The organism is Enterobacter cloacae complex sp. EB5, assembly GCF_031432835.1.
In the GTDB taxonomy this organism is placed as follows: Bacteria; Pseudomonadota; Gammaproteobacteria; order Enterobacterales; family Enterobacteriaceae; genus Enterobacter; species Enterobacter hormaechei_C.
Genome location: NZ_CP133860.1, coordinates 1,716,950 through 1,947,635 on the forward strand (window position 1 = coordinate 1,716,950; position 230,686 = coordinate 1,947,635).

Consider the following 230,686-nt stretch of genomic DNA (forward strand, 5'->3'; position numbering starts at 1 on the left):
ATCGCCGTATCAATCAGCATAAAGCCGGTTAACGGGTTGGTGTCGTCAAGGAAAACCATATCGCTGACGCGTCCGGAGACCGGCGTCAGGTTCCACTGCACCGAGACCAGCATGATCAGCATCATGCCCCACCAGAAGATAGGCATGGAGTAGCCGGTCAGTGCCAGGCCAACAGCGGTGTGGTCGAAAATAGAGCCACGCTTAACGGCAGCCAGTACGCCAACGGGGATCCCTACCGCGGTCGCGAAGATCATGGCGCAGATACCGAGTTCCAGCGTCGCTTTAAAGCGCGGTACGAACTCGTCCCACACCGGAAGACGGCTTTTCAGTGAAATCCCTAAATCGCCGTGCAACACACCCCAGATATAGTGGAGATACTGCTGCCACATCGGCTTATCAAGGCCGAGTTCAGCCAGCAGTTGCGCATGACGTTCAGGGGAGATACCACGCTCGCCCGCCATAATCATTACCGGGTCACCCGGGATCATATGGACGAAGGCAAAAGTGAGAAGGGTGATACCGATAAACGTCGGGATAACCAGTCCCAGACGTCGGAGGATGAACTGCAACATAACCCGGATTCTCTCTGATGACGCACGCCCAGTGGCATGACGTCTGTATTGCTCACAAATGTAGATTCCCTCTCCCTTCGGGAGAGGGTTAGGGTGAGGGGATGCATGCACGACCCTCACCCCTGCCCTCTCCCAAAGGGAGAGGGAGAACACCCTACTTATTATTCAACAGACACGTTTTCGAAGTGGTGTTTGCCCAGTGGATCGACCACGTAGCCCTTCACTTCTTTACGCACTGGCTCGTACACGGTGGAGTGAGCAACAATCAGCGCCGGAGCCTGATCGTGCATGACAACCTGAGCTTGCTTGTACAGTTCGATACGTTTGTTGTGATCGTCGGTCGCACGCGCCGGCTGGATCAGATCTTCAAACGGCTTGTAGCACCAGCGAGAGTAGTTGGAACCGTCTTTCGCTGCCGCACAGCTGAACAGGGTCGCGAAGAAGTTGTCCGGATCCCCGTTGTCGCCGGTCCAGCCCATCATGACCGCCTGGTGTTCGCCCGCTTTGGCGCGCTTCAGGTACTCGCCCCACTCGTAGGTCACAATCTTGGCCTGTACGCCAATCTTCGCCCAGTCAGCCTGAACCATTTCCGCCATACGGCGTGCGTTCGGGTTGTAAGGACGCTGTACCGGCATCGCCCACAGCTCAACGGTAAAGCCTTTATCCTGGCCCGCTTCTTTCAGCAGCGCTTTCGCTTTCACAGGATCGTAGGTGTAGTCCTTAATGTCGTCGTTATAGCCCCACATGGTTGGTGGGATCAGGTTCTTGGCCGCAACGCCCGCGCCCTGGTAAACGGCTTTGATGATCGCTTCTTTGTTCACCGCGTAAGTCAGCGCCTGACGCACTTTCACGTCATCGAACGGTTTCTTCTCGGTGTTGAAGGAGAGATAACCCACGTTCAGGCCCGCCTGCTCCAGCAGGTTGATATTTTTGTCCTGCTTCATGCGCGCGATGTCAGCCGGGTTTGGATACGGCATCACCTGACATTCGTTTTTCTGCAATTTTGCGTAACGCACGGATGCGTCAGGCGTGATGGAGAAGACCAGACGGTCGATCTGCGGCTTGGTGCCCCAGTAGCCCGGGAAGGCTTTATACAGAATACGGGAATCTTTCTGGTACTGAAGCAGCTGGAACGGGCCGGTACCGATTGGGTTCAGGTCCACTTTTTCCGGCGTGCCGGCTTTCAGCATGTTGTCCGCGTACTCTTTAGAGAGAATCGAGGCGAAGTCCATCGCCAGGTCAGCCAGGAATGGCGCTTCCGGACGCGTCAGCACAAACTGAACGGTTTTATCGTCCACTTTTTTCACTTCAGCGATCAGGTCTGGCAGACCCATCCCTTCGAAGTATTCATAGCTGCCGCCAGACACTTTATGGTACGGGTTCTGGGCATTTTTCTGACGGTCGAAGGAGAACACAACGTCGTCGGCGTTAAAGTCGCGCGTAGGTTTAAATTCTTTGCTGTCCTGCCACTTCACGCCCTGGCGCAGGTGGAAGGTATAGGTTTTACCGTCTTCGCTGATATCCCACTTTTCAGCCAGGCCAGGAATCACTTCCGTGGTGCCAGTTTTAAATTCAACCAGACGGTTATAGATCGGTACAGAGCTTGCGTCGTAAGTCGTACCAGAGGTAAAGAGCTGTGGGTTAAAGCCTTCCGGAGAGCCTTCAGAACAGTAAACCAGGGTTTTTGCCTGTACGCTTGCTGCAACGGTCATGGCCACCAGGCTCAGACCAAGCTTCAGCATCCCTGACTTCTTCAAGGAAATACTCATTATTGTGCTCCAATGTGATGTTTTGCTTTGTTGTGTTACGCCGCCTGACCTTTATTTATTTTTTACCCGGTCTGGTCGGTGATGCCCGAAGGCGTTAAAAGGGATAGAGAATCCTTTCAGAAGAGCGTTTGAGTTGCAGCGCAGATCCTCCCTGAAATGCCCCTCGTGCCCTACAATCTGTCAACAGAATGTGAAAACGTCAATACAGGTGGCGGGGATTTACGTGGAGTGTGAGAAACCGCAAACAAAGATTAAAAAAACCCTGACCGTGAGTTTTCAGCAGAGAAATTTATGCTACTCGCCATGATGCAGCACAATTATCTTCATATTTCGCAACACTCAGTGATTAAGTTTTATTCAGAATGGGTAAATTTTCTTACAGAATGGTGATTATCTGAGCACTAAATACCGCGAACGTTAAAACGCACAGCGAAAAATGCTGAGGTTATCCATAAGCAACGCGAAAAAAGATCAAACTATATATAAAAAAATACAATGGATTATGTCACAAAACCGCAAGCAGGCAGGGGGAAGCAGGGCTAAGGGGTATTTTGAAGACTTGTACGGGGTAACGCGTTAATGCAAAAAGGGCTAACCTTGCGGTTAGCCCTTTTTAGAATGTGGTCGGCGAGAGAGGATTCGAACCTCCGACCCACTGGTCCCAAACCAGTTGCGCTACCAAGCTGCGCTACTCGCCGAATGCGGAGCGCATCTTACTGCTGAGGTGCGCCCCCGTCAATCCCTTATTTTCAAAAAGCCATTCAACTGGCGATATTCTCGCCAGACCAGCTACTGCGCGGCTTTTGTGGTGTTATCAGGGAGTTTACACCAGTTGTTGTTTTCGTTAATCCCACCGTTCGGTGAGGTATAGCCGAGACAACCCATAATGGTGTCATACAGCTCAACGTGACGGCGCGGCACCTTGATCTCTGCCTGCTGTTTCAGATGGGCAAACATTTTGGCTTTGTCCGGGTTTTCCAGGTACTTATCCGACATCCACATGATCATCGGCACGCGGAACTGCTCAGGCGGGGCCAGCTTACGCGGCGTACCGTGTAAATGCTCTTTCTCATTGATGGACTCGCCGTGGTCGGCCGCGTAAATCACAATCGCTTTCTTATCGCGAAGCTGGTCGATCACCCGACTGAGGAAGGTATCCACATACAGAATCGAGTTATCGTAGGCATTGATCAGCTCCTGCTTGCTACAGTTCTTGTTAATGCCGACGCACTCAGGCGTCCATTTGGCGAAATCGCGCGTATAACGCTGATAGTAGCTGTAGTGTGACCCTTTGGTATGCAGAACAATAAGGTGCTTACCCTGCGGATGGTTTTTCAGCGACTGTTCCATCTCAGAGAGCAGCAGCATGTCATCAACGTTCTTTCCGCGGTTACGCGGCTCGGCGCCAATCTGCTCGCGGTAGGCGATGTTATCCGCCATGGTGTTGGTGTAGAACCACATCTCACTTTGCATGGCGAACAGATCGGAGCTAAACCCAAGCTGCTTCAGAACAGCAAACACGTTTTGCTCTTTGAGAGTGCGCTGAGGGTTATCACTCGCACCGCCCTCACGAACAAACATACAGCGCAACGAGAGCTTGGTGGCGGTATCGCAGGAGTAGCCGCGGTATGCCACCAGGTTCTTTTCCTGCGCCAGTTTCGGGGTAGTATCGCGGTCATAACCGAGAATACCCATATGATCCCAGCGCGTCGTTTCGCCGATAACGAAGACCACGTAAGTATCATCCAGCCCGTCAGCCGGAGCCTGGTAGGTGAACTTTTTGGTTGGGTTAATCAGCGATTTCACATCGCTGGATTCGTCTGCCTGAGCCCAGGCATAGAGACCTAACGCCGACAGCCAGTTAGACGGCAGATACGAGTTAGCCACCACGCCGCCATAGCTTGGCATATCTACGCCTGTCGCTTTTTCGATCCGTTTTTGCTGTTTTTCCATCAGGCGAATAGGGGCCCATACCAGCAGACCCGCCAGAAGAACGACGGCGACGTTGCGGATGCGTTGTCCACGAGTACGCAGCTGGCGTAACAGGGTATAGCGACAGGTATTACTCCAGATAAAGAAGAGCGGGATCAGGCAGGTCAAAATTGTCCACATGATGAACCCTTTTCCCACCACCTCTTTCGAGAGGTCGATGTCCGTGGTCATCACCGAAGCCACAATACCGTAGCCAATGACCACGTTCATGAATGTCATGTAATAGCTTGCGGCGGCAGAGATAATCACCACCAGCGAGGCCAGAACCTGCCATGTACGTCTGCCAAAAAGCGAGAGCAGGCGTAGCAGGAAGAAGGTCGCCAGAATTGAGCCAAATACTTCAATCGCGGCGAAAATCCCGTTTCTTACGGTGAGGTGTTCAAAATAACCTTCCACTCTTCTGAACAGCACCGCGCCATTCAGAAACAAACCGATATAGACAGCCAGCATCAGACACAATCTTTGCTGGGTAAGAGACCTGATATATTTCATGCAAACAACCCTGGGGGAAGGGGTATAAAGACCCGTCGAATCTCATTGAGAAAGCAGACAGAGTAAGTAGGTGCGAGATAAACCGTTATCAGAAACGTCTACAAGCGCGATAAGTAGACCACAGCGGGGAAGAAAAGTGGCAACTGAGAGTGCGATCGCTACAGTTTTTTACAAAAAAAAGCGAGTCTGAAAGCGGAATCGATGGAGTGAGCGCAGCGTTAATAATGGGCCAGTGAACTGGCCCTGATTGATTATTCGTATGTGATGCTAAAATTTATGGTCGCGTTCGCCTTACCCACCGTGACTTCCGGTTTAACAGGCACATAGCTGGCGACATAGTTCAGTTTGTTCGTCCCATCAAACCAAATCAGGTGTCCCACGGGCGTACTGTCGGTGCTGAAAGGGTACTGCTGTACACCATCACGCGTTTTGATTTTCAGGGCAATGCCTGTCGCGCCACCACTGTCCAGGGCAAAAAGTGACGAATCAGTTGCGTCTGCTGTACCATCCATCGTCACGTAGGCCTTCGCGGCATACGCACAATTTTTCAAGTCAATCCTGAAGCTCTTCTGGTTGAGTTCTTTACCCACCTTCACAGGCCGTTGCAACACCACACTGCCCATATCGACGTCAATGTTATCCTTTTCAAGCTCACAGGTTGCCGCCATAACATTGAGGGTGAAGTGAATATCCCCAACGGAACCGATATTTGTCGGTACCGCCATCGCCGGAGCCGTGAACAGCAGATTCGCTGTTATAAACGCATGAACATATTTCATCCCGCTTACTCCACATCAATACGCATAGTGGCAATTCCTTCGTACTTCCCTGCCTTCGGCACTTTACCGGTGGTACTGATCGGGTAAGCCGTAATCGTCGTCTTGGCAAATCGATGCGTTTCATCGACCAGGCCAAACACCTCCAGCGCCTGATTCGAGCTAGTATCATTGGGTATAAGAATGTTGCCATTCATGCCTGCAATCACAGCCCCGATATCCGGATTCCCCATATCAATGGCATTCGAATCATTGGCGTTTGGCGTCCCCTCAATACGCAGAAAGATCTTCACGCCATCGGAAATATTGGTGCATTTAAACTGCAAATCTTTAGTAAAAGTCATGGCACCTTGCGGAATTTGGCCTTTACGATCTTTGAAATCGCTGCCCTTAAAGTCACCAAACGGGATTTCCAGAGTACTTCCGGTGTCGAGTTCACAGCCCTGAGGCACGATTATATGTCCACTTATAAATACGGATGACAGTGGAACTGCTCCATAAGCTCCCGCTTTACGGGCACCATAAACGTCGAGAATTTTTGTATTCGGAATATCAAGCATTCCGACAAAGGGATGGTTAATGTACAGGCTTAATTTCCCCTTACTGCCTGTTCTAAATCTAGTCTGGACTCCACAAGCATCATGATCAGAAACGTCATTAGTCTTATTTTCAAACGGTACCGTGAAATAATTTTTACGTTTCCCCTCAATCCAAACATCAGCTGAAAACTGAATATTATTATTGATCACATAATATTCGCGTCCTCCTTCTACATGGCCCAGTGGAAGCGTTGATGTGGCTTTGTAATAATAAGATTCCTTTGATTCTGGATCGTCCGGGCATTCACAGCTCGCATAATAATCTCCCCCCAAATCCCACGACCAAAAATCCTGGAAAACCGTACCCGCCGCATTCTTAGAAGTGTCCGTCACTGTTTTATCCAGCACTGAAGAAAAGCTGTGCGTCCCTCCCTGCGGTAAACACGGCCCCCAATCCCCCGCCGCTTGCGCCTGTCCGGAAAACAATACTGCCCCACCCATCAGGCCGACAATTGAAAGTACTTTTTTCAACATAATATATTCTTCCCTGTTACTGGCAGACGGCATTTGCCATCACTACGCCAGCATTATCCTGTTGTTCGGGTAGCGTAAACGCCACGCGGCATTGCTGTGTCTGGTCTTTACCCCATTTCACCTGTAGCGCGCCTTTCTCTGGCATCCCGCTGATATAGAGCTGTCCATCTTCTCCGACGATGCTGCTGGACTCTTTTTTGGTATCCAGAAGTGTGGCGGTGGCGCCAAACGGCACGGCCCTGCCATTGCTCTGGGTAAGGTTCATCAGCACGCGATAGCCCACGCGGGTATCAAAGCGGGCCCGAACAATCGCGCCGCGCGTCGGTACCACACTGACGGAGGCGGTATCCAGGTCAACCTGGCTGTTAAGACTGTCGCTTCGCAGTGAGACTTCCGTTTCGCGATACGGCGTGAGATACGGCACGACCGCGTTACCCATCCAGTCTACTTCCACGCCGCCGTTGTTAATGACGTGCGCACCACGCGCACCTGGTGCGGAAATAATGGCCATGGACTCACCCAACGGCTGGGAAAGCGTAATGCCTTCGCTGTGGGCAATCACGCCGCCGCGCAGACCGTAGTTCAATTGCTGACCGTCGCGGTTGTAGTTGTAACCCATGCTGGCACTCCCCACACCGCCCTGGTAATCCAGGTTCACGCTGCCGCTGTTACCCACCCCATTGCTGCCATAGCCTTCCTGCACGCTATAGTTCAGGTTGTGGTCTTCCAGCGCGGTACCGCTCACACCCAGTTGCTGGTTGGTGCGGCCATGCTGATCGGTTGTAAGGTGGTAGTTACTCCACATGCGTCCCAATGGAATAGAGAGGGAGAATGACAGCAGACGATCGCTCTCATCCCACTCCGGGCTTTTCGTCCAGGTATAGGCAACGCTGTAGTTCACGCGACCAATACGGCCGTTATAACCGGCATTCAGCGAGCGCTGTTTGCCTTCATCGTTCCAGTAGTCCTGCTGCGTGACGTTAAAATAGACCGAGCCCCAGGTGCCTAACTGCTGCGTCACGTTGCCCTGGATCTGGCTGCGTTTGTGGTACTGGCTGTAAGTACTGTCCGCATCGCTACGGACATCCGTCGCTTCCTGGAAGGTGTAATAACCGCTGGTCGAATACTTGTAACCCAGCAGACGGAAATCGGTGCCGCTGTTAAAGCTCTTGGAGTAGAGGAAGCGGTAAGATTGCCCTTCCGCACTCTCTTCGTTCGCCAGATTACTTTTGGCCTGCGTTACATCAATAGAGACAGCACCGATGTAGCCGAAGTTTTTACCGACACCACCCGCCAGCGCATAATAGTCGTCCGAGAAGATCGAACCACCGTAAACGGTCACCCCGTACGGGAGACCATACATGGCATCCAGTTGCCAGAATTTAGGCTCGGCGCTGTTATAGTTCCCGGCCTGGTATTCCCCTGCCGAAAGACTGTACTTCAAATGGCCTTCACGCTGGAGGATTGCCACCGCAGAGAACGGCTGTACGAACTTTTGTTCGCTGCCATCCGCTTCTTTAATAGTGACCGTCAGGTCACCGCTGTTTGAAGTTGGGTACAGATCATTAATTTCGAATGCGCCCGGCTGAACAAACGTACGGTAGATAACGTAGTTGTTCTGCTCAACGGTCACTTCGGCGTTACTTTTAGCAATACCGCGAATAACTGGCGCAAAACCACGCTGACTGTCCGGCAACATCTCTTCGTCAGAAGTTAACTGCGCACCACGCATCTGTACGCTGTCAAAAATATCACCCGACGTCGAGGTATCACCCAGCGTCAACTGGGATTTCAGCGGCACAATCGCCCGGCTTAAAGAGGTGCCGATGTTGTCCCATTGGTTATTGCCATCGTTTCGCGTCCAGGTGCTGTAGTTACGTAGACGCCATGCCCCAAGGTTCATACCGCTGCGCAGGTTCAGGTAATAACTGTCGCTGTCGTAGCTGGTATTACCGTCGTGCGCATCGTAGCTGGCATTGCTGCCGCTAAAGTTATAATCCAGCAAAAGGGCATTCACCCCTTCGTCCCACTGGGATTCCGGTACCGTACCGCGCGCCGTCTGCTTCATCGCAGCCTGCGGGAAGCTCATGATCAGCGTCTGGTCAGCAAAATCGAAATGGCTGGCGGCCTGCGGAATAATCTCGTCAAACGGCACACACGCTTCCGGCGGCGCCATTTTCAGCGCAGGGAAGCTCTCAATACGCACACCCATATCTTCAAGCTGCACACGGCTTAAGCACGGAACCAGGGTTTCCCCCATTTTTGCGCGCTGGGCCTCTGTCGCTGCCTTAAATTCCAGGGTGCGGGACTCCATTTTTTTATCATTGACCATCACCGACACACGGTATTTACCCGGCAGCTGATCGGCTTTGTTGGATTCATACATTGAAAGGTCAACGTGCTGGTCAATACCCGGCACATCTTCCAGAAAGCGCGGGTTAAATGTTCCCGCATATGCGGGGAGCGTGCCCGCAATCATCAGCGCAAGCGCGGACAGCGGGAAACGCGGGGTCTTATTGACCGGAGGAAGATGCGTCCATGGCATAGTAATAAACCTTCAAAAAAATTAATTAACGTGCTGTGTCAGCATGTCGCCAGCCGTTCCGAAGTCATTAATGATGTTGTATTTAACTTCGCTTACCTTGCCTGTACCGGCTGGCAGTTCAATATTCAGCGCGCCTTTTGCTGGTACCATTCCAGCTTTTTCTATGTTTTGGCCGTTGGCATATAACTTATTGAATGTCAGATTAAAGGCAGATGGATTTTCGACTTTTATCTGATTATTACCTACGCGGGTAAACTGCAATTTGCTCCAGCCGTCCATACTGTTACCTTTCAGACCCGCCGGGCGATAGAAAAGTTTTAAACGGGTGCGCACCGCAATTTGTAGGACGTTTTTATTTTCTGCGTCTTCACTTCTGGCAGGAATAGATTTCACGTTAACCCAGTAAACGGACTCACGATCCTGCGGTAAGGCATCAGACGTATTCACGATACGTAAAACGTTATTCTTCGTCGGACTTAGCTTGAATAAGGGCGGGGTGATGATAAATGGCGTTTTTTTATTGCCATTTACATCATCTATCCATGACTGAATCAGAAATTCATCGGTTGTACTTTTATTATGTACCGTCAGAGAAGCTTCCTTTCTGCTGCCGTCATAAATAATACGCGTGCTGCTTAATGCCACGCCGCCTGCAAAACTGTGTTGTGAAATCAGTGCCAGTGCCAGTGCTGCGCAAGATGCCAAACGTAAGCGGTTCATGCTTCTCTCCCTGAGACTCCGCTGGAAAAAATGGCAACGGGGTCTCCGTTGCCATTATGTTTATCGTAGACTTGTGAAAAACGATTATTCGTAAGTCAGGTTGAAGTCTACTTCTGCGTTACCATAACCCGTGGTGACTGCGGCTTTAGTCGCAACATAGTTAGCGGTGTAGTACAGCACGGTCTGACCAGCAGCCAGAGTGGTAGTAGATTTACCGGTGTTCATGTCTACCGCTTTGTTAGCGTTGTCGTAGATACCAATGCCCACGCCAGTTGCCGCGCCTGCTTCAGTATTAACAGAAAGCAGTTTCGCGTCGTCTGCATCCGCAACGCCATTGAAGCTCACGTTAACTTTACTTTTAGAAGTGATATCACAGTCTTCCAGTTTGATCTGGAATGGCTTGGAAACAGATTTGTCGCCAACAGCTTTGAAGATAGATTTCTTAACCTGACCCAGCACAACTTCCTGGTTCTGAGAGTCAGTGGAAACTACGCATGGCGCGTCAACGATTTCACCAGTGAATTTAACGGTGCCGTCACCCGATCCAGCAGCGAAAGCGGAAATGGAAACTACAGCGAGAGCAGACAGTGCAAAAATAACCTTTTTCATTAAAAACTCCATTTACGACGGTAGATGACAGAATGCATCCTTAGGATTAACCTGCATTTTGCCTGGAAACGGAGTATATAAGGGAGGTGGGTTTATTAAATTTAGTTAAAATAAAGACGGCTTTTAGCCACAATTAAACAACAACAAAATCAAGGTGATACATTAACGCTCACATCACCGTGTTTTATATTAAGAATATATCAATATAGTATATATATTATTTCTTTATTTCTATAAATCATCTGAATAAATCAACATCTCAATTTAATATAGAATTCGTCAGGATTGATTATGTATTCGTGCTATAAAAAAACGCCCGGAGGGCGTTTTATGTTACTCGTATTATACGTTCGCATGTGCTTCTTGGAATATCTCGCGCTGCGGCTGACGAATCGTGGTGGACAGCGCCAGCGAAATAATCAGCAAGGCAAATATCACGCAGAATGTCACGTAGAAGCCACCAAACAGCGAGGCAATCAGCGACCCGCAAATACTGCCGATACCGAAGCCGAGATAAATCACACCGTAGTTTTTCGCCAGATTGTTCAGCCCGAAGAACTCGCTCACCAGCGATGGGAAGACGGTAATGGTGCCGCCAAAGTTAAAGGCTACGCAGGCTATCGCCGCAAAGAATGTCGCTTCGTTCAGCGGAGCGAACAGCAGCGCCGCCATGCCCACCAGGGAGATCACCTGCCCCAGCGTAATCACGCGGATCCGGGCGATTTTGTCAGACAGGATACCCAGTACCAGACGACCCGAGAGGTTAGCGATGGAGATGACCGTTACCGCGTTCGCCGCCGTCGCCGCGTCCAGTTTCACCATTCCCTGCGCGATATCTTTCGCCACGCCGATGACATACAGACCGCTCATGCAGGCCGTCAGGAACATCACCGCCAGCATCCAGTACTGCGGTTTACGCATGGACTGTGCAAGGGTGAAATCATTCTCCACCACACCGTTAACGGTTTTCACTTCCTGCTGCGGCGCGTCTTTCATCAGCGTTGCGCCGAAGAGGATCATCACCAGCACAATCACGCCCCAGATCATAAAGGTTTTCTCAAGCCCCACCGAGGCCAGCAGATGCGCATCGATGAATTTGAAGCCGAGGCTGCCCAGGCCATATGAACCAATGGCAAACGCGGAGATAAGCCCTTTACGCTCCGGGAACCACTTCACGCAATTAGACAGCGTCAGCAGGTAACCTGCGCCGTCCGCCAGCCCCACCAGCACCCCGGCGCTCAGCCACAGCATCATCAGGTTGTCGGAATATGCCGTCAGGAAGAAGCCCACGCCCAGTAAGATCCCGGAGGCCATGGTTACACGCTTCACGCCGAAGCGCTCCTGAAGTTTACCCGCCACGGAAGAGGAAATTGCTAACCCAAGACTCAGCAAGCCGAAGGAGAACGCCACCTGGCTTATCGGCGCGCCGAGCTTATCAGACAGGGCGCTGTTAAACAGGCTCCAGGTATAGACCGATCCCAGTGCGAACTGAGTAACGATGGTGCCGAATAGCGTCAGCCAACGCGTGCGGTTATAAGTTGATGTGTTCATGGCAGTGTCCTGCAAGATAAATTAAGGAAATTCGCTGAGGACACGATAAACAAAACCTTAGTAGCGCTGGGGGAAAATGGCATGAAATGCAGGAGAAGCGGAATGAAATGCCTGGGAACCGGAATGAATGACCTTGCCGGGGAATGAAGCGCTGTCCTGTTAGTGAGTACTATCGCTCCAGACCCCGTCATCATTGTATGAAATATGTTATCGTAGCGTTTAAAAAAATAACAAACTTAAAATTTGGCGCTCAATCCCAGCGTATATAAATATTCTTCTTCAGCTTGCTGGTTATAGCTGATCTTCGCCCAGGGATGTAAATCACCATACTGCGTATCGACACGCCACCCCAACGAGTTAACGCTGGCATGCCAGAGTGGATCGGTAAGCGACTGCGTGGTGGTTGTATCCTCAAACGCATTCACCGGTACGGGGGGAGCGCCATCAGTGCGCCACGCCATGACGGGCCCGGTGGTGAAATGTTCCGCCACGGGAAAATTCCAGCCAACGCTCAGAACGGTTTCCGCATCTGAACCGGATGGGTCGTTCAGGGCAAACCCCGCAGCATTCTGCGAATGGTTAATACGCTCCGCGAGAATATCTTCATAACGAGGTTGGTGATCGGCGTCCCATGTATAGCGTTCCGTCGTATTACTTTGTGCATCTGAAACGATATATTCCTGTTGCCACGCAAAAGCGGTGTTACAAAAAAGCAGGCAGGCTGAAACACCCACCAGGCCAGAAGCAGCATGGCGACCACTGATTTTTTTTATCATCATCAAAGCGACTCCAGAAAGAGCCGAGTTCGGCGATATATGTCATTGTTCGAAGAGGTATTAGGGCGTATAGCCCTGTATTAACTATTGTCTCTTTAGCAGACACGTCAAGCCGGGCAGATTGAAATTTTTGCGTTTACCGTATCAGGAAGGGAGATGACCTATGCAACGTTGCGGCTGGGTAAGCCAGGATCAGCTTTATATCGATTATCACGACAAGGAATGGGGCGTACCGGAAACCGACGGTAAAAAACTGTTTGAAATGATTTGCCTTGAAGGCCAGCAGGCCGGACTGTCGTGGATCACCGTTCTGAAAAAGCGTGAGAACTATCGCAAAGCCTTCCACCAGTTCGATCCAGTAGCGGTTGCCGCCATGACCGACGACGACGTGGAAAGGCTGGTTCAGGATACCGGTATCATCCGCCATCGCGGTAAAATTCAGGCCATTATTGGTAACGCGCGTGCTTATCTGGCGATGGAGCAAAACGGCGAACCCTTCTCAGCATTCGTCTGGTCGTTTGTGGATAACGAGCCGAAGGTGACGCAGGCCGCCACGCTTGCAGAGATCCCAACCTCGACCCCCGCCTCAGATGCCCTGTCGAAAGCGCTGAAAAAACGCGGCTTTAAGTTTGTGGGCACCACCATCTGTTACTCTTTTATGCAGGCATGCGGGCTGGTCAATGACCACATTACGGGCTGCTTCTGCCATCCGGAGGGCCACCATGATCCGCAAATGGCAAAGTGAGAACACCGCGCCGCTTTTGAGTCTGTGGCTGGAGAGCACCACCGAGGCGCATCCGTTTATCGACGCAAGTTACTGGCAAGCGAATGAAGCGGTAGTGCGGGATGAATACCTTCCCGCCGCCGAGACCTGGGTCTGGGAGGAAAGCGGTACCCTGTGCGGTTTTATCAGCGTCATGCAGTTCCAGTTCGTGGGGGCGCTGTTTGTCGCCCCGGCGTTCATCGGAAAGGGGATCGGGCGTGCGCTGCTGAACCACGTTCAGCAGCACTACCCGTATTTAACTCTGGAGGTGTACCAGAAAAACGTGCGGGCGGTGAATTTCTATCATGCTCAGGGTTTTCGCATCGAAGACAGCGCCTGGCAGGATGATACCCAACACCCGACGTGGATCATGAGCTGGCAGGCGGATCAAACGCCGTAAGGGTAAGCGCTGGTCCCTCATATTTCTCCACCCATGCCAGCGCCGTATTCCCCGCGCAGCCATTCCCCAGCTTCGAGCTGGGGAGATCTTTGGTCAGCACGTTTACGGCGCCGTTCTTACAAATACCGCCCTCGTCCAGCGCCAGATCCGGCCATGCGCCCTGATGAATACAGAAAACGCCAGGGCGGATCCCGTCACTCACCACGGCGCCTGCCAGCACCTGCCCGCGCGCGTTCCAGACCCGAACGAGATCGCCGTCGTTAATCCCCCGCGCCTTTGCGTCATCGCTATTCAGCGCGATCGGCTCACGACCGGACACCGCATACTGCTCGCGCAGAGCCGAATAGTTGAGCTGGCTGTGCAGACGATGGGCAGGATGGGCAGACAGCAGCTGAAGCTGCCCCGGCTGCGCATTGCCATGCCATTCGTCCGGCTCCAGCCACGCCGGATGCGGCGGACAGTCCGCGTAGCCAAAGCTGGCGATGCGTTCGCTGTAGATCACAATCTTCCCGCTTTCGGTTTTTAACGGGTGATTCTCCGGATCGCGACGGAAGTCAGCAAAGCGCACAAACCGCGCGTTCTGCTCGCTTTCCGGCATTTCGAAGAGTTGATTCGCCTCCCAGAATTCAGCAAATGGCGGCAGCGTCACGCCCTGCGCAGCCCCGCGCTGGCTGGCAATCTGGTAAAATGTTTCCAGCCATTGCAGATCCGTTTTGCCCTCGGTGAATCGCTCCCGCCCGCCCGCTTCCCACATTTCACTCAGGTCGGCAAAGACGTCAAAATCATCCCGCGCTTCATCCCGGGGAGCCACGACGCGCTTCATCGGCACCATATGCTGGTTGCTGTAATCCCCCGTCATGGTGAGATCGTTACGCTCGAACGAGGTCGTGGCGGGCAAAACGATATCGGCATGTTTCGCTGACGCGGTCCAGAAACACTCCGAGATCACCACCAGCTCCGGTTTCTGCCAGGCGCGGATCAGGCGGTTAGTATCCTGGTGATGGGTGAAGTTGGCCCCACCCGCCCACCAGACAAACTTAATATCCGGGAAATGGCGATCCTGACCGTTGTGCTGATAAAACCCGCCAGGGTTCTCCAGGGCTTCAACAATGCGTGCCACCGGAATTTTATCCACAGCGTCCACGCCACCCTGCACCGAGCCCTGCATGGAAGCCAGCACCGCAGCTTTACGCGTCGGGTTGCCGCCGTTAGCAAAGTGATAGGAAAGGCCAAAACCGCCGCCGGGCGTGCCAATCTGTCCGAGCATCGCGGCGAGCGTCACCAGCATCCAGTGCTTCTGCTCGCCAAACTGCTGGCGCTGCATCCCCCAGCCGGACATGAGCATCGTGACATGGCTATGGAATAACGCCGCCAGTTCGCGGATTTTAGCCGCATCAACGCCGCAAATCGCCGCGGCCCACTCTGCGGTTTTGGCAATACCGTCGGTTTGTCCCGTCAGGTAGTCAGCAAATTTATCGAAGCCCGTGGTGCAGCGCGTCAGAAATTCCGTATCGTGCCAGCCGTTCTCCACCAGGGTATGGGCGACACCCAGCATCATCGCCACGTCGGTGCCCATATGGGGCGCGATCCACTCGGCGCTGTCGCCGAAGAAATCCAGCGTTTCAGAACGCATCGGATCGATGCAGATGATGCGCTTGCCGCTTTTGCGCAGCGCATCGAAGTAGGAAACGCCCTGCTCGTCGGACGCATTCCAGGCAATTTTTAGGGTGTTGAGCGGGTTGGCGCTCCACAGCACCACCACCTCCGCATGCTCCAGCACCAGCGGCCAGCTGGTCTGCTGCTGATAAACCTCATTCCCGCCCACGACATACGGCATGATCGCCTGCGCCGCGCCGGTCGAGTAATCACCCAGATGGCCGGTGTAACCTCCGGCCAGGCTCATATAGCGTTGCAGCAGGGTGGACGCCTTATGCAGCACGCCGTTCGAGCGCCAGCCATAGGAGCCGGCAAAAATAGACGACGGGCCATAGCTGGCGCGAATGCGTTTATGCTGGGTATGGATCAGCGCCAGCGCGTCGTCCCAACTCACGCGAACGAACTCATCCTGCCCGCGAATACCCTGCGGCTTATCCGGTGACGCCAGAAAGCCTTTTCGCACCATCGGCCAGCGGACGCGGGTTTTGCTGTGTACCTGATCGCGAACGACGGTCTGTAAAGAGTTGAGATGGCGCGAAGGCAAAGCCCCGCGAGACGACAGCACAGTGTCGCCATCGGTTTCGACCAGCATCGGCCCCCAGTGGGCGGCGGTCAGAATGGTTTTTGTTGAGGTGCTCAAAGCGTGCGCTCCTGGTTGCGTGCAGGTGTTTCGGCCTTTCATTGAGGCAATTTATCGTTTGTGACAAATTTCAGAGTTATACACTGAATTTTCTCCGTATCCGGACGTCATAATCCACTGCCACGTCCGTCGTGGCAAAGAATAAAAAGGATTAAGGAAATAAGATGAAAAAACGCGTACTCGTTATTGCCGCTCTGGTGAGCGGCGCACTGGCTGTTTCAGGCTGCACAACCAACCCTTACACCGGCGAACGCGAAGCGGGCAAATCCGGCATTGGCGCGGGTATTGGTTCCCTGGTGGGCGCTGGCGTTGGCGTACTCTCCTCCTCCAAGAAAGATCGCGGCAAAGGTGCGCTGATTGGCGCAGCGGCAGGCGCAGCCCTGGGCGGCGGCGTGGGTTATTACATGGATGTGCAGGAAGCAAAACTGCGTGACAAAATGAAAGGTACGGGCGTGAGCGTGACGCGCAGCGGTGACAACATCATCCTGAACATGCCAAACAACGTGACCTTTGACAGCAGCAGCGCGACGCTGAAACCCGCAGGCGCGAACACCCTGACCGGCGTGGCCGCGGTGCTGAAAGAGTACAATAAAACTGCCGTGAACGTGATTGGTTACACCGACAGCACCGGCAGCCAGGATCTGAACATGCGTCTGTCGCAGCAGCGCGCCGATTCCGTGGCCAGCTCGCTGATCACCCAGGGCGTAGAAGCGAACCGCATCCGCACCAGCGGCATGGGTCCGGCTAACCCGATCGCCAGCAACAGCACGGCGGAAGGCAAAGCGCAGAACCGCCGCGTTGAGATTACGTTGAGTCCTGTGCAGTAGGTAAAAGCAAAACGGCAACCCCGTTGCCGTTTTTAGTGTTTACGCCCTCTCCCACGGGAGAGGGTTGGGGTGAGGGCATCAGACCGCCACCCGGCAAATAGCTTGATTCGCCAGATTTTCCCGCTAAGGTATTCTCACTAAATTCAGGGAAATCAGCGATGATCAAACCAACCCGGGCCACCATCAGCGACGTGGCGAAAGCCGCCAAAACCGGTAAAACCAGCATTTCACGCTACCTCAACGGCGAGAAACACCTGCTTTCCGATGCGCTGCTGGCGCGAATTGAACAGGCCATTGCCGATCTCGACTACCGTCCCAGCCTGATGGCGCGCGGTCTCAAGCGAGGTCGCACCCGTCTGATTGGCCTCATCATCGCCGATATCACCAACCCCTACTCCGTTAACGTCCTCAGCGGCATCGAAGCGGCGTGCCGTGAGAAAGGCTTTACCCCGCTGGTCTGTAACACCAATAACGAGGTTGATCAGGAGCTGCATTACCTCGATCTGCTGCGCAGCTATCAGGTGGAAGGGATTGTGGTGAATGCCGTCGGGATGCGCGAAGAGGGGCTAAATCGCCTGCAACAATCCTCTCTGCCGATGGTGCTTATTGACCGCAAAATCCCGGAATTTGCCTGCGATGTGGTCGGGCTGGATAACACCCAGGCGGCCACCACCGCCACCGAGCACCTGATTGAACAGGGTTTCGAAGCCATTCTGTTCCTGAGCGAACCGCTGGGCATGGTTAATACCCGCCGCGACCGCCTGGCTGCATTTCGAGCCACGCTGGCGCGATATCCCGGCGTGATCGCCGAGAATGCCGAAATCCCCCTGCATGAAGCCGGGCAGCTGGATAATACCCTGCGCCAGTTCCATACCCGCCATCGGGGAATGCGCAAAGCGGTGATCTCCGCGAACGGGGCGCTGACGCTTCAGGTTGCCCGCTCGCTTAAACGCATTGGCCTGCACTGGGGCAGCGACATCGGCTTACTCGGCTTTGATGAACTGGAGTGGGCAGAACTGGCTGGCGTAGGCATCACCACCCTCAAACAACCCACCTGGCAGATCGGCTATGCCGCGGTTGAACAAGTGGTTCGCCGCATTGAAGGCACCCGCGACGCCGTACGCGAGCAGGTTTTTTCCGGCGAGCTGATCGTTCGCGGTTCTACTGCCCGTTAATTTTCCCTTCGTGACAGCGATCATAAATTCAGCATCCCGATCTTTTCTTTGGAACCGGTTCCATCTAGCGTAATACTATCGATTACGCTCTGGAGTCAGGAAATGAGCAGGAAAATTATGGTGGTCACCGCCGCGTATGGCGCGGATCAGGTGCGACAGGCAGGCGGTCAACGGGCGATGCTTCCCGTTATTGCCGGCGCAGGGGCTGATGGCGTTGAAATCCGCCGCGAGCTCTTCAGCAACGACGAGTTAATGGCCCTGCCTGCGCTCGGCGAGTCCATTGAACTGCTGGGTTTACTGGCGTGCTACTCCGCCCCGGCCCCCCTGTTTATGCCCGATGGCACCCTCAACCCGGATCTCCCGCGCTACCTTAGCGAAGCCAGCGCCCTGAACGCGCTGTGGCTTAAAGTCTCGCTGGGTCATTTCAGCGACAAACAGCCGCTTGAAGCCCTGCGCACACTGCTGGATGAAAGCGGCATGACGCTGGTGGTGGAAAACGACCAGACCGACTGCGGGCAGCTCGCGCCGATGCAGCGCTTCAAAGCCGCCTGCCGGGTAATGGCGCTGCCGGTCACGCTGACGTTCGATATGGGCAACTGGCTGTGGGTTGGCGACTCCCCGGAAGAGGCTGCACGTCAGCTGGCTCCCGCCGTGAGCTATATTCATGTGAAGGCCGCAGTCCCACATAAGGCGCAGTTCCGCGCCGTCGCGCCGGATCAGGCCGATTCTCGCTGGCGGGATCTGCTTAATCAGCTGCCTGCCGATGCGCCACGCGGCATCGAATTTCCGCTGGAAGGGACGGATCTCACCGCCGTCACCCGCCATTACGTCAACCTGCTGCGCGAGGAGTAAACCATGCACAAGACGCTGGATGTCATCACCATTGGCGAGGCCATGGCGATGTTTGTCGCCACCGAAACGGGCGAGCTGAGCGCAGTGGAGCACTTCATTAAACGCGTGGCGGGCGCAGAGCTGAACGTCGCGACGGGACTTGCGCGGCTGGGGCTGAATGTCGGCTGGGTAAGCCGCGTGGGAAATGACAGCTTTGGCCATTTCGTTCTCGACTCGCTGAAAAAAGAGGGCATTGATGCCGCAGGCGTGACCCTTGACGGACGCTTCCCGACGGGCTTTCAGCTGAAATCTAAAGTTGAAAATGGAACCGATCCCATCGTGGAATATTTCCGCAAAGGCTCAGCGGCAAGCCATCTCTCCGTGGATGATTATCACGCCGCGTATTTCTCCTCCGCGCGCCACCTGCACCTGAGCGGCGTGGCGGCGGCGCTCTCGGCCAGCTCGTACGATTTACTGGATCATGCGGCTTCGGCAATGAAAGCGCAAGGCAAAACGCTCTCCTTTGATCCTAACCTGCGCCCGGTGCTGTGGAAAAGCGAAGCGGAGATGGCTGAGAAACTCAACCGACTGGCGTTTCAGGCGGACTGGGTTCTGCCGGGCATAAAAGAGGGAATGATCCTCACTGGCGAAAGCACGCCCGAAGGCATTGCTGATTTTTACCTCAACAAAGGGGTAAAAGCCGTGGTGCTAAAAACCGGTGCCGACGGCGCATGGTTTAAAACTGCCGACGGTGAGCAAGGCGCTGTCGCTGCGGTAAAAGTCGACAACGTGGTCGATACCGTGGGCGCGGGCGATGGGTTTGCCGTCGGGGTTATCAGCGCCCTGCTGGAGGGCAAACCACTGTCGCAGGCCGTGGCGCGAGGCAACAAAATTGGTTCGCTGGCGATTCAGGTGCAGGGCGACAGCGAAGGATTACCAACACGAGCAGAGCTCGGCGTCTAAATTCCCTCTCCCCGTGAGAGAGGACCAGGGTGAGGGCAGCAATCCGCACCAGATAATTAAGCCACCGTGTACCCTACAGACAACGGCGGCAACAACCTCAACAACAGAGGCAAGCCTATGAACAGTTCGACCAATGCAGTAAAACGCTGGTGGTACATCATGCCAATCGTGTTTATCACGTACAGCCTGGCGTACCTGGATCGTGCCAACTTCAGTTTCGCATCCGCCGCCGGGATCAACGAAGACCTTGGGATCACCAAAGGGGTCTCCTCCCTGCTGGGTGCCCTCTTCTTCCTGGGCTATTTCTTCTTCCAGATCCCCGGCGCGATTTACGCTGAACGCCGCAGCGTGCGAAAGCTCATTTTCATCTGCCTGATCTTGTGGGGTGCCTGTGCGTCGCTTACTGGCGTGGTGAATAACATACCTGCTCTGGCGGCCATTCGCTTTATTCTCGGCGTGGTTGAGGCGGCCGTCATGCCAGCAATGCTGATTTACATCAGTAACTGGTTCACAAAATCTGAGCGTTCACGTGCTAATACGTTCCTGATACTCGGTAACCCGGTCACCGTGCTGTGGATGTCGGTGGTTTCCGGCTATCTGATCCAGTCCTTCGGCTGGCGCGAGATGTTCATCATCGAAGGGGTTCCCGCGATTATCTGGGCATTCTGCTGGTGGGTGCTGGTGAAAGATAAGCCAGCCCAGGCGAAATGGCTTTCTGAGGACGAAAAAGCCGCACTCCAGGCGCAGCTGGATAAAGAGCAGCAGGGGCTGAAAGCGGTGCGTAACTACGGCGAAGCCTTCCGCTCCCGGAACGTTATTCTGCTGTGCGCACAGTATTTTACCTGGAGTATTGGCGTGTACGGCTTTGTGCTGTGGTTGCCGTCAATTATCCGCAGCGGCGGTGAAAACCTTGGCATGGTGGAAGTGGGCTGGCTGTCATCCGTGCCTTACCTGGCTGCGACCATCGCGATGATTATCGTCTCCTGGGCATCGGACAAGCTGCAAAACCGTAAGCTGTTCGTCTGGCCGCTGCTGCTGATCGCTGCTTTTGCCTTCATTGGCTCCTGGGCCGTAGGCGCAAACCACTTCTGGGCTTCGTATACGCTGCTGGTGATTGCCGGTGCGGCCATGTATGCCCCGTATGGTCCGTTCTTTGCCATCATCCCGGAAATGCTGCCGCGTAACGTCGCCGGGGGCGCGATGGCGTTGATCAACAGTATGGGGGCGCTGGGTTCGTTCTTTGGCTCGTGGTTTGTGGGCTATCTGAACGGCGCCACCGGCAGCCCGTCGGCCTCTTACATCTTTATGGGGGTGGCGCTTTTTGCCTCGGTATGGCTTACTCTGATCGTTAAGCCTGCTAATAATCAACAGCTACCCGTTGGCGCACGCCACGCCTGAATCCTTTTAAAAACAACGGAGATTAGCATGAAGCCGTCCGTCATTTTGTACAAAGCACTGCCTGAAGACCTGCAAAAACGCCTGGAGGAACACTTTACCGTTACCCGGGTCAAGAACCTCAGCCCGGAAACCGTGGCACAGAACGCCGACGCGTTTGCCAGCGCTGAGGGCCTGCTGGGTTCGAGCGAAAAGGTGGATGCAGCGCTGCTGGAGAAAATGCCGAAGCTTCGTGCTACCTCAACCGTTTCGGTGGGATACGACAATTTCGACGTGGATGCGCTAAACGCGCGCAACATCCTGCTGATGCACACGCCGCATGCCCTGACGGAAACCGTCGCCGACACGCTGATGGCGCTGGTGCTCAGCACCGCCCGTCGCGTGGTGGAAGTAGCCGAGCGCGTGAAAGCGGGCGAATGGACGAAAAGCATTGGCCCGGACTGGTTCGGCGTGGACGTTCATGGCAAAACGCTGGGGATTGTTGGGATGGGCCGTATCGGACTGGCGCTGGCACAGCGCGCGCATTTTGGCTTCAACATGCCCATCCTGTATAACGCACGCCGTCACCACAGTGAAGCTGAAGAACGTTTCAATGCCCGCTATTGCGAGCTTGATACGCTGTTGCGGGAAGCCGACTTTGTCTGCCTGATCCTGCCGCTGACGGATGAAACGCGTCATCTCATCGGCAAAGCGGCCTTTGAAAAGATGAAGAAGTCGGCCATTTTCATCAACGCGGGTCGTGGTCCGGTGGTCGATGAGAAGGCGCTGATTGAGGCACTGCAAAACGGTGAGATCCACGCCGCCGGTCTGGACGTGTTTGAACAGGAGCCGCTGCCGGTGGATTCTCCGCTACTGACCATGCCGAACGTCGTCGCCCTGCCCCACATCGGCTCTGCCACTCATGAAACACGCTACAATATGGCGGCGACCGCCGTGGATAATCTGATTGCCGCGCTCGGCGGTAAAGTGGATAAGAACTGCGTTAACCCGCAGATACAACAGTAGAAACGAAAAAACCCGCCAGAAGGCGGGTTTTTGAATTTTGTGCTACTGGGTTGGAAGCTTACAGGCTTACAACGTTACCAGCTGCTGGGCCTTTAGCGCCGCTTTCGATGGTGAAGGAAACTTTCTGACCTTCATCCAGAGATTTGTAGCCATCGTTCTGGATAGCAGAGAAGTGTACGAACACGTCTTTAGAGCCATCGTCAGGAGTGATGAAGCCGAAACCTTTATCAGCGTTGAACCATTTTACCAGACCAGTCATTTTAGCAGACATAGAAATTACCTTATTAAAAATATATTGTGCCTTCCGGCTTGATGGATTGCGTTACAGATTTTTAAGCGATGAAGGAAGGGTCACTACGAAGGGTATCTATGGATAACAATCTGGACTGCTTTACTAAACTGCTTTAGGTCTGTGTAACAAACCGACGAACATAGTTATACCGATGTGGTAGATGAATGACAAGCGTTATTTTCATCAAGCATAAAAAAAACCCCGCCGAAGCGGGGGTTTTTCTTATTCCGTAGCAGCGACCGCTGCGCTCCAGGCCTGGCTAAAGGCCTGATGCTGGGACGCGAGCGGCCCGATCAGCGCGTTATACTGGCTCGCCTGCTGGGAGGTCGGGAACTGGATACCGTTAGAGACGAAGCTCACCTGCGTACCTTGTTCACTAATAAAGTCACCCACCTGAACCAACTGCTGAGTAAAGACCTGCGCCGCCGGGATCAGCGGTTGCAAGGCGTTTGACGGCTTGGTCACGACTTTCTCATACACCTGGTCATAGACCGGTTTGAGATCCTCGCCCTGCTTCAACGCGGAACGCGACGCATCAGCCTGCATTTTGGCATTTTGCAGCTGCTGGCTCAGTACCCCAAGCGCGCCATTTGACTGGCGCAGCGGTTCGCGTCGGGTCATATAATCCTGTGGAACGCGAATAGCATTCACGCTATCCACTACCGGGCGAATACCGGAATCCATCGCCTGGCTTACCTGCTGTGAATAGCCATACAGAATGGCGTAATCCGACACGAATGGACCAAACTGTTTTTTCTGATCCGCAGTCAGCGTTGGTAAACGCTCGCCGCTACGCATCACTGTATTCTGTAAAAAATCGATAAACGCTTTGCGCTGATCGCCTTCTTTATCGAAACACCCACTCAGGCTAACAACCATCAACAACGCCGCAATAGGCGCAAACCAGCGAGAGCAGGACTTTCCTGTCGCCATTTTATTACTCCTTTCACCCAAAAAGCGCACACCGGCACACGCGTGCCCAACGCTGACAAGGATAGTCCAGGTCAGCCTTGCAAGATAGAGTTTTCATGCAAAACGGGTATTCCCGTTTTTGTACTGACTATTTACAAAAAAATACCTGTGCATCCCTACATATGACTAATCAGGTAATTAGCATAACTATCCATATAGCTGAAACGCGTAAAGCGATCGTTATCGCACAATTAATCACAGCCGTGACGATCCTGTGTCTGGTTTAGGGACTATTCTTAACAGGCTCTCTGATGTTCATGATCCCGATGTGTGATTTATGAGGAGTTCTCAATGGAATTAAAAGATCCTGAGTTTGAGCTGCTGAGCAGCCTGGAACAGATTATTTTTAAAGATGTACCGCCGACGGTTACCCTGAATCAAAAGTCCAATCCTTTTAGTGAATTTGAGCGTTTACGTAAAGGATCGGGCCTGAAAACAGATGAATTCGCAAGAGCGATGGGTGTCAGCGTAGCGATGGTGCTGGAGTGGGAGTCAAAACGTGAAAAACCTACCCCAGCCGAGCTAAAGCTGATGCGCCTGATCCAGGCAAACCCTGACCTTCGCAAGCAGTTAGCCTGATAAAGTTTGTTTGCCCCCGCCCTTGCGGGGGCTTGTGTTTACAGGCTTTCACATCGCAATCCCATCTCTTCCCACACCAGTTCATGCGTCAGCTTCAGCCCTGCCAGAAAGGCTTCATCGTGCGACACCACCAGCAGCGCGCCGGGGTAATCGGCTAAGGCCGCTTCAATGGCCTGAACAGAGGCCAGATCAAGATGGTTGGTCGGCTCATCCAGAAGCAACAGCTGCGTTGCCGCTTCACGCCACAATACGCAGGCCAGCGCGGCCTTCAGGCGCTCGCCGCCACTCAGTTCGGCCAGTGGGAGTGTCACTTTCTCTGCGCCCAGCTGAAGCTGCGCTAAACGGGTACGCAGCGCCCCCTCTTCGAGCGGCGTATTGCCCAGGCTAAGGTGCGTCATCACCGACTGCGACAGATCCAGCCGGGAAAGATGCTGATCGAGATAAGCACACCTGACGGAGACCTTACAGGTTCCCGTAACAGGGGCGGTTTCGCCCAACATCACTTTCAACAGCGTGGATTTTCCGCAGCCGTTCGGCCCGCGTAGCGCCACGCGCACCGGGCCATCCATTCGCCAGTTTATCGGGCAGACAGGCACGTGCGGAAGCACCAGTTCTTCCAGCACCAGCACCTGTTTTCCTTCCGGGATTTCACTGCCCGGCAGGGTAAACATCACCGCGTTATCCTCTTCAACCCGCTCGCGTGCCTGGTTGACCGCAGCGTTCAGAGCATGATTTTGATCGCTATGCTGTTTTTTCCAGGAACCAATACGCTCTTTCGCCGCCCCTTTGTATTTGACCCGTTCAAACGAGGCGATGTTAAGGCTGTCGACCGTGCGAAGCGTTTTGGCTGAACGCCGCAGGCTGTCGTCATGCTCTTTATGCATACGGGCGCGGGTACGCTTGCGCTCGGTGGCAGCATGCTCCAGCGCGGCGCGGGCAGCCAGCTGTTCAGCATCACGCTGGGTTCGATAGTCAGCATAATTCCCCCCGTAGCTGCGCAAGCCCAACGCGCTCAGTTCAAGGATACGCGGTACCTGGGCCAGCAACTCACGGTCGTGGGAGGCCACCAGCACCCCGCCCTGATACCGGGATAGCTGCTCGTAGAACCACACGCGGCCTTGCCTGTCGAGGTGGTTGGTCGGTTCGTCCAGCAGCAGGTAGTCAGCATCCGCGGTGAATGCGCTGCACAGCAAGGCACGAATGCGCTCACCGCCGCTCAGCTCTGCCGCGCGTTTATTCGGGTCAAAAGGGGGAAGTTTTGCAGCAATAAAAGCCTGGCTCAGCCGTTCAGCCAGATCCCAGTAACCTTCGAGCGTGTCGAGATCGTCGGGTTCATAATGACCGCTGTCGATGCGCGTGCGCGCCGCAAAGATCGCGTCGTAACCAAGCAGCCCGGCAAGCGTGGTATCCGCAGAAATATCCTGCTGCTGCGCCACATAGACGTGTGTACCAAAGCGCTCAATATGACCGCTGGCGGGTTCATCAACCCCTGCCAGCAGCCGCAGAAGGCGTGTTTTACCGCTGCCGTTGCGGCCAACCAGCGCGCACACTGACGCATCCAGAGAAAGATTCAGTGGACCAAAAAGGATATCGCCCGTCGCAAACTGACAGGTGACCTGATGCAAAATAAAAGAGGGGGACTGCGCAAAATGAGCCATAAGCACTCCTGAATGAAATCAAAACATCCCCTGCCGACGCGGTGCGTTGAGCAAGGATCGAAATTCATCAGTCGTGTTTGTTCATTTTTGGGGGGCGCTCCTGAGGGCGAAATTTAACGGGAACAAGAATAACGGCAATGCGCCGCCCATTTCAAGGTTAAATTTTCACCAGGCTATTGCCCGAGCGTAAAAACCCGCCGAAGCGGGTCTCTCAATCAGATAAACGCAAACGCATCGCCAAACAGACGATCTTCCCGCGCGTCACGCTCGTTGCAGAACAGGTCGCGGGCAATTTTTGCCATTTCAAAGCGACCGGCAATGTAGATATCGTGCCCGGCCAGCGTCCCGTGATCCTGCAATACCGCAGTCAGCACCGTACCGCTACGCCCGCGCCAGCCCTCTTCCGGCTGCTCGACAACCGGCTCAATGCGCAGGTTTGGATGATTCACGCTCAGCGCTTCCAGCTCAGACAGATCGTAAAGGTGCTTCTCTTCACGGCCGCCCCAGTAGATGGTGATATCGCGATTCGGGTTGCGCGCCAGCGCGGTCAGCAGAATAGAGCGGACATATGAGAAGCCCGTGCCACCGGCAATCAGGATCAGCGGACGGTCTTCGTCTTCACGCAGCCAGGCCTCGCCATGAGGAATATCGACCACGATTTCACGCTCTTTCAGGATGCGGTCCATCACGGCCATCGCGTACAGGTTAAGCTCAGACGCACCAATATGCAGCTCAATAAATTCCTTCTCTGCTGGCGTTGAGGCCATAGAGAAAGGACGCTTATCACGCTCGTCCATCACGACCATCAGGTACTGACCGGCACGGAATGAGAAGGCCGCTTCAGGAACCAAACGGACGCGATATACGGTGTCGGTAATAGCATCTACCGACGTCACTTTACAGCTTAAGGTTGTCATTCGCTCTCTCTGTCGGGAAGTCTATAGGGCTAAACGGTCTTATTCTGCCTTACCGTTATTCATTATGGCCAGCTCGTCCCAGATCGCGTCAATTCGCGCGGTCACGGCAGGATCTTTTTCGATCGGGCGACCCCATTCACGGTCGGTTTCGCCAGGCCATTTGTTCGTGGCATCCAGTCCCATTTTTGAGCCAAGGCCGGAAACCGGCGAGGCAAAGTCCAGGTAATCAATCGGCGTGTTTTCCACTAACACCGTATCACGCGCCGGATCCATACGCGTGGTGATGGCCCAGATGACGTCATTCCAGTCGCGGGCATTGACGTCATCATCGCAGACAATCACAAACTTGGTATACATAAACTGGCGCAGGAAAGACCATACGCCCATCATCACGCGCTTAGCGTGACCGGCATACTGCTTCTTCATCGTCACCACCGCCAGGCGATATGAACACCCTTCCGGCGGCAGATAAAAATCAACAATTTCCGGGAACTGCTTTTGCAGGATCGGCACGAACACTTCGTTCAGCGCCACGCCAAGCACCGCCGGTTCATCCGGTGGACGGCCGGTATAGGTGGAGTGATAGATGGCATCTTCACGCTGGGTAATGTGGGTGACGGTGAACACCGGGAAGTTATCCACTTCGTTGTAATAACCGGTGTGGTCGCCGTACGGCCCTTCGGGTGCCAGCTCGCCCTGTTCAATGTAACCTTCCAGCACGATCTCTGCGCTGGCCGGTACTTCCAGGTCATTGGAGATGCACTTCACCACTTCGGTTTTGGTGCCGCGCAGCAGCCCTGCAAAGGCATATTCAGACAGCGTATCAGGAACAGGCGTCACCGCGCCCAGAATGGTTGCCGGATCGGCACCCAGCGCGACGGAAACCGGGAAGCGTTCGCCCGGATGGGCCGCGCACCATTCCTGGAAATCCAGCGCCCCACCGCGATGGGACAACCAGCGCATGATGAGCTTGTTCTTGCCAATCAGCTGCTGGCGGTAAATGCCGAGGTTTTGACGCTCTTTATGCGGCCCACGCGTCACGGTGAGGCCCCAGGTGATCAGCGGTGCGGCATCTTCAGGCCAGCACTGCATGATGGGAATTTTGGTCAGATCCACCGCATCGCCTTCCAGCACTTTTTGCTGGCATGGCGCACCGCGCAGGCGTTTGGTGGGCATGTTCAGCACCTGCTTAAACTGCGGCAGCTTGTCGAACAGGTCGCGGAACCCTTTTGGCGGCTCCGGCTCTTTCAGAAAGGCCAGCAGTTTGCCCACTTCACGTAACGCCGTGACATCTTCCTGTCCCATCCCCAGCGCCACGCGGCGAGGTGTGCCAAACAGGTTGCACAGCACCGGCATGGCGTAGCCTTTTGGGTTTTCAAACAACAACGCCGGGCCGCCCGCGCGCAGGGTGCGGTCAGCGATTTCTGTCATTTCCAGATACGGATCAACAGGAAGCGTAATGCGTTTGAGTTCGCCCTGCTTTTCCAGCAGCGCCAGGAAGTCGCGTAGATCGTGGTATTTCATGCAGTTAATCATGGCCTCTCTGTAAGCGCTTCATTATACGGCGTAAGACCGCGTGATGCTGTAATTTTGTTAAATTAGCGTGAACTTCCACGACTTACTCTCTTTTTCGCCATTATAATCACCTTAGCGATCCCGCCAGGGTTTTGGTATGCTTGCGCCCCGAACAATGGGAAGAGTGATTATGCAGGCCTGGTATTTACTGTATTGCAAACGCGGGCAACTTCAGCGCGCGCAGGAACATCTTGAACGTCAGTCTGTTAACTGCCTGACACCCGTGATCACGCTTGAAAAAATGCAGCGTGGAAGACGCACGACCGTCAGTGAGCCTCTGTTCCCGAATTACCTGTTCGTTGAGTTCGACCCCGAAGTGATCCACACCACGACGATCAGCGCCACGCGCGGCGTCAGCCATTTTGTGCGTTTTGGCGCCCATCCGGCAAGAGTACCGTCATCGGTTATTCATCAGCTTTCTGTCTACCAGCAGCCTGAAAATATTACCGATCCGGAAACCCCTTATGCTGGCGACAGCGTGGTGATCACCGAAGGCGCCTTTGAAGGCTTACAGGCCATCTTCGCTGAGCCGGACGGTGAAGCGCGCTCCATGCTGCTGCTCAACCTGCTGAATAAAGAGGTGTTGCAGAGCGTTAAAAACACCGATTTCCGCAAAGTTTAGAACTGCACGCCGAACAGACGACGCACGTTATCATCGGTTTGTGCCGCCAGCCACTGCGCATCTTCTCCGCGCCAGTGCGCCACTCGCTCAGCAATATGCCCCAGGTAGGCCGGTTCATTACGTCGTGATGGCGGTTTGGGCTGCATATCCCGGGGCAACAGATACGGCGCATCCGTTTCCAGCAGCAAACGATCGGCCGGGATAACAGGTAACAGCTCACGCAGCTCCAGCCCACGACGCTCATCGCAGACCCAGCCCGTGATACCCAAATACAGCCCGCGGTTCAGGCAGTCCAGCGCTTCCTGACGGGAGCCCGTAAAGCAGTGCAACACCGCGCCCGGCAGTTTCTCCAGCCAGGGTTCCAGAAGCGCCATAAAACGTTCATGCGCATCGCGACAGTGCATAAACACCGGCATCTCCAGCTCTGCTGCCAGCGCGAGCTGGGCGGTAAATGCCTTCTCCTGCTCTTCAGGCGTTGAGAAGTTACGGTTGAAATCAAGCCCGCATTCGCCAATGGCAGCCACTTCTGGCGTTTGTGCCAGACGATGTAGCGCCTCAGCGCTTTCATGCGTCCACTGGCTGCTGTCATGAGGATGCACGCCTGCGGTGGACCAGCAGTGTTGATAGCGTTGCGCCAGCTGCCGTGCCTGCTCACTCTCATGCAGATTCGTTCCCGTCAGTAGCAGCCCACCCACGCCGGCGGCAAAGGCGCGCGCCACCACCTCATCGTGGTCTTTCGCAAACTGGGCGCTGGTCAGGTTAAGCCCGATATCAAACATACGTATCCCCATATGACAACCGCCCTGACGGGCGGTTGGTTTTATTCTTTAGTGGTCTCTTCAGACGGCTCGTCTTCTTCGTCCCCGGTACGCCCCTTTCCGACGTAGAAACGAGCGAAGAACACGCCGACTTCAAACAGGCAGTACATGGGTATCGCCAGTAAGGTTTGCGAGAAGACGTCCGGTGGCGTTAACAGCATACCTACAACAAATGCCCCCACCAGGATGTACGGGCGCTTCTTACGCAGATCGTCAGGCGTGGTCACCCCCACCCAGCAGAGCAGGACAATTGCTACGGGCACCTCGAAGGCGACGCCAAAGGCCATAAACAGCGCCATCACGAAGCTGAGGTAGCTGGCGATGTCCGTCGACACCTGTACCCCTTCCGGTGCGGTATGCGTCAGGAAACCGAAGGCCAACGGGAAGACAACGAAGTAGGCGAACGCCATGCCGATATAAAACAGCAGCGAACTGGACACCAGCAGCGGAATAACCAGCTTGCGTTCATGCTTGTACAGCGCGGGCGCCACAAATGCCCAGACCTGATACAAAATGACCGGCGCAGAGGCAATCAACGACACCCAGAAGGTCAGCTTGATCGGGGTAAAGAACGGCGAAGCAACGTCTGTTGCAATCATCGTCGCGCCCAGCGGCATCTGTTTAATCAGCGGCGCGGAAACCACCTGATAGATATCGTTGGCAAAATAGACCAGACATAAAAAAATGAGGAAAACCGCAATAATGCAGTTTAACAGGCGCTTACGCAGCTCAATGAGGTGCGTAATAAGCGGTTGAGTATCATCTACTGCCATGTTTACGCTTTATCACTCGACGAGGGGGATGATTCGGAAACGGGCGCGGCGGGTTTTACCTCAGCCGTTTTGACCACGGGCTCTTCCGGCGGCACCTGCTTTTTCACTTCGGGCTCCTGCGGCGATTGCTCTGGCGAAGCAGCCTGATGCTCCGCGCTGGAAGGCGTTACACCCTCGCGCTGCTCTTCGCTACCCTTCACTACCGGATTGTGGATGGTGTTTGCTTCATCGCTCGCCTTCTCAGGATCGTTAATGCTGTAAGAGCGCTTCATGGATTCCGCCGCTTCGCGCAACTCATCCATTGATGCTTTCAGCTCCGGCGTCAGGTTGTCCATGCTCGCCTTTTCAACTTTTTTCAGGCTGTCCTGAAATTCCTGAAGCTTCAGCTCCTGCGCCAGCTCGTTCTGCACGGTAGTTGCCAGCGAGCGAAGCGCCCGCACCCAGCCCACGACGGTTTTCACCGCAACGGGTAAACGCTGCGGCCCCAACACAATCAGACCAATCACAAAGACCAGCAGTAACTCACCAAAACCAATGTCGAACACGAATTACACCTGCTCTTTATCGTGACGTTTAGCCTCTTCCTTTTTGGCTTCGTCCTGCTTATCGGCGATGGATTTAGCGGTAAAATCAGCATCCTGACTGGTTTTTTCCTGCTTATTCTCATCATCGCTCATGGCTTTCTTGAAGCCTTTGATTGACGCGCCCAGGTCGGAACCAATCGATCCGAGTTTTTTCGTGCCAAACAGCAGCACAACGATGACGGCAATGATCACTAACTGCCAGATACTGATACCACCCATGCGTGTTCCCCAGTGATAGATGATTAATTAGTCAGATCGCATTATACGTATGCAATCTCTCGATAGCGACGCTAATTCAGCGCGTTTTTCTCCAGCCAGCAAGCCAGACAACCACACCGGCAGCCATAATCCAGGCTGGCATCATTTCCCAGTCCGGACGATTGATCAACAGCAACGTGCCGCTTATCAGCAGCGTCGCGCCAATTCCGAAGAGATAGCGGGACTGCCCCTGACGCACGCGACTGGATTGAAGCTCGTGCGCGATTTTATCCATGCTGTGCTGAAGGTTCTTGCTCTGACGCAAACTGTCGTAAACCAGTTCAGGAATTTCAGGCATTTTTTCAATCCAGAACGGGCCTTTCTCTTTAAGCGAGCGAACCAGGGCTGGAATACCGACCTGATCCTTAATCCAGGATTCGAGGAACGGTTTCGCGGTTTTCCACAAGTCTAACTGAGGATAGAGCTGGCGGCCTACGCCCTCAACGTAAAGTAATGTTTTCTGAAGTAAAACTAATTGCGGCTGCACTTCCATATTGAAACGGCGTGCGGTGTTGAACAGGTTGAGCAGGACGTGTCCGAAAGAGATCTCCGAGAGCGGCTTTTCAAAAATCGGCTCACAGACGGTGCGGATCGCAAATTCAAACTCTTCCACGTTGGTATCTGGCGGAACCCAGCCTGAATCCACGTGCAGCTCGGCCACCTTACGGTAGTCGCGATTGAAGAAAGCGATAAAGTTCTCAGCGAGATAACGCTTATCCTCTTTATTCAGCGAGCCGACAATACCGCAGTCGATGCCAATGTATTTCGGATCTTCCGGGTGCTCATAGCTGACGAAAATGTTGCCCGGATGCATGTCTGCATGGAAGAAGCTGTCGCGGAAAACCTGAGTAAAGAAGACCTGCACGCCACGTTCGGCCAGCAGCTTCATGTTGGTGCCCTGCTTTTCCAGCGCGGCCACGTCCGAGACCGGAATACCGTAGATACGTTCCATCACCATCATGTTCTGACTGCAATAGTCAGAATAGACTTCAGGAACATACAGCATCGGGCTGTCTTCAAAGTTTCGACGCAGCTGAATGGCGTTCGCCGATTCACGCAGCAGGTTAAGCTCATCAATCAGCGTTTTTTCGTATTCCCGAACCACTTCCAGCGGACGCAGACGGCGCCCATCCGGCAACAGACGCGGCACCCAGCGAGCCAGGCGATAAATCAGCTTCATGTCTGCTTTGATAACCGGCAGGATATCCGGACGAATCACTTTGATGACCACCTCTTTGCCATTTTCCTTCAGGCGCGCGGTGTGAACCTGCGCAATAGAGGCAGAGGCCAGAGGCTGAATATCGAAATCATCAAACCAGGTCTCGATGGGGATATTGCCCATCGCTTCTTCGATTTGTTTCTTCGCTCTCTCTCCGTCAAACGGAGCAACGCGGTCCTGCAATAGCGCGAGCTGATCGGCAATCTGCGGTGGGAAAAGGTCGCGACGTGTTGAGAGCATCTGTCCAAACTTGATCCAGACCGGTCCCAGCTCCTGCAACGCAAGACGCAGGCGTGCGCCCAGCTCCTGATCCTTATGGCGATTCGGCATCCAGAACAGCGTGCGACGCCAAAGCCGAAGCGGCAGGGTGATACGCATTCTGGGGATAAGCTCGTCGAGCCCGTAGCTCAAAAAGGTGCGAACGATAAAATAGAGGCGCCGAATTTCACCAGGCGTCATTTGCCCTCCAGTTTTTCCAGCCGTTTGGTTAACGCATCAACTGCGCGCTCAACTGCCGCGGTCTCTTCTGCAAACCAGGCGACTTCTAAAGGCCCTGGCGCCATACGCCACTCTTCGGTCAGCACCTCGGCAGCGTAGCGCTGTTGACGGAGCAGACCTTTACGCAGGAAAGCGGAACCCGTGCGCAGCGTTTTGCTTATACCTTCAGCCGCGATGTCGCCGATATAGGGCGCCAGCAGTTCCGCCGGGTCGAATTCAGCCTGATCGCTGAGTGCAACGAAGTTCTGTACCACCTGAATATCGCCTTCGACCTCCAGCTCACCGCTGCGAATAAGCGCCGTCATCTGCTGACGGTTACGCAGTTTTGGCAATACGCTCATGTGCGTAATCACCGAGCAGTCCGCCTCGCCTTCCCACTCCCCCAGAACGTCAAGCTGGCGTTCGCTGAAGACCAGCACAAGCGGCGTCGAGAACTCCTTTAAAACGATGCGCAGCACCTTTCCGTTAAGCCGCTGACGTGCGGTTTTCAGCGCCGGAGCGCGATACAGAAAGGCATTCAGTACATTCTCGATGCCTGCGGTGACTAAGGGTTTAATGGGCACGGGAAACCTCCACTCAGAACTTGTAACCACGATGCAGCGCGACGACACCCGCCGTCATATTGAAGTATTCCACGTTTTCAAACTCCGCATCCTGCATCATCGCTTTCAGCGTGTCCTGATCCGGGTGCATTCGGATGGATTCGGCCAGATAACGGTAACTTTCTGCATCGTTTGCCACCAGCTCGCCGATGCGCGGCAGAACGTGGAAGGAATAGGCATCGTAAGCTTTGCTCAGCGGGTCGATAATCGGTTTAGAAAACTCGAGTACCAGCAGTCGACCGCCCGGCTTAAGCACGCGGTACATGGAGCGCAGCGCTTTATCTTTATCGGTCACGTTACGCAGACCGAAAGAGATGGTGATGCAGTCGAACGTATTATCCGGGAACGGCAGCGCTTCGGCGTTGGCCTGAACATATTCAACGTTGCCTACCACGCCGATATTACGCAGCTTTTCGCGTCCCATTTTCAGCATGGAGTCGTTGATATCCGCCAGCACCACGCGGCCGGTTTCGCCAACCAGACGGGAGAATTTAGCGGTCAGATCCCCTGTGCCTCCGGCTAAATCCAGCACCGTTTGTCCACGGCGCACGCCGCTGCAATCAATAGTGAAGCGCTTCCACAAGCGATGAATGCCGAATGACATCAAATCATTCATCACATCGTACTTCGCCGCCACGGAATGAAATACGTGGGCCACCATGTCAGCTTTCTGCGCTTTGGCGACAGTCTGAAAGCCAAAGTGCGTTGTGTCTTGTGAATCGTCAACCATCTCAGAGCCTGCTAATCAGTCAAATGTTCGTGAAGTGTAACAGATTGGGCGCATTTGCCCTACGTTTCAACCACCGTGAAAGAAACGCGCCGGCTGCGCTTCGGGAGATAAACTCGCCGCTAAATCGTTGTCTTCATTGCGGCTATTTTGCTCACCGTCGCCTTCACGCAGACGAAACTCTTCGTCCTGAGCGGTAGCCTGCTCCACCAGTTCCGGATTAATCTCGCGTTTAACTTCCACCCCCAGGCTGCGAAACGCCTCCGCCTGCGCCAGCAAATTGCCGCGCCCGGAGGAGAGTTTTTTCATCGCCTGGCGGTAATTATCCTGCGCGCGATCCAGGCTTTGCCCCACCGAGGACATATCGTCCACAAACAGCCGCATTTTGTCGTACAGCTTGCTGGCGCGATCGGCAATCTGCTGCGCGTTACGGCTTTGGTGCTCATAGCGCCACAGGTTGGCAATGGTACGTAACGCCACCAGCAGCGTGGTGGGGCTGACCAGCATAATGTTATTTTTCAGCGCTTCGGTGATCAGTTCGGGCTGTCTGTCGAGCGCCAGCAGGAACGCAGGCTCGACCGGAATGAACATCAGCACATAATCCAGCGATCGCAGCCCCGGCAACTGCTGATAATCTTTTCTGCCCAGCAGACGGATATGGTTACGCACGGAGGCGATGTGCTCCTGCAACGCTGTTTCGCGGGTGTAGTCATCCTCAGCGTTGAAGTAGCGCTCATAGGCCACCAGCGTCATTTTGGCGTCGATAACCACATCTTTGCCCTGTGGCAGACGAACAATGACATCCGGCTGCATCCGCGAGCGCGCATCGTTCTCAATGCTGACCTGCGTTTCGTATTCGTATCCTTCGCGCAGACCAGAGGCCTCCAGCACGCGCGTCATGACCACTTCGCCCCAGTTTCCCTGCGCTTTGTTATCACCTTTCAGTGCGCGCGTCAGGTTAACCGCCTCCTGCGCCATCTGCGCATTCAGCTGCTGGAGATTACGAATTTCATGCGCCAGCGTGTGGCGTTCGCGGGCCTCCTGACCAAAGCTGTCCTGTACCTGACGGCGAAAGCCGTCCAGCTGTTCACGCAGCGGCGTCAGCAGGCTGTTCAGGCTCTGGCGGTTCTGCTCATCCACGCGGCGATTGCTGTGCTCGAAAATGCGGTTCGCGAGGTTCTCAAACTGCTCGCTAAGACGCTGCTCGCTGTTGATCATCTGACGGATTTTGTCTTCGGCGTGCAGTTGGGTGGATTCAAGTCGGGTAGTCACTTCCCGGAGATCGGCCTCCAGCGAGGTGTTGATATCACGCAGATTGCGCAGTTCGTTATTGAGCAGTTCGCACTCGTCGCGCCAGTGGTCACTCAGCGCAAGCTGTTGTTTCGTCGCGCTGAGTTCAGCGACGATCTCTTCGCGCTCTGCCAGCTGCTCGGCTTTCTGCTGCGCATGCTGGTAGCCGGAAATGAGCCAGCCAATCCCCACGCTCACCAGCGCAACTACCGCATAAACCAGGATTGAGATATCCACAATGCCCCCTGCATCCACGTCTAACCCGCACAAAATAGAATTGTGCTGTATGAACGTCCAGTTTGAAAGGGTTTTCCTGCGAGGCGTTACGCAAAAAGAAAAGGCCGAGCATGTCGGCCTTTCAGCAATGAAGAGAGAATTAGATCAGGCGGCGCGCCGCTTCAACCACGATTTTTACCGCATGGCTTTCAGTCTGCTTCATGGTTTCAGCGTTCGGGATCTCCTGCTGGGTGCGGTTGACGATAACGCCCGCCACCATACCGGCACGCAGACCCTGGCTTGCGCACATGGTCAGCAGCGTCGCAGATTCCATTTCGTAGTTCATGACGCCCATCGACTGCCACTCTTCCATGGAGCCTTTGAAACGGCTCACCACGCGACCAGAGAAGGTGTCGTAACGCTCCTGGCCCGGGTAGAAGGTGTCGGAAGAGGCAGTTACGCCCACGTGGGTGGTGGCGCCCACGGACTTCGCGGCCTCAACCAGCGCGGTGGTGCATTCGAAATCGGCCACTGCCGGGAATTCCATCGGTGCAAAGTGCAGGCTTGCCCCGTCCAGACGCACGGATGCGGTGGTAACCAGCACGTCGCCCACGTTGATGTGCGGCTGAATGGCGCCGGTGGTGCCGATACGCAGGAAAGTACGAATGCCCAGCTGCGCCAGCTCTTCAACGGCGATAGAGGTAGACGGGCCACCAATACCGGTAGAGCACACGATCACCGCTTTACCGTCCAGCTCTGCGCGCCAGGTGGTGAATTCGCGATGGGCTGCCAGCTTAACCGGCTTATCCATCAGCGCGGCGATCTTTTCCACACGCTCAGGATCGCCGGGGACGATAGCAAGCGTAGCCCCTTGTAAATCGTTTTTAGTGAGGCCGAGATGAAAAACATCAGACTTAGACATAGGTGACTCCTCTGTGGGTCGGTTTGTCAGAAGAAGTAAAACGGTACTTTACAGAAGCAATGCGCATCATTTCGTGACACACCTCACCATGAATGAAAATGATTGCAGTTAATTTCCATAAAATAGTGATTCACATCACATTAACAAGTTATATCGCCGGGTGCTGCACAAAAGATAGACGCTATAAGGCACTGTGGGTTGTTAACCTGGTGTCTATATTTATCTTTGCGCTAATCCATTCATTGGTACGGAGAATGCCATGACTGAAAAAACCGGTTTTGCACCTGCTGCGGCCCCGCACGCTTCAACCATCGTCTCAACCCCTGAAGAAGCCATTACCGCAGGCGAGACCTCCATTCCCTCCCAGGGGGAGAACATGCCAGCGTACCACGCGCGGCCAAAATCTGCCGATGGCCCGCTGCCCATCGTGATCGTGGTGCAGGAAATATTTGGTGTTCATGAACATATTCGCGACCTCTGCCGCCGACTGGCGCTGGAAGGTTACCTGGCCGTTGCGCCGGAACTCTATTTCCGTCAGGGCGATCCGAATGATTACAGTGACATCCCGACGCTGTTCAGCAACCTGGTCAGCAAAGTGCCGGACGCACAGGTGCTGGCCGATCTCGACCACGTTGCCAGCTGGGCGGCGCGCAACGGTGGCGACCCGCACCGTCTGATGGTGACCGGCTTCTGCTGGGGCGGACGCATTAGCTGGCTGTATGCCGCGCACAACCCGCAGCTGAAAGCCGCTGTGGCCTGGTACGGCAAACTGGTGGGTGAAAAGACTCTGAACTCGCCGAAGCATCCGGTTGATATCGCCACCGATCTCAATGCCCCGGTGTTAGGGCTGTATGGCGGCCAGGATACCGGCATTCCGCTTGATACCGTCGAGACCATGCGCCACGCGCTGCGGGCGGCAAACGCGAAGGCCGAAATCGTGGTGTACCCGGATGCGGGACACGCGTTTAATGCCGATTATCGTCCGAGCTATCACGCAGAATCGGCGAAAGATGGCTGGCAGAGAATGCTGGCGTGGTTCAGCCAGTACGGCGGGAAGAAAGCGTAATACAAAAAGCCCGGTGGCGGCTGCGCCAACCGGGCAATCCAGCCCAACTACGCCTGACGCAAATTCTGCGCCGCCTGCACCATGTTCGCCAGCGCCGCGCGGGTTTCAGGCCAGCCGCGGGTTTTCAGGCCGCAGTCCGGGTTTACCCACAGACGTTCCGCCGGGATGCGCTGGGCCGCTTTTCTCAGCAGCGCTTCAATCCACTCCACGCTCGGCACGTTAGGAGAGTGAATGTCGTACACGCCCGGCCCGATTTCGTTCGGGTAGTCGAACTCTTCGAACGACTCCAGCAGCTCCATGTCTGAACGCGAGGTCTCGATGGTGATCACATCGGCGTCGAGCGCGGCAATGGCGTCCATGATGTCGTTAAATTCGCAGTAACACATGTGGGTGTGGATCTGCGTGTCGTCCTTCGCGACGGCCGCGTTGAGGCGGAACGCCTCCACGCCCCACGTCAGATAAGCATCCCAGTCGCTGCGACGCAGCGGCAGGCCTTCACGCAGCGCCGGTTCGTCGATCTGAATGATGCCAATCCCCGCCGCTTCCAGATCCGCCACTTCATCACGCAGCGCCAGGGCGATCTGTTTGGCGATGGTTTCCCGGGATACATCTTCACGCGGGAACGACCAGCAGAGAATGGTCACCGGCCCCGTCAGCATGCCTTTTACCGGTTTGTCGGTCAGAGACTGGGCATACTTCGCCCACTCCACGGTGATCGCTTCCGGGCGGCTGACGTCGCCGATCACCACCGGCGGCTTCACGCAGCGGGAGCCGTAGCTTTGCACCCAGCCGTTCTGAGTAAAGACGAAGCCGTCCAGGTGTTCACCGAAGTATTCCACCATATCGTTACGCTCGGCCTCGCCGTGCACCAGCACGTCCAGACCCAGACGTTCCTGCTCGACGATTGCCTGTTTGATGTGTTCCGCAATGCCGGTGCGGTAGTGATTCGCATCCAGATTGCCCTTTTTGAAGTCCAGACGCAGGCCGCGGATCTCGGTAGTCTGCGGGAAGGAGCCGATGGTTGTGGTCGGCCACGCGGGCAGGTTAAAGCGCGCACGCTGGGCTTCGGCGCGCACTTCATACGGGCTCTGGCGCTGGCTGTCCCGGGCAGTGATGGCCGCCAGACGTTTTTCCACCACAGGGTTATGCACGCGCGTCGAGTGACGGCGCGCCTGGATCGGCGCGCTCCAGTCGGTAATCGCTGCCGTGTCGCCGCTGTTTAACGCGTCGCGCAGCAGAGCCAGCTCCTCACATTTTTGCAGGGCGAAGGCAAACCAGCTTTTCACCTCAGGGTCGAGTCGGGTCTCCACGCTCAGGTCGATCGGGCTGTGCAGCAGGGAACAGGAAGAGGCTACCCACAATTCACGTTTACCGACAATATCCTTAATTTGTGCATATTTCTCAGTGAGATCGGCGCGCCAGACGTTACGACCATTCACCAGACCGGCAGAGAGCAGCCACTCCGCAGGCAGACGCTTGTGCAACTCTGCCACATCGTCTTTGCCGTGAACGAGATCAACGTGCAGACCCTGAACCGGCAGCGCAGTAATGGTGTCGAGGTTAGGCGTTACGCCCTCGAAATAGGTGGTCAGCAGCAGCTTCACCTGGCCCGTGAGCGCGTCATACGCCGGTTTGAAGGCATCCAGCCACGCCTGCGGCAGCTCAAGCACCAGCGCCGGTTCATCGATTTGCACCCACTGAATACCGCGCTTACCCAGCTCAATCAGAACCTGCTTATAAACCGGCAGAATAGCGTTCAGCAGGCTGAGGCGGTCGAACTGCTCGCCTTTCACTTTGCCCAGCCACAGGTAGGTGACCGGCCCCAGCAGCACGGGTTTCACCTGGTGACCCAGCGCCAGCGCTTCGTCCACTTCATCCAGAAGCTGGGTCCAGGTCAGTTTGAACTGCTGGCCCTTAACGAACTCCGGCACCATATAGTGATAGTTGGTGTTAAACCACTTGGTCATTTCCGCCGCTGCCGCTGGCTCACCCGTTGGCGCGCGGCCACGGCCGATGCGGAACAGGGTATCGATATCCACCGATCCATCGTTGTTCTGATGACGAGCCGGCACGTTGCCAAGCAGCAGGCTGGTGGTCAGAACATGGTCGTACCAGGCGAAATCGCCCACCGGCAGCAGGTCTACGCCCGCCTGTTTTTGCTGATCCCAGTGACGGGCGCGCAGCTCGCGTCCCACGGCCAGCAGTTCTTCGCGGGTGGCGTTACCCGCCCAGTAGCTTTCTTGCGCTTTTTTCAGCTCGCGACGCAGGCCAACGCGAGGGAAACCGAGAGTGTGAGTGCGGATTGTCATGGCATACCCCTTGTAGAAATTCGTTATTTAGACGTCCAGATGTTTACACTTCTATAATTGGCAGGTACTGTATATTCCTCAAGCGCAAAATGTTCATGCCGAAGTGAAGGACTTTCATGATCGAGATTAAACACCTGAAAACGCTACAAGCGTTGCGGAATTGCGGTTCTCTTGCGGCGGCAGCGGCCACGCTGCACCAGACTCAGTCTGCCCTTTCTCACCAGTTCAGCGATCTGGAACAACGCCTCGGCTTTCGTCTTTTTGTGCGTAAGAGCCAGCCTTTGCGCTTTACGCCGCAGGGCGAAATTTTGCTTCAGCTGGCGAACCAGGTGCTGCCGCAGATTGCCAGCGCGTTGCAGTCCTGCAACGAGCCGCAGCAGACCACCCTGCGCATCGCCATTGAGTGTCACAGCTGTATTCAGTGGCTGACCCCCGCGCTTGAGAACTTCCGCCAGAAGTGGCCGCAGGTGGAGATGGACTTCAAATCCGGCGTCACGTTTGATCCGCAGCCGTCGCTTCAGCAGGGTGAGCTGGATCTGGTGATGACCTCAGATATTTTGCCGCGCAGCGGTCTGCACTATTCGCCAATGTTTGATTTTGAGGTGCGTCTGGTGCTGGCCCCGGACCATCCGCTGGCCGCCAAAACGCGCATCACGCCGGAGGATCTGGCAACGGAGACGCTGCTGATTTACCCGGTACAGCGCAGTCGTCTGGATATCTGGCGCCATTTCCTGCAACCCGCGGGCATCAGCCCACAGCTGAAAAGCGTGGATAACACGCTGCTGTTAATTCAGATGGTGGCGGCCAGAATGGGGATTGCGGCGCTGCCGCACTGGGTGGTCGAGACGGTTGAACGCCAGGGTCTGGTGGTCACCAAAACCCTGGGGGAAGGACTGTGGAGCCGGCTGTACGCCGCCGTGCGCGACGGCGAACAGCGTCAGCCGATTACGGAAGCGTTTATTCGCTCAGCGCGGAACCACGCGTGCGACCATCTTCCGTTTGTGCGGAGCGCGGAGCGACCCAGCGGCGATGGACCCACAGCGAAGCCAGGATCACCGTTCCCCCAATAAGAAAGCTCGGCCAGTGCGGCTGCTCCTGCCAGATGGCGAGGTTCACCAGTAGCCCCGCCGGAACATGCACGTTGTTCATGATCCCCAGCGTCCCGGCGTCTACCTGCGTAGCGCCGTAGTTCCACATGAAGTACCCCAGCCCCGACGCCACCACGCCCAGCCAGACCAGAACGCTCCACTGCACGGGGGTGGTCGGCAGCTTTTGCGGATTACCGAGCATAAACCACGCCGCTACCGCGACAATCGCCGCGCCCATATAGAACCACGCAAACGCGTTATGCTGCGGCATCGGGCGGGTCTCCATCAGGCGTTTGTAACCCACCATCCCGATGGCGAAGCTGATATTGGCCAGCTGGACGAACATCAGCCCGGTCCAGAAGTGATCGCTTACCTTGTCATAGCGAATAATCGCAGCGCCAATGACTGCCAGCGCAGCGCTCAGCAGATATCCCCAGCGCAAACGGCGCCTGCTGAGCAAGTCATAAATCAGCGTGATGTAGAGCGGCGTCAGCACGGTGAAGAGCAGAAATTCCGAGACGGACAGGTAAACGTAGGCCCGGAAGCTGAACAGGTACATGATGCCGAGCTGCATCGCGCCTACCAGCATGTACAGCAGAATGGTTTTTAGCGACTGCCCGCGGGTACGCAGGAACGGCAGGAACACCAGCGCCGCCAGCCCCACGCGCATCAGCACCGAGAAGTAGCTGTCGACCGATCCGGCAAGGTATTCGCCAATCAGGCTAAAGGAGAAGGCCCACAGGATAGTGGTGATAATGAGTAGCGCCACAATGCTTGTCTCTCAGAAAGAAGGAGAGGCATTGTAGCGAACTCTTTAGTTGACATCTGAACAATAAACAATCAATTGAAGATTATTCAAGGAACAGTTTACGCAGATACATAGGCACGGCGTTATCGCCGTTGGTGCCGATCACTTCCAGCTCCGGGTGCAGATCTTTCAGGCGCTGATGCGCGTTCTGCATGATGCAGCCTTTACCCGCCATGGAGAGCATCTCGGCATCGTTCATGCCATCGCCAAAGGCAATACAGTCTTTCAGATCAAAGCCCAGCCGTTTCGCTACCGCTTCCAGCGCGTGACCTTTGGACACCCCGCCCGCCATCACTTCCAGACAGGTCAGTGTGGAGAAGCTCACGTTCACGCGGTCGCCCCAGCGGGCGTTGATCGCCTGCTCCAGCGGCAGTAACTCCTCATGATTTACACAGGTGAAGAACACCTTACTGATCCCTTCCGGCTCCAGCAGACCCGGCTCGTACAGTGAGTACTGGAATACGGCTTCCTTGAAAAAGCGCATCTCTTCCGGGCGGTGGCGGTTCATAAACCACTCGTCGTCGCGGTAAACGTTAGTGACGATATCCGGGTTGTTATGCACAATGCCGAACAAATCGGTGGCGATGTCGCGATCGAGATTGTGGGTAAAAATCAGGTTGCCGTCCGTGTCATGTACGCGCGCACCGTTGGAGGTGATCATGTACGACTTGATCTCCAGGTTATCGCGGATCTGCCCCACGTCCACGTGGTGGCGGCCAGTGGCGAACACAAAGTTCACGCCACGGGCAGTCAGGAGTTTTAAGGTCTCTTTCGCATAAGGCGACAGGGTGTGGTCGGGGGAAAGCAGCGTGCCATCTAAATCAGATGCAACAACCTGGTACATAGGGATTTCAACCTCTGGTGGAAAACAATAATCAGTTATGCCTGTTGAAAAATTCAACAATGGCGTTGAGCGCGACTGAGCGCATAGCGTCCTTTTCAAAAAGGATCTCATGGTACGCACCGTTGATGACCAGCGGTTTACCCCCTTCACAGGGATGGCCCGCAGCGGCGCGAAGTTCACAATAGCGGTCATGCATGCGGTTATCCACCACACGCTCTTCTTCCGCCTGGATCAGGAGCGTCGGCGTGTCATCATCGCCTACGCCCGCCAGCACCTGCTCACCGGCATGAATACCTTCCCGCACCCAGTGCCAGGTGGGGCCGCCGACCCGCAGACGCGGTTCATCGGCATAAAAACGCAGGTTGCGGCGATAACGCTGCCGACTGTGGGTTAAAACGTTGATGGCAAACGGCAATGCCCGCCAGCGTCCTGTTCCGATGGCATAGCCTTCTCGAATGCGCTGATGGCCCTCAGCCCAGTCGAGAAGATGGCGCACCATCCAGTCAGGAAAACGTATCACAATGCCGTACATCGGCGCGGTCAGCGCAATGGCGTCGCACTGGTGCTTATGGCGCTGCAAAAACAACGTCGAGATCGCGCCCCCCATGGAGTGGGCAAGAATATAACGCTTGCGCCACGGTCCGGGCTGCACTTCCTGCTGCCAGAACGCGGCCAGATCGTCGACGTAATCGCTGAAGTTATCCACGTGGCCGCGATGGGTATCCGGCAACATCCGGCCGGAAAGCCCCTGCCCGCGATGGTCGATAATTAACACATCAAAGCCCAGATGGAACAGGTCATACGCCAGCTCGGCATATTTGATATAGCTTTCGATGCGCCCGGGGCAGACCACAATCACCCGGTCATTTTTTTCATCACGGAAACGAACGAAGCGTACCGGGATTTCCCCGACGCCCATAAACTCATCTTCCTCACGCTGGCGCCAGAAATCGGTCAGCGGCCCCATGGAGAAAGCAGCAAATGCGTTTTCTCGTGTTTCCCAGTCCTTTTTCTGCTGAAACATTGGGTTTCCACCCCCCGTAATTCAGGGAATATCGTTTTTTTCGTCACCGGTCACAAAATGACTCAACAATAGCGTATTGTGGCATAAAAACAGACGATCCGGGAGTTTCAAATGACCTTCGAGTGGTGGTTCGCTTACCTGCTGACATCCATCATCCTCAGCCTTTCACCTGGCTCGGGCGCAATCAACACCATGAGCACCTCCATTAATCACGGCTATCGCGGCGCGGCGGCGTCAATCGCCGGTTTACAGACCGGGCTTGGCATTCACATCGTGCTGGTGGGGATTGGTCTGGGCACGCTGTTCTCCCGTTCGGTGCTGGCCTTCGAGGTGCTGAAATGGGCTGGCGCAGCGTATCTTATCTGGCTGGGTATTCAGCAGTGGCGCGCCGCAGGCTCGATTGATCTGCATACGCTCTCCCGGACGCAAACGCGCGGCCACCTGTTTAAGCGCGCGGTGTTCGTTAACCTGACCAACCCGAAAAGCATCGTGTTCCTCGCTGCCCTGTTCCCGCAGTTTATCGTGCCGCATCAGCCACAGGTGATGCAGTACGTGGTGCTGGGCGCGACCACCATTATTGTCGATATCATTGTGATGATTGGTTACGCGACGCTGGCGCAGCGAATTGCGGCGTGGATCAAAGGGCCTAAGCAGATGAAGGCCCTGAACAAAGTCTTTGGTTCGCTGTTTATGCTGGTTGGCGCGCTGCTTGCGTCAGCGCGTCATGCTTAGCGAGAAATGATGAGATGAATGCCGAAGCCGGCGAACAGCGCGCCGGCAAAGCCGTCGATCCACTTCGCGATGCGCTGGTAGCCGCGACGCATCGCCGGTAAGGCAAACAGGCTTGCCACAACGGTAAACCAGGCGAACGTCTCAACAACGATCAGCAGGAAGATCCCCCAGCGCGCGCCCGCGCCGACGTTATCCCCCACAAACAGCGAGAACACAGAGCCGAAGTAGATAATCGCTTTCGGGTTCGCCAGGTTGGTCAGCAGCCCCTTCACAAAGCTGCGGCCGCCCGTTGCCAGCTCAACCTTTGGCTCTTCCGGCTTTTTCTCTTCTTTCTTCAGCGCCCCGCGCAGCATCTGGTAGCCCATCCAGCACAGGTACAGACCGCCGCCGACCATGATGATGTTATGCAGCCACGCCATTTTCGCCAGGATCAGGTTCAGACCGAGCAGCGCAACCGCCGCCCAGACCATGACGCCCATGGTAATACCGAGCACACCCATCATCGCCTCTTTGCGGGAGCGGCTGACGGCCGTTTGCGACACGAAGAAAAAGTCAGGGCCAGGGCTCATCAGCGCAACGATGTGCACTAACGCCACGGTGAGAAATAGCATTAACATAATTAGCTCGCGGGGAAATAATACAGTGAGTCACCATCCTGGCACTTTTTCGCCCGGCTGACTACTCCTCATCATCACCATCAGCGTGGGAACGGATGAGCGCCATAAACTCTTTACCAAAGCGCTCCAGCTTACGCGTGCCGACGCCGTTGACGCTGAGCATCTCGCTGGCGCTGAGCGGCATTTGCTCGGCCATCTCGATAAGCGTCGCGTCGTTGAACACCACGTATGGCGGGATGTTCTCTTCATCGGCAATGGCTTTACGCAGCTTACGCAGCTTGGCGAACAGCTTGCGGTCGTAGTTGCCGCCGTAGGATTTTTGCATCACGCGCGGCTTCAGGGCGACGACGCGCGGAACGGCGAGCTTCAGCTCCACCTCGCCACGCAGGACCGGTCGCGCCGCTTCGGTCAACTGAAGCGCGGAGTGCTGGGCAATATTTTGCGTGGCAAAGCCGAGATGGATCAGCTGGCGGATGATACTCACCCAGTGCTCATGGCTCTGGTCTTTCCCGATGCCGTAAACCGGCAGCTTGTCGTGACCCATATCGCGGATACGCTGGTTGTTAGCCCCGCGCAGCACTTCAACGACGTAGCCCATCCCAAAGCGCTGGTTCACGCGTCCGATAGTCGAGAGCGCCTTACGCGCGTCCATCAGGCCATCGTACTGCTTCGGCGGGTCGAGGCAGATATCGCAGTTGCCGCACGGCGCCTGACGCCCTTCACCAAAGTAGTTGAGCAGCACCAGACGGCGGCAGGTTTGCGCTTCGGCGAAGGCACCCATCGCGTTAAGCTTGTGCCGTTCGATATCCTGCAACTGCCCCTGCGGTTTCTCCTCAAGACAGCGGCGCAGCCACGCCATATCCGCCGGATCGTAAAACAGCATCGCTTCCGCAGGCAGGCCGTCACGCCCGGCGCGGCCGGTTTCCTGATAGTAGGATTCGATATTGCGCGGAATGTCGAAATGCACCACAAAGCGCACGTTGGGCTTGTTGATTCCCATCCCGAACGCTACCGTTGCGACCACGATTTGCAGGTCATCGCGCTGGAATTTCTCCTGCACGTCGGCGCGGATATGGTTCTCCAGCCCGGCATGATAGGCCGCGGCGCTAAAGCCACGGTTTTGCAGACGCGCGGCGGTGTCTTCCACCTTCGCCCGGCTGTTGCAGTAGATGATGCCGGACTTACCGCGCTGCTCCTGCACGTAGCGTAAGAGCTGATCCAGCGGCTTGAACTTCTCCATCAGCATATAGCGGATGTTGGGGCGGTCGAAGCTGCTGACCTGAATATACGGGTCGTTCAGCCCCAGCAGGCGAACGATGTCCTGACGCGTGGTGTCGTCCGCCGTGGCGGTAAGCGCCATAAACGGCAGCTCGGGAAAGCGCTGACGAAGCTGACCAAGAGCGGCATATTCCGGGCGGAAATCGTGCCCCCACTGGGAGATACAGTGCGCTTCATCCACCGCCAGCAGCACCGGGTTCCAGTGCGCCAGATGATCGAGGAAGTTGTCCAGCATCAGGCGTTCTGGCGCGATATACAGCAGGCGGATCTGCCCGGTACGACACCCGGCCATTACTTCTTGCTGTTGCTCGCGGGTCTGCGTCGAGTTCAGACAGGCCGCCGCCACGCCGTTGGCAAGCAGCTGGTCGACCTGGTCTTTCATCAGGGAAATAAGGGGCGATACCACGACCGTCAGGCCGTTAAGCACCAGCGCGGGCACCTGATAGCAGAGCGATTTACCGCCGCCGGTCGGCATGACCACCAGGCAATCGCGGCCTTCCAGCACGGTTTCAATGATGGTTTCCTGGCCGGGGCGGAACTGCTGGTAGCCAAAGGTTTCATGCAAAACCTGTTTAGCCAGCGATTCCTGATTCAATACTTCCGCCTGCGCCACGTTAACCCCATATGCCAGAAATGAAACAGGCGCTATTTTCAGCGCCTGAGAGAGAAACTTCAACGTTTAACGCAAAAACATTCGAGCAGCTTAGAAAATATCGTTCAGCATCACGCCCACACCGACGCGGGTCTGGTTGAAGTTGTAGTCGATCAGCGATTCGCCATACCCGCTATACACCTGAGTATAGAGACGAACGTGTTTCGTTACCGGGTAGCTCAGGCCCAGCTCTGCGCCGCCGTAGCCGGTATTCCAGTTGTACTGGCCTTTGGCGCTCAGCACCGCGTCACCCAGCTGATAGCCCACTTTAAGCTGATAGTAGCCCATGTATTTGGTGATATCCGGGTTGTCATCGGTGCTGCCTACCACGTACCACGGCTTCACTTCCACCATGAAATTGCCGTTCTGCGCCATCAGACGCGTATAGATGCGGTTCCAGCTGCGTGAGGTTGGGTCGGAACGACCGTTGGAATCGTGGTTATAGCCCACCTCCACGTCTCGCAGCGTCCAGCCTGCAAACTCATAATCGGTGGCGAAACCGAGGAACAGCTGCGGTTCATAGTTGGTTTCGCGGAACGGTGAAGATTCCCCGCTGTTGGAGAGCTGCCACCATGACTTCTGCGTGTAAGACGCGCCAAGTACCGAGTTCGGCCCCAGGATGCCGCGCCAGAACGGGAAGGCGAGGCTGAGCTGGAACTTCACCTCATCTTTACGCGCATTATCAGACCAGTTATAGGAGCTTATCGCCTCTTTGTTGAGATCGCTGGTCTGGGTGTAGATCACGTAGTTTGTGTCATACGGGTACAGCGTGAACGGATTGTCATGCTCCTGAAGCATATTGGCGATGATGCTGCCCTTAACGGCAGGTTTATCATGCACCTCTTTGATCGTCGCTTCCTGCGCATATGCTGTGAGGGGCAGCGCAACCGCCGCCAGTAACCAACCCAGATACGTCCGCATCGGTGGTGTTCTCCTGAAATGGTGACATTTAATGAATAGTTTTGTCCGGGCATTCTACAGACTTCTGCGATAACTTCCGCTTCCTCGTTTCTTAAAGTGGCATTCCTTTATCCTGAAGCATAAAATCAACATTTTGTTAACAACAAGGATGCCACGTCAGATGTCAGCGACACTCACCGCCGAAGAAACCTTAAAGCTCGTGGGCGAGATTTTTGTGTACCACATGCCGTTCAACCGTGCACTGGGTCTTGAGCTGGAGCGATACGAAAAAGACTTCGCTCAGCTGAGTTTCAATAATCAGCCAATGATGGTCGGTAACTGGGCGCAAAGCATTTTACACGGCGGGGTGATTGCCTCCGCGCTGGACGTGGCGGCCGGTCTGGTGTGCGTGGGCAGCACGCTGACGCGCCATGACACCATCAACGAAGATGAGTTACGCCAGCGCCTGTCGCGCATGGGCACCATCGATTTACGCGTCGACTACCTGCGTCCGGGACGCGGAAACCGCTTCACCTGCACCAGCAGCCTGCTGCGCGCCGGGAATAAAGTTGCCGTCGCCCGCGTTGAGCTGCATAACGAAGAGCAGGTTTATATCGCCAGCGCAACCGCCACTTATATGGTGGGTTGAGACGGCAAATTCGGGTAAAATTACTTCACTTTTTTGTAACGGATTTTCCCGATGGATGCTAAACAGACGCGGCAGGGCGTTTTACTCGCCCTTGCCGCTTATTTTATTTGGGGTATCGCACCGGCGTACTTCAAACTTATCGCCTATGTCCCGGCGGACGAGATCCTCACTCACCGCGTCATCTGGTCGTTTTTCTTCATGATTGCGCTGATGAGTATCAGCCGTCAGTGGTCAGGCGTCAAAACGCTGCTGAAAACCCCGAAGAAGGTCTTCCTGCTCGCTCTCTCTGCGGTGCTGATTGGCGGAAACTGGCTGCTGTTTATCTGGGCGGTGAATAATCACCACATGCTCGAAGCCAGCCTGGGCTACTTTATTAACCCGCTGGTCAATATTTTGCTGGGGATGATTTTCCTCGGCGAGCGCTTTCGCCGGATGCAGTGGGTGGCGGTGATTCTGGCCTTCTGCGGCGTGCTGGTACAGCTGTGGACCTTCGGCTCACTGCCGGTTATCGCCCTGGGGCTGGCGTTCAGCTTTGCCTTCTACGGCCTGGTGCGTAAGAAGATTGCCGTGGAAGCGCAGACGGGAATGCTGTTTGAAACCCTGTGGCTGCTGCCGGTGGCGGCGATTTATCTCTTCGGCATCGCCGACAGCCCAACCAGCCATATGGGCAGCAACCCATGGTCGCTGAACCTGATGCTGATGGCCGCGGGCGTGGTCACGACGATCCCCCTGCTGTGCTTCACCGGCGCGGCAACGCGTCTGCGCCTCTCCACGCTGGGCTTCTTCCAGTACATTGGCCCGACGCTGATGTTCCTGCTGGCGGTGGTGTTTTACGACGAGGTGCCGGGTGCGGATAAGATGGTGACGTTCGCCTTTATCTGGGTGGCGCTGGCCATCTTTGTTGCGGATGCGATTTATACCCAGCGCAGGGTGCGCAAAGGGCTGTGATGTTGCCCTCACCCTAACCCTCTCCCACAGGGAGAGGGAATTCGATCGTAGGGCGGGTAAGCGCAGCGCCACCCGCCAGATTTTTAAAGCCAGTTCTTCCGCTTGAAGTACAGATACGGCGCCAGCCCGGCGAGGATCATAAAGATAATCGCCCCCGGGTAGCCAAAGCTCCACTTCAGCTCCGGCATAAACTCGAAGTTCATCCCGTAGCTGGACGCCACCAGCGTCGGCGGCAGGAACACCACGGACACCACCGAGAAGATCTTGATGATGCGGTTCTGCTCGATGTTGATAAAACCCATCGCCGCCTGCATCAGGAAGTTGACCTTCTGGAACAGGGATTCGTTGTGCGGCAGCAGGGATTCGATATCGCGTAAGATCTCACGCGCCTGCTCCAGCTGACCGCCCGGCAGACGCGCCTTGCGCACCAGGAAGTTCAGCGCGCGCTGGGTATCCATCAGACACAAACGCACCTTCCAGCCGATATCTTCCAGCTCTGCCAGCGTGGACAACGCTTCGTCGTACTCATCGCCCTGATGGCCTTCCATGATCACGCGGCTCAGCTTTTCCAGGTCGCTGTAGATGTTTTCGATTTCATCCGCCAGCTGTTCGATTTTGGTTTCGAACAGATCCAGCAGCAGCTCATAGGCGTTGCCGTCCATCATCGCCTGGCTGCGGGCGCGCATACGGTAGAGACGAAACGCAGGCAGTTCGCGCTCGCGCAGGGTGAACAGGCGGCCATCGCGGATGGTAAACGCCACGGTGGAGTTCCCCGCGTGGTCTTCGGCATCTTCGAAAAAGAAGAAGGAGTGAATGTGCAGGCCGTCTTCGTCTTCAAAAAAACGGGCGGATGCTTCGATGTCTTCCAGTTCCGGGCGTGTCGCCAGGCTTTGCCCCAGTTCAGATTGTACGCGAAGGCGCTCATCGTCGTCCGGCTCGACCAGATCCACCCATACGGCATCAATGAGGGGCTGTGACTCTTCGGCTTCAAGCCGAGTCAGTCGGTTATTTTCGAGTTGAAATGCGCTCAACATGACCGGGACTCCCAATGCAAAAAATATCGGACAGTTCGGTGGGCACACAGAAACAAATTGGGTTTCAGACCATTAAACAGCCTGACTCAGCGCGACGGGAATGATGCAGTCGCTGACAACCACTAAGGCCATCAGCAAGAGGAGATAGCCTTAGGAGTTGTTCCTGGATGACAGGGAATTGAGCCAGTATCTACTGGGTGTGTCCAAGGCGAATGTCCTCTTAGCGTAATCGTGCGCGCATGTTACGCCAGCAATAACTGTGGCGTCAACACGCAACGGAACGCTGAAGGGCATTAATTGACCTTCAACGTATAAGGCTAGCAGATTATTACAAAATAGTGATATTTTTCTGAAAGTTACACACTTTCCAGCTTGGCATAGGCTGCCACCAGCCATTTGATCCCCTGCCCCTGGAACGCTACCTGCAAACGGCTGTGCTCGCCGCTGCCTTCCAGGTTGACGATGGTGCCTTCGCCAAACTTCGAGTGGCGCACGCGCTGGCCCAGCTTGTAACCGGTGTCGGTTTCAGAGATCGGCGAGCCCATACGCTGATGGCTGACCGGACGGCTGATGCTGGCGCGCAGGCGCACCTCTTCCACGCACTCTTCCGGCAGCTCGCCGATAAAGCGTGACGGACGGTGATACACCTCTTTCCCGTACAGGCGGCGGGTTTCCGCGTAGGTCAGAGTCAGTTTCTGCATCGCACGGGTCACGCCCACGTAGGCCAGACGACGCTCCTCTTCCAGACGCCCGCCTTCATCCAGCGACATCTGGCTCGGGAACATCCCCTCTTCCATCCCGACGATGAACACCTGCGGGAACTCCAGACCTTTCGCGGAGTGCAGGGTCATCAGCTGAACCGCATCCTGCCAGGTATCGGCCTGCCCTTCACCCGCCTCCAGCGCGGCGTGAGAGAGGAATGCCTGCAACGGCATCAGGTCTTCGTCTTCTTCGTTGTAGCTGAACTGGCGCGTTGCCGTCACCAGTTCCTCTAAGTTCTCAATACGGGTCTGGCCCTTCTCGCCTTTTTCCTGCTCGTACATGGTGCGCAAGCCGGAATCTTTGATCACCCGGTCGGTCTGGACGTGCAGCGGCATGTCGGCCGTTTCCTGCGCCAGCGCGTCGATTAACTCCAGGAAGCGCTGCAATGCGCTGGCGGCGCGCCCGGCGAGGGCTTTTTCCTGTAACAGCTCGCGGCACGCCTGCCACAGCGTAAGCTGACGATCGCGCGAGGCCTGACGCACCACGTCCAGCGTACGATCGCCGATGCCGCGCGTCGGCGTGTTCACCACGCGCTCAAACGCCGCATCGTCGTTACGGTTGGCAATCAGACGCAGATACGAGAGCGCATCTTTGATCTCCTGACGTTCGAAGAAGCGCATACCGCCATAAATGCGGTACGGCATGCTCACCTGCAACAGCGCCTCTTCCAGCACGCGCGACTGGGCGTTGCTGCGATAGAGAATGGCACACTGCTCCAGCGCGCCGCCGTTCTCCTGCCAGGTTTTAATGCGGTTCACCACGAAGCGGGCTTCGTCGAGCTCGTTGAAGGCGCAGTAAATCGAAATCGGTTCGCCGTCGACGCCATCGGTCCACAGCTTTTTACCCAGGCGCCCGTTGTTGTTCTCAATCAGGGCGTTGGCCGCGCTCAGAATGTTGCTGGTAGAACGGTAGTTCTGCTCCAGTCGGATGGTTTGCGCGCCGGGGAAATCGTTGAGGAAGCGCTGGATGTTTTCCACCTGCGCGCCGCGCCAGCCGTAGATAGACTGATCGTCATCGCCAACGATCATCACTTTGCCGGTATCCCCGGCCAGCAGGCGGATCCAGGCGTACTGGATGTTGTTGGTATCCTGGAATTCGTCCACCAGGATGTTGGTAAAGCGTTCACGGTAGTGTTGCAGGATATGCGGTTTGTTCAGCCACAGCTCGTGGGCGCGCAGCAGCAGCTCGGCGAAATCTACCAGACCGGCGCGATCGCACGCTTCCTGATAGGCCTTGTAGACGTTCTGCCAGGTCTGCTCGACCGGGTTACCGAAGCTCTGAATATGATGCGGACGCAGCCCTTCGTCTTTTTGACCGTTGATGTACCACATCGCCTGACGCGGCGGCCACTGCTTCTCATCGAGATTCATCGCCTTGATCAGGCGTTTCAGCAGACGGAGCTGGTCTTCGCTGTCGAGGATCTGGAAATCCTGCGGCAGGTTAGCGTCCATATGGTGCGCGCGCAGCAGGCGGTGCGCCAGGCCGTGGAAGGTGCCAACCCACATGCCGCCCTGGCTGGTGCCCATCAGCTGGGCGATACGGTGGCGCATCTCCGCCGCCGCCTTGTTGGTGAACGTCACGGCCATAATCGAGTACGGCGAGCAGTTCTCCACGCTCTGTAGCCAGGCGATACGGTGAACCAGCACGCGCGTCTTACCACTGCCCGCTCCAGCCAGTACCAGCAGGTTTGTACGCGAGGCGGCAACCGCGTCACGCTGTTTATCATTAAGGCTGTCGAGCAGGTAAGAAACGTCCATTGGCACCGTCACGTCATGGCGGGCAGGCAAATGTTTCCATTCGCCAAAACCCTGTTAATTTATACAGAACAATTGATGATTATATCAGCGTCGTGAGGGATGCCAACCGTGAAATTTCCACGTGCGGCAGAAGACGGCTATCCGGGGTAGTCATCAGATCGGCATTTTCCGGCTTGATCCAGCAGGCCTGCATGCCGCAGCGGATCGCCCCGGCGACGTCCGTGGTCAGGTCGTCGCCCACGTGCAGGATCTCACCGAGCGGCAAATCCAGTTTTTCCGCTGCCAGATGATACATATCGTTGAACGGCTTCGAGCGTCCGTGCGGGCCCGCGCGCAGCACGAACTGAAAATAGTTCCCCAGACCAAACAGTTCAGGCTGAGCGTTGCCGTTGGTGATGGCCACCAGCGGCCACTTTTCGGCGAGCTTCGCCAGCGTGTCGTGGGTCTCCTGCGGCACGTCGATCCGACTGCGCCATTTGGCGAAGTTTTCCATGGCCGCTTCGGCACCCGTGGCCGCGTCCTGCGCGCTCAGGCCGGCATTAAGCATCGCCTGCTCAACCGCACGGCGGCGCCATTCGGTCACGTCGTGGTAAATCTCCGGTTCGGTTTCCCGCAGGGACTGACGCAGCTTCTGGAAGTCTTTGTTCTGCATTGTTTTCAGCGCAGGATGGTAGTTTTGCACAAACGTCAGCGACTCCTGCTCGGTACGCAGGATCACCGGACGATTGTCGTAAAGGGTGTCATCAAGATCAAACGTCAGGGCTGAGATCTGACCGAGTGGGCGGTAAAAACGCATTATTTCCCCCGTTTGGCGCGTGGATGCGCCGCGTCATACACCGAGGCAAGGTGTTGGAAGTCTAAGTGGGTATAGATTTGGGTGGTCGACAGATTCGCGTGACCAAGCAGCTCCTGTACGCCGCGCAGGTCGCCGCTTGATTCCAGCATGTGCGTCGCAAAGGAGTGGCGCAGCTTGTGGGGGTGAACGTGGCTGTTCAGCCCCTGCTTAATGCCCCACTCCGCAAAGCGCTTCTGCACGTTACGCGCCGAGATCCGCTTGCCGAGTTTCGACAGGAACAGCGCATCTTCGTCGGCGCCAAACAGCCCGCGCAGATCCAGCCAGTGCTCAATCCAGGAGACCGCGTTGCGGCCGATCGGCAGGCGGCGCTCTTTGTTGCCCTTGCCCATTACCCACACTTCGCCCGTTTCCAGGTCGAGATGTTTTAAATCGAGATTGACCAGCTCAGAGAGACGCAGGCCCGCGCCGTACATCACCTCCAGCATCGCGCGGTCGCGCACGGCCAGCGGATCGTTAAGATCGATATCCAGCAGGCGGTTTACGTCGTCGACGTCGATATTTTTCGGCAGATGGCGCGGAGCTTTCGGCGTGGCGATCCCTTTCGCCGGGTTGGCTTTCAGACCGCCCTGACTGACCAGCCAGTCGAAGAAACTGCGCAGGGCAGAGAGCCGGAGCGCCAGGCTCGCCGGGCTGAGATTTTTTTTACGGCTACGCACGACGAACCCGCGTACCGTGGCGGCGTCACATTGTTGCCAGCTTTTCAGGCCGATTTCATCGGCAAGCTGCATGATGGCATCAAGCTGACGCTGATAGTTGAGCAGCGTAATAGGGCTGAGCTGGCGTTCCACACCCAGATAGCGCAGAAAGCGGTTGACGTCAGTGGCGAGCAGTCCGTCCGTCATACGCGCTCAATCCAGCGCTCCAGCAGCTCAGGCAGCATCAGGGCGATCTCCTGCAACAGTTGCGTGCCCTGCCCCTGTTCATAATGATGCGCATCGCGGCTGGTAAATAACATCACGCCCAGGTCACCATCGCGCCCCATCAGCGACATCGCCACCGAGCCGATAGCTTTGGCTTCCGGCAGCACCACCAGCAGTTCTGGCCCGTTAAGCGGCCCCAGATAGTGGTGCTCATGGCCCAGACGCTGAATGCGCAGCGGCTCAAACGCCTGACGGCTCAGCGCCAGATGGGTAAACCCGGACGGCGCGCCAATGCGCCAGCGGTCAGGGAAGAGGCGGATAGTTGCGCCTGCCAGCCCCAGCTCGCGCGCCCAGCGGTGGAAGCGATTGAGGAACTCTTCGAGACTGTGCGCGGAAGCCAGACGCGCCTGAAGGTGCAGAAGACGGTAGAACAGGCTTTCGTTATTGCTGGCCTGCTCCATCAACAGCGTCATGTTCTCTTCGAGCTGATTGATGTGGTTGCGCGAGCGCGCCATGTGCCATTCAACCAGCGACACGGTCTCGCGAACCGGATGCGGCACGCGCATCCGTTCGACGACGCGTGCATTGCGGATAAAAAACTCAGGATTGTGCAGCAGGTAATCCACAACGGCGCTGTCGTCCAGCTCCGTTACAGGTTCCCGCAGTTCTTCCCCTGGTTGCTTCATAGATGGATAAACCCGTCATAAACATGTGTCGCCGGGCCAGTCATGTACAGTGGATGACCCGCTCCTTTCCAGGCGATATCAAGCCGACCGCCTGGTAATTCCACGCGAACCTCTTCTGCCAGTAACCCCTGTGAGATACCGACGGCCACCGCCGCACAGGCACCGCTTCCGCAGGCCTGGGTTTCGCCCGCGCCGCGCTCGTAAACCCGCAGGCGAATGTGTTCACGCTTCACCACCTGCATGAAACCGATGTTCGCCCGCTCCGGGAAGCGCTCGTGGCTTTCCAGCACCGGGCCGAGCGTTTCAACCGCCGCGGTTTGCACATCATCCACCTGAATCACGCAGTGCGGGTTACCCATCGAGACGACGCCGCACAATACTGTCTGCTCGGCGGCACGCATAATATAGGTCTTTTCCGCTTTGTTGGCGCGAAACGGCACGGCAGAGGGGTCGAAGTTCGGCTCGCCCATGTTCACGCGCACCAGTTCGTCGTCGGTGACGCTGAGCACCATCCGGCCATTGGCGGTGCTGACGCGGATATCGCGCTTATTGGTCAGCCCTTTCAGCCGAACAAAGCGGGCAAAACAGCGCGCGCCATTGCCGCACTGGGACACTTCGCTGCCGTCGGCGTTAAAAATGCGGTAGTGAAAGTCCAGGTCAGGATCGTAAGGCGGCTCCACCACCAGCAGCTGGTCAAACCCCACGCCCACGTGTCGATCCGCCAGGCGACGGATCAATTCCGGGGAGAAAAAGACATTCTGCGTTACCGCGTCGACGACCATAAAGTCGTTGCCAAGGCCATGCATTTTAGAGAACTGCATCATTTGCTCCATTGCGCGGGTACAGAACGTAATTGTCAGAGATTGACCTGAGTCGGGCCGCCGTTATTGCCGCGATCGTTGGTATCCGGCGTAGATGACTCGATACCACTTTGCACCGGTTTTGTCGGCGGTGGTGCGTTTTTATCCTCTGGCGGGAAGTACAGTGGTCCCTTCAGTCCACAGCCGGTCAGGCTAAACAGAGTGACAAGAACGACAAGCGTTCGGAAGACGTTTTTCATGTAGAGGTTGCCCGTAAGTTCAAATCTGTTTCTATCATCGCAGGAGAAGACACAAAAGCAAGAGTTTGCCGCTTTCCTGCAACGGGAATTATTTAGCGTTATACTGCCGCCATCACGAAAAACAGGAATAAAACCATGAACGACAGTGAATTTCATCGCCTTGCCGATACCCTGTGGATGACCATCGAAGAGCGTATCGACGACTGGGACGGCGACAGCGATATCGATTGTGAAATCAACGGCGGGATCCTGACCTTAAGCTTCGAAAACGGCAGCAAGATTATTATTAACCGTCAGGAGCCGCTTCACCAGGTGTGGCTGGCGGCGAAACAGGGCGGTTATCACTTTGATCTGAAAGGTGACGAGTGGGTCTGCGATCGCAGCGGCGAAACGTTCTGGGATCTGCTGGAACAGGCGGCGACGGCGCAGGCGGGTGAGGCAGTGAGTTTCAGGTAGTTCTGTTGCCCGGTGGCGGCTACGCCTTACCGGGCCTACAACGGCTCAAACCGTAGGCCGGGTAAGCGTTAGCGCCACCCGGCAACAGCGGCTCAAACGTAGGCCGGGTAGGCGTCAGCGCAACCCGGCAACAGCGGCTCAAACCGTAGGCCGGGTAAGCATTAGCGCCACCCGGCAACAGCGGCTCAAACGTAGGCCGGGTAAGCGTTAGCGCCATCCGGCAACAGCGGCTCGGACCGTAGGCCGGGTAAGCGTTAGCGCCACCCGGCGAAAAGCCTCAGGAGAAATACTGCTGCAACAGCGGCGCAGTTTCCTGGTTAGCAGGCGCCGCAGGGGTAATCGCCTGCGTACGGAACGGGATCACCTGCGCTCGCCCATCCACATTCACAATCTGGTAGAACTGCGGCAGGTTGAAGTTGATAAAGCTTGAGCCGTAGGTAAAGCGATCGTGCGAGGACGAATAGAAGCGGCTGACGTCGCGCACCAGCTCCTCTTTGCTGCCTTCGCAGTGGTGATACACCTCGGCACGGTTGGTTTCATCCAGAATGTAGATGTTAAACCCGGCGTTATCGCCCGACTCTTCGAAGAAGAACTGAATAATCCCTTCACTCGCAAAGCCATCCACTACCTGCGGCAGCTTAACGTGATTGGTTTCCACCTGAACCGACAGGCCATGCAGTTTGTTGTGTGAAATCGCGCCGTAGAATTCAATGGCGTTCTCCAGCTTCTGCACCGACACGTTCAGGCGCTCAAAGAACAGCCCCCAGGTCTGGCCGGAGACGCGCAGCGCTTTAAAGCGCCCGGTTTCCTGACGGGTGCTCGAGAGACGCAGTTCAATGCACTCAGACACCAGCTGCTGCACGCGGGTACGAATCAGGCCGCGCAGGTGCTGGCTGTAGCAGAACACCTCCACGCTGTCCGGCGGCGCGGCGTCCTGGTGCATCTTGCCGAGGATCGTTTTCAGCGCCTCGATCATCGCCTGCTCGCCGTTAAAGTGCAGGGTACGCACTTCGTTCCACGAGTTGCGGTACAGCAGATCCACGCTGCCCACCAGGCAGTTTTGCTGCTCACCGAAGCTAAAGACGTCCAGCTTGCGGAAGTCAAAGTGAACCACCTGATTGCGGAAGGCCGCCGTCGGGTCGTATTCCAGGTTGACGATGATCGCCAGATGGCGAATCTCACACGGGCTGTAGAGCGCTTTTGGCGTCGGCGCAGGCAGACGCAGCGGGAAGTGGTGCGAGACATCCGCCACCATCTCCTGCAACTTGGCTAAATCGACCACCTCGTTGCCTTTGATAAACAACCGGGTGCGTGAGGTGAGAAGGCCGTTAAACCAGGCCCAGGCCACCAGCTTGTTCAGGTAGCGGTTATACTCCAGCGGCTGATGGCTGATGATCGAATCCATGCTTGGCGCACGGTTGTACAGATACCACCCGGTGCGGTTCGCGCGGCCCGGCGGTACGTAGATAAAGGTCAGATTCGGTTCAGACAGGTCAGGCGAAATCTGTGGGTTAACCAGCGTTACCTTGCCCGGCAATGCTTCAAACGCGGCGTACAGTTTACGGGTCAGCACCCCGATATCCTGTGGGCTGGCAGAAACGCTAAGGTTGTTACGGCGGGCAAAGCGGATCAGGTTGCGGTAGCTCTGCATCATCGCATCAAGCAGTTCGTTGTGCGCCTCACGCACCTGATCGATCTTCCAGTTGGCGCGGTTGTCGAGCATGGCGAGACGCTCTTCGTCCCATCCCCACTCTTTGACTAACTGGCTGACGACTTCACGACGCCAGCCCACGCAGGCGCGTTCGCGGCTCAGTTTTTCACAGACTTTGAGATAGAAACATCGACGCACCAGGTCAAGACGCGTGGCGTCCTCAATGGCTGTCAGGTATTCGGTGACGCGTTCCAGCATCATGCAGTAGGCATCAAGCCCGTAGGAGACGATCTCCCCGTCGTGCAGACGCTGTTTGATATCTTTCGCCAGCAGGCGCGGCGTGGGGTATTCCCAGGAGTAGGCTTCCAGCAGCAGGGTTTTCAGCACCGCTTTGTACGGTGAATCAATGCTTTTATAAAGCTGCCAGAGGCTTGCGCCAAAGTACTCTTCGGCGGACAGGGAGCTCAGGCCGCCCAGATCCAGCCACTCGTTTGGCGTCAGAACACCCTGCGAGTAAAGCGACATGACGTAGTCGTCATAATTCTCTTCTTCATCACACGGCACCATATTCCACAGAATACGTTTCCCGGCCAGGCGAACGGCAGTACGGTAAAACTCATCCAGCAACAGGATGTGCTGAGTCGAGCCGCAGTCTTCACCACCCAGACTGCCGCTTTCGTTATGGCGGAAACGGTTTTCATCAATCAGGAAGAAGCTCACTTCCACGCCGAGCGACGCCGCCCAGCTCTCCAGCAGGCTGCATTTACGCTGCAACAGCTGGCGCTCTTCATTGTCGAGCCAGGACTGATGACAGACCCAGATATCCAGGTCAGAAGAGCAGCTTTGCCCAACCGATGACGTGCTGCCCATGGAGTAAACCCCGGTAATCGGCAGCTCACCTTTCGGCGAATCCTGCGGCGGCATACCACGGTAGAGTTCAAGTTCAGTCAGGTAGTGCTGTTGGGTTTCATCAGGCGTGAAGAGGCAAATGCCCTGGGGAACGTTACCATCGAGGTAACCCGGCATTAGCGGATGGTGATAGTGCAACAATGTCGGCAGTAGACTGTATACCTGCTGGAAAGCAGGGCCCATGGCAGCAAGCGCGCGATCCACACGCAATTGATTGATGGCATCCAGTCTCTGTTTCAGAGTCTCAATATAGAGGTACAAGACGTATCGCCTGATGTTTCCGGGTGTCGCACGCCAGTCAGAACAGAAAAAGCAGCGGACCCGCAGTATTTCAAAAAATAACCGTTACCCTTTTTTCGCCTTTTGCTTTTCTGGTGGTACAGACGAAAAAATGGTCTAAAACGTGATCAATTTAACACCTTGCCGGTTGACCGTAAAGAAAGATGCGCTACATACAAGTGTAGCACCGTTCTGTACGTGTAAATTCCTGAATACGGCGATGGCTGACGAGTACGCCGCCCTGTCCCTCTCACTCTTCATCAACCGTAAAACTGCCATCCGAGTGTCAACAATGTTAGGATGGTTAGCGATTGATAATGACGGTAACAAGCATGTTAGACAATGTTTTGAGAATTGCCACACGCCAAAGTCCTCTTGCACTCTGGCAGGCACATTATGTTAAGCAGCGCCTGGAAGCCTGCCACACCGGATTACGCGTTGAGCTGGTGCCAATGGTCACGCGTGGCGATGTCATTCTTGATACGCCGCTGGCCAAAGTGGGCGGAAAAGGTCTGTTTGTCAAAGAGCTGGAGCTGGCATTGCTTGAGAACCGCGCCGATATCGCCGTGCATTCGATGAAGGATGTGCCCGTTGAGTTCCCGGAAGGGCTGGGGCTGGTGACCATCTGCGAGCGCGAGGATCCGCGCGATGCGTTTGTCTCTAATCGCTATGACTCGCTCGATGCGTTGCCGGCAGGCAGCGTGGTCGGCACGTCAAGTTTACGCCGCCAGTGTCAGCTGGCTGAACGTCGCCCGGATCTGGTGATCCGTTCGCTGCGTGGGAACGTCGGCACACGCCTTGGCAAGCTGGATAACGGCGACTACGATGCCATTATTCTTGCGGTTGCGGGCCTGAAACGCCTGGGGCTGGAAGAACGCATTCGCGTGGCGTTGCCGCCGGAGCTGTCGCTGCCCGCCGTCGGCCAGGGTGCCGTCGGCATTGAGTGTCGTCTGGATGATGCGCGCACTCAGGCACTGCTCGCGCCGCTGAATCATGACGATACCGCCGTTCGCGTAAAAGCCGAGCGCGCGATGAATACTCGCCTCGAAGGAGGCTGTCAGGTGCCAATTGGCAGCTATGCTGAATTAACTGACGGTGAGCTGTGGCTGCGTGCGCTGGTTGGCGCGCCGGACGGCTCGCAGATGGTTCGCGGTGAACGTCGCGGCAAGCCGCAAGATGCCGAGGCGCTTGGCGTATCGCTGGCGGAAGAGCTGCTGAATAACGGCGCGCGTGAAATTCTGGCCGAGGTCTATAACGGAGAGCCCCCTGCATGAGCATACTTGTCACCCGCCCTTCTCCCGCAGGAGAGCAGTTAGTGAGCCGTCTGCGCGCACTGGGGCAGGTGGCCTGGAGTTTTCCGCTGATTGAATTCTCCCCCGGACGCGAGCTGCCTACGCTCGCTGACCAGATGCGTCTCTTGCAGGAAGGCGATCTGCTCTTTGCCCTGTCGCAGCATGCCGTGGAGTTTGCCCATGCGCAGCTGCAACAGCATGCCGTTAGCTGGCCTCACGCTCCCCGCTATTTCGCCATCGGGCGCACCACGGCGCTGGCCTTACATACCGCGAGCGGAATCGATGTTCGTTACCCGTTAGATCGGGAAATCAGCGAAGTCTTGCTACAATTACCTGAATTACAAACCATTGCCGGAAAGCGCGCGCTCATTTTGCGCGGCAACGGTGGCCGCGAACTGCTGGGCGAGACGCTACGCGAACGCGGCGCAGACGTGACGTTTGTGGAGTGCTATCAGCGCTGTGCGAAACACTATGATGGCGCGGAAGAAGCAATGCGCTGGCACGCGCGCGGCATTAATACGCTAGTGGTCACCAGTGGTGAAATGTTACAACAGCTTTGGTCGCTGATTCCGCTTTGGTATCGCGAAAACTGGTTACTCCGCTGTCGGCTTCTGGTCGTCAGTGAGCGTCTGGCGAACCACGCCCGGGAACTGGGCTGGCAGGATATTCGGATCGCTGAAAACGCCGACAACGATGCGCTGCTGCGCGCATTACAATAACTCTCAAATGGGAAGCCATAATGACGGAACACGAAAAATCCTCCGCCGTGGTTGAAGAGACCAGGGAGACTGTGGACACCACGTCACAGCCAGAGACGACAGACACAACCGTTGAGAAGAAAAACGGCAGCAATAAAACCAGCCTCACGCTGAGCGTGATTGCCATCGCGATTGCGCTGGCCGCAGGCGTGGGTCTCTACGGACTGGTGAAGAAACAAGGCACCAACCAGACGGCCACCAGCGACGCGCTGGTTAACCAAATCACTGCCCTACAGAAAGCGCAGGAGACGCAAAAAGCTGAGCTGGAAGGCGTGATCAAACAGCAGGCTGCCGCCCTCGCCGACGCGAACAGCAAACGTGAAGAGTTGACCAAACAGCTGAGCGAAGTGCAGGAAAAAGTCGCCACAATTTCAGGAACCGATGCCAAAACCTGGCTACTCTCACAGGCCGATTTTCTGGTGAAACTGGCCGGGCGCAAGCTCTGGAGCGATCAGGATGTCACCACCGCCGCCGCGCTGCTGAAAAGCGCCGACGCAAGCCTGGCTGACATGAACGATCCGAGCCTCATCAACGCACGCCGCGCTATTACTGAAGATATCGCCAGCCTGTCCGCGGTTTCTCAGGTCGACTACGACGGTATCATCCTTAAGGTGAATCAGCTCTCGAACCAGATTGATAACCTTCAGCTGGCCGATAACAACGACGATGACTCCCCGATGGATTCCGACGGTACCGAGCTGTCCAGCTCCCTGAGCGAATGGCGTGTCAACCTGCAAAAGAGCTGGCAGAACTTTATGGACAGCTTTATTACCATTCGCCGCCGCGATGAAACTGCCGTGCCGCTGCTGGCGCCGAACCAGGACGTTTATCTGCGCGAAAACATTCGTTCCCGCCTGCTGGTGGCTGCCCAGGCCGTGCCGCGTCACCAGGAAGAGACCTACAAACAGGCGCTGGATAACGTTTCAACCTGGGTACGTGCTTACTACGATACCAATGACGCCACCACGACCGCGTTCCTTGAGGATATCGACAAGCTGAGCCAGCAAAACATCACCATGAACGTGCCGGACAAGCTGGAAAGTCAGCCGATTCTGGAGAAGATCATGCAGACACGCGTGCGTAACCTGCTGGCCCAGCCGGGCGTACCGGCAGAGCGTCCGGCTGAAGCACCTGCCGCCGCGCCAGCGCCTGAAAGCGCGCCGCAAGGAGAGTAATGATGCTAAAAGTCTTCTTACTCTTCATCCTGCTGATCGCCGGGATTGTACTGGGGCCGATGCTCGCGGGTCACCAGGGTTATGTATTGATCCAGACCGATAACTACAACATCGAAACCAGCGTAACAGGGCTGGTGATTATCCTGATCCTGGGTGTGGTCGTTCTGCTGGCCGTGGAGTGGCTCCTGCGTCGTATTTTCCGTACCGGCGTACATACGCGCGGCTGGTTCGTTGGCCGTAAGCGCCGTCGCGCCCGTAAGCAGACCGAGCAGGCATTGCTGAAGCTGGCCGAAGGCGACTATCAGCAGGTTGAAAAGCTGATGTCGAAAAATGCCGACCATGCAGAACAGCCGGTTGTTAACTATCTGCTGGCCGCTGAAGCGGCGCAACAGCGAGGCGATGAGGCCCGCGCCAATCAGCATCTTGAACGCGCGTCTGAGCTCTCTACTAAGGATCCGATTCCGGTTGAGATCACCCGCGTTCGTTTGCAACTGGCGCGCAATGAAAACCATGCCGCACGTCACGGCGTTGACCGTCTGCTGGAAATTACCCCTCGTCACCCGGAAGTGCTGCGTCTGGCTGAGCAGGCATACATCCGGACCGGTGCGTGGGGCTCGCTGCTGGACATCATCCCTTCCATGGCGAAAGCCGACGTGGGCGATGATGAACATCGTGATGAACTTCAGCGTCTGGCCTGGATTGGCCTGATGGATCAGGCGCGCGCCGATCTCGGCAGCGACGGCCTGAAAACCTGGTGGAAAAACCAGAGCCGCAAAACGCGCCAGCAGGTTCCTCTTCAGGTGGCGATGGCAGAACATCTGATTGAGTGTGATGACCATGACACCGCGCAGGAGATCCTCCTCGACGGTCTCAAGCGACAGTATGATGACCGCCTGGTGATGGTCATCCCGCGTCTGAAAACCAACAATCCGGAACAAATTGAAAAAGCACTGCGCCAGCAGATCAAAACCGTGGGCGATCGTCCGCTACTGTGGAGTACGCTGGGCCAGTCTCTGATGAAACACGGCGAGTGGCAGGAGGCGAGTCTCGCCTTCCGCGCCGCGCTGAAGCAACGTCCGGACGCATTTGATTACGCCTGGCTTGCTGATTCGCTGGACAAGCAGCACAAGCCGGAAGAGGCCGCAGCCATGCGCCGTGATGGGCTGTTATTGACGTTGCAAAATAACGGAACGCAGCAGTAATTAACAGGAGGCCAGATGGCCTCCTTTTTTTATCTCATTTCTCCTGCTACATTCTTTTAACACTCACCTGCAAACGAACCCGCCAATGTAACGATGTCTTTTCTTTAACTTTTTTGCACACGCGCTTACCCGCGTGGACTAAACCGTTTCTGAAAGGATATCGTCATGAACTCGCTTTTATATGCGCTTTTCGAAGCGCTGCGGTGCCATCGCTGGCTCCGCCTGCTGGCCTGCGCCTTTATCTTTAGCTCCCTGGGCAATGGCTTAACTCAGGTTGTTGTTTTCGGATTACTGTTACAGTGGTCAGCCCCGTCAGCGTTGTTAACCCTCGCCTTCCTTTTTGCTACGGTGCCCGGTTTTATCGGCAGCCTGATTGGTGAAAAGCTGTGCCAGCGGTTTTCACCTCTCTACCTGCTGATGCTGACCGAATGGCTGGGCTTGCTCGCCCTGCTCTTTCCCCTTTCAGGCGCACATTACCACAGCATACCGGCGCTGCTTGCGGTGCAATCCACAGAAGCATTGCTGAGCGGGATGAGCTGGCCTGCGTTAACGCTGCTGTTTAAACGCGGACTGCATGAGGCAGAACTGCCTGCGGCAACGTGTCTGGAAAATGTGATTTTTGCCTCTCAGGTTTTGTTAGGAACCGGGCTGGGTGTGGTGTTGTTCCAGCGCATCCCGGTCTTCGCCTTACTGGTCATCGACGCCGCCAGTTTTATGGGATCGCTGGTCATGCTGTTTCTCGCTGAACGCCAGTATGTAGCGCGTACAGCACCGTTGCCTGTCGGGGATCCTCAACCTGTGGCATTGCGCTGGCAAACTCTGACCCTTCGACAAAAACGCAGTTTGCTGATTTTGCCTGCCCTTGCCGCTGTAGGCTCGCCTGCAATGGCGTTGCTGCCAGCACTGGCGCAGCAGATCAACCCCGAGAATGCCGCCGGGCTTGCGCTGCCCTTGCTTTTTGCCAGAAGCCTGGGGCAGCTTTGTGGTCCCTTGCTGCTCAGAAAAGAGAGTCTGACGCGCTTTGCAGCAAGAACGCCTTTGCTACTTAGCTGTCTTGCCCTTTTTCTGGCAGCCTATGGTTTGCTTCCGTTTTTATCCGCATGGGTGGTGCTTGCGCTGGGGATGATCTTTATCGCGCATCTGGCGTCGAATATCGTTTTTGCGGCGGGTACGTTTGGGGTACTGAGTAATTTTCAGGCTATACAGATATCCGCTGCCAGCGGTAAGGCCTGGCGCTGGCAAACGTTGAGCGCTTCCCTTTTTACGGGCCTCGCCGCAATGACGGCGACGATAATGGGAGCGGCTCAGACGCTATATGCTGTCTCTGCTATCGCTCTGCTGTTAGTGGCGCTGGTACTGGCTCGTTATCGTGAATAAGGCATAAAAAAACGCCTGCTATAAAAGCAGGCGTTAAAACAGGTCTGTAAGACAACATATTTGGTGCTTCACTCAACGTTGTGTCCATGGTGTCTGATGAGGCCGAAGCGACATCTGTCAGTGGACGATAAGCACCGTAAACGGCTCTGCGTCATTCCTGAGTTTATGAGGCCTTAAGGCGAACATAAGAGATGGAATGAGCATCTACACGCATATTATTGCATGTAATGTGCCAGGTTTACACGCAGAACTTTTACATCGCGCAACATTTTAAGATAAAAGGAAATTATGCTGTTAAGAGCCGCCTTACGCCATACAACATCGCGCTAAAGACGGTGATCTGTCGTCACCAGGAGACAGGTTAAGAGGTAAAATAATAAACTCTTTAATATTAACGGCTTATATGTCGCTGAATCGCGACAAGGATGTAGAGTGTTGTCGGGGAATGGCTACAGGATAAAAAAACGCAGAAAACAAAAAACCCCGCCGAAGCGGGGTTCAAAATTGGTCGGCGAGAGAGGATTCGAACCTCCGACCCACTGGTCCCAAACCAGTTGCGCTACCAAGCTGCGCTACTCGCCGATGTACTGCTTTTTTGAATTTTTAGTTCAACTCATTAAAAGTCGTGGTGCGAGGGGGGGGACTTGAACCCCCACGTCCGTAAGAACACTAACACCTGAAGCTAGCGCGTCTACCAATTCCGCCACCTTCGCAATTCACAACTCTTTCAATAATGGGGTGGCTAATGGGATTCGAACCCACGACAACTGGAATCACAATCCAGGGCTCTACCAACTGAGCTATAGCCACCACTGTATTCTTTCACGCGGTTCTGACTACTTCTCAGACCACCGCAGCTCTAGCGCCGGGACTAAAATGGCGCGCCCGACAGGATTCGAACCTGAGACCTCTGCCTCCGGAGGGCAGCGCTCTATCCAGCTGAGCTACGGGCGCTTAGCGCCGTTGCGGGGCTGGATATTACGTACCTCCGTCCCCGCTGTCTAGTGCTTTTTTGAAAAAAATGCGCGTTTGGTTATGGTTTGCACATTTTGCCGCTTATTCCTCCACCTTATGGGCGGAGCCACGGCGACCCAGGCCAAAAAGTTTATATGCAGCTGTGACGGCAGCCAGGAAGATCACCCCGACAAACAGCGACATGCGGGTATCTTCATTAAAGTACATTCCAATTAATACGCAAATCAGGAACGCCATCGTCAAATAGTTCGCATACGGGAACAGAATGGAGCGGAACGGATGGCTGGCGATCGCTTTTTTATGCGCCTGTCGGAAACGCAGCTGGCTAATTAAAATGACAAACCACGGTACCATCCCCGGCAGCACGCTGGCGCTATAGACGTAAACAAACACGCGCTGCGGATTCGGGATGATGTAGTTCAGGCAAGAGCCAATCAGCAGAATCACAATCGACACCGCTACGCCCGCCACCGGTACACCCACGCGGGAGACTTTACCCATCACCGCCGGCAGTTGTTTGTTTTGTGAGAGCGCGTAAAGCATACGCCCGCAGCTGTACATCCCGCTGTTACAGCCGGAGAGCGCCGCCGTCAGCACCACAAAGTTGATAATGGCGGCTGCCGCCGTGATGCCAATCTTAGCGAAGGTTAAGACAAACGGGCTGCCGGTGGTGCCGATCTCGTTCCATGGGAAAATGGTCACGATAACGAAGATCGCGCCCACATAGAAAATCAGGATACGCCACAGCACCTTGCCTACCGCGCTACGCAGCGTGACCTGCGGGTTTTTCGCCTCACCGGCGGTAATGCCGATCAGCTCAACGCCCTGATAGGAGGCGACAACGATACAGAGCGCCGTCAGGAAGCCTTTCCAGCCGCCGGCAAAGAAGCCGCCGTGCCCGGTCAGGTTACCGAAACCAATCGCGTGCCCGCCGTTACCGAAACCAAAGAAGATGACGCCCAGACCCACAACAATCATCACGATAATGGTGGTGACTTTGATCATCGCAAACCAGAACTCGATTTCACCGTAAAGGCGAACGGCGGCAAGGTTCGCCAGCGCCACCAGCCCTACGGCGATGAGCGCGGGTATCCACTGGGCCATCTCCGGGAACCAGAACTGCACGTAGACCCCGATGGCTGTGATCTCCGAAATCCCGACGGCCATCCACATAAACCAGTACGACCAGGCCGTGAGATAGCCAAAGAACGGGCTCATATAACGGTGGGCGTAAACGGCGAAAGAGCCCGTTACCGGCTCCAGAAACAACATTTCGCCCATTGAGCGCATGATGAAGAAGACGAACAGTCCGGCAATAATATACGCCAGCAGAACGGAAGGCCCCGCCCATTTCAGCGTGCTTGCCGAGCCCATAAACAGGCCAACGCCAATAGTCCCGCCCAGCGCGATCAATTCAATATGTCGAGCTTCCAGCCCACGCTGAAGCTCCGGTTTTTTCTCTGCCATAATTCCTCGGTTGTGTTTGCTGTTTCCCGACTTATTGCCGGGTATTGTTTTGAGGGGTACTGAAATACGGAGCGAATGGTTTCTTAAATTCTGGCAAATGGCAAACAATGCATTAAAAAAATGAATGCATTGCACAGAAATTCAGCAGCTTTGCAGGGGGCGTTGCAGCGCGAACAGCAGAACGCGCTGCATATTGATTACATTTTCCCGGTGTAGTGCCAGGCGAGGTAGCGCAGCAGACGAATCTGTCGTTTGATACGCGTCGGTTGAGAAAGCAGGCGGTAGAGCCACTCCAGCCCCAGGTTTTGCCAGACTTTGGGCGCACGCTTAACGTGGCCGGTAAAGACGTCGTAGGTGCCGCCGACACCCATATAGAGCGCATCCGGGCTGACCAGACGGCAATCGCGCATCAGAATTTCCTGCCGCGGCGACCCCATGGCGACAGTGACAATTTTCGCCCCGCTGTCGCGCACGCGCTCATATAACGCCTGGCGATCTTCCGGCCTGAAATAGCCATCCTGACTGCCCACGATGTTAACATTCCACTGGCTACGCAGCTTTTGTTCGGTCTGCGCCAGCACCTCTGGTTTGCCGCCGATCAAAAATACCGGCGTGCCTTCAGCGCCTGCGCGTTCCATAAGCCGTTCCCAGAGGTCAGCACCCGCCACGCGAGACACATTAGCGTCTGGAAACTTTTTACGAATTGAACGCACCACGCTAATACCGTCCGCGTATTTAAACTCCGCGGCTTCAATCAGGCTTTTCACTTCCGCATTATCTTCAACCGCCAGCATCTTTTCTGCGTTGATGGCCACCAGCGTGCCCGATTTCATCTGCCCGTCCGCGAACAGGAAATCCAGCGCGTGTTGCATGTCACGCCAGCCAATAAGCTGTAGCCCACGCAGCGCGTAACGCGGGGCTGAAGTTGTATCCGTCATGATAATCCCTACTCAGACTTGCGACAGCGTTGTGCTGCCCTGTGGCTCACGTCTGTGCACAAGCCCTGCACTGTCAAACAACCAGTACAGCAGTTTTGCCAGCAGCAGACAGAGACCGAAAACGACCATAAAGAACACCACGCGTGAGACGAATGAATCCAGCCCCTCGCGCGCCAGAACGATCATATTGAAAATGGCACCGAAACAGAAACTGTGCAAAACAGCGGCTTTGTAGCGGTTGGTCTCTTCGTTACCCAGCGTATATAGCCAGTCGAACCATTTTATGATCAGCCCGACCGCGATCGCGCCAGGCAGGATAAACCACGTTCCGCCCATCACTACCAGCGAGCCAATCAGGGTTGGGGAAATTGCCAGTCCCGAATGGTTGTTCAGCACTTCCCAGGTGAAGTAGTTCGCCGTGTTCAGGACAATACCGGGACGATCGGGCCACAGCCACGTCGGTATAAAGACATAGAAATCGCGAACAATCGGCGCCAGCCCCTGGAATTCGATTTTGTCGTAGTTTTGCAGCAGTAATGCCAGGTTTTCCCACGGCGAGAAGGTGTCGCGCGTCAGATACAGGAAGGTATAAAACGCTTCGTCGCCCGCCACGTTCAGTCCGTAGCGCTTCAGCGCCAGCCAGAACATCCCCACAATGCCAAAGACCCCTGCCGCCGCCAGCATCCACAGCGAGATCCAGCCGCGAATAATGCCGATAAACAGGAAAATCGCGAAGGCGATAATGATGTTGGCGCGGGTGCCGCCGACGATCATGTAGGTCAGAATGCCAAATGCGACGGTGCTGACCAGGAAGAACAGCCAGGCTTTGCTGTCCTGACGCAGGAAAAAGACCACCAGCATCGCCGGAATGAAGAAATAGAAGAAACGCTTGAGCGCGACGCCGGAGACTTCGGCGGAGAAAATCTGGCTATAGGACTGCAACTTAAACAGTAAAAAGCCATTATGCATGAAGAAAATCGCCACGCTGACGAGGGCGATAGTCATCAGCATAACCCACGTCAGATGGGTTTCTACCCGGTTCATGGTAAACAGTGGACGACGGGGTGTGGTGTCTTTCGCCGCGCGCAGGCGCGTTTTATAGGTGACGTAATACACCGCGTAAAAGCAGGTCGCAGAGAGCAGCGCCTGCAACAAGATTTCCGGCGGAGCGACGCCAACATCAAAGCGGAACACGAGGATGCTGGTCAGCGGGAAGCCAAAGAAAAAGGTCAGCAAAAACAGCAGCGAGAAAAATACGTTGAAGTTAAAACGTACGCGCCGGAACTCAAACCAGGTGAGCGTGGCGATAAACAGCGTGCTCAGCAGCCAGACCACCAGCAAGCCGCTAAATTGCAACTGGCTCATGCGTTGTCTCCTGAAGCAATACGCAGCGCGCGATGCCACGGCGTGAGGTAGTTCGGGCTGAAAAAGTCGATGCTGTTTTTATCCACCAGCGTGAGCTGACGCTGCGCTTCCCGTACCACCTCGACATTAAGCGTGTCAGAGGTAAACAGCACCGGAATATGCTGTTCGGCCATGTCCTGCCAGAACGGGTTTTCGCGGTTGAGCACGCACGGTACGCCCGCCTGAATCAGCAGACACAGCGTACCAATCCCCTGCTGACGGGCAAAGATGAAATAGCCCAGATCGCATTTTCGCAGCAGCGCGAGATAGTCATCAAATTCCAGCTTATCGCTGAGAATGTGCAGATTTTCCGCGCTAAACAGCGCAAGCCCCTGCTGGCGAACGTCATCGATGTAGGCGTCGTTATTGGCGGGATAGCCCATCGGCACCACCACGTTCACCGTATCGCCAAACTGCTGATGCACCGCACGCAGCGCCGCGACATGCTCGTTACTGCGATCGCCGGAATTTCCCACCAGGATAGTCAGTTTGCCCTCACGAACCGCGTCATTCGCCAGGGAGTTCAGCGCCGGATCCATACGGGTTGGGAAATAGAGCAGCTCCCCGCGAACCTTTGGGTGCTGTTTAGCAAAATAGTTGAGATCGCCACGGGTAGCAAAAACACAGCCCACGCGCGCCTGCGCCAGACGACGCAGCGGATAAAAAAGACGGAATTTCCAGCCACGGGAGACTTCGTAGAGATCCGCTCCCCAGATATGCCAGTTGAACTGGGAAGGTTTTATCCCGCCGCTTAACAGCGCCAGCCACAGGCCGGTATTGAACTGTCCGTGAAAGAAGAAACGCTGGCTTCGGTCCGCTTTGGCTTTCGCGACAACGGCTTTGGTCAGCGCCGCTTTGTCTGGCCAGAAGGTGATGTGCAATGCCGGACACGCCGCGCTCAGGCCGTTATCGCGTCCAACGACCATAAACTCGCGCGCATCGGGCGTGCCGGATGCCAGTTCATCGTTGAAGAACCGCAGAACGGTCTGGTTGTGATGCGGGATATCCGATCCCAGTATGTGTATCAGTGCAGTCATGCGCGTTTACGCCAAAGTAAAAATACGCCGCAACAGGCAGCGAAATAAACGATATAAGTTGCCATATAGGCCTGAGCCGCCCCCAGCGCACCGTGGGTGGGGATCAGCCAGTGAGAAAATGCCGTCAGCAGCGCAAATTGGCCGATCTCTGCCAGGATATACAACCGCAGCGAAGCCTTCGCAATCACCAGATAGCCGAAAACGTATGCCCCAACTTTCAGCACATCGCCGACCAGTTGCCAGGCAAACAGATCGCGCATGGCGCTAAACTTCGCCGAAAACAGTAGCCAGATGGCGAAATCACGCAGTAACCAGACGGTAAAGCTGGCGATCGCAACCGCCGGCAACACAAAACGCAGGGAGCGAAAAATCTCGCGGGTAATATCCTGCCTGGAAGTCAGGCGCGATAAGGTTGGCAGCAAATAGACGCTAAAGGAAGCCGTAATAAATTGGAGGTAAGCATCTGAAATGCTGCTCACGCCCTGCCAGATCCCTACTTCATCCCAGCTGTAATGCGCTGCCAGCAGGTTTCGCATCATCACGTAGGCAACGGGAAGCGTTACCGAAGTGATGAGCGCCATCAGGGTAAACTTACCGAGCTGCCCCGCCAGCATCTTGTCCCACTGCGGTTTCAGGTAACTCAGCGGGACATTGCCTCTGCGCATCAGCATAAACGCAGCCGGAATGACAACAAGCGCAGGCACCAGCGCCAGCCCCAGCAGCGCGCCTTCATAGCCGCCCAGCCGATAGCAAAAGTAGTAAGCGACAACGCCGATAATGCTGCCGAGGATCAGCGCCAGCGCATTCCCGGCGGCATCACGGAAGCCTTTCATCAGCGCCAGCAGCAGGTTCGCCCAGGCGATCCCCATCTGAACGAGCGCCACCAGGCGCACCAGCCCCTGATAATGCGTGTGTCCGAACAGCCCCTGGCTGATGGGTGCCGCCGCCAGCAAAAAGACGACGGCCAGCAACGTAGAGAAGCCCAGCACCATAGCAGAGGAGGTGCCCACCACCGTGCGGAGCTTTTCGGCATCGTCATGATGCTGCGCGACGTATTTGGTGACGCCATTGAATATCCCGGCACCCGCCAGCACGCCAAGCACCGTGACCAGCTGGCGGAAGTTCCCTGCCAGCCCAACGCCTGACGGACCAAATGAGACGGCCAGCAGCTTGACGACCAGTAACCCGGCGCCAATTTTTACTAGCGTGGACGCTGCCGTCCACACCGACGCTTTTGCCAGAGACATATCAGGCGAAATAACTCAGAAGCGAATTGATCACCGTACGCTGGTTCACCGGCGCGAGGTTGTAGAACAGGGGCAGGCGGAGCAGACGTTCGCTCTCTTTGGTGGTGTAGCGGTCTTCACCGGCAAACATCCCGAAGGCTTCGCCAGCCGGGCTGGAGTGCAGCGGAATATAGTGGAATACCGCCATAATTTCCGCCTCTTTCAGCCAGGCAATCAGCTTGCTGCGATCGTCGTTATCGCGCAGCTTGATGTAGAACATGTGAGCGTTGTGGATGCAGTCTGCCGGAATGGTCGGCAGTTCAATACGTCCGGCGTTTGCCAGCGGCTCCAGCGCGTCGTAGTAGGTTTGCCACAGGGAGAGGCGTTGCAGATTGATGCGCTCTGCCGCTTCCAGCTGCGCCCAGAGATACGCGGCCTGCAAATCCGCCATCAGGTAGCTTGAGCCGATATCGCGCCAGGTGTACTTATCCACCTGACCGCGGAAGAACTGGCTGCGGTTGGTCCCCTTTTCACGGATCACTTCCGCACGCTCCACCAGGGCACGATCGTTAATCAGCGTCGCGCCGCCTTCGCCGCCTGCGGTGTAGTTTTTGGTTTCGTGGAAGCTAAAGCAGCCGATATGACCAATGGTGCCCAGCGCGCGCCCTTTGTAGGTGGACATCACGCCCTGCGCGGCGTCTTCCACCACAAACAGGTTGTGCTTTTTAGCGATGGCCATGATGGTGTCCATCTCACAGGCTACGCCCGCGTAATGCACCGGCACAATCGCCCGCGTTTTATCGGTGATCGCCGCTTCAATCAGCGTTTCGTCGATGTTCATGGTATCCGGACGGATATCCACAAACACGATTTTCGCCCCGCGCAGGACAAACGCGTTCGCCGTGGAGACGAAGGTGTAGCTCGGCATGATCACTTCATCGCCGGGCTGGATATCCAGCAGCAGCGCCGCCATCTCTAGCGATGCGGTACAGGACGGCGTCAGCAGTACCTTGGCACTGTGAAAACGTTGCTCCATCCACTGCTGGCAGCGGCGGGTAAAACCGCCGTCGCCACAGAGCTTGCCGCTGCCCATAGCAGACTGCATGTAATCAAGTTCAGTGCCCACGACGGGAGGCGCGTTAAATGGAATCATCTTGTCACCTGTATAACCAGTAGGCGGTGGCGTCGATGCTGGCACCACTCGCAATATAACGTTTAAGCGCAGCGGTGTTGCCCATCTGGGTTGCGACCCGCAGCGTCGATACCTGTTGTTGCTCCGCCCAGTGCAGCGCCGCCTGCATGAGTTTCTCGCCCATGCCACGCCCGGCTAACAAACCGATGCGCGCCTCGTGCTCGTTGAGCCTGCGAAGCGAAACAAAACCCTGAATCTGCCCCCCGGCAGTACGGAACACCAGACAGACGTGGTCAAACGTGCCTTTAACCGCATTCTCTATCCACTGAGCATAAAAGCGACCGCTGTCATCGGGCGCATACCAGGGCGCCCGGAAACGGCTCTGAGCGAAGGCCAGCGCCGCCATCTCGCGCAGCGCGGGGATATCCTGCTCCGTTGCAATTTCCGCGCCCGGTGAGGCGTGGCGAGCCACGGTAACAGAGAGATCAACCTCACCCTCGACCAGCCGGAATCCGTGCTGCTGGAGGGCGTCCAGCAGATCGGCGCGGTTCGCCGGGATCTTAGCCTGTACGCGCTGCCAGGCGCTGAAGTCTGCTTCCTGCAATGCAGGGGCATTGTCGCGCAGACGCACTATCGCTGAGGGACGCGCAAAGAATGCGCTTTCCCACTCAAGGGACTCCAGCACGCCGTTGAGGATACTCAACGCCACACGCCTTTGGTATCAACAACATACTGCTGACGTACTGCATCACTGGAGACCGCTTTAAACGCATTGTGATCCACCAGCAGCACCAGCACATCCGCCGTCGCCAGCGCGTCATCCAGGGCGGTAAGAGTGCAGTGACCGGCAAGTTTTGCCGGCAGCGCATGAATATTCGGTTCCACCACCAGCGTTTCACCGCTGTGCCAGGCAGCAATCATTTCGGCAATTTCCATCGCCGGGCTTTCGCGCAGATCGTCAATATTCGGTTTGAATGCCAGACCAAAGCAGGCAATTTTCAGCTCACTGGCGCGTTTGCCGCTGTCGGCCAGGCAATCCGCGACCGTGGCTTTGACCTGGTTGATGACCCAGTGCGGTTTGTGGTCGTTTACTTCGCGCGCGGTGCGAATCAGGCGTGCCTGTTCCGGGTTCTGCGCCACGATAAACCACGGATCGACCGCGATACAGTGCCCGCCCACGCCCGGCCCCGGCTGAAGGATGTTCACCCGCGGGTGACGATTAGCAAGACGAATAAGTTCCCAGACGTTAATCCCCTGATCGGCGCAAATCAACGACAGTTCATTCGCAAACGCGATGTTAACGTCGCGGAAGCTGTTTTCGGTCAGTTTGCACATCTCGGCGGTGCGGGAGTTGGTCACCACACATTCGCCTTCAAGGAAAATTTTATACAGCTCGCTGGCGCGCGCGGAGCAGACTGGCGTCATGCCGCCAATCACGCGGTCATTTTTAATCAGTTCCACCATCACCTGGCCGGGCAGTACGCGCTCAGGGCAGTAGGCGATATTGATATCGGCCTGGTCGCCCGCCTGCTGCGGGAAGCTAAGATCGGGACGCGCCTCGGCCAGCCACTGCGCCATCTGCTCGGTAGCCCCAACAGGTGAAGTGGACTCAAGGATAACCAGCGCCCCTTTCTTCAGCACAGGCGCAATGGATTTTGCCGCCGCCTCGACGTAAACCATGTCAGGCTCATGATCGCCTTTAAAGGGCGTTGGAACCGCAATCAGGTACGCATCGGCTTCTACCGGCGTGGTGCTGGCGCGCAGGAAGCCACCGTCCACCGCCTTTTTCACCACACGATCGAGATCGGGCTCCACGATATGAATTTCGCCACGGTTGATGGTTTCCACCGCGTGCGCGTTGATATCTACGCCAACGACCTGCTTTTGACGAGAGGCAAAGGCCGCCGCAGTAGGCAGCCCGATATAGCCAAGACCAACAACAGAGATGGTAGAAAAACTCATAGCGTTACCCGATTGTGTTTAAGTGCGTGCAAAATACGACCACAAGCCTGCCCGTCACCGTACGGATTGTGGGCCCGGCTCATCGCCTGATACTCTTCATCGTCATGCAGTAAGCGCGTGACCTCTTCGACAATACGACGCGGATCCGTTCCCACCAGACGCACGGTACCGGCAGTGACCGCTTCCGGGCGTTCGGTGGTTTCACGCATCACCAGTACCGGCTTACCGAGTGAAGGCGCCTCTTCCTGAATGCCGCCTGAATCGGTCAGGATCAGCCAGGCGTGGTTCATCAGCCAGACAAAGGGCAGATAGTCCTGCGGCTCGATCAGGAGCACGTTTTCCACGTGGCCGAGGATACGGTTGACCGGTTCGCTGACGTTCGGGTTGAGGTGCACCGGATAGACGATCTGCACATCCTCGTTCTGCGCGGCGATTTCAGCCAGCGCGTGGCAGATTTGCTCAAAGCCACGGCCAAAGCTTTCGCGGCGGTGGCCCGTCACCAGAATCGTTTTCTTGCCGTTGTTCAGGAACGGATAGCGCGCAGCAAGTTCTGCCTGAAGCTCGCTGTTAGCCAGCACGCGGTCACGCACCCAAATCAGCGCATCAATGACCGTATTGCCGGTGACGAAGATCTTGCTGTCGCTGATATTTTCGCGCAGCAGGTTCTGACGTGAGTTCTCGGTTGGCGCAAAATGGTACATCGCCAGGTGACCGGTGAGCGTACGGTTGGCCTCTTCCGGCCACGGGGAATAGAGATTGCCGGTACGCAGACCCGCTTCAATATGACCAACGGGGATACGCTGATAGAACGCAGCCAGGCTGGTTGCCACGGTGGTGGTGGTGTCGCCGTGCACCAGCACTACATCCGGCTTGAACGACTCCAGAATAGGCTTTAATTCTTGCAGAATACGGCAGGTGATTTCCGTCAGTCCCTGTCCCGGTTTCATTATATTGAGATCGTAATCCGGGACGATAGAAAAGAGGGTTAAGACCTGATCGAGCATCTCACGGTGCTGGGCAGTCACGCACACTTTCGCTTCGATATCAGGATCTCTGGCCAGCGCATGAACCAGAGGCGCCATCTTGATGGCCTCCGGCCTGGTGCCAAATACGGTTAGTACTTTCACATCGATTCTCTTCGATTAGACGATGAAGGCCGCAGCCTTCATCGTAGACGGCGTTCTTAGTTTGTGCGGCGACGCAATAACGCTACGCCAGCGCCAGTCAGTGCGCCCACAATCCCCCACATGATCATCAGGAATGCGCGACGCGGACTATCGCGTTTTACAGGCTCTTCAGGCGTTCTTAAATAACGATAGGTCTGAAAACGCGGGTCCAGCGTTGGACCGACGTTGAGCGTATTGAGCATGGCGCGGTTTTGGTCGTAATCAAGGTCAAAGTCAGGGCCAACGGCCTGGATATTTTCCAGACGCGCCTGAAGCATTGGGCGACCAAGAAGGAACATTTCTGAATCCGGGAGCTCGTCAGCCGGAACATCCGTTTCGCTACGGGAAATATTGTGCTGTTCCGCAATCTTGAGCGCCTGCTCAAGATTATGCACGCGACGGGCGAAGATGGCCTTAGCGACCTCTTCCTGACGTTTGACCTGCGCTTTCATCTGGATAGTACGCGCAGCCCAGGCGCCTTTCAGCTCGTCATTCAGATGACTGGCCGCGCGCTGGCTGGCAAAAGCAACGTACTGACGCAACAGGTTATTGGCGTCCGGCGCCGTTTCCGCAATCAGCTTCACGCTGTCGCTAACGTTACGGAGCACATCGCCAGGCATAAACTGAATGTTATTAATCAGGTCATCAAGCAGCGCGGCATCCGCTTTGCTGTTACCGACCATGCGCTGCTTGTAGTAGTCCGTCTGGGACCAGAAATCGCGACGTGTATCCCACGACGCCAGCTGCATCACAAACTCTTTGTAGGATTCATCCATCACCGAGGCCTGATCCGGGGTCGCCAGATTGGCCTTGATATCAAGATTACGCAGGAATTGCTGCTGGGAGTAGTAGCCTCCAAGCATATTCACCGTTGGTCGGTCTGTGATCGCCGTGGCGCTCCACTCTTGTTTTGCAAAGAAGGTGTAGGCAAGCGCTAACAGCGCGAACCCCAGGGCAATTCCCACAATCCACAGTTTGCCCTGCCATAACACGCGAAACAAACCACGAATATCCAGCTCGTTCTCAGTGCCCACTGATTTCGCTCCCGCCAACGGTTGAGTCATCATAGTCCCGGTTTTACTTAGTTAATGTTGTGTTTTTGCCACTGTTCCGACGCATCCTGCGTTTTAAACGTTTAATAAAACGCGCGACTTTCCATGCACGCTTGATGCAGTAACCGTACATGAAAAATGCTAGCAAGAATAATACCAACATTACCCATTCAGGAATGAAATGTGCGTATTCCGCGGCAACGCCAATCGCAGCCAGAATAGCAGCCGCAAGCGTAATCAACACAAATGCCTGACGAGACGTGAAGCCGGCGCGCATAATCAGATGATGAATATGCTGCCGATCGGGAGAAAACGGGCTCATCCCTTTACGCAGACGGCGGTACATAATAGCGACCATGTCCATCAGCGGGATGGCGATAATCCAGAGAGCCGTTACCGGGCTGATAGGGTGCGTTTTACCCTGCGTGGTTTCCAGCAGGACCCAGATAACCGTAAAGCCAATCAGGGTACTGCCCGCATCGCCCATAAAGACTTTATAGCGACGCCCTAATACGCCCAGGTTCAGGCAGATGTAAGGCAGGATGGCGGCAATCATGGCAAAGCACCACATTGACAGGCTGTACTGGCCGTCAAACCATAAAATGATGCCGATAGCGCCAAACGAAACAGAGGACAGCCCACCGAGCAGACCGTCTATACCGTCAACCATGTTAAAGGCGTTGATAGCCGCCCACACGGCAAACAGCGTCAGGAAGAAGCCGAATGGCCCAAGCACCAGCTCCCAGGGACCAAACACGTAGCCCAGGCTTCTGAGATAGAGGCCGCCTACCACCATCATAATGATGCCAATGGCCGCCTGTACCGTCGCGCGGAACTTCACGCTGATATCAAAACGATCATCAAGGGCGCCGACCAGTACCAGCACACCGGCACATGCCAGGTAGAGTGCGGCATGGGGGATATAGTAATCCGCGATCCCGAATGTGAAACAGATGCCTGCGTATACCGAAATGCCGCCCACCAGCGGAATAAGCCCCTGATGACGTTTACGGAAGTTCGGTTTGTCCACTAACCCAATTCTTTTTGCTACCTTGCGCGCAATGAACAAAAAACAGGTTGTGAATAAAAAAATACTGATCAGCTCAGTTACTGCAGTGAGTAGATTCACAATGGATTGCTCTCAACAAATGTTAGTCCCGGAAGTATAACCATGAAGCCTCTGCCTCAGAAGGATTAAAGATGGCTTCTCACAACTCCCTTTGTATGTTTTTCAATCAATTATTTCTTTGACTGTGCAAACCTTCTTATTGTCGCACCGACAGGTCAAAATTGGGAGTGTGTGGTAATAGCGTATAGTCCATAAATAAAAAACGCCACGTAAAAACGTGGCGTTTACTGGGATTATTTGCGTTACGAGCGTTTCATCATGTCGAAGAAATCGTCGTTCGTTTTGGTCATCGCCAGTTTGTTAATGAGGAATTCCATTGCGTCGATTTCGCCCATTGGATGGATGATTTTCCGCAGGATCCACATTTTCTGAAGCTCTTCCTGAGTGGTAAGCAGCTCTTCTTTACGGGTACCGGAACGGTTGTAGTCGATCGCCGGGAAGACGCGTTTTTCTGCGATTTTACGAGAAAGGTGCAGTTCCATGTTGCCTGTACCTTTAAACTCTTCGTAGATAACTTCGTCCATTTTGGAGCCGGTATCGATCAGCGCCGTCGCGATAATGGTCAGGCTACCGCCCTCTTCCACGTTACGCGCAGCACCGAAGAAACGCTTCGGACGATGCAGGGCGTTGGCATCCACACCACCGGTCAGTACTTTACCGGAAGCAGGCACCACGGTGTTGTAGGCACGCGCCAGACGGGTGATGGAGTCGAGCAGGATGATCACGTCTTTCTTGTGCTCAACCAGGCGTTTCGCCTTCTCGATAACCATTTCCGCAACCTGAACGTGGCGAGAAGCAGGCTCGTCGAAGGTAGACGCAACCACTTCCCCTTTCACCAGACGCTGCATCTCGGTCACTTCTTCCGGACGTTCGTCAATCAGCAGCACCATCAGCACACAGTCTGGATGGTTGTAAGCAATGCTCTGCGCGATGTTTTGCAGCAGCATGGTTTTACCGGCTTTTGGCGGCGCCACAATCAGACCACGCTGGCCACGACCAATTGGCGATGCCAGATCCAGCACACGCGCAGTTAAGTCTTCAGTAGACCCGTTACCACGCTCCATGCGCAGGCGAGAGTTCGCGTGCAGCGGCGTTAAGTTCTCGAACAGGATCTTATTGCGGGAGTTTTCCGGTTTGTCGTAGTTAACTTCGTTAACCTTCAACAGCGCAAAGTAGCGTTCACCCTCTTTTGGAGGACGAATCTTACCTGAAATGGTGTCACCAGTGCGGAGGTTGAAACGGCGGATTTGGCTAGGGGATACGTAGATGTCGTCAGGGCCGGCGAGGTAGGAGCTGTCTGCGGAGCGGAGGAAACCAAATCCGTCTTGCAGTATCTCCAGCACACCGTCGCCAAAGATATCTTCGCCACTCTTAGCGTGCTGCTTCAGGATGGCGAAAATGATGTCCTGCTTGCGCATACGAGCCTGGTTTTCCAGTCCCATATTTTCGCCGAGAGTGATCAGCTCAGAAACCGGCGTATTCTTTAATTCGGTAAGATTCATAATGGTGTGGGTTCTTAAACTCGGGGTGATTCTCGAACTTAATGTTGTGAATGGTATGGCAGGGTCATCCATGCCTGTTTAGCGGCCATCACCTCATGTCTGTTCGCTGTCTGGTCACAGGGAAAGAACGCAGAACTGAAACGACAAGACGGATTGAGTGACAAGCCCGGAATCTAGCAACTTCACGCACTGTTTAAGTTAACAACGGGAAGTATCGGGTAAAACAAGATTCAAACAACAAGATATGTTTAAAACGTAGTCATAGCTAACTTAGCACGACTAAAGCCGGGCGTCCAGATCTCGCCGTTAATTAGGCGCTCTGGACGCTCAGCTGAGAAACCTTACGCCAGGTTAGCGTCCAGGAACTCTTTCAGTTGACCTTTGGACAGTGCGCCCACTTTAGTCGCCGCCACGTCACCGTTCTTGAACAGCAGCAGGGTCGGGATGCCACGGATACCGTATTTTGGCGCGGTGCCCGGGTTCTGGTCGATGTTCAGCTTGGCAACGGTCAGTTTGCCCTGATATTCGTCAGCGATTTCATCCAGAATCGGAGCGATCATTTTGCAAGGACCACACCATTCAGCCCAGAAATCAACGAGGATCAGCCCGTCAGCTTTAAGTACGTCCGTGTCAAAACTGTCGTCAGTCAGGTGAATAATTTTATCGCTCATATATAACTCCACAGGAATAAGCCTGGTACGTTGGTTTTGTCTCCACCAACGACGTGTTGATGTCGCATTAACCAACTAAAGGTTGACTTTATTTCACCGGATACGCTTTCGTAAAGCAATAGTAAGCTGATATTCTACCACACTATGAGCAAAACACATTTAACAGAACAGAAGTTTTCCGACTTCGCCCTGCACCCAAAGGTGATCGAAGCCCTTGAAACTAAAGGGTTTCATAACTGCACGCCCATTCAGGCTCTCGCCCTGCCGCTGACGCTGGCCGGTCGCGACGTTGCAGGGCAGGCGCAAACCGGTACTGGCAAAACGATGGCGTTTTTAACGTCAACGTTTCATTATTTACTTTCTCACCCGGCGATTGCAGACCGCAAAGTTAACCAGCCGCGCGCGCTAATTATGGCCCCGACGCGAGAACTGGCGGTACAGATCCACGCAGACGCTGAGCCCCTGGCGCAAGCCACCGGCCTGAAACTTGGCCTGGCCTATGGTGGCGACGGCTACGATAAACAGCTGAAAGTGCTGGAAAGCGGCGTCGATATCCTGATTGGGACCACCGGCCGTCTTATCGACTACGCCAAACAGAACCATATCAACCTCGGCGCAATCCAGGTCGTGGTGCTGGATGAAGCAGACCGCATGTACGATCTGGGCTTCATTAAAGACATCCGCTGGCTGTTCCGCCGTATGCCTGCGGCAAACCAGCGTCTGAACATGCTGTTCTCCGCAACCTTGTCATACCGCGTACGTGAACTCGCATTCGAGCAGATGAACAATGCGGAATATGTGGAAGTAGAACCGGAGCAGAAAACCGGGCACCGCATTAAAGAAGAGCTTTTCTATCCTTCTAATGAAGAGAAAATGCGCCTGCTGCAAACCCTGATCGAAGAAGAGTGGCCGGATCGCGCGATTATCTTCGCGAACACCAAACACCGCTGTGAAGATATCTGGGGTCACCTGGCGGCAGATGGTCACCGTGTGGGCCTGCTGACCGGCGACGTGGCGCAGAAAAAACGCCTGCGCATTCTCGACGAATTTACTCGTGGCGACCTTGATATTCTGGTCGCGACCGACGTGGCGGCCCGTGGCCTGCACATTCCAGCCGTGACGCACGTCTTTAACTATGACCTGCCAGATGACTGTGAAGACTACGTACACCGTATCGGTCGTACCGGTCGTGCCGGCGCAAGCGGTCACTCCATCAGCCTTGCGTGTGAAGAGTATGCGCTGAATCTTCCGGCCATTGAGACCTACATCGGTCACTCTATTCCACAGAGCAAATACAATCCGGACGCGCTGTTGAGCGAGCTGCCGCCACCTAAGCGCCTTACCCGTCCACGCTCCGGCAATGGTCCGCGTCGTTCCGGCGGTGCACCGCGTAATCGTCGTCGTTCAGGTTAAGAAAATATGCTCAGCTCCACCTCGCTTTATGCGGCAATTGATCTCGGTTCGAATAGTTTTCATATGCTGGTTGTGCGCGAGGTGGCGGGAAGCATACAAACGCTGACGCGCATTAAGCGCAAGGTCCGCCTCGCGGCGGGCCTGAGCAGCGACAATCACCTCTCCCCGGAAGCCATGGAACGTGGCTGGCAGTGTCTGCGTCTGTTTGCAGAACGTTTGCAGGATATCCCGCTCAGTCAAATTCGCGTTGTTGCCACGGCGACCCTTCGTCTGGCGGTTAACGCTGGCGATTTCATTGCCAGAGCACAGGAAATTCTGGGCTGTCCGGTGCAGGTCATCAGCGGTGAAGAAGAAGCGCGTCTGATTTATCAGGGTGTGGCGCACACGACCGGCGGCGACGATCGCCGTCTGGTGGTCGATATCGGTGGTGCCAGTACCGAACTGGTCACGGGTACAGGCGCGCAGGCGACGTCGCTCTTCAGCCTGTCGATGGGCTGTGTGACCTGGCTGGAACGCTACTTTACCGATCGAAACCTTGCCAAAGAGAATTTTGACGAGGCGGAAAACGCGGCGCGCGCGGTCCTGCGCCCGGTCATGGACGAACTGCGCTATCACGGCTGGAAAGTGTGTGTCGGCGCGTCCGGGACCGTTCAGGCGTTGCAGGAAATCATGATGGCACAGGGAATGGACGAGCGGATCACGCTTGCCAAACTCCAGCAGCTTAAACAGCGCGCCATCCAGTGTGGTCGTCTGGAAGAGCTTGAAATAGAAGGGCTGACGCTCGAACGCGCGCTGGTTTTCCCCAGTGGGCTCGCCATTCTGATCGCCATTTTTACTGAACTGAATATCCAGTGTATGACTCTGGCAGGCGGTGCGTTGCGCGAAGGTCTGGTCTACGGAATGCTGCACCAGTCGGTCGATCAGGACATCCGTAGCCGTACGCTGCGTAACGTTCAGCGCCGCTTTATTGTGGATACCGACCAGGCACAGAGAGTGAGTCAACTGGCGTCACAGTTTGCCGATCAGGTGAAAAAAAGCTGGGATATTGAACCGTTAAGCCGCGATCTGTTGCTAAGCGCCTGTGCGCTACATGAAATTGGTCTCAGCGTGGAGTACAAGCAGGCACCGCTGCACGCGGCCTGGCTGGTGCGTAATCTCGATTTGCCGGGCTATACGCCCGCCCAGAAGAAGCTGCTGGCTACCCTGCTGCTAAATCAGACTAACGCCGTCGATCTCTCTTCCCTTCACCAGCAGAACGCTGTGCCGCCGCGCGTGGCGGAGCATCTGTGCCGTCTGCTTAGGCTGGCGATCCTGTTTGCCAGCCGGCGTCGTGATGATTTGCTGCCAGCCATTACGCTGGCGGCAGACGATGAGAAACTGACGCTGACGCTGCCGGAAAACTGGCTTGAGGATCATCCGCTTGGGGCGGAACTGATTGAGCAGGAGTACCAGTGGCAGAGCTATGTGCACTGGGCGCTTGATGTGAAGTGACCCTTTGAAGCGTGCCGGGTGGCGGCTTTGCCTTTCCCGGCCTGCAAATAGTTATCCCTTCTCTTTGGCTTTTGCCAGCATTGCGCGAATGTTTGCCACGTTTGCCTGCCCTTTGTGCATACGCTCTTCAGCGGTAATGACTTTACGCTCCTGCTCCCAGATAAGATCGTCCTGAGGCAACTCAAGCAGAAAACGGCTCGGCTCCGGGCGCACCAGCTCACCATACTGACGGCGCTCTTTGCACAGCGTAAACGTCAGCTCTTTCTGCGCACGGGTGATCCCCACATAGGCCAGACGGCGCTCTTCGTCGACGTTATCTTCATCAATGCTGCTCTGGTGCGGCAATAGGCCCTCTTCCATCCCCACCAGATAGACATACGGGAACTCCAGCCCTTTCGAGGCATGTAACGTCATCAGCTGAACCTGATCGGCCTCTTCTTCGCTTTCGCCGCGCTCCATCATATCGCGCAGCGTGAAGCGGGTGACCACCTGCGTCAGGGTCATGGGCTCGTCAATCTCAGATCCTTCAAGCATTTCGGTCATCCAGCTGAAGAGCTGGTTAACGTTTTTCATGCGCATCTCGGCTGCTTTCGGGCTGGCGGAGGTTTCATACAACCAGGATTCGTAATCAATGCCGTGGATCAGATCGCGCACAGCTGCCACCGGCTCGCGCTCAGCCAGACGCTGCACCTCACCCAGCCAGTGGGTAAAGCGGGTTAAGGCGTCATAACCGCGCCCAGTCAGGGTCTGGCTCAGCCCCATATCGAAGCTGGCGGTGAACAGGCTTTTGTTGCGGGTCATCGCCCATTCACCCAGCTTTTGCAGCGTCGCAGAGCCAATCTCACGTTTCGGCGTATTCACGATGCGCAGGAAAGCGCTGTCGTCATCCGGGTTGGTCAGCACGCGCAGATAGGCCAGCAGATCCTTGATTTCCGGACGCGAAAAGAACGACGTACCGCCGGAGATTTTGTAGGGAATGCGGTTCTGCATCAGCATCTTTTCAAAGACGCGCGACTGGTGGTTTCCGCGATAGAGGATCGCGTAATCCTTGTATTCCGTTTTGTTGACGAAGTGATGGGCAATCAGCTCGCCCGTTACGCGCTCCGCTTCGTGCTCTTCGTTGTTGGCGCTGAGCACTTTCAGCTCTGTACCGTAACCCAGTTCGGAGAACAGGCGCTTCTCAAAGACGTGCGGGTTATTGGCAATGAGGATGTTCGCCGCCTTCAGGATACGCCCGGAGGAACGGTAGTTCTGCTCCAGTTTAATCACCTGCAACGCCGGGAAGTCTTTGCTCAGCAGCACCAGGTTTTGCGGACGTGCGCCACGCCAGGAGTAAATCGACTGATCGTCATCGCCTACGACGGTAAAGCGTGCACGCAGCCCTACCAGCAGCTTCACCAGCTCGTACTGGCTGGTGTTGGTATCCTGGTATTCATCCACCAGCAGGTAACGAATTTTATTCTGCCAGCGCTCGCGTACCTCTTCATTCCGCTGAAGCAGCAGCGTCGGCAGCAGGATCAGATCGTCGAAATCCAGGACGTTGCAGGCTTTCATGTGCGCGTCGTACAGACCGTAGCAGTGGGCAAAGATGCGGTCGCGCTCGCCTTTAGCGCTTGCCGCTGCCTGGGCCGGCGTCATCAGATCGTTTTTCCAGTTCGAGATCGTCGAGATCAGCTGTTGCAACAGCACTTTGTCATCTTCGATCAGCCCTTCCGTCAGCTCTTTAAGCAGCGCCACCTGGTCGGTGTCATCAAAGAGAGAAAAGTTGGACTTCATGCCCAGCGCCGCGTATTCGCGCTTGATGATATCCAGACCCAGCGTGTGGAAGGTAGAGATCATCAGCCCGCGCGCCTCTTTACGGCCCAGCGTCTGGCCGACGCGCTCTTTCATCTCACGCGCCGCTTTGTTGGTAAAGGTGACCGCCGCGATATGGCGCGCCTGGTATCCACAATCCCGAATTAAGTGGGCGATTTTGTTGGTGATCACGCGTGTTTTACCGGATCCCGCTCCCGCCAGCACCAGGCAGGGTCCGGTGACGAATTCGACAGCTTGTTGTTGTCCGGGGTTTAAACGCATAAATGATCACTCAATGAAAGTCGGGAGAGGAGGAAAAACGCGTGGTAGTATACCGATCGTAAACTAGTCGACTCAAGGCACGATCATGGCAAAAACAGCAGCAGCACTGCATATCCTTGTTAAAGAAGAGAAACTGGCACAGGATCTGCTCGAACAGATTAAAAACGGCGCCGACTTCGGCAAACTGGCGAAGAAACACTCGATTTGCCCGTCAGGCAAACGCGGTGGTGACTTAGGCGAGTTCCGCCAGGGCCAGATGGTTCCGGCGTTTGATAAAGTGGTCTTCTCCTGCCCGGTGCTGGAGCCAACCGGCCCACTGCATACGCAGTTCGGCTATCACATTATCAAAGTGTTATACCGCAACTAATCAAAAGCCCGGTGCATTGACTCACCGGGCTTTTTTATTTGGCTGTTCCGGGGTTCAGATGCCGTCGCCGTATTCGAAGGTGTGGTGAATACCGTTGAAGTGCTGATCCATATCCATCGACGGCTTATCGCTGTCTGGCTTACCGACGATGCGCGCCGGGACGCCAGCGGCGGTGGTATGCGGCGGTACGGGCTGAAGCACAACCGACCCCGCGCCAATCTTCGCGCCGCGTCCGACTTCAATATTGCCGAGGATTTTAGCGCCTGCGCCAATCATCACCCCTTCACGAATTTTCGGATGGCGATCGCCGCTGGTTTTACCGGTACCGCCCAGCGTAACGGATTGCAGGATCGACACGTCATCTTCGATCACCGCCGTTTCCCCGACAACAATGCCGGTGGCGTGATCGAGCATGATCCCGCGGCCAATTTTCGCCGCCGGGTGAATATCGACCTGGAAGGTCACGGACACCTGGTTTTGCAGGAAGATGGCCAGCGCGCGGCGTCCCTCATTCCATAACCAGTGGCCGATGCGGTACGCCTGTAAGGCATGAAAGCCTTTGAGATACAGTAGCGGCGTGGAGTATTTATCCACCGCCGGGTCACGCGTGCGCACGGCCTGAATGTCGCAGGCGGCAGAAGCAATCATTTCCGGATCTGCGGCGTAGGCCTCTTCCACCACCTCGCGAATCGCAATAGCAGGCATGATAGGGGAAGCCAGTTTATTGGCGAGCATATAGCTCAGGGCGCTGCCGAGATTTTCGTGCTTGAGTAGCGTCGCGTGATAGAAACTGGCCAGCATGGGCTCACAGTCGGCCAACGCTCGGGCTTCGGCTTTAATATTATTCCAGACGATATCCAGTTCTTCACACGGCATTGCTTGCTCCAGACGATAGTTAATGACCAGCCACTTCTGCGCTGGCTGGGTCATTCAGGTGACGATACTTCCCGGCTAATTGCTGCTGCGCTCGTCCTTGCGCGCACGACCTAATAAGGTCAATGCTGCCTCGCGCGCATTTTTTCCGCAATACAATACCTGATAAATTTCCTCGGTTATTGGCATTTCGACACCGAAACGGTGCGCCAATTCGCGAACTTCTTTGGTATTGCGATAGCCTTCAACCACCTGACCAATCTTCTCCTGCGCGCTTTTTACATCGCTGCCCTGTCCGAGCATCATGCCAAAGCGGCGGTTACGCGACTGGTTGTCGGTGCAGGTCAGCACCAGGTCGCCCAGCCCTGCCATCCCCATAAAGGTGGCCGGATCGGCACCCAGCGCTTCGCCCAGGCGGGACATTTCGGTCAGGCCACGGGTGATCAGCGCAGTACGCGCATTCGCGCCGAAACCGATGCCGTCAGACATCCCGGCCCCGATGGCAATGACGTTCTTCACCGCGCCGCCCAGCTGCACGCCGATAAAATCGGGATTGCTGTACACGCGGAAGCTTTTGCCGCAGTGCAGCAGTTGCTGAAGATCGTCGGAAAATGCCTGGTCGGTGGACGCCAGCGAAATCGCCGTCGGCAAGCCCGCAGCCAGCTCTTTGGAAAACGTCGGCCCGGAGATCACCGCCAGCGGGATCGCTGTTCCCAGCGCTTCGCGGGCAACGTCCTGCAACAGACGTCCGGTTTCCGCTTCCAGCCCCTTCGTCGCCCATACAATACGCGCATCCGCACGCATCAGCGGCTTAATCTGACGCAGGACTTCGCCAAACACGTGGCTTGGCACCACAATCAAAATATTGCGGCTGGCCGCCAGCGCGGTCGCGAGGTCGCTTTCCAGATACAGAGAGTCAGGGAACGGAACGTCCGGGAGAAACGCCACGTTGCAGCGGTCGTGTTGCAACGTCGCGATATGTTTTGGATCGTGGCCCCACAGGACCACGTCGTGACCATTTCTTGCCAGCGTGATGGCAAGAGCGGTGCCGTAAGAGCCGGCACCGATCACAGTCATTGACGCATTAACAGTGCTCATCAGGCATCCTGATGTTGTTCGGCACCTTCGCCAGCCTGCTGCTGTAGATAGTTCATGAACAGCGCATCAAAGTTTACTGGCGCAAGGTTCAGTTGCGGGAATGTACCGCGAGAAACCAGGCTGGTGATGCATTCACGCGCATACGGGAACAGGATGTTCGGGCAGTATGCACCCAGGCAATGTGCCATCTGGTTGCCTTCGATGCCGCCGATGGAGAAGATACCGCCCTGCTGAACTTCGCACAGGAATGCAGTCTCTTCGCCCAGAGAGGCGGTCACGGTGACACGCAGTACGACTTCATACACATCATCCGCCAGCTGGGTGGATGCGGTATCCAGATCAAGTTTAACCTCTGGCTGCCAGTCTTTCTGGAAAACGTGCGGCGCATTTGGCGCTTCGAAAGAGACATCCTTGGTGTAGATGCGCTGGATCTGGAAAGTCATCTCGGTGTTATTTTGTTCTGACATGGAAAAACCCTTTTTAATTGTCCTAAAGTCTCTAGCTCAGCAGCGGATCGAGTCCACCACGGGCGTCGAGCGCATACAAGTCATCACAGCCGCCAATGTGCTGCGCATCAATAAAAATCTGTGGAACCGTTGTGCGACCACTGCGTTGGATCATCTCTTCGCGTTTAATCGCGTCACCATCGATCGGCAGTTCCTTGAACGTTACGCCTTTGCTGGACAGCAGCGCTTTCGCTCGGTGGCAGAACGGGCACGTTGCTTTGGTGTAGATCTCAATATTGGCCATCACTTAACTCCTTATTTACCGCGCACTAAAGGAAGATTTTCCCCGCTCCAGCCGGAGATGCCTTCTTTCAGCACCGTTACGTTTTCAAAGCCTGCTTTATGCAGTGCGTTGGCAGATTCCTGCGCCTGCATGCCTGTGCCGTCAACAACGATAATCGGCTGGGCTTTATGCTTCTCCAGCTCACCAATGTTGTTCGCTTTAATTTCCGCTGGCAGCAGGTTGATAGCACCTGCAATATGGCCCTTGCGGAAATCGTCGCGCTGACGCAGATCGACAACCACGGCGTCCTCTTTGTTGATCAGACGTGTCGCTTCACCGCGGGTGATCACCTTAATTTTAGACGTCAGTCCCTTAAATGTGGTGAACAGTACAGCGACCAGCAGGCCAATCCACGCGATGCTCAGAACCGGGTGGCGGCTAACGAATTGCATAATTTCTTGCATGGGGGGTAACAACTCCCGACTAAGTGATTAAAAAAACCAGGACAGGAGTATACCTGTGCGCTGTGGCAAATACAGCCAGCGACATAAAGCTAATCTATTTTCTGCGGCATGCCACGTAAAAAAAGCCTCAAAATGGCCTGAGAACAGCCTTGCCCCCGCGCTTTCTTTGATCTTCTGCGGCTATTTTATCGATTCAGCTGTAGTAAAATTACGCAAATTTTTTGTCTCTTGAGCATGAGGTTGTCGCAATGTCGGTTTCTAAAAAACCTATGGTACTGGTGATTCTGGATGGCTATGGCTACCGTGAAGATCAACAGGATAACGCCATTTTCAACGCCAAAACCCCGGTTATGGATGCGCTATGGGCAAAACGTCCCCACACCCTGATTGATGCGTCTGGCCTGGAAGTGGGTCTGCCGGATCGTCAGATGGGCAACTCAGAAGTGGGTCACGTTAACCTGGGTGCGGGCCGTATCGTTTATCAGGACCTGACGCGCCTGGACGTTGAAATCAAAGAACGTACATTCTTTGCCAACCCAACGCTCACCGGAGCGGTTGATAAAGCCGTTGCCGCAGGCAAGGCCGTTCACATTATGGGTCTGCTCTCTGCGGGCGGCGTTCACAGCCACGAAGATCACATCATGGCGATGGTAGAACTGGCCGCTGAGCGCGGTGCGGAAAAAATCTATCTGCACGCTTTCCTAGATGGTCGCGATACGCCGCCACGCAGCGCAAAAGGTTCTCTTGAAGCGTTTGAAGATAAATTTGCCGCACTGGGCAAAGGCCGCGTGGCGTCCATCATTGGCCGTTACTATGCCATGGACCGCGACAACCGCTGGGACCGCGTTGAGCAAGCCTATGATCTGCTGACCCTGGCAAAAGGCGAGTTCCAGTTCCCGACCGCCGTTGAAGGCCTGGAAGCGGCTTACGCGCGTGATGAAAACGACGAATTTGTGAAGGCAACCGTGATCCGCGCTGAAGGCCAGGCCGATGCCGCCATGGAAGATGGCGATGCGCTGATCTTCATGAACTTCCGTGCTGACCGCGCGCGCGAAATCACCCGCGCCTTCGTCAACAGCGATTTCGACGGTTTCGCCCGTAAGAAAGTGGCGAAGATCGATTTCATCCAGTTGACCGAGTATGCAGCGGATATCAAAGCCCCATGCGCGTATCCACCCGCTTCCCTGGAAAATACCTTCGGTGAGTGGATGGCGAAAAACGACAAAACGCAGCTGCGCATCTCCGAAACGGAGAAGTATGCGCACGTGACCTTCTTCTTTAACGGCGGTGTAGAAGAGCCGTTTAAAGGCGAAGACCGCATCCTGATTAACTCGCCGAAAGTCGCCACTTACGATCTCCAGCCAGAAATGAGCTCTGCGGAGCTGACCGGAAAACTGGTGGCCGCGATCGAAAGCGGTAAATACGACACCATCATCTGTAACTATCCGAATGGCGACATGGTGGGCCACACCGGCGTGATGGAAGCAGCCGTTAAAGCGGTTGAAGCGCTGGACCACTGCGTTGAGCAGGTTGCGAAAGCGGTTGAATCCGTGGGCGGCCAGCTGCTGATCACCGCTGACCACGGTAACGCAGAACAGATGCGTGACCCGGCAACCGGTCAGGCGCATACCGCCCATACCAACCTGCCTGTTCCACTGATTTATGTGGGTGATAAATCAGTGAAAGCAGTGGAAGGCGGCAAGCTTTCTGACATCGCGCCAACCATGTTGTCGCTGATGGGTATGGAAATCCCTGAAGAGATGACTGGCAAGCCGCTGTTCATCGTGGAATAATCGCTCCCCATGAGGGGAAAGGCGATTTTTTCAATCACATGGGTCGTGAAGCCGCTTCGGTTATCAGTCAGACCTCTGCTTTGCGCCAGCGCACTCAGCGCTGGCGTATTGCTGTGCGCCGCATCCGCCCACGCGGATGACCGCGATCAGCTTAAATCCATTCAGGCCGATATCGCCGCCAAAGAGCGTGCGGTACGTCAGCAGCAACAGCAGCGCGCCACCCTGCTCGCCCAGCTTAAAAAGCAGGAAGAGGCCATTTCCGCCGCCGCGCGTAAGCTGCGTGAAACACAAAACACCCTTGCCCAGCTCAATAAGCAAATCGATGAAATGAACGCGTCGATTGCGAAACTGGAGCGTCAGCGCGATGCCCAGGAGCGGAACCTTGCTGCACAGCTTGATGCCGCTTTCCGTCAGGGTGAGCACACAGGCCTTCAGCTGATCCTCAGCGGTGAAGAGAGCCAGCGTGGTCAGCGTTTACAGGCCTATTTCGGCTATCTAAACCAGGCGCGTCAGGAGACCATTGCGCAGCTGAAACAGACGCGCGAAGAAGTCACCACGCAAAAAGCCGAGCTGGAAGAGAAGCAGAGCCAGCAGCAAACGCTGCTCTACGATCAGCAGGCGCAGCAGGAGAAGCTTGAGCAGGCGCGCAATGAGCGTAAGAAGACGCTCGCCGGGCTGGAGTCCTCTATCCAGGCAGGACAAAGCCAGCTGAGCGAAATGCGCGCCAACGAATCCAGACTGCGTAACAGCATTGCCCGGGCAGAAGCCGCGGCCAAGGCGCGCGCCGAAAAAGAAGCGCGCGAAGCGCAGGCGGTGCGTAATAAGCAGCAGGAAGCCTCCCGGAAAGGCACCACCTACAAACCGACTGAAAATGAACGTTCCCTGATGTCGCGTACCGGCGGCCTCGGCTCCCCGCGTGGTCAGGCTTACTGGCCCGTTCGCGGTACGATCCTGCATCGCTATGGCGAACAGTTGCAGGGTGAGCTACGTTGGAAGGGGATCGTTATCGGTGCGTCTGAAGGTAGCGAAGTGAAAGCCATCGCCGATGGCCGCGTGATCCTGGCCGACTGGCTACAGGGTTACGGGCTCGTGGTGGTGGTTGAACACGGTAAAGGCGATATGAGTCTTTACGGCTACAACCAGAGCGCGCTGGTCAGCGTTGGCACTCAGGTGCGCGCGGGTCAACCCATTGCCCTTGTGGGCAGCAGTGGCGGTCAGGGCCGCCCGTCACTCTATTTCGAAATTCGTCGTCAGGGTCAGGCGGTCAATCCACAGCCGTGGTTGGGAAGATAGGTTTTGCTTCAATTTCGTCGAATTGTTGTTTCCGTAGTCAGCGCACTGGCGCTGGCTGCACCGGTTTATGCAGGCAAACTCGCGATTGTGATTGATGACTTCGGTTACCGACCACACTATGAAAATCAGGTGCTGGCGATGCCGCCTGCCATCTCTGTCGCCGTCCTGCCTAATGCGCCTCACGCGCATGAAATGGCGACCAAAGCTCACAATGGCGGCCATCAGGTCCTCATCCATCTGCCGATGGCCCCCCTCAGCAAGCAACCGCTGGAAAAAGATACCCTGCGCCCGGACATGAGCAGCGACGAGATCGATCGCATCATCCGCGATGCGTACAATAAAGTGCCGTATGCCGTGGGTCTGAATAACCATATGGGCAGCGCGATGACCTCCAGCCTGTACGGTATGCTGAAAGTGATGCAGGCGCTGGAACGTTACAATCTCTATTTCCTCGACAGCATGACCATCGGCAACAGCCAGGCGATGCGTGCCGCTCAGGGGACGGGCGTGAAAGTCATCAAGCGCAAAGTATTCCTGGACGACTCCCAGAACGAAGCGGATATCCGCGTGCAGTTCAACCGCGCGGTACAGCTGGCGCGCCGTAACGGTTCGGCGATTGCCATTGGGCATCCGCATCCGTCTACCGTTCGCGTTTTGCAGCAAATGTTGCCGGACTTACCCGCCGATATCACGCTGGTGCGTCCGAGCGATCTGCTCAATGAACCTCAGGTGGATACTTCTCGTCCGGGTAGCGCGCAACCACCCGCAACGCAGCCGCGCAATCCATTCCGCGGCGTGAAGAACTGCACGCTGAAAAAGCCGCCTGAACCGGTCTATGCTACCCGCTTCTTCACGGTGATTGGCGAAAGCATCAGCAGCAGTACGCTGGTTAAATACGTCCAGCAACAGTGGCAGGGTTGGGGGAAAAAAGCCTGATCGGATAACGCCTATTCTGCTATGTAAGAGTCCGACTGCTCTTTTGCAACGGACTCTTTCTTTTCCCGATCCTGATACCAGGCCTTGAAATATTTCAAAAAACTGTACGCCGTGGCATAAAACCCTGTCACCACACCCACTTTTCCCTGACGCCAGGCACCGCTAAACAGATACCATTTGAAAAATGCGCCGATAGCGCTGATCGCTCCGCGACCAAGAGAGGGACGTATCGTCTGATATTGAACCAGGCGAGTGGTATATCCATTTAATTTATTAAAAAGTTCATGCAGCGAATGAAACGTATCATGTCTGACATAACCAGGAATACGTTCAGAGCGGAGAAAACCTTCAACCTGATCGTCTACGGGCCGGTTATTAAATCGCGACTGCGTACGGTTAAAAAGACGCACCGGATAATCCGGTGATGAGACGGGATAAATCGTTCGGACATTTTCTCCCAGAACAAACCAGTGACGACATATCCGCCACGCCATATCCGGTTCGGGTTCATCGCCCATTTTTAATTTTAAAATAGCATCAACGGTTTCTTGATCGAGTATTTCGTCGCTGTCCATGCACAGCACCCAGTCGTTGTGCGCATGGGATACGGCATGGTTCATCTGCTCGCCGTGCCAGCTATATTTTTTGAATACGGGCGACAATCCATAACTCTGGCAAATATATATCGTTGAGTCTGTACTTCCGGAATCAACTACAACGAATTCATCCGCTATTTTTAAAAGAGGAGGAATAACATCGTGCAACGTTCTTTCGGAGTTAAACGTTAATAAGCAGACCGTTATTTTAAACATATTCTCACTCTCTCAATAACAACATAAATTTTTGCGCTAATAGTATCTAATTGAGAAGAGGCGATTAAAGTCTTAAATCACACTTTTAAAATAAGCGTGTTTAAAATGTTTTCTTATAAAAAGACAAAGAAATACAAAAAATCTATTTTATTTCAACAAATTCTCTATAATGCGGTCAGATGAAGGGTAGCATACGGATTCAGACATGCCGCAAAAACGTAAAATCCTCCTCCTGGACACGGGCAAAGAATGGGGGGGAGGTACCAACAGTATGCTTGAGCTTCTGAAGCGAATCAACCGCGATAAATTCGACATTACTTGTTGTTTTTACAGTGATTATAGTCGTGCTGAAGGTGAAACGATAGGCCAGGTGCTCAATACCATTGGGATCCCGCTACTGGTTATCCCCCAACGTAAGCAACCGGCATGGGCAAAACTCCTGAAAGAAGCGGGACGTGGTCTGCTGTTTTTCTCGCGTTCAGCGCGCAAAGCATTTACGCGGCATATTGATACCCTGTGGCGCATTCGCCCCAACGTCAGCAAAATCGAGACTATTTTTAGAGAAGGTGGTTTCGATACGCTGTATATGAACAACCAGCCAGGCTCTAACGAAGAAGGGTATCTGGCGGGCGCAAACCTGCATGCGCGGATAATCCAGCACTGCCGGATTGAACCGGTGCTGACCCCGCCGCTGGTGAAGCTGGTGAATACCCATGCCACAAAAATTATCGCCGTCTCGCACGGCGTTGAACGCGTGCTACTTCAGCATGGCGTCCGGCCCGAGCTGTGTACCACGGTCAACAACGCCATCGACATCCACCAGCCTTTGCCCGACCGACGCGCGATGCGCCAGCGCCTGAACATTGATGACGACACGTTTGTGTTCGGCAGCATTGGCTCGCTAATCCCTCGCAAAGCCAACCACCATACGCTGGAGGCGCTGGCACAGTTCAGCCAGAGGCACCCGCAGGCAAAATGGAAGATGGTGCTGGTCGGTGAAGGGGCTGAGCGCGGCGCACTGGCGGCACAGGCTGATGCGTCAGGTATTGCTGAACACGTCATTTTTACCGGTTTCCAGAACACGCCTTTTGACTACCTTGCTACCTTTGACGCGTTTATTCTTGCCTCGAAGAGCGAAGGCCTGCCGCGCGTCGTGCTGGAAGCGATGCTGCTGAATATTCCCGTGATTGGTTCAAAAGTGACCGGCACGGCAGAATTGATCGATCATGAGTCAACCGGCCTGCTGTTCCCCTGGAGCGACGTGTCGCAACTTGCTCAACATCTGGATAATATCTGGCAGGATCCTGCTCTGCGCGCCCGGCTCGCCGCTGCCGCACACCAGAATGTCTGCAACATGTATGCCATTGAAAGCTATGTTAACGGTGTCGAGGCCGTTCTTGGCGCGCAATAACCAAACGAGAAGAACATGTTTAAATTCCTGAATGCTCGCTACCGCCACATTACCGGGCGTCATAACATTCCTTACGCTTCCCTTCCGGTCACGCGCGATCTCGTTGCGGTGGATTCCATTGTGATCCCGTGTACGGGCGCGGATTTCGTCGAAGAGGCGTTATTGTCAGCGACCTTTGCAGAGCGTTATGCCACCGACGTCAGCGAGATTGTTATCGTCAGCGATCAGCCTGAATCCGCTTTCGGCGAACTGCCGCCAAAAACCCGCGTTGTTACCCTCACGCTTCCAAAACGTGAAGAAGGTTACCGCTATAAGCAGATCTACCTCAGTCGTCTGGTGAAGCTTAACGCTCCGTTGCAGGCGCGCGGTGAAGGTGTGCTGATGATCGACTCCGATCTCAACCTGCTTAAAATGCCAGAGATCAAGATGGCGGATATGCACATCTACTCCAGCTTCCGTCAGGGCAAAATGATTGCCAAGTTGGACGGTGCGCCAGCGGAGAAAGTGCCAGCGTATTACAAAGAAACGGTGCGTCCGTATCTGGTCGATCACGTTAACGGCGCGTTTCTTGCCGCCACCAAAAAGACCTGGCGCCGTATCTGCCCGCTGTGGCTGACGCTGTTCCAGGATACCTGGGAGCTGATGGACGATACGCAGCCGCCGACCGATCAGCTGCCGCTCGCTGCGCTGCTGGACATGCTGGATGTTAAAACGGTTAACCTGGGCGACTGGATGAACTGGCCGGTCTCCAAGAAGATCGGCGGTCAGGAAGCCGTTGTACCGAAAGAGGTGATTGGCGCGCACGGTGGTTTCCCGCTTTCCGAATGGCAGAAGTATCTGGAATCGCCGGATAACAAACTGCTGTTCAAAGGCCAGGATTACACCCGCAAGGTGCGTTACCTGACGGACGAAGAGAAAAAGAATCAGTAAAAAAGGGGCCGCTGGCCCCTTTTTAATTACTTATCCCAGCTCAGGATCACTTTCCCTGACTGGCCCGAACGCATCGCGTCAAAGCCCTGCTGGAACTCATCGATGGAGAAACGGTGAGTGATAATCGGGGACAGGTCCAGACCAGACTGGATCAGCGCGGCCATCTTGTACCAGGTCTCAAACATCTCGCGGCCATAGATGCCCTTAATGAACAGCCCCTTGAAGATGACTTTGTTCCAGTCAATGGACATATCTGACGGCGGAATACCCAGCATCGCGATACGCCCACCGTGGTTCATGGTGTCGAGCATGGTGCGGAACGCCGGTGGCGCGCCGGACATCTCCAGACCCACGTCAAAGCCTTCGGTCATGCCCAGCTCTTCCATCACGTCGGTCAGGCTCTCTTTCGAGACATCCACCGCGCGGGTGACGCCCATTTTGCGCGCCAGCGACAGGCGGTATTCGTTCACGTCGGTGATCACTACATTACGCGCACCCACGTGCTTCGCCACGGCTGCCGCCATAATGCCGATGGGGCCCGCGCCGGAAACCAGCACGTCTTCACCCACCAGGTCGAAGGAGAGCGCCGTGTGTACCGCGTTGCCGAACGGGTCGAAGATGGAGGCCAGATCGTCAGAGATATTGTCCGGGATTTTGAACGCGTTAAACGCCGGGATCACCAGGTATTCCGCGAAGCAGCCCGGACGGTTTACACCCACGCCGACGGTGTTGCGGCACAGGTGGGTACGCCCACCGCGACAGTTACGGCAGTGACCGCAGGTAATATGGCCTTCACCGGAGACGCGATCGCCAATCTTGAAGCCTTTTACTTCCTGGCCGATGCCGACCACTTCGCCGACATATTCGTGACCGACAACCATCGGTACCGGAATAGTTTTCTGTGACCACTGGTCCCAGTTGTAGATGTGAACGTCAGTACCGCAGATGGCGGTTTTACGAATTTTGATCAGCAGATCGTTATGACCGACTTCCGGCTCCGGCACGTCGGTCATCCAAATCCCTTCTTCCGCTTTCAGTTTGGATAACGCTTTCATCACACGTCCTCAGGCAATTACGCCCAGCTGTTTGCCGATGCGGGTAAAGGCTTCCACCGCACGTTCAATTTGTTCAGGCGAGTGCGCCGCAGACATCTGGGTGCGGATACGCGCCTGACCTTTTGGTACCACCGGGAAGAAGAACCCGGTCACGTAAATCCCTTCTTTCTGAAGCTCACGAGCAAATTGCTGCGCGACAACCGCGTCGCCCAGCATCACCGGAATGATCGCGTGGTCAGCGCCAGCCAGGGTGAACCCTGCGGCGCTCATTTTTTCACGGAACAGGCGGGCGTTAGCCCACAGGCGGTCGCGCAGCTCAGCTCCGGATTCCACCATCTCCAGCACTTTAATGGAGGCAGCCACAATCGCCGGCGCCAGGGAGTTGGAGAACAGATACGGGCGGGAGCGCTGGCGCAGCCACTCGACCACCTCTTTACGCGCGGCGGTGTAGCCGCCAGACGCGCCGCCGAGCGCTTTGCCCAGCGTACCGGTGATGATATCCACGCGGCCCATTACGTCGCAGTATTCGTGGGAGCCACGACCGTTTTCGCCGACAAAACCGACCGCGTGAGAGTCATCCACCATCACCAGCGCGTCGTATTTATCCGCCAGATCGCACACGCCCTTCAGGTTGGCGATCACACCGTCCATGGAGAACACGCCGTCGGTGGCGATCAGCACGTGGCGAGCCCCCGCTTCACGGGCCTCTTTCAGGCGCGCTTCCAGCTCAACCATGTCGTTGTTGGCGTAGCGGAAACGCTTCGCTTTGCACAGGCGTACGCCATCGATGATGGAAGCGTGGTTCAGGGCGTCGGAGATAATCGCGTCTTCTGCGCCGAGCAGGGTCTCAAACAGACCGCCGTTGGCGTCGAAGCAGGAGGAGTACAGAATCGCGTCTTCCATTCCGAGGAAGCTCGCCAGCTTTTGCTCAAGCTGTTTGTGGCTGTCCTGCGTACCGCAGATGAAGCGTACGGAGGCCATGCCGAAACCGTGGGTATCCATGCCGTTTTTTGCAGCGGCAATCAGCTCAGGGTGATTCGCAAGACCTAAGTAGTTGTTCGCACAAAAGTTGATCACATGGCTACCGTCGGCAACGGTGATGTCCGCCTGCTGGGCAGACGTGATAATACGCTCTTCTTTGAACAACCCTTCCGCACGTGCGGTGTCGAGGTCGCTGTTTAACTGTTTGTAAAAATCACCACGCATTGCAATTCTCCAGACTCGGCAAATTTTGGCACATATTACCCAAACCAATAGTTCATGACGAGATGACGCAGTATCTCTTCTCGTTTTTGCAGCATAAATCACGCGTACCCCTGCTGCATATCGGTGAATGGCTGAAGCCTGAGCATTGTGATGATATGATAAAGAGATTAGCGTTCGGGATATTCCCCGACTCATACTTCAAAGGTTACAGTTATGATCATCGTTACTGGCGGCGCGGGCTTTATCGGCAGCAATATTGTTAAGGCCCTCAATGACAAAGGCATCACCGACATTCTGGTGGTGGACAACCTGAAAGACGGCACCAAGTTCGTGAACCTGGTGGATCTGAACATCGCTGACTACATGGATAAAGAAGACTTCCTTATCCAGATTATGGCGGGTGAAGAGTTCGGCGAGATCGAAGCCATCTTCCACGAAGGGGCGTGCTCTTCCACCACCGAGTGGGACGGCAAGTACATGATGGATAACAACTATCAGTACTCCAAAGAGCTCCTGCACTACTGCCTGGAGCGTGAAATTCCGTTCCTGTACGCCTCTTCCGCGGCAACCTACGGTGGGCGCACTTCAGATTTCATCGAATCCCGCGAATATGAGCAGCCGCTGAACGTTTACGGTTACTCCAAGTTCCTGTTTGATGAGTACGTGCGTCAGATCCTGCCAGAAGCGAACTCGCAGATTGTCGGCTTCCGCTACTTCAACGTCTACGGGCCGCGCGAAGGTCACAAAGGCAGCATGGCGAGCGTGGCGTTCCACCTGAACACCCAGTTAAATAACGGCGAAAGCCCGAAACTGTTCGAAGGCAGCGACGGCTTCAAGCGTGACTTCGTCTACGTGGGCGATGTGGCGGCAGTAAACCTGTGGTTCCTGGAAAATGGCGTGTCCGGCATTTTCAACCTGGGCACAGGCCGCGCGGAATCCTTCCAGGCGGTGGCAGACGCGACGCTGGCGTACCATAAAAAAGGCAGCATCGAGTACATTCCGTTCCCGGATAAGCTGAAAGGCCGCTACCAGGCATTCACCCAGGCGGACCTGACTAACCTGCGCGCCGCAGGCTATGACAAGCCGTTCAAGACCGTTGCCGAAGGCGTAACGGAATATATGGCCTGGCTGAACCGCGACGCATAAGTATGAAAATTCTGGTGATCGGCCCGTCATGGGTGGGCGACATGATGATGTCGCAAAGTCTCTATCGCACGCTCAAGGCGCGTTATCCCCAGGCGATAATCGACGTGATGGCACCCGCATGGTGCCGTCCGCTGTTATCGCGTATGCCGGAAGTGAACGAGGCGATCCCGATGCCGCTCGGCCACGGGGCGCTGGAAATCGGTGAACGCCGCAAACTCGGCCACAGCCTGCGCGAGAAACGCTATGACCGCGCGTACGTGCTGCCTAACTCCTTCAAATCCGCCCTTGTGCCCTTCTTTGCGGGCATCCCGCACCGTACCGGCTGGCGCGGTGAAATGCGCTACGGCCTGCTGAACGACGCCCGGGTGCTGGATAAAGAGGCCTGGCCGCTGATGGTGGAACGCTACGTGGCGCTGGCCTACGACAAAGGCGTGATGCGCAGCGCGAAAGATCTGCCGCAGCCGCTGCTGTGGCCGCAGCTCCAGGTAAGCGACGGGGAGAAATCCCACACCTGCAACGCATTTGGCATTTCGTCCGAACGCCCGATGATTGGGTTCTGCCCTGGCGCAGAATTCGGTCCGGCAAAACGCTGGCCGCACTATCACTATGCAGAGCTGGCGAAACAGCTTATCGATGAAGGCTATCAAATTGTGCTGTTTGGCTCGGCGAAAGATCACGAGGCGGGCAATGAAATTCTCGCCACGCTGAGCACCGAGCAACAGGCATGGTGCCGCAACCTGGCCGGGGAAACGCAACTCGAGCAGGCGGTTATCCTCATTGCCGCCTGTAAGGCCGTGGTCAGTAACGACTCTGGCCTGATGCACGTCGCCGCCGCGCTGGACCGCCCGCTGGTCGCGCTGTATGGCCCAAGCAGCCCGGACTTCACGCCGCCGCTGTCGCACAAGGCGCGCGTGATCCGTTTGATCACCGGCTACCACAAGGTGCGTAAAGGCGATGCCGCAGAAGGCTATCATCAGAGCCTGATCGACATCACGCCGCAGCGCGTCCTTGAAGAACTCAACGCACTGCTGTTGAGCGAAGAAGGATAACGGATGCGGGTATTGATCGTTAAAACCTCCTCAATGGGTGATGTTCTGCATACGCTGCCGTCGCTGACGGACGCCATGCGGGCCATTCCCGGCATCCGTTTTGACTGGGTGGTGGAAGAAGGCTTCGCGCAGATCCCCACCTGGCATGAAGCGGTTGATCGCGTGATCCCGGTGGCCATTCGCCGCTGGCGCAAAGCGTGGTTCTCCGCACCGATTAAAGCCGAACGCAAAGCCTTCCGCGAAGCAGTGCAGGCCCGGCGTTACGACGCGATCGTCGACGCCCAGGGGCTGGTGAAAAGCGCCGCGCTGGTCACGCGTCTGGCGCACGGCGTAAAGCACGGCATGGACTGGCAAACCGCCCGCGAACCGCTGGCGAGCCTGTTCTATAATCGTCGCCACCATATTGCGAAGCAGCAGCACGCCGTGGAACGTACCCGCGAGCTGTTCGCTAAGAGTCTCGGCTATGCAAAACCCGACCTCCAGGGTGACTACGCCATCGCACAGCTTTTTCTGCGCGAAACGGACAGGGATATCGCGCCGTATCTGGTCTTCCTGCATGCCACAACGCGCGATGATAAGCACTGGCCGGAAACGCACTGGAGAAGGCTGATTGAACTAATGCAACCTTGCGGTATCCATATTAAACTCCCGTGGGGCGCTGAACATGAGCGGCAGCGTGCGGAGCGTCTGGCAGCCGGTTTTTCCCATGTCGAGGTGTTACCCAAACTCACGCTGGCGCAGGTTGCCGCACAGCTGGCGGGCGCTAACGCCGTCGTTTCTGTGGATACAGGGTTAAGCCATTTAACCGCCGCACTGGATCGTCCTAATATCACGATTTTCGGCCCGACCGATCCGGGGTTGATCGGGGGTTACGGTAAAAACCAGCATCAGATGGTCAGCCCTACGCACCAAACGAAGGATATTAGCGCAGATGCTATTTTTTCATATTTACAGGGCAGCCATCGGCTTTCCAACAGGGATATTTAACCCATGAGTTATGTATTTCTGCTGATTTTACTCTTTCCGGTGAAACTCATCCGGAAGCTGTTTCGAAAGGACACGGGCAAGAACCTTGTCATTCAGACAGCCAAAATCGGTGACTTTATTAATGCGACGCCTCTTCTGGCCTGGCTGCAAAAAAGCGATGTGTTGATCAGTCGCAGCGTTGGCGCGCTGGCGAAGCATGATGAGACTATTGAGCAGATCTATTTTATCGAGCAGCATAAGCGCAACCTGTGGCGTAAGCTGTGCTTCGCGTGCAGGATCATGAACCGCTACGACAACGTCTACCTGCTACAGCCCAACAGCGTGAACCTCTTTTTTGCCGCCGTCTGCAATGCCAAAAACAAACAATTTTTAAGCATTTACACGCGCAGGTGGTATCACGGGATTTTCTATCTCGCGGCCGACGGTACCGTTGAGCATGGCAAAAAAACGCTTTCGGTGACGAACTACCTGAAACTGGCAGACCGCTCGCTCACGTGGCAAGACTCTCCCAAGCACGCCACAAAGCCACTCTTCAAGCCGACCACCTGGCCGGCCATTCTTGATAAACCTGGCGTTATCCGCATCGGCATCAGTATTGCTGCGGGCAATAAAGCCAAAACCGTCCCTCCGGTTATCTGGAAGCGGATTGTTGATCAACTCGCTGATTTACCCTGCGAGTTTTATGTCTTCGGCGCGCCAAACGAACAGTCGTGGATGGACGATATCACCCGCCTTTACGGTGACATCCCCAATTTTACCAATCTTATTGGCAAAATTTCGCTGGAAGAGCTTCCCTGGGCCATTTCTAAGATGGACTGCTATATCGCGTCTGACTCGGGGAATGTCTACATCGCTGACGCCGTCGGCGTGCCGGTGGTCCTGCTGTTTGGACCGTGTTGTCACTATGAACAGCGTCCGCTTGGCAATGTGATGCTGATCGGGAATGACGACAACATTTGTTCTTATGTGTTTGAAACGCGCTATTACTTCCCGCAAGAACGGGAAGCGCTATTCTCTGTCACTGACTCCGCGTTACACGATCTTCAGCAGTTTATCCGTACATTACCAAAAGCCCGCTCACTGGCTAGCGCTCCCGACGCTCAAGGAAATTAATTTTTATGGCTTTTTTAAGCGTCATTATTGCTGCGCATAACGCTGAAGCTACGCTGCACGCCACGCTTTCAAGCCTGCTGACAGCAACCGATCAGGATACTGAAGTCATTATTTTCAATGACAGTTCTGAGGATGCCACGCAGGCAATAATTGAAGAGTGGACGCCGAAATTTCCTCAGATCATAACGCGCACCGTGAACTTTCGTAACGTTGGCCGGGTACGAAACAGTGCTGTCGCACTGGCATCGGGTGAGTATATTACGATGCTCGACAGTGACGATTGCTTAAAGCCGGGCAGCCTCAGGGACGCAATGACCTACCTGAAAGCACAACGTCCGGATATGTTACTGACACGTTTGCTTGAGATTCGTGATCCCAAGAAAATGAATTCAGACTGGCAGGGATTTAATCCTGTGCCATTGTCACGAAATGAAGCAGTCGCTCGTTTCTTACGCCATAAAGACTTTCAGGCACATCTCATTGGCCAGTTTATTCATCGTAGCCTGTACGAGAGTAACCCTATTCCTCCGATGTTATGTTATGAGGATTTCGCTGTCTTCCCGGGAATGTTGATGCAATCGAGCAAAATAGCCTATCAACGCCAGGGGCATTATTATTACATCAAGCGTCGCGACAGTTTGTCGAGCAGTCTGGACGCCAGCAAAATTTCAACGCTTGTCGAATGCACGTTACAGATGGAAAGAACATTTCCGTCAAGCTACAGGCATCTCGTCAATTGCCATTGGTTTGATATTTACAGCAACCATCGATCCTGTCTTACAGACCAACAATTGCAGCTCGTGAAACAACGCGTAAAGGCCATGTATACATTGTCTTTTTTCCTGTCCACCGATGTTCGTTTTAGCTACAAAAAAAGGGTTATTGAGGCGTTATGGAAAAAATAAAACCACGCCTAACGACTCAATACGCCTGGCGGGCATAACTATTTTTTGTACTGGTAAAACTCCGCCAGCGTCATCCCCACGGTCTTATCTGATAACCAGGTAAAGAGCTGCTCCAGATCCTGATACAGCCCCTCAATCGCGGCCTCGTCTTTAAAAGTAGGGCTCCCGCCAGGCATAAATTCCGACGAATGCAGCATGAATTCCACGTAGTCATTCCCCTGAGCCAGGCACTGCTGCGCAACCTTAATCATCTCCGCCGCATTTCCTCCGGACGGACGTAACCAGTTAACTGACGGAGAACGGTATTTACCGCGCAGACGATCATAACCCTGCTTCAGGGAATTCAGCCATGCCGGGTGTTTATACTGGATGCTCATCGGCACTTCGAGGAGAGGGCTGTTTCCCGGCCGGGAAATGTCGTCTACGCCCAAAAAGTAGGCACGATCGGGAAAATGCTGGTAATTCGTTCCGCCATTACCCTGCGGAGCGCCTTTCGCGTTGCGCCAGTTCACGCGCGGCGTAACGGAACAATCTACCTGATACCCCAGCTCAATCAGCAACTGGGCGTAACGGCTGTCGAATGCCCAGCGCCCGGCGCGATGGCTGAGCATTTTTGTCTGGAAAGTCTCTTCCAGTAAGCGGGTCATGAAGAGTACTTTCTCACGCATGACCTCGTCTGAGAACTCAATCAGATAAGGCTGCCAGCGCCAGTCATCACCGGTCAGATCGTGCTCCGGAGGGCTGTTCCAGGCATGGAGATGCATTCCCACCTCACCCTGGCCGCGCGCTATGACCTCTTTCGCGAACTCAATGAATACCGGTTCGACGGCCATCTCGTAGTTGGTCAGCCAGACGGGCTTAAAGCCGAAACGTTCACAAAGCGCCTGAAACCGCGCCAGGTAGCGCGCGTTTTCCGTTTTGATCACCCGGTGGTTCTGCCAGAGATTATCCCCTTCGGTATCGATCGTGATGATAAACGCTGGTTTTTTCATAATGAGCCCGCAAGACAAAATAGTTAGCGCTATGTTACGCACGCCCGAAAGCAGGAGTAAACCCTTCCAGGGAAATTCCTGACATTATGGAGAAAGAGTGCAAGTCGTTACCAGGTCTATTAGAATTGCCAATAGTACAACGCCGATAAGATGATGATGAATAACTTACCTGACACGCCTGATTTGCGCATTTTACTGATCAAACTTCGCCATCATGGCGACATGTTACTCACCACCCCCGTCATCAATTCATTACGCCAGAAATGGCCTGAAGCCCAAATCGACGTGCTTCTCTATGAAGAGACGCGAGACATGCTCGCCGCGCATCCGGCAATCGGGACGATCTATGGTATCGATCGTAAATGGAAGCAACTGGGGACGCTGAAGCACCTGCAAAAAGAGTGGCAGTTGCTTCGTGCTTTACGCGCTCAGCATTATCATCTGGTGATCAATCTTGCCGATCAGTGGCGCAGCGCGATTGTCACCCGCTTCACCGGCGCACCGGTTCGGCTCGGGTTCGCCTTTAACAAGCGCAATAATGCCTTCTGGCGTTTTTGTCACAGTGAACTGGTCTCGGTCGCCAGTCATCAGTCGCTGCACACCGTTGAACAAAATCTCTCCATACTGTCAGCGCTGCCGGTAATGGCCAACCCTACCGTGACCATGGCTTACAGCGCGGATGACTGGCGTCATGCACACCAAAAGCTGACGCAAAAGGGCGTGGGAGACCGCTACATCGTTATTCAACCCACTTCACGCTGGTTCTTTAAGTGCTGGGATGAAGGCAAAATGGCGCAAACTATCGCCGCGTTGCAGCAGGACGGCCACACTATCGTCCTTACGGCGGGACCGGATAAGAAAGAGCTGGCGATGATTGACCACATTCTTGCCGCCTCCCCGCAGACGGGTGTTGTATCGCTGGCCGGGCAGTTAACCCTGCGCCAGCTGGCCTCGCTAATCGATCACGCGATCCTGTTCATTGGCGTTGACTCCGTACCCATGCACATGGCCGCCGCCCTTCAGACGCCCTGCGTGGCGCTGTTTGGCCCGTCAAAATTGACGTTCTGGTCGCCATGGCAAGTTAACGGCGAGGTCATCTGGGCAGGTAACTACGGCCCGCTTCCCAACCCTGACGCCATTGATACAAAAACGACGGAACGTTATCTCGACGCCATCCCCGTTGATGCTGTCGTCTCCGCCGCAAGGAGAAACCTGCAATGAAGCTTCATCGTCTGGCCATTGTGCGCCAAAAATATCGTCCGGATGGCGGAGCAGAACGTTTTGTCTCCAGGGCACTTACCGCGCTGAGCAATCAAAATCTTGAGCTCAACGTCATCACCCGCGAGTGGCAGGGCGAAAAGCAGGACGACTGGCATATTCATATTTGCGATCCCCGAAAGTGGGGCCGCATCAGCCGTGAGCGCGGCTTTGCGCACGCCGCACGCGCGCTGTGGCAGCAACAGCAGTTTGATATCGTACAGAGCCATGAACGTATTCCGGGCTGCGATATTTACCGCGCCGGGGATGGTGTACATCGACGCTGGCTGCTACAGCGTACGCGTATTCTCCCCGCCTGGCGCGCGAAGCTGCTTATGCACGATCGCTATCACCGCTACGTGATGCACGCAGAACGTGAAATGTACCAGGCTCCCGAGTTGAAAGCCGTTATCTGTAATGCGGAGATGATCAAGCGCGAAATCGTCGAAGACTTTGATATTGACGCAAAAAAGATACATGTGATTTATAATTCAATAGATTCCAGCCGCTTCGTTCCGGCAGAAGAGAGTCAGCGCGCAGTACTGCGTCAGCAATTTGGCTTACCCGCTGATGCCGTCATTTTCTGCTTCGTGGGTTCAGGGTTTGAACGCAAGGGGCTGGCAAGCGCTATTCGGGCTATAGCAGGAACATCGGCGTGGCTGGTGGTGGTCGGTCAGGATAAAGCGGAAAGCCGTTATCGCGACCTCGCCCGTTCATTAGGCTGTGAGGGGCAAATCCGTTTCCTGGGGATGCAAAAAGAGACGCTGCCATTTTATCAGCTTTCTGATGGTTTACTGCTGCCGACGCTGTATGATCCTTTCCCTAACGTCATACTTGAAGCAATGGCCTGTGGATTGCCCGTCATTACGTCAGAGAGTTGCGGTGGTTCAGAATTTATTGAGCAAGGCCAGAACGGGTTTTACTGTGATGCACTTGATATCCACACATTGAAGGAGGCCGTCATGTCCATTCCTTCACTGGAAAAAAATAACAATATGGGGCTTGCGGCGCGTGAACGCGTCAGAGAAGCAACCCCTGAAAAACTATCAAGTCAGCTTATTTCGCTTTATCAAAAATTACTGGATTAATAATGCGCATCCTAATGATTATTGATGGTTTACCCGGTGGAGGAGCCGAAAAAACGGTTCTCACCCTCTCCAGCGGACTGACAGAACTGGGGCATCAGGTCACCCTTTTCTCCTTACGGAAGGTGTGCGACTACGCCATTCCGGAAGGCATCGATTTTCAGATTGTGCAGGATACCTGTAAAAAACCCTGGCGGAAGCTGACCGAGATCCCGCGTCGCGCCCGTTTGCTGGATCGCGCCATCGAGCAGGCAGAACGCAGCGGTAAATTTGACGTCGTGTTCTCGCATCTGCATAAAACCGACCGTATCGTGGCGCACAGCCGCGTGCTGGATCGGGATAAAGTCTGGTTCTGCGTACACGGGATGTTCTCCTTCTCCTATTTGCGCCATCGCAGCGGGCTTTCTCGCTGGTTTAAGCATTATAAAATTCGTCATACCTATGAAAACCGCAACGTGGTGGCGGTTTCCGGCGCTGTGCTGCACGATCTGTCTGAAGTACTCGCGATCCCCCTGCGGCGCAAAGCGGTTATCCATAACCCCTTTGATATCCCTGAAATTCAGCGTCTGGCGGAAGCGCCCTTCGAGATGCAGGGGCAGGATTACATTATCCACGTTGGCCGTTTTCATGAACATAAACGTCACGACCGGCTGCTGCGGGCGTTCGCGCTGAGCAAGATCGACGCATCACTGGTGTTGATGGGCAAAGGTTCTGACGCGAAAATAAACCAGCTCAAACAGCTTGCCGCTAAGCTGGGAATTGAAAACAAGATCGTCTTCCGCCCGTTCGAAACTAACCCCTACCCGTGGATCAAAGGGGCACGCCTTTTAGTGTTAAGTTCCGACTGCGAAGGTTTTGGTAACGTACTGGTAGAGTCCATTATCTGTCAGACCCCACCGGTGAGTACAAACTGCCCTGGCGGCCCTGCTGAGATCCTTACTGGCCCCCTGGCGCGTGGTCTGACAGCGTTAACCGACGAATCACTGGCGAAAACACTGGCAGAACTGTATGCCTCTCCGCCGGTTGTTGATCGCGAAACGATCGCATCGTTCGGTATCAACGCCATTTGCCAGCAATACATTGCTTTGGTCGACAACCAAAAATAATCAGGTTTCATATGCAAAATTCAGCGCCTTTATTAAGCGTGGTGGTTGCCGTTTATAACGGTGAAGCTTTTCTCGATCAGTTCTTTACCTGCCTTGTAAATCAACACATCGACAGTATGGAAGTCATCATCGTGAATGACGGCTCCACTGACCGCTCGATGCAGATTGTCGAAAAATGGCGCGAACAGCTGCCACAGATGCAGGTTATTGAACAACCTAATCAGGGCGTGTCCATCGCGCGTAATACTGGCCTGGCGGTTGCGACCGGCCAATATCTCTCTTTCCCGGATATTGATGATGTCTTCAAACCCGGCATGTACCAGCGTCTGCTGGATATGGCCGTCACGCAGAATCTGGATGTCGCCACCTGCAATGGCAACTACGTCTGGGAAAAGAACAAAAAACCGTCTCGCCCTATTTTCCCTGAAGATAAGCTCGCCTCAACGGGCGTCATGAATGGCGCGGCATGGTTAAAAAAGGCGCTGGATTCACGTAAGTTCCTGCATGTGACCTGGCTGAATATCTATCGTCACGATTTTATTCGTCAGCACGGCTTCCGTTTCGAGCCTGGCCTGCGCCATCAGGATATCCCGTGGACGACTGAGGTGCTGCTTGCCGCGGAACGCGTTCAGTACACCAGCGAACGCTTTTACGACTACTACATTCACTCCGCCTCGGTATCGCACACCCCGGATAATGACGACACGCTGATTCGCTCTGCGCGCCATTACATGAAGATCCTGAAGATGCTTGATGCCATTAACCAGCGCTACCCGGATAAAGTGAAAAATATCCCGGCCTGTTACTGGCAAATCGCTAAAGAGGGTCTGGGAATTATTCATACCTTCGACAACATGAAGGATGAGGCGAAGAAATCAATGATAATCAAAGAGTTCTTCGACACCGGGATCTGGAAGCTCATCTGGAAAAGTGCCAAAAGCCCGCGTTTGCGCTGGCGCCTGGGCCGACGCTACTTCCGTTTAAAACGGTATCTGGCATAAGAGATAGCTTTAGCACGCTTAAATGCTTAGAATTTCCCGGCCGAAACTAAAAAAACGGATAATCGCTTGGAATTGTTGTATACCGCCCTGCTCTACATCATTCAGCCACTGGTGTGGCTGCGACTGTTGCTTCGTAGCCGTAAAGCGCCTGCGTACCGTAAACGCTGGGCCGAACGCTATGGCTACTGCCGCAATAAAGTGGCGCCGGACGGTATTCTGCTGCATTCCGTGTCAGTCGGGGAAACGCTGGCCGCCATTCCACTGGTGCGTGCCCTGCGCCACCGTTATCCGTCCCTGCCCATCACCGTCACCACGATGACGCCAACCGGCTCAGAGCGCGTGATGTCTGCCTTCGGTAAAGACGTGCATCACGTCTACCTGCCGTACGATCTCCCCTGCGCCATGAACCGTTTCCTGAATACCGTGCGTCCTAAACTGGTGATCGTCATGGAAACCGAACTCTGGCCGAATATGATTTCTGCCCTGCATGCCCGTAAAATTCCTTTGGTTATCGCCAACGCGCGTCTGTCAGAACGCTCGGCGAAAGGGTATGGCAAGCTGGGTAAATTTATGCGTCGCCTGCTCAGCAAAATCACGCTGATCGCCGCGCAGAACGAAGAAGATGCCGCGCGCTTTATCGCCCTCGGCCTGAAGCGCAACCAGCTTGCGGTCACGGGTAGCCTGAAGTTCGATATTTCCGTCACCCCTGAACTCGCCGCCCGTGCGGTAACGCTGCGTCGTCAGTGGGCGCCCCGTCGCCAGGTCTGGATTGCCACCAGCACCCATGACGGCGAAGAAGCCATTATTCTTCAGGCTCACCGCCAGCTGCTGGAAAAATTCCCTGATTTACTGCTGATTCTGGTTCCTCGCCATCCTGAGCGTTTTAAAGATGCCCGCGAGATGGTGCAAAAAGGCGGTTTCAGCTTTACCCTGCGCAGCAGCGGCGAAATCCCCTCTGGCAGCACGCAGGTGGTGATTGGCGATACGATGGGCGAACTGATGCTGCTGTACGGGATCGCCGATCTTGCTTTCGTTGGCGGAAGCCTGGTGGAGCGCGGTGGTCATAACCCGCTGGAGCCGGCAGCCCACGCCATTCCCGTGCTGATGGGACCACACACGTTTAACTTCAAAGATATCTGCGCGAAATTGCAGCAAGCCGATGGCTTAATCACCGTGACCGACGCGGATTCGGTGGTCAAAGAGGTCTCAACCCTTCTGACTGACGAAGATTACCGCCTGTGGTACGGTCGTCACGCCGTTGAAGTCCTGCATCAGAACCAGGGCGCACTGACCCGTCTGCTGCAACTTCTGCAACCTTACCTGCCGCAGCGGAGCCACTAATGTCAACGCGTCTGTCGGTCGTGATGATCGCCAAAAACGCCGCCGACCTGCTTCCGGATTGCCTGGCCTCTGTTGCCTGGGCTGACGAAATCGTCATTCTCGACTCCGGAAGTACGGACAATACGGCGGACGTTGCCCGTGCAGCCGGGGCAAAAGTCTTTACCGACACCGACTGGCAGGGCTACGGTATTCAGCGTCAGCGTGCGCAGGGTTACGCCACGGGCGATTACGTGTTGATGATCGACACCGACGAGCGCGTCACCCCGGAACTCCGACAGGCCATTCAAACGGTGCTTGCCGCGCCACAGCCTGGCGCGGTCTACAGTATCGCGCGTCGTAACTATTTCCTGGGCCGCTTTATGCGCCACAGCGGCTGGTACCCCGACCGCGTGATGCGCCTCTATGCGCGCGAGCGTTATCAGTACAACGATAACCTGGTTCATGAGTCTCTGGCCTGCGATAACGCTCAGGTCATCCCCCTGACGGGCGATCTGCTTCATCTGACCTGCCGCGATTTCGCCAGCTTCCAGCGTAAACAGCTGAACTATGCCACCGCCTGGGCACAGGAGCGGCATGCGCGCGGCAAGAAGGCCACGCTGACCGGCATCTTCACCCACACGCTGGGCGCGTTTCTGAAAACGCTGCTGCTGCGTGGCGGCGTGCTGGACGGCAAACAGGGCTGGTTACTGGCCGTAGTGAATGCCCAGTATACTTTCAACAAATACACCGAGCTGTGGGCGCTGAACCGCGGCTACTCAGAGAAAACGTGAGCCATGAGCACAAAAGCGATTTATCCGGGTACCTTCGATCCGATCACTAACGGCCATCTTGATATCATCACCCGTGCGGCGTGTATGTTCGACAAGGTGATTCTGGCCATTGCCGCCAGCCCGAGCAAAAAGCCGATGTTCGACCTGAACGAACGCGTGCAGCTTGCCACCGATGCGATTTCGCATCTGTCGAATGTTGAGGTCGTCGGATTCAGCGACTTGATGGCAAACTTTGCCCGTGACCGGCAGGCCAATATCCTGATCCGCGGTCTTCGCGCGGTAGCAGACTTCGAATATGAAATGCAGCTGGCACACATGAACCGCCATCTTATGCCGGAGCTGGAGAGCGTATTCCTGATGCCCTCCAAAGAGTGGTCCTTCATCTCTTCTTCGCTGGTGAAAGAGGTGGCGCGCCATCACGGGGACGTTACCCACTTCCTGCCGGTTAACGTCCACCAGGCGTTGATGGAAAAGCTAAAGTAACCCTACTTCTGGCACTGACGGCAGTAAAACGTGGCGCGCTGTGCGTGCTTCGTGGCAATAATCGGCGTCCCGCAGGCTCTGCACGGCTCACCCTTACGGCCATAAACCTGCAACTCCTGCGCAAAATAGCCCGGCTTCCCGTCGCTTTGCAGGAAATCCTTCAGCGTCGTCCCACCCTGCTCAATTGAACGCAGCAGTACCGCTTTAATTACTCTGACCAGCAGCTCGCACTCCTGCGCCGACAGCGAGGAGGCCAGCCGATTGGGATGGATCCCGGCGGCAAACAACGATTCGCTGGCATAGATATTTCCCACGCCCACCACCAGCTTGTTATCCATCAGCCAGGGTTTAATCGGGGTTTTCTTTTTCGCGCACTTCTCTTTGAGATAATCCGCGTTAAACGCCTCTGACAGCGGCTCAGGTCCGAGATGCGCCAGCACGTTGTGTCCTTCCAGCTCTTTGGTCCACAGCCATGCGCCAAAGCGACGCGGGTCGGTGTAACGCAGCACTTTGCCGTTACTCATTACCAGGTCAACGTGGTCGTGCTTTTCCGCAGGCAACTCTTCGGTGAGGATGCGCAGGCTTCCCGACATGCCCAGATGGATAATGATCCAGCCGTCAGGCAGCTCCAGCAGCAGGTATTTCGCGCGGCGCTGCACGCTCAGCACGGGTTTGTCGCTTAACGCGTGGATCTCATCGGACACCGGCCAGCGCAGACGCCCGTTGCGAACGACAGCATGAAGAATAGTCGCGCCGACCAGATGGGGCTCAATGCCGCGGCGGCTGGTCTCTACCTCAGGTAATTCAGGCATGGTTCCTCCGTTGAGATGCAGAATGCAAAAAACCCCGCAGTTGCGGGGTTTTTCAATACAAGGAGACTAAAATTATTTGATTTTAGCTTCTTTGTACAGTACGTGCTGGCGTACAACTGGATCGAATTTTTTCAGTTCCAGTTTTTCCGGCTTAGTACGTTTGTTCTTCGTGGTGGTGTAGAAGTGACCTGTACCAGCAGAAGAAACCAGCTTGATTTTCTCGCGAATACCTTTAGCCATGATTTATTTCCTCTTTAAGTACTTAGTACTTTTCGCCACGGGCACGCAGTTCGGACAGAACTGTATCGATGCCTTTCTTATCGATTACACGCATACCTTTAGCAGATACGCGCAGGGTGACAAAACGCTTCTCGCTCTCAACCCAGAAACGGTGAGAGTGCAGGTTCGGCAGGAAACGGCGTTTAGTCGCGTTCAGTGCGTGGGAACGGTTGTTACCGGTCACCGGACGCTTGCCAGTAACTTGGCAGACTCGGGACATGTCTATTCTCCAAAAATCAAATTAGCTCGAGCTTCGTATGGGGTATCGGCGCCTCGTCAGGCTTTACAGCCCGGTCATCGCATAGTTCTATTGAACTCTCGATTGCCAGGCCCAAATGCCAAACCCGAGATTCTCAAAGGTGGCGTAGTATACGCTGACTCGGCGGTGTGCTCAAGTCCCGAACAGACAAAGATCCCGATGGATCGCGAGAAAAGGCCTAAATCCAGCCACGTTCGGCAAAAGAAATGTACTCTCCGCGGCCAATTATCAGATGGTCCAGCACACGAATGTCCATGAATTGACAGCATTTGATAATACGTTCGGTAATTGCTTTGTCAGCTCTGCTTGGTTCTGCACAGCCAGAGGGGTGATTATGCGCGAGGATCACGCCGGCTGCATTCACTTTTATCGCTTCCCGCACAATTTCACGCGGATGCACCTCAACGTGGCTCAATGTTCCCGAAAAAAGGCGGGTATGTTTCAGTACCCGGTTTTTGTTATCGAGAAAGATCACCATAAAGATCTCCCGCTCCAGATCGGAGAGCTGGCTTTGCAGAAATTCGCGGGTCATGTCGGGGGTGAGGATCGGGTCTTCTTCCTCCATACGCACGTTGTAAAATCGCCGGGCCAGCTCGGCAATGCCCCGTAACTGGGCATATTTCGCCACGCCAATGCCCTCAACGTGCGTAAACGCCTCCAGCTCAGCGGTCAGCAATCCATACAGTGAACCGAAATGGTCTATCAGTTCTTTCGCCAGCGTAAATACCGTTTTCCCCGGCGTGCCTGTGCGTAAAAAGAGCGCCAGCAGCTCGTCGTCCTTTAACAACGTGACGCCATGACGCAGCATTTTTTCACGCGGTAGCAGCAGTTCAGTCTCTTCCATGCCCGGCCTCCTTCTGTTTGCCATTATGCTGCCACAGGCAAATTCGGGGCTCGACGCTGGCGTTTCGTTCTTGCGTAACGCCTCGCAAAGTGAATTAAGGACATCATCACCCCGTTTTAGGGATTGTGATAAAATGCCCGCTCTCTGGTGAAACCCAACAGGAAAGAATCATGATGAGCCTGGCCGGTAAAAAAATCGTTCTTGGCGTTAGCGGCGGTATTGCTGCCTATAAAACGCCAGACCTGGTGCGTCGTTTGCGCGAGCGCGGGGCCGACGTACGGGTCGCGATCACCGAAGGCGGCAAAGCCTTTATCACTCCGCTGAGCCTGCAAGCCGTCTCGGGATACCCGGTATCCGACAGCCTGCTCGACCCGGCAGCCGAAGCCGCAATGGGCCACATTGAGCTGGGGAAATGGGCCGATCTGGTTATCCTCGCACCCGCCACGGCAGATGTAATTGCCCGCGTGGCAGCCGGTATGGCGAACGATCTGGTAACGACCATTTGCCTCGCTACGCCTGCGCCCGTCGCGGTTGTGCCCGCAATGAACCAGCAGATGTACCGCAACGCCGCTACCCAGCACAATCTGGACACGCTGGCCTCGCGCGGCCTGCTGATTTGGGGACCGGACAGCGGCAGCCAGGCCTGCGGCGATGTGGGGCCAGGGCGTATGCTCGACCCATTGACGATTGTTGATATGGCCGCCGCCCATTTCTCCCCTGTCAACGATCTGCAACATCTCAACATCATGATTACCGCGGGCCCCACGCGCGAGCCGCTGGATCCGGTGCGTTACATATCCAACCACAGCTCCGGCAAAATGGGCTTTGCGATTGCTGCCGCGGCAGCCAAACGCGGCGCGAACGTCACGCTGGTGAGCGGCCCGGTGTCGCTTGCCACCCCTGCGTTTGTGCAGCGTATTGATGTAACGACCGCGCTGGAAATGGAAGCCGCGGTACAGGCGCATGCTCAACAGCAGCATATTTTTATCGGCTGTGCGGCCGTCGCTGATTACCGCGCCGAAACCATTGCCGACGCAAAAATTAAAAAGCAAGGTGATGAATTAACAATAAAAATGGTGAAGAACCCGGATATCGTTGCCGGTGTCGCCGCATTGAAAACTCATCGTCCTTACGTTGTTGGGTTTGCCGCAGAAACGAATAATGTGGAAGAATATGCCCGGCAAAAACGTACCCGCAAAAACCTCGATTTGATTTGCGCGAACGACGTATCGCTGTCCACGCAAGGATTTAACAGCGACAGCAACGCATTGCACCTTTTCTGGCAGGATGGAGATAAAGTCTTACCGCTTGAGCGCAAAGAACTCCTGGGCCAACAATTACTGGACGAGATCGTTACCCGTTATGATGAAAAAAATCGACGTTAAGATTCTGGACCCGCGCGTTGGCGAGCAATTTCCGCTGCCAACGTATGCCACCTCCGGCTCTGCCGGTCTTGACCTGCGCGCCTGTCTCGATGACGCCGTAAAACTGGCGCCGGGTGCAACGACCCTGATCCCGACCGGGCTGGCGATTCACATTGCTGACCCGTCACTGGCAGCGGTGATCCTGCCGCGCTCTGGCCTGGGCCATAAGCATGGCGTCGTGCTGGGTAACCTGGTCGGCCTGATCGACTCTGACTATCAGGGTCAGCTGATGGTATCCGTCTGGAACCGTGGCCAGGACAGCTTCACCATTGAGCCGGGCGAGCGTATCGCGCAGATGGTGTTTGTACCGGTGGTGCAGGCAGAATTTAATCTGGTGGCAGACTTCGACGCTACCGACCGTGGCGAAGGCGGCTTCGGCCATTCCGGGCGCAAATAACTGCCCGACAAACACGCATCTCACAGCGCCATAATGCAATAACAAACCGCAAACGTCAGTTTGCGGGTCGCTGTGTGGTTGCCAGCCTGACAAGTGCTTATTTTCAGGGGTATTTTGTAACATGGCAGAAAAACAAACCGCGAAAAGGAATCGTCGCGAAGAAATACTTCAATCTCTGGCTCTGATGCTTGAATCCAGCGACGGCAGTCAACGCATCACCACCGCAAAGCTGGCGGCCTCTGTGGGCGTGTCAGAGGCGGCGCTGTATCGTCATTTCCCGAGCAAAACCCGGATGTTTGACAGCCTGATCGAGTTTATCGAAGACAGCCTGATCACGCGCATCAACCTGATTCTGAAGGATGAAAAAGACACCAGCACGCGTCTGCGTCTGATTGTGCTGCTGATTCTGGGCTTTGGTGAACGTAACCCGGGTCTGACCCGTATTCTGACCGGCCACGCGCTGATGTTTGAACAGGATCGTCTGCAAGGCCGTATAAACCAGCTTTTTGAGCGTATCGAAGCCCAGCTGCGTCAGGTTCTGCGCGAGAAGAAAATGCGGGAAGGCGAGGGATATAATACGGATGAGACCCTGCTGGCAAGCCAGATCCTGGCATTTTGCGAAGGGATGCTCTCCCGGTTTGTGCGCAGCGAGTTTAAATATCGACCAACGGACGATTTTGACGCCCGCTGGCCGTTAGTGGCTGCTCAGTTACAGTAACGCCATCGCCGGATGGCGGCTTCGCCTTATCCGGCCTACGAACGGGTAGGCCCGGTAAGCGTAGCGCCACCAGGCAATTGAATTATACGCCAAACTCTTCGCGATACGCTTTTACCGCCGCCAGATGATCCGCCATCTCAGGCTTCTCTTCCAGATACGCAATCAGCTCTTTCAGCGTGATAATCGACGTGACCTTGCAGCCATAATCGCGCTCCACTTCCTGAATAGCAGAGATGTCGCCGCGCCCGCGCTCCTGACGATCGAGTGAAATCAGCACACCCGCAAGCGTTGCGCCGTTAGCCTGGATAATCTCCATCGATTCACGGATCGCGGTACCTGCGGTGATCACGTCATCCACCAGCATCACACGCCCCTGCAACGCACTGCCTACCAGATTGCCGCCTTCACCGTGGGTTTTGGCCTCTTTACGGTTAAAGCAGTACGGTACGTCGCGGTCATGGTGCTCCGCCAGCGCCACCGCCGTGGTGGTTGCAATTGGAATGCCTTTGTACGCGGGGCCAAACAGCAGGTCGAAATCAATCCCGGAATCCACCAGCGCTTCGGCATAGAAACGGCCTAACAGTGCCAGGTCGCGCCCGGTATTAAACAGTCCGGCGTTGAAGAAATACGGACTTTTACGCCCGGATTTCAGCGTGAACTCGCCAAACTTAAGTACCTGCTTGTTAAGCGCAAACTCAATAAACTGGCGCTGATACGATTTCATGGATTTGCTCCTTTGTCTTTTCAGTCTTACAGGCAAAAAAAAGGCGACTCATTGGTCGCCTTAAAATCAATTTTCTAACGCCGCTTTCTGCGTCGCTACAATAGATTCGATACCCCCTCGGGCCAACGCCAGCAAGGTGAGCAGTTCTTCGTGGGTAAATGGCTCGCCTTCTGCCGTACCCTGCACTTCAATGATGCGGCCATCTTCGGTCATCACCACGTTCATGTCGGTTTCTGCGGCAGAATCTTCAACGTATTCCAGATCGCAAAGCGCTTCGCCGTTAACGATACCAACGGAGACAGCAGCAACCATCCCTTTCATTGGGTTGGTTTTCAGCTTACCGGCGGCAACCAGCTTGTTCAGGGCATCTGCCAGCGCCACACAGGCGCCGGTAATAGAGGCCGTACGCGTGCCACCATCGGCCTGGATCACGTCGCAGTCCAGCGTGATGGTGAACTCACCCAGCGTTTTCAGGTCAACCGCGGCGCGGAGCGCACGCGCGATAAGGCGCTGGATCTCCATTGTACGGCCGCCCTGCTTACCTTTTGCCGCTTCACGGGCATTACGGGTATGGGTTGCGCGCGGCAACATACCGTATTCGGCGGTGATCCACCCCTGGCCCTGACCTTTCAGGAAGCGAGGCACGCCCTCTTCAATGGACGCGGTGCAAAGCACTTTGGTGTCACCAAACTCAACCAGCACGGAGCCTTCAGCGTGTTTTGTATAGTTACGGGTCAGGGTGACGGGACGCACCTGGTTGGCGCTACGACCTGCTGGACGCATGATGGATTCTCCGGCTTGAAACGAATGTGGCTGCGCATTATACGGATAAAGGACGCTTATTCCTATCCTGAGAAGCCCCTGAAAGCTATAATCCCCCCATCTCTCCTTTAAAAACGGGAATGTCTATGATCCGCAGTATGACCGCCTACGCCCGGCGTGAAATCAAGGGTAGCTGGGGTAGCGCTACCTGGGAAATGCGCTCGGTAAACCAGCGCTATCTGGAAACGTATTTCCGTATGCCGGAACAGTTCCGCAGCCTGGAGCCTGTGGTGCGTGAGCGTATCCGTACGCGTCTGACCCGCGGGAAAGTGGAATGTAACCTGCGTTTTGAGCCCGACGCCAGCGCGCAGGGCGAACTGATCCTGAACGAAAAGCTGGCAAAACAGCTGGTTAATGCGGCGAACTGGGTCAAAATGCAAAGCGATGAAGGCGAGATCAACCCGGTTGATATTCTGCGCTGGCCTGGCGTGATGGCCGCCGGAGAGCAGGATCTGGACGCGATTACCGCTGAGATCCTGGCTGCACTCGACGGCACGCTGGATGACTTTATCGTTGCCCGTGAAACCGAAGGCCAGGCGCTGAAAGCGATGATTGAGCAACGCCTTGAAGGCGTGAGCGCCGAAGTCGCTAAAGTGCGCGCTCATATGCCAGAAGTGCTGCAATGGCAGCGTGAGCGTCTTGTCGCCAAACTGGAAGAGGCGGAAGTCCAGCTGGAAAACAACCGTCTGGAACAAGAGCTGGTGCTGATGGCACAGCGTGTGGACGTGGCTGAAGAGCTGGATCGTCTGGAAGCGCACGTTAAAGAGACCTACAACATTCTGAAGAAGAAAGAAGCGGTAGGCCGCCGTCTCGACTTTATGATGCAGGAGTTCAACCGCGAGTCGAACACGCTGGCGTCTAAGTCTATCAATGCAGAGGTAACCAATTCAGCGATTGAGCTGAAGGTCCTGATTGAGCAGATGCGCGAGCAGATCCAGAATATCGAGTAATTCCTTTCAGGGTGGTGTTGCCTCGCACACCACCCATTAGTTTTTCTAATCCTTATTTAGCCTTACTTTCTTTTCCTCCCGCCTTATCACAAGCCCGCCATGCATGCGTTGATAAATTTCTGTAGGGCAAACCCCCTCGCCTTAGAAAATCTCAATCGTGATCTTCCGCACAAATCGCTACTCTCCTCCTCTTCATTCCGGAGGGTTTATGCTGCTTCACATTCTCTATCTTATTGGCATTACCGCAGAAGCCATGACCGGCGCGCTCGCCGCCGGACGTCGCCGTATGGACACCTTCGGCGTGATTATCATTGCCACAGCCACCGCGCTCGGCGGCGGGTCTGTACGCGATATCCTGCTTGGCCATTATCCGCTCGGCTGGGTCAAAAACCCTGAGTACGTCATTATCGTGGCAACGGCAGCCGTGCTAACCACGATTGTGGCCCCGGTGATGCCACATCTGCGCCGCGTGTTTCTGGTGCTGGATGCGCTTGGGCTGATTGTTTTTTCCATCATTGGCGCACAGATCGCTCTCGATATGGGTGAAGGCCCGGTTATCGCCACCATTGCGGCCGTGATCACGGGCGTGTTTGGCGGGGTGCTGCGGGATATGTTCTGCAAACGTATCCCGCTGGTTTTCCAGAAGGAACTGTATGCCGGCATCTCCTTTGCCGCGGCGGTGCTTTACGTCGCCTTGCAGCACTATGTCACCAGCCACGATGTGGTGGTTATCTCCACCCTGCTGTTTGGTTTCACCGCACGTATGCTGGCATTGCGCCTGAAGCTGGGTCTGCCCGTTTTTCATTACAAACACAATGCGCATTAATGTCAGAACGGGCAGGCACCGGATAATCAGTTACTCGAATAGTTGTAACCGTAATGATGATAGCCGTAGCCGTAAGCGTTGCTTGCCCGCTTAACGACGCCATTGAGAATCACCCCTTTGGTATTGACGCCACTCTGCTCCAGACGCTGTACACAGACCAGCATCTCCTTCACGCTGTTCATCCCGAAGCGGGCGACCAGCAGTGTGGTGCCTGCGCGACGGCCGATAACCGCCGCGTCGGTGACCGCCAGGATCGGTGGCGTATCGATAATCACCAGATCGTAGCGTTCATTCGCCCAGTCCAGCAGCTGCTGGAAACGCGTATGCATCAGAAGCTCCGCCGGATTAGGGGGGATCTGCCCGCGCACGATGGTATCGAACCCGCCTTTATCGAAGGTCTGAACGCCCTGGGTAAACTCCGCCTTACCGGACAACATCTCCGATAAGCCGCAGGTATTGTCGAGCTTAAACAGATCATGGGCATACCCGCGACGCATATCCGCATCAACATAGAGCACTTTCTGGCCCGCCTGCGCCACGACGGCCGCCAGAGTACTGCTGACAAAGGTTTTACCACTGTCAGGCGTGGCGCCAGAGATCATCAGTATATTGTTCGCTGACTCCATCATCGCAAAATGCAGACTGGTGCGCAGGCCGCGAATTGCCTCCACGGAAAGATCGACCGGGTTATCCGCCGCCAGGAAGGGGATATGTTTGGTCTTATGGCGCAGCCCTGAGGACATAAAGTCTTTTTTGCGCAAACGCATCTTTTTAGCCAGCCATTCCGACAGCGGTACGGTGGCATAGACGTTAATCCCGTGCTCCTCCAGCTGCTCCGGCGTTTCAATGCCCATACGCAGCATACTGCGCGCCAGGATCCAGCCCGCAGAGACGAACAGACCCAGGAGAACCCCCAGAACGACGACCAGCGCTTTTTTCGGCTTGACTGGCTGCGGCCGGGTCACGGCCGGATCGATAATGCGGACGTTACCAATTGCGCTCGACCGGGCGATGCTCAGCTCCTGTTCGCGGTTAAGCAGCTGCTGGTAGATAACGCGTCCCGACTCCACATCACGGCTCAGGCGCAACACCTCCTGCTGGGTTGACGGCATGGACGATACCCGTTTATTCAGGCGGTTTTTTTCCTGCTCCAGCGTCTGGCGTTTCTCAATCAGCGCCCGGTAGGTGGGGTGATCTTTTTTGTAGAGCTGCGAAATTTCCGCTTCCCGGAAGGTCAGTTCATTGAGCTGATTGTCCGCATTCACAATCTGCTCCAGCACCGCTTTTGCCTCCAGGTTCAGGTCAACGGAGTCGTTTTGCTGACGATAGCGATTGAGCTTCTCCTCGGCCTGGTCCAGCTCGCTGCGCACCTGCGGAAGCTGCTGCTTCAAAAATTGCAGGCTTTTCGCATCCTGCGCCGCCTGGCGAGCCACGTTCTGTTGTAAATAGTTGTCGGCGATGCAGTTAAGCACGCGGGCTATCTCGTCAGGATCTTCCCCCGTGATGGTCAGGCCAAGCATCCCGCTGTCCTTGCTGCGCTCGCTCACGGAAAAACGCAGCTGTAGCGCGTCAATGGCCTCCAGCTCGCTCTGCTGTGTAATCGTAAATTGCGTACCCGGCTTCGCCTGGATATCGGCAATGGTAATGGCGATATTCGCCGCGCTCAGCGGCTGTCCCACAACGCCCTGTAACGTCACGTTATCGCCTTCCAGCTGATAGTGGCCCTTCTCGCCGACGGTCAGCGTCAGCTTTTGCGCCCGGCCCGCGACAGGGGGAAGATTGAGCATACTGACATCGACGATGCCAGGCTGTTGTCCGGTGAGCCGCGCCCAGCCGCGTCCGACAAGGGGAAAATAGTCTTCACTTACCTGCGTGCGCAGGTTCAGGTCATCAATCGTTTTACCGAGGATCATGCGCGACTGGAGAAGCTGAAGCTCCGGCGCCGACTCCGGCGAGGAGTCAGGGATGAACTCGCTAAGGTTACTGAGTAGCGCGTTGCCCTGCTTCTGTTCCACCTGTATCAGCGCATCGGCCTGATAAACCGGCGTGGCAAAGAGCGCATAAAGCAGTGCCGCCAGCGTGAACAGCGCGGTAAGGATGAGAATAAATTTTCGGTGGTCGAGCAGCTCACCCAACAGGCGCACAAGATCGATCTCGTTATTCGCGGCAGACGCATCATGGGCGTGAAGGTTATTTGTTGACATAAAACGTAACTATCCCGTGTGATTAACTGAGCCGTTTCGCCCATTCCAGACTGGCCTGCTCCAGCAGCCCATAAACATATTCAAATGCGTCCCGGTTTTTACGGTAGGGGTCCGGGATCTCTTTTCTGCCCGTCCAGTGACCAAAGAGCATCATTTTGCCGCGCGCCTCCGGTGCGATAGCCGTGACCTGCTCGATATGTTCCAGCTCCATCGCCAGAATCAGATCGTAGTCGCGCACCATGGCGGCGGTGAGCCTGCGCGCAACGTGGCCCTCAAGCAGGGTGCCGCGTTCGGCGGCGATCTCTGTCGCCTGTGAATCGGCGGTGCGCCCTTCCAGGCCACAAATTCCCGCTGAATCGACCCGGGCGGTGGGAAGCAGCCGGCGCAGCAGCCGTTCTCCAATGGGGGAGCGGCAGATATTGCCGGTACAGATCACCAGGATGGCGTTAAACGTTAGTTTGGCCATGTTCTGATATATCTCCCTGTTTCAGTCAGGTCATGTACGCCGGTAATGGTCGGCACAAGCTGAGAGATCACGCGGTTCCAGCGCACCAGCGGCGCGGTGGTGACATAGACGATGTCGTAAGGCTCAAGCTGAAATTCGGTGCTCAACACCATCGCGGTGGCATCCCGGGCGTTAAGCTGGTAGATGTTGGCGATTTTGCCGTTCTGCTTGCCCTGCAACGGACGAATCACAAAGATTCCGGTGGCGTCGGCCATATCCTGATTCACGCCCTGGGCATTACCCAGCGCTTCCGCCAGCGTCATGCCGCTACGGTCCATCTTCAGGGTGCTCTGTTTACCCACCTCGCCCATGACAAACACTTTCAGGTCGTCATTACGGGGAATGAAGAGAATATCGCCCGGATAGAGGAGTTTGTTCTGGGTGAGATCGCCGCGCTGCATCAGCGCGTAGAGCGAAATGTGCGTATCCTGGCCGTTATGGGTCAGCACCACGTGGCGCCAGTCCGCCTCTGACGTCAGGCCGCCTGCCGCATTGATCGCATCCATTATCGTCAGCGGAATGTTGGTGATGGGCTGCTGGCCAGACTTAGCCACTTCGCCCGTCACGTAGGCTTTTTGCGAGCGGAACGCCGCGACGCTGACATCCACCTGCGGGCTCTCAATCACCGAGTCCAGCCGGGCGGCGATCTCATCGCGCACCTGGGCCAGCGTTTTGCCGACGACGCGAATTTTGCCGATATAGGGATAGAAGATCGTGCCATCGGCATTCACCCAGTTGCCCGTATCGCTGGCGCTACGGTACTGACCTGCGGGGGTGGTCAGCTCCGGGTGGTCCCAGACGGTCACCATCAGCACGTCGCCGACGCCGATGCGATATTGGTAGTTCTGGAGCTGGCGATCCAGTTCAGGATTCGCGCGGGAGTCGACTTTGCCAGGCAGCAACTGCTCCACCAGCCCCGGCGTGAGCGGATAGACGTTGACCATCTTATTCAGATCGTAATTGCTGTCAGGCAGATCGATAATATCTTTGCCCTGGGTGCTAAGTCCCTGGCCCGGTACGATAGTACAACCGCTTAACGCCATCATAGCCAACGCAAGCACGGAAAATTTAACGTTTTTCATTCAGGAAAATCATCTGGTTAAGTAATGCCTGTTTCATCCGGTAATACTGCCCTACCGGGGTTTCGCGTTCTGACGTCATGTCATAGAGCTGATATTTACGGCCTAACATCTGGCCGCCATCACGCGTGAGAGGCGTCCACGAGACCACCGCCCGGTTGCGATTTGGGCCGATCGTCATCAGATCAAGCGGGATCGAGATGTAGAAGCCTTTGCTAAAGCCACCTTCGCCATAATCCTCTTTCGAGACGTTGGTCAGCGCCGCCCAGACGCCTACCGTCACGCCGCTGTCAAATCGCTTCGCGACGTCGAGGGTGGCGCCTTTATCCTTCGCCAGGTACTGCCCGACGCTCAGCTTCATCAACACACTGTTGAGCTTCGCCGGGTTCCAGTAGGCGGTGATAAATCCGGTTGGCGCGCTGTAGTCGGTAAAGCGCATCATGTCGTCCCAGTCGCGCTGCTTGACGTAGTTCGCATCCACGCCCAGCGCCCAGTCGCTATCCAGCGGGCGCCAGAGCGCCTCTGCTCCCACGCCGCCGTACATGGTTTCGAGGTAGCCGCCATAAATCTGGGCATAGAAGCCGTGCCCCAGCGCATCGACATAGCTGGCCTGTAAGTTGTTGATGTGTAAGTCATTTCTGACATAGTCGCGAATATGGGTTCTGACGCGCGGCAGGCTGGAGTCAGCGGGAAGCAGCGAGGATTTGAACTTGTCGTAGTTGTTATAGAGGTTGGCGAACACGCCGCCGTCGAGCAGCAGACGATCGGTCAGCCAGTAGCTGGCGCTGGCCATCACCCCCACCTGGAACATATAGAAATCTTCCGGACCGCCCAGCGACTGCGCCAGCGTCGGTTTGACGCTGTAGCTGAAGCGATCGGCGCGAATACGGTAGCCGCGCCCGAACACTGTGGTATCCACAGGCTCGACGCGCTGCTGCCTGAGCGCCTCCTCCTGGCCGAGCGGCTGTCCCGCCAGCTGTTTGCGCAGGCTGGCGACATCGGTTTGCGTCGTGACCAGCGGCAGATGGTCACGCTGCTGGGTGATAGCGATCGTGTCGACCCCGTCGGGCAGGTTATTGATCAGAATACGGTTGGCGCGATCCACCGCTTCGCGCGGATCGCGATAGCGATACTGTTCGCCGGTCATGTATAAGGTATTGCCGTGCTGAAGGATCTCCGGCGCATCGAAGCCTGCGTTGTACTTAAGCGCGGTGAGCTGGTTTGCCGCCGAGGTATAGTCCAGCGTCTCGCCTGCCGGTGCCGGTTGCCAGGCCGGTTTCGGGTTATCACGCAGCGCGGGGCGCAGATCGTTAAAGTTGGTCCGCAGGGTGAAGCCAAACATCAGCGTATTGCCGCGCTCGTAGCTGAGGTTGAGATCGGCCCAGTCGGCAACGCGATAGACCGCCCCCACGTTAATATGGCTCGACTGCTTAATGGAGCCGGCAAAATCATCGGCATAATTGTTGCCGTCATACTCGATCTTCAGGCGCAGGGGCTGCCAGGGCGTCTGATACTGGAGGCCGCCAAACAGCGACGCCGGGCCACGAAACATATCGCTAAAGCTGATATCTCCGGCATCATGCGACTCGCCGCGGGTGCAATATTTATTGTTGTCGTGGCAAAGCGGGTTGCCCACGTTGTCGCTATTACCGGGATATCCCCAGGCTATTCCAAAGGTAAAATCGACCGGTCCGGCCATTTTGCTGGCAACCAGATATTCACCGTCGAACAGGCCGGTACCCGCAATATCGCGCTTGCCGAGCGCTACCTGCGGCAGGCTATAGTCCTCTTCCCACAGACGAACCTTAAAGTCGAACGACTTATCCTTGTAGCTTTGATCGCCGCTGAAATCCTCGTCGCTGCTGTATTTGCGGGTGCGGACGTCGGTATAACGAATTGTCCCTTCCAGCCACGGGAAGAGCACGACCGAAGAGGAGTAAAAACGGTACTGGTTGTTATCGCGGTAGTTGACGCTGAATTCCCCTTCCCGGCCAAAGCGCGCGTCGGGCATTTGCATCAGGCCGGTGCCGCCAAAGTCGGACTGTGACGGTCCGGTCGGATCGGGCCAGGTACGCAGCTCCGCGTGGCAGGCAGAAGAGATCGCCAGAGCAAGGCCGCTCAGTAAAAAAAGTTTGTTCATCAGTCAGGTATCCGCCGCGTCAGAAGCGCAACGATTTGCTCATTCAGACCGGTAAAATCGTCCGGCACCGCCCGGGGATCAAACCCCACCCACAGAACAGCGCCCGGCTCTGCTTCAATATGGCGTGCATTCCAGTACGCCACTGGCGCAACAACCGTACTGCCGTCAGGATCGATAACGGTCACGTGATTCCTGTCGGCGCCAGCCAGCCGCAGCTGCCCCTGTAAGTAATCCCTGATGCTTGCGCCCGGTCGCCAGGCCAGTTTCCCCGGCGTGGCGACCGCCCCCATCAGCGTGACAGTGCGGGGCGCAGGCGAGAGCCACAGATCGTAACGGCCCTCAAGGGAACGATCGCCGCGGGCGTCGGTACGCACGGCGTCTGGATCGAGGCTGACAAACTGCCGCCCGACGATCCGCAGGGAGCGGATCTGTGCAGCGACAGCGTGAATGGTCGCGATCCGCTCGTCATCGGCGCGATTCTGCCAGGCTGAAAGCGACGCCAGCACCTGCTGTTGCGTCTGTTGCGCGCGCCGCGTGGCGGAAGGGGTTGCGATGACAGCGCCCTGCCACCAGACGTTGCTCAGCTGCGGCTGGGTGACCAGCCGGGAGAGCGTATCGGCCGGTTCAGCAGACCACGTTTTGCCCGGCTGATGCACGGTAACGACGCTTGCGCATGAGGCGGACAGGCTGAAGAGAGATAGCCCTACGCCAGGTAACCATTTTCTGAGTCTGTTCATGGGGCGGGCTTCAACATCGTCATGGCGACAGGGAATACGCCCGCGCCGAGCATCTGTTCGCTCTGGCGTACCTGCCCGGTGGCGGAATCAATCCAGAAGGTGTTATACCAGCGACGATTGAGGCCATCGGCCTGCACCATCTCCTGCCAGACCTGACAACGTAGCGTGTTTCCGGCAAGGGTCAGGTTTTCAATCCCGCTCAGGGAGAAGCGCGAGGTCAGGTGTGCGGAGCGATACCGCCCCTCTTCCTGCCAGCGCACATCGCGCGACCACTGGCTGCCGTCGCGGAGCTGCGGCGTGTGGCGCAGCGGATCGTGCTCAAGGTTGGTTACCTCAAGCAGGTTATAAGGAAGCTTGAGCGTGTGGATAAGGCGACCGTTATGCGTGACGATCATTGCATTATCCTGCGATAACCATTTACTGTTTCCCTGTTCGATGTATCCGAGAACCACCAGGATCCTCGGGCCATTATCCAGACGCAGGTACATGGTTGAGTATGGGAGCGCCTGAATCTGCCCGTCCGTTACCGTCACATCCTGGCGCCCGTCCAGGCTGGCGTTAAAGGTCTCAATAATGCTCTGCTGGCTCGGCGTACATCCCTGGATCAGCAGAGTCATGATGAGCAGAATAAACAGTCTCACCAGAAATCCTTGATTAAATAACATTGAAATCAATTAAATACCCGGCTTTGCTGTCGCCACCGGGTCAAGTCGTTGCGCTGTTCAGCGCAAGGCTATATCGCCTTGCGCACCAGCCTTAGCGGGTAACTGTCGTCGTGGAAGTACCATTGCCTGAGTCATCGCCACTGTCGCTTGCCGCGACAACGGCTAACGTCGCTACGCCGGCAATCGCAGCGGTGGTGACAACAGCGGTTGTCCCAATCGCGCCTGCCGCCAGTCCTCCCGTAGTGCCAGCGGTAGTTCCCACCGTTGCTCCGGTTGTTGTACCGGTTGTTGCTGCGCTGGTGCTACCTGCTTCGGTGGTAGCGCCTATAGCAGGCAGGGCAGTCGCCAGCGTGAGTGCCGTCAGCACTGTACAAAGCGTCCTTTTCATTTTTGGTCCTCATTCAAATGAAGGAAAATATGAGCACCTGGAAACCAGGTCCCGGTTAACGGGCATAAAGCCCGGGGCTGAATTCCGGCCCGACAGGGACGGAAAATCATCCATGTAAAAGCCCTGGGCTCTGAACACCAGCGCATATAAACCGCCAGGATATATTTCGGTACCCTTAATTGCTTCAATTGGAGTTCAGGTAGTTAACTCCCTCACGGGGTGCAAAAAGAAAGGAAAACGCAGAAGTGATGCGAAATGCACCCCAGCGGTAACTACCTTAAAAATTTTGGATAAGATAATTCTTATAATAATTTGACGCAATGATTTCCGGCAGAATAAATATGACCAATTGTTAACCAGGAAAAACTCAACATATTATTAATAAAACAGTTAAGTGACTGAAATTAAAAACAACACCTCGTTCAGCATACAGGCTACATTACCCATAACCCCTTCATTCCCGACTATTGCTCTCAATTAAAAGTGATTGAGATCAATTAAGCCGATCTCTCGAAGAAAATAAAAACGCAAGCAGAGCAAATCCTGAAATCGGGATCGGGAATAATATTTCCTAAAAATATATTCATCATGAATGATTCATTTACATTCATAATTATTGCGTATATAAACCGCGTCTCATAAATACGCTATTTCACGGCAGCGAAAGTGTTTGCCCCCTCACCAGTTTGTTCAGGAGCGCATGCCGATTAAAATCCACCGATGTGCTCTGCGGCCAGCCATTTTGCCAGGGCATCAATCTGAGGCTGATGTAGCCAGTTTACGATCTGGCGGGCCTTCTCCTGCCCGACACCCGGCAGCATCCGCCACTCCGCTTCGCTTCGCTGACTCAGCGCCTGCCAGGTGCGATCCCCTGCCGCCTTGAGCGTCGACCGGGCCAGCGGTATTCCCATCGCGGTGATCCAGCGGATAAAAGGACGCTCCCGCGCCAGGTTAAACTGATGCCACAGCGCAGCGCCATGCGATGCCGATATCCCCGGCGTCGCGGTGAGCTGCGCCTGCGTGAGCTGTAGCCAGGAGAAGAGGTGCTCAAACCGATGCGCCTGATAGAGGGTCCGCCATCCTGATTCGCCCACTCCTTCGATATCTAACGCCTGCCTGGAACTTAGCCACGTCAGCCGGGCAAAAAATTGCTCCATGCACTCCGGGGAGGCATAGAAACAGGTTAAGCCGTTATAGCGCGATGAGGGCGGCTGCGGTTTACTGCGATCCACATTGCGCCACACCACGTTATCCAGCCGGGGAATACCTTGTCCCGCCAGGCTTACCAGCACCTGATCGCCGGGGGCAATATCCAGCCTCTGCCAGCGGTTAACCGACCCTAAGCTGACGCGCTGTACACGTTTATCGTCGAGCATCAGCGGCTCAAGCTGCGCAATCGCGGTGATCCGCCCGGTACGGCCAACGGTAAAGTGAATCGCTTTGACTTCCGTCACCTGGGCCACAGGAAGGTATTTCCATGCGACGACCCAACTCCCTTCCCCCGGTAGCCATCGCTCGCCCGGCGGCTCTGCCGAGGCGCGGACCACAATGCCATCCGTGGCGAAGGGCAACGAAGCCTTAAACCAGGCCGTCCGCTGCGCCTCCACGTCAGCCGCGTTTTTAACCGGCAGGGTATAGCGGGCCGTCAGGGTAAAACCTGCCTCCGCCAGCGCGGAAAGGCGTGCTTTCATCGCTTTTGGGCCGTTCGGCCAGGCCCAGATAAAAATGCCTGTCTGCTTCAGCGCTGCGCGATCGGTCGCGCGCATCATCGCTCCCGCTACCTTCGCACGCGCGTTCATCCCCCCCATCCGCTGCTGGATATGCCCCTCGCGCAGCAGAAAAAGTTCACCCTGCAACACGCTGTTGGCAAGCGGCCCGGCCAGCGTTTGCGGAATAGCGGGGATCATTCGCGCCTGTGCCGTCCACTCTTCCCCCTGTAAGCCGTCGCCCCGGCTAATCGCCTGCGCCAGCTTGCCGTTTTTGTAGATCAGGGTGACCGCAACACCATCCACCTTTGGCTGTACCCAGAGATCCTGCTGCGTCGCCATCCAGCGGCTAAGCGCCTGCTTGCTTTCTACCTTATGCACGCCGGTATGGGCGAAGGGATGTTTCACCGTCCCACTGGCGGCTGGAAGATCGTCGTGCAGCGGTTCATCGTGAAAACAGCGCTGCCACTGTTTTAAGCGGGCGTTAAGCCTGTCGTAAACGTCGTCACTCACCTCGCTGCTGCCCTGCTTCCAGTAATCTTCATTCCAGCGGGTCAGCTGCGCCTTCAGGGCCGCGATCTCCTGCCCGGCTTTAGCCGGTGACCAGACCGGGCAGATTGCCATCGCCCCGCTGCTTAAGAAGATCATCAGTATGCTTATCCATTTCACCATTATTACCCCTCCCTGTTTTGCGAAGGGTATACCCTGCCCGGGAGCCGCAGACCAGCTGCAAAATTGCATTTTACGAGCGCGCTTCAGCGCATTGTTTTTATTGCAGCAAAAGGAAGGTAAAAGCTGAAAACGGCACGCAAAATTTAATCATCCAGGGGAAAAAGTGTGACAAAGGCTACGTCACACAGCGGCGACGTGTATAATAAGCCCGTATGTAGGACTTCTTCGTTAACACATACAAAAGACTCTCATGGCTCAAGGCACGCTTTATATTGTTTCTGCCCCTAGTGGCGCGGGTAAATCCAGCCTTATTCAGGCACTGTTAAAAACCCAACCGTTGTACGATACGCAGGTTTCTGTTTCTCACACCACGCGAGCACCGCGTCCGGGTGAAGTGCACGGTGAACACTATTTCTTTGTGAATCACGACGAATTCAGAGCGATGATTGGCAGAGACGCGTTTCTTGAACACGCAGAAGTTTTCGGTAACTACTACGGTACTTCGCGTGAAACCATTGAGCAGGTTCTGGCGACCGGCGTGAACGTGTTCCTGGATATCGACTGGCAGGGCGCGCAGCAAATTCGTAAGAAAATGCCTGATTCGCGCAGTATCTTTATTTTACCGCCATCGAAAGATGAACTGGATCGCCGCCTGCGTGGTCGCGGCCAGGACAGCGAAGAAGTTATCGCGAAGCGTATGGCGCAAGCTGTTGCAGAAATGAGCCATTACGCGGAATATGATTACCTTATTGTGAATGATGATTTTGATGCCGCGCTGAGCGATCTCAAAACTATCCTTCGCGCAGAACGTCTGCGTATGAGCCGCCAGAAGCAGCGACATGACGCATTAATCACCAAACTGTTGGCAGACTGAACCCACTTTCAGTATCATGCCCAGTCATTTCTTCACCTGTGGAGCATTTTAAGTATGGCACGCGTAACTGTTCAGGACGCTGTAGAGAAAATTGGTAACCGTTTTGACCTGGTGCTGGTCGCCGCGCGTCGCGCTCGTCAGATGCAGGTAGGCGGTAAAGATCCGCTGGTACCGGAAGAAAACGATAAAACCACCGTTATTGCACTTCGCGAAATCGAAGAAGGTCTGATCAACAACCAGATCCTCGACGTGCGTGAGCGCCAGGAGCAGCAAGAGCAGGAAGCCGCTGAATTACAAGCTGTTACCGCTATTGCTGAAGGTCGTCGTTAATTAAACCTGCGGGTCGCCCTTGTATCTGTTTGAAAGCCTGAATCAACTGATTCAAACCTACCTGCCTGAAGACCAGATTAAGCGTCTTCAGCAGGCGTATCTCGTTGCACGTGACGCTCACGAGGGCCAGACACGTTCAAGCGGTGAACCCTATATCACGCACCCGGTAGCGGTGGCCTGTATTCTGGCCGAGATGAAACTCGACTACGAAACGCTGATGGCCGCCCTGCTGCATGACGTGATTGAAGATACCCCTGCCACCTACCAGGATATGGAACAGCTGTTTGGCAAAAGCGTTGCCGAGCTGGTGGAAGGGGTCTCTAAGCTTGATAAGCTGAAATTCCGCGACAAGAAAGAGGCGCAGGCCGAAAACTTTCGCAAGATGATCATGGCGATGGTGCAGGATATCCGCGTCATTCTCATCAAACTTGCGGACCGCACCCACAATATGCGCACGCTGGGCTCACTACGCCCGGATAAACGTCGCCGCATCGCCCGTGAAACCCTCGAAATCTACAGTCCGCTGGCGCACCGTTTAGGTATTCATCACATTAAAACCGAGCTGGAAGAGCTGGGTTTTGAGGCGTTGTACCCGAACCGCTATCGCGTAATTAAAGAGGTGGTGAAAGCCGCTCGCGGTAACCGTAAAGAGATGATTCAAAAGATCCTCTCTGAAATCGAAGGGCGTTTGCAGGAAGCGGGTATTCCGTGCCGCGTGAGCGGTCGCGAAAAGCATTTGTACTCTATCTACTGCAAAATGGTGCTCAAAGAGCAGCGTTTTCACTCGATCATGGATATCTACGCGTTCCGCGTGATCGTCCACGACTCAGACACCTGCTATCGCGTGCTGGGGCAGATGCACAGCCTGTACAAGCCGCGTCCGGGGCGCGTCAAAGATTACATCGCCATTCCTAAAGCGAACGGATACCAGTCTTTGCATACCTCCATGATTGGCCCGCACGGTGTTCCTGTTGAGGTGCAGATTCGTACCGAAGATATGGATCAGATGGCGGAGATGGGTGTCGCGGCGCACTGGGCTTATAAAGAGCACGGCGGCGAAAGCAGCACCACCGCGCAAATCCGCGCCCAGCGCTGGATGCAGAGCCTGCTGGAGCTGCAACAGAGCGCAGGTAGCTCGTTTGAATTTATCGAGAGCGTTAAATCCGATCTCTTCCCGGATGAGATTTACGTTTTCACACCGGAAGGGCGCATTGTCGAACTGCCTGCGGGCGCGACACCGGTCGACTTCGCTTACGCCGTGCATACCGATATCGGCCATGCCTGCGTAGGTGCCCGCGTCGACAGGCAGCCTTATCCGCTGTCGCAGCCGCTTTTCAGCGGACAGACGGTGGAGATCATTACCGCGCCGGGGGCACGTCCTAACGCCGCCTGGTTGAACTTTGTCGTGAGCTCAAAAGCGCGCGCAAAAATCCGCCAGCTGCTTAAAAACCTCAAGCGCGACGACTCCGTTAGCCTGGGGCGTCGTCTGCTCAATCACGCGCTGGGTGGTAGCCGCAAACTGGCAGAGATCCCGCCAGAAAACATTCAGCATGAGCTGGAGCGTATGAAGCTCGCCTCGCTGGATGACCTGCTGGCAGAGATTGGCCTCGGCAACGCCATGAGCGTGGTCGTGGCGAAGAACCTGCAACAAGGCGAAACGACAGCCGTTCCTGCCACCACGCAAAATCATGGTCACCTGCCGATCAAAGGCGCTGACGGGGTGCTCATCACCTTCGCCAAATGCTGCCGTCCTATCCCGGGCGACCCGATTATTGCGCACGTCAGCCCAGGTAAAGGGCTGGTGATCCACCACGAATCCTGCCGTAACATCCGTGGCTATCAGAAAGAGCCTGAGAAGTTCATGGCAGTCGAGTGGGATAAAGAGACGGCGCAGGAATTTATCACTGAAATCAAGGTGGATATGTTCAACCACCAGGGTGCACTGGCGAACCTGACGGCAGCGATCAACACGGCCTCGTCCAACATTCAAAGCCTGAATACGGAAGAAAAAGATGGCCGCGTTTACAGCGCCTTTATTCGCCTGACCGCCCGTGACCGCGTGCATCTGGCGAATATTATGCGCAAGATCCGCGTGATGCCGGATGTCATTAAAGTCACCCGAAACCGAAACTAGCATTATGAATTCAAAACGTTACGAGCGAATCTGCGAAATGCTCGCCAGGCGTCAGCCTGATCTGACGGTCTGCATGGAGCAGGTCCATAAACCTCATAACGTCTCTGCTATCGTCCGCACCGCAGATGCCGTCGGCGTGCATGAAGTCCACGCCGTCTGGCCAGGTGCACGTATGCGCACCATGGCCTCCACCGCCGCAGGCAGCAACAGCTGGGTATCCGTGAAAACTCACCAGACTATTGGTGAGGCGGTCTCGCACCTGAAAGGGCGTGGCATGCAGGTTCTGGCAACCAACCTCTCTGCTAAAGCCGTGGATTTCCGTGAGATCGACTACACCCGTCCAACCTGCATTTTAATGGGCCAGGAGAAAACGGGGATCACGCAGGAAGCACTGGATTTGGCCGATCGGGACATCATCATTCCAATGATCGGCATGGTCCAGTCACTCAACGTGTCGGTCGCCTCGGCGCTGATCCTGTATGAAGCGCAGCGCCAGCGTCAGAATGCCGGAATGTACGAGCGCAGCAACAGCATGCTGCCGGAAGAGGAGCAGCAGCGCCTGCTGTTTGAAGGTGGCTATCCGGTGCTGGCTCGCGTTGCGAAGCAGAAGAAATTGCCTTACCCCCACGTCAACGCGCAGGGCGAAATTGAAGCCGATGCCGAGTGGTGGTCCACCATGCAGTACGCGGGGTAAATCATGAAAGGCCGCCTGCTGGACGCCATACCGCTCAACAGCCTGACGGGCGTGGGCGCGGCACAAAGCAGTAAACTGGCGAAGATAGGCCTGCACACCGTGCAGGATCTCCTGCTCCACCTCCCCCTGCGTTACGAAGACCGTACCCAGCTTTATAAAATTGGCGATCTGCTGCCCGCTATTTACGCCACCGTTGAAGGGGAAGTGCTGAACTGCAACATCACCTTTGGCGGACGCAGAATGATGACCTGCCAGATCAGCGACGGCACCGGCATTCTCACCATGCGCTTTTTCAACTTCAATGCGGCAATGAAAAACAGCCTTGCCACTGGACGACGCGTACTTGCGTACGGTGAAGCCAAACGGGGCAAATACGGCGCGGAGATGATCCACCCGGAATACCGCGTGCAGGGCGATCTCAGCTCACCTGAGCTACAGGAGACGCTCACGCCGGTCTATCCAACCACTGAAGGCATTAAGCAGGCTACGCTGCGCAAGCTCACCGACCAGGCGCTGGAGCTGCTCGATACCTGCGCCATTAACGAGCTGCTGCCGCCGGAGCTGGCACAGGGCATGATGAGCCTGCCGGAGGCGTTGCGCACCCTGCACCGTCCACCGCCAACGCTTCAGCTTGTTGATTTAGAAAGCGGTAAACACCCCGCCCAACGGCGTCTTATCCTTGAGGAATTACTGGCTCACAACCTGAGCATGCTGGCTCTGCGCGCAGGTGCGCAGCGTTTCCACGCGCAGCCATTAAGCCAGCGTGATGAGCTCAAAGATAAGCTGCTGGCCTCACTGCCGTTTAAACCCACCGGCGCCCAGGCGCGGGTGACTGCCGAGATCGAACGCGATATGGCGCTGGATGTGCCAATGATGCGCCTGGTGCAGGGCGACGTGGGTTCCGGGAAAACGCTGGTCGCCGCGCTGGCCGCTTTGCGCGCCATCGCCCACGGTAAGCAGGTGGCGCTGATGGCGCCGACGGAACTGCTGGCCGAGCAGCACGCCAACAATTTCCGTAACTGGTTTGCCCCGCTGGGAATTGAAGTGGGCTGGCTGGCCGGGAAGCAGAAGGGCAAAGCGCGCCTTGCGCAGCAGGAAGCCATTGCCAGCGGGCAGGTGCAGATGATTGTCGGCACACACGCCATTTTCCAGGAACAGGTGCAGTTTAACGGCCTGGCGCTGGTCATTATCGACGAACAGCACCGCTTTGGTGTTCATCAGCGTCTGGCGCTGTGGGAGAAAGGTCTGCAACAGGGCTTCCACCCGCATCAGCTGATCATGACCGCCACGCCGATTCCGCGCACCCTGGCGATGACGGCCTACGCCGATCTGGATACCTCCACCATCGACGAACTCCCCCCGGGCCGTACGCCGGTGACGACGGTCGCCATTCCGGACACGCGCCGCAGCGATATCATTGACCGCGTGCGCAACGCCTGCACCCAGGAAGGGCGTCAGGCTTACTGGGTCTGTACCCTGATTGAAGAGTCTGAGCTACTGGAAGCGCAGGCTGCCGAAGCCACGTGGGAAGAGTTAAAGCTCGCCCTGCCGGAGCTGAACGTCGGTCTGGTTCACGGACGCATGAAGCCTGCCGAGAAGCAGGCGGTGATGCAGTCGTTCAAACAGGGCGAGCTGCATTTACTCGTTGCGACCACGGTCATCGAAGTGGGCGTGGACGTGCCGAACTCCAGCCTGATGATTATCGAAAACCCGGAGCGTCTCGGCCTGGCGCAGCTCCACCAGCTTCGCGGGCGCGTCGGCCGTGGCGCGATCGCCTCTCACTGCGTGCTGCTCTACAAAGCCCCGCTGTCGAAAACCGCGCAGATGCGTTTGCAGGTATTACGCGACAGCAATGACGGCTTCGTGATTGCGCAAAAAGATCTGGAGATCCGTGGCCCGGGCGAACTGCTGGGCACGCGTCAGACGGGTAACGCCGAATTTAAAGTGGCGGATTTGTTGCGCGATCAGGCCATGATCCCCGAAGTACAACGCCTTGCACGTCATATTCATGAACGCTACCCCGAACAGGCGGCAGCGTTAATTGAACGCTGGATGCCGGAAACCGAGCGGTATTCCAACGCCTGACGGTCAGCCAAACATCGGCAGCATCAGGTAGAGCTTAATGACCAGCGCGTTGACGATATCAATGAAGAATGCGCCCACCATCGGCACCACCAGAAACGCCATGTGCGACGGGCCGAACCGTTCGGTGATCGCCTGCATATTCGCGATGGCCGTTGGCGTCGCTCCCAGACCAAACCCACAGTGGCCCGCAGCCAGTACCGCCGCATCATAGTTTTTGCCCATCATGCGCCAGGTAACAAAGATGGCATACAGCGCCATGAACACGGCCTGTACCGCCAGGATCGCCACCATCGGCAGCGCCAGCGAGGCCAGTTCCCACAGCTTGAGGCTCATCAGCGCCATCGCCAGGAACAGCGACAGGCTGACGTTCCCCAGCACGGACACCGCGCGTTCGAAGACGCGGTAGAAGCCCATCTGCGCCAGACCGTTGCTCAGGATCACCCCGATAAACAGCACGCAGACAAAGGTTGGCAGTTCGAAAGCCGTTCCCGCCAGCCATTGCGCAACAATTTTGCCCACGGTAAGGCAGATGGCAATCATGGCGATGGTTTCAATCATCACCAGCGAGGTGATGCTGCGGCCAACGTCCGGTTTTTCAAATGCCGTCGGCACCATTTCATCGTCTGGCCTGCCTTCCGGCGTGGTGGAGTGTTTCACCAGATAGCGCGCCACCGGGCCGCCAATCAGCCCGCCAAGTACCAGGCCAAAGGTCGCGCAGGCCATTGCCACTTCCGTTGCGTTTTCAAAGCCATAGCGTTCGATGAACAGCTTGCTCCACGCCGCGCCCGTTCCGTGGCCGCCTGACAGGGTAATCGACCCCGCCAGCAGACCCATCAGCGGATCCAGCCCCAGCAGCGACGCCATACCGATGCCGATGGCGTTTTGCATCAGCAGCAGGCCCACCACAACAATCAGAAACACGCCCAGCACCTTGCCGCCCGAACGCAGGCTTGCGAGGTTAGCGTTCAGGCCGATAGTGGCAAAGAAGGCCAGCATCAACGGATCTTTCAGGGACATATCAAAATCGATTTCCCAGCCCATGCTTTTTTTCAGCACCAGCAGGGCCAGCGCCACCAGCAATCCACCGGCGACAGGTTCAGGAATGGTGTACTTTTTCAGAAAGGAAACACTGTGTACCAGCTTGCGACCAAGCAAAAGAACCAGCGTTGCGGCAACAAGGGTCGACAACGTATCGAGATGAATCATAAAAGGCTCCTGTTATGCGCGTGTTCCATACACACGCGGCGTTATCCTGGGCCGGGTGATGCTCGTCATGAGCCGCCGGCGCGAAAAGTGTAATTTTTTTTTCCTGTTCGTTGTAGAAAACCTGCTCACACCGGCAGATTTTCTCTCTTTTTTTTGCTGGCAATCGTTTGCTTTTACCAGGTGGTCAGATAAAATGCCCGCTTTTCCACCGTGGGATTGCCGCCGATGTCTGTTAACACTCTGGAGTCTGCTGATGCGCAACCGATTGCGCAGAAGCAAAACAGCGAACTGATTTACCGCCTTGAAGATCGTCCCCCGCTGCCTCAAACCCTGTTTGCCGCCTGCCAGCACCTGCTGGCGATGTTCGTTGCGGTCATCACGCCGGCTCTGCTGATTTGCCAGGCGCTGGGGTTACCGGCGCAGGATACGCAACACATCATCAGTATGTCTCTGTTCGCTTCCGGCGTGGCCTCCATCATTCAAATTAAAGCCTGGGGTCCGGTGGGTTCAGGTTTGCTGTCGATTCAGGGCACCAGCTTTAACTTTGTGGCGCCGCTGATCATGGGCGGTACGGCACTGAAAACCGGCGGCGCAGATGTCCCGACGATGATGGCGGCGCTTTTCGGCACCCTGATGCTGGCAAGCTGCACAGAGATGATCATTTCCCGCGTTCTGCACCTGGCGCGCCGGGTGATCACCCCGCTGGTCTCCGGTGTGGTGGTGATGATTATCGGCCTGTCGCTGATTCAGGTGGGTCTGACCTCCATCGGGGGCGGCTACGCGGCAATGAGCGACCATACCTTCGGCGCGCCGAAAAACCTGCTGCTGGCAGGCGTCGTGCTGGCAATCATTATTCTGCTTAACCGCCAGCGTAACCCGTACCTGCGCGTGGCATCGCTGGTGATCGCCATGGCCGCCGGTTACCTGCTGGCGTGGGCGCTGGGCATGCTGCCGGAAAACACCACCCCAACCAACAGCGCGTTGATTACCGTGCCAACGCCGCTCTACTACGGCCTGGGCATTGACTGGAGTCTGCTCCTGCCGCTGATGCTGGTCTTTATGATCACCTCGCTGGAAACCATTGGCGATATCACCGCCACCTCCGACGTGTCCGAGCAGCCGGTCTCCGGCCCGCTGTACATGAAACGTCTGAAAGGCGGCGTGCTGGCGAACGGACTGAACTCGTTTGTCTCGGCGGTGTTCAACACCTTCCCGAACTCCTGCTTCGGCCAGAACAACGGCGTGATCCAGCTGACCGGCGTGGCCAGCCGCTACGTGGGCTTCGTGGTAGCGCTGATGCTGGTGGTCCTCGGCCTGTTCCCGGCGGTGAGCGGGTTTGTGCAGCACATCCCTGAGCCGGTGCTGGGCGGCGCGACGCTGGTCATGTTCGGTACCATCGCGGCCTCCGGCGTGCGTATCGTCTCCCGCGAACCGCTGAACCGCCGCGCAATCATGATTATTGCGCTGTCTCTCGCCGTAGGGCTTGGCGTCTCCCAGCAGCCGATGATTTTGCAGTTTGCCCCGGACTGGGTGAAAAACCTGCTCTCTTCCGGCATCGCCGCGGGCGGTATTACCGCTATCGTGCTGAATCTCATTTTCCCGCCTGAAAAGAACTGATCCCCACACGGCAGGCTGTCAATGCCTGCCGTGACATCTCTTTACACCATTCCCGCCTTGAGCATTGCGCATAAATCGTGCATAACACCCTTATGTGCGTTTCGCGGGAAGGAAGACCATGAAATTTATTGGAAAGCTGCTTATCTATCTTCTGGTAGCCCTGCTCATTGTAGTGCTCGCCTTTTATTTTCTGCTCCAGACCCGCTGGGGCGCATCGCAGGTCAGCAGCTGGATCACGGTGAATACCGATTACGAGCTCAACTTTGACCTGATGGATCACCGCTTTTCATCCCCTTCTCACATCCTTCTGGAAAACGTTACCTTCGGACGAGATGGCAAACCGGCCACGCTGGTCGCTAAAAAAGTGGATATTGGCTTAAGCAGCCGCCAGATCACCGACCCGCTGCATATGGATGCCATCACCCTGTTCGATGGCACACTGAATTTATCGCCGCAGACGGCGCCGCTGCCGTTCCAGGCCGACCGTCTGCAACTGAATAACATGGCCTTTAACAGCCCGAATACGGAGTGGGATCTCAGTGCGCAAAAGGTGACCGGCGGCGTCAGCCCGTGGCAGCCCGAGGCGGGGAACATACTCGGTAAAAATGCGCAAATCCAGATGAGCGCCGGGTCGCTCACCCTCAACGGCATACCGGCCAACAACGTGCTGATTCAGGGACAACTCAACGGCAAAGAGGTGGTGCTGAATACCATCGGTGCCGATATGGCGCGCGGCTCGCTGACGGGCTCGGCTCTGCGTAATGCCGACGGTGGTTGGGTTATCGACACCCTGCGGCTGAATGAGATCCGCCTGCAAAGCGACAAATCGCTGCTGGATTTCTTCGCCCCTCTCTCCACCCTGCCTTCGTTACAGATTGGGCGGCTGGAAGTGACCGATGCCCGTCTACAGGGGCCAGACTGGGCGGTAACCGACCTCGATCTCAGCCTGCGTAACCTCACCCTGAGTAAAGGGGACTGGCAAAGCCAGGAGGGACGGTTATCCATGAACGCCAGCGAATTTATCTACGGCTCGCTGCATCTGTTTGACCCTATCCTGAATGCGGAATTCTCCCCGCAGGGCATTGCGCTGCGTCAGTTCACCTCCCGCTGGGAAGGAGGTATGGTGCGCACCTCCGGCAACTGGCTGCGCGAGGGTCAGGCGCTGGTGCTGGACGACGTTGCCATTGCCGGGCTGGAATATACGCTTCCGGAAAACTGGAAAACGCTGTGGATGGACCCGCTCCCGGCATGGCTGAACAGCGTGACGCTAAAAAAATTCGGCCTGAGCCGTAACCTGGTGATCGACATCGATCCGGCATTCCCGTGGCAGATCACCTCCCTCGACGGTTATGGCGCTAATCTGCGGCTGGCGCAGGATCACAAGTGGGGCGTGTGGGGCGGTAACGCAACCCTCAACGGGGCGGCAGCAACCTTTAACCGCGTCGACGTGCGTCGCCCGTCGCTGGCGCTGAATGCCAACGCCGCAACGGTAAATATTACCGATCTGAGCGCTTTTACCGAGAAAGGTATTCTGGAAGCGACCGCCACCGTGTCACAGCTGCCACAGCGACAAACCACCGTGAGCCTGAACGGGCGCGGCGTACCGCTCAATGTCTTGCAGCAGTGGGGCTGGCCAGCGCTGCCGATTGCGGGCGACGGCAATATTCAGCTTACCGCCAGCGGCAGCGTGCAGGCGAATGCGCCGCTGAAGCCGACGGTGAACGGGAAGCTGAGCGCGGTGAATATGGATAAACAGCAGGTGCAACAGACCATGACCGCCGGGATGGTGTCGACGGTGGCTCCGGCACAGTAAAAAGCCGGGTGGCGGCTTCGCCTTACCCGGCCTACGATCTAATGTAGGCCCGGTAAGCGAAGCGCCACCGGGCATTTTTACGGCTCAGAGGTGAACCACCACCTCATCCCCGTCGGCTTTCACCACCACACCCCACTCGCTGCCCACATGTGAACCGCCTTTTACGCCGCCGACCTTCTGCACGTTGCGCAAGCACACCGACCAGTTTTGCGCATCTCCCGCGCCGGTAAAGGTCACGACGTCGCCCTGACGTGACGCCTTCAGCGTAAACACCACAGAGCCGTCCGCCGCAGGCACTTCACTCACCGCCGTTGCGCCATCGCTCAGGTTGAAGAGCTGGAAGGCCGTCCCCTCGTGCCACGCATAGTCTGGCTTCTGGTTATTGTTACCCAGCGCCAGCAGCGTGTTGTCGCGCACATAGACCGGCAGGCTCATGAAATCGTGCTGCTGCTTATGCCAGCGGCTGCCCTGAATTTCATCGTTGTGCCACAGGTGCGTCCAGTGCCCTTCCGGCAGGTAGAACTGCACGTCACCCGCCTCGGAGAACACCGGGGCCACCATCATTGCATCCCCGAGCATGTACTGGCGGTCGAGGTAATCGCACGCCGGATCGTCCGGGAACTCCAGCATCATTGCCCGCAGTATCGGCGTGCCGGACTCGCGCGCCAGCGCCGCCTGACGATACAGGTACGGCATCAACTGACACTTCAGCTGCGTGAAGTGGCGCACCACGTCGCAGGACTCGTCATCGTACGCCCACGGCACGCGGTAGGATTTGCTGCCGTGCAGGCGGCTGTGGCTGGAGAACAGCCCGAACGCGCACCAGCGTTTGTAGACGTGCGCCGGAGCGGTGTTTTCGAACCCGCCGATATCGTGGCTCCAGAACCCGAAGCCGGACAGGCCAATCGACAGCCCGCCGCGCAGGCTTTCGGCCATCGATTCGTAGTTGGCATAGCAGTCGCCGCCCCAGTGTACCGGGAACTGTTGCGCCCCGACGGAGGCAGAACGGGCAAACAGCACCGCCTCTTCTTCTCCCACCGTCTCTTTCAGCACGTTCCACACCAGTTCGTTATAAATGTAGGCGTAGTGGTTGTGCATCTTCTGCGGATCGGAGCCGTCGAACCACTGAACGCCCGTCGGGATACGCTCGCCGAAGTCGGTCTTGAAGCAGTCGACGCCGATCGCCACCAGGCCTTTCAGCTTGTCGGCGTACCACCTGCACGCGTCCGGGTTGGTGAAGTCGTAGATTGCCAGCCCCGGCTGCCATTTGTCCCACTGCCACAGGGAGCCGTCCGGGCGCTTCAGCAGGTAGCCCTTCTCTTTCAGCTCCCGGAAGATCGGCGATTTCTGGCCGATATACGGGTTGATCCACACGCAGACCTTCAGCCCTTTCTCTTTCAGGCGGCGGATCATCCCTTCCGGATCCGGGAAGGTCACCGGGTCCCAATCGAAGTCGCACCACTGGAAGGCCTTCATCCAGAAGCAGTCGAAGTGGAACACGTGAAGCGGCAGGTCGCGCTCGGCCATACCGTCGATAAAGCTGTTCACCGTCGCTTCGTCGTAGTTGGTGGTGAACGAGGTGGTCAGCCACAGGCCGAACGACCACGCAGGCGGCAGCGCCGGACGGCCGGTGAAGCGGGTATAGCGGTTCAGCACTTCTTTCGGCGTCGGGCCGTCGATCACGAAGTACTCCAGATACTCCCCTTCCACGCTGAACTGCACTTTGGAGACTTTTTCGGAGCCGACTTCAAACGAGACGTTCTCGGGGTGATTCACCAGCACGCCGTAGCCGCGGTTGGTCAGGTAGAACGGGATGTTTTTGTAGGACTGCTCGGTGCTGGTGCCGCCGTCGCGGTTCCAGGTTTCGACCGTCTGGCCGTTGCGTACCAGCGCGGTAAAGCGCTCGCCCAGGCCGTAGACCGTTTCCCCCACGCCCAGATCCAGACGTTCAAACACATAGTTGCGATCGGTATTGCTGTCCTGCACGTAGCCGTTGTTTTTCAGCTGGCTGCCGGTAATGCGCTGGCCGTTGCGCAGGAAATCCAGCGCCCAGAACTCGCCTTTGGTGACGCGCACGCTGACGCTGCCGCTTTTCAGATCGGCAAATTCGGCGTTGTTTTCAATCTCAACTTTTACATCCTTCAGAACGTTCAGCGGATAGTGCGGGCCGTTATTCAGCGCGCCCTGGAAGTGCTCAATGCGCACCCCGACAATCCCCTCCTGCGGTGCAAACAGGCGCACCGTGAACATCAACGTGTCGAGCTGCCAGGTGCGTTCGCGCACGTCACGCGGCGCGACGTACACCACCAGGTCATTGCCCTGCTGCTCCACGTCGAACACCTGCACCGGATACGTCACGTTCAGGCCCGGTTGAATAAGCCAGTTTCCATCACTGATTTTCATGCTTACGTCCTCTTAGTTCTGCAATTCTTTGCTGACTGGCAGGTTTTCAAACTCCTGCTGATTGCGGCGCGCGCCCTGCGCCAGCTCGCGCAGGATTTTGGTCAGGAAGGGGGTTTTCAGCGTGTAGTAGCGTTTGGCGATAATGGCGCTCAGCACGTAGCAGATCGCCGGAGCCAGCGTAAACAGGCCGATGATGATGCTGATGGTCGCGCTGTTCTGGGTTTTGGCTGCCGCGTCGTAGCCGCCGCCTGCCATCATCCAGCCGATCATCGCCCCGCCCAGCGCCAGGCCGAGCTTCAGCACGAACAGCGTGCCCGCGAAGCTGATGCCGGTCAGACGTTTGCCGTTGGTCCATTCGCCGTAGTCGACGGTATCGGACATCATCACCCACTGAATCGGCGTCACCAGCTGGTGCAGCACGCCGATAACGAAGATGAAGCCGAACATCAGCACGGTGGCATGCATCGGCACGAAGAACATCGCCACGCTGACCACCGCCAGCGCGGCGTTGGTCCACCAGAAGATGCTGACCTTGCACTTCCAGTCGGTGAGCGGTTTCGCCAGCGCGGAGCCGATCAGGTTGCCGACGCAGTAGGTCGTCAGGAAGGCGACGAACACCTCCGGCGAGCCCATGATCCAGGTGCAGTAGTACATCATCGCGCCGCCGCGCACGCAGACGGCGAGGATGTTGAGGATGGTCAGCACGCCGACGATGCGCCACTGGTCGTTTTGCCAGATATCACGCAGATCTTCACGCATGGAGGTGGTGCTCGGCGGCACCTGGATGCGCTCTTTGGTGGTGAAGAAGCAGAACGCCAGCATCAGGAACGCGACCACCGACAGCACGGCGATCCCGCCCTGGAAGCCGAACGCCTTATCGTCGCCGCCAATCAGGTTCACCAGCGGCATCATCAGCACCGTGGAGAGCATGCCGCCCGCCGTCGCCAGCACAAAGCGCCAGGACTGGAGGGAGATACGCTGCGTCGGGTCGTTGGTGATCACGCCGCCCAGCGCGCAGTAGGGGATGTTGACCACGGTATAGAGCAGGGTCAGCAGGGTGTAGGTGATGGCGGCGTAAACCATTTTACCGTTGAGGCTGAGGTCCGGCGTGGTATACGCCAGCACGCAGACGATGCCGAACGGGATCGCGCCGAACAAAATCCACGGGCGGAACTTGCCCCAGCGGCTGCGGGTGCGGTCGGCAATCAGCCCCATGCACGGGTCGGAGATCGCATCCAGCGCGCGGGCCAGCAGGAACATGGTGCCGACAAACCCGGCGGGAATACCAAAAATATCGGTGTAGAAAAACATCATATAAAGCATGACGTTATCAAAAATGATATGGCTGGCGGCGTCTCCCATGCCGTAGCCAATCTTCTCTTTTACTGACAGGACTTCGCTCATATTTTTATCCTTCACGCTGTAGGGGGCGCTGAGACCGGTTACCGTTTTTTAAACCATTGTTTCAGGGGCGGGTATTGCGTTTTCTGGTTAAGAGATTACGTTTCTTGTTTTTTGTGATCGGGATAAAAGTTGATGAGCACGAAATGCTAACCTGAGGATTTTCTTAAGAATTAGCTGAAACAGGGGGATTCAGGTCAAAAGAGAGGTGAAAAAAGTGGTGTGGGGTATGTGGTAAATGCCTGAAAGTAGCTATAATGCGCCCCGCCTCCATGTAGCAATGCAGGCGCGGAAGATCGTCATCTCCGGTGAGGTGGCTGGACTTCAAATCCAGTTGGGGACGCCAGCGTTCCCGGGCAGGTTCGACTCCTGTGATCTTCCGCCAATTAGCCTCTACTGAACTCCACTGTCTCAAGTAAATCCCCTATAATACCCGCAATTAAAGCTGATTATGTTCTCCCGAGGTCTACTGTCTCTACCAGAATCAAGTGCATTCTGGGGGCATAATGGGGGGCATGATTTATAGTCCCATTTTGAGATGCCCCCAATGAAGCTAACAGTCAGACAAATCGACACAGCCAAGCCTAAAGAGAAGCCGTATAAGCTATCTGATGGTGGAGGCCTCTACCTTGAAGTAACTACCAACGGCTCACGTTACTGGCGTTTAAAGTATCGCTACGCAGGTAAAGAAAAGCGTCTTGCTTTCGGCGTTTATCCCGAGGTTTCTCTCGCCCAAGCGCGCGAAAAGCGTGATGCTGCGAAAAAGCTGCTGTCTGCTGGAAGCGATCCCGGTGAAGTAAAGAAAGCAGAGAAAATTGCCCAAAAGCTTAACTATGAAAATACCTTCGAAGCTATTGCACGTGAATGGCATCAGTTGAGAGCGGATCGTTGGTCATTACGCTATCGCGATGAAATTATTGATACCTTTGAAAAGGATATTTTCCCCTACATCGGTAAGCGCCCTATAGCTGAAATTAAGCCCATGGAATTGCTGGAAACCCTTCGTCGTATGGAAAAGCGTGGTGCATTAGAAAAGATGCGCAAAGTCAGACAGCGCTGCGGTGAAGTATTCCGTCATGCGATTGTGACCGGACGCGCTGAATACAATCCAGCACCCGATCTCGCCACAGCCCTCGCAACACCAAAGAAAACACATTTTCCATTCCTAACAGCCGAAGAACTCCCTCACTTTCTTAGGGATCTTGCCGGTTACACCGGTAGCGTTATTACCAAGACTGCGACTCAAATCATCATGCTTACAGGGGTACGAACTCAGGAATTACGTTTTGCCCGCTGGGGGGATATCAATTTTGAAAAGCGGCTTTGGGAGATCCCTGCTGAAGTGATGAAGATGAAACGACCACACATCGTTCCGATGTCGGATCAGGTTGTCGAGCTCTTTGAGTCACTTAAACCTATTACCGGGCTATACCCACTGGTATTCGTCGGACGTAACGATCGAACGAAGCCGATCTCAAAGGAAAGCGTTAATCAGGTTATTGAGTTATTGGGATATAAAGGAAGGCTGACAGGACATGGTTTCCGCCACACGATGAGTACCATCCTCCATGAAGAAGGTTTTAACTCGGCATGGATTGAAACGCAGCTTGCGCATGTGGATAAGAATGCGATACGTGGGACTTACAACCATGCTCAGTATTTGGAGGGACGTAGGGAGATGATGCAGTGGTATGGGAACTATCTTGACAACCTTATTGTTGATAGAGATAGTTCAATATACTTTCCAGACCTAAAAACCATTAATATGTAATGTGTTAATTATCTTTATTAATGTATAAGCCATTGTGGGTATTTAAAGCAGATAAGAACAAATATGGTGCATATTAAAATATGCACCAGTATTTCCTAACGATAAAGACCCTCTAGTTGGGGCAATTTAAAAAAGTAAGATGCTTCAGACTTCTTAAATGCACCAGTCGAGTTTTGGCGTAACTCTGCATTAATTAATACGCAGCATTTCTCAGCTCTTGTAATACCAACGTAATGAAGGTTTATTTCTTGTGGAAGACTGGGATAAAGTGCTATATTTCTATCAACCTCATTTACTAATCTATATGGAAAAGACCATTCATCCATATCCAAATGTAATACTATTTTAAATTCAAGTCCTTTAGACTTGTGAAGTGTCATTACTTGAACTTCATTTTTATCTAATGGCATAAACTGCTTTAAGTACATACTATCTGATATAATTTCCAAAACTGCATTATCATTAGATTCAGTAAACTGAATGTTTAGCATTCCAGCGATTTCATGGAAGTAATTAATTAGTTCCTCATCTGTTAGATTACTCCTGAGAATTTTAATTTTTTTCCTTAATGAAAACTGATGGTTGTCATTCATGATTAAGCCATCAAATACTTTATTAATTAATTCTTGCGCAGTACCTATTGCCTTGTATCTATACGCTAGAAGATCTTTATATAAATCTGAACATTCTGTGCCCAATTTATCTAATGGCGTATCAATATAAACCCTAAAATTTGATGTCAATCCCGAGCATAGCAATAGTAATGACTGTTCTTTTCTTGCAAAAATAGCTATTTGGCTTGCTTGGTCCACGCCCCATTGACCTACATTTAACCATTTTGAAATCCATGATGATAATGTCATCGAAACATCTTTAAGATTTCCAGGCAATCTCTTCCTATAAACATTAATACTTTCACTTGGCAATAATACGAAATTTGAATCTAGTAGTCGAGATGCATAATTAATTATTGATGAATGACATCTATGATTTAAATTTATCTCAAAATGTTCAAAAATACTTTTATCTCTAACCAAGTCAAGTAACAACTCTGCATTTCCACCTCGAAACTCATAAATTGATTGCCAAACATCACCAACAGCAATAGAACATAAACCGATCTCATTTATTTTTAAAAATAATTGATGCTGTGATAAGGATGAGTCTTGATATTCATCTATAAATATATGGCTATATCTCGCTTTTATATATCGTTGTGCTGCAGGAGATTCATTAAGTATTTTTAAAGATAAGGCAGCAAATGAACTCATCCACAGCATTCCCTCATCATACAGTCTCTTATAGCCAGCGTCTTCATTGACATTAACAATTGATGGTGTTCCAAAAAAATCCTCCTTTAAGTAATATTTATATGGAGAATCTAATTTCTTAAGTACTTTACATTCTGTTAGTTTGCCACCCCATATTTTGGGAAGAAACGGAATGATTATTTCATTTAAGCAAAAGCTATCAATCGTACCAAAAAAACTATGTTTTATATCGTGCCCATCGGCCTTACATCTACGCTCCAGTTCTGCACTTGCTTTCCTTGTGAAAGTAATAGCAATGACTCCTTTATGCTCAGGAAGACAACCAGTAATATTTCTAATTTTCTCTTTTATAACTGTAGTTTTACCGCTACCAGGGCATGCTGTTATTACCATACTTTTAGGGTAATCAATGGCTAATGCTTGCTGAGTGGTTGGTGAAAAAACGCTCATTTCATTCACCTTTAACTATTTTTACAAGATGGTGTAACGGTTTAACCAAATCACCCATACTAAGTTTATCAAGGTCATTTTTAATTTTCTTAAGAAGTATGCGCATTCTTATTGCTTTTTTCTTTTGTAAATATTCTATTGCGCTTTGGTTATTTTTTTTATCTAGTGCATCTAATATTGAAGCACCTAATTCTTCTACAAGAATCAGTTTCCAAATCAATTTTTGATAAATATATTCCAGATCTATTCACTTCATCAGAAACTCTTTGCCAATCACCGTTAGCAAGAGTATCTTGAGAAGATATTTTTTTGTCGCTATGCTCAAACTTTTCTATACCAGCTATATCTAAACATCGATTAATACCTGCATAGTGCCACTTTTCTTTATCTTTTAGCTTTGATACATCGTTATCAGTGCGCATTACCCATGGAATTTCTAAAGCATCTAGAATTGCTGCGTATATTTTAAATGATATTCCATCAACTGAAATCAATGAAATATTCAAATAATCTAGGTCAATATTCAAACTTTTAGCTAAGGAATGATAAAACAAAATTTCGGATGGCCCTTCGATTAAGAAAACGCCATTTGAAAAAAATGATTCTGCTGGTAATATACTCATCCGATAGCTCATATCCTCCCAGCCATCTGAAATACCTTTTGAGCATCCTTCACTTGCGGCTACAGTGTGTCCCCCCACGGTCAAGCAATCTTATTATAGAGTCTGGCTCAAAGTTTACCGCTATTTGGGGAGAATGTGATGAAATGATCGTTTGACCTGGGATTTCAGCTATCAAATAATCAGCCAATTTTCTTTGTTGGTGAGGGTGTAGGTGTGCTTCAGGTTCTTCGATAACATAGAAGATGACTTCGTTATCGATATCATGTTCCTTAATACTTTTCGCTTTCCATAATGCTAATAATATTTGATTGTTCCGTCCGTCTCCTCCAAGCATTACGTTAGAACCATTTGTATTAGCTCCAAGTTGTAGATTATCAATAAAATCATTTATTCCAATTGCCCCAGTATCTAGTTGCACAGAATACTCTGAATAATGATGTGCAAGTTTTTTCAACTCATCGTTGATTTCTTTTGTAGCTCTTTCTACATATACAAGCTGAGATATCTTATCATTGATCAACTGCAAATCTGTACTTATCTCTCCTAATAAATCTTCATCTTCTTTTCTTTCATCAGAGTTCAATGATTGTTGGGCAATTTTTAAGAGTTGTCTTTTTTCTTTGCGGATAAATCTTTCTAAATCTCGTTGTGACTGAATGTATTTTAGATTAACGAACTTAAGATAATAACGAGAGTTAATTTCTTGTAAAGACTCTAAAGAGTCACCTATAAAAAGTTTGTAGCTGAGATCAGATTTTTGTGCAACATACTTGATAAAAGATTCACCAGAGTCACTGACATTACCTTTCAAAATTGAAAGGACCGCATCTTCATTGATATCTTTAAAATGAAGAATAATCTCAAACTCTTCACATGAATTTCCATTTTCTAAATGGAAATCAAGCTCATTTGGTTCAATTCCTGAATCTGATACACTTTTATCTAATAGCATTCTTAGCGAATGCAGCATATTACTTTTGCCAACATCATTAGCTCCGATAATCAGAGTGTTCGAATTAAAATTGATATGTGCATCTTTAAAATTTCTAAAACCTTTAAGTTTCAGATATGATATTTCCAACTTAAAATCCCTCTTTAAAGTAAAAAATCATATTTATAATGAGGTTTCACGTAAAGTATGCAACCTAATTTTGCTCATTTTTTGCAGCAGATCTATTAGTTGATTTGGTGAAACGAAGGGTCTACTATGATTATAAATATATGATTTACCATATGCATTGATTCTGTTCTTTAAGCAACACAATTTCAAGGCCTCGTTAAATTTAATGAAAATCATAGCATTACAACTGTTCAAAAATCTCTCCGATGAAACCCGCTTGGGCATTGTGCTTCTGCTCAGGGAGATGGGAGAGCTGTGCGTGTGCGATCTCTGCGCGGCGCTGGAGCAGTCGCAGCCCAAGATCTCCCGTCATCTTGCAATGCTCCGGGAAAGTGGTCTATTGCTGGACCGTAAACAGGGCAAGTGGGTTCACTACCGCTTATCCCCGCATATTCCTTCCTGGGCCGCTCAGGTGATTGAGCAGGCCTGGTTAAGCCAACAGGACGACGTACAGGCCATCGCCCGTAAGCTGGCATCGTCAAACTGCTCAGGTAGCGGTAAGGCTGTTTGCATCTAAAAAATTTGCCTGAATATATATGATTTTTCGAATGTGAGGTATTCAGAATGAAAACGTTAAAGGTGTTTGACCCGGCAATGTGCTGCAGTACCGGCGTATGTGGCTCAGATGTCGATCAGGTTCTGGTTGATTTTTCTGCTGATGTGCAGTGGCTGAAAGGACGTGGTGTACAGGTTGAACGTTACAACCTGGCGCAGCAGCCCATGAGCTTTGTTCAGAATGAGAAAGCGAAAGCATTCCTCGAAGCATCTGGAGCAGAAGGGCTTCCGCTACTGCTGTTGGACGGTGAAACGGTGATGGCAGGGCGATACCCAAAACGCGCTGAGCTGGCTCGCTGGTTCGGTATACCGCTGGAGAAGGTAGGGTTAGCTCCCACCAGCTGCTGTAGTGGTGGTAATACTTCCTGTTGCTGAGTATGTCAGGAGGACATATGAAATTCTTACAGAATATCCCGCCTTACCTGTTTTTTACCGGTAAGGGAGGCGTAGGAAAAACTTCTATTTCCTGCGCGACGGCAATCCGCCTTGCTGAACAGGGTAAGCGGGTTTTGCTGGTCAGTACCGATCCAGCCTCCAATGTCGGCCAGGTATTCGAACAGGCTATCGGTAACACCATTCGCCCTGTGGCAGCAGTTCATGGACTTTCCGCTCTGGAAATCGACCCGCAGGAAGCCGCCAAACAATACCGCTCCAGAATCGTTGATCCTATCAAAGGTCTTTTGCCTGATGACGTTGTTAACAGTATCAGCGAGCAGCTTTCAGGAGCCTGTACCACTGAGATTGCAGCGTTCGATGAATTCACTGGCTTGCTAACAGACGCTTCCCTGCTGACCCGCTTCGATCACATCATTTTTGATACAGCGCCGACGGGCCACACGATTCGCCTTCTCCAGCTTCCCGGTGCCTGGAGTAGCTTCATTGAAAGCAATCCAGATGGTGCTTCCTGTCTTGGCCCAATGGCCGGGCTGGAAAAGCAGCGTGAGCAGTATGCTCATGCGGTAGAGGCGTTATCCGATCCTGAACGTACCCGCCTGGTTCTGGTTGCGCGACTACAAAAATCTACGCTGCAGGAAGTCGCCCGCACTCATGAAGAACTCGCCGCAATTGGCCTGAAAAACCAATATCTGGTCATTAATGGTGTGCTGCCTAAAGCCGAAGCTGAACATGACGCCCTGGCAGCTGCGATATGGCAACGTGAGCAGGAGGCACTGGCAAATCTTCCTGCCGGTTTATCTGGGCTACCGACAGATACCCTATTACTACAGCCAGTCAATATGGTTGGTGTTTCAGCATTGAAGGGACTGCTGGATACCGGTTCTGAGGCATTACCGATCCCGGTAACGAACATCCAATACACGCCTGAAAACTTATCGCTCTCTGGCCTGGTCAATGATATCGCTCGCAGTGAACACGGCCTGATTATGCTGATGGGCAAAGGTGGCGTAGGGAAAACCACAATGGCTGCTGCCATCGCCGTAAGGCTGGCAGACATGGGATTTGACGTGCATCTCACGACCTCTGATCCTGCTGCGCACCTGAGTACAACGCTGAACGGCAGCCTCAAAAACCTTCAGGTCAGCCGCATCAACCCTCACGATGAAACCGAACGCTATCGCCAGCATGTTCTTGAGACGAAGGGAAGAGATCTGGACGAAGCAGGGAAACGGCTACTGGAAGAGGATTTGCGCTCTCCCTGTACTGAAGAGATTGCCGTGTTTCAGGCCTTTTCCAGGGTGATTCGTGAAGCGGGTAAACGGTTTGTTGTCATGGATACCGCCCCTACCGGACACACGCTGTTGCTGCTGGATGCGACCGGGGCTTACCACCGAGAGATTGCCAAAAAAATGGGGAATAAAGGTCATTTTACTACCCCAATGATGCAGCTTCAGGATCCGGATAGAACCAAAGTTCTGCTTGTTACGCTTCCTGAAACCACACCGGTTCTGGAAGCGGCAAACCTGCAGGTTGACCTTGAAAGAGCGGGGATTGATCCGTGGGGCTGGATTATCAATAACAGCCTTTCCATTGCGGATACGCGTTCTCCGTTGCTTTGCCAGCGCGCCCGGCAGGAATGGCCTCAGATTGAGGCTGTTAAGAATCAGCACGCTGAGCGTATAGCGCTTGTTCCGGTGCTGGCGTCAGAGCCCGCCGGTATTGAAAAGCTTAGAGAGTTGATGAATTAATTTTTTGGCATATACAGGGCGGCAAAGTCGCCCTGTCAGGAGGTTTTATGTTACTGGCAGGCGCTATTTTTGTCCTGACCATTGTTTTGGTTATCTGGCAACCGAAGGGATTAGGGATCGGCTGGAGTGCAATGCTGGGCGCGGGACTGGCTCTGATATCAGGCGTTGTGCATGTGGGCGATATTCCGGTGGTGTGGAATATTGTCTGGAACGCGACGGCGACCTTTATTGCCGTAATTATTATCAGCCTGCTGCTTGATGAGTCCGGTTTTTTCGAATGGGCAGCGCTGCACGTTTCCCGCTGGGGTAACGGTCGTGGACGTTTGCTCTTTACGTATATCGTTCTGCTCGGTGCGGCGGTGGCGGCACTGTTTGCCAACGATGGTGCGGCACTTATTCTGACGCCGATAGTCATCGCCATGCTGCTGGCATTAGGGTTCAGCAAAGGCACCACGCTGGCATTCGTCATGGCTGCCGGTTTTATTGCCGATACGGCCAGCCTGCCGCTTATCGTGTCGAACCTGGTGAATATAGTCTCGGCGGACTTCTTTGGACTGGGCTTCACTGAGTATGCGTCGGTAATGGTGCCGGTGGATATTGCCGCTATTATCGCCACGCTGGTGATGCTGCATCTGTTCTTCCGCAAAGATATTCCACCGACTTACGACCTGGCTCTCCTGAAAGCACCGGAAAAGGCGATTAAAGATCTGGCAACCTTCAGAACCGGCTGGATAGTTTTAATTTTACTGCTGGTTGGGTTCTTTGTCCTCGAGCCGCTCGGTATTCCCGTTAGCGCGATTGCGGCTGTTGGAGCTGTGATCCTGTTTGCAGTAGCTAAACGAGGCCATGCCATTAACACCGGCAAAGTGCTGCGCGGTGCGCCATGGCAGATCGTCATCTTCTCATTGGGGATGTACCTGGTGGTCTACGGTCTGCGCAACGCCGGGCTAACCGAATACCTTTCCGGTGTGCTGAACGTACTGGCGGATAAAGGGCTCTGGGCTGCGACGCTGGGTACTGGCTTCCTGACGGCTTTCCTGTCTTCCATCATGAACAACATGCCTACCGTGCTGGTTGGCGCTCTTTCTATCGATGGAAGCACCGCAACAGGAGTTATCAAAGAAGCGATGATCTACGCCAACGTGATTGGCTGCGATCTGGGCCCGAAAATTACACCTATTGGTAGCCTGGCAACGCTGCTCTGGCTGCATGTTCTTTCACAGAAGAATATGACCATCACCTGGGGATACTATTTCCGCACCGGGATCGTCATGACTCTGCCTGTGCTGTTTGTAACGCTAGCCGCGCTGGCGCTACGTCTCTCTTTCACTTTGTAATGAGATACCGATATGAGCAACATCACCATTTATCACAACCCAGCCTGCGGCACGTCGCGTAATACGCTGGAGATGATCCGCAACAGCGGTAATGAACCGACCGTCATTCATTACCTTGAAAATCCACCGTCACGCGATGAGTTGGTCAAACTTATCGCAGATATGGGGATTACAGTACGGGCGCTGCTGCGTAAAAATGTCGAGCCTTATGAAGAACTGGGGCTTGCCGAAAACAAGTTTACTGACGATCAGTTAATCGATTTTATGCTTCAGCATCCGATCCTGATTAACCGCCCGATTGTGGTGACACCGTTGGGAACGCGCCTTTGCCGCCCTTCCGAAGTGGTACTGGATATTCTTCCGGATGCGCAAAAAGGCGCATTTGCTAAGGAAGACGGCGAGAAAGTCGTTGATGAAACAGGTAAGCGATTGAAATAAACATAAAGGGGGCAGACGCCCCCTTATTCCTGCCTCAGAGCATAAGATCTGAATCTTCTGGCAGAGTACCATTCCCTTCACCAAGTTTCATTTGCAGCAAAACCGTGTCAAGCCAGCGGCCATGTTTGAAACCAATGTCCTTTAATGTGCCTATTTCAGTAAATCCTGCGCGGATATGCAGCGCAACAGAAGCGACGTTAGCGCTGTCACCCACAACAGCAATCATCTGACGATATCCCTGAGATTCGGCCCATTTTAATGCATGATCGAGCAGTGCTTTTCCGACGCCCTGTCGCTGATAAGCCGGATCAATATATATCGAATTTTCGACAGTAAACCGATAGGCATGGCGTTCGCGGTAACGGGAAATATAACAGTAGCCGATGACCGTATCGCCCTGTAGAGCGACATACCAAGGGAATCCCCGAGACTGAATGCTCCTCAGCCGGTTAAGCATTTCCTGCGTATCCGGAGGTTCGGTTTCGAAGCTACCTGTACCATGCATAACATGGTGAGCATAGATATTGCGTATCGCGGTAATGTGCTGTTCTTCAGCTTTAATAATGTGCATCGAATTGCTCCAGTAATGGTGTTTTACAAACTACCGGAATTCGCGACAGCAGGTTAAGCACTTAAACTTATAATCTGTATAAGCAAAAGTTTGGCTGCAGTAAATGGGGCCGCAGCCCCATCTATTAGCCCGCCATTTCTGCCAGCAAAGCCGTACCCACGGGCTCTTCATTCTGCAGTGGCGTTAATGCAATACGCTTTGCATACTGCTCTGTAACTTCATTTATCAGCGGCAGTTCGCGACTGGCTCGGGTTACAAGGAACGGTGAGGACGGTTTCGCAGCAGCCAGACTGCTATTGATTACCCATGCCCATGGTTCAATTCCGGCCCGGCGCAAATCCTGCTGCAGATTTGCCGCTTCCAGTACAGGTGTCGTTTCGGCAAGCGTCACGATAATCACCTTCGTCTTCTCCGGGTCCTGCAATTGCGTCATTGGCGTCAACACATGGTCATGCGTTTGCCCCATCTGGCGCACCATTTCCCGGTGATAGGCTCCTGTTGCATCCAGTAGCAGAAGAGTGTGACCTGTTGGCGCAGTGTCCATAATGACAAAATGATCGTCTGCCTCTTTGATGATCCGCGAGAATGCCTGGAATACCGCGATCTCTTCAGTACATGGCGAGCGGAGATCTTCCTCCAGCACCGCCAGCCCTTCTGCATCTAACCCTTTCCCCTGATTTTCCAGAACAAAGCGACGATAGCGTTCTGTCTCAACTTTCGGGTCAATACGGCTGACCTGAAGGTTTGGTAACGAGCCATCCAGCGTATAAGACAGATGTGCTGCCGGATCGGACGTGGTCAGATGAACTTTATGGCCTCGTTTTGCCAGCGATACAGCCACCGATGCTGCAACAGTCGTTTTGCCCACACCGCCTTTACCCATCGTCATTACCAGACCTTTACCTGCCAGGCTGAGTTCATCTACCAGAGAGGCAAGTTTCGGTAAATCCAAAGTATCCAGCGTGGTAGCAGGGAGCGGCAGCGAGGCTTTGTTCTCCGTAAATAACTGACGCAGGGCTTCCAGACCGACCAGATTAAATGGCTTCAGATACAGCTGCGAGCGGGGAAGGTTCGCCAGGTTCTCTGGCATTGCCTGTAATGCTTTTTCTTCTCGAGCCAGAATACTTTGCGCCAGTGGATCATTTTCACCCGCAAACGGCGGCAGCACGCCATTAATGGCAAGGTGTTGATGCTGCAAACCGATAGCAGAAAGCTCATCGTGCGTATGAGAGACTTCTTTCAGTGTTGAAGCTTGGGCTCGGGCAACCAGAACCAAGCGCGTGAGAGCTGCATCAGACAGCGCCTTAACCGCGTCTGAGTACTGGTGCTGTTGTTTCTCCAGCCCCACCAGCGGCCCGAGGTTAGCGGCGGCATCAGGGTTCGCTTCGAGATAACCGCTCCAGGCCCCCGGCAACTCAAGCATACGGATGGTATGACCGGTTGGCGCAGTATCAAATACGATATGGTCATACTTTTCCCGCAACTCATGGTTGGTAAGAAGACCAGTAAACTCATCAAATGCCGCGATTTCCGTAGTGCATGAACCGGAGAGCTGTTCTTCAATGCTGCTGACCACATCGGCTGGCATCAGCCCGCGAACCGGGTCGAGTACTCGGTCACGATATGCCTGTGCTGCAGCCATCGGATCAACTTCCATCGCGGCAAGATTTTCTACGGTACTGATATCTGTGATTCGGTGGCCGATAGTCTGGCTAAAGACTTGGCCGACATTGGAAGCCGGATCGGTACTCACCAGAAGCGTTCTCTTACCCTGATCGGCCAGCCATACCGCAGTAGCACAGGCCAGGGATGTTTTACCCACGCCACCTTTGCCAGTGAAGAAGATGAACGGGGGAATGTCTTTCAAAAATGGCATATTCATCAGTGATTGCTCCTCTGGAATTAAGGCATACGTGGAATGCTGCAGCAGCGTGGTTGCGTGCTGTCTTCACTCCAGTCCTGACTAAGCGGAATACCTGCCCAACGGGCGATATCTTCACGAGTCGGGAGTTTGCCTGCCATCACGAGTTTGCCGTCGAGCAATGTGACAGGGAGAGACTCCATCCCTGATGTGTTCAGAAACTCTTTAATGACCGGCGAATTCAGGAACTGCTGCGGGTTCTTCGCAAGGCTGTAGCGCTGTATATCAACGCCATTCTTTTTCGCCCATTCGGCGCTGGCGTTCCATTTGACGGCTTCGTCACTGACTACAACGCTGCTGGTTGCACAGCAGCCTGCTGCTTCAAAGATCTCAATTTTTGACATGGACTGTTTACCTCAGTGTTTAGTCATTTGGCTTTACACTGAGGTAAACGAAGGTGGTGGGGAAAAGATGCGCGATTAATTCATTTTTTTGTGGCAGCAGACGGAAGACGTGTCATCCGCCTCAATCTGACAAAGTTCTGTCATCGTCTCTTTCAGGTGTTTTCTGGCCCGAAGTAGTCGGGATTTAAACGCCGTAAGCGTGATTCCCAGTTCATCGGCCAGGGACTGCTGGGGACGCCGGTTAAGGTCGGATTCTTCAATCAACCACCGCTCATCTTCAGGTAATGCCTGCAATGTTTCAGGCAGGCAAATATCCAGCGTTGAGATTGCATCAGGGGATGCATCAGTTAATGGGGCATCATCTTCCAGCTCAACGAATTCCCTGGTGGTGCGGTACTCATCAATCAGCAGATTCCTCGCCGCCCGATACAGCCAGGCTCGCGGATTCTCCATTTCGCAGAAACTGTCTGAATGAGCGCGGGCACGCAGGAATAGCTCTTGCAGAAGGTCTGCTGCTTTTTCGCTATCACCTGTCTTCGATGTCAGAAAGCGAGATAGTTCTGCTTCATGTAGCCGCCAGAACACGCTCATGCAGTTGTTGAATGCCGTTACATCACTCATACCAGCCCTCAAATTTTGCTCTGATTAACCCGCCGTGAAAGTTCTTCTGCAGACTCTTTTCGTTCGCTGTAGCGATCAACGAGATAGGCGGAGTTACCTCGGGTCAGCAGAGTAAATTTCACCAGTTCTTCCATCACATCCACGATCCTGTCGTAATAAGACGACGGTTTCATTCGTCCATCTTCATCAAATTCCTGCCAGGCTTTTGCCACAGAGGACTGATTCGGGATGGTGATCATCCGCATCCAGCGGCCAAGAATTCGCATCTGGTTTACGGCATTGAAAGACTGAGAGCCACCGCAGACCTGCATAACGGCCAGTGTCTTACCCTGCGAAGGGCGAACAGCGCCTTCTGATAACGGTATCCAATCAATCTGGGCTTTCATGATGCCGGTCATCGCACCATGGCGTTCAGGGGAACACCACACCATCCCTTCGGACCAACGAACCAGCTCGCGCAGTTCCATGACTTTAGGATGCGAGTCAGGCGCATCATCAGGAAGAGGCAAGCCTGAGGGACTGAAGATCCGAACCTCTGCGCCCATGGCTGTCAGCAATCTTGCCGCTTCTTCCGTTGCCAATCGGCTGTAAGAGCGTTCACGTACAGAGCCGTATAGCATGAGGATTCGCGGCGGATGAGGAACGGCAGGAACACCGAATCTTGCTTCTGTGATTGAGGTGTCGAACAAACCCGCATCAACATTCTTAAGATCACCTGTCATTTTACTTCTCCGTTTTCTGGGGCATGGTGAGGCAGTTGTCAGTCCCTGAGCAGCATTCTTCTGTCAGGAAGGTAATCAGAGCTTCAAGGTTTTCATATCGAGCGTGGCAAAAAAGCGTTCTGCCCTGACGTTCCTGGCGTACCAAAGAAACTGATATCAACGAGGAAAGATGATGGCTCAACGTAGACGCTGGGATTTCGAGCCGCTTCTGCAGTTCACCAACCGGTAACCCTTCATGTCCGGCTTTAACCAATTCTCTGTACACGCTCAGGCGCGTAGGATGCCCCAGCTCCTTCAGGGTATCTGCTGCTTTTGAAAGCTCCATTTGTATCTCATTTCTATATTTCCGGAATTGTAGAAATATATCTAATTTCCTTCCCTGGTAAAAGAGGGGCAATGGTCGATGTCGGCACGCTCAGATTTAATCTACGAACTCTACCGACCGAAACTGTCTCTTAAACGTCTAACACATAAATCAAGTCGCTACATTTCGGACAAACCTTGTCCCCATGCCAGCCAATATCTCACCAGCAGCATCGCCATTGCCGTATCGTCGTGTTAGTAGGGGTCAGTTTGGATATCGAAAATTATTGTACGTTAAGGTGATTTTTTGTACTCCTGAGCTGTGGTAGGGGCTTGATCACGTTAAACTCACCGCGAAAAGCGGACGTTCGGATATTCCATCAAGCTCTGGAGTGCCTGGATTATCCATGCGATTTACACCTTATTCAGAATCGAATTTTACTGAATTCACTGGTCTCATGTACCGCGTCGGCCTAGAAGTTTATATCCGGCACATCTGCTTTGATGCGGGTTGCGAGCAGGCTGGCACTGACAATGTAAATCAGACAGAGCATCGCCTGCAGTCGCAGCGTCACTTGGTGGTCAATGAGCACGCCCATAATTACCGGTGATGCCCCGCTGACTACTACCATCCCGGCTTCAACCGCCGATCGCACCCTCGCCAGCTGCGCCGGACCAAAGAGCTGTACCCAGAGCGCGGTGGCGAGCGTTGAGGCGATCGCCGAGGATATGCCGGTCATGATGAGGTAAAAAGGCGTCACCCACTGGCCGTTGCTGAGCCAGAGCGCAGACATGGCGACCGCCTGCGGCATCAGGAACCAGGGGAGCAGCCGGCGCGGCGTCAGTCTGTCGATCATAGGTCCGAAAGAGAGCAGCGATACGGCCTGAGTCAGAGCGTAGGCGATAAACCACACTGCCACCCACGACAGTGCCCAGCCCTTTTCCTCTGCAAGCCTGGCCTGATGAAAAAAGAAGCCGGTGGTGATAAATGGCGAGGCGAGAACGACCGGCAGCGCCAGCAGGAGGTTGCGGTTTTTCCATATGGACGCTTCCTTTATCACCGCCTCGCCCCGATTTCTGAAGTTTCGCAGCGGGGCTTCCCGACCGCGCGGCAGGAACATCAGCGCGATCGCGATGCCGGCGATAAGAATGGCGGCGTTGAGGCTCCATGCGAGACGCCAGCCTGTCAGATTACTTATCTGCACCGCCACGACAGGGAAAACAGCCTGCGCCAGCGATAATCCCAGCGCAATGGCCCCGAGCGCCTTGCCTGCATCGAGTGGAAACTGGCGCGCCGTCGCCGTAAGCGCGGTATGCACCATCAGGCCCTGACCACCAAAACGAAGAAAATAAAAACCAATGCCGAGCATCCATGCCGCCTGCGCACCTGATATCAGCAGGCAGGCAATGGTCAACAGCAGAGTAACGGCCAGCGTAAAACGCCGGGTGGTCGTGTAGTCAATCAGCCTGCCTGCCCAGGTCAGCGTCACCGCGCTCATCACGGTGCCGATGGCGTACAGCCCGCCCAGTCCGCCATCGCTGAGTCCAAAAGTCTGCCTGAATTCCTGACCGTAAAGCGAAATAAAGTAGGTCTGTCCAAAGCTCGACATGGCCATCAGGATCGCGCCAAAAATCAGATGGCTGCCGTGCTGAAACATAAAACGAAATAGCTGACGCATATTTTCCCTGTGTACTGGCTCTTATCCCGTAAAGCCCGCGTATTAATCAGGCACGCTGATCCAGCCAGCCTGATTACTGCGGCTTTTACAGAGCCTGAATGATAGCTAACGCAGGCGCAGCGGGCTGCGCCGCACTTCTTTCAGATGGCATAAGACGGGCCTGAAAGACAGGCCCGTGCGCTTCATCGCAGCATCAGCAGAGCCTGGCGACTTTCTGAGAGCATCTCAGTGGTGTGGCTGCCGATAAAGAATCGCCGCAACCGTGAATGCCCATAAGCCCCCATCACCGTCAGGTCGATGCCATTCTCATCGGCATACCGGCATAACGCGCCGGTGACAGATTTATCCTCCAGTAGCTGGGCTGCCGTGACGATACCAGCCTCCTGCAGGATCGCCTGTGCATCCTGCAGCGTCGACGCTTCGCCGTTAACCATGACAAGATGGCAGGTCAGACCGCTCAGGAGCGGGCTGACGGTCAGGCGCATCAGGTTTTCCCGGCTCGCCTCACTGCCGTCATACGCAAACATGACCCGTGACGGCGTCGAAAAGGTTTCCGGCACGACCAGCACCGGTCGCTTCTGCAGCCGGATGACGCTTTCCAGGTGGCTGCCAACCGGATTCCGGGAGCCTCTGCGGCCCAGCACCATCAGACGGATATCGCCCAGCTCTGCCAGGATCTCATCCAGCGCGCCGTTCTTTTGCATCAGCTGGACCTCCGGCTGTCCGGCCTGCTTCAGCAGCGCCGCACAGTCAGTCAGCACGGCCTTTCCCTGTGCCATCATCAGGCGGCTGCGCTCGCCCTCGATGCGGACCAGCTCTTCAGTCAGCTGCTCCCGGCTGTCGATACCGATGGTGCCGGTCAGGTCGGACACAGCGGGAGGGTCATTTTTTTCCAGCACGTGCATCAGGGCAAGGGGCACGTCCAGTTTCCCGGCCGCCCAGGCCGCATACTCACAGACCGAACGGGTTGACGGCGAACCGTCCACGCAGGCAATAACGGTGTTATTCATGATGAATTCTCCTGTGGATTAATGGCCGCCCATCAGCTTTTCAACTTCTTCGGGCTTGTCATGCACGCCAAAGCGGTCAACGATAGTGCGGGTTGCGTCGTTCATGCCCCTGATTTCCACCTCCGTGCCCTCGCGGCGGAACTTGATCACGATGCGGTCCAGGGCACTGACCGATGTAATGTCCCAGAAGTGGGCGTGCGTCACGTCGATCACCACGCGCTCCAGCGCCTCGCGGAAGTCGAAGTGGCTGGTAAACCGGTCAGACGAGGCAAAGAAGACCTGGCCAGTCACGGTGTAGGTCCGGGTATCGCCCTTCAGCTCAGAGGAGACTGCCATGAAGCGGGCGACCTTGGTGGCGAAGTTCAGCGCGGCAATCAGCACGCCGGTCAGCACGCCAAATGCCAGGTTATCGGTGGCCACCACCACCACCACGGTTGCCAGCATCACCACGCTGGTTGAGAACGGATGAGAGCGCAGGTTGCTGATGGAGCGCCAGGAGAAGGTGCCGATGGAAACCATAATCATCACCGCAACCAAGGCCGCCATCGGTATCTGTGACACCCACTGGCGCAGAAATACCACCATTAACAGCAGCACCACGCCCGCCGTGAGCGTGGAAAGACGCCCACGTCCGCCGGACTTCACGTTAATCACCGACTGACCAATCATGGCGCAGCCCGCCATGCCGCCGATGAACGAGGTGCAGATATTGGCAATACCCTGCGCCTTGCACTCACGGTTCTTGTCGCTTGGCGTGTCGGTCATGTCGTCCACGATGGTTGCGGTCATCATCGACTCCAGCAGCCCCACCACGGCAAGCCCGGCTGAATACGGCAAAATAATCCGCAGCGTGTCAAGGTTAAGCGGGATGTCAGGAATGAGGAATACCGGCAGGCTGTCCGGCAGTTTGCCCATATCGCCCACGGTGCGCACGTCGAGGTGCAGCCACATGGAAATGGCGGTCAGCACGATGATGCAGACCAGGGGAGAGGGGATGGTTTTATTCAGGTACGGGAAAAGATAGATTATACCAAGACCGGCAGCGGTCAGAGCATATACGTGCCAGGTTACGTTGGTGAGTTCCGGCAGCTGCGCCATAAATATCAGTATCGCCAGCGCGTTCACAAAGCCGGTGACCACCGAGCGGGACACGTAGCGCATCAGGCTGCCGAGCTTCAGGTAGCCGGCAATCAGTTGAAGAACGCCGGTCAGTGCCGAGGCGGCAAGCAGGTACTGCAGGCCGTGGTCTTTTACCAGCGTAATCATCAACAGCGCCATCGCACCGGTGGCGGACGAAATCATCGCCGGGCGGCCACCAAAGAAGGCCATAACCAGGGGAATACAGAAGGCGGAGTAGAGACCGACCTGCGGATCTACGCCAGCGATGATGGAAAAGGCGATCGCTTCCGGAATAAGCGCGAGCGCGACCACAATACCGGCGAGGACGTCACCACGGACGTTACCCAGCCAGTCCTTACGCGTCGAGGACAGCAACATAGTAGTTTCTCAGTTTTTGAAGACAGTCAGCCCGTGAAGGCAAAGTTTATGTACGAAAAAGCACATCCGCAGACGGGATGCTTTTGAGTGCGCGACTGAGGTCACTCAGTGCGACAGAGAGGGGGACGACTTATGGTGGCGTAATACGCATGATGGTTTTTTTATAACTCCTTTACGGGGGGCTTATGCACCTTAAGGAACCAGAAAGACCGGCTGCATGAGCTTTCAGCACTGGTCACGAATGCCCGCCGGGCTGATAAAAATCAGACATTCCCCGGCTAAAAGCCTTTTTACTCTACACGAAACGTAAACGGGGTCAATGTTCGGAAGATAAAGGATGCCCACAAAGCACGCTATAACCGGTATAAATCAGCACCATTTCGCTTCCTTTTGTCAGGTATTGCCGGTCATTTCAATATGCCTGACATGAGAGATACAGGAATTGAAGTTTAGTGTTGCGTTGACCCATTGAACTTACAGCCCACAACGGACGTTTCGTCGGCTAAGGCCAGCTAAAGTAGTAAGGCCAAAAAACACCCTTAACGTACAATAATTTTCGATATCCAAACCGACCCCTAGTAGGTCGAAGGCGCATTTCTGAAGGCGGGATAGTTTTTGGCGAGTTTTGTTCTGGTACTGTTTGGAGCTTGCTAAATCGACATGTTTTAAGCCGAGCAACATTGTTGATATGCCTCGGTATGTGCACAAACGTTCTTGTAGATGTGACCTGCTCCCCGTTGATTAGTACACCCCGATGTTAGTAATGTCTTCATAAGCCACATGAGGACATCCCCATGAAGAAGCGTTTTTCCGACGAACAGATCATCAGTATTCTCCGCGAAGCCGAAGCTGGGGTACCCGCCCGTGAACTCTGCCGCAAGCATGCCATTTCCGATGCCACGTTTTACACCTGGCGTAAGAAGTATGGCGGTATGGAGGTGCCTGAAGTTAAGCGCCTGAAGTCGCTTGAGGAAGAGAACACCAGACTCAAGAAGCTGCTTGCCGAAGCCATGCTGGATAAAGAGGCGCTTCAGGTGGCTCTTGGGCGAAAGTACTGACGACAGACCAGAAGCGGGAAGCCGTGATGTTGATGTGTGATGCGACCGGTCTGTCGCAACGTCGTGCCTGCAGGCTTACAGGTTTATCCCTGTCGACCTGCCGCTATGAGGCTCACCGTCCGGCTGCTGATGCGCATTTATCAGGGCGCATCACTGAGCTGGCACTGGAGCGCAGGCGTTTTGGCTACCGTCGTATTTGGCAGTTGCTGCGCCGTGAAGGGCTTCATGTTAATCATAAGCGCGTGTACCGGCTTTATCACCTCAGTGGCCTGGGCGTAAAACGCAGAAGACGTCGTAAAGGGCTGGCAACAGAACGTCTGCCGCTGCTCCGTCCGGCGGCGCCCAATCTGACCTGGTCGATGGATTTCGTCATGGACGCACTTTCCACCGGTCGCAGGATCAAGTGTCTTACCTGCGTCGATGATTTCACAAAGGAATGCCTGACGGTCACTGTTGCCTTTGGGATTTCAGGCGTTCAGGTCACGCGTATTCTGGACAGCATTGCACTGTTTCGAGGCTATCCGGCGACGATAAGAACTGACCAGGGGCCGGAGTTCACTTGCCGTGCACTGGATCAATGGGCCTTTGAGCATGGTGTTGAGTTGCGCTTAATCCAGCCGGGCAAGCCAACGCAGAACGGATTTATTGAGAGCTTTAACGGACGATTTCGCGATGAATGTTTGAATGAGCACTGGTTCAGCGATATCGTTCATGCCAGGAAAATTATTAATGACTGGCGGCAGGATTATAACGAATGCCGCCCGCACTCCACGCTGAATTATCAGACACCGTCTGAATTTGCAGCGGGCTGGAGAAAGGGTCATTCTGAGAATGAAGATTCCGACGTTACTAACTGAGTGTTGTATCTAATCGTGGGGGCAGGTCAGAGCAGGCGAATTTATTTATGATGTAAGGTTAACAGATATGCTTAATAAACAAATACATACCATACACGGGAAATATGATAATACTTGTGATTATATTGATAATGAATTTACAAAATACATTGATGGCAAATTTATGTCAAAATACACTGATAGATTACATATACACACTATTGATCAAGATGACTTTATAGAAGCTACATCTGTTTATATTTTATATGAAATTACTTAACATACTAATAAGGCAATAAAATAAGTTTATTGCCTATAGTTAACTATTTTTTTCTAGCTCTTTTCGTCCTAATGATTTAAGCCAATTCCCCAAACTCATCCCTTCAGCCTTCGCCGCAGCCTCAAACTGTGCCTTCAACTCCGGCGTAATACGAATTTGAAAAGTTGGTGCTTTTCCGGATTTAGATTTATTAGGGTCGCGTTTAGCTGTTGACATGTACGTACCTACAAGAGCAAGATATCTTCACTGAGGTACGTACCTTAACATACGAAAACCTCAAATTGAAACGCCCTCGCCAGGTGCTCGCAACACCGGACGAGAGCTAACCTCACCAACTATCAAGGAGTTGATTATGGCTGATTCGCATTCTACCCCAGACACCGACCAATCCGGAACCGAGCGTTCATTAATTGTGGGATACCGCCCGAATGTTTACGACAAATCTACGCCAAAAATCATCCTTTCCGGCAAGTGGCTGCGCGCGGCGGGGTTTGATACTGGACAGCAGGTCACGGTAAAGGTCATGAAAGGATGCATCGTTCTGGTGGCGTATAACGAGCAGGAGCAACGTTTGCAGGATGATTATAAACGGACGAAAGCAAAGCTTATTGAGATAGAGGACGCGCTTGCAGCGATCCAAATTCCACATGCTGGAAAGCGCCTCGCAAAATCAAATACAAACCATCTGGCTTAGCGGCTGTTTCTGGCGCGCAAACCGTCTTGTGCAACAGGCGTTTGAGATATGGAAACGACATGGCTGATAAGACGTAATCCAATCTCCGACAGGTGATTTGTTATGTTTGCCTGTGATGACGGAACCGCTCGCATCACATGTCGCTTTAAACATGAAACACTCTGGCTGTCGCAAGCAGCCAGAGCGGCTCTTTTTCAGGTCACACCGCAAGCCAAAACTCAGCATATCAAAGCCATTTACGAAGAAGGTGAGCTTGAATAAAAAGCAACTTGTAAGGCTTACTTACAGGTTCAGCAAGAAGGACAATCGCAACACATTTCACTATTGCCTTCCCGGCTTCCTCGCTTTCGGTTAGGGCAGACCAGGCGCTCCAGGTATAACTGGTAAATGGCTTTGTTATGGATAACAAGTGCCTGAAGAATCTCCCAGTCGGATCATCCGCCCTATATGTTTATTTCGAAGAAATGCTGGAAAGCGCCTCGCAGTTTCTCACTTGCACCATCCGTTTGATATCTCTTCTTTGTCATACTCCTGCCACTCACGCCCTGGCTGCCACTGACAGCCATTGCATTTATTAACTACAGCTTATATTCTTTTTATAAGCTACAGCTTATCATGGACGAAAGCATGTGGACGGTACTGTTTAGTAAGGTATTCGAGCAATGGTTGCTTGAACAGGAAGATGGGTTGCAGGAAAAGGTATTGGCAGACCTGTTAAATCTACAGAATTATGGACCGCGTCTTCCTCGTCCCTATGCGGATACCGTTAAAGGGTCACAGTATAAGAATATGAAAGAGTTACGTATTCAATATGCGGGTCGCCCGGTTCGTGCGTTCTTCGCGTTTGATCCTGTACGTCAGGCCATTGTGCTTTGCGCGGGCGATAAGCGTAATGACAAAACCTTTTATGAAAAACTGATTCGCATTGCAGATGCCGAATTCACCCTTCATCTGACAAGCCTGGAGGCAGCCAAGTGAAAACCTTAAATGAAGTGATTGCGTCACGCTCACCGGAAAGCCAACAGCGCATTCAGGAGATGGCAGAGGAAATGTTCCTCGAAACCGGTCTGCAACTTCTGCGTGAAGAGCTCCAGCTTTCGCAAAAACATGTCGCCGATCTTATGGGCGTAAGTCAACCTGCGGTAACACAGCTGGAGCAGCGTGGAAACGATCTTAAGATTGCTACGCTTAAGCGTTACATCGAAGCGATGGGCGGAAAACTTAGCATTAACGTGGAACTTCCCACTGGCAAGCGGGTTGCGTTTCATCTCTAGCGCGATTGTATCCGCAGTTGATGGCGCAACTACATAAACCGCATTTTACATCCACCTCAGAAAATTAACTCTGCGACGTGCGCCACACCCCAGGCGTACAACCATACTCCGTCTGAAAATGACGAATAAAGTGCGCGCAGTCGCTGAACCCCATCCGCTGTGCAATATCCGTCACGCTCTGCTGTGAGTTCTTCAGCAGCCAGCAAGCATAGCGCAGTCTGGCGCTGCGGATAAATTCGCGAGCCGTTTTGCCGAATTCTGCGTGGAACAGACGGTTGAGCTGGCGTTCACTCAATGCCACTTCTCGCGCTAGCCCGGCTGTGGTGAGCGGCCGGGTCAGGAACTGTTCTATCAGCATGACGGCGCGGCGCAGTCGCGAGTCAGGGATGAGCGCAAGATTGGCCGGTCGCGGGGTGGCAATTTCATGCGGAACGAGCGACAAACGCTGACAGGTGGTGCTGGCGATATCATCCCCGGCATGGGCGCGGATAAGCTCAGTTGCCAGCGTCAGGGTGGAAATACCGCCCGGGCAGGTCAGCACATCGCCATCGTCGATGAAATCATATCCTTGCTCAGCATAAACCTGCGGGAAAGACTGCCGAAATGCATCAAGGTGGAAAGGATGGATGGATGCTCGCCGTTCATTCAGCAGTCCTTCCTGTGCGAGGACAAAACTGCCGGTGCCAATGCCAATGAGCGGAACCCCGGCATGGTGGGCATGTGCCAGATACGCTTTATCCCCCTGATACCCTAAGTCCAGATACTGCAATTCACCGCCGATAACAGCAAGGTAGTTAAAACTGTCCGGCGGCGCATGGGAGGAATCTGGTCTCATGCTAATCCCCGCATTGCTGATAATCGGGATATCAGGAAATTCACTTATCAGGCTGATTTTAAATGCTAATTTATCCTGCGCTTTCGCTGCATAACGCAGCGCCTCCAGCAACCCGGAGACAGCCAGGAGTGAATAGCGGGGCCATAATATCAACCCAATATGCAGACACTTTTCCGGTACTGATTTCCCCCCATCGGATGAGTCAAATACACTTTTCATTTACTTGCCAAATTTAAAATTAATTACATTATCGCAACATGATCTGTCGCACTTTATATTTCTAAGATAATCCTGATATTTTAAATCAAGCATAAATGAGACGGGAGGAAAATATAATGTTTTTCTCGTTTATATCATTCTTTTTTTGAACCACGACACACATATGTCGGTAATGTTCCTAAGGTAAAGATATAGTTACCATTATGTTGTTCATTGATCCGCATATAAATACTCTTGCCCGGATAGACAAAAAATTGCGGTTCATATTTTTCCAGCCAGCTGTCGTCGACATTATCGTCCGGGAACGTCATATTTTTTTCTGACGTCAGCAAATAGAGATGATCCTGTCTCTCCACGCGAAAGGAAATTTTCCTGTCGATGGTTTTACCCGGATCGCTCTTTGCCCGGCCATTCATGCTCAGGGTGCCGAATTTCCCGTCGAAGGTGTAATTCAGCCAGACCGTCAGCGTCTCATCCGGATGGTGCTGTACCAGATTGGCCTGGCATGACAAAGGCTGAACGTAAGTTCGGTGCCACAGGTAATAGCCCGTCAGCACGCCTGCCGTGACGAGGCCCGCCACGATGATATACAGCATCTGCCGAAAACGAGTCATGCTAGCTATCCTTCAGGAAATAATCAGATATACAGCGGTTCGGTTCTTTCATTGGCCGGTCGCAGCGAATAACCGACGCACGAGGAAGCAGAGCGTACCAGCTGATGTAAACCCAGGGATATTGCGCGCATTCAGCCTTGAATTGTTCCACATAGGTCAGCGCGGAAGCGCGTTCAGCGTGGGTCTGGATGTCGTTCGCAAGATAAACGCGACAGGCCCCGACGGATGCCGCAAAACGGTAATCCTCAACAAACCGGTTTTCTGTGGCGTTCATATATCCCGTCACGCCTGCCCCGGCCAGGATGATCAACAGCCCCATGACGACAGCCAGCCAGCGCGTGGGCTTCCTGACAACGGGCGCTGCTGGCGCGGAAGTTGTAGATACCTCCTCGATCGCTGGCGCCTCCACACATTGTTCCTCTGCGGGTTGAGGCGCGACGGGTGAAGACTCTCTGACGGTTATTTGCGTGTCGCTTGCCAGCGTCAGCCCAATCCGGGGAATGGTAACGATAGGGTCAGTTTCAAAACCAATCTTTTTGAGCCCTTTGCGCAGGATGGAGATGTTCTGGTAATAGGTATTGGAGGAGACAAGCATGCCGCGGCTTTGCCAGACAATATCAAGGAACTCTTGCTGAGTGACAATCGACCCCGCTCTGTCGATTAATAACAACAGGCATCGGCCTGCTGGCGAATTTAACACAACCACACGGTCAGGATTGTTGATATCACGCAACGTGCTGGCCGCAGGATGAAATTCGACGATATTATTTATTATGTAATGCTTATGCATAGGGGCAGTATGAATTCTCCGGTTAACAGATGTTGAACCTGAGTCACCGCATGTATGGGATGACATTCACGTCGGGATTAATGTGACTGATTACCGGCATGCTGTATATCTTCGCCGTTGGCGAAAAATCTTAATTTATATTTCACCCCTTAAGCTTCACTGAACCTGCATAAGAACTCAACCCTTGTAGAATGCGGCGTGCAGAGCCGTTTCATCCGCGATCAATCTCATTATGATGTTTTGTGAAGTGAATTTCCGCTCCACAGAAGTATCTGACTATCGGCAGCATCTCATTTATCAGAACCTCTCCTTTTGGCGCACTCCTCGCCTCTTGACATTGACAAATCTCTACATAAAAAAACATTGTATGCCACGGACATGCGTGTCTGAAATATTCAGCACTCTTAAGCCTTAAGTTTTCTTAACCTGACTCATATCAATAACTTCGATGGTTTTTGTATACTTTTCAGTCACCTTTCTATCAGTTTTTATCGATGATAACATTCGTAAATTGTTATTCCCCGTCAGCAACTTCACACCCGCGCTGACACCAGACGACAAACTCCTTACAAAACATTTATCAAAGCTAAATTTTCATTAAAAATAGCGGCTATCATAATTTACAGAAAGCGAAGCGGAATAAGACCAATCAGAGGGAAGCGTCGTAACCGGTCTCGATCTTAGTAATTAATACAATTTTAGATTAATTCAGATTACCTCTTTATTGGCCGACGTATAGTAGGCCTACACTATGCAATACGTCATTGCTTCGAGAATACTGGCGATAACCTTATAAATAATTCGCCTGATTACTATTATAAATCGAGGAATAACATGACGAACAACAGCCAAATAACACAGCATATTACTGTTGCATTGATGGGCGGCGATCATTATGCAAGAAACGGCATTAAAACGTTATTACGCAGCATCCGCGACGACCTTCACATCATTATCATCGAAGGAGGTTATCAGGAACTGGATAAGACGTTGTCGTCGATTCGTATCGATATCTTATTTATATCCGGCGCAGAGAAATACCATACAGGGTATGACTCACTGAAATATTTAAAAAAAATCAAAGCCACGCATCCTGAGGTGATTATCTGCCTGTACTCAACCTCTGCCCATTCCCTGTTATGGGTCCGGGAAGATATTGATGCCTATATCTCGCTACAGAACACGGTTTATCAGTGGCGGATAAAGCTAGCAAAAATGGTCGATAGCCATTATCGGCCCCAAAAGCAGCCAGCGGCGTTATCGCTGACGCCTGGAGAAAGGAGGGTATTAAAGGAACTCAGGAACGGACTGGATATACGTTACATCGCAGAACTGGAGAAACTTTCTTATCGCCGCGTGAGCGCCTTAAAAAGCTCAGCGATAAGGAAACTCGGGCTCAGGAATAAGACAGATTTGCTGGTCTTTTTAACCAGTTAGACCTGCCGCTTTCAGAGCAAATCTCGTAATAAAAAAACCAAGGAACTATGAAATGAAAGCACGCCTTACTTGCCATTCTCTGCTGGCATTAAGCATTGCCGCCCTGCTGCCAGCGGGCTCAGCACTGGCCGCCACCACCAGCGGCGGCACGGTTAACTTCAGCGGTAAAGTGGTGACCTCCGCCTGTGCCATCAGCGCCGGTAGCGCCAATATCGACGTCGACATGGGTGAAGTGCGTACCGCCACGCTGGCTGCCGCAGGCAGTGAAGCCAGTACCGCAAAAGCCTTCTCCATCACCCTGGAAGATTGCGAAATCGCCGATACCTCCGCGTCCACGGAAGATAACCCCATTGCCGCAACGACCGTGGCTATCACCTTCACCGGTACGCCGGACAGTACCGATGTGAATAGCCTGGCCGCGGGCGTAAACGGCGGCGCGGGCTCGGCGCAGCATGTCGCTATCCGTCTTTATGACGAACAGGGCAACGTCGTCAGGCTGGGTGAGCCGGCAGCAGCGATCCCCCTGCGTGCGGGAGCGAACACCCTGAACTTCAGCGCGAAATATTACTCCCCACTGGGCAACGCCACGGCGGGTGATGCCAGCGCGGTCGCCACCTACACCGTGACCTATTCGTAATCTTCAGGCCCGGTCTGCTGGCCGGGTCTGACTCAGCTTTCAGGAGACGCACAATGCGCGTAAACACATGGATTTGTCTGGCTGGCACGTTATGTTCATCCGCCGTGTACGCAGGCGGCGTGGGGTTAGGCGCAACGCGGCTGATCTACACCGGCGCGGCAGCGCAGACGATGATGCAGGTAAGAAATACCCATCCTGATGCCACGTTTCTGATCCAGTCATGGATGGAAGACGAGAAAGGGAGCCGTACCAACGACTTCGTCATCACGCCGCCGCTGTACGTCATGAAGCCCGCCAGCGAAAGCGCGGTGAAAATCATGTTCAGCGGCAGCGCCCTGCCAGCCGATCGCGAAACGCTGTACTGGATGACGGTCAAAGCTATCCCACAGCAGGTTAAAAACGGTTCCGGCAATTCGCTGCAATTCGCCTCTGCCAACCGCATCAAGGTCTTTTATCGCCCGGAGCAGCTCAGGGAGGGCGCAGGGGAAGCATGGAAAAACCTTGCTGGCGCCTACCGCGCGGGCAAGGTCACGCTGACCAACCCAACGCCGTATTACCTCACCACCATTAACGTGAAAATTGATGGCAGGCCGGTGTCGCCCGTCATGGTGCCGCCGAAATCCAGCGTGACGCTGGCAGACACCTTCAGCCATGCGAGCAGCATGAGCTACCAGACGATTAACGATTATGGGGCCTGGACGCCCGTCACCCGCACGTCATTGTCCCAATAATAAAAACAGTAAGGCGTGACCACATGAAAATTAAAATCCTGTGCGCCACGGCGATCGCCCTGGTGATTCGGCAAGCCGTGGCTGCCGAAAGCGAGCTGCAATTTAATCCTGCGTTTCTCAACGGCGAGCGCGCCAACAGCGCCGATCTCGCCTGGGTCAACGCCGGGAGCGCGTTGCCGCCGGGCGAGTACAATCTTAACGTGTATATCAACACCCAGTTCGCGTTCACAGGTAACGTCACGTTTCGCGTGGCTGAAAACACCGCCGGTGAAGCCCTGCCGTGCCTTACGCCTGCGCAATTCGCCGCACTTGGCATCGACAGCCGTCAGGCTAAAGGGGGTGAGCTGCCGCCTGCGCAGCGCTGCATTTTTTTAACCCGGTCATTCGCCGATACCCGGTTTGATTTTGACCAGAGGACGCTTACCCTCAACTTCACCGTACCGCAAAGCGCGATGCGCGCTCTGCCGCGCGGGTACGTCAGCCCGGAGAGCTGGGAATCCGGCATCCCTGCCGCGTGGCTGAACTATGTGGTCAATGGCGCGAATAATGAATACCGGGGCGAGACGCGCACGCGGGAACAACAGCTGTTTGTGAGCCTGAACAGCGGCGCCAACCTGGGCGCATGGCGGCTGCGTGATTTCACCACGTGGACCAAAGAGAGTAACGAGCTCACCCACGTCCAGACCTGGCTACAGCGGGATATCCGCGCCCTGCGTGCCCAGGTTTATGCCGGTGAAACGTTCACCTCCTCACAGGTGTTTGACGCCGTTGGCCTGCGTGGGATTGCCCTGAAGACCGATGACAATATGTTGCCCGCCAGCCTGAGCGGTTACGCGCCTGAAGTGCGCGGCATCGCGCGCAGCAATGCCACGGTGACGGTTCGCCAGAACGGTAACGTTATCTATCAAACCTCCGTTCCGCCGGGGGCGTTTGTGCTGAAAGATCTCTATCCGACCTCTTCCGGCGGCGATCTCGCGGTCACCATTCAGGAGAGCGACGGCAGCCAGACGCAATACACCCTGCCCTTTGCCAGCGTGCCGAATCTGGTGCGTAACGGTCAGGTCAAATATGCTCTGGGGGCGGGGAAATACCGCCCTGCGGGCGATCAGATCTCGCCCTCCTTCGCGCAGGGCGAGCTGTTCCTGGGCTGGCGATACGGCCTCACGTTTTATGGCGGGGCGCAGTTTTCCGATCGCTACAACGGCCTGGCCTTCGGTATCGGGCAGAATCTCGGCCGCTTTGGCGCCTACTCCCTCGACCTCACCCATGCCCGCAGCCAGCTGGCTGATAATCAGCACTACACCGGTGATTCGGTGCGCCTGCGGTACAGCAAGCTGCTGAACGATATCGGTACGCGGGTCAATTTCTTCTCGCTGCGTTACTCAACGGCAGGGTTTTATACCCTCAGCGATACCACTTACAAAGGCATGGCGGGCGGCGCGCCAAAACAGACCGTGGAAGACGATGGCACCGTCACCACTCACTACGACACGGTTTACAACCTGCATATGTCGCGTAAGGCAAAAAATCAGCTGCTGTTGTCGCAGCCGATGGGCGAATACGGCGCGCTGTCGCTGTCCTGGGATCAACAAACCTACTGGAATACGTCAAAAACCACGCAAAGTTTGCAATTCGCGTGGAACGCGACGTTTCGTAACCTGTCGCTTGGCATCAGCGCCCAGCGTAGCTCAAGCCTGTACGACAACAAGAAAGACAATATCCTCGCGTTGTCCCTTTCTGTGCCGCTGGGTAACCCGGCGCTGTCGACCCGTCTCCGTTTTACCGCTACCCATGCGGATCCCGCCGGCACCACCGCCAGTACCGGTGTCAGTGGTTATCTGCCGGGGCAGGAGAATCTTTTCTATAGCGTCAACCAGCGCTACAGCGCGCAGCAGCACTACGGCGGGGATGCCGCGCTGCAATACGAGGGCGCGTGGGGAGACTATAACCTGGGCTACAGCTACGCCGGTGACTCCCGCAACCTCAGCTACGGGATGAGCGGCGGTGCGGTGCTGCATGAGGATGGTCTGACGCTGAGCCAGCCGCTCGGGAACACCAATATCCTGGTGAAAGCCCCGGGCGCCAGCCATGTCGCCGTGCTCAACCACAAGGGCATCAAAACCGACAGCCGGGGCTATGCGGTGATCCCGTACGCCACGCCGTATCGCGTTAATCAGGTTGCGCTGGATGTCACCACCGTGGGCAATGACGTGGAACTTGAGAACGCCATCGCCAATAAAATCCCCACCGACGGGGCACTGGTTCGCGCCACCCTCACCACGCGTCAGGGGGCAAAAGCGATGTTTATCGTACGTCACGCTAAAGACGTGCTCCCCTTCGGCACGCTGGTCTCGTCAGAGGATGACAAAGCCAGCGGTATCGTCGGCGATGGCGGCAGCGTGTATCTGACCGGCCTGTCAGCGGAGGGAACATTGCATGCCGTATGGGGGCGCGACAGCGCCCAGCGCTGCACGATCCGCTATGCGCTGAACCCGCAGACTTATCACGCCCGCACCGGGCTTTATTCCCAGGAGGTCATATGTCAGTAACCGTCCGGTTCCTCCCCCTGATCCTGCTGATGGTCCTCACCGTTCCCGCGCGCGGCTATGACGTGCTGGTTTCCGTGACCGGCAACGTGATCGGCAATACCTGCATTGTCTCGGAAGATTCGAAGGAGCAAAACGTGCCGCTGGGCACCCTCGGCGTGAAGCAATTTAGCGAGGCGGGGGCGGTCAGCAATATCAAAACGCCCTTCACGCTCACCCTTGAAGCATGCGGCCCCACCTTTGCTGGCGTGAAAATCCGCTTCAGCGGTACGCCGGATGACGAGAACCCGCAGCTTCTGAAAGTCGCTGACGGCGGCGCGACCGGCGTGGCGGTGCAGATTCTGGATAAAGACAGCGTACTTATCCCGCTGGACACCCAAACCGCTGCTTACGGCGCGGCGGGGGATGACAGCGTAAAAATGACCTTCTATGCGCGACTGGCCGCCACGGGTGCGCCGGTCAATGCCGGAGACGTTTCGGCAGTGGCGACCTGGACGACGGAGTATCAATAATGCGTTTACTGTTTATAGCCCTGTTTTTCATGTCCTCTCAGGCACTTGCCCTCTCCTGGACATCGGATATCACCCTTTCGCCAACGCCCATGTCGTGGTCCGGCCCGGCAGATTCCATCGTGCCTGGAAAGACAATCGGCTCTGAATGGAGCGCCACTGCGAGCGTCGCGGAAGTGTTCTGGTGCGGCCTGGTATTTACCTGCTCCAAAGGGACGCTGGAGCCGAGCAGCAGTATAACCGCCACCGGCATCACGGTTATTCTCGATGGCGCAAATTACATGGTATTTGAAACGGGCGTGCCCGGCATCGGCTTCATTCTTGGGCTCAAAGATTATAACGGCACCACCTATGTCCCGATGCAGACGGGCATTACGCAGAGCTATCCGGCGGATGGGACGAGCGGGTACGCCACCGCACTGGGCTGGTCGGCAAAAGTGACGTTTATCAAGACCGGCGTTCCGCTGAAATCCGGCGTATACCAGACCCCGACCATTAACGCGGCGATCCTGACGGCCTATAACAACGAAGTGAAAACCGCGCAGGTGATCATCAACCCCACCACCATCACGGTGACGGCAAGCGGCTGCACGGTAGGCACAAAAAGCGCCAACGTCGACCTGGGCTCCATTGATATTCACACGCTCCCCAGCGTAGGCAGCACCTCGCCGTCGGGGGAGTTTAACGTCAGCCTGACCTGTGATGAGAACGTGGCGGTTAACGCAGTAATGACCGATCAGACCACACCGTCAAATACCTCGTCGGTCGTGACGCTGACCGGGGACTCCACGGCCTCCGGCATTGGCGTGCAGTTTTTCTATAACGGTACCGGGCCGCTGATGATGGGGCCGGACAGCTCGGCCGCAGGCACGACGGGACAGTTTTTCATTCAGACCACCAGCTCGGCACAAACGCTGTCCCTGCCGTTCCAGGCGCAGTACATCCGAACCGGAGACCTGGTCCCCGGTTCGGCCAACGCCCTGGCAAGCATCACCTTTTCGTATCAGTAGGTTAGTGCTTCACCCACACCAGCTGATCGACCCGGAAGCCCAGACCGCGTGCGGTGTTCAGGTAGTCCTGTTTCACCGCATCCGGAATGGTCGGGGTGCGCGATAAAATCCACAGGTAGTCACGGTTCGGGCCGCTGACCAGCGCGTACTGGTACTTATCATCCAGCTTGATCACGTTATAGCCGCCGTAGAACGGGCCGAAGAACGATACCTTCAGCGCAGCCGTGGTCGGTTCGCCGGTAAAGTACGCCTTTCCTTCGCTCTCATTCCATTTTTTCTTCACCGGATCGTAGCCGCGGTTCAGTACGCTGATACCGCCGTCACTGCGCTTGCCATACGTCGCGGTGACCTGTTCCAGACCGCGCTCGAAGCGATTTTCCAGTCGGGCGACTTCATACCATTTGCCGAGATAGCGGCTGGCATCAAAGCCGGTAATGGGCTGCACGCCTTTCGGCGGCGTGGGAGATTTACAGGCAACCAGCGTCAGCGCAATGGCGACACCGGTAACGACAGGCCATAGCCTCATGAGAACTCCTTTCATTTACGCGGTTGGACGTTAAGTGTAGCGCACCCGTGCGGCGCTTCATCCCGTCGGGGAATATTCGTAGTATATTGAGACAACTCCTTCTCTTCGGATGCAGACATGGCTTACTCCATCGGCGAATTCGCCAGACTCAGCGGCATCACCGCCACCACGCTGCGGGCGTGGCAGCGACGCTATGGCTTGCTCAAACCCGAGCGTACGGACGGCGGTCACCGCCTGTACAGCGATGAGGACGTTCAGCAGGCGCTGAAAATCCTCGACTGGGTAAAAAAAGGCGTACCCATCGGTCAGGTAAAATCACTGCTGGAACGCCCTGCGCCGCGCCGCGCCAATAACTGGCAAACCCTGCAACAGGCCATGCTGCAAAAGTTGCAGGAGGGGAAAATTGAATCCCTGCGTCAGATGATTTACGACGCCGGACGCGAATACCCAAGGCCAGAGCTGGTCACTAACGTGCTGCGTCCGTTGCGCAGCCAGATTTCGGCGAACGTCGCCGCCGCCATGACGCTGCGTGAGATCCTCGACGGCATCCTCATCGCCTATACCTCGTTTTGCCTTGAGGGCGATAAAAAAGCGCCGGGCGATAACATCCTCATCAGCGGCTGGCATCTGAACGACCCGTGTGAGATCTGGCTTGAAGCTCTGACGCGCACCGGCCAGGGCCACCGCATCGACATACTGCCGGTTCCCCCTGCCGCGCTGGCCCCGGAAATTTTCCCGGACCGCAAATGGCTGCTGGTCACCAGCGGTAAACTTACCGCCGCGCGGAAAAAGCAGGTTGCACAGTGGCAGCAGCAGGTTTCCCTTGAGGTGATTATCCTCTGATTATTTTCTGCTGTGGCAATCTTCACGAAAAGTTGAATATTTTTTCGCGCAGCGAGTGCTAACGTTTTCCTGTCACCGACAACTCAACAGGAAAACACGATGAAAAAGACACTCCCTCTGATGATGCTGGCTGCAATGGCTTTCGCGCCTGCCGCGTTCAGCGCCCCGGCAGGCACCCTGAGCGTTCACGTTCTGGACCAGCAAACCGGTATGCCGCCAGCGGATGTGACCGTCACGCTGGAGAAGCAGGAGCAGGACAAGTGGACCCCGATTGCCAGCGGTAAAACCGACCACGACGGGCGCATCAAATCGCTCTATCCGCAGGATCAGGATATGGCGCCTGGCGTGTATAAAGTGACCTTCAAAACCGCAGATTACTTCCACGGCAAAAAGCTGGACTCCTTCTTCCCGGAAGTTCCGGTGCTGTTCACCGTCACCCGCACCAATGAAAAACTGCATATCCCGCTTCTGCTCAGCCAGTACGGTTACTCAACCTACAAGGGCAGCTGATTGCTCTTGATTTTAAAGACGATTAAAAAATAACTCCGCCAATACTTGGACAAATACGCATTGTTGTGTAACTTTTAGATATGAGATCGGGAGGTGCACACCATGACAACAAAACCTGTGCTGGGTATTAGCGGATGTTTGACCGGTTCCGCCGTTCGCTTTGACGGCGGGCATAAGCGTATGGGCTTTGTGATGGATGAGCTGGCGCAGTGGGTCGCTTTCCGTCCGGTATGCCCTGAAATGGCTATCGGCCTGCCCACGCCTCGTCCGGCGCTGCGCCTGGTGATGACCACCGGCGGCGAGACAGAAATGCGGTTCAGCAAAGCGCCGCACGATGACGTCACGCAGAAGATGGCCGCATTTACGGCGGATTATCTACCGAAAATCGGCGATCTGTCGGGTTTTATCGTCTGTGCAAAATCCCCCAGCTGCGGCATGGAGCGCGTGCGGCTGTACGACGAAAACGGCAACCGGGGCCGCAAGGAGGGTGTCGGGCTGTTCACCGCCGCCCTCCTTGAAACTTATCCCTGGCTGCCCGTCGAAGAAGACGGTCGCCTGCACGATCCGGTACTGCGGGAAAACTTTGTTGAGCGCGTTTTCGCTCTCCACGAACTGAACGTAATGCGTAAAAATGGCCTGACGCGCCGTGCTCTGCTGGACTTTCACAGCTGCTATAAGCTTCAGCTTCTGGCGCACCATCAGGCAGGCTACCGTGAAATTGGCCCGTTCGTGGCATCACTGCACGAGTGGGACGATCTGGACGCGTTTTTCGTGGCCTATCGCGACAAGCTGATGACCATCCTGAAAAAACCCGCTTCGCGGAAGAATCACACGAACGTGCTGATGCACATTCAGGGCTATTTCCGTAACCAGCTGAACAGCCGCCAGCGCGGAGAACTGCGTGATGTGATCCTGCATTACCGGGACGGGCTGCTGCCGATCCTCGCGCCGCTGACGCTGCTTAAACATTATCTGGCTGAATACCCTGACCGGTATCTGATGACGCAAAACTACTTTGATCCCTATCCTGATGATTTGGGTCTGCGTCTGGCCGTTACCTGATAAGAAAGAAGCGAAGGCCCCATTGACCCACAGAGGCCCAAAGCTGTACCCCGTTTAGACGACACCCTCACTGTCGTCTTTTTTTTGCGCTCAGCGTAAAATACTGTAATTCTGTACAGGTTAATCGTGCACAGCGGAGTACCCCGATGATCAAAAATCTGCATATTCAAAACTACCGCTCAATTCGCGATATGTCGCTTGAGCTGGAACAGCTCAATATCGTGTTCGGCCCCAACGGCACCGGAAAATCCAATATTTATAAAGCGATTTACCTGATGCACAGCGCGGCGCAGGGGCAATTCTCCCAGGCGCTGGCGAACGAGGGCGGCATTTTGAAAGTGTTCTGGGCGGGCAAAACCCGCAGCGACCAGCTGCGGCGCATGAACCTGGCGGTGGAAACGGAAACCTATGAATATGAGCTTCAGGTCGGGTTCGTGGAAAAGCTGCCCTACCCCTCACAGTTTCAGCTCGACCCGGTGATCAAAGAGGAATCTATCTGGCTGAGCGGCCAGCACCGTCGTCCGTCGTCACAGCTGATGAAGCGTAAGAACCAGGCCGTATTCCTCAACAACGTGCATCACGAAAAAGTGACCCACAGCGGTACGCTGTATGAGAACGAGTCGGTGTTCGGGCAGCTCGGTGAACCGCACCTCTACCCCGAAGTATCGCAGATGCGCGAGTCCCTGCGTAACTGGCGGTTTTATCATGAGTTTTCCGTCTCATCCGGCTCGGCGATCCGTGCGCCGCAGGTAGGCTTTCGTTCCCCGGTGCTGGCCAGCGACGGCGCGAACCTGGCCGCCGCGTTTCAGACCATTGTCGAAATTGGCGACGAGCTGCTGCTGATGCGCATCCTCGACCAGGCCTTCCCCGGCTGCGTGTTTTACAGCGATAACACCGGCGGGCGCTTCCGCATGATGATGCAGCGCGAGGGGCTGAGCAGGCCGCTGGAACCGGCAGAGTTCTCCGACGGCACGCTGCGTTTTTTGTGCCTGGCGGTGGCGCTGTTAAGCCCGCGCCCTCCCGCATTCATCGCCCTCAACGAACCGGAAAACAGCCTGCATCCGCAGATGCTGCCCGCTCTGGCAAGCCTCATTGCCGAAGCCAGCCGCTATTCGCAGATCTGGCTCACCAGCCACTCGCCGGAGCTGGCGCAGTTGATTGAGAAGCACCGATCGTTTTCGCTGTATCAGCTGTCGATGGCGGAGGGGGAAACGAGGATGGAGCGGCTGGGGTAATTGCCAGGTGGCGCTACGCTTACCTGGCCTACGGGTTTATGGCTTAAGGTCGACGGTGGTGCATTAACCGGCAAAATAACCGGTACACGTATGCATTCCCCTATGCTGATCATTAAAGAATTCGACTGCTCTACCGGTTAAAAAGGTCGAGCAGCATCTCCTCCAGATCTTCAGGGACGAGGTTAAAATGCTCCTGGAAGGTCCATTCCTTCAGGGCAGGACGCTTACGTTCACTGTAATTTTCAGTGATGTAATCTAAAAACTCTTGCTCATCCGGCAACAACATTAGAAATAAGTCCAGGCAATCCGATCTTTCGGTCGGAATAGAAAAATTGCACGAAGACAGTTGTGCGTCGGTAATTCAGTAGTGATATCGGCACGCAGCTATGAGGATCGCTTCTTCTGTGATGGCATAGACCATGCGATGCTCAGAGGTGATTCGGCGAGACCAGAAGCCAGCCAGGTTATGTTTTAATGGCTCTGGCTTGCCGATCCCCTCAAACGGAGTGCGACAGGAGATTTTGATAAGCTCATTGATTTTCCTCACCATGCGCTTATCGGTCTCCTGCCAATAGAGGTAGTCTTCCCATGCCTCTTCAGACCATGTGATCTTCACTCAATAATGTCCCTTTCCTTCCCGCTACCAGATTTCAAGCTCTCGATAGAGTTCATCAGACGTTTTGCGTTTGCCGGGGAGCGCATCAGGTATGCGGTTTCTTCAAGCGAGTTGTACTCTTCCAGCGACATCAGAACACAAGATTCACCGTTCTGGCGCGTAATAAGCACCGGCGCGCGGTCTTCCGTCGTCTGAACCATGGTTGCCGACAGGTTTTGTCGGGCTTCACTGTAACTAATAACACGCATAAGTACCTCCAAATGCATTGTACTAATTATTGTACAATGTATGGAATCCAATGCAAAGTCCAACCGTAAACCATACATGGTTGTACCGGCTCATATATGCCATGAATTAATTACGCGTAGGGCATCAGCTGGGTGGCATTGCGAATTTGCGTAATGTTCATGGGCTATCCTCCGGTTGGTATGAGAAGGAGAATAGCCCCAGGGTGCCGTTAAGAATGTGGGCTAAAGGGCGATGATCGATGAAATCAGGTCAATCGATAAACCGCTTGCGCACCCTTTCCAGCGGCGCAATCAGCAGATTGATAAGCGGCTTACGATCGATAACGATATCGGCGTTCACCGTCATTCCGCCCATCAGCATGCGCTTTTTCTTGTCCGGGTCGGTAAACCAGGAGGGGACGCGCACTTTAGCCAGGTAGTAGTTCTGCCCTTCCTGGAGCGGGATCAGCGCCGAATGGGCATCAATGTTTACCTCATAGAAATCGGACAGCGTTGCCTCCACGGAACCGTATTTGTCCACGGGCCAGGAGTCGAAGCGCAGCTTAACTTTATCGCCTTTCGCCACGCGACCCACCCCCGTTGCCGGCACATACAGATACCCCTCCATCGTCGCCGCGGTATTTTTCCGGATCACCACCACCACCTCGCTGTTTTGCGTAATGGCCCGGCCAAGCGGGAAGTTAATCGCCACCACGTAACCATCGGAAGGGGCCAGCATCGCCATGGTGGAACTTCCCCGGCTGGACAGGTTGCGGTCAATTTCGCTGATACGGTTTTTCACATACAGCTGCTCTTCGCTCAGAGAGTCAATTTGCGACTGGGTGCTGTCGGTCAGGCTGGTTTTTCGTGCCTCAAGCTCAAGAATCGTGCTCTCCTCCAGCGTCAGGTTGAGCTGCGCATTAAGCACATCGTTGTGGCTTTTATCGAGATCCACTCTGGAGACATAGCCCTTCCCGGAGACGGATTTCCACGCCTCGTAGGTGTCGGTGCTGTTTTTTAACAGCGCGCGCAGCTTCTTCACCTTATCGCGGGAAACGGCGATCTGCTTGTCGGTGAGAGCCAGCTGCTGCGCCAGATTTTTGCGATACGACGCAATCGAGTCCTCAATGGCCTGAATGCGCTGCTCGCTGCGCTTTTTCTCCGCTTCCATCTGCTGGCGGTCAAACTGCACCACCGAGCCCTGTTTGCCGCCATAGTCCTGGGACACGGTGAACAGCGGATCGTTTTCCTTCACGTACTGACCCGGCCGTACGGCAAAATCCACAAGCGTACCGGACTCTCTGGCGCGGACTTCCACATCGCCCTGCGCCGGGATCAGCACCCCGCGTGCCAGCGTGGTTTCCGAAAAATTAAAGACGATGGCAAAGACCAGCAGGCAGAGAAAAAAGGCGATGAACAAGGTCAGCACGGCTTTCAGCCGTGGCGCGTTGATGTGATAGCTTTTTGAGAAGTGATGCGGGATCAGCGCCCGCCGCTGTCGGCTTCGGTTTTTTAATTTCACGATATGTCATCCATGATAAATCACTGAAAGATCGTCCCATGCACTCCAGAGCGTGGGGGTTTTGCGCAGCGCGTTCAGCGTGTCGGCGGCGGCCTGGCGGTAATCCTCTGGCGCATACGCCTGACTCTCCAGCCCAAACTCCGCCGCGTGCAGCGAACAGATCGGCAGCAGCGTTCGGACGCCGTAGCCATAGCGCGATAAAAACCGCGTTGAGACATCCGTTAACCACGCCTTTTGATCTCCTGCCTGGGTGGAGAACAACGGCGCATCCGGCAGGCGTTCGTCCATCAGCAACACCGTCACCAGGCGGTGAGGGGCGAAAAACGAGCTGGCGCGTCGGCCTTCGTGCGCGGCCATCAGCTTATGCAGCGCAGGGTGACGGGTAATAAACTGAAAGCGCACATCGGCTGGCGCGGTGGCGAGCAGCGCATCCACGATCAGACCAAAGCCCGCCCAGCGCATGCCCAGAAGCAGGGTGCGCGGCGAGCGGTAAAATGCCTGCTCCTGCGTCCACTGCGCCACGTACCCGTGCAGATCGAAACGAACGTTGCGAGCCCAAAGCGTGGTCGGGAAGATCTGCTCCACGAAGTTAAACCCGCTCAGCTCATGGGCGTTCTGATGCAGAAAATCAGCCGGGACATCGGCCTCCGGGCAGCGCATAAACTGGCTGTAGTTTTGTGTGATCCGGTTTGCCAGCAGCGTGCGTCCGGCCTGGCGCGCGCAGAGGCGAGCATAGAGACGCGGCAGAAACATCATGGCGCATTCTCCCGCAGGGTGCCGTTTTCCATGGTATAGAGACGCCCCTGGCAGCCCACCACGTCCGGCGAGTGGGTGACAAACACCAGGCCAATCCCCAGGCTACGCAGGTTCGCCAGCACCTTCTGCGCGGTCGTTTTATCCAGGTTCGCCGTCACTTCGTCGCAGAGCAGCAGCTTAGGCTGGCTGTACAGGGCGCGCGCCAGAACCAGACGCTGCATCTCCCCGGCAGAGAAAAAGGTATTCCCCGGCAGCATCTCCGTTTCGTAGCCGTGCGGCAGCCGGGCGACGACGTGGTCCACTTCCGCCAGCCGACACGCGGCAATGACCTGCTCTTTATCCGGCGCACTGTCAAAGCAGGCGATGTTGTCCAGAATCGAGCCGGTAAAGAGAATATCGTCCGCATGGACGATGCGGATGTGCTGACGCAGCGAGGAAAGATCGCATTCCTCAATGGGGATCTTATTGATCCGCAGCGTGCCAGACGTTGCCAGCAGCATGCCGGAGATCAGACGCAGCAGCGTGGTTTTTCCCGACCCGCTCTGGCCCACAATCACCGCTTCTTCGCCCTGCTTCAGGGTCATATTGATATGCTGTAGCGTGGCCTCCCGGCCAGGATAGGCAAATGAGACATCCTCAAATTGCAGACAGACCGGCGAGGTGACAATCCGCTTCCCAAACTGGCTGGTTTCCGAGGGGGCAAACAGCAGATCGCCCACGCGATCCAGCGGCCCCTTGAGGGCATTTTTATCCAGCAGCTTCTGCGCCACCTGCACCATGGCATCGGAAAAATAGCGCTTATAGCTGATATAGGCGTACAGCATCCCGATGCTCATCTGCCCTTCCAGGATCAGCCACGCGCCAAAGCAGACCACCAGCAGCTGCTCGGCATTGATCACCAGCAGCGAAGCCACGTCAAAGCGGGCCAGCAGCCGCTCTTTACGCATCAGTCCGGCGATGTGTTCGCGCTGGGATTTATCCATCACCGCGTCCCGGGCCTGCTCCATGTTGTTCGCTTTGAGCGTAATGATCCCTTTCTGCGTCTCCACCAGCAGGGATTCATACTGGGCGGTGCGCTCGATGGAGTCATCCACCGCCCGTTGATAGGGGCCGATCAGCGAAAAGCGGATCAGGAAAAACACGCCCATCAGCAGCATCGTCAGCAGCGCAATTTTGACGTTATACAGCAGCATAAACAGCAGGCTGGTGACGGCGATCAGGCTGGAAAAGAGAATTTGCACGTAACCATTGCTGATGAACTCCGCGCAGGCGTGGAGCGATTTCTCAATAGCCAGCACGATGCCCGGCGGGCGCGAGCGGAACCAGCTGGTCTGGGTGCGCAGCATGTAGTGGCGCACGGACTGGCTTAAATCGTCATAGGCAATGTTACGCATCAGGATCTCAAGCAGCTGCTTGAGGAATTTACCGATGACTTCAAAGATAAAGACGATAGCGAAGATCGCGGTGAGCAGGATCACCAGATCGCTGTCGCTGCGGGAAATGGCCTCATCCATAATCAGCTGCACGTAGGTGGGGCTCGCCAGCATGGTGATGAGGGTAAAAATACAGAGCACAAACAGCAGCAGCTGGCGCTGGAACAGGCTCGGGGATTTATTGGCTAACCGGCCAAGCGTAAGCTTTTCATCCGGGGATTTCTTTTCGAAGCACGGCGTGGGCTTAAGCTCAAGCACATAGCCGGAAAAGAGTTTTTCCGCCTCTTTCAGACGGTAACGACGCACGCCGCTGGCGGGGTCGTGAACGGTCACGCTGCGGCTGTCGATCTTCACGATGACCACGAAATGGTTACCGCGCCAGAAGGCGATGAGCGGCAGCTCAGACGTTTCTATTTCAGTGATTTCGCCTTTAAGCACCCGGCCAGACATATTTTTATCGCTGGCAAGGGTCATCAATTCCGCCATTGAGGTTCCCGCATCGGCGGAAACGGAAATCTCCCGGCGCAGCTGGCTGACGGAGACATGGTGGTCGTAGTGCCCCAACACCATCGCCAGGCAGGCCAGTCCACATTCGGTAAATTCATGCTGGCGAATAACAGGGGTCTTACCCTGTTTTTTATACTGAAAGAGCGAAAACATAATGATCCGTGGCTGAAATAAAAAAATGGCCCGGCAATGCGGGCCATGCGTACAACGTGCTTCTCGCTTAGGCGCTGAAGAAACCGCCGATGAAGCCGCCCACCAGGCCGAATACGCCGCCGATGGTGCCGCCCAGCGCGCCTAACATCTGGCTGCCCGCGTTATAGCCCGCGCTTGCGCCCTGAATAGCGGCAGCAAACGGATCCCAACCACCGATGATGGCCTGTGCTTTTTTGAAATCGATAACTTGCATGAGTCTTTTCCTGTTAACGTGAATTAGTTGTAGCTACCAACCAGCGCGCCCAGGAAGCCCATTGCGCCACCCAGAACTCCGCCAACCACACCGCCGACCATGCCCATGATGCTGGCGCCGGTGTCGTAACCCAGCTGTGCACCTTTAACCAGACCAGCGAACGGGTTTAACGCGCCGCCAATAATGTCTTTCGCTTCTGTGAATGAAATCGCTTTCATTTTTATCTCCTGTAGTGATGGATCTTTAGCATGATGCTAAAGGCTAATTTCCTTTTATGAAGGAAAGCGGTTGCTACGGGCAGGTGGTCAGCGGAATGATTTTATTGCCATAAATAATCATTCGTCTTGCAGCCTGCCCGGCATTATCTATTTCCAGCCGTTGCCCCGGTGGAATATATTTTGAATTGTTGTATTGCGTACTGCACCCGACCGAGGAAACATATTTAAAATAGGTATTCCCGGTATTACTCACCACCCCGTTGCTAAACGCATAATCAAAATGTCGTGTCCATGGGCGGACAATCAAAATAGCCTCAAGCGAGACCACCACATCCGACTGGATGCGCTGGCCTTTGCGCGTGATAACCTTTGCCTGGAGCGGCGTCTCGGTGAATTTTACGCGATAGTATCGCTCTTTGTTGTCATGCGGGCCGGTATAATAAAATTTAAAACCCGCGCGTTCACCGCTCCCCAGTATTAATTGCTTAGGCGAATACATGACTTCGCCGTCTTTTATTTCGGTTTCTTTTCCCTTCTCTTTAGGAACGTCTACCTGAATAAGCGAAACGGTATAATTCTGACGCTCGCTGGTATCGTTTTTTATCGGCTGAAAAACAACTTCTTTCTCAGGCAGAAAATCAATATTCAGACTTTCGATAATTAAAGCATTTGCCCCTGTGGAAATGAAGCAATTTATTGCAAAAATAGCCAGGAATTTTCCAGTCATGGTTGATTAATTCCAGGATGCGCTAACATCTATTCTTCCCTGCGCGGTCACTTCGCCAAACCAGCTATTTCCGTCATAGGTGGTTTTCGATACCGGATTATCCATAACGAACTGGAGGATCAGCGGCGTTTTCCAGAGCCACATATCGGTCACGCCGGAGCTCATTTTGTCCCACTCTTCCGCATGGGTGGCCGGCGCCGGGATCGACAGTACTTCGCCTTTACAGTTGTGCGCCATCAGCGTCTGGCTTTTCCCCACCAGCACGTTGCCCGGAATGGGAACCGTGAAGCCGTTACCGCTGAAGGCGCAGTAGTCCACCCCATTCAGGCTTTGGGTAGGCCCGGTGACTTTTACCGTGACCGCAATCGCCGCATCTTTTTGCGCCCCGCTGTAGGTGATGGTGTAGGGGATCTCAATGGGCGTTTCGCCGATGGCGCCTTTCCCGGAGCCGCCCAGACCGTCAGGATCGAGGGTGTAATCCGGGCTGTCTGGCACAATCTCCAGCCCGGGCTCGATAGGGTTTATCACCAGGCCGCCCCCCGGCTGGAAGCAGAAATCCGCCGCCAGCGAACTGTTGCCGGGCGTCAGGCACAGGCTGACGATATTGCCAATGCTGCTGCCGTCCCCCGCCTGCGCCACGCTCAGAATCAACGCTTTCGGCAAAAAGATTTTAAGGGACGCTTTGCCGCCGTTTTTCTGCGGTGCCGCGAGGAAGGTGTTCGCCAGGACACGCGTATCGCTCAGGATACCGCCGGAGATGCTGTACCAGGTGTTTTCATCGAAGGTCAGCTCGGCGGCAAGCCCGGTGCCGCCGCTCATGTGCGATTGCAGCACGCTGTTGACGCGGGAAGAGGTGAGCGCCAGCCCCCCGTTGTAACCGGAGATATCTTCCCCAACAAACGTGTATTCGAGCAGGTCGCACAGGACGCCAGAGACCGTGTTGCGGGTGTATTTGGTGCAGGTGGCCCCCGTTGATCCATCGACAATCGTCACCTCACCGCTGATCGGGTCAATCCCCAGGTTGAGCGCCCTGGCGTTGGTCATGGTCAGCGTGCCCACCTTGTGAAGCGTATTGGTGGTTGTCACTTTGTTGATGGAGCTGATTTGCGGCGTGGAGGTGATGGTCACTTCATCCCCTGGCGCGGCGTTGAGCAGATAGTTAAAGAACGGATCGCCCAGGACCCAGCGCCCGTATGACGTGCCGGGCTCCATCACCGGCGGCTTAACCACCATCGACGTGTCGGTATAGCTGGTCGTCGGGGTGTACCCCGTGTTGCCGCAGGACGAGGAACACGCCGTCCCTTTGAAGAACGGAGAGGCGCTGGAACCGGTCACCGAAAAGTCGATGGTCAGCGCGCTGCCTGCTGGACCGCTGTAGCTGTTGTCCGGGATGTAAGTGGCGATACCGTTATTCGTTTTCGCACTCAGGGTCGGCCATTCGCGCGAACCGTGTAAAAACGCGGTCGACGTGCTGTTCAGACTAAACAGCCCCGCGCTGTTTCCCGTCCCGTTATTGTCCGGGTTATTAATGGCGAAATAGGGTAGCTCCTGCGCCTGGGCCGCCGCGCTCATCAGCAGTAAATTAAGAGCGAATATCTTTTTCATCGTCACGTTCCTGCGTTCCTTTTGCTTCCTGCCAGACGAAATCGCCTTTTTCGCAGGAGATGTCCCCGAGCCACAGCGCACCGCGGTTAGACTCAATGTCCAGGCGCACTTCGCAGACGCTGTCGTCCGGCGTGGCGATACTCAGGACAGGGTTGTTCTTATCAACGTCGATCACGAAGCGTCCGTCGTTTTCCGTCCGGGTCAGCCCGACGTGGTTTTTGATCTGCATGGCGCCAACCGGGGCCCCGTTTGCATCCACAAGACGACCAAACAGGGTGACGATTTTCTTCACCTGCGGCTTCATCACCACGGTATTGCCCGGGTAAACCGTGATATGGCGACGCGCATTCGCGCCAATCTCATAGCTTTCCGTACCGGTTTCACTGTTCATCACTTCCAGGTCATAAGCCTGGTATGCCGGCAGCGACAGCCAGGTTTTATCCCCTTTGATGCGTTCCGCCCGGCCGTTAAGCTTCAGGGTCAGCGCTTCATCAGATTTGAGACCGGTACTGACAATCACCCCTGCGCTTTCGGTACCTTTCCCGGCGGCGATGGCCTCTTTGGACCAGCCCACGCTGCCGTCACTGGTCAGCGTGGAGTTCCAGCCTTTACTCATGCCGCTCTGGACGCTGAGGATGTTGCTGTTCCACGGCGTGTCGAAGTTCACGCTGCCGCCGCCGCTTACGCTGCGATCCTGGCGGCTGTTAAAGGCTTTCGAGACGTTGGCGGTAGCCGATTTCAGGTAATCGCCCTCAAACTGGCGGCTGGCGCTGACGTTCAGCGCCGTGCCGGTATCGCGATTGTGGGAAACGCCAACCGACACGGTATTGCCGAGCGGTATGGCGAAATCGAGCATCACGTAACGATCTTTCTCTTCGTAATACCCGTCGTATTTGTTGCGCGACATCCCCACCCGCAGGCGCGCCGTACCGTAGCGACCGGCGTATAACCCCTGGGAGTAGTCCAGCTGATAGCGTTTGTAGTGGTAAAGGTCGTCCTCCTGGCGCATCAGGCTCAGGTTGCCCGCCGAGGGCAGGCCGAACGACGGCAGGCTAAAGGAGGCGCCCCAGGTGTTGCCCTTGCTCTCATAGATATCGAGGAACTTGCCGCTGGAGAGCTGTTCATGGGAGTACCACACCGAGCCGATCTGCCACGGCAGGCTGAGATTCGCCCCATAGTTGGCGCGGTACGTTCCGTCGGAGGCAGCCATGGTCTGGGTATTCACCGAGAAATAGCCCGTCAGGTTCAGGGAGGCCCACAGCTCGCTGACGATATGTTCCCGCATCATGTAGGTAGAGGCGTTCCAGTCGACCATCCCGCTACGCTTGCTGAACGAGGCCCCCACCAGCGACATGGTGTCTTTATGTTTGGTGTCGTAATCGTAGTAGTAGGTGTTGTCCTGCTCGTTTTTGCGTTTCGCGTATTTTTTATAATTGACGACGGATTTATCGCGGCTATACATCCCGCCCCACATCTGCCAGCGCAGCGTTTCCGACACGTTGCTGGAGAACGGCTTATTTACGGTGTACATGCTGCGCGACACGGTGCGGCTTCCGCTCACCACTTCAACTTCGACGCTGTAGATCCCGTAGGGCAGGCTGCTGGTGTCAATTTCATGGTTGCCGACGTCAAAGCGCTGAATGCCGATAAGCTGCCCGTCACGACGAATACGGGCCTCGCCCGCCGTGGGGAAATAGACCACCACCGGCGTCAGAGAGAGCGTGTTATCGCGCTTGCGGGAGTTGGCCTGGTTGCCCATGGAAACGCCGTAGACTTCCCCGCCGGAAATCCCGCTGACGCTCGCCAGAGACTGCATCGCCCAGCCGTTCAGCATGCCTGCGGCGTAGCGCATCCCCTGATAGTCGCGCTCCCACATGACCGCGTTCATCTGGGTATCGCTGCTGCTCTCGTTGACGTAGCCAGAGCCGTCGATCAGCACATGATCGACACCCATTGAGATCCAGTTTCTTGCGTTCAGATAGCCCGACGACCAGCTGTCACCGTAGCCGCTCTCGGTGTGATACGCCCCGAGGTTGTAGGAGAACGTGCCGCTCAGGTCGTCGGACGTCGGGGCATCAATGTCCACCTCACGCGGGCGAATATTCACCCCGTAGTCGTTCTGCGACAGATTCAGCAACAGGCGCATTTTTTTCTGATCCAGCTCGAACGCCGAACCCGCACTTACGGGAATGCGCATCTGGTCATCGAACTGCTTGTCGTTAATGCTCTGCAATAACGTTCGCATCTCTTTTGACAGACGAATGCCGTTATCAGACTCCTGGACCTGAACATCCCTCAGCCCCAGCTTCAGATCTTTTGCAAAGAGCGTCACGTCACCGATACGAACGTATTCGCTCGCCGTGCCTTCGTGGTTGCCTTGTTGTGCTGAGTGTGGACGCGTATTCACCAGATAGACGGGAATTTTGATCCCCTGCTCCAGCAGTGCATAAAGCGAGTCGGGAAAACGGTAATTAGCGATAACCACGGAGCTTGAGGCTGCATGCGCAAGCGCGGGCAGCGTGCCGGATGCGCAAGCCATCATCACCGGCAACACTAATTTATTTTTCACCATGCATCCTTACTTAACAGGAATGAACTGTTTCAGGTCCCATATTCCGAGATGAAAATGGTTATCCGTAACGTTGATATCCTCGATAGCGCGCGAGGTCTCTGGCATCAGGTAGAAGTTTTTGCTACACGGCGTGCTCGGGGATTCCGGATTCGGCTTCAGGCAGGTCCCGGTCGCATTGACGCGGAACGAGGTGTTCCCTTTATTGGTTATTTTTCCCGCCACATAGACGAAGTCGATCTTCTTATCCCGGGGCTGAACCACCAGAATGGTGCTCACCACCGCGCGCGTCATCCCGGTGCCGTTTTTTGGCGAACCGCTGTCCACCTCTTCGCTTACCCCTTCATCCGTGAAGGTAATGCGGTAGTAACGCTCTTTGTTATCGGCGTTCCCGTGATAGTAAAATTTGACGATATTGCTGGTACCGGCGGGCATCACCATGCGCGTGGGCGTCAGCAACAGCTCGTCCACTTTCTCCGGATTAATGACGATCCCTTCATCCATTGGGCTGCTGATCCGCTGTGCGCGAACAGAAACAATACGCACGCTGTCTGCTTCGTTTTTTATTTCCTTGGCGGTGGAGTCAGCATCCGCAGGAATAATGGTGGTGACTTTTCCCACATTAATGGCCAGCGCGGAGGAAGAGATAAATAATAAAAATAAGAAGGCGGATTTGAGGTTAAACATGCTATTTCCCTAAACAGGGGCTTGCGCCCCTGGATCGATCAGGCCTTAGCCCCAGGTTGCGCGGAACGCAACAGACACGGTCCCTTCCCACAGGCTGTTGGTCAGGTCTTTGAACTCTTTCGCCGTACCGGCGTTGTCCTGAGCGGAGTCAACGTAGAAGACAAATTTGTCCTGGCCGGTAATTTCGGTATCTGCCGCCGCGCCTGCGCTGGTGGTCAGGTTCCACAGGCCAGAAGAGACGCCGGTGTTAGAAGAGGAATCAACCAGCGTGGTCCATGCGGTTGATTTCGCCCCCACGGTGCCACCGATAGAGCCCAGGTCGTTACCGCCCCAGCGCGCGCCTACCTTCAGTTTGGTCGCTTCACCACCCACGCTGAACAGCGTGTTGTTTGAATCGTCGAGGATAGCTTCGAGTTTGAAGCTGGTCGCCGTAGAGTGATCGCCACGGATAGCCACATCAAACAGACCGGTATCGGTGTTGAAAGATTTGGTATTGGCGCTGTAAACGAAGTTCAGAGCACGCGTTGGCGTAACAACCAGATCGGATTCGCTGTCTTTGGTCGCGGTTGCCTGCCAGGTGGCAGAAGCCGTCGTTTCTGCTGCATTAACTGCGCTCAGGGCAGAAACAGACAGCAGGGAGCCCAGAACGATAGCGTTCAGTTTGTTCATTTATTTAGTCCTTCAAAAAAGAATCCACGAGTATAAAAAGGGGAGCCCCTTTTTCGAGGCGGAGTATAGACAGCCGCAAAATAACGAGGCAATACAGAAAAATTCACTCGACGAAGAGCAACAATAAAAATATAAATAAATTTCTCGTATCTTATTGTTACGTATTGAGTAAATTACTCAATTTCCCGAGTAATAGATAAATATCGATTTTTCAATAAAGAGAAATATCAGGACGTCGGGACAGCCACGCACATCATTACAGGCAACACCAGCCCCTTAATTAACCACGCATGTTTTTTTACGCTGGTAATATAGAAGAAGTTGATATTATCAAGTAACATTTCGTTTACAACGCCATCCGGTGCCGCATCATCTTCAGATTTATTCAGCTTTTTATCCTTAATATAAAAGATATTGCTTCCGTCGACTTTTTCCACGCTGAGCGTGTAATTTCGGTCAATCAGGTAGCTTTTGCCCTCTTTCTTGAGTACGCCTTTATGAATAACCGTCACAACATCTTTGTTGTTAAACAGGAAAAGCGTGGTTAGCGACATATCGGTTGACTCACCCGTGGAATAGGTTTTCCAGGAAATGGTATCTGACTGGCAGCCAAACCCCTCATCCTGCGTTCTGGTAAAATAGACCCATAACAACGCTATGACAGACAGCGTCAGTACGATACTGAACAGTACACTCATTTTAGTCCTTGACATATTTTAACTCCCGGTCAGGCTTCTGTAAGAAATGCAGTTCTTATAATCGTCGATACTGTCCTGCTGATAACAGATGGCCAGGAAATAATTTTCTATCTGCGACTTTTTAAACCTGGAATAGTAAGCATCTGCAACCTGGTGTTGACAGTCGATATGTTGACTGGCAATGACCTCTTTTACGTGATTAAAGTAGTGCTGTCGCGGCTGATACATATTCTTATCGATCAGGTATACCGTACACCGGTCCACTTTACCGAGCAGATGCATATCAGAATATTTCAGGCTCTCGGCATAGGAATCCCTTTGGTGCAACAGTAAAACAGCGGTGCCGATAACGGTAATCAGTAATAACGTGCAGAGAGAAATAAAGAGTCTGTGCAGCGATATTAATTGTTTAGGCGGATCGGCATCTTTCTTATGCGCAAGCGTATCGAATGCGTCAGAGGCAGATTGTTCGCTAACCGTTGAAACAACCGGCGGCCTGACCGTGTGATGTTCAATATGCGCGGCAAGGCTAAATCCCTTGCCACGTATCGTTTTTATCAGTAAAGGGTCGCATCCTAATGTACGAAATGCTTTTCTGATTTCACTTATGGCAACATTCAGACTCACCGAAGAACCGGAGAAACCATGATCCTCCCAGACCTTCTTTATCAGGTCATCTCTGTCGAGTGTTTTACCATTATTGATGATAAGTTCATAAAGCAGACGACCCGCCTGGTTAGATAACTTAATGGATGACTCTTCCTCTCCATTAATCATGATCATACCGGTGTCGACTTCATAAAGCATTGTGAGATCAATGAGATACTTCATATTATTATTACGCCATTGTTAAAATTTTGTGCATTTGCCAGGCAATAATAAGTCTAAAGTTTGTGTGGTCAAGTCGCGTGATATTAATTAAGAGATGAATTCATAAAGCTTCATTAATTAACGATTATTAAATCATTAATAAAAATCTTCGAACTTCCGCATTTAGGTTAAAACATTAAAAAAAACGCCACCGCAAGATTATAATCTTAAACTTTCGAAGTTGTTGGAATAATGTTTTGTTATGTACTTTTTTAGTGCAACATAATATCGTCAAAGCATTTTCCCGAGTCGCCATGCGTCTAGCCGGTACATCAGGGACATGTGTAGCCGTTTAACATTCATTTTAAATAACACAAATCTTTATGGAGTTTATCATGTTCAAATCGATCATGACCGTATCACTGCTGGCCGCCGCTATTGCTTCTACCAGCGCAATGGCCGCAGACAATTCGGCGGGTGGTATCATTAACTTTACCGGCGCAATTACCGATACAACCTGTACCATTAACGGCGGTAAAAGCGCGGACTTTACCGTTGCGCTTTCCCCTATTTCGGTAAAAGATGCAGGCACCACGGTTGGCCTGATCACGAAGAATAAAAAATCTATTGCGCTGACGTTCTCTGGTTGTTCACCAGCAGCCGGGACGACCGGTACCCCGCTGAAAGTGTATTTCTCCAGCGCGGATAATATTTCCACTGACGGTAAATACCTGCTGAATAACAGCGTGAACGAAAGCGATGCCAGCGTGGCACGTAATGTCGGCTTTGCGTTAGTGGAGCCAGGTTCGTCTACGCCTATTACCCTGAACCAGCCTTACACGACAAATATTATGGGTACAGCGACCGCGCCAGATTCCGAAACGCTGACGCTGGATGTTTATTACTATAAAACGAACGCCGCTGCCGCCACCGTGGGCGAGTTAAGTTCCAACGTAACGTATACCATTTCCTACCTGTAATAGTGATTATTCAGGCTCTGTTTTCGCAGAGCCTGTATTTAAGGTTGCAATCATGCGCAAGGCAATTTTGCTGGCAGGCTTACTGCTAAGCACGGGTCACTCATGGGCCAATATTGTCATTAATGGCACCCGTGTCCTTTATCCTGAAAATAACAAAGAGGTGATCGTCCAGTTAATGAATACGGGCGATGCACCCGCTCTGGTGCAATCCTGGATAGATGACGGTGATATAAATTCTACGCCGGAAACAGCCAATGTGCCGTTTCTGCTGTCGCCGCCGGTGATAAAGGTTAACGAACATAATGGTCAACAGCTTCGTATTAAAAAGCTGCCGTCCAGCTTGCCTGCGGATCGCGAATCCGTCTTTTTCCTGAATGTCCTCGACATTCCGCCCAGACCTGAAAATCTGCAAAACCAGAATACCGTCCAGCTGGCAATTAAATCCCGTATCAAACTTTTTTACCGGCCCGCTGCGCTGAAAGGCACGCTGGATGACGCGGTGGCGAAACTGACGCTCGACGCCGACGGCGATCGCTTTCGCATTACAAATAACAGTCCGTTCCATATTACGGTCGCCAATGTTTCGCTGGGTAAAACGAAATTGCTCCAGGAGTCCCCGATGGTTTCCCCGTTTGGGCAGCTGACGGTCGCCGCCAAAAATACGGTTAAGCGCGGACAGACCTTCCAGCTGATGTATGTGGACGATCTTGGCGCGTATAAAACCCGGACTTTCACCAGTCAGTGATCGGAAAGACTCACCATGAAAATGAAACAAAACAGACTCTGTCTGCTGGCAGTCTGCACGCTTCTGCTTTCGCATAAATCAGGGGCCGTCTCGTTTGATCCCTCCCTGCTTGCTGGCGCATCCGGTGAGTCCGATCTGTCTCGCTTTTCCGAAAACAACGCCATGCCTGCCGGCAGTCAGGAGATGGATATCTACGTAAACGGCAGCTGGAAGGGACGTTATACCGTCATCTACGGCGAGCAGCGTGACGACATCCGCCTTGCCTGGAAAGATGCCCGGTCGCTGGGCATCAACACCACGTCCGTGCCTGCGCCCGCCATTGCGCACGGGCAGGTCCAGCTGCGCGATCTGGTTCAGGGCGGTGAAGTCAAAACCGATACCAGCACCCTGAGTCTGGCGCTTACCGTTCCGCAGGCGGCCGTGCTGCGTACTGAAGAAGGTTACATTGCCCCCCAGTTCTGGGACGAGGGGATACCGGCGCTGATGCTCTCGTGGAACACGACCTGGTACAACACCCGCGCGAAAGGCACTGCGAAAGACACAAATGATGATTTTTATGCCGGGCTGGATTCCGGCGCCAACCTGTTCGGCTGGCAGTTTCGCGACAGCAGCGCCTGGCGGAAAACGGCCAGCGGAGAGAGTAGCTGGCAGAATAATACCCGCTACCTGCGCCGTCCCCTGGCCTCGCTGAAATCCAACCTGACGCTGGGTGACTTTTATATTCCTGGCGATCTGTTTGATTCCCTGCGCGTGCGCGGCGTGTCGCTGGCGTCGGACATGAAGATGCGCCCAAATTCACAGCAGGGTTTTTCACCGGTGGTTCACGGCGTGGCGCGGACGAACGCCCTGGTGAAAGTTATCCAGAATGGCAACGTGATCTATCAGGAGAACGTGCCGCCGGGCCAGTTTACCCTCGACAGCATTCAGCCTACCGGCTCCGCGGGCGATTTGCTGGTGGTGGTGCGTGAGGCGGACGGTTCACAGCAGTCCTTCACGGTGCCGTTTTCCGCCGTGCCCGGGATGCTAAAAGAAGGGGTGAGTCAGTACAGCGTGGTGGCGGGTAAAGTGCACCAGAACACGCTCGATGCCGAACCCGCATTCATGCAGGCCACGCTGCGCTACGGGTTTAATAACCTCATCACCGGGTATACCGGGACGATTATTAGCGATAACTACCAGGCCGGGCTTGTCGGTACCGGGTGGAACCTTCCGTTTGGCGCGGTTTCGTTTGATGTCACCCACGCCAAAACCACCCTACAGGATCGCACCAGCAGCGGTCAGAGTTATCGCGTGTCGTACAGCAAATTTATCGATACCACCGCCACCAACTTCACCCTGGCGGCCTATCGCTATTCCACTAAAGGCTATTACAGCTTCAGCGACGCGCTCTATTCGCGCGAAGGGTATCAGCGCCTGAGAGCGCAGTACGACGACTATGAAGATCGGTTTGGCGTTGCGCCCGACATGTCGCTAAGCACCTGGGACGCCCTGCGCGCGGCGCAGCCCAAGAATACCTTTACGCTTAACCTTAATCAGCGCCTGCTCGATAACTGGGGCACGGTGTTTGTCTCCGGCACACAACGCGATTACTGGAACTCACAGCAAACCACGCGCGAATACCAGATGGGCTATTCCAACGCCATCGGCCGCGCCAGCTATACCCTGTCGGCCAGCCGGGTACGGAACAGGGACAGTGAAGAAGAGACGCGCCTTTACCTCTCCCTCAGCCTGCCGTTCTCGCTGTTTGATAATAATGCGTGGATCACCTCCAGCCTGACGGCCAGCGATTCGCATTACGAACAGAGCAATATCAGCATGAGCGGAAACGCGCTGGCGTCGAACCGCCTGAGCTACACCCTCTCCGGCAGTAATGCGCGGGGGGGTAAAAATGCGGCAAGCGTTAACGCCGCGTACCGTTCGAACTTCGCGACACTCGGTGGCTCTTACAGCGAATCCTCCGACTACCGCCAGACCGGGCTCAGCGGACGCGGAAGCCTGGTGGCCTACCCGTGGCACGTTCTCGCCTCAAACGAAACCGGCACAACCATGACTATCGTCGATGCGCCAAAGGCGGAGGGGCTGATGGTGAACGGCGATGAAAGCATTATGACGAACCGCGATGGCGTGGCGCTGGTGCCTTACGCCACCCCGTATCGCAAAAACGCCATTACGTTAACTGAAACGGAAAACAGCGCTGGCGCGGAGGTGATCGGCAATATGGCTAACGTGGCCCCTTACGACGGGGCGGTGAGTTATATCCGCTTCGAAACCGACAAGCGCCAGTCATGGGTACTTCATGCGACGCGCGCCGACGGCAAACCGCTGCCCTTTGGCACCGAAGTGCTGGATGAACACGGTGGATCTGTCGGGTATGTCGGCCAGGCCAGCGTACTGTATATCCGCGCTGAACAGCCGCCACGCACGCTCAACGTGCATCTCCGCGGCGGAAAGTGCGAAATCTCCTCCCCGGCCTGGGGGCTGAACAGCCCCTCATCGGTTTGCCATTAATTACGGATTATCAAAATGTTACGATCATTCATGTTCCTGCTCCTCACCAGCGTTAGCGGGATGAGCTATGCCACCTGCTCCGGCAGCAGCATCGTTTATGGCACACCGATTACTATTGATTTATCGGATAAGCTGAGCCCGGCCACGCCCACATGGACCGGCAGCTTCACCACCCAGTACAGCGGCTCGTTCAACTGTACGACGGGTAACAGTGAATTTTCTTACACGCCGATACTCTCGACCGACAGCAAATACGCCACCATCCTCGGGTTCAGCAACAACAAGTATATGGTGCGGGCGGAGATCACCAATCCCCCGGCCAATAAAACCCTGTCTGCCAGCGGTAGCCATACGGCGTCTGAGCTGAACACACCGTTTACGGTTCGCTTCACCCTCGTTAACCAGAGCGGCACCACCCTGACGGGGGATACGGCGAACATGAGCGACGTTCTGTTCGTCAGCGACATGAGCGGATTGTCGATTTTGGAAATCATCCTCTGGCCAATTAATCAGGTCATCAAAATCGCCCAGTGGTTATTCAGCGGGTTCAAGTGGCCTTACGACAACCGTGATATGTTTGGTCAGCCGATGATCATCAAATACGCGCCAAAACTGACTACCTGTTCCTTTGATAATGCGGGGCTGACCGTGGCGCTGCCGACGCTCGGCATTCCCCAGCTCAGTGCATCCTCACAGCCGGGGCTGACGCCTTTTTCACTGAACATGAGCTGTCAGAACGTCGGGGTTAACGGCAATTCCGATCGGTCAATTGAGATGTTTCTGTCCAGCACGCAGCTGCTTTCGACCGACAGCTCGGTGCTGATCGACAGCAGCAGTAGCGCGGCGCAGGGCGTGGGGCTACGCCTGATAAAACGTGACGCCCCGCAAACGCCGGTGACCTTCTCTACCTCGACCACCAGCCGTGGCAACGCCACAATGATTTTCAGCGTGGCGGCTGGCGCGGCGCTGGACGAACATTTCACCCTTCCGATGGCGGCGTATTATTACGTGTGGGCGCCCGCCCAGGTGAGCCAGGGTAAGATCAATACATCGGCTACGCTGAATATTATCTACCCCTGATGTGGACTATTCCTCCATCTTTCCAACCGTTTGCACATACTTAATCAGTTCGCTGTGGTTGGAAAGATTCAGCTTTTTCATCGCATTATGCTTCTGCGTCGCAATGGTACTGACCGAACGGTTTCGATGACGGGCAATCTCCGTCGTTGAAAATCCTTCCACAATAAGATGAAGCACCTCCCACTCTCTGGCCGAGAGGATGGAGCGCGCCCGGGAGCCGGACCGCATTACCCGCCTGAGCCACGAAGAGATCGACGGTTTTTGCCCGTCCGCCGTGAGCAACGCGGGTAATTCCTTTTTCAGTTCAGTCAATTCATCCTGCTGACTGATGGTTAATTCAAATTTCATCTCCAGAACTTTTTTTAACAGCCCGTAAGGCAGCTCGGGCACCAACAGAACACGCCTGACGTGATGGGTTTTACATAAAGATGTAAAACGGCTGCTGACCTCCGCACTCCACTCTTTATGATTAAGCAGATAATTAAATTCAGTGAAGAAAACATCCACGTTATTATCCGCCACCGCCGCCAGCGCCTGTTCAGTGGAATCGACCTGAGTAATGTTCAGTACGTAATCGGGTAAAAGATCATGGAGCGCCCGGAATATTATCTCTTTAAATATATTTATTTTGTAAAACACCATTACCCTTACGATACGTTCAGTATTATTCATGTCTTTTCTAAATTCTCGTGACCGGAGGAAAATGATAATAGTTTATGTACTCACCACTCACAACCTCTTCGCGCCAGGATTTTATCCTTCTCAGGCCTAAAAATCTGAACAAGGACATTAAATTTATAGAAAAAATTCTATTTTATTCTGCACCCCGTTTCCTCTCGCATATTAAGCCCTGTCGATAATCCTGCCACGATCACAACTTTTCTCACAGAAACAGCAATAACCCACTGATAAAACAGTGTATTAACTCCATTAATCAACTACCTGACACTTAATATCCACTCCTTTACAGAATAAAAACCTGTCATGAATATTATTAGAAGATTAAAACAATTACATATACCATTAAAACCATTTTTCAATTTTATCTTCTTCTAATAATTGGCATCAGCTTTACTCGACGGTTTGTATTGGCTTACATTGATGCCATCGCATCGCGTTATTTAAAAAAGTGCTCGCCATTCTTTTAATAAGAGAGTGCGAACCGCCATTTTCTCTTATATGGACTGTTTACTCAGCGAAAGGAGAATGCCAATGCAAAATAAAAAAACAATTCACGTTGCCGTTGTTGACAGCTGCGAATTCACGATGATTGGCCTGCAATCGCTTGGAAAGCGTGAGCCTGATGAAAAACATGACATTATTTTCCATGGGTTTACCCATATCGAAGAACTTGCTTTGAGTGAACAACTCTTTGATATCATCATTTATGATCCGTTGAATACGCGTCATTTCCGGGTGACGACGAATGACGACATTCTCTGCATAAAACAGAAACAAGTGACGGCGAAGATCTATATCTATTCGTTATCCGCCGGCTATTTGAAATTCAAACATGTTGATGGGGTAATCAGCAAAAGAGTCTCCCTGGGGGATATCAAAGCGCTGTGGCAGATACTGATGAGCCAGACGCCGCAAGAGTCTGGCCGTTACAACGTAGGCATGACGACCCGCTTACGCACCCCGGCGAGGCTGTCCAGCGAGGAGGCCAGCGTATTGCGCGGCTATTCCTGTAATCTCAAAACCAAGCAAATCGCCCGCCAGCTGGGGTGTAACGTCAGGCTGGTTTACTTCTATAAGAACAACGCCATGAACAAGCTTAAGGCCGTGCGTGGCCCCTCGTTTTACCAGAGCATTCGCTGGATCCTGAATTAAGAATTTGACCGTGTGTCGTTTGCCTTTTGTTCCCGTGTCCGCGGGAACCTTTTTTCATTTCCTGAAGGCTGTTCCATGTATACCGTTCTTCCCTCTCCCCTGTTGCAACGTATCTCAGGGCTGCGATTCCAGCCGCTTGTCGATCTTCATTCGGGCCAGGTGTTCGCGCATGAAGTTCTCGTGGAGATCCATAACGTCAATCTTGAGGTGCTGTTTGCCTCGCTACCCTCGCGCAGCGCGCTGCAAATCTTCTTCTGGCAGGCCAACACCCTGTTACAGATACCCGCCCGGGACGCTTACTGGCTAAACCTTCCGGCAGAACACCTTCTCGACGAACGCGCTATCCGGTTGTTGCTGGCGTTACGCCATCAGCAGCGGTTAACGATTGAAATTCAGGATCCCCTCACCATCACACGGCTGAGCGAGGCTGAGCAACGTCGTCTTCATGCCACGCTTGTTCGGTTAAAAGAGGTGGGATGGCAAATCTGGCTGGACGATTTAACCCGGGAGTTGGCTGAGGCGTTCGCGCGGCTTGCGCTGCCGCTGGATGGGGTAAAAATTGACCGCTCAGCGCTGCGCGAGCGCGCGCCGCTTGCCCCGTTTGTGCAGCAGGTCAGGGCAGGTATCGCGCAATCTATTCTTATCGAAGGCATCGAGAATTCGCGGGATCTGGCGCGCGCCCGCGCGTCCGGCGCACAGTCGGGTCAGGGTTTTCTGTGGCCCGAAAGCCGAACCGATGCCCGCGTTACGCTTTGACGGCCAGCGGAGCGCTGGCCTTTTTACCGGGGCTTACCAGCCCGGCACCGCGCCACCGTTAAAAAGGGTCTCCGCCGCTTTCGCCACTTCCGGCGACTGATAGGACTGGATAAATTCCTTCACGTTTTCGGCGTCTTTGTTGTCCTCACGCGTCACCACAATATTCACGTAGGGTGAGTTTTTGTCTTCGATAAAGACGCTGTCGTGTACCGGAGAAAGCCCCGTTTGCTGGAGATAGGTGGTACTGATGATGGCCACATCCACTTTCGGATCGTCCAGCACGCGCGGCAGCTGCGCCCCTTCCAGCTCCATAATCTGTAAGTTTTTCGGGTTCGCAGTAATATCCAGCGCCGTTGGCAGCAGGCCAACATCCGGTTTAAGGGTAATCAGCTTCTCTTTTTGCAGCAGCAACAGCGCGCGACCAAGGTTGGTGGGATCGTTTGGAATCGCAATGGTTGCGCCGTCCTTCAGCTCAGACACCGATTTAATCTTTCGGGAGTAACCCGCCATCGGGAAGACGAAGGTATTGGCCACGGCGACCAGCTTGTAATTGTGCGCCTTGTTATCTTCTGCGAGGAACGGGCGATGCTGGAAGACGTTGGCGTCCAGTTCGCCCTGGCTGGTGGCATCGTTGGGTAGCAGCGAGCCGCTAAAGCCCACCAGCTCAACATCCAGACCGTATTTCTCCTTTGCCACCTTTTTGGCGACTTCCGCCACGTCCTGCTCAGCGCCATTGATCACGCCGACTTTAATGTGTCTGGCATCATTGCCGCCCTGGTCACAGCCCGCGAGCAGCAGGCCAGTCAGGAGAAGCGCACCCAATCGAAGTTTCACGAGACAGTTCCTTTTGATAGACGTTTTGAAGACTATATCGACAACGAGACGGCAGGCTAAAAAACGAAAAGGAATCAGTAAGACGGATAGGTTATATGAAAAGCGCAGAACAGCCAAACAAATTGCCAGCATGAATAAACAACAAAACACACAAAAAGCCAATGAATAAAAAGCAAATATAATAATTTAGCGAAAAAATACAATGTCGCTTATGAATTCGATACACAAATAGATCAATGAACACCCTGATCAAAAATAGCAATACTAGATAGCAAATTGATATAACTCAATCTTTTTGCGCCCATTTAAATTAATCTACGCATCGAACACCTCATTTGAAAATTCATTATGAAACAGTTAAATTGGCTTAAGGAAGTTGAAATGAAAGATCAAGGCATCAATGATTTTATTTCTATATGTGATGTAGTGAAAAAGCGAGGAAGAAAAGGAGGGCGGCAACCATACAGTAACAAATTAAGTATATCACAAACATGCCGTCGCATTAATGATCAACAGGTACGCTTTATGAATATAAATATCCCTGAGGATATAATGTCAAAAGCTCGACTCAAAAAAGGAGATCGTATAGATATTGCATTTACAGCAAATGGGATGAAATGGAGGTTAAAGGTAGTGCCTAATGGAGAGCAAGGTTACAGCATAACGACTCCTTCAACAAATTCAAAACGTGGACAAATCAGATTAACTTGGTGCGAAGGTATACCAATCATAGGTGGAGATGAAGCAATTCGTAAGGCGCGAGCAATTGCAGTTGAGGAAACAATGAGAGTATCTCCTGCGGAGTTAATCTTCGAGCTTGGAGAGATATCAGTCGAAGCCAAGCGCGAATCTTAATATTAAGTAAAAGTTGTTTATTTTTTTGAAGGCGACCTGTTCATGTAGAAAGGTCGCTTCTTATTGATTTATTGAGTCCAGTCCTCAACCGTAAGATCCTGTACCATCCCGAACGCATGATCGTTCGTGACAATCGTCGTGCCCCGGCTGATAGCATGTGCGGCAATCAACTGATCGAGATCCCCCATCACTTTCCCTTTCTTTTCCATTGCCGCACGCAGTTCACCGTAGATGGCTGCGGCTTCGCTATCCCAGGCGCAGACAGTGATGGTTTTAAGAAATTCCATTATGGTTTCGTGCAGCTTGTTGTTTTGCTTTTTGGCTACGCCGTAAAGCAATTCCGCTTCCGTTACGCTTGAAATACACATCTTTTCAGGCGTAATTTGCGAATATCGGTTTACAACTTCAGGATGCTGCCTCACCAGATGGCTTACGATGTTAGTGTCCAGCATATGCAGCATCTTCTACAGCCCTTCAAGAGGGTTTCTTGTCGTATAGCTCTGATTGCGCTCCTCTTTACTTAGAAAGGTATCAGGCACATGCGTTTCTTTTAACATGCGCAAAAAGTTATCCCTGTGCCGTGCTTTCTCGGACCTTGCCGTCAAAACCACATTCCCCTCGTCATCCCGGCGGATATAAACACTCTCCGTTTCAAACGCAAATTCCGCAGGCAAGACCACGGCCTGGTTTCGTCCTTTTTTGAATAGTTTCGCTGTGCGTTCCATGGCAACCTCTGTCGGTTTATTGACCAGCCCACAGCATGCGCTAACGCCCCGGAAAGCGACAAGAGAGACATTGAAAAATCAGAAAGCGACTCGCAATAAATAGCAGAACCGCTAACCTCATGCCTGCCGACGCAGCGGCGCTTCGCGCAAAAACCACGACAGCGCGAACGCCAGCACCATAATCCCCGCCGCCAGCATGAACACCGCATGGATCGCCGAGCCGAACGCATCCAGATAGTCCAGACGCAGGGCATCAGGCAGATGGTGAATGGCAACGGGATTAAGCTCGCGCGGCAGTTCCGCCCCTTCCGGCAGCCTGTCGATCAGGCCTGATTGCAGAATATGGGTGAACACCGCGCCAAACAGCGCAACGCCAATCGCCCCGCCAATGGAACGGAACAGCGTCATCCCAGACGTCGCGACGCCGTATTGATCGGCTGACACGCTGTTCTGCACCGCCAGCACCAGCACCTGCATCACCAGTCCCAGTCCCATGCCCAGCACGCCGGTAAACAGGTACAGCTGCCAGGTTGGGGAGGTGATTGAAATGCGCGTCAGTAACACCATCCCCACCACGCCGAGCAGCGTGCCGAGGATCGGGAACAGACGATATTTCCCGGTACGGCTGATGATGCGCCCGCTGATAATGGAGGTTAGCAACAGCCCCCCCATCAGGGGGATCAGCTGCAAACCGGCCTGCGTCGGCGTGGCGTCTTTTACCACCTGTAAATAGAGCGGCAGGAAAGTGACGGAGCCAAACAGCGACATGCCGATAATAAAACCGATCAGGCTACAGAGCAGGAAGCTGCGGTCGCGGAAGAGCGACAGCGGGATAATTGGCTCCCACGCCAGCCGCTCTTCGTAGATAAACCCGGCGATCCCCGTCAGGCCGAAGGCCAGAATGCACCACAGCTGCGGGTCGCTCCATTGGCGGATCGTCCCGCCCTCGGTGGTAAACAGAATGATGCACAGCAACGCCATGCTGAGGTAAATCGCCCCAAGGTAATCAATCTCATGCTTGCTGCGCCGCGCACTGCCGTGGAAAACCGCGCCAATGACAAGCAGGGCAAACAGCCCCAGCGGCAGGTTGATGTAGAAAATCCAGCGCCAGGATGCGTGCTGAACGATAAACCCGCCGATCAGCGGCCCTATCACCGTCGCCAGGCCAAACACGCCGCCAAACAACCCCTGATAGCGACCCCGATCGGCAGGCGGGATCACGTCCGCCACGGCAGCCATGCTGATCACCATCAGACCGCCGCCCCCCAGCCCTTGCAGGGCGCGCATCAGCACTAGCTGGGTCATGTTCTGCGCCAGACCGCACAGCGCGGACCCTACGAGGAATAGCACAATCGCGATTTGCAGAACGATTTTTCGGCCAAACAGATCGCCGAATTTGCCGTACAGCGGCACCACGATGGTCGAACTGAGGATATAGGCCGTTACCACCCACGAGAGCTTATCCAGCCCGCCCAGCTCACCCACGATAGTCGGCAGCGCGGTGGAGACAATGGTCTGATCCAGCGCCGAGAGCAGCATCACCAGCAGGAGTGCGCTGAACAGCAGCTTAATCGACGGCGCCTTTTTCGCAGGTTGAGTCATTACGTCGGACTCCATGAGACATCACTTGAAATTAATTAATCGTATAATTAATATTTGTGGAAGTGATGAATAAGATCAAGAGATACGGTGACCATGCCAGCACAAAAGGACAATTCTGAACCCCGCCGCCCCGGTCGGCCACGCGGCGGCAAGCGCGTTACCGCCAGCCGTGAACAGCTGCTGGATATCGCCCTGAACCTCTTTTCCCGCCAGGGGATCGCCAATACGTCGTTGAACGCCATCGCCCGCGAAGCAGGCGTGACGCCCGCCATGCTGCACTACTACTTCAACTCCAGAGAACAGTTACTGGATGCGATGATTGAGGAGCGCTTCCTGCCGTTACGCGAGCGGATCGGGGCGATTTTCGCCGACAACCGGGATTCGCCGGTGGATGCCCTGACGGAAATGGTCAGGGTGCTGGCCGAACTGGCGGAAAAGTATCGCTGGTTTGCCCCGCTGTGGATGCAGGAGGTGATTGGCGAGATGCCGGTACTGCGCACCCATTTGCAGGCACGCTTTGGCGATGAGAAATATCACACCACGCTGGCAACCATCAAAGGCTGGCAGCAGGAAGGAAAGCTGAATCCGGCGCTGGCCCCCGAACTGCTGTTCACAACGCTGCTGAGCCTGGTGCTGGTGCCGTTCTCCCGCATGCGCAATGACGAGAGGCTTAGCGCCCTCTCGCCGGAGATCGTGGTGCGCCACGTGTTAGCCGTGATAGGCACCGGGATCGGCGGTTAAAGATTTTTGGACAGATAGTGTCTCTGCATTCCCTGATAAGGGTAATTCTGCAAGGACATCTGCACCTGATAACCCTGTTTTTCATAGAACGGACGCGCTTGGAAGCTGACCGTATCCACCAGCGCGTGACGACAGCCTTTGCGACGGGCCTCCTCTTCAGCCGTTTTGATAAGCTGGCTTCCCACGCCCGTTCCCCGCACGCTGTCGCTGACCCACAGATAGTCGATGTTCAGCCAGTCGCCTTTCCGTACGCCGATTAACCCGCCCAGCATGACGCCATTGTCGTCTCGCATATATACGCCAATATCGCCGCCAAACGTCGCCAGATCTAAAAACTGCGCGTTATAGGCTCTTAGCCCCGTTAATAATTCTTCTTTTTCTTCGGCTGTGACATTATCTGTAATGCTCAGATGCATAATTCTCTCCTTATTTTCAGCGCAATCTGAATATCTCACAGCTTAACCTTCATAAAAACTCCTTATTTTCTCCATTGTTTATAGCTGGAAATATTCATTCAATATGTAAATAAAAAAAGCCTTTCCAATAGTCTCCGAAAACGTATAATGAGAACGATCATTCTCACTTTTTACGGTAGCCGACAATGAGTACAAAGCTGGAAGAACGACAAAAACTGCGGCAGGACGAAATCATCACCGCCGCGCGCCGCTGCTTTCGCGCCAGTGGATTTCACGCTGCCAGCATGTCGCAGATCGCCAGCGAAGCCAGGCTCAGCGTCGGACAAATCTATCGCTATTTCAGTAACAAAGACGCGATTATTGAAGAGATGATCCGGCGCATTATCGACTCACGTATCGAGGAGATGCAGGGCAAAACCCTGGTTGAAGGGATGCCGCAGGCGCTTGCCTGGCGCCAGACGCTTAAAGAAGACGATGACGCGCTGATGCTCGAAATGTCCGCAGAGGCCACGCGCAATCCGCTGGTGGCAAACATGCTGATCGAAGCCGAAGCCCGCATGTTCGCCAACGCCTGTGAGCACCTGAAAAAGCAGTTCCCTCACCTGAGCGATGAGCATATTCGCTGCTGCGTGGAGATTACCGCCGTGATGATCGAAGGCACGATTTACCGTCGACTCACGCCTTTAAAAGTACCGTCAGAACAATTAGAACCTATATACCAGAATATTTTAAATATGATTTTCTCTGCGAAGTAATCGCATGTGAATAATTAGCGGAAATAAGTAATTTCCCTTTTTTCATTTCTGGCTCAGCCAGAGATGCGGGATCGCTGTGCTTTTAATTAACCCTCCTCCCTGTTAAGCAATTAACAGGGCAGGCTTCGTTCACCCTGGAAAAAGATTATGAAAACCATAACAACCTCCATCGCGGCATTACTCCTCCTGACAGGGTGCGATAATGCGCAAACATCTGCTCCCCAGCGTCCTCTTCCGGAAGTGGGGATTGTCACACTCATGAGCCAGCCGGTGTCCGTCGTCAGCGAGCTGACCGGACGCACCGCCGCCGCAATGAGCGCCGAAGTGCGCCCCCAGGTAGGCGGCATTATCCAGAAGCGCCTGTTCACCGAAGGCGATACGGTCAAGGCCGGGCAGGCGCTGTATCAGATCGATCCTTCCAGCTACCGCGCCGCGTATGATGAAGCCGCCGCCGCACTGAAACAGGCGCAGGCGCTGGTGCAGGCCGACTGCCAGAAAGCCCGGCGCTATGCGCAGCTGGTGAAGGACGACGGCGTATCACGTCAGGATGCGGAAGACGCGAAGTCCACCTGCGCGCAGGACAAAGCCAGCGTCGAGTCAAAGAAAGCCGCGCTGGAAAGCGCCCGCATTAACCTCAACTGGACCACCGTCACCGCGCCAATTGCCGGACGTATCGGCATCTCCTCTGTAACCCCCGGCGCGCTGGTGACCGCCCAGCAGGATACCGCGCTGGCCACCATTCGCGGGCTGGACAGTATGTACGTCGACTTAACCCGTTCCAGCGCCGATCTGCTGCGATTACGCAAGCAAACCCTCGCCAGCAACAGCGATACGCTGAACGTGTCGTTGATCCTCGAAGACGGCAGCAGCTACAGCGAAAAAGGCCATCTGGCGCTGACCGAAGTGGCGGTGGATGAGTCTACCGGCTCCGTCACCCTGCGCGCCGTCTTCCCGAACCCGCAGCATCAGCTTCTGCCGGGCATGTTCGTCCGCGCCAGAGTGGATGAAGGCGTCATGAATGACGCGATCCTCGCCCCGCAGCAGGGCATCACCCGCGACGCCAAAGGCACCGCCACCGCGCTGGTGGTGAACGCCAGCAACAAGGTCGAGCAGCGTCAGCTGGAGACGGGCGACACCTACGGCGACAAATGGCTGGTGCTGAGCGGCCTGAAGGCGGGCGATAAGCTGATTGTGGAAGGCACCGATAAAGTCACCGCCGGGCAGGAAGTGAAAGCTGAAGAGATGAAAACCAACGGAGGAAACGCCTGATGTTTTCCCGTTTCTTCGTGCGTCGCCCGGTCTTTGCCTGGGTTATTGCCATTCTCATCATGCTCGCCGGGATGCTGGCGATCCGCACGCTGCCCGTTGCGCAGTACCCGGACGTGGCTCCGCCGTCGATCAAAATCTCCGCCACCTACACCGGCGCTTCTGCGCAGACGCTGGAAAACAGCGTGACGCAGGTGATCGAGCAGCAGCTCACCGGGCTGGATAACCTGCTCTACTTCACCTCCACCAGCAGCTCGGACGGGTCGGTGAGCATTACCGTCACGTTTGAACAAGGAACCGATCCGGACACCGCTCAGGTGCAGGTGCAGAACAAAGTCCAGCAGGCGGAATCGCGCCTGCCAACCGAGGTGCAGCAGTCCGGGATCACCGTTGAAAAATCCCAGAGCAACTTCCTGCTGATCATGGGCGTGTATGACAAAACCGACACCGCCAGCAGCTCGGATATCGCCGACTGGCTGGTGAGTAATATGCAGGACCCGCTGGCGCGCGTGGATGGCGTCGGTAGCCTACAGGTGTTCGGCGCGGAATACGCGATGCGCATCTGGCTCGACCCGGCGAAGCTGGCGTCGTACTCGCTGATGCCCTCCGACGTGCAGAGCGCGATTGAAGCCCAGAACGTGCAGGTCTCCGCCGGTAAAATCGGCGCACTGCCCTCGTCGAACGCCCAACAGCTGACCGCCACCGTCCGCGCTCAGTCGCGTCTGCAAACGGTCGATGAGTTCAAAAAGATCATCGTCAAGAGCCAGTCCAACGGTGCGGTGGTGCGCATCAGCGACGTCGCGCGCGTGGAGATGGGCAGCGAAGATTACACCGCCACCGCGAAGCTGAACGGCCACCCGGCGGCGGGTATGGCGGTGATGCTCTCACCGGGCGCCAACGCGCTTAACACCGCCACGGCGGTAAAAGACAAGATCGCCGAGTTCAAAAAGTCGATGCCGGAAGGCTACGACGTGGCCTACCCGAAAGACAGCACCGAGTTCATCAAGATCTCCGTTGAGGACGTGATTCAGACCCTGTTCGAAGCCATTATCCTCGTGGTGGTGGTGATGTACCTGTTCCTGCAAAACATCCGCGCGACGCTGATCCCGGCGCTGGCAGTGCCAGTCGTTCTGCTGGGTACCTTCGGCGTGCTGGCGCTGTTCGGTTACTCCATCAATACCCTGACGCTGTTTGCGATGGTGCTGGCGATAGGGCTTCTGGTGGATGACGCCATCGTGGTGGTGGAAAACGTCGAGCGTATTATGCGCGACGAAGGGCTGCCCGCCCGGGAAGCGACCGAAAAATCGATGGGCGAAATTTCCGGCGCGCTGATCGCCATTGCGCTGGTGCTCTCTGCGGTATTTCTGCCGATGGCCTTCTTCGGCGGCTCAACCGGGGTGATTTACCGTCAGTTCTCGGTCACCATTATTTCGGCGATGTTCCTCTCCGTGGTGGTGGCGCTGACCCTGACGCCCGCGCTGTGCGGCTCGATCCTGAATCACACCGCTCCGCACAAAAAAGGTTTCTTCGGCGCGTTTAACCGCTTCTACAGTAAGACCGAGCACGGCTATCAGAATAAGGTTCTGCGCGCCCTGCGCCGTTCCGGCGGCATGCTGGTCATCTACGCCCTGCTCTGCGGCGCGATGGGGTTCGCCATGCTAAAACTGCCGGGCAGCTTCCTGCCAACCGAAGACCAGGGTGAAATCATGGTGCAGTACACCCTGCCTGCCGGCGCAACCGCGGTGCGTACCGCCGAGGTAAGCCGCCAGGTACGCGAGTGGTTCCTCACCAAAGAGAAAGCCAATACCGACGTGATCTTCACCGTTGAAGGCTTCAGCTTCAGCGGCAGCGGCCAGAACGCCGGGATGGCGTTCGTCTCCCTGAAAAACTGGTCAGAGCGCAAAGGCGAGGAAAACACCGCCCAGGCCATTGCCCTGCGCGCCACGCAGGAGCTGAGCACCATTCGGGATGCCACCATTTTCGCCATGACGCCCCCGGCGGTGGATGGTTTAGGCCAGAGCAACGGTTTTACCTTTGAGCTGATGGCCAGCGGCGGCACCGACCGCGACGCGCTGCTGAAACTGCGTAACCAGCTGATTGGCGAAGCCAATCAGGACAGCTCGCTGCACGCCGTGCGCGCCAACGATCTGCCGCAGATGCCGCAGCTTCAGGTGGATATCGATAACAACAAAGCCGTGTCGCTGGGGCTCTCCCTGAGCGACGTGACCGACACCCTCTCCAGCGCCTGGGGCGGCACCTACGTGAACGACTTCATTGACCGTGGCCGCGTGAAAAAGGTCTACATCCAGGGCGACAGCGACTATCGCGCGGTGCCGTCGGATCTTAACAAATGGTATGTGCGCGGCAGCGACAGCACCATGACCCCGTTCTCCGCCTTCGCCACCACCCGCTGGGAGTATGGCCCGGAAAGCCTGGTGCGCTACAACGGCTCGGCGGCGTATGAAATTCAGGGCGAGAACGCCAGCGGCGCCAGCTCCGGTACGGCGATGAGCAAAATGGAGCAACTGGCGAATGACCTGCCGTCCGGCAGCACCTGGGCATGGAGCGGTTTGTCGTTGCAGGAAAAACTGGCGAGCGGTCAGGCGATGAGCCTCTATGCCCTCTCCATCCTGGTGGTGTTCCTGTGCCTGGCGGCGCTGTATGAGAGCTGGTCGGTGCCCATTTCGGTCATCCTCGTGATCCCGCTTGGGGTGCTGGGCGCGGCCATTGCCGCCTCCCTGCGTGGCCTGAGCAACGACGTCTACTTCCAGGTGGCGCTGCTGACCACCATCGGTCTGTCGTCGAAGAATGCCATTCTGATTGTCGAGTTTGCCGAAGCCAAAGTCGCCGAAGGCTACTCCCTGACGCGCGCCGCCCTGCGGGCCGCCCAGACGCGTCTGCGTCCGATCATCATGACCTCGCTGGCGTTTATCGCAGGCGTGACGCCGCTGGCGATTGCCACCGGCGCCGGGGCCAACAGCCGCGTGGCGATCGGTACCGGCATTATCGGCGGGACGCTGGCCGCGACGCTGCTGGCCATCTTCTTTGTTCCTTTATTCTTTGTACTGGTGAAACGTCTGTTCTCCGGTAAGCACGCAAACCGGAGGTCATAATGTTTCGTGTAACTGTTTTAGCGTTAGCCCTGCTGAGCGCAGGCTGTGTGTCATTAGATCCCACGTATCAGCGCCCGGACGCGCCCGTTCCGGCCACCCTGCCCGGCGCGCACGGCGAAGCCAACGCCGTGGTGAGCCAGTGGCAGCAGGTGATGAATGATGCGCGGTTGAAAAGCGTGGTGACGATGGCGCTCAACAGCAACCGCGACGTGCAGAAAGCGATAGCGGATATCGACGCCGCCCGTGCCCAGTATGGCGAAACGCGCTCGTCCCTGTTCCCGACGGTGGACGCGGAACTGAGCCACACCCGCAGCCGCACGCTGGCGAGCGGCGTCGCGACAAGTGACGAAGCCAACGGCGCGGTCTCCAGCTTCGAGCTGGATCTGTTTGGCCGCAACCAGAGCCTGTCGCGCGCCGCGCGTGAAACCTGGCTTGCCAGCGAATTCACCGCGCAGAACACGCGCCTGACGATGGTCAGCGAGCTGACCACGGCCTGGGTGACGCTGGCGGCGGATAACAGCAATCTGGCGCTGGCGAAGTCCACCCTGGAGAGCGCCGCAAACTCGCTCAAGATTGTGAAGCGCCAGCAGGAAGTGGGCGTGGCGGCGGCAACGGACGTCAGTGAAGCGATGGCGGTTTACCAGCAGGCGCGCGCCAGCGTGGCGAGCTACCAGACGCTGGTGATGCAGGACAAAAACGCTCTCAACCTGCTGGCGGGCGATACGGTGCCCGAGAACCTGCTGCCCGGCACGCTGGAGAGCCTGAGCGACAACGCCATCACGCTGATCCCGGCGGGCGTCAGCTCCAGCGCGCTGCTGCGTCGTCCGGACATTCAGGAGGCGGAACATAACCTGCTGAGCGCTAACGCCAACATCGGGGCGGCGCGCGCCAACTTCTTCCCGACCATCTCGCTCACCGCCAGCGCGGGCGTCGGCAGCGATTCGCTGTCGTCCCTGTTCAGCCACGGGATGAAGGTCTGGTCGTTTGCGCCGTCCATCACCCTGCCGCTGTTCAGCGGCGGCAACAATATGGCGCAGCTGCGCTATGCGGAAGCCGAGAAAAAAGGGTTAATTGCGACCTATGAGAAAACCATCCAGAGCGCGTTTAAGGACGTGGCCGACGCGCTGGCCCGGCGCGAAACGTTGAGTGAACAGCTTGATGCCCAGCGTGAATACGTGGCGGCGGAGCAAAAAACGCTGGATGTGGCGACGCGCAGTTACAAGGCTGGCGCGGGCGATTATCTGACGGTGCTCACCGCGCAGCGGTCGCTGTGGTCGGCGCAGGCATCACTGATTGCCTTGCAGCAAACCGACCTGGAAAACCGCATCACGCTGTGGCAGTCGCTGGGCGGCGGGATTCAGTAACATCACTGCCGGGCGGCGCAACGTTGCCCGGCCAACAGAGTAAATACCTATGGCAAAACTCTCTTTTTCTTTCGCGGCCATCCTTGGCCTGCTGACGGCGATCGGGCCGCTGTGTTCCGATTTTTATCTTCCGGCGCTGCCGGAGATCGCCACCCAGCTCAATACCTCCACAACGCTGACGCAGCTTTCTCTTACCTCGGCGCTGATTGGCCTGGGGCTGGGACAACTCTTTTTCGGCCCGCTAAGCGATCGCATCGGACGTAAAACGCCGCTGCTGTTCTCACTTTTGCTGTTTGTACTGGCTTCAGTGCTTTGTGCCAGCACGCAGAATATTTACGCCCTGATCGGCTGGCGATTTGTGCAGGGCGTTGCCGGGGCGGGCGGCTCCGTACTTGCCCGCTCCATCGCCCGTGATAACTATCATGGCACGATGCTAACGCAGTTTTTTGCCCTACTGATGACGGTCAACGGCATCGCGCCCGTGGTGTCCCCGGTACTCGGTGGCTATATCGCGTCGCATTTCGACTGGCGGATGCTGTTCTGGGTAATGGCAGGGGCGGGTCTGGCGCTGCTGATCGCCAGCCAGCTTTTTATCCGCGAGTCCCTCACAGAGAAACAGGGCGGGGGATCGCTGACGCAAACCGCCAGGACGGTACTTAAAAATCGTCGCTTTATGCGCTACTGCCTGATCCAGGCCTTCATGCTGGCGGGGCTGTTCGCCTATATCGGGGCATCTTCCTTTGTGATGCAAAACGAGTATGGCCTGAGCGCCATGCAGTTCAGCCTGCTGTTCGGTGTGAACGGTATCGGCCTGATCGTCTCAGCGCTGATTTTCTCCCGTCTGGCACGCCGCCATCTGGCGGAAAGATTGATGCGAACAGGCCTCGTTCTGGCGGTGTCCTGCGCGGGGCTGACGTTGCTCTTTGCGTGGATGCAGCTTTCCGTTCCGGCACTGATTGCACTCTTTTTCACCGTCGCCTTTAACAGCGGGATCAGCACCCTTGCGGGTTCAGAAGCGATGAGCGCAGTCGACACGAAGGAGTCCGGCACAGCGTCAGCCATTCTGGGCATGCTGATGTTTTTATTCGGTGGGATCGCAGCGCCTCTTGCCGGTATCGGCGGAGAAACGATGCTGAAAATGAGTCTCGCGGTGTTAGTAAGCTATGGCATTGCACTGGCGATCGGATCCCGCACGCAGAATGCGTAAATTCATACTTTTGGCTTGAATCGCGTTGATGAATGTAACGATATATTTCAGGGGAAGCATGTGACGTTCAAAGGAGGTTTCGATGAAATCTGCACACCTGGTTTGCCTGCTCGTTTGCCTGATTTTCGCTGCGTTTGTTCACGCGCAGGAGAAGAGCGCTCCGGAGAAAGAGGCGCAAATAAAACAGCAGGTCCTGAAAGATGTGAAGAAAACCTGTACCCCGCAGAAAAAGCAGAGCGATAAGGCCTGGCAGGCGATGATTTTGTCGTCTGAGGCCAATCAGCTGCTGATCAAAAACGCCATCACCGCCGTGAAGCGTGACAACCTGGACGCCTACTGGGATGCAGTCAGTCAGGTGGATTGTATGGAAGATTACTGAGGGTTGAGCGCCGGGTGGCGCTGCGCTTACCCGGCCTACATCACACGTTTAACGCTTCCGCACATCAGGAATAATCAAATCCCCGCGCAGAACGTAGGACCCGAGCATCTGCGTTTTCTCTGTCAGCCAGCTCACGATGCGCGCCGCCATGGCGTCCATGGAATACTCAATGGCCGGGATCACCGGAATACCCGGCAGATGCAGCGAACCGCCGAGGCTAAAGACCATGATGTCTTCCGGTACCGATTTATTAAACGCCTGTAACTGCGGGATCACCCGCTGGGCTTCCTGCTCATCCGCCACCAGCAGCGCGTTAAAGTTCAGCGTGGACGCGTTGTTGAGTAATTCCTGAAGCGCAACGGACGATGAAGTTGCGTCCATAAACACGAGGTTGCGATTAAAGGGCAGGAAGTTTTTCTCCAGCGCGTGTTTGTAGCCCAGCAGCACCTGATCGGCAAAGCCGCTGCCGTGCGGGTGGATCAGCGCTATCTGGCGACGCCCCTGGCTGGTGAGATAGTTACAGGCCGTTTCAGCCGCGAACGCGTGATCGAATTGAATGCTGTTGGCGTTATCGGCTTCCATACAGTCGACCAGAATCACGTTGTCCATCTCCACGTCCAGCGGGAAACGCGCGCCAATCACCAGAATGTCATCACATAAGCCGCAGGAGAGTTCTTCAAGGGCATTCATCACTTCTGTTTTTGTGTGTGCGAAACGCAGCAGCAGATGTTTTTGATGCTGGCTGAGGTGTTTTTCCAGCGCGTACAGGTAACCGGTGGTCTGGTTAATGTTTTCCTGCGCGCAAATCACCCCAATGCAGCCCGTCGACTGGCTGAGCAGCGACTGGGCAATCACGTTGGGACGATAGTTCAGCTCATCCACCGCTTTCAGAACAGCCTGGCGGCTGGCTTCTTTAACGCCACGCGACCCGCTCAACACCCGTGATACCGTGGCTTTGGACACCCCGGCCAGACGCGATACATCGTTGATTGTAGACATCTCTCTCCCCTGTCAGACGCAACTGGCGTCTGTAATTTCCATCACCGCTACGGCTCACATTATAGCCAGAACGGAGTATATCCGTTTCCGTTTTCCATGGAAACCGATTTTCCGTTTCCACTCAATTTGATGCCAAAACAGCCGAATTATGTGACCCACATCCGGTTAATTAGCCTCATAAGTATTGGATCTTGATGGTTGTCACACTTCTGTCTTTTATAAATGGAAACCGGTTTCCGTATCATGTCCAATCATCCTCGCAATAACTTTTTACATTTTGAGGATGGTTGTCGATGTTCAAGATTATGCTGTGCTGCTCTGCCGGGATGTCCACCAGCCTGCTGGTCAGCAAAATGATCGATGTTGCAAAAGAACGGGGCTTGCCCGTGAAGATAGATGCGTATGGCGTATCCGAATTTGATACGCAGTTTCCGCACTATCAGGTGGTGCTTCTCGGACCGCAAGTGAAATACATGTTAAAGACGCTCTCAGACAAGGCAGCGACGCAAGGCATTCCGGTGCAGCCCATCGACATGATGGATTACGGCATGCAGCGTGGCGATAAAGTACTGGACTATGCTCTGTCGCTCATCGAAGCGGCACACTAAAAGGTGTTCACATGAGTTCGTTATATCAATCCATGGTCGCGGTGATTGAGCAGTCAATTACGCCGCTGGCCGCGAAGCTCGGTCAGCAAAAGTATGTGATTGCCATCCGCGACGGCTTTACCGCCGCGCTGCCGTTTATGATCATCGGCTCGTTTATGCTGGTGTTTATCTTCCCGCCGTTTTCGGCGGATACCACCAACAGCTTCGCCCGCGGCTGGCTGGATTTCTCCGAGACCTACCGCGAACAGCTGATGCTGCCGTTTAACCTCAGCATGGGCGTGATGACCTTCTTCATCTCGGTGGGGATTGGGGCAAGCCTGGGGCGTCAGTTTAACCTCGATCCGGTGATGTCCGGCCTGCTGGCCTTTATGGCCTTCCTGCTGGTCGCCGCGCCCTATGCCGATGGCAAAATCTCGACCCAGTATCTCTCCGGCCAGGGCATCTTCACTGCGCTTATCACCGCGATCTACTCCACCCGCGTCTATGCGTGGCTGAAGCAGAACAACGTGACTATCCGCCTGCCGAAGGAAGTGCCGACCGGCGTGGCGCGTTCGTTTGAGATCCTGATCCCGGTGATGGTGGTGATCGGGACGTTGCACCCGCTGAACCTGTTCATTGAAGCGCAGACGGGGATGATCATCCCGCAGGCGATCATGCACCTGCTGGAGCCGCTGGTGTCGGCGTCTGACTCGCTGCCCGCCATTCTGCTCTCCGTGCTGCTGTGTCAGATCTTCTGGTTCGCCGGTATCCACGGGTCGCTGATTGTCACCGGCATCATGAACCCGTTCTGGATGGCGAACCTCTCGGCAAACCAGGCGGCGCTGGCGGCGGGCGCGGCGCTGCCGCACGTTTATCTGCAAGGTTTCTGGGATCACTACCTGCTGATTGGCGGCGTAGGCTCCACCCTGCCGCTGGCTTTTCTGCTGCTGCGTAGCCGCGTTACGCACCTGCGCACCATCGGCAAAATGGGCGTGGTGCCAAGCTTCTTTAACATCAACGAACCGATTCTGTTCGGCGCGCCGATCATCATGAACCCGATGCTGTTTATCCCGTTCGTATTCGTTCCGCTGGTCAACGCCTGCCTGGCGTACGGCGCAACCAAGCTCGGCTGGCTGGCTCAGGTGGTTTCGTTAACCCCGTGGACCACCCCCGCGCCGATTGGCGCCTCGTGGGCGGCGAACTGGGCGCTCAGTCCGGTGGTGATGTGCCTGGTCTGCATGGTGATGTCCGCCCTGATGTACCTGCCGTTCCTGCGCGCCTATGAGCGTACGCTCATCAAAAATGAAGAGCAGAAAGCTCAGGCAACCGTCGGCACCGCTGAAACAGTCAGTAATTAAGTCAAAGAGGAAGGGTCATGAAATACGCATTTCCCGATAACTTCTGGTGGGGCAGCGCAAGCTCCGCTCTCCAGACGGAAGGGGCAAGAGAGGGCGAAACCACGTGGGATTACTGGTTTGCCCGCGAGCCGAACCGTTTTCACAACGGCGTGGGGCCGCAGCACACCTCCACGTTTTATCAGCACTGGAAAACGGACATTCAGCTGTTAAAGCAGCTGAACCACAACAGCTTTCGTACCTCGATTAGCTGGGCGCGCCTGATCCCCGACGGTATCGGTGAAGTGAACCCGGACGCGGTCGATTTTTATAATCAGGTCATTGATGAGCTGAATGAACAGGGCATCACGCCGTTTATCACCCTGTTCCATTTCGACATGCCGATGGCGATGCAGGAGATTGGCGGCTGGGAAAACCGTGACGTGGTGGACGCGTACGCCCGCTATGCGCAGATTTGCTTCGAGCTGTTCGGCGACCGCGTGCTGCACTGGTTTACCTTCAACGAGCCGATTGTTCCGGTGGAAGGCGGTTATCTGTACGACTTCCACTACCCGAACGTGGTGGATTTTCGTCGGGCGGCGACCGTGGCGTATCACACCGTGCTGGCCCACGCGAAGGCCGTTCAGGCTTACCGCGCCGGACACTACGCGGGTGAGATCGGCATCGTGCTCAACCTGACGCCGTCGTACCCGCGCTCCCGGAACCCGGCGGACGTGAAGGCGGCGCACATAGCGGACTTGATGTTTAACCGCAGCTTCCTCGACCCGGTGCTGCGCGGGGAGTATCCGGCGGACCTGGTGGCATTGCTGAAATCTTACGATCAGCTGCCCGCCTGCAAGCCGGAAGACGGCTTCCTGATCGCGGAAGGGAAAATCGACCTGCTCGGCGTTAACTACTATCAGCCGCGTCGCGTGAAGTGTCGCGACAGCGCGGTGAACCCGCAGGCGCCGTTTATGCCGGAGTGGTTCTTTGATAATTACGAGATGCCGGGCCGCAAGATGAACCCGTACCGCGGCTGGGAAATCTACGCGCCGGGTATTTACGATATTCTGGTTAACCTGCGCGACAATTACGGCAACCCTCGCTGCTTTATTTCGGAAAACGGCATGGGTGTCGAAAACGAGCAGCGTTTTATTGAAAATGGCCAGATTAACGATCAATACCGCATTGAGTTTATTTCTGAGCATTTATCGTGGCTGCACAAAGGTATTAGCGAAGGCTGCAATTGCCTTGGCTATCATATGTGGACGTTTATTGATAACTGGTCGTGGTGTAATGCGTATAAAAACCGCTACGGTTTTATTCAGCTCGATGTAGAGACGCAGCAGCGCACCATCAAAAAAAGCGGAGAGTGGTTTGCCGCCACCGCCTTAAATAATAGCTTTGATAAAGAGTAAAGATAATGATCGCACTAGAAGAAGCCGTAATGGAAATTATCGTCAACGCCGGTCAGTCCCGCAGCCTGTGCTTTGAAGCCCTGCACGCGGCGCGCCAGGGCAACCTTGACGAAGCCAAAAGCCTGCTGCGCGAAGCCGACGGCTACGCGCGCCAGGCGCACAAGATGCAGACCAAACTGATCGAGCAGGATGCGGGCGAAGCCCGCCAGCCGATGACCTTAATTATGGTGCACGCGCAGGATCACTTAATGAATTCCTTATTAGCGCGCGAGTTATCCGAAGAAATTATTCATTTATATCAGAGATAGTCTATGGCGAAATAATTACTGCAATACCTCTGCACCCTAAATAGAGATCCACTTGTTCTGATGATAGCGACATACTCTGTCAGATCGGAGCGGGATGGTTATTGTCTGAATAAAATTAAACTATATTGAGATAACCATGAATACGATTAAAAAACTTCCATTAACCATGGCGGTTATCGCCGCGCTTTGCCCAATTTCCGTCCTCGCTCAGGAATTCACTCAGGAGCAAATCGACGCCATTGTGGCGAAAGCGGTGGATAAAGCCCTGGCCGAGCGTCAGGCCAAAATGGATGCGGCGGTCGCGAAAAAAGCGGACGTGGTGACCGAGCCGCAGAGCGCGGCGCAATCTCCGGATATGGCGATCCCGTTCGGGGTTAAATTTACCGGCTACGCCCGCTACGGCGCGCACTTCCAGGCCGCCGATCAGAAATACGTGGCGGTGGACGGCTCTTACAACGGCGCGTCCGCCATTGGTCGTCTGGGTAACGAAGGCAACGGCGGCGAGTTCCAGCTCTCTAAAGCCTTCAAGGGCGAAAACGGCGCCATCTGGGACATCAACGTGATGATCGACCACTGGGGCGACGAAGTTAACCTCAAGAAAGCCTACGCCGGGGTGACCAACATTATGGCCTCCAACCCGAACGCCTACTTCTGGGCGGGTCGCGACTTCCACCAGCGTCCGCAGCAGGGCATCAACGATTACTTCTGGATGAACCACGACGGTCAGGGCGCCGGGGTGAAGAACTTCGATATCGGCGGCGTGCAGTTTGACGTGGCCGCCGTGGCAGCGGTGGAATCCTGTAGCCCGGAAGTGATGGAAGACGAAGCGAACCCGTCGCGCATCACCTGTACCGGCGGTTCCGGCACGGGCGACAAGGGCAACTACGCCGCCACCTCCAAAATCCACGGCATGAAGCTCGGTCCGCTGGATCTGGAGCTGTACGCCAACTACGGCTTTGACTCGAAAGCGGTGGAGAGCGACGAGCGTCTGAACGCCTGGCAGGGTGGCGTGGTGCTGAGTCATACCAACGACAGCGGCGTGAACAAGGTAATTGCCCGCTACTCCGATAACTCGGACAACAGCGTGTTCAACAAAACCGAGGATCTGACCACGGTCTACGCCAGCTTCGAAGGGCTGTACAAATTCACCCAGGCGACGCAGGTGGAGTACCTCCTCGCCTTCCATGACTACGACAACAGCCGCGATAAGACCGACAACCGCAAGAACTACAACGCCATCGTGCGTCCGATGCACTGGTGGAACGACGTTCACTCCACCTGGCTGGAAGCGGGCTGGCAGCACGTGGATTACGACAACGGCGGCGACAACAAGGGCTGGAAGCTGACCCTGTCGCAGAACATGTCTATCGCCATGGGGCCGGAGTTCCGCCCGATGCTGCGCTTCTACGTGACCGGCGGCAAAGTGGATAACGAACGCACTGCGCGCGTGAACAATACCAAAGATGAGACGCTGGACGACTTCAACGTCGGCGCGATGTGGGAGGCGTGGTTCTAAGGTAAAAGCAAAACGGCAACGCGAGTTGCCGTTTTTAGTGTTCGCTCCCTCTCCCCGTGGGAGAGGGCCGGGGTGAGGGCACCAGACCGCACCCTACAAGGTTTTGTAGGCCGGGTAAGCGTAGCGCCACCCGGCAAGATCCCATGTTATGCTACAAAAAAACCAACATAACAGGGGAGAACATGGGTTCCACACGCAAAGGGATGCTCAACGTCCTGATCGCCGCCGTTTTATGGGGCAGTTCCGGGGTTTGCGCGCAGTACATCATGGAGAAAAGCCACATTTCTTCACCTTACCTGACCATGGTTCGTCTGCTGTTTACCGGCGTGATCCTGCTGACGCTCTCCTTCGTTCACGGCGACAAGATTTTCTCGGTCATCAAAAACCGCAAAGACGCCCTCAGCCTGCTGTTTTTCTCACTCGTCGGCGCGCTCACCGTACAGCTCACCTTCCTGCTGACGATTGAAAAATCCAACGCCGCGACGGCCACCGTGCTCCAGTTTCTTTCGCCGACCATTATCGTGGCGTGGTTCGCCCTGGCGCGGAAAACGCGTCCCGGCATATTTGTCTTATCCGCGATTTTCACGTCGCTTGTGGGTACCTTCCTGCTGGTGACCCACGGCGACCCGACGTCGCTCTCCATCTCGCCTGCCGCGCTGTTCTTCGGCATCGCCTCGGCGTTTGCCGCGGCGTTTTACACCACCTATCCATCGACGCTGATTGCCCGCTACGGCACGCTGCCGATTGTCGGCTGGAGTATGTTGATTGCGGGATTAATGCTGACGCCGTTCTACGCCGGACGCGGCACCACCTTCGTGATCGACGGCGGCCTGCTGCTGGCGTTTTTCTACCTGGTGGTGATTGGCACCGCGCTGACGTTCAGCCTGTATCTGAAAGGCGCACAGATGATCGGCGGGCCGAAAGCGAGCATTCTGAGCTGCGCCGAGCCGCTGAGCAGCGCGCTGCTGTCGGTGGTGTTGCTGGGGGTGGCATTCACCCTGCCGGACTGGCTGGGGACGCTGTTGATTGTGTCGTCGGTGGTGTTGATTTCGATGGATTCGAGAAGAAGGGTTAAGGCATCGGCGTAGCCTGATGCCCTCACCCCAACCCTCTCCCACGGGAGAGGGAGAAAAGCACTACTTCGCCTTCACCTTCCCCGCCACCAGCAGCGCGGTCAGCAGCATCAGCGTGCCGGAAATTACCAGCGGCGAGGTCAGCCCCAGGTGGTCGAGCGCTACGCCACCCACCGCCGCGCCGCAGGTATTCGCCAGCTGGATCACCGCCACCTGAATCGACCCGGCTTTTTCCGCCTGATCGGCAAGCGAGCGGGTGATCCACGTCGACCAGCCCACCGGCACCAGCGCAAAGGCAAAGCCCCAGATAATCGCGATCGCCGAAGCCACCCACTTATCGCTGCCCCACAGCACCAGCACTGCGGCGCTGATCGCCAGCACCAGCGGGGCACCCGCCAGCGCGACCTTCAGGGAGCGCTTCAGGAACTGGGACGACAGCGAGGTGCCGACAAAGCTGGCGATACCGAAGCTCAGGAGCACCAGCGTCAGGCCGTCCACGTCAAAGCCCGCCATGGTCATATACACCGGACGGATATAGGTGAAGAAGGCAAACTGCCCGGCAAAGGCCATGAAGATGGCGGTCATCCCCGCCAGCACGCCCGGGCGCTTCAGCAGCGCGAACATGTTCTGTTTGTGGTGCGCCGCTTCCCCCGGAAGGGACGGCAGCGCCTTCCACACCCAGATAATGCACAGCACGCCCATCACCGCCGCCGCGTTGAACACGTTACGCCAGCCGATAATCCCGCCGAGGAAACTGCCCAGCGGCGCGGCAATCACCAGCGCGATCGAGACCGCGCCGAAGATGACGGACAAGGCTTTTGGCACGGTGCGCGCGGGCACCAGGCGCATGGTCAGCGAGGCCGACATCGCCCAGAAGCCGCCTAATCCCAGCCCCAGGCAGGCACGGCCGAGCAGCAGCAGGGTGAAGCTTTCAGCGAAGGAGACCAGCAGGCAGGAGAGCGTCAGCAGCACGCTGAACAGAATAACCACCTTGCGACGGTCAATGGTGCCGATCGCCTGCGTGATAAACAGGCTGGCGAACATCGCCACAAACGCGGTGACGGTCACCGACTGCCCCGCCACGCCCTCGGAAATGCCCAGATCCTGTGCCATCGGCGTCAGCAGGCTCACCGGCAGGAACTCGACGGTGATCAGGCAGGCGACGCAAAACGCCACGGAGAAAACCGCCGACCAGTTGGGGCGTGAAACCTCTTTGGCCTGCGGTGTGGTCGTGGGCTGGGTATGTTCTGTCATGGCATCACCTGAAGATAAAAACGTGCGGAAAAGTCGCGCAGTTTATCATCAAAAGTGTGACGAATTTAACGTTTCGACAACTTTTGTCGTTTTTAATGCCGGGCGGCGCTGCGCTTGCACCGGCCTACGGGCTTGTAGCCCCGGTAAACAAAGCGCCGCCCGGCAAAATTACCCGCGAGCCTTAAGAGCGGCATTCGCTAATCCCACGATCCACTCCTGATGCCCGTTAATCATTGGGTTCGGCACGGTGCGCGCAAGTTCCTGCGCCGGCACGCCTTTCTGCGACTCCTGAGTCAGAATGCGCACGCGGTTTCCCGGCAGGTCTTCAAACAGCCAGGCGTGGATCACGTCCAGACGCGAATTCGCATCCCCTTCTACCCAGCCGTGCCACGCGATACGCGCGGCTTCGCCCTCCACGGGCGGAACATACTCCGTCACCTGCGCTTCAACCGGGAAGCCGAAGGTGGTGAAGCGAAAGCGGGCGTTGGCGCTCAGCGCCGGGCCGCTGCCGTCGTGAAAACGGATATCTTCGGCGTTGCTGTAGTAGTTCGGCCACAGGGTGGTGTCGTTAAGCTGCGCCCAAATCTCTTTTGCGCTCAGCCCGGCGACGATGATTTCGTTGGATGCAAAGTTATCGGTGGTGCCGGGCAGGTAGTCGTTCGGCCAGATAATGGCGGATTGTTTCATGGTTCACCTCATCGGTTAGTTGATAAGGTGATGGTGCGCCTGCGGGTGATATAAATCTAATGACGATGCTTTATACTCTTCATCACGTTTCGTGATATCAGTGCAGGTAAAACACGCCCTCTTCCGGCAGGAAAAGCTGGTTGTAGCGCAGCTGGAAGGCGTTAAGCTCCTGCGGGTCAGGCTCTATCTCGCGCATAAAGCCGAGCGCGAGGCGGATTTGCGCGTCGGTGATCGGCGCGGCCAGACGGGCTTTACGCAGCATGCGGTGCCAGGTATGCAGATTCTCTTCGCTGGCGTCGACGATGCAGACCTGCCAGATCAGCAGCACCTGAGCGGCATTTAGCAAATGCGCCTCGTCGGGGCGTTCAAGATAGCGGATAAACTCATTGCCCGGCGTTTTACCGAACTGGTCAATCATCGACTCGACCGGCATCGGGGTGATCCCCAGCCGCTCGCTTAAACGTTTGATGGCGCGGCGGGAGTCTGAGGTCAGGACACGAAATCCAACCACAAACACCACGGCAAGCGTTGCCAGCATTATCCAGACCATGCGTTCTCCTTAGACTAGCCGCCCATCATAGCGGGAAACGCAGCGCGTCAACAGCGGGCAGCGCCATAATAGTAAACGGAAAAGAGGTGGAAAAACGTCATGAAAGCGGATCTGCGCACGCTGGATCTTAACCTGCTGAAAACGCTGGATGCCCTGCTGGACGAACGCAGCGTCACCCGCGCGGCGGCGCGTCTTGCCCTGACCCAGCCAGCGGTAAGCGGCATGCTTAACCGCCTGCGGGATTACTTTGAAGACCCGCTGTTTATCCGCGCGCCGCACGGCATCGTGCCTACCACCCGGGCGGAAGCGATGGCGGCTCCCGTCAAACGCATTCTGGCAGATATCGACGAGCTGCTTCAGCCGATCGCCTTTGATCCGCTCACCGCAACGTTCACCTTCACGCTTGCCGCGACCGACTACGCCCTGCGCGCGGTCGTCGTGCCGTTTATCGCTGCGCTTAAGGTGCAGGCGCCGGGGATTCGCGTGCGCGTGGTGCCTGTGGAATCCGACCGTCTGGTCAGCCAGTTCGAACAAGGCTCTGTCGACGTGGCGCTGATCACCCCGCACACCACGCCAGATGAGCTTCACAGCCGGGCGCTTTATGATGAACGGTACGTTTGCATGATGCGTGCTGACCATCCGGATGCCGGACAGCCCATGACGTTAGACCGGTTTTGCGCCCTGGAGCATGTGCTGGTCTCTTACGAGGGCGACGGTTTTCGCGGCGTAACGGATGGCGCGCTGGAGAAAACTGGCCGAACGCGGCATGTTGGCTTATCGGTGAGTAACTTTTTAGTCCTGCCGGACGTGCTGGCCCTCAGCGATATGATTGCCGTTGTGCCATCACGCATAGCGGAAAAGCAGGCGGGGATGTTCGTCTGCGAGACGCCGGTTCCCGTGCCCGGTTTTACCAAAAGCATGGCCTGGCACGGCAGAACGCACCGCAACCCCGCGCAGGCGTGGCTGCGCGGGCTGTTGCTGGAGACCAGTCAGCGCGCCTGAAGTCCTTTCAGCAGCGCCTCGTGGAAGCGGGCTGGATCCTGCATCTGCGGCGCGTGGCCCATGTCGTTAAATTCAACCAGCGTCGCGTGCGGGATACGCTTCGCCGTCTCTTTGCCCAGCACCGCGTAGTTACCGAGCGTCTTGCGGATCTCCGGTGGGGCGAGATCTTTCCCGATGGCGGTGTTGTCCTTCGTGCCGATCATCAATAATACTGGCATCTTCAGCTCGTTAAATTCATAGACGACCGGCTGGGTATAAATCATGTCGTAGAGCAGCGCCGAGTTCCACGCCACGCGCGCTTTGCCCGGCCCGTTGTTCAGCCCGGCAAGCATGGTGACCCAGCGCTCGTACTCCGGCTTCCACTCCCCGGCGTAGTAGGTGTTTTTCTCGTACTGACGAATACCGTCGGCGCTGACTTTCAGCTCGCGCTGGTACCACTGGTCGACCGTAATATGCGGCACGCCGCGCGCTTTCTAGTCTTCAAGCCCTATTGGGTTCACCATCACCAGCTGCTCCACCTGCTGCGGCCACATCAGCGCGTAGCGGGTCGCCAGCATGCCGCCGGTCGAATGGCCGATAACCGTGACGCGATCGACGCCCAGCGTTTTCAGCAGCGCGTGGGTGTTATCCGCCAGCTGCTGGAAGGTGTACTGATAATGCTCCGGCTTGGTGGATTTGCAGAAGCCGATCTGGTCGGGTGCGATCACGCGATACCCGCTGGCTGAAAGCGCGCGGATCGTGCCGTCCCAGGTGCCGGCGCAAAAGTTTTTGCTGTGCATCAGCACCACGGTGCGGCCGTTGGGTTTTCCGGCTTCACGTCCAGGTAAGCCATATCCAGAGGCTGGTTCTGCGAGGTAAAGGTAAAGTGTTTTACCGGCCAGCCGTAGTCAAAACCTTCCAGCTTCTCGCCGTACGTGGGGGCATCCGCGGCCATTGCGGGGGAGGCCAGCGCCATCAGCAGCGCCAGGCAGGACAATCGTCGGGTCAACATGCAAGCTCTCCGTTAGCAAAAGGGGCTAAGGCTGCACGAAAGGCGGCAGCAAAAACACTGTAGAGCATGGAGAAGGGTGAGTGTGTAAAGCGGGGTAAAGGTAAAAGGCAGACCGTGAAAAATAAAAAAGCCCGGCATCACACACCGGGCAAAGAAGTTACCTGCACACTCAGGCTACTTTTAATTTCTGCGCACGATTCTCGCGGCGGATCTTACGCTCTTCCAGCACCGCAACCATCGCCATAAGGACGATACAGCCGATCGCGGCGGCATCCAGCGCGGCGAAGGTGCCCGCCCAGCCGGTGAGGCCGAAAATCGGCGTACCGTCGGCGATCATGCCCAGGCCCAGCTTGGCGAAGCTGTCGCCGATCAGGTAGGCGAAGGTGCCTTTAATCCCATCGGCGGCGCCGATCGCTTTTTTCGGCACGAAGCCAACCGCCGCCACGCCGATCAGCAGCTGCGGACCGAACACCAGGAAGCCGAGCGCAAACAGCGACGCCAGGTAAACGTACTGGTTGCTGGCGTGCTGATAGACGCCGAGGGTAGCGATAATCAGCGCCAGCGCGACGCAGGCCACCAGCGCGCGACGGCCGTTGGCGAGATCCGAGAGCCAGCCCCACAGCAGCGTGCCGACCAGCGCGCCCACTTCAAACAGGGTGAAGCCCTGAATCGCCACCTCTTTCGAGAGCTTCAGCTCCTGGAAGGCATACACGGTGGACCACTGGTCGATACCGATACGCACCACGTACAGGAAGATGTTCGAGAAGCAGAGCAGCCAGATCACTTTGTTTTTCAGCACGTACTCAACAAAGATCTGCCATTTGGACATCTCGCTTTCTTCAGTCTCTTTGTCCTCTTCGCTGATCTCCTCCCCGAACAACTCTTCAGCTTTGCCGAGGCCGTACGATTCCGGGGAATCGCTGCCGTAGCGCAGGCCGATAAAGCCGACAATCAGGGCGATAATCGACGGGAAGATAAACATGCCGATCACGTGGCCGTCGAACAGGTAGTTCGCGCCAAACAGCGCCACGCCTGCCGCACCCGCCCCGCCGAGGTTGTGGGAGATGTTCCACATACCGAGGTACGAACCCCGCTTGCGGCGCGGCGTCCATTTGGTGATGGTGGAGTAGCTGCACGACCCGCCGGTACTCTGGAAGAAACCGCTCAGGGCGTAGAAGGCGATCATCAGGAACAGGCTGACGGAGCCCGCGCCCATGCTGGCGCTGAAGCCGAGCATACAGATGGCGGAGAGGATCAGCATAAACGGCAGGAACTGCTTGGTATTTTTGCCGTCCGCGTAGTAGGAAACGACTGTTTTCCCCACGCCGTAGGTGATGGAGAAGCCCAGGCCAATCATCCCCAGCTGCGTCATGCTCAGCCCGTAGGTGGAGATCATGTCGTTCTGCGCGATGTTAAAGTTTTTGCGGATCAGGTACATGGTCAGGTAGCCAATGAAGACCACCAGATAGGACTGCATGAACGGTTTGAACCACATCTTGCGCCGCACGTCGAGCGGCAGATCCAGGGTCGGCTTGCGCACCTGATTTAAGAAGGCCAGCATGACTGAGTTACTCCTGAGCTGATTTTTGCAGCATTGTAAAAACCAGCCAGGAGAGATGCCTGAGACAGCGTCCAGGTGAAACCGGGAAAATTTCTTAGTTTTGCGCGTCTCGGCAGCAAAAGGTGAGGCGCGTCACGCTTCGCGCGGTGCCTGCGCGTGCAAAAACGGCAGCAGCAGCAGGGCGGAGATGCCCGCCGCGATGGCGATCACTGCGAAGAACCCGCTCCAGTGCCAGATGTCGATCACCCGCGCCAGCGGCCAGCCGGAGAGCGATGCGCCAAGGTAGGCAAACAGCCCGACAAAGCCCGTCGCCGCGCCAGCCGCCTCTTTGTGGGAGCACTCCGCCGCCGCCATGCCGATCAGCATCTGCGGGCCAAAGACGAAGAAGCCGATGGTGAAGAAGCACGCCGCCTGCATCACGTAGCTGGCGAACGGCATCAGCCACAGCGAGCCGACGGAGAGTAAGATCCCGGCAGCAAAAATCAGGTTCATCGGGCCACGGTTGCCGTTGAACAGCTTGTCCGAGCCCCAGCCCGCCACCAGCGCGCCGATAAACCCGCCCAGTTCAAACATGGTCACCGCCGAGTTGGCGGTCACCAGATCCACGCCGAGCGTCTCGGACATGTACAGGTTGCCCCAGTCGTTGATGGCCGCGCGCACCACGTAGACCAGCACGTAGCAGAGCGACAGCAGCCAGATGTACGGATTTTTCAGCACGTATTTGGTGAGGATCTCCTGGCGGGACAGCCCGGCCCCTTCCTGCTGCTGGGCGATCTCCATCTCGTCGTGCCGCCAGTCGCCCACCGGTGGAAGGCCGACGGTTTGCGGCCTGTCGCGCAGGCGCCAGCAGAGGAACAGCCCGGCGACAATCGCGAGGCCACCGGCAATCATCATCCCCGCGCGCCAGCCGTAGTGCAGCGCCGCCGCGCCGACCACCATCGGGATCAGCGCCCCGCCGACGTTATGCGCGGTATTCCATATCGCCCACCAGCCGCCGCGCTCGTTGCGTGAGTACCAGGCGGTGAGCAGGCGAGCACAAACCGGCGCGCCCCAGCCCTGGAAAAAGGCGTTCAGCGCCCACAGCAGGGCAAAGGCCCATAGCGACGTCGAGAAGCCAAACAGGATGTTCACCACGCCGGTGG

At 55.1% G+C, this 230,686-nt stretch carries 217 protein-coding genes, 6 tRNA genes and 3 pseudogenes (2 of these 226 cut by a window edge); 96 read left to right on the top strand and 130 right to left on the bottom strand.

The window, feature by feature from the left end:
• The 11 genes from dppB to RHN82_RS08240 all read right to left on the bottom strand — a co-directional run.
• Positions 1-572 carry the 5' portion of a dipeptide ABC transporter permease DppB gene (gene dppB, locus RHN82_RS08190; RefSeq protein WP_006810536.1) on the bottom strand. It extends 448 nt beyond the left edge of the window, so only the first 572 of its 1,020 coding nucleotides appear in the window; it begins with the start codon at positions 570-572; its stop codon lies off the left edge, out of view.
• 161 nt (positions 573-733) lie between these two features.
• On the bottom strand, positions 734-2,341 hold the full coding sequence (dppA, locus tag RHN82_RS08195) for a dipeptide ABC transporter periplasmic-binding protein DppA (RefSeq protein WP_047052676.1): 1,608 nt from the start codon (positions 2,339-2,341) through the stop codon (positions 734-736).
• A gap of 621 nt (positions 2,342-2,962) precedes the next feature.
• Positions 2,963-3,039: transfer RNA gene (locus RHN82_RS08200), tRNA-Pro, on the bottom strand.
• A gap of 91 nt (positions 3,040-3,130) precedes the next feature.
• Positions 3,131-4,825, bottom strand: coding sequence for a kdo(2)-lipid A phosphoethanolamine 7''-transferase (eptB, locus tag RHN82_RS08205; RefSeq protein ID WP_047052675.1), 1,695 nt, complete (start codon positions 4,823-4,825; stop codon positions 3,131-3,133).
• Positions 4,826-5,076: 251 nt separating this feature from the next.
• A complete protein-coding gene (gene lpfE, locus RHN82_RS08210) occupies positions 5,077-5,604 on the bottom strand; it encodes a long polar fimbrial protein LpfE (RefSeq protein ID WP_047052674.1) in 528 nt (175 codons plus the stop codon).
• Positions 5,605-5,609: 5 nt separating this feature from the next.
• On the bottom strand, positions 5,610-6,674 hold the full coding sequence (lpfD, locus tag RHN82_RS08215) for a long polar fimbrial protein LpfD (protein ID WP_047052677.1): 1,065 nt from the start codon (positions 6,672-6,674) through the stop codon (positions 5,610-5,612).
• Positions 6,675-6,690: 16 nt separating this feature from the next.
• Positions 6,691-9,219, bottom strand: a complete 2,529-nt coding sequence (gene lpfC, locus RHN82_RS08220; RefSeq protein WP_047052673.1) for an outer membrane usher protein LpfC — start codon at positions 9,217-9,219, stop codon at positions 6,691-6,693.
• A 21-nt stretch (positions 9,220-9,240) separates the two neighbouring features.
• Positions 9,241-9,939 carry a long polar fimbrial biogenesis chaperone LpfB gene (gene lpfB, locus RHN82_RS08225; RefSeq protein WP_047052672.1) on the bottom strand — a complete coding sequence of 233 codons (699 nt, stop codon included), beginning with the start codon at positions 9,937-9,939 and terminating at the stop codon, positions 9,241-9,243.
• Positions 9,940-10,023: 84 nt separating this feature from the next.
• A complete protein-coding gene (gene lpfA / locus RHN82_RS08230; RefSeq protein WP_047052671.1) occupies positions 10,024-10,548 on the bottom strand; it encodes a long polar fimbrial major subunit LpfA in 525 nt (174 codons plus the stop codon).
• A 342-nt stretch (positions 10,549-10,890) separates the two neighbouring features.
• A complete protein-coding gene (locus RHN82_RS08235; RefSeq protein WP_047052670.1) occupies positions 10,891-12,099 on the bottom strand; it encodes an MFS transporter in 1,209 nt (402 codons plus the stop codon).
• Positions 12,100-12,335: 236 nt separating this feature from the next.
• Positions 12,336-12,878 (bottom strand): lipase, encoded by a 543-nt coding sequence (locus RHN82_RS08240; protein WP_047052669.1) that lies wholly within the window; start codon positions 12,876-12,878, stop codon positions 12,336-12,338.
• A 160-nt stretch (positions 12,879-13,038) separates the two neighbouring features.
• On the opposite strand from RHN82_RS08240, the gene tag reads away from it, so the two are divergent.
• Together tag and RHN82_RS08250 are read left to right on the top strand one after the other, a co-directional pair.
• The gene (gene tag, locus RHN82_RS08245; RefSeq protein WP_047052668.1) at positions 13,039-13,620 is read left to right on the top strand and encodes a DNA-3-methyladenine glycosylase I; all 582 of its coding nucleotides are present in this window, start codon (positions 13,039-13,041) and stop codon (positions 13,618-13,620) included.
• The gene (locus RHN82_RS08250) at positions 13,598-14,038 is read left to right on the top strand and encodes an N-acetyltransferase (protein WP_047052667.1); all 441 of its coding nucleotides are present in this window, start codon (positions 13,598-13,600) and stop codon (positions 14,036-14,038) included. Before tag ends, RHN82_RS08250 begins: the two co-directional genes overlap by 23 nt.
• Here RHN82_RS08250 and RHN82_RS08255 read toward each other — a convergent pair.
• Positions 14,007-16,376 (bottom strand): molybdopterin guanine dinucleotide-containing S/N-oxide reductase, encoded by a 2,370-nt coding sequence (locus RHN82_RS08255; protein ID WP_048983025.1) that lies wholly within the window; start codon positions 16,374-16,376, stop codon positions 14,007-14,009. The genes RHN82_RS08250 and RHN82_RS08255 overlap by 32 nt on opposite strands.
• A gap of 122 nt (positions 16,377-16,498) precedes the next feature.
• Between RHN82_RS08255 and RHN82_RS08260 the strand changes: the two genes are divergently transcribed.
• The 6 genes from RHN82_RS08260 to ghrB all read left to right on the top strand — a co-directional run bounded on the left by RHN82_RS08260 (position 16,499) and on the right by ghrB (position 22,530).
• Complete coding sequence (locus RHN82_RS08260; protein ID WP_022650190.1) at positions 16,499-17,161, top strand: OmpA family lipoprotein; 663 nt, start codon at positions 16,499-16,501, stop codon at positions 17,159-17,161.
• A 158-nt stretch (positions 17,162-17,319) separates the two neighbouring features.
• On the top strand, positions 17,320-18,336 hold the full coding sequence (locus tag RHN82_RS08265) for a LacI family DNA-binding transcriptional regulator (RefSeq protein WP_015569988.1): 1,017 nt from the start codon (positions 17,320-17,322) through the stop codon (positions 18,334-18,336).
• 102 nt (positions 18,337-18,438) lie between these two features.
• Positions 18,439-19,188, top strand: a complete 750-nt coding sequence (locus RHN82_RS08270; protein ID WP_047050443.1) for a sugar phosphate isomerase/epimerase — start codon at positions 18,439-18,441, stop codon at positions 19,186-19,188.
• 3 nt (positions 19,189-19,191) lie between these two features.
• Entirely contained in the window at positions 19,192-20,130 is a 939-nt protein-coding gene (locus RHN82_RS08275) for a sugar kinase (protein WP_047050442.1), read from the top strand.
• A gap of 117 nt (positions 20,131-20,247) precedes the next feature.
• Positions 20,248-21,528 (top strand): MFS transporter, encoded by a 1,281-nt coding sequence (locus RHN82_RS08280; RefSeq protein WP_001089079.1) that lies wholly within the window; start codon positions 20,248-20,250, stop codon positions 21,526-21,528.
• A 27-nt stretch (positions 21,529-21,555) separates the two neighbouring features.
• Complete coding sequence (ghrB, locus tag RHN82_RS08285; protein ID WP_047050440.1) at positions 21,556-22,530, top strand: glyoxylate/hydroxypyruvate reductase GhrB; 975 nt, start codon at positions 21,556-21,558, stop codon at positions 22,528-22,530.
• A 58-nt stretch (positions 22,531-22,588) separates the two neighbouring features.
• On the opposite strand, the gene cspA is transcribed toward ghrB, so the two are convergent.
• Complete coding sequence (cspA, locus tag RHN82_RS08290) at positions 22,589-22,801, bottom strand: RNA chaperone/antiterminator CspA (RefSeq protein ID WP_003860775.1); 213 nt, start codon at positions 22,799-22,801, stop codon at positions 22,589-22,591.
• A 243-nt stretch (positions 22,802-23,044) separates the two neighbouring features.
• Positions 23,045-23,755 (bottom strand): DUF3053 domain-containing protein, encoded by a 711-nt coding sequence (locus RHN82_RS08295; RefSeq protein WP_047050437.1) that lies wholly within the window; start codon positions 23,753-23,755, stop codon positions 23,045-23,047.
• A gap of 330 nt (positions 23,756-24,085) precedes the next feature.
• Between RHN82_RS08295 and RHN82_RS08300 the strand changes: the two genes are divergently transcribed.
• Positions 24,086-24,373, top strand: a complete 288-nt coding sequence (locus tag RHN82_RS08300) for an HTH-type transcriptional regulator (RefSeq protein ID WP_003860776.1) — start codon at positions 24,086-24,088, stop codon at positions 24,371-24,373.
• A gap of 38 nt (positions 24,374-24,411) precedes the next feature.
• Here the strand turns inward: RHN82_RS08300 and RHN82_RS08305 are convergent, their stop codons facing one another.
• From RHN82_RS08305 to ubiD, 3 genes are all read right to left on the bottom strand, one after another.
• Entirely contained in the window at positions 24,412-26,031 is a 1,620-nt protein-coding gene (locus RHN82_RS08305) for an ABC-F family ATP-binding cassette domain-containing protein (RefSeq protein ID WP_047050434.1), read from the bottom strand.
• Positions 26,032-26,246: 215 nt separating this feature from the next.
• Complete coding sequence (gene fre, locus RHN82_RS08310; protein WP_003860778.1) at positions 26,247-26,948, bottom strand: NAD(P)H-flavin reductase; 702 nt, start codon at positions 26,946-26,948, stop codon at positions 26,247-26,249.
• A gap of 39 nt (positions 26,949-26,987) precedes the next feature.
• On the bottom strand, positions 26,988-28,481 hold the full coding sequence (gene ubiD / locus RHN82_RS08315) for a 4-hydroxy-3-polyprenylbenzoate decarboxylase (protein WP_161956915.1): 1,494 nt from the start codon (positions 28,479-28,481) through the stop codon (positions 26,988-26,990).
• Positions 28,482-28,653: 172 nt separating this feature from the next.
• Here ubiD and rfaH point away from each other — a divergent pair, with 172 nt between their 5' ends.
• On the top strand, positions 28,654-29,145 hold the full coding sequence (gene rfaH / locus RHN82_RS08320) for a transcription/translation regulatory transformer protein RfaH (protein ID WP_047050429.1): 492 nt from the start codon (positions 28,654-28,656) through the stop codon (positions 29,143-29,145).
• Here rfaH and tatD read toward each other — a convergent pair.
• From tatD to udp, 9 genes are all read right to left on the bottom strand, one after another.
• The gene (tatD, locus tag RHN82_RS08325) at positions 29,142-29,924 is read right to left on the bottom strand and encodes a 3'-5' ssDNA/RNA exonuclease TatD (protein WP_047050426.1); all 783 of its coding nucleotides are present in this window, start codon (positions 29,922-29,924) and stop codon (positions 29,142-29,144) included. The two genes, rfaH and tatD, sit on opposite strands and share 4 nt — an antisense overlap.
• 41 nt (positions 29,925-29,965) lie before the next feature.
• Complete coding sequence (gene tatC, locus RHN82_RS08330) at positions 29,966-30,736, bottom strand: Sec-independent protein translocase subunit TatC (protein ID WP_032646822.1); 771 nt, start codon at positions 30,734-30,736, stop codon at positions 29,966-29,968.
• Between the two features lie 2 nt (positions 30,737-30,738).
• Positions 30,739-31,281, bottom strand: a complete 543-nt coding sequence (tatB, locus tag RHN82_RS08335) for a Sec-independent protein translocase protein TatB (protein ID WP_003860783.1) — start codon at positions 31,279-31,281, stop codon at positions 30,739-30,741.
• Positions 31,282-31,284: 3 nt separating this feature from the next.
• Positions 31,285-31,539, bottom strand: coding sequence for a Sec-independent protein translocase subunit TatA (gene tatA / locus RHN82_RS08340; RefSeq protein ID WP_003860787.1), 255 nt, complete (start codon positions 31,537-31,539; stop codon positions 31,285-31,287).
• 76 nt (positions 31,540-31,615) lie between these two features.
• Positions 31,616-33,256: a ubiquinone biosynthesis regulatory protein kinase UbiB gene (gene ubiB, locus RHN82_RS08345; protein WP_017694740.1), complete on the bottom strand. Its 1,641-nt coding sequence runs from the start codon at positions 33,254-33,256 to the stop codon at positions 31,616-31,618.
• Entirely contained in the window at positions 33,253-33,858 is a 606-nt protein-coding gene (locus RHN82_RS08350) for an SCP2 domain-containing protein (protein WP_047050421.1), read from the bottom strand. The genes ubiB and RHN82_RS08350 overlap by 4 nt, the downstream gene beginning before the upstream one ends.
• 13 nt (positions 33,859-33,871) lie before the next feature.
• Positions 33,872-34,627: a bifunctional demethylmenaquinone methyltransferase/2-methoxy-6-polyprenyl-1,4-benzoquinol methylase UbiE gene (gene ubiE / locus RHN82_RS08355; RefSeq protein ID WP_003860790.1), complete on the bottom strand. Its 756-nt coding sequence runs from the start codon at positions 34,625-34,627 to the stop codon at positions 33,872-33,874.
• Between the two features lie 66 nt (positions 34,628-34,693).
• Entirely contained in the window at positions 34,694-36,151 is a 1,458-nt protein-coding gene (gene rmuC, locus RHN82_RS08360; RefSeq protein WP_040117071.1) for a DNA recombination protein RmuC, read from the bottom strand.
• Positions 36,152-36,290: 139 nt separating this feature from the next.
• A complete protein-coding gene (gene udp, locus RHN82_RS08365) occupies positions 36,291-37,052 on the bottom strand; it encodes a uridine phosphorylase (protein WP_003860792.1) in 762 nt (253 codons plus the stop codon).
• A gap of 259 nt (positions 37,053-37,311) precedes the next feature.
• Between udp and RHN82_RS08370 the strand changes: the two genes are divergently transcribed.
• Positions 37,312-38,118, top strand: a complete 807-nt coding sequence (locus RHN82_RS08370) for a dienelactone hydrolase family protein (RefSeq protein WP_003860793.1) — start codon at positions 37,312-37,314, stop codon at positions 38,116-38,118.
• A gap of 47 nt (positions 38,119-38,165) precedes the next feature.
• Here RHN82_RS08370 and metE read toward each other — a convergent pair whose 3' ends face one another.
• Positions 38,166-40,427 (bottom strand): 5-methyltetrahydropteroyltriglutamate--homocysteine S-methyltransferase, encoded by a 2,262-nt coding sequence (gene metE / locus RHN82_RS08375; protein WP_047050420.1) that lies wholly within the window; start codon positions 40,425-40,427, stop codon positions 38,166-38,168.
• A 116-nt stretch (positions 40,428-40,543) separates the two neighbouring features.
• Here metE and metR point away from each other — a divergent pair, with 116 nt between their 5' ends.
• On the top strand, positions 40,544-41,497 hold the full coding sequence (gene metR, locus RHN82_RS08380) for an HTH-type transcriptional regulator MetR (protein WP_045333508.1): 954 nt from the start codon (positions 40,544-40,546) through the stop codon (positions 41,495-41,497).
• Here metR and RHN82_RS08385 read toward each other — a convergent pair.
• From RHN82_RS08385 to pldB, 3 genes are all read right to left on the bottom strand, one after another.
• Positions 41,385-42,284, bottom strand: a complete 900-nt coding sequence (locus RHN82_RS08385) for a carboxylate/amino acid/amine transporter (RefSeq protein ID WP_047050419.1) — start codon at positions 42,282-42,284, stop codon at positions 41,385-41,387. The genes metR and RHN82_RS08385 overlap by 113 nt on opposite strands.
• Positions 42,285-42,366: 82 nt before the next feature.
• Positions 42,367-43,167 (bottom strand): sugar/pyridoxal phosphate phosphatase YigL, encoded by an 801-nt coding sequence (gene yigL, locus RHN82_RS08390; RefSeq protein WP_047050418.1) that lies wholly within the window; start codon positions 43,165-43,167, stop codon positions 42,367-42,369.
• Between the two features lie 31 nt (positions 43,168-43,198).
• Positions 43,199-44,191 (bottom strand): lysophospholipase L2, encoded by a 993-nt coding sequence (gene pldB / locus RHN82_RS08395; protein ID WP_015570002.1) that lies wholly within the window; start codon positions 44,189-44,191, stop codon positions 43,199-43,201.
• Positions 44,192-44,302: 111 nt separating this feature from the next.
• Here pldB and rhtB point away from each other — a divergent pair, with 111 nt between their 5' ends.
• Positions 44,303-44,923, top strand: a complete 621-nt coding sequence (gene rhtB, locus RHN82_RS08400; protein WP_047050417.1) for a homoserine/homoserine lactone efflux protein — start codon at positions 44,303-44,305, stop codon at positions 44,921-44,923.
• Here rhtB and rhtC read toward each other — a convergent pair.
• From rhtC to pldA, 3 genes are all read right to left on the bottom strand, one after another.
• On the bottom strand, positions 44,920-45,540 hold the full coding sequence (gene rhtC, locus RHN82_RS08405; protein ID WP_006179256.1) for a threonine export protein RhtC: 621 nt from the start codon (positions 45,538-45,540) through the stop codon (positions 44,920-44,922). The genes rhtB and rhtC overlap by 4 nt on opposite strands.
• A 61-nt stretch (positions 45,541-45,601) precedes the next feature.
• Entirely contained in the window at positions 45,602-47,431 is a 1,830-nt protein-coding gene (recQ, locus tag RHN82_RS08410) for an ATP-dependent DNA helicase RecQ (RefSeq protein WP_032646811.1), read from the bottom strand.
• 90 nt (positions 47,432-47,521) lie between these two features.
• Positions 47,522-48,391 (bottom strand): phospholipase A, encoded by an 870-nt coding sequence (pldA, locus tag RHN82_RS08415; protein ID WP_003860803.1) that lies wholly within the window; start codon positions 48,389-48,391, stop codon positions 47,522-47,524.
• A 160-nt stretch (positions 48,392-48,551) separates the two neighbouring features.
• On the opposite strand from pldA, the gene yigI reads away from it, so the two are divergent.
• Entirely contained in the window at positions 48,552-49,019 is a 468-nt protein-coding gene (yigI, locus tag RHN82_RS08420) for an acyl-CoA thioesterase YigI (RefSeq protein ID WP_006812366.1), read from the top strand.
• A 51-nt stretch (positions 49,020-49,070) separates the two neighbouring features.
• Positions 49,071-49,967, top strand: a complete 897-nt coding sequence (gene rarD, locus RHN82_RS08425; RefSeq protein ID WP_047050413.1) for an EamA family transporter RarD — start codon at positions 49,071-49,073, stop codon at positions 49,965-49,967.
• An 83-nt stretch (positions 49,968-50,050) separates the two neighbouring features.
• Here rarD and corA read toward each other — a convergent pair whose 3' ends face one another.
• The 8 genes from corA to lptM form a co-directional block, all read right to left on the bottom strand.
• Positions 50,051-51,001, bottom strand: a complete 951-nt coding sequence (gene corA, locus RHN82_RS08430) for a magnesium/cobalt transporter CorA (RefSeq protein ID WP_003860807.1) — start codon at positions 50,999-51,001, stop codon at positions 50,051-50,053.
• 150 nt (positions 51,002-51,151) lie between these two features.
• Positions 51,152-51,208, bottom strand: coding sequence for a YsgD/CorL family protein (gene ysgD, locus RHN82_RS08435; RefSeq protein WP_212743980.1), 57 nt, complete (start codon positions 51,206-51,208; stop codon positions 51,152-51,154).
• A gap of 149 nt (positions 51,209-51,357) precedes the next feature.
• Positions 51,358-53,520, bottom strand: coding sequence for a DNA helicase II (gene uvrD / locus RHN82_RS08440; protein ID WP_017383586.1), 2,163 nt, complete (start codon positions 53,518-53,520; stop codon positions 51,358-51,360).
• A 79-nt stretch (positions 53,521-53,599) separates the two neighbouring features.
• Positions 53,600-54,316 (bottom strand): 5-amino-6-(5-phospho-D-ribitylamino)uracil phosphatase YigB, encoded by a 717-nt coding sequence (yigB, locus tag RHN82_RS08445; protein ID WP_047050411.1) that lies wholly within the window; start codon positions 54,314-54,316, stop codon positions 53,600-53,602.
• Positions 54,316-55,218, bottom strand: coding sequence for a tyrosine recombinase XerC (gene xerC / locus RHN82_RS08450; protein ID WP_047050410.1), 903 nt, complete (start codon positions 55,216-55,218; stop codon positions 54,316-54,318). The genes yigB and xerC overlap by 1 nt, the downstream gene beginning before the upstream one ends.
• On the bottom strand, positions 55,215-55,922 hold the full coding sequence (locus RHN82_RS08455) for a DUF484 domain-containing protein (protein ID WP_023295731.1): 708 nt from the start codon (positions 55,920-55,922) through the stop codon (positions 55,215-55,217). Before RHN82_RS08455 ends, xerC begins: the two co-directional genes overlap by 4 nt.
• Positions 55,919-56,743 (bottom strand): diaminopimelate epimerase, encoded by an 825-nt coding sequence (dapF, locus tag RHN82_RS08460; RefSeq protein WP_017383590.1) that lies wholly within the window; start codon positions 56,741-56,743, stop codon positions 55,919-55,921. The genes RHN82_RS08455 and dapF overlap by 4 nt, the downstream gene beginning before the upstream one ends.
• 35 nt (positions 56,744-56,778) lie before the next feature.
• Positions 56,779-56,982, bottom strand: coding sequence for an LPS translocon maturation chaperone LptM (lptM, locus tag RHN82_RS08465; RefSeq protein WP_003860815.1), 204 nt, complete (start codon positions 56,980-56,982; stop codon positions 56,779-56,781).
• 135 nt (positions 56,983-57,117) lie between these two features.
• Here lptM and cyaY point away from each other — a divergent pair, with 135 nt between their 5' ends.
• Positions 57,118-57,438 (top strand): iron donor protein CyaY, encoded by a 321-nt coding sequence (gene cyaY / locus RHN82_RS08470; RefSeq protein ID WP_006812374.1) that lies wholly within the window; start codon positions 57,118-57,120, stop codon positions 57,436-57,438.
• 277 nt (positions 57,439-57,715) lie between these two features.
• Here cyaY and cyaA read toward each other — a convergent pair whose 3' ends face one another.
• Positions 57,716-60,259, bottom strand: a complete 2,544-nt coding sequence (gene cyaA, locus RHN82_RS08475) for a class I adenylate cyclase (protein WP_017383591.1) — start codon at positions 60,257-60,259, stop codon at positions 57,716-57,718.
• A 350-nt stretch (positions 60,260-60,609) separates the two neighbouring features.
• Between cyaA and hemC the strand changes: the two genes are divergently transcribed.
• The 5 genes from hemC (at position 60,610) to RHN82_RS08500 (ending at position 66,081) form a co-directional block, all read left to right on the top strand.
• Positions 60,610-61,551 (top strand): hydroxymethylbilane synthase, encoded by a 942-nt coding sequence (gene hemC / locus RHN82_RS08480; protein ID WP_023305227.1) that lies wholly within the window; start codon positions 60,610-60,612, stop codon positions 61,549-61,551.
• Positions 61,548-62,288 carry a uroporphyrinogen-III synthase gene (gene hemD, locus RHN82_RS08485; protein WP_047050407.1) on the top strand — a complete coding sequence of 247 codons (741 nt, stop codon included), beginning with the start codon at positions 61,548-61,550 and terminating at the stop codon, positions 62,286-62,288. The genes hemC and hemD overlap by 4 nt, the downstream gene beginning before the upstream one ends.
• A gap of 20 nt (positions 62,289-62,308) precedes the next feature.
• Positions 62,309-63,502 (top strand): uroporphyrinogen-III C-methyltransferase, encoded by a 1,194-nt coding sequence (gene hemX / locus RHN82_RS08490; RefSeq protein ID WP_047050406.1) that lies wholly within the window; start codon positions 62,309-62,311, stop codon positions 63,500-63,502.
• 2 nt (positions 63,503-63,504) lie between these two features.
• Positions 63,505-64,704 (top strand): protoheme IX biogenesis protein HemY, encoded by a 1,200-nt coding sequence (hemY, locus tag RHN82_RS08495; RefSeq protein ID WP_026080629.1) that lies wholly within the window; start codon positions 63,505-63,507, stop codon positions 64,702-64,704.
• 165 nt (positions 64,705-64,869) lie between these two features.
• Positions 64,870-66,081 carry a hypothetical protein gene (locus RHN82_RS08500; RefSeq protein WP_032668849.1) on the top strand — a complete coding sequence of 404 codons (1,212 nt, stop codon included), beginning with the start codon at positions 64,870-64,872 and terminating at the stop codon, positions 66,079-66,081.
• Between the two features lie 505 nt (positions 66,082-66,586).
• Here the strand turns inward: RHN82_RS08500 and RHN82_RS08505 are convergent.
• The 17 genes from RHN82_RS08505 to trxA form a co-directional block, all read right to left on the bottom strand.
• Positions 66,587-66,663 (bottom strand) — tRNA-Pro (locus RHN82_RS08505).
• A gap of 44 nt (positions 66,664-66,707) precedes the next feature.
• A tRNA-Leu gene (locus RHN82_RS08510) sits at positions 66,708-66,794 on the bottom strand.
• A 21-nt stretch (positions 66,795-66,815) separates the two neighbouring features.
• Positions 66,816-66,891, bottom strand: a tRNA-His gene (locus RHN82_RS08515).
• Positions 66,892-66,958: 67 nt separating this feature from the next.
• Positions 66,959-67,035, bottom strand: a tRNA-Arg gene (locus RHN82_RS08520).
• 102 nt (positions 67,036-67,137) lie between these two features.
• Entirely contained in the window at positions 67,138-68,523 is a 1,386-nt protein-coding gene (gene thrP / locus RHN82_RS08525) for a bifunctional threonine/serine APC transporter ThrP (protein WP_047050403.1), read from the bottom strand.
• A gap of 197 nt (positions 68,524-68,720) precedes the next feature.
• Positions 68,721-69,461: a lipopolysaccharide N-acetylmannosaminouronosyltransferase gene (gene wecG, locus RHN82_RS08530; RefSeq protein WP_015570015.1), complete on the bottom strand. Its 741-nt coding sequence runs from the start codon at positions 69,459-69,461 to the stop codon at positions 68,721-68,723.
• Positions 69,462-69,473: 12 nt separating this feature from the next.
• On the bottom strand, positions 69,474-70,826 hold the full coding sequence (gene wzyE, locus RHN82_RS08535) for an ECA oligosaccharide polymerase (RefSeq protein ID WP_017693948.1): 1,353 nt from the start codon (positions 70,824-70,826) through the stop codon (positions 69,474-69,476).
• Entirely contained in the window at positions 70,823-71,902 is a 1,080-nt protein-coding gene (locus tag RHN82_RS08540) for a TDP-N-acetylfucosamine:lipid II N-acetylfucosaminyltransferase (protein WP_047050401.1), read from the bottom strand. The genes wzyE and RHN82_RS08540 overlap by 4 nt, the downstream gene beginning before the upstream one ends.
• The gene (wzxE, locus tag RHN82_RS08545; protein WP_047050400.1) at positions 71,899-73,149 is read right to left on the bottom strand and encodes a lipid III flippase WzxE; all 1,251 of its coding nucleotides are present in this window, start codon (positions 73,147-73,149) and stop codon (positions 71,899-71,901) included. Before wzxE ends, RHN82_RS08540 begins: the two co-directional genes overlap by 4 nt.
• 1 nt (position 73,150) lies before the next feature.
• On the bottom strand, positions 73,151-74,281 hold the full coding sequence (rffA, locus tag RHN82_RS08550) for a dTDP-4-amino-4,6-dideoxygalactose transaminase (RefSeq protein ID WP_047050398.1): 1,131 nt from the start codon (positions 74,279-74,281) through the stop codon (positions 73,151-73,153).
• 4 nt (positions 74,282-74,285) lie between these two features.
• Positions 74,286-74,963 (bottom strand): dTDP-4-amino-4,6-dideoxy-D-galactose acyltransferase, encoded by a 678-nt coding sequence (gene rffC, locus RHN82_RS08555; RefSeq protein WP_047050396.1) that lies wholly within the window; start codon positions 74,961-74,963, stop codon positions 74,286-74,288.
• The gene (gene wecC, locus RHN82_RS08560; protein ID WP_047050395.1) at positions 74,960-76,222 is read right to left on the bottom strand and encodes a UDP-N-acetyl-D-mannosamine dehydrogenase; all 1,263 of its coding nucleotides are present in this window, start codon (positions 76,220-76,222) and stop codon (positions 74,960-74,962) included. The genes rffC and wecC overlap by 4 nt, the downstream gene beginning before the upstream one ends.
• Positions 76,219-77,349, bottom strand: a complete 1,131-nt coding sequence (gene wecB, locus RHN82_RS08565; protein WP_006812390.1) for a non-hydrolyzing UDP-N-acetylglucosamine 2-epimerase — start codon at positions 77,347-77,349, stop codon at positions 76,219-76,221. Before wecB ends, wecC begins: the two co-directional genes overlap by 4 nt.
• Before the next feature lie 56 nt (positions 77,350-77,405).
• On the bottom strand, positions 77,406-78,452 hold the full coding sequence (gene wzzE, locus RHN82_RS08570; RefSeq protein ID WP_017383601.1) for an ECA polysaccharide chain length modulation protein: 1,047 nt from the start codon (positions 78,450-78,452) through the stop codon (positions 77,406-77,408).
• Between the two features lie 13 nt (positions 78,453-78,465).
• Complete coding sequence (wecA, locus tag RHN82_RS08575; RefSeq protein WP_001050933.1) at positions 78,466-79,569, bottom strand: UDP-N-acetylglucosamine--undecaprenyl-phosphate N-acetylglucosaminephosphotransferase; 1,104 nt, start codon at positions 79,567-79,569, stop codon at positions 78,466-78,468.
• 242 nt (positions 79,570-79,811) lie between these two features.
• On the bottom strand, positions 79,812-81,071 hold the full coding sequence (gene rho, locus RHN82_RS08580) for a transcription termination factor Rho (protein ID WP_001054528.1): 1,260 nt from the start codon (positions 81,069-81,071) through the stop codon (positions 79,812-79,814).
• A 341-nt stretch (positions 81,072-81,412) separates the two neighbouring features.
• Positions 81,413-81,742, bottom strand: coding sequence for a thioredoxin TrxA (trxA, locus tag RHN82_RS08585; protein WP_006812392.1), 330 nt, complete (start codon positions 81,740-81,742; stop codon positions 81,413-81,415).
• A gap of 144 nt (positions 81,743-81,886) precedes the next feature.
• Here trxA and rhlB point away from each other — a divergent pair, with 144 nt between their 5' ends.
• A complete protein-coding gene (rhlB, locus tag RHN82_RS08590; protein WP_006812393.1) occupies positions 81,887-83,155 on the top strand; it encodes an ATP-dependent RNA helicase RhlB in 1,269 nt (422 codons plus the stop codon).
• Positions 83,156-83,161: 6 nt separating this feature from the next.
• Positions 83,162-84,646, top strand: coding sequence for a guanosine-5'-triphosphate,3'-diphosphate diphosphatase (gppA, locus tag RHN82_RS08595; RefSeq protein ID WP_003860828.1), 1,485 nt, complete (start codon positions 83,162-83,164; stop codon positions 84,644-84,646).
• A 51-nt stretch (positions 84,647-84,697) separates the two neighbouring features.
• Here gppA and rep read toward each other — a convergent pair whose 3' ends face one another.
• A complete protein-coding gene (gene rep, locus RHN82_RS08600) occupies positions 84,698-86,722 on the bottom strand; it encodes a DNA helicase Rep (RefSeq protein WP_047050391.1) in 2,025 nt (674 codons plus the stop codon).
• 85 nt (positions 86,723-86,807) lie between these two features.
• Here rep and ppiC point away from each other — a divergent pair, with 85 nt between their 5' ends.
• Positions 86,808-87,089: a peptidylprolyl isomerase PpiC gene (ppiC, locus tag RHN82_RS08605; protein ID WP_006812396.1), complete on the top strand. Its 282-nt coding sequence runs from the start codon at positions 86,808-86,810 to the stop codon at positions 87,087-87,089.
• A gap of 54 nt (positions 87,090-87,143) precedes the next feature.
• On the opposite strand, the gene cysE is transcribed toward ppiC, so the two are convergent.
• From cysE to RHN82_RS08630, 5 genes are all read right to left on the bottom strand, one after another.
• Positions 87,144-87,965, bottom strand: a complete 822-nt coding sequence (gene cysE / locus RHN82_RS08610) for a serine O-acetyltransferase (protein WP_022646641.1) — start codon at positions 87,963-87,965, stop codon at positions 87,144-87,146.
• A 75-nt stretch (positions 87,966-88,040) separates the two neighbouring features.
• Positions 88,041-89,060, bottom strand: coding sequence for an NAD(P)H-dependent glycerol-3-phosphate dehydrogenase (gpsA, locus tag RHN82_RS08615; protein ID WP_047050390.1), 1,020 nt, complete (start codon positions 89,058-89,060; stop codon positions 88,041-88,043).
• Complete coding sequence (secB, locus tag RHN82_RS08620) at positions 89,060-89,527, bottom strand: protein-export chaperone SecB (RefSeq protein ID WP_003860835.1); 468 nt, start codon at positions 89,525-89,527, stop codon at positions 89,060-89,062. The genes gpsA and secB overlap by 1 nt, the downstream gene beginning before the upstream one ends.
• 31 nt (positions 89,528-89,558) lie before the next feature.
• On the bottom strand, positions 89,559-89,810 hold the full coding sequence (gene grxC / locus RHN82_RS08625; protein WP_003860837.1) for a glutaredoxin 3: 252 nt from the start codon (positions 89,808-89,810) through the stop codon (positions 89,559-89,561).
• An 11-nt stretch (positions 89,811-89,821) separates the two neighbouring features.
• Positions 89,822-90,253 carry a rhodanese-like domain-containing protein gene (locus RHN82_RS08630; RefSeq protein WP_003860840.1) on the bottom strand — a complete coding sequence of 144 codons (432 nt, stop codon included), beginning with the start codon at positions 90,251-90,253 and terminating at the stop codon, positions 89,822-89,824.
• Positions 90,254-90,501: 248 nt separating this feature from the next.
• Between RHN82_RS08630 and gpmM the strand changes: the two genes are divergently transcribed.
• From gpmM to RHN82_RS08645, 3 genes are read left to right on the top strand one after another with little or no spacing between them, the layout of a single operon-like run.
• Positions 90,502-92,046: a 2,3-bisphosphoglycerate-independent phosphoglycerate mutase gene (gpmM, locus tag RHN82_RS08635; RefSeq protein ID WP_047050387.1), complete on the top strand. Its 1,545-nt coding sequence runs from the start codon at positions 90,502-90,504 to the stop codon at positions 92,044-92,046.
• Positions 92,047-92,079: 33 nt separating this feature from the next.
• Positions 92,080-93,339, top strand: coding sequence for a murein hydrolase activator EnvC (envC, locus tag RHN82_RS08640; protein ID WP_026094345.1), 1,260 nt, complete (start codon positions 92,080-92,082; stop codon positions 93,337-93,339).
• A gap of 3 nt (positions 93,340-93,342) precedes the next feature.
• Positions 93,343-94,275 carry a divergent polysaccharide deacetylase family protein gene (locus RHN82_RS08645; protein ID WP_047050386.1) on the top strand — a complete coding sequence of 311 codons (933 nt, stop codon included), beginning with the start codon at positions 93,343-93,345 and terminating at the stop codon, positions 94,273-94,275.
• 11 nt (positions 94,276-94,286) lie between these two features.
• On the opposite strand, the gene RHN82_RS08650 is transcribed toward RHN82_RS08645, so the two are convergent.
• Positions 94,287-95,087: a glycosyltransferase family 2 protein gene (locus RHN82_RS08650; protein ID WP_047050384.1), complete on the bottom strand. Its 801-nt coding sequence runs from the start codon at positions 95,085-95,087 to the stop codon at positions 94,287-94,289.
• Between the two features lie 205 nt (positions 95,088-95,292).
• Here RHN82_RS08650 and RHN82_RS08655 point away from each other — a divergent pair, with 205 nt between their 5' ends.
• Both RHN82_RS08655 and RHN82_RS08660 read left to right on the top strand, forming a co-directional pair.
• On the top strand, positions 95,293-96,498 hold the full coding sequence (locus RHN82_RS08655; protein ID WP_047050382.1) for a glycosyltransferase: 1,206 nt from the start codon (positions 95,293-95,295) through the stop codon (positions 96,496-96,498).
• A gap of 15 nt (positions 96,499-96,513) precedes the next feature.
• Complete coding sequence (locus tag RHN82_RS08660) at positions 96,514-97,428, top strand: hypothetical protein (protein WP_047050381.1); 915 nt, start codon at positions 96,514-96,516, stop codon at positions 97,426-97,428.
• Between the two features lie 26 nt (positions 97,429-97,454).
• On the opposite strand, the gene tdh is transcribed toward RHN82_RS08660, so the two are convergent.
• Both tdh and kbl read right to left on the bottom strand, forming a co-directional pair.
• Positions 97,455-98,483, bottom strand: coding sequence for an L-threonine 3-dehydrogenase (tdh, locus tag RHN82_RS08665; RefSeq protein WP_042717745.1), 1,029 nt, complete (start codon positions 98,481-98,483; stop codon positions 97,455-97,457).
• A 9-nt stretch (positions 98,484-98,492) separates the two neighbouring features.
• Positions 98,493-99,689: a glycine C-acetyltransferase gene (gene kbl / locus RHN82_RS08670; RefSeq protein ID WP_047050380.1), complete on the bottom strand. Its 1,197-nt coding sequence runs from the start codon at positions 99,687-99,689 to the stop codon at positions 98,493-98,495.
• 213 nt (positions 99,690-99,902) lie between these two features.
• Here kbl and rfaD point away from each other — a divergent pair, with 213 nt between their 5' ends.
• From rfaD to RHN82_RS08695, 5 genes are read left to right on the top strand one after another with little or no spacing between them, the layout of a single operon-like run.
• Positions 99,903-100,835 carry an ADP-glyceromanno-heptose 6-epimerase gene (gene rfaD, locus RHN82_RS08675; protein ID WP_003860858.1) on the top strand — a complete coding sequence of 311 codons (933 nt, stop codon included), beginning with the start codon at positions 99,903-99,905 and terminating at the stop codon, positions 100,833-100,835.
• Between the two features lie 2 nt (positions 100,836-100,837).
• A complete protein-coding gene (rfaF, locus tag RHN82_RS08680) occupies positions 100,838-101,884 on the top strand; it encodes an ADP-heptose--LPS heptosyltransferase RfaF (protein ID WP_015570031.1) in 1,047 nt (348 codons plus the stop codon).
• A 3-nt stretch (positions 101,885-101,887) separates the two neighbouring features.
• Entirely contained in the window at positions 101,888-102,871 is a 984-nt protein-coding gene (gene rfaC, locus RHN82_RS08685; RefSeq protein ID WP_047050379.1) for a lipopolysaccharide heptosyltransferase RfaC, read from the top strand.
• 3 nt (positions 102,872-102,874) lie between these two features.
• Complete coding sequence (locus RHN82_RS08690; protein ID WP_047050377.1) at positions 102,875-103,984, top strand: glycosyltransferase family 9 protein; 1,110 nt, start codon at positions 102,875-102,877, stop codon at positions 103,982-103,984.
• Between the two features lie 5 nt (positions 103,985-103,989).
• Positions 103,990-104,889, top strand: coding sequence for a glycosyltransferase family 2 protein (locus RHN82_RS08695; protein ID WP_047050376.1), 900 nt, complete (start codon positions 103,990-103,992; stop codon positions 104,887-104,889).
• A gap of 38 nt (positions 104,890-104,927) precedes the next feature.
• Here RHN82_RS08695 and RHN82_RS08700 read toward each other — a convergent pair whose 3' ends face one another.
• Complete coding sequence (locus RHN82_RS08700) at positions 104,928-105,881, bottom strand: polysaccharide deacetylase family protein (RefSeq protein ID WP_047050374.1); 954 nt, start codon at positions 105,879-105,881, stop codon at positions 104,928-104,930.
• A 150-nt stretch (positions 105,882-106,031) separates the two neighbouring features.
• Between RHN82_RS08700 and rfaQ the strand changes: the two genes are divergently transcribed.
• From rfaQ to coaD, 7 genes are all read left to right on the top strand, one after another.
• The gene (rfaQ, locus tag RHN82_RS08705; protein ID WP_072189949.1) at positions 106,032-107,102 is read left to right on the top strand and encodes a putative lipopolysaccharide heptosyltransferase III; all 1,071 of its coding nucleotides are present in this window, start codon (positions 106,032-106,034) and stop codon (positions 107,100-107,102) included.
• Positions 107,099-108,226: a glycosyltransferase family 4 protein gene (locus RHN82_RS08710; protein ID WP_047050373.1), complete on the top strand. Its 1,128-nt coding sequence runs from the start codon at positions 107,099-107,101 to the stop codon at positions 108,224-108,226. The genes rfaQ and RHN82_RS08710 overlap by 4 nt, the downstream gene beginning before the upstream one ends.
• 2 nt (positions 108,227-108,228) lie before the next feature.
• On the top strand, positions 108,229-109,329 hold the full coding sequence (locus tag RHN82_RS08715) for a glycosyltransferase (protein ID WP_047050372.1): 1,101 nt from the start codon (positions 108,229-108,231) through the stop codon (positions 109,327-109,329).
• An 11-nt stretch (positions 109,330-109,340) separates the two neighbouring features.
• Positions 109,341-110,330, top strand: a complete 990-nt coding sequence (locus tag RHN82_RS08720; protein WP_047050371.1) for a glycosyltransferase — start codon at positions 109,341-109,343, stop codon at positions 110,328-110,330.
• A gap of 66 nt (positions 110,331-110,396) precedes the next feature.
• Positions 110,397-111,671: a lipid IV(A) 3-deoxy-D-manno-octulosonic acid transferase gene (gene waaA / locus RHN82_RS08725; protein ID WP_003860874.1), complete on the top strand. Its 1,275-nt coding sequence runs from the start codon at positions 110,397-110,399 to the stop codon at positions 111,669-111,671.
• Positions 111,671-112,441, top strand: a complete 771-nt coding sequence (locus tag RHN82_RS08730; RefSeq protein ID WP_003860875.1) for a glycosyltransferase family 2 protein — start codon at positions 111,671-111,673, stop codon at positions 112,439-112,441. The genes waaA and RHN82_RS08730 overlap by 1 nt, the downstream gene beginning before the upstream one ends.
• A gap of 3 nt (positions 112,442-112,444) precedes the next feature.
• Complete coding sequence (gene coaD, locus RHN82_RS08735) at positions 112,445-112,924, top strand: pantetheine-phosphate adenylyltransferase (RefSeq protein WP_015570040.1); 480 nt, start codon at positions 112,445-112,447, stop codon at positions 112,922-112,924.
• A 2-nt stretch (positions 112,925-112,926) separates the two neighbouring features.
• Here coaD and mutM read toward each other — a convergent pair whose 3' ends face one another.
• From mutM to radC, 4 genes are all read right to left on the bottom strand, one after another.
• Entirely contained in the window at positions 112,927-113,736 is an 810-nt protein-coding gene (gene mutM, locus RHN82_RS08740; protein WP_047050370.1) for a bifunctional DNA-formamidopyrimidine glycosylase/DNA-(apurinic or apyrimidinic site) lyase, read from the bottom strand.
• 72 nt (positions 113,737-113,808) lie between these two features.
• Positions 113,809-113,976 carry a 50S ribosomal protein L33 gene (rpmG, locus tag RHN82_RS08745; protein ID WP_003024094.1) on the bottom strand — a complete coding sequence of 56 codons (168 nt, stop codon included), beginning with the start codon at positions 113,974-113,976 and terminating at the stop codon, positions 113,809-113,811.
• A gap of 22 nt (positions 113,977-113,998) precedes the next feature.
• Entirely contained in the window at positions 113,999-114,235 is a 237-nt protein-coding gene (gene rpmB / locus RHN82_RS08750) for a 50S ribosomal protein L28 (protein WP_002436699.1), read from the bottom strand.
• Between the two features lie 217 nt (positions 114,236-114,452).
• Entirely contained in the window at positions 114,453-115,118 is a 666-nt protein-coding gene (radC, locus tag RHN82_RS08755) for a RadC family protein (RefSeq protein ID WP_006812419.1), read from the bottom strand.
• Between the two features lie 173 nt (positions 115,119-115,291).
• Here radC and coaBC point away from each other — a divergent pair, with 173 nt between their 5' ends.
• The 3 genes from coaBC (at position 115,292) to slmA (ending at position 117,657) form a co-directional block, all read left to right on the top strand.
• The gene (gene coaBC, locus RHN82_RS08760) at positions 115,292-116,503 is read left to right on the top strand and encodes a bifunctional phosphopantothenoylcysteine decarboxylase/phosphopantothenate--cysteine ligase CoaBC (protein WP_100245284.1); all 1,212 of its coding nucleotides are present in this window, start codon (positions 115,292-115,294) and stop codon (positions 116,501-116,503) included.
• Positions 116,481-116,939, top strand: coding sequence for a dUTP diphosphatase (dut, locus tag RHN82_RS08765; protein ID WP_047050366.1), 459 nt, complete (start codon positions 116,481-116,483; stop codon positions 116,937-116,939). The genes coaBC and dut overlap by 23 nt, the downstream gene beginning before the upstream one ends.
• A gap of 121 nt (positions 116,940-117,060) precedes the next feature.
• Entirely contained in the window at positions 117,061-117,657 is a 597-nt protein-coding gene (gene slmA / locus RHN82_RS08770) for a nucleoid occlusion factor SlmA (RefSeq protein ID WP_003860901.1), read from the top strand.
• 82 nt (positions 117,658-117,739) lie between these two features.
• Here slmA and pyrE read toward each other — a convergent pair whose 3' ends face one another.
• Together pyrE and rph are read right to left on the bottom strand one after the other, a co-directional pair.
• Complete coding sequence (gene pyrE, locus RHN82_RS08775) at positions 117,740-118,381, bottom strand: orotate phosphoribosyltransferase (protein WP_039269348.1); 642 nt, start codon at positions 118,379-118,381, stop codon at positions 117,740-117,742.
• Positions 118,382-118,447: 66 nt separating this feature from the next.
• The gene (gene rph / locus RHN82_RS08780; protein ID WP_015570044.1) at positions 118,448-119,164 is read right to left on the bottom strand and encodes a ribonuclease PH; all 717 of its coding nucleotides are present in this window, start codon (positions 119,162-119,164) and stop codon (positions 118,448-118,450) included.
• 125 nt (positions 119,165-119,289) lie between these two features.
• Here rph and RHN82_RS08785 point away from each other — a divergent pair, with 125 nt between their 5' ends.
• On the top strand, positions 119,290-120,153 hold the full coding sequence (locus tag RHN82_RS08785; RefSeq protein ID WP_003860907.1) for a YicC/YloC family endoribonuclease: 864 nt from the start codon (positions 119,290-119,292) through the stop codon (positions 120,151-120,153).
• A gap of 208 nt (positions 120,154-120,361) precedes the next feature.
• Positions 120,362-120,979, top strand: coding sequence for a trimeric intracellular cation channel family protein (locus RHN82_RS08790; protein WP_015570045.1), 618 nt, complete (start codon positions 120,362-120,364; stop codon positions 120,977-120,979).
• A 26-nt stretch (positions 120,980-121,005) separates the two neighbouring features.
• Here RHN82_RS08790 and etk read toward each other — a convergent pair whose 3' ends face one another.
• The 8 genes and pseudogenes from etk to ligB all read right to left on the bottom strand — a co-directional run bounded on the left by etk (position 121,006) and on the right by ligB (position 131,075).
• On the bottom strand, positions 121,006-123,183 hold the full coding sequence (etk, locus tag RHN82_RS08795) for a tyrosine-protein kinase (RefSeq protein WP_047050364.1): 2,178 nt from the start codon (positions 123,181-123,183) through the stop codon (positions 121,006-121,008).
• A gap of 22 nt (positions 123,184-123,205) precedes the next feature.
• Complete coding sequence (locus RHN82_RS08800) at positions 123,206-123,649, bottom strand: protein-tyrosine-phosphatase (RefSeq protein ID WP_047050362.1); 444 nt, start codon at positions 123,647-123,649, stop codon at positions 123,206-123,208.
• Complete coding sequence (locus RHN82_RS08805) at positions 123,637-124,770, bottom strand: polysaccharide export protein (RefSeq protein ID WP_047050361.1); 1,134 nt, start codon at positions 124,768-124,770, stop codon at positions 123,637-123,639. The genes RHN82_RS08800 and RHN82_RS08805 overlap by 13 nt, the downstream gene beginning before the upstream one ends.
• A 46-nt stretch (positions 124,771-124,816) precedes the next feature.
• Positions 124,817-126,907: pseudogene (locus RHN82_RS08810) on the bottom strand (YjbH domain-containing protein); the annotation flags it as partial.
• On the bottom strand, positions 126,907-127,644 hold the full coding sequence (locus tag RHN82_RS08815; protein WP_047050359.1) for a capsule biosynthesis GfcC family protein: 738 nt from the start codon (positions 127,642-127,644) through the stop codon (positions 126,907-126,909). The pseudogene RHN82_RS08810 and the gene RHN82_RS08815, both read right to left, overlap by 1 nt.
• Complete coding sequence (locus tag RHN82_RS08820) at positions 127,641-128,285, bottom strand: YjbF family lipoprotein (protein WP_047050358.1); 645 nt, start codon at positions 128,283-128,285, stop codon at positions 127,641-127,643. The genes RHN82_RS08815 and RHN82_RS08820 overlap by 4 nt, the downstream gene beginning before the upstream one ends.
• A gap of 115 nt (positions 128,286-128,400) precedes the next feature.
• Positions 128,401-128,697, bottom strand: coding sequence for a hypothetical protein (locus tag RHN82_RS08825; RefSeq protein WP_017383628.1), 297 nt, complete (start codon positions 128,695-128,697; stop codon positions 128,401-128,403).
• Positions 128,698-129,404: 707 nt separating this feature from the next.
• A complete protein-coding gene (gene ligB / locus RHN82_RS08830) occupies positions 129,405-131,075 on the bottom strand; it encodes an NAD-dependent DNA ligase LigB (RefSeq protein ID WP_047050357.1) in 1,671 nt (556 codons plus the stop codon).
• A 250-nt stretch (positions 131,076-131,325) separates the two neighbouring features.
• Between ligB and gmk the strand changes: the two genes are divergently transcribed.
• Genes gmk through recG form a run of 5 tightly spaced genes read left to right on the top strand, consistent with a single transcriptional unit; the run spans position 131,326 to position 137,192 of the window.
• Positions 131,326-131,949, top strand: coding sequence for a guanylate kinase (gmk, locus tag RHN82_RS08835; RefSeq protein WP_006177710.1), 624 nt, complete (start codon positions 131,326-131,328; stop codon positions 131,947-131,949).
• A 54-nt stretch (positions 131,950-132,003) separates the two neighbouring features.
• Positions 132,004-132,279, top strand: coding sequence for a DNA-directed RNA polymerase subunit omega (rpoZ, locus tag RHN82_RS08840; RefSeq protein ID WP_000135058.1), 276 nt, complete (start codon positions 132,004-132,006; stop codon positions 132,277-132,279).
• A 19-nt stretch (positions 132,280-132,298) separates the two neighbouring features.
• A complete protein-coding gene (gene spoT / locus RHN82_RS08845) occupies positions 132,299-134,413 on the top strand; it encodes a bifunctional GTP diphosphokinase/guanosine-3',5'-bis pyrophosphate 3'-pyrophosphohydrolase (protein WP_003860921.1) in 2,115 nt (704 codons plus the stop codon).
• Between the two features lie 4 nt (positions 134,414-134,417).
• Positions 134,418-135,107: a tRNA (guanosine(18)-2'-O)-methyltransferase TrmH gene (gene trmH, locus RHN82_RS08850; protein WP_003860922.1), complete on the top strand. Its 690-nt coding sequence runs from the start codon at positions 134,418-134,420 to the stop codon at positions 135,105-135,107.
• 3 nt (positions 135,108-135,110) lie between these two features.
• Positions 135,111-137,192, top strand: a complete 2,082-nt coding sequence (recG, locus tag RHN82_RS08855; protein ID WP_017383630.1) for an ATP-dependent DNA helicase RecG — start codon at positions 135,111-135,113, stop codon at positions 137,190-137,192.
• Between the two features lie 3 nt (positions 137,193-137,195).
• On the opposite strand, the gene gltS is transcribed toward recG, so the two are convergent.
• Complete coding sequence (gene gltS / locus RHN82_RS08860) at positions 137,196-138,398, bottom strand: sodium/glutamate symporter (protein ID WP_006812438.1); 1,203 nt, start codon at positions 138,396-138,398, stop codon at positions 137,196-137,198.
• A 225-nt stretch (positions 138,399-138,623) separates the two neighbouring features.
• On the opposite strand from gltS, the gene xanP reads away from it, so the two are divergent.
• Together xanP and RHN82_RS08870 are read left to right on the top strand one after the other, a co-directional pair.
• Positions 138,624-140,015, top strand: a complete 1,392-nt coding sequence (xanP, locus tag RHN82_RS08865) for a xanthine/proton symporter XanP (protein WP_015570053.1) — start codon at positions 138,624-138,626, stop codon at positions 140,013-140,015.
• Positions 140,016-140,133: 118 nt separating this feature from the next.
• Positions 140,134-141,828 (top strand): AsmA family protein, encoded by a 1,695-nt coding sequence (locus RHN82_RS08870; protein WP_047050356.1) that lies wholly within the window; start codon positions 140,134-140,136, stop codon positions 141,826-141,828.
• An 84-nt stretch (positions 141,829-141,912) separates the two neighbouring features.
• On the opposite strand, the gene yicI is transcribed toward RHN82_RS08870, so the two are convergent.
• Both yicI and RHN82_RS08880 read right to left on the bottom strand, forming a co-directional pair.
• Positions 141,913-144,231: an alpha-xylosidase gene (gene yicI / locus RHN82_RS08875; protein ID WP_047050352.1), complete on the bottom strand. Its 2,319-nt coding sequence runs from the start codon at positions 144,229-144,231 to the stop codon at positions 141,913-141,915.
• A 12-nt stretch (positions 144,232-144,243) separates the two neighbouring features.
• Positions 144,244-145,635 carry a glycoside-pentoside-hexuronide family transporter gene (locus RHN82_RS08880; protein WP_047050351.1) on the bottom strand — a complete coding sequence of 464 codons (1,392 nt, stop codon included), beginning with the start codon at positions 145,633-145,635 and terminating at the stop codon, positions 144,244-144,246.
• A 287-nt stretch (positions 145,636-145,922) separates the two neighbouring features.
• On the opposite strand from RHN82_RS08880, the gene RHN82_RS08885 reads away from it, so the two are divergent.
• Both RHN82_RS08885 and RHN82_RS08890 read left to right on the top strand, forming a co-directional pair.
• Positions 145,923-146,017 (top strand) — tRNA-Sec (locus RHN82_RS08885).
• 162 nt (positions 146,018-146,179) lie between these two features.
• Positions 146,180-147,403, top strand: coding sequence for a phage integrase central domain-containing protein (locus RHN82_RS08890; RefSeq protein WP_040117047.1), 1,224 nt, complete (start codon positions 146,180-146,182; stop codon positions 147,401-147,403).
• A gap of 95 nt (positions 147,404-147,498) precedes the next feature.
• Here the strand turns inward: RHN82_RS08890 and RHN82_RS08895 are convergent, their stop codons facing one another.
• Together RHN82_RS08895 and RHN82_RS08900 are read right to left on the bottom strand one after the other, a co-directional pair.
• The gene (locus tag RHN82_RS08895) at positions 147,499-149,124 is read right to left on the bottom strand and encodes a UvrD-helicase domain-containing protein (protein WP_040117046.1); all 1,626 of its coding nucleotides are present in this window, start codon (positions 149,122-149,124) and stop codon (positions 147,499-147,501) included.
• Between the two features lies 1 nt (position 149,125).
• Positions 149,126-150,828, bottom strand: a pseudogene (locus RHN82_RS08900) (ATP-dependent nuclease).
• Between the two features lie 205 nt (positions 150,829-151,033).
• Here RHN82_RS08900 and arsR point away from each other — a divergent pair.
• The 5 genes from arsR to arsC are packed head-to-tail and all read left to right on the top strand — an operon-like array spanning position 151,034 to position 155,341.
• Positions 151,034-151,384 carry an As(III)-sensing metalloregulatory transcriptional repressor ArsR gene (gene arsR, locus RHN82_RS08905; protein WP_040117044.1) on the top strand — a complete coding sequence of 117 codons (351 nt, stop codon included), beginning with the start codon at positions 151,034-151,036 and terminating at the stop codon, positions 151,382-151,384.
• Positions 151,385-151,431: 47 nt separating this feature from the next.
• A complete protein-coding gene (gene arsD / locus RHN82_RS08910; protein ID WP_040117043.1) occupies positions 151,432-151,797 on the top strand; it encodes an arsenite efflux transporter metallochaperone ArsD in 366 nt (121 codons plus the stop codon).
• A gap of 17 nt (positions 151,798-151,814) precedes the next feature.
• A complete protein-coding gene (gene arsA, locus RHN82_RS08915; protein ID WP_040117042.1) occupies positions 151,815-153,566 on the top strand; it encodes an arsenite efflux transporter ATPase subunit ArsA in 1,752 nt (583 codons plus the stop codon).
• Between the two features lie 47 nt (positions 153,567-153,613).
• Positions 153,614-154,903, top strand: a complete 1,290-nt coding sequence (arsB, locus tag RHN82_RS08920) for an arsenite efflux transporter membrane subunit ArsB (protein WP_045614486.1) — start codon at positions 153,614-153,616, stop codon at positions 154,901-154,903.
• Positions 154,904-154,915: 12 nt separating this feature from the next.
• Positions 154,916-155,341 carry a glutaredoxin-dependent arsenate reductase gene (gene arsC, locus RHN82_RS08925; RefSeq protein WP_032620702.1) on the top strand — a complete coding sequence of 142 codons (426 nt, stop codon included), beginning with the start codon at positions 154,916-154,918 and terminating at the stop codon, positions 155,339-155,341.
• A gap of 34 nt (positions 155,342-155,375) precedes the next feature.
• Here arsC and RHN82_RS08930 read toward each other — a convergent pair whose 3' ends face one another.
• From RHN82_RS08930 to RHN82_RS08970, 9 genes are all read right to left on the bottom strand, one after another.
• On the bottom strand, positions 155,376-155,912 hold the full coding sequence (locus RHN82_RS08930) for a GNAT family N-acetyltransferase (protein WP_032620703.1): 537 nt from the start codon (positions 155,910-155,912) through the stop codon (positions 155,376-155,378).
• A 124-nt stretch (positions 155,913-156,036) separates the two neighbouring features.
• Entirely contained in the window at positions 156,037-157,794 is a 1,758-nt protein-coding gene (gene arsA / locus RHN82_RS08935; RefSeq protein ID WP_032620704.1) for an arsenical pump-driving ATPase, read from the bottom strand.
• A gap of 20 nt (positions 157,795-157,814) precedes the next feature.
• On the bottom strand, positions 157,815-158,177 hold the full coding sequence (locus RHN82_RS08940) for an arsenic metallochaperone ArsD family protein (RefSeq protein WP_032620707.1): 363 nt from the start codon (positions 158,175-158,177) through the stop codon (positions 157,815-157,817).
• Positions 158,178-158,252: 75 nt separating this feature from the next.
• On the bottom strand, positions 158,253-158,798 hold the full coding sequence (locus tag RHN82_RS08945) for a sigma-70 family RNA polymerase sigma factor (protein ID WP_040117040.1): 546 nt from the start codon (positions 158,796-158,798) through the stop codon (positions 158,253-158,255).
• 8 nt (positions 158,799-158,806) lie between these two features.
• The gene (gene arsH / locus RHN82_RS08950) at positions 158,807-159,520 is read right to left on the bottom strand and encodes an arsenical resistance protein ArsH (RefSeq protein WP_040117039.1); all 714 of its coding nucleotides are present in this window, start codon (positions 159,518-159,520) and stop codon (positions 158,807-158,809) included.
• Between the two features lies 1 nt (position 159,521).
• Positions 159,522-159,845 (bottom strand): helix-turn-helix transcriptional regulator, encoded by a 324-nt coding sequence (locus RHN82_RS08955; RefSeq protein ID WP_032620711.1) that lies wholly within the window; start codon positions 159,843-159,845, stop codon positions 159,522-159,524.
• A 451-nt stretch (positions 159,846-160,296) separates the two neighbouring features.
• A complete protein-coding gene (locus RHN82_RS08960; RefSeq protein WP_040117038.1) occupies positions 160,297-161,502 on the bottom strand; it encodes an MFS transporter in 1,206 nt (401 codons plus the stop codon).
• Positions 161,503-161,684: 182 nt separating this feature from the next.
• Positions 161,685-162,512 carry a universal stress protein gene (locus RHN82_RS08965; protein ID WP_040117037.1) on the bottom strand — a complete coding sequence of 276 codons (828 nt, stop codon included), beginning with the start codon at positions 162,510-162,512 and terminating at the stop codon, positions 161,685-161,687.
• Positions 162,513-162,530: 18 nt separating this feature from the next.
• Positions 162,531-164,009: a SulP family inorganic anion transporter gene (locus RHN82_RS08970; RefSeq protein ID WP_032620715.1), complete on the bottom strand. Its 1,479-nt coding sequence runs from the start codon at positions 164,007-164,009 to the stop codon at positions 162,531-162,533.
• Positions 164,010-164,803: 794 nt separating this feature from the next.
• Here RHN82_RS08970 and RHN82_RS08975 point away from each other — a divergent pair.
• A protein-coding gene (locus RHN82_RS08975) for an IS3-like element ISSen4 family transposase (RefSeq protein ID WP_085950818.1) occupies positions 164,804-165,924 on the top strand; the annotation gives its coding sequence in 2 pieces (ribosomal slippage) (positions 164,804-165,062 and positions 165,062-165,924; 1,122 coding nt in all).
• A gap of 298 nt (positions 165,925-166,222) precedes the next feature.
• Here RHN82_RS08975 and RHN82_RS08980 read toward each other — a convergent pair.
• Positions 166,223-166,399, bottom strand: coding sequence for a toxin-antitoxin system HicB family antitoxin (locus RHN82_RS08980; protein ID WP_071962261.1), 177 nt, complete (start codon positions 166,397-166,399; stop codon positions 166,223-166,225).
• Between the two features lie 136 nt (positions 166,400-166,535).
• On the opposite strand from RHN82_RS08980, the gene RHN82_RS08985 reads away from it, so the two are divergent.
• From RHN82_RS08985 to RHN82_RS09000, 4 genes are all read left to right on the top strand, one after another.
• Complete coding sequence (locus RHN82_RS08985; RefSeq protein WP_006812446.1) at positions 166,536-166,877, top strand: SymE family type I addiction module toxin; 342 nt, start codon at positions 166,536-166,538, stop codon at positions 166,875-166,877.
• A gap of 102 nt (positions 166,878-166,979) precedes the next feature.
• Positions 166,980-167,138, top strand: a complete 159-nt coding sequence (locus RHN82_RS24555) for a hypothetical protein (protein WP_232959786.1) — start codon at positions 166,980-166,982, stop codon at positions 167,136-167,138.
• Positions 167,139-167,504: 366 nt separating this feature from the next.
• On the top strand, positions 167,505-167,855 hold the full coding sequence (locus RHN82_RS08995; protein ID WP_047050720.1) for a type II toxin-antitoxin system RelE/ParE family toxin: 351 nt from the start codon (positions 167,505-167,507) through the stop codon (positions 167,853-167,855).
• Positions 167,852-168,151 carry a helix-turn-helix domain-containing protein gene (locus RHN82_RS09000; protein ID WP_045335986.1) on the top strand — a complete coding sequence of 100 codons (300 nt, stop codon included), beginning with the start codon at positions 167,852-167,854 and terminating at the stop codon, positions 168,149-168,151. Before RHN82_RS08995 ends, RHN82_RS09000 begins: the two co-directional genes overlap by 4 nt.
• A 64-nt stretch (positions 168,152-168,215) precedes the next feature.
• Here the strand turns inward: RHN82_RS09000 and RHN82_RS09005 are convergent, their stop codons facing one another.
• From RHN82_RS09005 to RHN82_RS09015, 3 genes are all read right to left on the bottom strand, one after another.
• On the bottom strand, positions 168,216-169,139 hold the full coding sequence (locus RHN82_RS09005) for a GlxA family transcriptional regulator (protein ID WP_306659836.1): 924 nt from the start codon (positions 169,137-169,139) through the stop codon (positions 168,216-168,218).
• A 200-nt stretch (positions 169,140-169,339) separates the two neighbouring features.
• Complete coding sequence (locus tag RHN82_RS09010) at positions 169,340-169,819, bottom strand: hypothetical protein (RefSeq protein ID WP_047050718.1); 480 nt, start codon at positions 169,817-169,819, stop codon at positions 169,340-169,342.
• Between the two features lies 1 nt (position 169,820).
• A complete protein-coding gene (locus tag RHN82_RS09015; protein WP_045329485.1) occupies positions 169,821-170,609 on the bottom strand; it encodes a winged helix-turn-helix domain-containing protein in 789 nt (262 codons plus the stop codon).
• Positions 170,610-171,443: 834 nt separating this feature from the next.
• On the opposite strand from RHN82_RS09015, the gene RHN82_RS09020 reads away from it, so the two are divergent.
• Genes RHN82_RS09020 through RHN82_RS09045 form a run of 6 tightly spaced genes read left to right on the top strand, consistent with a single transcriptional unit; the run spans position 171,444 to position 177,479 of the window.
• A complete protein-coding gene (locus RHN82_RS09020) occupies positions 171,444-172,046 on the top strand; it encodes a helix-turn-helix transcriptional regulator (RefSeq protein ID WP_047050717.1) in 603 nt (200 codons plus the stop codon).
• A 52-nt stretch (positions 172,047-172,098) separates the two neighbouring features.
• Positions 172,099-172,683: a fimbrial protein gene (locus RHN82_RS09025; protein ID WP_023299002.1), complete on the top strand. Its 585-nt coding sequence runs from the start codon at positions 172,099-172,101 to the stop codon at positions 172,681-172,683.
• Between the two features lie 53 nt (positions 172,684-172,736).
• On the top strand, positions 172,737-173,414 hold the full coding sequence (locus tag RHN82_RS09030) for a molecular chaperone (protein WP_047050715.1): 678 nt from the start codon (positions 172,737-172,739) through the stop codon (positions 173,412-173,414).
• Between the two features lie 23 nt (positions 173,415-173,437).
• Positions 173,438-175,963, top strand: coding sequence for a fimbria/pilus outer membrane usher protein (locus RHN82_RS09035; protein WP_047050714.1), 2,526 nt, complete (start codon positions 173,438-173,440; stop codon positions 175,961-175,963).
• Positions 175,954-176,472: a fimbrial protein gene (locus tag RHN82_RS09040; protein WP_047050713.1), complete on the top strand. Its 519-nt coding sequence runs from the start codon at positions 175,954-175,956 to the stop codon at positions 176,470-176,472. Before RHN82_RS09035 ends, RHN82_RS09040 begins: the two co-directional genes overlap by 10 nt.
• A complete protein-coding gene (locus RHN82_RS09045) occupies positions 176,472-177,479 on the top strand; it encodes a fimbrial protein (protein WP_047050711.1) in 1,008 nt (335 codons plus the stop codon). The genes RHN82_RS09040 and RHN82_RS09045 overlap by 1 nt, the downstream gene beginning before the upstream one ends.
• A 1-nt stretch (position 177,480) precedes the next feature.
• Here the strand turns inward: RHN82_RS09045 and RHN82_RS09050 are convergent, their stop codons facing one another.
• Complete coding sequence (locus tag RHN82_RS09050; RefSeq protein ID WP_047050709.1) at positions 177,481-178,005, bottom strand: lipocalin family protein; 525 nt, start codon at positions 178,003-178,005, stop codon at positions 177,481-177,483.
• A gap of 117 nt (positions 178,006-178,122) precedes the next feature.
• Here RHN82_RS09050 and RHN82_RS09055 point away from each other — a divergent pair, with 117 nt between their 5' ends.
• From RHN82_RS09055 to RHN82_RS09070, 4 genes are all read left to right on the top strand, one after another.
• Positions 178,123-178,848, top strand: a complete 726-nt coding sequence (locus tag RHN82_RS09055; protein WP_017383646.1) for a MerR family transcriptional regulator — start codon at positions 178,123-178,125, stop codon at positions 178,846-178,848.
• Between the two features lie 99 nt (positions 178,849-178,947).
• Entirely contained in the window at positions 178,948-179,358 is a 411-nt protein-coding gene (uraH, locus tag RHN82_RS09060; RefSeq protein WP_022650126.1) for a hydroxyisourate hydrolase, read from the top strand.
• Positions 179,359-179,460: 102 nt separating this feature from the next.
• The gene (locus RHN82_RS09065; protein WP_047050707.1) at positions 179,461-180,420 is read left to right on the top strand and encodes a DUF523 and DUF1722 domain-containing protein; all 960 of its coding nucleotides are present in this window, start codon (positions 179,461-179,463) and stop codon (positions 180,418-180,420) included.
• 146 nt (positions 180,421-180,566) lie between these two features.
• Positions 180,567-181,655: an AAA family ATPase gene (locus RHN82_RS09070; RefSeq protein WP_047050706.1), complete on the top strand. Its 1,089-nt coding sequence runs from the start codon at positions 180,567-180,569 to the stop codon at positions 181,653-181,655.
• Positions 181,656-181,785: 130 nt separating this feature from the next.
• On the opposite strand, the gene RHN82_RS09075 is transcribed toward RHN82_RS09070, so the two are convergent.
• From RHN82_RS09075 to RHN82_RS09145, 15 genes are all read right to left on the bottom strand, one after another.
• On the bottom strand, positions 181,786-181,941 hold the full coding sequence (locus RHN82_RS09075) for a hypothetical protein (RefSeq protein WP_154815872.1): 156 nt from the start codon (positions 181,939-181,941) through the stop codon (positions 181,786-181,788).
• A 75-nt stretch (positions 181,942-182,016) separates the two neighbouring features.
• Positions 182,017-182,271, bottom strand: coding sequence for a Txe/YoeB family addiction module toxin (locus tag RHN82_RS09080; protein ID WP_047050704.1), 255 nt, complete (start codon positions 182,269-182,271; stop codon positions 182,017-182,019).
• Entirely contained in the window at positions 182,268-182,519 is a 252-nt protein-coding gene (gene yefM / locus RHN82_RS09085; protein WP_047050702.1) for a YoeB-YefM toxin-antitoxin system antitoxin YefM, read from the bottom strand. The genes RHN82_RS09080 and yefM overlap by 4 nt, the downstream gene beginning before the upstream one ends.
• 250 nt (positions 182,520-182,769) lie before the next feature.
• Complete coding sequence (locus RHN82_RS09090) at positions 182,770-184,020, bottom strand: HlyD family secretion protein (protein WP_047050701.1); 1,251 nt, start codon at positions 184,018-184,020, stop codon at positions 182,770-182,772.
• A 6-nt stretch (positions 184,021-184,026) separates the two neighbouring features.
• The gene (locus RHN82_RS09095) at positions 184,027-184,776 is read right to left on the bottom strand and encodes a hypothetical protein (protein ID WP_047050700.1); all 750 of its coding nucleotides are present in this window, start codon (positions 184,774-184,776) and stop codon (positions 184,027-184,029) included.
• Positions 184,773-186,869 carry a peptidase domain-containing ABC transporter gene (locus RHN82_RS09100; RefSeq protein WP_047050699.1) on the bottom strand — a complete coding sequence of 699 codons (2,097 nt, stop codon included), beginning with the start codon at positions 186,867-186,869 and terminating at the stop codon, positions 184,773-184,775. Before RHN82_RS09100 ends, RHN82_RS09095 begins: the two co-directional genes overlap by 4 nt.
• 67 nt (positions 186,870-186,936) lie before the next feature.
• Complete coding sequence (locus tag RHN82_RS09105; RefSeq protein WP_001196016.1) at positions 186,937-187,122, bottom strand: hypothetical protein; 186 nt, start codon at positions 187,120-187,122, stop codon at positions 186,937-186,939.
• A gap of 23 nt (positions 187,123-187,145) precedes the next feature.
• Complete coding sequence (locus RHN82_RS09110; RefSeq protein ID WP_000644465.1) at positions 187,146-187,340, bottom strand: hypothetical protein; 195 nt, start codon at positions 187,338-187,340, stop codon at positions 187,146-187,148.
• A 73-nt stretch (positions 187,341-187,413) separates the two neighbouring features.
• Positions 187,414-188,067 carry a hypothetical protein gene (locus RHN82_RS09115; protein WP_047050697.1) on the bottom strand — a complete coding sequence of 218 codons (654 nt, stop codon included), beginning with the start codon at positions 188,065-188,067 and terminating at the stop codon, positions 187,414-187,416.
• 6 nt (positions 188,068-188,073) lie between these two features.
• The gene (locus tag RHN82_RS09120) at positions 188,074-189,672 is read right to left on the bottom strand and encodes a hypothetical protein (protein WP_047050695.1); all 1,599 of its coding nucleotides are present in this window, start codon (positions 189,670-189,672) and stop codon (positions 188,074-188,076) included.
• Positions 189,650-192,244 carry a CS1-pili formation C-terminal domain-containing protein gene (locus RHN82_RS09125; RefSeq protein WP_047050693.1) on the bottom strand — a complete coding sequence of 865 codons (2,595 nt, stop codon included), beginning with the start codon at positions 192,242-192,244 and terminating at the stop codon, positions 189,650-189,652. Before RHN82_RS09125 ends, RHN82_RS09120 begins: the two co-directional genes overlap by 23 nt.
• A 6-nt stretch (positions 192,245-192,250) precedes the next feature.
• Positions 192,251-192,928, bottom strand: a complete 678-nt coding sequence (locus RHN82_RS09130) for a fimbria/pilus periplasmic chaperone (protein ID WP_032626645.1) — start codon at positions 192,926-192,928, stop codon at positions 192,251-192,253.
• Positions 192,929-192,973: 45 nt separating this feature from the next.
• Positions 192,974-193,597: a common pilus major fimbrillin subunit EcpA gene (locus tag RHN82_RS09135; protein WP_003860995.1), complete on the bottom strand. Its 624-nt coding sequence runs from the start codon at positions 193,595-193,597 to the stop codon at positions 192,974-192,976.
• Between the two features lie 227 nt (positions 193,598-193,824).
• On the bottom strand, positions 193,825-194,295 hold the full coding sequence (locus RHN82_RS09140; protein WP_047050691.1) for a hypothetical protein: 471 nt from the start codon (positions 194,293-194,295) through the stop codon (positions 193,825-193,827).
• An 18-nt stretch (positions 194,296-194,313) separates the two neighbouring features.
• Positions 194,314-195,126, bottom strand: a complete 813-nt coding sequence (locus tag RHN82_RS09145; protein ID WP_063160431.1) for a winged helix-turn-helix domain-containing protein — start codon at positions 195,124-195,126, stop codon at positions 194,314-194,316.
• A 374-nt stretch (positions 195,127-195,500) separates the two neighbouring features.
• Between RHN82_RS09145 and RHN82_RS09150 the strand changes: the two genes are divergently transcribed.
• From RHN82_RS09150 to RHN82_RS09165, 4 genes are read left to right on the top strand one after another with little or no spacing between them, the layout of a single operon-like run.
• Positions 195,501-196,085, top strand: a complete 585-nt coding sequence (locus RHN82_RS09150; protein WP_047050688.1) for a fimbrial protein — start codon at positions 195,501-195,503, stop codon at positions 196,083-196,085.
• Positions 196,086-196,137: 52 nt separating this feature from the next.
• Complete coding sequence (locus RHN82_RS09155) at positions 196,138-196,830, top strand: molecular chaperone (RefSeq protein ID WP_047050687.1); 693 nt, start codon at positions 196,138-196,140, stop codon at positions 196,828-196,830.
• A gap of 15 nt (positions 196,831-196,845) precedes the next feature.
• Entirely contained in the window at positions 196,846-199,338 is a 2,493-nt protein-coding gene (locus RHN82_RS09160) for a fimbria/pilus outer membrane usher protein (RefSeq protein ID WP_047050685.1), read from the top strand.
• A 15-nt stretch (positions 199,339-199,353) separates the two neighbouring features.
• On the top strand, positions 199,354-200,418 hold the full coding sequence (locus RHN82_RS09165) for a fimbrial protein (protein ID WP_047050683.1): 1,065 nt from the start codon (positions 199,354-199,356) through the stop codon (positions 200,416-200,418).
• Between the two features lie 6 nt (positions 200,419-200,424).
• Here RHN82_RS09165 and RHN82_RS09170 read toward each other — a convergent pair whose 3' ends face one another.
• On the bottom strand, positions 200,425-201,060 hold the full coding sequence (locus tag RHN82_RS09170) for a LuxR C-terminal-related transcriptional regulator (RefSeq protein ID WP_047050682.1): 636 nt from the start codon (positions 201,058-201,060) through the stop codon (positions 200,425-200,427).
• Positions 201,061-201,630: 570 nt separating this feature from the next.
• Between RHN82_RS09170 and RHN82_RS09175 the strand changes: the two genes are divergently transcribed.
• Together RHN82_RS09175 and RHN82_RS09180 are read left to right on the top strand one after the other, a co-directional pair.
• Positions 201,631-202,251 carry a LuxR C-terminal-related transcriptional regulator gene (locus tag RHN82_RS09175; RefSeq protein ID WP_047050680.1) on the top strand — a complete coding sequence of 207 codons (621 nt, stop codon included), beginning with the start codon at positions 201,631-201,633 and terminating at the stop codon, positions 202,249-202,251.
• A gap of 75 nt (positions 202,252-202,326) precedes the next feature.
• On the top strand, positions 202,327-203,007 hold the full coding sequence (locus tag RHN82_RS09180; RefSeq protein WP_047050679.1) for an EAL domain-containing protein: 681 nt from the start codon (positions 202,327-202,329) through the stop codon (positions 203,005-203,007).
• A gap of 33 nt (positions 203,008-203,040) precedes the next feature.
• Here RHN82_RS09180 and nlpA read toward each other — a convergent pair whose 3' ends face one another.
• Entirely contained in the window at positions 203,041-203,841 is an 801-nt protein-coding gene (gene nlpA, locus RHN82_RS09185) for a lipoprotein NlpA (RefSeq protein WP_047050678.1), read from the bottom strand.
• Between the two features lie 381 nt (positions 203,842-204,222).
• Between nlpA and RHN82_RS09190 the strand changes: the two genes are divergently transcribed.
• The gene (locus RHN82_RS09190) at positions 204,223-204,696 is read left to right on the top strand and encodes a hypothetical protein (RefSeq protein WP_032674176.1); all 474 of its coding nucleotides are present in this window, start codon (positions 204,223-204,225) and stop codon (positions 204,694-204,696) included.
• A gap of 68 nt (positions 204,697-204,764) precedes the next feature.
• On the opposite strand, the gene RHN82_RS09195 is transcribed toward RHN82_RS09190, so the two are convergent.
• From RHN82_RS09195 to RHN82_RS09205, 3 genes are all read right to left on the bottom strand, one after another.
• A complete protein-coding gene (locus RHN82_RS09195) occupies positions 204,765-205,157 on the bottom strand; it encodes a type II toxin-antitoxin system VapC family toxin (RefSeq protein ID WP_080344062.1) in 393 nt (130 codons plus the stop codon).
• Between the two features lie 3 nt (positions 205,158-205,160).
• Entirely contained in the window at positions 205,161-205,421 is a 261-nt protein-coding gene (locus tag RHN82_RS09200) for an antitoxin (RefSeq protein WP_047050676.1), read from the bottom strand.
• A 117-nt stretch (positions 205,422-205,538) separates the two neighbouring features.
• Positions 205,539-207,038, bottom strand: a complete 1,500-nt coding sequence (locus tag RHN82_RS09205) for an MDR family MFS transporter (RefSeq protein ID WP_047050674.1) — start codon at positions 207,036-207,038, stop codon at positions 205,539-205,541.
• A 78-nt stretch (positions 207,039-207,116) separates the two neighbouring features.
• Between RHN82_RS09205 and RHN82_RS09210 the strand changes: the two genes are divergently transcribed.
• Positions 207,117-207,764, top strand: coding sequence for a TetR/AcrR family transcriptional regulator (locus tag RHN82_RS09210; protein WP_017383663.1), 648 nt, complete (start codon positions 207,117-207,119; stop codon positions 207,762-207,764).
• On the opposite strand, the gene RHN82_RS09215 is transcribed toward RHN82_RS09210, so the two are convergent.
• Positions 207,761-208,180, bottom strand: a complete 420-nt coding sequence (locus tag RHN82_RS09215; RefSeq protein WP_047050673.1) for a GNAT family N-acetyltransferase — start codon at positions 208,178-208,180, stop codon at positions 207,761-207,763. The two genes, RHN82_RS09210 and RHN82_RS09215, sit on opposite strands and share 4 nt — an antisense overlap.
• 185 nt (positions 208,181-208,365) lie before the next feature.
• On the opposite strand from RHN82_RS09215, the gene RHN82_RS09220 reads away from it, so the two are divergent.
• From RHN82_RS09220 to RHN82_RS09245, 6 genes are all read left to right on the top strand, one after another.
• Positions 208,366-208,935, top strand: a complete 570-nt coding sequence (locus RHN82_RS09220; RefSeq protein WP_032103771.1) for a TetR/AcrR family transcriptional regulator — start codon at positions 208,366-208,368, stop codon at positions 208,933-208,935.
• Between the two features lie 147 nt (positions 208,936-209,082).
• Positions 209,083-210,204, top strand: coding sequence for an efflux RND transporter periplasmic adaptor subunit (locus RHN82_RS09225; RefSeq protein ID WP_047050671.1), 1,122 nt, complete (start codon positions 209,083-209,085; stop codon positions 210,202-210,204).
• Positions 210,204-213,314, top strand: coding sequence for an efflux RND transporter permease subunit (locus RHN82_RS09230; RefSeq protein ID WP_047050669.1), 3,111 nt, complete (start codon positions 210,204-210,206; stop codon positions 213,312-213,314). Before RHN82_RS09225 ends, RHN82_RS09230 begins: the two co-directional genes overlap by 1 nt.
• Positions 213,314-214,678, top strand: a complete 1,365-nt coding sequence (locus tag RHN82_RS09235; RefSeq protein WP_047050667.1) for an efflux transporter outer membrane subunit — start codon at positions 213,314-213,316, stop codon at positions 214,676-214,678. Before RHN82_RS09230 ends, RHN82_RS09235 begins: the two co-directional genes overlap by 1 nt.
• Before the next feature lie 49 nt (positions 214,679-214,727).
• Positions 214,728-215,885, top strand: coding sequence for a multidrug effflux MFS transporter (locus tag RHN82_RS09240; RefSeq protein WP_048982756.1), 1,158 nt, complete (start codon positions 214,728-214,730; stop codon positions 215,883-215,885).
• Positions 215,886-215,967: 82 nt separating this feature from the next.
• Positions 215,968-216,264, top strand: coding sequence for a YicS family protein (locus tag RHN82_RS09245; RefSeq protein ID WP_003861030.1), 297 nt, complete (start codon positions 215,968-215,970; stop codon positions 216,262-216,264).
• Between the two features lie 48 nt (positions 216,265-216,312).
• On the opposite strand, the gene RHN82_RS09250 is transcribed toward RHN82_RS09245, so the two are convergent.
• A complete protein-coding gene (locus tag RHN82_RS09250) occupies positions 216,313-217,263 on the bottom strand; it encodes a LacI family DNA-binding transcriptional regulator (protein WP_047050663.1) in 951 nt (316 codons plus the stop codon).
• Positions 217,264-217,556: 293 nt separating this feature from the next.
• Between RHN82_RS09250 and RHN82_RS09255 the strand changes: the two genes are divergently transcribed.
• The 6 genes from RHN82_RS09255 to RHN82_RS09280 all read left to right on the top strand — a co-directional run bounded on the left by RHN82_RS09255 (position 217,557) and on the right by RHN82_RS09280 (position 223,514).
• On the top strand, positions 217,557-217,871 hold the full coding sequence (locus RHN82_RS09255) for a PTS sugar transporter subunit IIB (RefSeq protein ID WP_003861034.1): 315 nt from the start codon (positions 217,557-217,559) through the stop codon (positions 217,869-217,871).
• Positions 217,872-217,882: 11 nt separating this feature from the next.
• Positions 217,883-219,208 (top strand): PTS cellobiose transporter subunit IIC, encoded by a 1,326-nt coding sequence (locus RHN82_RS09260; RefSeq protein WP_017694004.1) that lies wholly within the window; start codon positions 217,883-217,885, stop codon positions 219,206-219,208.
• 17 nt (positions 219,209-219,225) lie between these two features.
• The gene (locus RHN82_RS09265) at positions 219,226-220,602 is read left to right on the top strand and encodes a glycoside hydrolase family 1 protein (protein ID WP_047050662.1); all 1,377 of its coding nucleotides are present in this window, start codon (positions 219,226-219,228) and stop codon (positions 220,600-220,602) included.
• 5 nt (positions 220,603-220,607) lie between these two features.
• Entirely contained in the window at positions 220,608-220,910 is a 303-nt protein-coding gene (locus RHN82_RS09270; protein ID WP_014168006.1) for a PTS lactose/cellobiose transporter subunit IIA, read from the top strand.
• A gap of 136 nt (positions 220,911-221,046) precedes the next feature.
• On the top strand, positions 221,047-222,426 hold the full coding sequence (locus RHN82_RS09275) for a carbohydrate porin (RefSeq protein WP_015570106.1): 1,380 nt from the start codon (positions 221,047-221,049) through the stop codon (positions 222,424-222,426).
• 182 nt (positions 222,427-222,608) lie between these two features.
• Complete coding sequence (locus RHN82_RS09280) at positions 222,609-223,514, top strand: EamA family transporter (RefSeq protein ID WP_023315096.1); 906 nt, start codon at positions 222,609-222,611, stop codon at positions 223,512-223,514.
• A gap of 48 nt (positions 223,515-223,562) precedes the next feature.
• On the opposite strand, the gene nepI is transcribed toward RHN82_RS09280, so the two are convergent.
• The 3 genes from nepI to RHN82_RS09295 form a co-directional block, all read right to left on the bottom strand.
• On the bottom strand, positions 223,563-224,753 hold the full coding sequence (gene nepI / locus RHN82_RS09285; protein ID WP_015570108.1) for a purine ribonucleoside efflux pump NepI: 1,191 nt from the start codon (positions 224,751-224,753) through the stop codon (positions 223,563-223,565).
• Positions 224,754-224,921: 168 nt separating this feature from the next.
• Entirely contained in the window at positions 224,922-225,440 is a 519-nt protein-coding gene (locus RHN82_RS09290) for an SRPBCC domain-containing protein (protein WP_017694007.1), read from the bottom strand.
• 97 nt (positions 225,441-225,537) lie between these two features.
• The gene (locus tag RHN82_RS09295; protein ID WP_045333531.1) at positions 225,538-225,990 is read right to left on the bottom strand and encodes a DUF1198 domain-containing protein; all 453 of its coding nucleotides are present in this window, start codon (positions 225,988-225,990) and stop codon (positions 225,538-225,540) included.
• Between the two features lie 99 nt (positions 225,991-226,089).
• Between RHN82_RS09295 and RHN82_RS09300 the strand changes: the two genes are divergently transcribed.
• A complete protein-coding gene (locus tag RHN82_RS09300) occupies positions 226,090-226,992 on the top strand; it encodes a LysR family transcriptional regulator (RefSeq protein ID WP_048982755.1) in 903 nt (300 codons plus the stop codon).
• Here the strand turns inward: RHN82_RS09300 and RHN82_RS09305 are convergent.
• The 3 genes and pseudogenes from RHN82_RS09305 to RHN82_RS09315 all read right to left on the bottom strand — a co-directional run.
• Positions 226,980-227,983, bottom strand: a pseudogene (locus tag RHN82_RS09305) (alpha/beta fold hydrolase). The gene RHN82_RS09300 and the pseudogene RHN82_RS09305 sit on opposite strands and share 13 nt — an antisense overlap.
• A gap of 169 nt (positions 227,984-228,152) precedes the next feature.
• A complete protein-coding gene (gene uhpT / locus RHN82_RS09310; RefSeq protein ID WP_047050654.1) occupies positions 228,153-229,544 on the bottom strand; it encodes a hexose-6-phosphate:phosphate antiporter in 1,392 nt (463 codons plus the stop codon).
• 132 nt (positions 229,545-229,676) lie between these two features.
• A protein-coding gene (locus tag RHN82_RS09315; protein ID WP_047050653.1) for an MFS transporter crosses the window boundary here: on the bottom strand, positions 229,677-230,686 show its 3' portion. 301 nt of this gene lie beyond the right edge of the window; only the last 1,010 of its 1,311 coding nucleotides appear in the window; its start codon lies off the right edge, out of view — the gene reads right to left on this strand; its stop codon occupies positions 229,677-229,679.

Excerpts from the sequence above, each read along its gene's own strand:
- dppA (WP_047052676.1), bottom strand. The coding sequence starts at position 2,341 with ATGAGTATTTCCTTGAAGAAGTCAGGGATGCTGAAGCTTGGTCTGAGC.
- eptB (WP_047052675.1), bottom strand. The coding sequence starts at position 4,825 with ATGAAATATATCAGGTCTCTTACCCAGCAAAGATTGTGTCTGATGCTG.
- lpfE (WP_047052674.1), bottom strand. The coding sequence starts at position 5,604 with ATGAAATATGTTCATGCGTTTATAACAGCGAATCTGCTGTTCACGGCT.
- lpfD (WP_047052677.1), bottom strand. The coding sequence starts at position 6,674 with ATGTTGAAAAAAGTACTTTCAATTGTCGGCCTGATGGGTGGGGCAGTA.
- lpfC (WP_047052673.1), bottom strand. The coding sequence starts at position 9,219 with ATGCCATGGACGCATCTTCCTCCGGTCAATAAGACCCCGCGTTTCCCG.
- lpfB (WP_047052672.1), bottom strand. The coding sequence starts at position 9,939 with ATGAACCGCTTACGTTTGGCATCTTGCGCAGCACTGGCACTGGCACTG.
- lpfA (WP_047052671.1), bottom strand. The coding sequence starts at position 10,548 with ATGAAAAAGGTTATTTTTGCACTGTCTGCTCTCGCTGTAGTTTCCATT.
- RHN82_RS08235 (WP_047052670.1), bottom strand. The coding sequence starts at position 12,099 with ATGAACACATCAACTTATAACCGCACGCGTTGGCTGACGCTATTCGGC.
- RHN82_RS08240 (WP_047052669.1), bottom strand. The coding sequence starts at position 12,878 with ATGATGATAAAAAAAATCAGTGGTCGCCATGCTGCTTCTGGCCTGGTG.
- tag (WP_047052668.1), top strand. The coding sequence starts at position 13,039 with ATGCAACGTTGCGGCTGGGTAAGCCAGGATCAGCTTTATATCGATTAT.
- RHN82_RS08250 (WP_047052667.1), top strand. The coding sequence starts at position 13,598 with ATGATCCGCAAATGGCAAAGTGAGAACACCGCGCCGCTTTTGAGTCTG.
- RHN82_RS08255 (WP_048983025.1), bottom strand. The coding sequence starts at position 16,376 with ATGAAAGGCCGAAACACCTGCACGCAACCAGGAGCGCACGCTTTGAGC.
- RHN82_RS08260 (WP_022650190.1), top strand. The coding sequence starts at position 16,499 with ATGAAAAAACGCGTACTCGTTATTGCCGCTCTGGTGAGCGGCGCACTG.
- RHN82_RS08265 (WP_015569988.1), top strand. The coding sequence starts at position 17,320 with ATGATCAAACCAACCCGGGCCACCATCAGCGACGTGGCGAAAGCCGCC.
- RHN82_RS08270 (WP_047050443.1), top strand. The coding sequence starts at position 18,439 with ATGAGCAGGAAAATTATGGTGGTCACCGCCGCGTATGGCGCGGATCAG.
- RHN82_RS08275 (WP_047050442.1), top strand. The coding sequence starts at position 19,192 with ATGCACAAGACGCTGGATGTCATCACCATTGGCGAGGCCATGGCGATG.
- RHN82_RS08280 (WP_001089079.1), top strand. The coding sequence starts at position 20,248 with ATGAACAGTTCGACCAATGCAGTAAAACGCTGGTGGTACATCATGCCA.
- ghrB (WP_047050440.1), top strand. The coding sequence starts at position 21,556 with ATGAAGCCGTCCGTCATTTTGTACAAAGCACTGCCTGAAGACCTGCAA.
- cspA (WP_003860775.1), bottom strand. The coding sequence starts at position 22,801 with ATGTCTGCTAAAATGACTGGTCTGGTAAAATGGTTCAACGCTGATAAA.
- RHN82_RS08295 (WP_047050437.1), bottom strand. The coding sequence starts at position 23,755 with ATGGCGACAGGAAAGTCCTGCTCTCGCTGGTTTGCGCCTATTGCGGCG.
- RHN82_RS08300 (WP_003860776.1), top strand. The coding sequence starts at position 24,086 with ATGGAATTAAAAGATCCTGAGTTTGAGCTGCTGAGCAGCCTGGAACAG.
- RHN82_RS08305 (WP_047050434.1), bottom strand. The coding sequence starts at position 26,031 with ATGGCTCATTTTGCGCAGTCCCCCTCTTTTATTTTGCATCAGGTCACC.
- fre (WP_003860778.1), bottom strand. The coding sequence starts at position 26,948 with ATGACAACCTTAAGCTGTAAAGTGACGTCGGTAGATGCTATTACCGAC.
- rfaH (WP_047050429.1), top strand. The coding sequence starts at position 28,654 with ATGCAGGCCTGGTATTTACTGTATTGCAAACGCGGGCAACTTCAGCGC.
- tatD (WP_047050426.1), bottom strand. The coding sequence starts at position 29,924 with ATGTTTGATATCGGGCTTAACCTGACCAGCGCCCAGTTTGCGAAAGAC.
- tatC (WP_032646822.1), bottom strand. The coding sequence starts at position 30,736 with ATGGCAGTAGATGATACTCAACCGCTTATTACGCACCTCATTGAGCTG.
- tatA (WP_003860787.1), bottom strand. The coding sequence starts at position 31,539 with ATGGGTGGTATCAGTATCTGGCAGTTAGTGATCATTGCCGTCATCGTT.
- ubiB (WP_017694740.1), bottom strand. The coding sequence starts at position 33,256 with ATGACGCCTGGTGAAATTCGGCGCCTCTATTTTATCGTTCGCACCTTT.
- ubiE (WP_003860790.1), bottom strand. The coding sequence starts at position 34,627 with ATGGTTGACGATTCACAAGACACAACGCACTTTGGCTTTCAGACTGTC.
- udp (WP_003860792.1), bottom strand. The coding sequence starts at position 37,052 with ATGTCTAAGTCTGATGTTTTTCATCTCGGCCTCACTAAAAACGATTTA.
- RHN82_RS08370 (WP_003860793.1), top strand. The coding sequence starts at position 37,312 with ATGACTGAAAAAACCGGTTTTGCACCTGCTGCGGCCCCGCACGCTTCA.
- metE (WP_047050420.1), bottom strand. The coding sequence starts at position 40,427 with ATGACAATCCGCACTCACACTCTCGGTTTCCCTCGCGTTGGCCTGCGT.
- metR (WP_045333508.1), top strand. The coding sequence starts at position 40,544 with ATGATCGAGATTAAACACCTGAAAACGCTACAAGCGTTGCGGAATTGC.
- yigL (WP_047050418.1), bottom strand. The coding sequence starts at position 43,167 with ATGTACCAGGTTGTTGCATCTGATTTAGATGGCACGCTGCTTTCCCCC.
- pldB (WP_015570002.1), bottom strand. The coding sequence starts at position 44,191 with ATGTTTCAGCAGAAAAAGGACTGGGAAACACGAGAAAACGCATTTGCT.
- rhtB (WP_047050417.1), top strand. The coding sequence starts at position 44,303 with ATGACCTTCGAGTGGTGGTTCGCTTACCTGCTGACATCCATCATCCTC.
- rhtC (WP_006179256.1), bottom strand. The coding sequence starts at position 45,540 with ATGTTAATGCTATTTCTCACCGTGGCGTTAGTGCACATCGTTGCGCTG.
- pldA (WP_003860803.1), bottom strand. The coding sequence starts at position 48,391 with ATGCGGACGTATCTGGGTTGGTTACTGGCGGCGGTTGCGCTGCCCCTC.
- yigI (WP_006812366.1), top strand. The coding sequence starts at position 48,552 with ATGTCAGCGACACTCACCGCCGAAGAAACCTTAAAGCTCGTGGGCGAG.
- rarD (WP_047050413.1), top strand. The coding sequence starts at position 49,071 with ATGGATGCTAAACAGACGCGGCAGGGCGTTTTACTCGCCCTTGCCGCT.
- corA (WP_003860807.1), bottom strand. The coding sequence starts at position 51,001 with ATGTTGAGCGCATTTCAACTCGAAAATAACCGACTGACTCGGCTTGAA.
- uvrD (WP_017383586.1), bottom strand. The coding sequence starts at position 53,520 with ATGGACGTTTCTTACCTGCTCGACAGCCTTAATGATAAACAGCGTGAC.
- yigB (WP_047050411.1), bottom strand. The coding sequence starts at position 54,316 with ATGCGTTTTTACCGCCCACTCGGTCAGATCTCAGCCCTGACGTTTGAT.
- xerC (WP_047050410.1), bottom strand. The coding sequence starts at position 55,218 with ATGACGGACGGACTGCTCGCCACTGACGTCAACCGCTTTCTGCGCTAT.
- RHN82_RS08455 (WP_023295731.1), bottom strand. The coding sequence starts at position 55,922 with ATGAAGCAACCAGGGGAAGAACTGCGGGAACCTGTAACGGAGCTGGAC.
- dapF (WP_017383590.1), bottom strand. The coding sequence starts at position 56,743 with ATGCAGTTCTCTAAAATGCATGGCCTTGGCAACGACTTTATGGTCGTC.
- lptM (WP_003860815.1), bottom strand. The coding sequence starts at position 56,982 with ATGAAAAACGTCTTCCGAACGCTTGTCGTTCTTGTCACTCTGTTTAGC.
- cyaY (WP_006812374.1), top strand. The coding sequence starts at position 57,118 with ATGAACGACAGTGAATTTCATCGCCTTGCCGATACCCTGTGGATGACC.
- hemC (WP_023305227.1), top strand. The coding sequence starts at position 60,610 with ATGTTAGACAATGTTTTGAGAATTGCCACACGCCAAAGTCCTCTTGCA.
- hemD (WP_047050407.1), top strand. The coding sequence starts at position 61,548 with ATGAGCATACTTGTCACCCGCCCTTCTCCCGCAGGAGAGCAGTTAGTG.
- hemX (WP_047050406.1), top strand. The coding sequence starts at position 62,309 with ATGACGGAACACGAAAAATCCTCCGCCGTGGTTGAAGAGACCAGGGAG.
- hemY (WP_026080629.1), top strand. The coding sequence starts at position 63,505 with ATGCTAAAAGTCTTCTTACTCTTCATCCTGCTGATCGCCGGGATTGTA.
- RHN82_RS08500 (WP_032668849.1), top strand. The coding sequence starts at position 64,870 with ATGAACTCGCTTTTATATGCGCTTTTCGAAGCGCTGCGGTGCCATCGC.
- thrP (WP_047050403.1), bottom strand. The coding sequence starts at position 68,523 with ATGGCAGAGAAAAAACCGGAGCTTCAGCGTGGGCTGGAAGCTCGACAT.
- wecG (WP_015570015.1), bottom strand. The coding sequence starts at position 69,461 with ATGACGGATACAACTTCAGCCCCGCGTTACGCGCTGCGTGGGCTACAG.
- wzyE (WP_017693948.1), bottom strand. The coding sequence starts at position 70,826 with ATGAGCCAGTTGCAATTTAGCGGCTTGCTGGTGGTCTGGCTGCTGAGC.
- RHN82_RS08540 (WP_047050401.1), bottom strand. The coding sequence starts at position 71,902 with ATGACTGCACTGATACACATACTGGGATCGGATATCCCGCATCACAAC.
- wzxE (WP_047050400.1), bottom strand. The coding sequence starts at position 73,149 with ATGTCTCTGGCAAAAGCGTCGGTGTGGACGGCAGCGTCCACGCTAGTA.
- rffA (WP_047050398.1), bottom strand. The coding sequence starts at position 74,281 with ATGATTCCATTTAACGCGCCTCCCGTCGTGGGCACTGAACTTGATTAC.
- wecC (WP_047050395.1), bottom strand. The coding sequence starts at position 76,222 with ATGAGTTTTTCTACCATCTCTGTTGTTGGTCTTGGCTATATCGGGCTG.
- wzzE (WP_017383601.1), bottom strand. The coding sequence starts at position 78,452 with ATGACTCAACCGTTGGCGGGAGCGAAATCAGTGGGCACTGAGAACGAG.
- rho (WP_001054528.1), bottom strand. The coding sequence starts at position 81,071 with ATGAATCTTACCGAATTAAAGAATACGCCGGTTTCTGAGCTGATCACT.
- trxA (WP_006812392.1), bottom strand. The coding sequence starts at position 81,742 with ATGAGCGATAAAATTATTCACCTGACTGACGACAGTTTTGACACGGAC.
- rhlB (WP_006812393.1), top strand. The coding sequence starts at position 81,887 with ATGAGCAAAACACATTTAACAGAACAGAAGTTTTCCGACTTCGCCCTG.
- gppA (WP_003860828.1), top strand. The coding sequence starts at position 83,162 with ATGCTCAGCTCCACCTCGCTTTATGCGGCAATTGATCTCGGTTCGAAT.
- rep (WP_047050391.1), bottom strand. The coding sequence starts at position 86,722 with ATGCGTTTAAACCCCGGACAACAACAAGCTGTCGAATTCGTCACCGGA.
- ppiC (WP_006812396.1), top strand. The coding sequence starts at position 86,808 with ATGGCAAAAACAGCAGCAGCACTGCATATCCTTGTTAAAGAAGAGAAA.
- cysE (WP_022646641.1), bottom strand. The coding sequence starts at position 87,965 with ATGCCGTGTGAAGAACTGGATATCGTCTGGAATAATATTAAAGCCGAA.
- gpsA (WP_047050390.1), bottom strand. The coding sequence starts at position 89,060 with ATGAGCACTGTTAATGCGTCAATGACTGTGATCGGTGCCGGCTCTTAC.
- secB (WP_003860835.1), bottom strand. The coding sequence starts at position 89,527 with ATGTCAGAACAAAATAACACCGAGATGACTTTCCAGATCCAGCGCATC.
- grxC (WP_003860837.1), bottom strand. The coding sequence starts at position 89,810 with ATGGCCAATATTGAGATCTACACCAAAGCAACGTGCCCGTTCTGCCAC.
- RHN82_RS08630 (WP_003860840.1), bottom strand. The coding sequence starts at position 90,253 with ATGCAAGAAATTATGCAATTCGTTAGCCGCCACCCGGTTCTGAGCATC.
- gpmM (WP_047050387.1), top strand. The coding sequence starts at position 90,502 with ATGTCGGTTTCTAAAAAACCTATGGTACTGGTGATTCTGGATGGCTAT.
- RHN82_RS08650 (WP_047050384.1), bottom strand. The coding sequence starts at position 95,087 with ATGTTTAAAATAACGGTCTGCTTATTAACGTTTAACTCCGAAAGAACG.
- RHN82_RS08655 (WP_047050382.1), top strand. The coding sequence starts at position 95,293 with ATGCCGCAAAAACGTAAAATCCTCCTCCTGGACACGGGCAAAGAATGG.
- RHN82_RS08660 (WP_047050381.1), top strand. The coding sequence starts at position 96,514 with ATGTTTAAATTCCTGAATGCTCGCTACCGCCACATTACCGGGCGTCAT.
- tdh (WP_042717745.1), bottom strand. The coding sequence starts at position 98,483 with ATGAAAGCGTTATCCAAACTGAAAGCGGAAGAAGGGATTTGGATGACC.
- kbl (WP_047050380.1), bottom strand. The coding sequence starts at position 99,689 with ATGCGTGGTGATTTTTACAAACAGTTAAACAGCGACCTCGACACCGCA.
- rfaD (WP_003860858.1), top strand. The coding sequence starts at position 99,903 with ATGATCATCGTTACTGGCGGCGCGGGCTTTATCGGCAGCAATATTGTT.
- rfaF (WP_015570031.1), top strand. The coding sequence starts at position 100,838 with ATGAAAATTCTGGTGATCGGCCCGTCATGGGTGGGCGACATGATGATG.
- rfaC (WP_047050379.1), top strand. The coding sequence starts at position 101,888 with ATGCGGGTATTGATCGTTAAAACCTCCTCAATGGGTGATGTTCTGCAT.
- RHN82_RS08690 (WP_047050377.1), top strand. The coding sequence starts at position 102,875 with ATGAGTTATGTATTTCTGCTGATTTTACTCTTTCCGGTGAAACTCATC.
- RHN82_RS08695 (WP_047050376.1), top strand. The coding sequence starts at position 103,990 with ATGGCTTTTTTAAGCGTCATTATTGCTGCGCATAACGCTGAAGCTACG.
- RHN82_RS08700 (WP_047050374.1), bottom strand. The coding sequence starts at position 105,881 with ATGAAAAAACCAGCGTTTATCATCACGATCGATACCGAAGGGGATAAT.
- rfaQ (WP_072189949.1), top strand. The coding sequence starts at position 106,032 with ATGATGATGAATAACTTACCTGACACGCCTGATTTGCGCATTTTACTG.
- RHN82_RS08710 (WP_047050373.1), top strand. The coding sequence starts at position 107,099 with ATGAAGCTTCATCGTCTGGCCATTGTGCGCCAAAAATATCGTCCGGAT.
- RHN82_RS08715 (WP_047050372.1), top strand. The coding sequence starts at position 108,229 with ATGCGCATCCTAATGATTATTGATGGTTTACCCGGTGGAGGAGCCGAA.
- RHN82_RS08720 (WP_047050371.1), top strand. The coding sequence starts at position 109,341 with ATGCAAAATTCAGCGCCTTTATTAAGCGTGGTGGTTGCCGTTTATAAC.
- RHN82_RS08730 (WP_003860875.1), top strand. The coding sequence starts at position 111,671 with ATGTCAACGCGTCTGTCGGTCGTGATGATCGCCAAAAACGCCGCCGAC.
- coaD (WP_015570040.1), top strand. The coding sequence starts at position 112,445 with ATGAGCACAAAAGCGATTTATCCGGGTACCTTCGATCCGATCACTAAC.
- mutM (WP_047050370.1), bottom strand. The coding sequence starts at position 113,736 with ATGCCTGAATTACCTGAGGTAGAGACCAGCCGCCGCGGCATTGAGCCC.
- rpmG (WP_003024094.1), bottom strand. The coding sequence starts at position 113,976 with ATGGCTAAAGGTATTCGCGAGAAAATCAAGCTGGTTTCTTCTGCTGGT.
- rpmB (WP_002436699.1), bottom strand. The coding sequence starts at position 114,235 with ATGTCCCGAGTCTGCCAAGTTACTGGCAAGCGTCCGGTGACCGGTAAC.
- radC (WP_006812419.1), bottom strand. The coding sequence starts at position 115,118 with ATGGAAGAGACTGAACTGCTGCTACCGCGTGAAAAAATGCTGCGTCAT.
- coaBC (WP_100245284.1), top strand. The coding sequence starts at position 115,292 with ATGAGCCTGGCCGGTAAAAAAATCGTTCTTGGCGTTAGCGGCGGTATT.
- dut (WP_047050366.1), top strand. The coding sequence starts at position 116,481 with ATGATGAAAAAAATCGACGTTAAGATTCTGGACCCGCGCGTTGGCGAG.
- slmA (WP_003860901.1), top strand. The coding sequence starts at position 117,061 with ATGGCAGAAAAACAAACCGCGAAAAGGAATCGTCGCGAAGAAATACTT.
- pyrE (WP_039269348.1), bottom strand. The coding sequence starts at position 118,381 with ATGAAATCGTATCAGCGCCAGTTTATTGAGTTTGCGCTTAACAAGCAG.
- rph (WP_015570044.1), bottom strand. The coding sequence starts at position 119,164 with ATGCGTCCAGCAGGTCGTAGCGCCAACCAGGTGCGTCCCGTCACCCTG.
- RHN82_RS08785 (WP_003860907.1), top strand. The coding sequence starts at position 119,290 with ATGATCCGCAGTATGACCGCCTACGCCCGGCGTGAAATCAAGGGTAGC.
- RHN82_RS08790 (WP_015570045.1), top strand. The coding sequence starts at position 120,362 with ATGCTGCTTCACATTCTCTATCTTATTGGCATTACCGCAGAAGCCATG.
- etk (WP_047050364.1), bottom strand. The coding sequence starts at position 123,183 with ATGTCAACAAATAACCTTCACGCCCATGATGCGTCTGCCGCGAATAAC.
- RHN82_RS08800 (WP_047050362.1), bottom strand. The coding sequence starts at position 123,649 with ATGGCCAAACTAACGTTTAACGCCATCCTGGTGATCTGTACCGGCAAT.
- RHN82_RS08805 (WP_047050361.1), bottom strand. The coding sequence starts at position 124,770 with ATGAAAAACGTTAAATTTTCCGTGCTTGCGTTGGCTATGATGGCGTTA.
- RHN82_RS08815 (WP_047050359.1), bottom strand. The coding sequence starts at position 127,644 with ATGAACAGACTCAGAAAATGGTTACCTGGCGTAGGGCTATCTCTCTTC.
- RHN82_RS08825 (WP_017383628.1), bottom strand. The coding sequence starts at position 128,697 with ATGAAAAGGACGCTTTGTACAGTGCTGACGGCACTCACGCTGGCGACT.
- ligB (WP_047050357.1), bottom strand. The coding sequence starts at position 131,075 with ATGGTGAAATGGATAAGCATACTGATGATCTTCTTAAGCAGCGGGGCG.
- gmk (WP_006177710.1), top strand. The coding sequence starts at position 131,326 with ATGGCTCAAGGCACGCTTTATATTGTTTCTGCCCCTAGTGGCGCGGGT.
- rpoZ (WP_000135058.1), top strand. The coding sequence starts at position 132,004 with ATGGCACGCGTAACTGTTCAGGACGCTGTAGAGAAAATTGGTAACCGT.
- trmH (WP_003860922.1), top strand. The coding sequence starts at position 134,418 with ATGAATTCAAAACGTTACGAGCGAATCTGCGAAATGCTCGCCAGGCGT.
- recG (WP_017383630.1), top strand. The coding sequence starts at position 135,111 with ATGAAAGGCCGCCTGCTGGACGCCATACCGCTCAACAGCCTGACGGGC.
- gltS (WP_006812438.1), bottom strand. The coding sequence starts at position 138,398 with ATGATTCATCTCGATACGTTGTCGACCCTTGTTGCCGCAACGCTGGTT.
- xanP (WP_015570053.1), top strand. The coding sequence starts at position 138,624 with ATGTCTGTTAACACTCTGGAGTCTGCTGATGCGCAACCGATTGCGCAG.
- RHN82_RS08870 (WP_047050356.1), top strand. The coding sequence starts at position 140,134 with ATGAAATTTATTGGAAAGCTGCTTATCTATCTTCTGGTAGCCCTGCTC.
- yicI (WP_047050352.1), bottom strand. The coding sequence starts at position 144,231 with ATGAAAATCAGTGATGGAAACTGGCTTATTCAACCGGGCCTGAACGTG.
- RHN82_RS08880 (WP_047050351.1), bottom strand. The coding sequence starts at position 145,635 with ATGAGCGAAGTCCTGTCAGTAAAAGAGAAGATTGGCTACGGCATGGGA.
- RHN82_RS08890 (WP_040117047.1), top strand. The coding sequence starts at position 146,180 with ATGAAGCTAACAGTCAGACAAATCGACACAGCCAAGCCTAAAGAGAAG.
- RHN82_RS08895 (WP_040117046.1), bottom strand. The coding sequence starts at position 149,124 with ATGAGCGTTTTTTCACCAACCACTCAGCAAGCATTAGCCATTGATTAC.
- arsR (WP_040117044.1), top strand. The coding sequence starts at position 151,034 with ATGAAAATCATAGCATTACAACTGTTCAAAAATCTCTCCGATGAAACC.
- arsD (WP_040117043.1), top strand. The coding sequence starts at position 151,432 with ATGAAAACGTTAAAGGTGTTTGACCCGGCAATGTGCTGCAGTACCGGC.
- arsA (WP_040117042.1), top strand. The coding sequence starts at position 151,815 with ATGAAATTCTTACAGAATATCCCGCCTTACCTGTTTTTTACCGGTAAG.
- arsB (WP_045614486.1), top strand. The coding sequence starts at position 153,614 with ATGTTACTGGCAGGCGCTATTTTTGTCCTGACCATTGTTTTGGTTATC.
- arsC (WP_032620702.1), top strand. The coding sequence starts at position 154,916 with ATGAGCAACATCACCATTTATCACAACCCAGCCTGCGGCACGTCGCGT.
- RHN82_RS08930 (WP_032620703.1), bottom strand. The coding sequence starts at position 155,912 with ATGCACATTATTAAAGCTGAAGAACAGCACATTACCGCGATACGCAAT.
- arsA (WP_032620704.1), bottom strand. The coding sequence starts at position 157,794 with ATGAATATGCCATTTTTGAAAGACATTCCCCCGTTCATCTTCTTCACT.
- RHN82_RS08940 (WP_032620707.1), bottom strand. The coding sequence starts at position 158,177 with ATGTCAAAAATTGAGATCTTTGAAGCAGCAGGCTGCTGTGCAACCAGC.
- RHN82_RS08945 (WP_040117040.1), bottom strand. The coding sequence starts at position 158,798 with ATGAGTGATGTAACGGCATTCAACAACTGCATGAGCGTGTTCTGGCGG.
- arsH (WP_040117039.1), bottom strand. The coding sequence starts at position 159,520 with ATGACAGGTGATCTTAAGAATGTTGATGCGGGTTTGTTCGACACCTCA.
- RHN82_RS08955 (WP_032620711.1), bottom strand. The coding sequence starts at position 159,845 with ATGGAGCTTTCAAAAGCAGCAGATACCCTGAAGGAGCTGGGGCATCCT.
- RHN82_RS08960 (WP_040117038.1), bottom strand. The coding sequence starts at position 161,502 with ATGCGTCAGCTATTTCGTTTTATGTTTCAGCACGGCAGCCATCTGATT.
- RHN82_RS08965 (WP_040117037.1), bottom strand. The coding sequence starts at position 162,512 with ATGAATAACACCGTTATTGCCTGCGTGGACGGTTCGCCGTCAACCCGT.
- RHN82_RS08970 (WP_032620715.1), bottom strand. The coding sequence starts at position 164,009 with ATGTTGCTGTCCTCGACGCGTAAGGACTGGCTGGGTAACGTCCGTGGT.
- RHN82_RS08980 (WP_071962261.1), bottom strand. The coding sequence starts at position 166,399 with ATGTCAACAGCTAAACGCGACCCTAATAAATCTAAATCCGGAAAAGCA.
- RHN82_RS08985 (WP_006812446.1), top strand. The coding sequence starts at position 166,536 with ATGGCTGATTCGCATTCTACCCCAGACACCGACCAATCCGGAACCGAG.
- RHN82_RS24555 (WP_232959786.1), top strand. The coding sequence starts at position 166,980 with ATGTTTGCCTGTGATGACGGAACCGCTCGCATCACATGTCGCTTTAAA.
- RHN82_RS08995 (WP_047050720.1), top strand. The coding sequence starts at position 167,505 with ATGTGGACGGTACTGTTTAGTAAGGTATTCGAGCAATGGTTGCTTGAA.
- RHN82_RS09010 (WP_047050718.1), bottom strand. The coding sequence starts at position 169,819 with ATGACTCGTTTTCGGCAGATGCTGTATATCATCGTGGCGGGCCTCGTC.
- RHN82_RS09015 (WP_045329485.1), bottom strand. The coding sequence starts at position 170,609 with ATGCATAAGCATTACATAATAAATAATATCGTCGAATTTCATCCTGCG.
- RHN82_RS09020 (WP_047050717.1), top strand. The coding sequence starts at position 171,444 with ATGACGAACAACAGCCAAATAACACAGCATATTACTGTTGCATTGATG.
- RHN82_RS09025 (WP_023299002.1), top strand. The coding sequence starts at position 172,099 with ATGAAAGCACGCCTTACTTGCCATTCTCTGCTGGCATTAAGCATTGCC.
- RHN82_RS09030 (WP_047050715.1), top strand. The coding sequence starts at position 172,737 with ATGCGCGTAAACACATGGATTTGTCTGGCTGGCACGTTATGTTCATCC.
- RHN82_RS09035 (WP_047050714.1), top strand. The coding sequence starts at position 173,438 with ATGAAAATTAAAATCCTGTGCGCCACGGCGATCGCCCTGGTGATTCGG.
- RHN82_RS09040 (WP_047050713.1), top strand. The coding sequence starts at position 175,954 with ATGTCAGTAACCGTCCGGTTCCTCCCCCTGATCCTGCTGATGGTCCTC.
- RHN82_RS09045 (WP_047050711.1), top strand. The coding sequence starts at position 176,472 with ATGCGTTTACTGTTTATAGCCCTGTTTTTCATGTCCTCTCAGGCACTT.
- RHN82_RS09050 (WP_047050709.1), bottom strand. The coding sequence starts at position 178,005 with ATGAGGCTATGGCCTGTCGTTACCGGTGTCGCCATTGCGCTGACGCTG.
- RHN82_RS09055 (WP_017383646.1), top strand. The coding sequence starts at position 178,123 with ATGGCTTACTCCATCGGCGAATTCGCCAGACTCAGCGGCATCACCGCC.
- uraH (WP_022650126.1), top strand. The coding sequence starts at position 178,948 with ATGAAAAAGACACTCCCTCTGATGATGCTGGCTGCAATGGCTTTCGCG.
- RHN82_RS09065 (WP_047050707.1), top strand. The coding sequence starts at position 179,461 with ATGACAACAAAACCTGTGCTGGGTATTAGCGGATGTTTGACCGGTTCC.
- RHN82_RS09070 (WP_047050706.1), top strand. The coding sequence starts at position 180,567 with ATGATCAAAAATCTGCATATTCAAAACTACCGCTCAATTCGCGATATG.
- RHN82_RS09075 (WP_154815872.1), bottom strand. The coding sequence starts at position 181,941 with ATGTTGTTGCCGGATGAGCAAGAGTTTTTAGATTACATCACTGAAAAT.
- yefM (WP_047050702.1), bottom strand. The coding sequence starts at position 182,519 with ATGCGTGTTATTAGTTACAGTGAAGCCCGACAAAACCTGTCGGCAACC.
- RHN82_RS09095 (WP_047050700.1), bottom strand. The coding sequence starts at position 184,776 with ATGATGTTTCTGCCGCGTCTCTATGCTCGCCTCTGCGCGCGCCAGGCC.
- RHN82_RS09100 (WP_047050699.1), bottom strand. The coding sequence starts at position 186,869 with ATGTTTTCGCTCTTTCAGTATAAAAAACAGGGTAAGACCCCTGTTATT.
- RHN82_RS09105 (WP_001196016.1), bottom strand. The coding sequence starts at position 187,122 with ATGCAAGTTATCGATTTCAAAAAAGCACAGGCCATCATCGGTGGTTGG.
- RHN82_RS09110 (WP_000644465.1), bottom strand. The coding sequence starts at position 187,340 with ATGAAAGCGATTTCATTCACAGAAGCGAAAGACATTATTGGCGGCGCG.
- RHN82_RS09115 (WP_047050697.1), bottom strand. The coding sequence starts at position 188,067 with ATGACTGGAAAATTCCTGGCTATTTTTGCAATAAATTGCTTCATTTCC.
- RHN82_RS09120 (WP_047050695.1), bottom strand. The coding sequence starts at position 189,672 with ATGAAAAAGATATTCGCTCTTAATTTACTGCTGATGAGCGCGGCGGCC.
- RHN82_RS09125 (WP_047050693.1), bottom strand. The coding sequence starts at position 192,244 with ATGGTGAAAAATAAATTAGTGTTGCCGGTGATGATGGCTTGCGCATCC.
- RHN82_RS09130 (WP_032626645.1), bottom strand. The coding sequence starts at position 192,928 with ATGTTTAACCTCAAATCCGCCTTCTTATTTTTATTATTTATCTCTTCC.
- RHN82_RS09135 (WP_003860995.1), bottom strand. The coding sequence starts at position 193,597 with ATGAACAAACTGAACGCTATCGTTCTGGGCTCCCTGCTGTCTGTTTCT.
- RHN82_RS09140 (WP_047050691.1), bottom strand. The coding sequence starts at position 194,295 with ATGAGTGTACTGTTCAGTATCGTACTGACGCTGTCTGTCATAGCGTTG.
- RHN82_RS09145 (WP_063160431.1), bottom strand. The coding sequence starts at position 195,126 with ATGAAGTATCTCATTGATCTCACAATGCTTTATGAAGTCGACACCGGT.
- RHN82_RS09150 (WP_047050688.1), top strand. The coding sequence starts at position 195,501 with ATGTTCAAATCGATCATGACCGTATCACTGCTGGCCGCCGCTATTGCT.
- RHN82_RS09155 (WP_047050687.1), top strand. The coding sequence starts at position 196,138 with ATGCGCAAGGCAATTTTGCTGGCAGGCTTACTGCTAAGCACGGGTCAC.
- RHN82_RS09160 (WP_047050685.1), top strand. The coding sequence starts at position 196,846 with ATGAAAATGAAACAAAACAGACTCTGTCTGCTGGCAGTCTGCACGCTT.
- RHN82_RS09165 (WP_047050683.1), top strand. The coding sequence starts at position 199,354 with ATGTTACGATCATTCATGTTCCTGCTCCTCACCAGCGTTAGCGGGATG.
- RHN82_RS09170 (WP_047050682.1), bottom strand. The coding sequence starts at position 201,060 with ATGGTGTTTTACAAAATAAATATATTTAAAGAGATAATATTCCGGGCG.
- RHN82_RS09175 (WP_047050680.1), top strand. The coding sequence starts at position 201,631 with ATGCAAAATAAAAAAACAATTCACGTTGCCGTTGTTGACAGCTGCGAA.
- RHN82_RS09180 (WP_047050679.1), top strand. The coding sequence starts at position 202,327 with ATGTATACCGTTCTTCCCTCTCCCCTGTTGCAACGTATCTCAGGGCTG.
- RHN82_RS09190 (WP_032674176.1), top strand. The coding sequence starts at position 204,223 with ATGAAAGATCAAGGCATCAATGATTTTATTTCTATATGTGATGTAGTG.
- RHN82_RS09195 (WP_080344062.1), bottom strand. The coding sequence starts at position 205,157 with ATGCTGCATATGCTGGACACTAACATCGTAAGCCATCTGGTGAGGCAG.
- RHN82_RS09200 (WP_047050676.1), bottom strand. The coding sequence starts at position 205,421 with ATGGAACGCACAGCGAAACTATTCAAAAAAGGACGAAACCAGGCCGTG.
- RHN82_RS09205 (WP_047050674.1), bottom strand. The coding sequence starts at position 207,038 with ATGGAGTCCGACGTAATGACTCAACCTGCGAAAAAGGCGCCGTCGATT.
- RHN82_RS09210 (WP_017383663.1), top strand. The coding sequence starts at position 207,117 with ATGCCAGCACAAAAGGACAATTCTGAACCCCGCCGCCCCGGTCGGCCA.
- RHN82_RS09215 (WP_047050673.1), bottom strand. The coding sequence starts at position 208,180 with ATGCATCTGAGCATTACAGATAATGTCACAGCCGAAGAAAAAGAAGAA.
- RHN82_RS09220 (WP_032103771.1), top strand. The coding sequence starts at position 208,366 with ATGAGTACAAAGCTGGAAGAACGACAAAAACTGCGGCAGGACGAAATC.
- RHN82_RS09225 (WP_047050671.1), top strand. The coding sequence starts at position 209,083 with ATGAAAACCATAACAACCTCCATCGCGGCATTACTCCTCCTGACAGGG.
- RHN82_RS09230 (WP_047050669.1), top strand. The coding sequence starts at position 210,204 with ATGTTTTCCCGTTTCTTCGTGCGTCGCCCGGTCTTTGCCTGGGTTATT.
- RHN82_RS09235 (WP_047050667.1), top strand. The coding sequence starts at position 213,314 with ATGTTTCGTGTAACTGTTTTAGCGTTAGCCCTGCTGAGCGCAGGCTGT.
- RHN82_RS09240 (WP_048982756.1), top strand. The coding sequence starts at position 214,728 with ATGGCAAAACTCTCTTTTTCTTTCGCGGCCATCCTTGGCCTGCTGACG.
- RHN82_RS09245 (WP_003861030.1), top strand. The coding sequence starts at position 215,968 with ATGAAATCTGCACACCTGGTTTGCCTGCTCGTTTGCCTGATTTTCGCT.
- RHN82_RS09250 (WP_047050663.1), bottom strand. The coding sequence starts at position 217,263 with ATGTCTACAATCAACGATGTATCGCGTCTGGCCGGGGTGTCCAAAGCC.
- RHN82_RS09255 (WP_003861034.1), top strand. The coding sequence starts at position 217,557 with ATGTTCAAGATTATGCTGTGCTGCTCTGCCGGGATGTCCACCAGCCTG.
- RHN82_RS09260 (WP_017694004.1), top strand. The coding sequence starts at position 217,883 with ATGAGTTCGTTATATCAATCCATGGTCGCGGTGATTGAGCAGTCAATT.
- RHN82_RS09265 (WP_047050662.1), top strand. The coding sequence starts at position 219,226 with ATGAAATACGCATTTCCCGATAACTTCTGGTGGGGCAGCGCAAGCTCC.
- RHN82_RS09270 (WP_014168006.1), top strand. The coding sequence starts at position 220,608 with ATGATCGCACTAGAAGAAGCCGTAATGGAAATTATCGTCAACGCCGGT.
- RHN82_RS09275 (WP_015570106.1), top strand. The coding sequence starts at position 221,047 with ATGAATACGATTAAAAAACTTCCATTAACCATGGCGGTTATCGCCGCG.
- RHN82_RS09280 (WP_023315096.1), top strand. The coding sequence starts at position 222,609 with ATGGGTTCCACACGCAAAGGGATGCTCAACGTCCTGATCGCCGCCGTT.
- nepI (WP_015570108.1), bottom strand. The coding sequence starts at position 224,753 with ATGACAGAACATACCCAGCCCACGACCACACCGCAGGCCAAAGAGGTT.
- RHN82_RS09290 (WP_017694007.1), bottom strand. The coding sequence starts at position 225,440 with ATGAAACAATCCGCCATTATCTGGCCGAACGACTACCTGCCCGGCACC.
- RHN82_RS09295 (WP_045333531.1), bottom strand. The coding sequence starts at position 225,990 with ATGGTCTGGATAATGCTGGCAACGCTTGCCGTGGTGTTTGTGGTTGGA.
- RHN82_RS09300 (WP_048982755.1), top strand. The coding sequence starts at position 226,090 with ATGAAAGCGGATCTGCGCACGCTGGATCTTAACCTGCTGAAAACGCTG.
- uhpT (WP_047050654.1), bottom strand. The coding sequence starts at position 229,544 with ATGCTGGCCTTCTTAAATCAGGTGCGCAAGCCGACCCTGGATCTGCCG.